The sequence below is a fragment of the Bradyrhizobium sp. WBAH42 genome (assembly GCF_024585265.1).
GTDB lineage: Bacteria > Pseudomonadota > Alphaproteobacteria > Rhizobiales > Xanthobacteraceae > Bradyrhizobium.
Genome location: NZ_CP036533.1, coordinates 2,765,458 through 2,996,143, shown reverse-complemented (window position 1 = coordinate 2,996,143; position 230,686 = coordinate 2,765,458). Strand labels below are relative to the sequence as shown.

Annotated in this window: 201 protein-coding genes and 2 pseudogenes (2 of these 203 running past the window's edge); 85 read left to right on the top strand and 118 right to left on the bottom strand. The window is 63.8% G+C overall.

The window, feature by feature from the left end:
* On the bottom strand, nt 1-260 hold the 5' portion of the coding sequence (locus tag DCG74_RS13950; RefSeq protein WP_172786778.1) for a hypothetical protein. Its footprint begins 55 nt before the window's first position; only the first 260 of its 315 coding nucleotides appear in the window; it begins with the start codon at nt 258-260; the stop codon falls past the left edge of the window.
* 126 nt (nt 261-386) lie between these two features.
* Here DCG74_RS13950 and DCG74_RS13945 point away from each other — a divergent pair, with 126 nt between their 5' ends.
* Both DCG74_RS13945 and DCG74_RS13940 read left to right on the top strand, forming a co-directional pair.
* Nucleotides 387-707, top strand: a complete 321-nt coding sequence (locus tag DCG74_RS13945; RefSeq protein ID WP_172786779.1) for a hypothetical protein — start codon at nt 387-389, stop codon at nt 705-707.
* Nucleotides 708-918: 211 nt separating this feature from the next.
* Nucleotides 919-1,200 (top strand): hypothetical protein, encoded by a 282-nt coding sequence (locus tag DCG74_RS13940; RefSeq protein ID WP_172786780.1) that lies wholly within the window; start codon nt 919-921, stop codon nt 1,198-1,200.
* A 78-nt stretch (nt 1,201-1,278) separates the two neighbouring features.
* On the opposite strand, the gene DCG74_RS13935 is transcribed toward DCG74_RS13940, so the two are convergent.
* Both DCG74_RS13935 and ettA read right to left on the bottom strand, forming a co-directional pair.
* Nucleotides 1,279-2,505 (bottom strand): lytic murein transglycosylase, encoded by a 1,227-nt coding sequence (locus tag DCG74_RS13935; protein ID WP_172786781.1) that lies wholly within the window; start codon nt 2,503-2,505, stop codon nt 1,279-1,281.
* 7 nt (nt 2,506-2,512) lie between these two features.
* A complete protein-coding gene (ettA, locus tag DCG74_RS13930; RefSeq protein WP_172786782.1) occupies nt 2,513-4,162 on the bottom strand; it encodes an energy-dependent translational throttle protein EttA in 1,650 nt (549 codons plus the stop codon).
* Between the two features lie 235 nt (nt 4,163-4,397).
* Between ettA and DCG74_RS13925 the strand changes: the two genes are divergently transcribed.
* Together DCG74_RS13925 and DCG74_RS13920 are read left to right on the top strand one after the other, a co-directional pair.
* Nucleotides 4,398-4,613 carry a hypothetical protein gene (locus tag DCG74_RS13925; RefSeq protein ID WP_172786783.1) on the top strand — a complete coding sequence of 72 codons (216 nt, stop codon included), beginning with the start codon at nt 4,398-4,400 and terminating at the stop codon, nt 4,611-4,613.
* A 130-nt stretch (nt 4,614-4,743) separates the two neighbouring features.
* A complete protein-coding gene (locus DCG74_RS13920) occupies nt 4,744-5,706 on the top strand; it encodes a D-2-hydroxyacid dehydrogenase family protein (RefSeq protein ID WP_172786784.1) in 963 nt (320 codons plus the stop codon).
* A 54-nt stretch (nt 5,707-5,760) separates the two neighbouring features.
* On the opposite strand, the gene DCG74_RS13915 is transcribed toward DCG74_RS13920, so the two are convergent.
* Nucleotides 5,761-6,957: a L,D-transpeptidase gene (locus DCG74_RS13915; RefSeq protein ID WP_172786785.1), complete on the bottom strand. Its 1,197-nt coding sequence runs from the start codon at nt 6,955-6,957 to the stop codon at nt 5,761-5,763.
* Between the two features lie 367 nt (nt 6,958-7,324).
* On the opposite strand from DCG74_RS13915, the gene DCG74_RS13910 reads away from it, so the two are divergent.
* On the top strand, nt 7,325-8,077 hold the full coding sequence (locus DCG74_RS13910) for a hypothetical protein (protein WP_172786786.1): 753 nt from the start codon (nt 7,325-7,327) through the stop codon (nt 8,075-8,077).
* Nucleotides 8,078-8,095: 18 nt separating this feature from the next.
* Here the strand turns inward: DCG74_RS13910 and sseA are convergent, their stop codons facing one another.
* The 3 genes from sseA to DCG74_RS13895 all read right to left on the bottom strand — a co-directional run bounded on the left by sseA (nt 8,096) and on the right by DCG74_RS13895 (nt 10,783).
* Nucleotides 8,096-8,950 carry a 3-mercaptopyruvate sulfurtransferase gene (gene sseA, locus DCG74_RS13905; RefSeq protein WP_172786787.1) on the bottom strand — a complete coding sequence of 285 codons (855 nt, stop codon included), beginning with the start codon at nt 8,948-8,950 and terminating at the stop codon, nt 8,096-8,098.
* A 117-nt stretch (nt 8,951-9,067) separates the two neighbouring features.
* A complete protein-coding gene (locus tag DCG74_RS13900) occupies nt 9,068-9,481 on the bottom strand; it encodes a rhodanese-like domain-containing protein (protein WP_018641027.1) in 414 nt (137 codons plus the stop codon).
* Between the two features lie 126 nt (nt 9,482-9,607).
* Nucleotides 9,608-10,783, bottom strand: a complete 1,176-nt coding sequence (locus DCG74_RS13895; RefSeq protein WP_172786985.1) for a VWA domain-containing protein — start codon at nt 10,781-10,783, stop codon at nt 9,608-9,610.
* Between the two features lie 288 nt (nt 10,784-11,071).
* Between DCG74_RS13895 and DCG74_RS13890 the strand changes: the two genes are divergently transcribed.
* The 6 genes from DCG74_RS13890 (at nt 11,072) to DCG74_RS13865 (ending at nt 17,068) form a co-directional block, all read left to right on the top strand.
* Nucleotides 11,072-11,317, top strand: coding sequence for a GlsB/YeaQ/YmgE family stress response membrane protein (locus DCG74_RS13890; protein ID WP_172786788.1), 246 nt, complete (start codon nt 11,072-11,074; stop codon nt 11,315-11,317).
* 105 nt (nt 11,318-11,422) lie between these two features.
* Nucleotides 11,423-12,265 (top strand): MoxR family ATPase, encoded by an 843-nt coding sequence (locus tag DCG74_RS13885; protein ID WP_172786789.1) that lies wholly within the window; start codon nt 11,423-11,425, stop codon nt 12,263-12,265.
* A gap of 854 nt (nt 12,266-13,119) precedes the next feature.
* Complete coding sequence (locus DCG74_RS13880; protein WP_172786790.1) at nt 13,120-14,532, top strand: site-specific integrase; 1,413 nt, start codon at nt 13,120-13,122, stop codon at nt 14,530-14,532.
* A 250-nt stretch (nt 14,533-14,782) separates the two neighbouring features.
* Nucleotides 14,783-15,292, top strand: a complete 510-nt coding sequence (locus DCG74_RS13875) for a hypothetical protein (protein ID WP_172786791.1) — start codon at nt 14,783-14,785, stop codon at nt 15,290-15,292.
* A complete protein-coding gene (locus tag DCG74_RS13870) occupies nt 15,289-16,278 on the top strand; it encodes a hypothetical protein (protein ID WP_172786792.1) in 990 nt (329 codons plus the stop codon). Before DCG74_RS13875 ends, DCG74_RS13870 begins: the two co-directional genes overlap by 4 nt.
* A gap of 64 nt (nt 16,279-16,342) precedes the next feature.
* Nucleotides 16,343-17,068 carry a hypothetical protein gene (locus DCG74_RS13865; protein WP_172786793.1) on the top strand — a complete coding sequence of 242 codons (726 nt, stop codon included), beginning with the start codon at nt 16,343-16,345 and terminating at the stop codon, nt 17,066-17,068.
* 52 nt (nt 17,069-17,120) lie between these two features.
* Here DCG74_RS13865 and DCG74_RS39000 read toward each other — a convergent pair whose 3' ends face one another.
* Complete coding sequence (locus DCG74_RS39000) at nt 17,121-17,342, bottom strand: helix-turn-helix transcriptional regulator (protein WP_172786794.1); 222 nt, start codon at nt 17,340-17,342, stop codon at nt 17,121-17,123.
* Between the two features lie 729 nt (nt 17,343-18,071).
* Here DCG74_RS39000 and DCG74_RS13860 point away from each other — a divergent pair.
* On the top strand, nt 18,072-18,620 hold the full coding sequence (locus DCG74_RS13860; RefSeq protein ID WP_246708887.1) for a hypothetical protein: 549 nt from the start codon (nt 18,072-18,074) through the stop codon (nt 18,618-18,620).
* Nucleotides 18,621-18,973: 353 nt separating this feature from the next.
* Here DCG74_RS13860 and DCG74_RS13855 read toward each other — a convergent pair whose 3' ends face one another.
* The 4 genes from DCG74_RS13855 to DCG74_RS13840 all read right to left on the bottom strand — a co-directional run bounded on the left by DCG74_RS13855 (nt 18,974) and on the right by DCG74_RS13840 (nt 21,066).
* Nucleotides 18,974-19,342, bottom strand: coding sequence for a hypothetical protein (locus DCG74_RS13855; protein WP_172786758.1), 369 nt, complete (start codon nt 19,340-19,342; stop codon nt 18,974-18,976).
* Nucleotides 19,343-19,457: 115 nt separating this feature from the next.
* Entirely contained in the window at nt 19,458-19,700 is a 243-nt protein-coding gene (locus DCG74_RS13850; protein WP_172786795.1) for a hypothetical protein, read from the bottom strand.
* Nucleotides 19,701-20,229: 529 nt separating this feature from the next.
* Complete coding sequence (locus DCG74_RS13845) at nt 20,230-20,529, bottom strand: hypothetical protein (protein WP_373569520.1); 300 nt, start codon at nt 20,527-20,529, stop codon at nt 20,230-20,232.
* 81 nt (nt 20,530-20,610) lie between these two features.
* On the bottom strand, nt 20,611-21,066 hold the full coding sequence (locus tag DCG74_RS13840; protein WP_172786797.1) for an Hsp20 family protein: 456 nt from the start codon (nt 21,064-21,066) through the stop codon (nt 20,611-20,613).
* A gap of 269 nt (nt 21,067-21,335) precedes the next feature.
* On the opposite strand from DCG74_RS13840, the gene DCG74_RS13835 reads away from it, so the two are divergent.
* The 4 genes from DCG74_RS13835 to DCG74_RS13820 all read left to right on the top strand — a co-directional run bounded on the left by DCG74_RS13835 (nt 21,336) and on the right by DCG74_RS13820 (nt 25,189).
* A complete protein-coding gene (locus DCG74_RS13835; protein ID WP_172786987.1) occupies nt 21,336-21,740 on the top strand; it encodes a hypothetical protein in 405 nt (134 codons plus the stop codon).
* A 19-nt stretch (nt 21,741-21,759) separates the two neighbouring features.
* Complete coding sequence (locus DCG74_RS13830) at nt 21,760-22,209, top strand: hypothetical protein (RefSeq protein WP_172786798.1); 450 nt, start codon at nt 21,760-21,762, stop codon at nt 22,207-22,209.
* A 2-nt stretch (nt 22,210-22,211) separates the two neighbouring features.
* Nucleotides 22,212-22,958, top strand: coding sequence for an SOS response-associated peptidase (locus DCG74_RS13825; RefSeq protein ID WP_172786799.1), 747 nt, complete (start codon nt 22,212-22,214; stop codon nt 22,956-22,958).
* A gap of 74 nt (nt 22,959-23,032) precedes the next feature.
* The gene (locus DCG74_RS13820) at nt 23,033-25,189 is read left to right on the top strand and encodes an exonuclease domain-containing protein (protein WP_172786800.1); all 2,157 of its coding nucleotides are present in this window, start codon (nt 23,033-23,035) and stop codon (nt 25,187-25,189) included.
* A 195-nt stretch (nt 25,190-25,384) separates the two neighbouring features.
* On the opposite strand, the gene ligD (DCG74_RS13815) is transcribed toward DCG74_RS13820, so the two are convergent.
* On the bottom strand, nt 25,385-26,311 hold the full coding sequence (ligD, locus tag DCG74_RS13815) for a non-homologous end-joining DNA ligase (RefSeq protein ID WP_172786801.1): 927 nt from the start codon (nt 26,309-26,311) through the stop codon (nt 25,385-25,387).
* A 414-nt stretch (nt 26,312-26,725) separates the two neighbouring features.
* Between ligD (DCG74_RS13815) and DCG74_RS13810 the strand changes: the two genes are divergently transcribed.
* Complete coding sequence (locus DCG74_RS13810) at nt 26,726-26,983, top strand: hypothetical protein (RefSeq protein ID WP_172786802.1); 258 nt, start codon at nt 26,726-26,728, stop codon at nt 26,981-26,983.
* Nucleotides 26,984-27,498: 515 nt separating this feature from the next.
* On the opposite strand, the gene DCG74_RS13805 is transcribed toward DCG74_RS13810, so the two are convergent.
* Entirely contained in the window at nt 27,499-29,049 is a 1,551-nt protein-coding gene (locus tag DCG74_RS13805; RefSeq protein WP_172786803.1) for a winged helix-turn-helix domain-containing tetratricopeptide repeat protein, read from the bottom strand.
* Between the two features lie 144 nt (nt 29,050-29,193).
* On the opposite strand from DCG74_RS13805, the gene DCG74_RS38995 reads away from it, so the two are divergent.
* Together DCG74_RS38995 and DCG74_RS13800 are read left to right on the top strand one after the other, a co-directional pair.
* Entirely contained in the window at nt 29,194-29,433 is a 240-nt protein-coding gene (locus DCG74_RS38995; protein WP_172786804.1) for a DUF1127 domain-containing protein, read from the top strand.
* A 790-nt stretch (nt 29,434-30,223) separates the two neighbouring features.
* On the top strand, nt 30,224-31,063 hold the full coding sequence (locus tag DCG74_RS13800; RefSeq protein WP_172786805.1) for a Crp/Fnr family transcriptional regulator: 840 nt from the start codon (nt 30,224-30,226) through the stop codon (nt 31,061-31,063).
* 248 nt (nt 31,064-31,311) lie between these two features.
* Here the strand turns inward: DCG74_RS13800 and DCG74_RS13795 are convergent, their stop codons facing one another.
* The 6 genes and pseudogenes from DCG74_RS13795 to DCG74_RS13770 all read right to left on the bottom strand — a co-directional run bounded on the left by DCG74_RS13795 (nt 31,312) and on the right by DCG74_RS13770 (nt 42,062).
* Nucleotides 31,312-32,643, bottom strand: a complete 1,332-nt coding sequence (locus DCG74_RS13795) for an esterase family protein (protein WP_172786806.1) — start codon at nt 32,641-32,643, stop codon at nt 31,312-31,314.
* 452 nt (nt 32,644-33,095) lie between these two features.
* Nucleotides 33,096-33,479: a response regulator gene (locus tag DCG74_RS13790; protein ID WP_172786807.1), complete on the bottom strand. Its 384-nt coding sequence runs from the start codon at nt 33,477-33,479 to the stop codon at nt 33,096-33,098.
* A gap of 11 nt (nt 33,480-33,490) precedes the next feature.
* The gene (locus tag DCG74_RS13785) at nt 33,491-34,765 is read right to left on the bottom strand and encodes a sensor histidine kinase (RefSeq protein WP_373569528.1); all 1,275 of its coding nucleotides are present in this window, start codon (nt 34,763-34,765) and stop codon (nt 33,491-33,493) included.
* Nucleotides 34,760-38,512: pseudogene (locus tag DCG74_RS13780) on the bottom strand (GAF domain-containing protein); the annotation flags it as partial. The gene DCG74_RS13785 and the pseudogene DCG74_RS13780, both read right to left, overlap by 6 nt.
* 109 nt (nt 38,513-38,621) lie before the next feature.
* On the bottom strand, nt 38,622-40,193 hold the full coding sequence (locus DCG74_RS13775; RefSeq protein WP_172786809.1) for a winged helix-turn-helix domain-containing protein: 1,572 nt from the start codon (nt 40,191-40,193) through the stop codon (nt 38,622-38,624).
* A gap of 72 nt (nt 40,194-40,265) precedes the next feature.
* Nucleotides 40,266-42,062: an NAD(P)/FAD-dependent oxidoreductase gene (locus DCG74_RS13770; protein ID WP_172786810.1), complete on the bottom strand. Its 1,797-nt coding sequence runs from the start codon at nt 42,060-42,062 to the stop codon at nt 40,266-40,268.
* A 397-nt stretch (nt 42,063-42,459) separates the two neighbouring features.
* On the opposite strand from DCG74_RS13770, the gene DCG74_RS13765 reads away from it, so the two are divergent.
* Together DCG74_RS13765 and DCG74_RS13760 are read left to right on the top strand one after the other, a co-directional pair.
* On the top strand, nt 42,460-42,687 hold the full coding sequence (locus DCG74_RS13765; protein WP_172786811.1) for a hypothetical protein: 228 nt from the start codon (nt 42,460-42,462) through the stop codon (nt 42,685-42,687).
* A gap of 268 nt (nt 42,688-42,955) precedes the next feature.
* A complete protein-coding gene (locus DCG74_RS13760; RefSeq protein WP_172786812.1) occupies nt 42,956-43,423 on the top strand; it encodes a hypothetical protein in 468 nt (155 codons plus the stop codon).
* A gap of 148 nt (nt 43,424-43,571) precedes the next feature.
* Here DCG74_RS13760 and DCG74_RS13755 read toward each other — a convergent pair whose 3' ends face one another.
* Nucleotides 43,572-45,389, bottom strand: a complete 1,818-nt coding sequence (locus tag DCG74_RS13755; RefSeq protein WP_210268358.1) for a sensor histidine kinase — start codon at nt 45,387-45,389, stop codon at nt 43,572-43,574.
* Between the two features lie 421 nt (nt 45,390-45,810).
* Nucleotides 45,811-46,335, bottom strand: coding sequence for a hypothetical protein (locus tag DCG74_RS13750; protein ID WP_172786814.1), 525 nt, complete (start codon nt 46,333-46,335; stop codon nt 45,811-45,813).
* A gap of 330 nt (nt 46,336-46,665) precedes the next feature.
* Between DCG74_RS13750 and DCG74_RS13745 the strand changes: the two genes are divergently transcribed.
* Nucleotides 46,666-47,322 carry a recombinase family protein gene (locus tag DCG74_RS13745; RefSeq protein WP_172786815.1) on the top strand — a complete coding sequence of 219 codons (657 nt, stop codon included), beginning with the start codon at nt 46,666-46,668 and terminating at the stop codon, nt 47,320-47,322.
* Between the two features lie 378 nt (nt 47,323-47,700).
* Here the strand turns inward: DCG74_RS13745 and DCG74_RS13740 are convergent, their stop codons facing one another.
* The 7 genes from DCG74_RS13740 to DCG74_RS13710 form a co-directional block, all read right to left on the bottom strand.
* Nucleotides 47,701-48,105 (bottom strand): hypothetical protein, encoded by a 405-nt coding sequence (locus DCG74_RS13740; RefSeq protein ID WP_172786816.1) that lies wholly within the window; start codon nt 48,103-48,105, stop codon nt 47,701-47,703.
* Between the two features lie 414 nt (nt 48,106-48,519).
* Nucleotides 48,520-48,948 carry a hypothetical protein gene (locus DCG74_RS13735; RefSeq protein WP_172786817.1) on the bottom strand — a complete coding sequence of 143 codons (429 nt, stop codon included), beginning with the start codon at nt 48,946-48,948 and terminating at the stop codon, nt 48,520-48,522.
* The gene (locus DCG74_RS13730; protein ID WP_172786818.1) at nt 48,945-50,450 is read right to left on the bottom strand and encodes a DEAD/DEAH box helicase family protein; all 1,506 of its coding nucleotides are present in this window, start codon (nt 50,448-50,450) and stop codon (nt 48,945-48,947) included. Before DCG74_RS13730 ends, DCG74_RS13735 begins: the two co-directional genes overlap by 4 nt.
* A complete protein-coding gene (locus DCG74_RS13725) occupies nt 50,447-51,289 on the bottom strand; it encodes a bifunctional DNA primase/polymerase (RefSeq protein ID WP_172786819.1) in 843 nt (280 codons plus the stop codon). Before DCG74_RS13725 ends, DCG74_RS13730 begins: the two co-directional genes overlap by 4 nt.
* A complete protein-coding gene (locus tag DCG74_RS13720; protein ID WP_257187584.1) occupies nt 51,286-52,182 on the bottom strand; it encodes a hypothetical protein in 897 nt (298 codons plus the stop codon). The genes DCG74_RS13725 and DCG74_RS13720 overlap by 4 nt, the downstream gene beginning before the upstream one ends.
* Nucleotides 52,183-52,637: 455 nt before the next feature.
* Nucleotides 52,638-52,901, bottom strand: coding sequence for a hypothetical protein (locus tag DCG74_RS13715; protein WP_172786821.1), 264 nt, complete (start codon nt 52,899-52,901; stop codon nt 52,638-52,640).
* A 150-nt stretch (nt 52,902-53,051) separates the two neighbouring features.
* Complete coding sequence (locus DCG74_RS13710; protein ID WP_246708885.1) at nt 53,052-53,297, bottom strand: hypothetical protein; 246 nt, start codon at nt 53,295-53,297, stop codon at nt 53,052-53,054.
* A 411-nt stretch (nt 53,298-53,708) separates the two neighbouring features.
* On the opposite strand from DCG74_RS13710, the gene DCG74_RS13705 reads away from it, so the two are divergent.
* Nucleotides 53,709-53,957: an AlpA family transcriptional regulator gene (locus DCG74_RS13705; RefSeq protein WP_172786822.1), complete on the top strand. Its 249-nt coding sequence runs from the start codon at nt 53,709-53,711 to the stop codon at nt 53,955-53,957.
* 552 nt (nt 53,958-54,509) lie between these two features.
* On the opposite strand, the gene DCG74_RS13700 is transcribed toward DCG74_RS13705, so the two are convergent.
* The 6 genes from DCG74_RS13700 to DCG74_RS13675 form a co-directional block, all read right to left on the bottom strand.
* Nucleotides 54,510-55,058 (bottom strand): DUF4760 domain-containing protein, encoded by a 549-nt coding sequence (locus DCG74_RS13700; RefSeq protein ID WP_172786823.1) that lies wholly within the window; start codon nt 55,056-55,058, stop codon nt 54,510-54,512.
* 120 nt (nt 55,059-55,178) lie between these two features.
* Complete coding sequence (locus DCG74_RS13695; RefSeq protein ID WP_172786824.1) at nt 55,179-56,414, bottom strand: HNH endonuclease; 1,236 nt, start codon at nt 56,412-56,414, stop codon at nt 55,179-55,181.
* Between the two features lie 670 nt (nt 56,415-57,084).
* Nucleotides 57,085-58,731 carry a GMC family oxidoreductase gene (locus DCG74_RS13690; RefSeq protein ID WP_172786825.1) on the bottom strand — a complete coding sequence of 549 codons (1,647 nt, stop codon included), beginning with the start codon at nt 58,729-58,731 and terminating at the stop codon, nt 57,085-57,087.
* Between the two features lie 16 nt (nt 58,732-58,747).
* Nucleotides 58,748-59,341, bottom strand: coding sequence for a GNAT family N-acetyltransferase (locus DCG74_RS13685; protein ID WP_172786826.1), 594 nt, complete (start codon nt 59,339-59,341; stop codon nt 58,748-58,750).
* Between the two features lie 138 nt (nt 59,342-59,479).
* The gene (locus DCG74_RS13680) at nt 59,480-60,406 is read right to left on the bottom strand and encodes an SMP-30/gluconolactonase/LRE family protein (protein WP_172786827.1); all 927 of its coding nucleotides are present in this window, start codon (nt 60,404-60,406) and stop codon (nt 59,480-59,482) included.
* 136 nt (nt 60,407-60,542) lie between these two features.
* The gene (locus DCG74_RS13675; RefSeq protein WP_172786828.1) at nt 60,543-61,376 is read right to left on the bottom strand and encodes an AraC family transcriptional regulator; all 834 of its coding nucleotides are present in this window, start codon (nt 61,374-61,376) and stop codon (nt 60,543-60,545) included.
* Between the two features lie 172 nt (nt 61,377-61,548).
* Here DCG74_RS13675 and DCG74_RS13670 point away from each other — a divergent pair, with 172 nt between their 5' ends.
* Nucleotides 61,549-62,652 carry a mandelate racemase/muconate lactonizing enzyme family protein gene (locus DCG74_RS13670; protein ID WP_172786829.1) on the top strand — a complete coding sequence of 368 codons (1,104 nt, stop codon included), beginning with the start codon at nt 61,549-61,551 and terminating at the stop codon, nt 62,650-62,652.
* Nucleotides 62,653-62,659: 7 nt separating this feature from the next.
* Here DCG74_RS13670 and DCG74_RS13665 read toward each other — a convergent pair whose 3' ends face one another.
* A complete protein-coding gene (locus DCG74_RS13665) occupies nt 62,660-63,016 on the bottom strand; it encodes a hypothetical protein (protein ID WP_172786830.1) in 357 nt (118 codons plus the stop codon).
* Nucleotides 63,017-63,199: 183 nt separating this feature from the next.
* Between DCG74_RS13665 and DCG74_RS13660 the strand changes: the two genes are divergently transcribed.
* Nucleotides 63,200-63,424 carry a hypothetical protein gene (locus tag DCG74_RS13660; RefSeq protein WP_172786831.1) on the top strand — a complete coding sequence of 75 codons (225 nt, stop codon included), beginning with the start codon at nt 63,200-63,202 and terminating at the stop codon, nt 63,422-63,424.
* Nucleotides 63,425-63,705: 281 nt separating this feature from the next.
* Here DCG74_RS13660 and DCG74_RS13655 read toward each other — a convergent pair whose 3' ends face one another.
* Nucleotides 63,706-64,362: a glutathione S-transferase family protein gene (locus tag DCG74_RS13655; protein ID WP_172786832.1), complete on the bottom strand. Its 657-nt coding sequence runs from the start codon at nt 64,360-64,362 to the stop codon at nt 63,706-63,708.
* A 155-nt stretch (nt 64,363-64,517) separates the two neighbouring features.
* On the opposite strand from DCG74_RS13655, the gene DCG74_RS13650 reads away from it, so the two are divergent.
* Nucleotides 64,518-65,741: a polyhydroxyalkanoate depolymerase gene (locus tag DCG74_RS13650; RefSeq protein WP_172786833.1), complete on the top strand. Its 1,224-nt coding sequence runs from the start codon at nt 64,518-64,520 to the stop codon at nt 65,739-65,741.
* A 31-nt stretch (nt 65,742-65,772) separates the two neighbouring features.
* Here the strand turns inward: DCG74_RS13650 and DCG74_RS13645 are convergent, their stop codons facing one another.
* The 11 genes from DCG74_RS13645 to DCG74_RS13595 form a co-directional block, all read right to left on the bottom strand.
* Nucleotides 65,773-67,677 (bottom strand): diguanylate cyclase domain-containing protein, encoded by a 1,905-nt coding sequence (locus tag DCG74_RS13645; protein WP_172786834.1) that lies wholly within the window; start codon nt 67,675-67,677, stop codon nt 65,773-65,775.
* Nucleotides 67,678-67,848: 171 nt separating this feature from the next.
* On the bottom strand, nt 67,849-70,041 hold the full coding sequence (locus DCG74_RS13640) for a glycosyltransferase (protein WP_172786835.1): 2,193 nt from the start codon (nt 70,039-70,041) through the stop codon (nt 67,849-67,851).
* A gap of 12 nt (nt 70,042-70,053) precedes the next feature.
* Complete coding sequence (locus DCG74_RS13635; RefSeq protein WP_257187566.1) at nt 70,054-71,334, bottom strand: HlyD family efflux transporter periplasmic adaptor subunit; 1,281 nt, start codon at nt 71,332-71,334, stop codon at nt 70,054-70,056.
* Between the two features lie 241 nt (nt 71,335-71,575).
* The gene (locus DCG74_RS13630; RefSeq protein WP_172786836.1) at nt 71,576-74,905 is read right to left on the bottom strand and encodes an adenylate/guanylate cyclase domain-containing protein; all 3,330 of its coding nucleotides are present in this window, start codon (nt 74,903-74,905) and stop codon (nt 71,576-71,578) included.
* Between the two features lie 302 nt (nt 74,906-75,207).
* Nucleotides 75,208-75,723, bottom strand: coding sequence for a hypothetical protein (locus tag DCG74_RS13625; protein ID WP_172786837.1), 516 nt, complete (start codon nt 75,721-75,723; stop codon nt 75,208-75,210).
* Between the two features lie 444 nt (nt 75,724-76,167).
* Nucleotides 76,168-78,024, bottom strand: a complete 1,857-nt coding sequence (locus tag DCG74_RS13620; protein ID WP_172786838.1) for an ABC transporter ATP-binding protein — start codon at nt 78,022-78,024, stop codon at nt 76,168-76,170.
* A 195-nt stretch (nt 78,025-78,219) separates the two neighbouring features.
* Nucleotides 78,220-79,146, bottom strand: a complete 927-nt coding sequence (locus DCG74_RS13615; RefSeq protein WP_172786839.1) for a glyoxylate/hydroxypyruvate reductase A — start codon at nt 79,144-79,146, stop codon at nt 78,220-78,222.
* Between the two features lie 7 nt (nt 79,147-79,153).
* Nucleotides 79,154-80,482 carry an FAD-binding oxidoreductase gene (locus tag DCG74_RS13610; protein WP_172786840.1) on the bottom strand — a complete coding sequence of 443 codons (1,329 nt, stop codon included), beginning with the start codon at nt 80,480-80,482 and terminating at the stop codon, nt 79,154-79,156.
* A 53-nt stretch (nt 80,483-80,535) separates the two neighbouring features.
* Complete coding sequence (locus tag DCG74_RS13605) at nt 80,536-81,411, bottom strand: ABC transporter permease (RefSeq protein ID WP_172786841.1); 876 nt, start codon at nt 81,409-81,411, stop codon at nt 80,536-80,538.
* Between the two features lie 4 nt (nt 81,412-81,415).
* Nucleotides 81,416-82,366: an ABC transporter permease gene (locus tag DCG74_RS13600; RefSeq protein WP_172786842.1), complete on the bottom strand. Its 951-nt coding sequence runs from the start codon at nt 82,364-82,366 to the stop codon at nt 81,416-81,418.
* A 27-nt stretch (nt 82,367-82,393) separates the two neighbouring features.
* Entirely contained in the window at nt 82,394-84,085 is a 1,692-nt protein-coding gene (locus DCG74_RS13595) for a peptide ABC transporter substrate-binding protein (RefSeq protein WP_172786843.1), read from the bottom strand.
* Between the two features lie 219 nt (nt 84,086-84,304).
* Here DCG74_RS13595 and DCG74_RS13590 point away from each other — a divergent pair, with 219 nt between their 5' ends.
* Nucleotides 84,305-84,937 carry a cupin domain-containing protein gene (locus DCG74_RS13590; protein WP_172786844.1) on the top strand — a complete coding sequence of 211 codons (633 nt, stop codon included), beginning with the start codon at nt 84,305-84,307 and terminating at the stop codon, nt 84,935-84,937.
* A 121-nt stretch (nt 84,938-85,058) separates the two neighbouring features.
* A complete protein-coding gene (locus DCG74_RS13585; RefSeq protein WP_172786845.1) occupies nt 85,059-86,918 on the top strand; it encodes an ATP-binding protein in 1,860 nt (619 codons plus the stop codon).
* A gap of 8 nt (nt 86,919-86,926) precedes the next feature.
* Here DCG74_RS13585 and DCG74_RS13580 read toward each other — a convergent pair whose 3' ends face one another.
* A complete protein-coding gene (locus DCG74_RS13580) occupies nt 86,927-87,952 on the bottom strand; it encodes an AraC family transcriptional regulator (RefSeq protein ID WP_172786846.1) in 1,026 nt (341 codons plus the stop codon).
* Between the two features lie 187 nt (nt 87,953-88,139).
* Here DCG74_RS13580 and DCG74_RS13575 point away from each other — a divergent pair, with 187 nt between their 5' ends.
* The 6 genes from DCG74_RS13575 (at nt 88,140) to DCG74_RS13550 (ending at nt 96,912) form a co-directional block, all read left to right on the top strand.
* Nucleotides 88,140-88,589 (top strand): cupin domain-containing protein, encoded by a 450-nt coding sequence (locus DCG74_RS13575; RefSeq protein WP_024339447.1) that lies wholly within the window; start codon nt 88,140-88,142, stop codon nt 88,587-88,589.
* A 51-nt stretch (nt 88,590-88,640) separates the two neighbouring features.
* Entirely contained in the window at nt 88,641-90,179 is a 1,539-nt protein-coding gene (locus tag DCG74_RS13570) for an NAD(P)/FAD-dependent oxidoreductase (protein WP_337993348.1), read from the top strand.
* Nucleotides 90,180-90,261: 82 nt separating this feature from the next.
* Nucleotides 90,262-91,335, top strand: a complete 1,074-nt coding sequence (locus DCG74_RS13565; protein WP_172786848.1) for a hypothetical protein — start codon at nt 90,262-90,264, stop codon at nt 91,333-91,335.
* Between the two features lie 67 nt (nt 91,336-91,402).
* The gene (locus DCG74_RS13560) at nt 91,403-92,383 is read left to right on the top strand and encodes an NAD-dependent epimerase/dehydratase family protein (protein WP_172786849.1); all 981 of its coding nucleotides are present in this window, start codon (nt 91,403-91,405) and stop codon (nt 92,381-92,383) included.
* Nucleotides 92,384-92,556: 173 nt separating this feature from the next.
* Entirely contained in the window at nt 92,557-93,750 is a 1,194-nt protein-coding gene (locus tag DCG74_RS13555) for an efflux RND transporter periplasmic adaptor subunit (protein WP_172786850.1), read from the top strand.
* Between the two features lie 12 nt (nt 93,751-93,762).
* On the top strand, nt 93,763-96,912 hold the full coding sequence (locus DCG74_RS13550; protein ID WP_172786851.1) for an efflux RND transporter permease subunit: 3,150 nt from the start codon (nt 93,763-93,765) through the stop codon (nt 96,910-96,912).
* Nucleotides 96,913-97,216: 304 nt separating this feature from the next.
* Here DCG74_RS13550 and DCG74_RS13545 read toward each other — a convergent pair whose 3' ends face one another.
* Nucleotides 97,217-98,389 (bottom strand): MFS transporter, encoded by a 1,173-nt coding sequence (locus tag DCG74_RS13545; RefSeq protein WP_172786852.1) that lies wholly within the window; start codon nt 98,387-98,389, stop codon nt 97,217-97,219.
* Nucleotides 98,390-98,450: 61 nt separating this feature from the next.
* On the opposite strand from DCG74_RS13545, the gene DCG74_RS13540 reads away from it, so the two are divergent.
* Together DCG74_RS13540 and DCG74_RS13535 are read left to right on the top strand one after the other, a co-directional pair.
* Nucleotides 98,451-99,251: a helix-turn-helix transcriptional regulator gene (locus DCG74_RS13540; protein ID WP_172786853.1), complete on the top strand. Its 801-nt coding sequence runs from the start codon at nt 98,451-98,453 to the stop codon at nt 99,249-99,251.
* A gap of 282 nt (nt 99,252-99,533) precedes the next feature.
* Nucleotides 99,534-100,886, top strand: a complete 1,353-nt coding sequence (locus DCG74_RS13535; RefSeq protein WP_172786854.1) for a malonyl-CoA decarboxylase — start codon at nt 99,534-99,536, stop codon at nt 100,884-100,886.
* 175 nt (nt 100,887-101,061) lie between these two features.
* Here DCG74_RS13535 and DCG74_RS13530 read toward each other — a convergent pair whose 3' ends face one another.
* From DCG74_RS13530 to DCG74_RS13505, 6 genes are all read right to left on the bottom strand, one after another.
* Nucleotides 101,062-101,349: a GIY-YIG nuclease family protein gene (locus DCG74_RS13530; RefSeq protein WP_172786855.1), complete on the bottom strand. Its 288-nt coding sequence runs from the start codon at nt 101,347-101,349 to the stop codon at nt 101,062-101,064.
* Nucleotides 101,350-101,725: 376 nt separating this feature from the next.
* Complete coding sequence (tarD, locus tag DCG74_RS13525) at nt 101,726-102,895, bottom strand: D(-)-tartrate dehydratase (RefSeq protein ID WP_172786856.1); 1,170 nt, start codon at nt 102,893-102,895, stop codon at nt 101,726-101,728.
* A gap of 136 nt (nt 102,896-103,031) precedes the next feature.
* Nucleotides 103,032-103,274, bottom strand: a complete 243-nt coding sequence (locus tag DCG74_RS13520) for a DUF3297 family protein (protein ID WP_172786857.1) — start codon at nt 103,272-103,274, stop codon at nt 103,032-103,034.
* 11 nt (nt 103,275-103,285) lie between these two features.
* Nucleotides 103,286-103,762 carry a glutathione peroxidase gene (locus DCG74_RS13515; RefSeq protein ID WP_172786858.1) on the bottom strand — a complete coding sequence of 159 codons (477 nt, stop codon included), beginning with the start codon at nt 103,760-103,762 and terminating at the stop codon, nt 103,286-103,288.
* Between the two features lie 2 nt (nt 103,763-103,764).
* On the bottom strand, nt 103,765-105,165 hold the full coding sequence (locus DCG74_RS13510) for an amidase family protein (RefSeq protein ID WP_172786859.1): 1,401 nt from the start codon (nt 105,163-105,165) through the stop codon (nt 103,765-103,767).
* Nucleotides 105,166-105,366: 201 nt separating this feature from the next.
* The gene (locus DCG74_RS13505) at nt 105,367-105,624 is read right to left on the bottom strand and encodes a hypothetical protein (protein ID WP_036007354.1); all 258 of its coding nucleotides are present in this window, start codon (nt 105,622-105,624) and stop codon (nt 105,367-105,369) included.
* A 260-nt stretch (nt 105,625-105,884) separates the two neighbouring features.
* On the opposite strand from DCG74_RS13505, the gene pqqA reads away from it, so the two are divergent.
* From pqqA to DCG74_RS13455, 10 genes are all read left to right on the top strand, one after another.
* Nucleotides 105,885-105,965, top strand: coding sequence for a pyrroloquinoline quinone precursor peptide PqqA (gene pqqA / locus DCG74_RS13500; RefSeq protein ID WP_172786990.1), 81 nt, complete (start codon nt 105,885-105,887; stop codon nt 105,963-105,965).
* A gap of 128 nt (nt 105,966-106,093) precedes the next feature.
* Entirely contained in the window at nt 106,094-107,023 is a 930-nt protein-coding gene (pqqB, locus tag DCG74_RS13495; protein WP_172786860.1) for a pyrroloquinoline quinone biosynthesis protein PqqB, read from the top strand.
* A 20-nt stretch (nt 107,024-107,043) separates the two neighbouring features.
* Nucleotides 107,044-107,799, top strand: a complete 756-nt coding sequence (gene pqqC, locus DCG74_RS13490) for a pyrroloquinoline-quinone synthase PqqC (RefSeq protein ID WP_210268362.1) — start codon at nt 107,044-107,046, stop codon at nt 107,797-107,799.
* A 12-nt stretch (nt 107,800-107,811) separates the two neighbouring features.
* On the top strand, nt 107,812-108,123 hold the full coding sequence (pqqD, locus tag DCG74_RS13485) for a pyrroloquinoline quinone biosynthesis peptide chaperone PqqD (protein WP_172786862.1): 312 nt from the start codon (nt 107,812-107,814) through the stop codon (nt 108,121-108,123).
* The gene (pqqE, locus tag DCG74_RS13480) at nt 108,120-109,301 is read left to right on the top strand and encodes a pyrroloquinoline quinone biosynthesis protein PqqE (RefSeq protein ID WP_172786863.1); all 1,182 of its coding nucleotides are present in this window, start codon (nt 108,120-108,122) and stop codon (nt 109,299-109,301) included. The genes pqqD and pqqE overlap by 4 nt, the downstream gene beginning before the upstream one ends.
* The gene (gene pip, locus DCG74_RS13475) at nt 109,291-110,277 is read left to right on the top strand and encodes a prolyl aminopeptidase (RefSeq protein ID WP_172786864.1); all 987 of its coding nucleotides are present in this window, start codon (nt 109,291-109,293) and stop codon (nt 110,275-110,277) included. The genes pqqE and pip overlap by 11 nt, the downstream gene beginning before the upstream one ends.
* A gap of 13 nt (nt 110,278-110,290) precedes the next feature.
* Complete coding sequence (locus DCG74_RS13470) at nt 110,291-110,968, top strand: DUF4286 family protein (RefSeq protein ID WP_172786865.1); 678 nt, start codon at nt 110,291-110,293, stop codon at nt 110,966-110,968.
* Between the two features lie 356 nt (nt 110,969-111,324).
* The gene (locus DCG74_RS13465) at nt 111,325-113,124 is read left to right on the top strand and encodes an FAD-dependent oxidoreductase (protein WP_172786866.1); all 1,800 of its coding nucleotides are present in this window, start codon (nt 111,325-111,327) and stop codon (nt 113,122-113,124) included.
* Nucleotides 113,094-114,941: a 2-oxoacid:acceptor oxidoreductase subunit alpha gene (locus DCG74_RS13460; protein ID WP_172786867.1), complete on the top strand. Its 1,848-nt coding sequence runs from the start codon at nt 113,094-113,096 to the stop codon at nt 114,939-114,941. Before DCG74_RS13465 ends, DCG74_RS13460 begins: the two co-directional genes overlap by 31 nt.
* A 186-nt stretch (nt 114,942-115,127) precedes the next feature.
* Entirely contained in the window at nt 115,128-116,183 is a 1,056-nt protein-coding gene (locus DCG74_RS13455) for a 2-oxoacid:ferredoxin oxidoreductase subunit beta (protein WP_025034408.1), read from the top strand.
* Here the strand turns inward: DCG74_RS13455 and DCG74_RS13450 are convergent, their stop codons facing one another.
* Both DCG74_RS13450 and DCG74_RS13445 read right to left on the bottom strand, forming a co-directional pair.
* A complete protein-coding gene (locus DCG74_RS13450) occupies nt 116,184-116,678 on the bottom strand; it encodes a DUF4399 domain-containing protein (protein ID WP_172786868.1) in 495 nt (164 codons plus the stop codon).
* Between the two features lie 16 nt (nt 116,679-116,694).
* Nucleotides 116,695-118,260 carry an SUMF1/EgtB/PvdO family nonheme iron enzyme gene (locus tag DCG74_RS13445; protein ID WP_172786869.1) on the bottom strand — a complete coding sequence of 522 codons (1,566 nt, stop codon included), beginning with the start codon at nt 118,258-118,260 and terminating at the stop codon, nt 116,695-116,697.
* A gap of 302 nt (nt 118,261-118,562) precedes the next feature.
* On the opposite strand from DCG74_RS13445, the gene DCG74_RS13440 reads away from it, so the two are divergent.
* From DCG74_RS13440 to DCG74_RS13415, 6 genes are all read left to right on the top strand, one after another.
* Nucleotides 118,563-119,183 carry a hypothetical protein gene (locus tag DCG74_RS13440; protein ID WP_172786870.1) on the top strand — a complete coding sequence of 207 codons (621 nt, stop codon included), beginning with the start codon at nt 118,563-118,565 and terminating at the stop codon, nt 119,181-119,183.
* A 40-nt stretch (nt 119,184-119,223) separates the two neighbouring features.
* Nucleotides 119,224-119,673 (top strand): DsrE family protein, encoded by a 450-nt coding sequence (locus DCG74_RS13435; RefSeq protein ID WP_172786871.1) that lies wholly within the window; start codon nt 119,224-119,226, stop codon nt 119,671-119,673.
* 247 nt (nt 119,674-119,920) lie between these two features.
* A complete protein-coding gene (locus DCG74_RS13430; protein WP_172786872.1) occupies nt 119,921-120,244 on the top strand; it encodes a helix-turn-helix transcriptional regulator in 324 nt (107 codons plus the stop codon).
* On the top strand, nt 120,241-120,669 hold the full coding sequence (locus DCG74_RS13425; RefSeq protein WP_172786873.1) for an SRPBCC domain-containing protein: 429 nt from the start codon (nt 120,241-120,243) through the stop codon (nt 120,667-120,669). The genes DCG74_RS13430 and DCG74_RS13425 overlap by 4 nt, the downstream gene beginning before the upstream one ends.
* 43 nt (nt 120,670-120,712) lie before the next feature.
* Nucleotides 120,713-120,916: a hypothetical protein gene (locus tag DCG74_RS13420; RefSeq protein WP_025034403.1), complete on the top strand. Its 204-nt coding sequence runs from the start codon at nt 120,713-120,715 to the stop codon at nt 120,914-120,916.
* Nucleotides 120,917-120,927: 11 nt separating this feature from the next.
* Nucleotides 120,928-121,365, top strand: a complete 438-nt coding sequence (locus DCG74_RS13415; RefSeq protein WP_172786991.1) for a DUF1801 domain-containing protein — start codon at nt 120,928-120,930, stop codon at nt 121,363-121,365.
* Nucleotides 121,366-121,567: 202 nt separating this feature from the next.
* Here DCG74_RS13415 and DCG74_RS13410 read toward each other — a convergent pair whose 3' ends face one another.
* The 4 genes from DCG74_RS13410 to DCG74_RS13395 form a co-directional block, all read right to left on the bottom strand.
* Nucleotides 121,568-123,106: a SpoVR family protein gene (locus DCG74_RS13410; protein ID WP_172786874.1), complete on the bottom strand. Its 1,539-nt coding sequence runs from the start codon at nt 123,104-123,106 to the stop codon at nt 121,568-121,570.
* Entirely contained in the window at nt 123,103-124,380 is a 1,278-nt protein-coding gene (locus DCG74_RS13405) for a YeaH/YhbH family protein (protein ID WP_172786992.1), read from the bottom strand. The genes DCG74_RS13410 and DCG74_RS13405 overlap by 4 nt, the downstream gene beginning before the upstream one ends.
* Nucleotides 124,381-124,410: 30 nt before the next feature.
* Nucleotides 124,411-126,354 carry a PrkA family serine protein kinase gene (locus DCG74_RS13400; protein WP_172786875.1) on the bottom strand — a complete coding sequence of 648 codons (1,944 nt, stop codon included), beginning with the start codon at nt 126,352-126,354 and terminating at the stop codon, nt 124,411-124,413.
* A 297-nt stretch (nt 126,355-126,651) separates the two neighbouring features.
* A complete protein-coding gene (locus DCG74_RS13395) occupies nt 126,652-127,275 on the bottom strand; it encodes an STM3941 family protein (protein WP_172786876.1) in 624 nt (207 codons plus the stop codon).
* Between the two features lie 327 nt (nt 127,276-127,602).
* On the opposite strand from DCG74_RS13395, the gene DCG74_RS13390 reads away from it, so the two are divergent.
* From DCG74_RS13390 to DCG74_RS13365, 6 genes are read left to right on the top strand one after another with little or no spacing between them, the layout of a single operon-like run.
* The gene (locus DCG74_RS13390; RefSeq protein ID WP_172786877.1) at nt 127,603-130,452 is read left to right on the top strand and encodes a bifunctional transaldolase/phosoglucose isomerase; all 2,850 of its coding nucleotides are present in this window, start codon (nt 127,603-127,605) and stop codon (nt 130,450-130,452) included.
* Between the two features lie 13 nt (nt 130,453-130,465).
* Entirely contained in the window at nt 130,466-131,455 is a 990-nt protein-coding gene (gnd, locus tag DCG74_RS13385) for a phosphogluconate dehydrogenase (NAD(+)-dependent, decarboxylating) (RefSeq protein WP_172786993.1), read from the top strand.
* Nucleotides 131,456-131,484: 29 nt separating this feature from the next.
* Nucleotides 131,485-132,996 carry a glucose-6-phosphate dehydrogenase gene (gene zwf / locus DCG74_RS13380; RefSeq protein WP_172786878.1) on the top strand — a complete coding sequence of 504 codons (1,512 nt, stop codon included), beginning with the start codon at nt 131,485-131,487 and terminating at the stop codon, nt 132,994-132,996.
* Nucleotides 132,996-133,745, top strand: coding sequence for a 6-phosphogluconolactonase (gene pgl / locus DCG74_RS13375; RefSeq protein WP_172786994.1), 750 nt, complete (start codon nt 132,996-132,998; stop codon nt 133,743-133,745). Before zwf ends, pgl begins: the two co-directional genes overlap by 1 nt.
* Entirely contained in the window at nt 133,732-134,274 is a 543-nt protein-coding gene (locus DCG74_RS13370) for a gluconokinase (protein ID WP_172786879.1), read from the top strand. The genes pgl and DCG74_RS13370 overlap by 14 nt, the downstream gene beginning before the upstream one ends.
* Nucleotides 134,271-135,083 carry an HAD family hydrolase gene (locus tag DCG74_RS13365; RefSeq protein ID WP_172786880.1) on the top strand — a complete coding sequence of 271 codons (813 nt, stop codon included), beginning with the start codon at nt 134,271-134,273 and terminating at the stop codon, nt 135,081-135,083. Before DCG74_RS13370 ends, DCG74_RS13365 begins: the two co-directional genes overlap by 4 nt.
* A 211-nt stretch (nt 135,084-135,294) precedes the next feature.
* Here the strand turns inward: DCG74_RS13365 and DCG74_RS13360 are convergent, their stop codons facing one another.
* Nucleotides 135,295-137,094, bottom strand: a complete 1,800-nt coding sequence (locus DCG74_RS13360; protein ID WP_172786881.1) for a glycoside hydrolase family 15 protein — start codon at nt 137,092-137,094, stop codon at nt 135,295-135,297.
* A gap of 30 nt (nt 137,095-137,124) precedes the next feature.
* Nucleotides 137,125-139,086 carry a 4-alpha-glucanotransferase gene (gene malQ, locus DCG74_RS13355; RefSeq protein WP_172786882.1) on the bottom strand — a complete coding sequence of 654 codons (1,962 nt, stop codon included), beginning with the start codon at nt 139,084-139,086 and terminating at the stop codon, nt 137,125-137,127.
* A gap of 204 nt (nt 139,087-139,290) precedes the next feature.
* On the opposite strand from malQ, the gene DCG74_RS13350 reads away from it, so the two are divergent.
* Genes DCG74_RS13350 through treY form a run of 6 tightly spaced genes read left to right on the top strand, consistent with a single transcriptional unit; the run spans nt 139,291 to nt 153,306 of the window.
* A complete protein-coding gene (locus tag DCG74_RS13350; RefSeq protein WP_172786883.1) occupies nt 139,291-141,237 on the top strand; it encodes a maltotransferase domain-containing protein in 1,947 nt (648 codons plus the stop codon).
* 11 nt (nt 141,238-141,248) lie between these two features.
* Nucleotides 141,249-144,542 (top strand): maltose alpha-D-glucosyltransferase, encoded by a 3,294-nt coding sequence (gene treS / locus DCG74_RS13345; RefSeq protein ID WP_172786884.1) that lies wholly within the window; start codon nt 141,249-141,251, stop codon nt 144,540-144,542.
* Entirely contained in the window at nt 144,535-146,673 is a 2,139-nt protein-coding gene (gene glgB, locus DCG74_RS13340; protein ID WP_172786885.1) for a 1,4-alpha-glucan branching protein GlgB, read from the top strand. The genes treS and glgB overlap by 8 nt, the downstream gene beginning before the upstream one ends.
* 3 nt (nt 146,674-146,676) lie before the next feature.
* Nucleotides 146,677-148,755 (top strand): glycogen debranching protein GlgX, encoded by a 2,079-nt coding sequence (gene glgX, locus DCG74_RS13335; protein ID WP_172786886.1) that lies wholly within the window; start codon nt 146,677-146,679, stop codon nt 148,753-148,755.
* Nucleotides 148,752-150,503 carry a malto-oligosyltrehalose trehalohydrolase gene (gene treZ, locus DCG74_RS13330; protein WP_172786887.1) on the top strand — a complete coding sequence of 584 codons (1,752 nt, stop codon included), beginning with the start codon at nt 148,752-148,754 and terminating at the stop codon, nt 150,501-150,503. The genes glgX and treZ overlap by 4 nt, the downstream gene beginning before the upstream one ends.
* 1 nt (nt 150,504) lies before the next feature.
* A complete protein-coding gene (gene treY / locus DCG74_RS13325; RefSeq protein ID WP_172786888.1) occupies nt 150,505-153,306 on the top strand; it encodes a malto-oligosyltrehalose synthase in 2,802 nt (933 codons plus the stop codon).
* 2 nt (nt 153,307-153,308) lie between these two features.
* On the opposite strand, the gene DCG74_RS13320 is transcribed toward treY, so the two are convergent.
* A complete protein-coding gene (locus tag DCG74_RS13320; protein ID WP_172786889.1) occupies nt 153,309-153,626 on the bottom strand; it encodes a polyhydroxyalkanoic acid system family protein in 318 nt (105 codons plus the stop codon).
* A 179-nt stretch (nt 153,627-153,805) separates the two neighbouring features.
* On the opposite strand from DCG74_RS13320, the gene DCG74_RS13315 reads away from it, so the two are divergent.
* Nucleotides 153,806-153,970 carry a DUF3309 family protein gene (locus DCG74_RS13315; protein ID WP_008560028.1) on the top strand — a complete coding sequence of 55 codons (165 nt, stop codon included), beginning with the start codon at nt 153,806-153,808 and terminating at the stop codon, nt 153,968-153,970.
* 130 nt (nt 153,971-154,100) lie between these two features.
* On the opposite strand, the gene ligD (DCG74_RS13310) is transcribed toward DCG74_RS13315, so the two are convergent.
* Nucleotides 154,101-156,776: a DNA ligase D gene (ligD, locus tag DCG74_RS13310; RefSeq protein ID WP_172786890.1), complete on the bottom strand. Its 2,676-nt coding sequence runs from the start codon at nt 156,774-156,776 to the stop codon at nt 154,101-154,103.
* Between the two features lie 118 nt (nt 156,777-156,894).
* On the opposite strand from ligD (DCG74_RS13310), the gene DCG74_RS13305 reads away from it, so the two are divergent.
* Complete coding sequence (locus tag DCG74_RS13305; protein WP_172786891.1) at nt 156,895-157,773, top strand: Ku protein; 879 nt, start codon at nt 156,895-156,897, stop codon at nt 157,771-157,773.
* 218 nt (nt 157,774-157,991) lie between these two features.
* Here the strand turns inward: DCG74_RS13305 and DCG74_RS13300 are convergent, their stop codons facing one another.
* From DCG74_RS13300 to DCG74_RS13275, 6 genes are all read right to left on the bottom strand, one after another.
* The gene (locus tag DCG74_RS13300) at nt 157,992-158,681 is read right to left on the bottom strand and encodes a response regulator transcription factor (RefSeq protein WP_172786892.1); all 690 of its coding nucleotides are present in this window, start codon (nt 158,679-158,681) and stop codon (nt 157,992-157,994) included.
* Nucleotides 158,678-161,401, bottom strand: a complete 2,724-nt coding sequence (locus DCG74_RS13295) for a sensor histidine kinase KdpD (RefSeq protein WP_172786893.1) — start codon at nt 161,399-161,401, stop codon at nt 158,678-158,680. The genes DCG74_RS13300 and DCG74_RS13295 overlap by 4 nt, the downstream gene beginning before the upstream one ends.
* Nucleotides 161,402-161,441: 40 nt before the next feature.
* A complete protein-coding gene (locus DCG74_RS13290) occupies nt 161,442-162,047 on the bottom strand; it encodes a K(+)-transporting ATPase subunit C (RefSeq protein ID WP_172786894.1) in 606 nt (201 codons plus the stop codon).
* A 111-nt stretch (nt 162,048-162,158) separates the two neighbouring features.
* A complete protein-coding gene (gene kdpB, locus DCG74_RS13285; RefSeq protein ID WP_172786895.1) occupies nt 162,159-164,273 on the bottom strand; it encodes a potassium-transporting ATPase subunit KdpB in 2,115 nt (704 codons plus the stop codon).
* 26 nt (nt 164,274-164,299) lie between these two features.
* On the bottom strand, nt 164,300-166,003 hold the full coding sequence (gene kdpA / locus DCG74_RS13280) for a potassium-transporting ATPase subunit KdpA (protein WP_172786896.1): 1,704 nt from the start codon (nt 166,001-166,003) through the stop codon (nt 164,300-164,302).
* 113 nt (nt 166,004-166,116) lie between these two features.
* On the bottom strand, nt 166,117-166,206 hold the full coding sequence (locus DCG74_RS13275) for a K(+)-transporting ATPase subunit F (protein WP_035698142.1): 90 nt from the start codon (nt 166,204-166,206) through the stop codon (nt 166,117-166,119).
* 454 nt (nt 166,207-166,660) lie between these two features.
* Here DCG74_RS13275 and DCG74_RS13270 point away from each other — a divergent pair, with 454 nt between their 5' ends.
* The 3 genes from DCG74_RS13270 (at nt 166,661) to DCG74_RS13260 (ending at nt 169,640) form a co-directional block, all read left to right on the top strand.
* Nucleotides 166,661-167,128: a hypothetical protein gene (locus DCG74_RS13270; protein WP_172786897.1), complete on the top strand. Its 468-nt coding sequence runs from the start codon at nt 166,661-166,663 to the stop codon at nt 167,126-167,128.
* Nucleotides 167,129-167,396: 268 nt separating this feature from the next.
* Nucleotides 167,397-168,032, top strand: a complete 636-nt coding sequence (upp, locus tag DCG74_RS13265; protein ID WP_172786898.1) for a uracil phosphoribosyltransferase — start codon at nt 167,397-167,399, stop codon at nt 168,030-168,032.
* 33 nt (nt 168,033-168,065) lie between these two features.
* Nucleotides 168,066-169,640 (top strand): AMP-binding protein, encoded by a 1,575-nt coding sequence (locus tag DCG74_RS13260; protein ID WP_172786995.1) that lies wholly within the window; start codon nt 168,066-168,068, stop codon nt 169,638-169,640.
* 6 nt (nt 169,641-169,646) lie between these two features.
* Here DCG74_RS13260 and DCG74_RS13255 read toward each other — a convergent pair whose 3' ends face one another.
* Entirely contained in the window at nt 169,647-170,813 is a 1,167-nt protein-coding gene (locus tag DCG74_RS13255; RefSeq protein ID WP_060735112.1) for an acyl-CoA dehydrogenase family protein, read from the bottom strand.
* Nucleotides 170,814-170,909: 96 nt separating this feature from the next.
* On the opposite strand from DCG74_RS13255, the gene DCG74_RS13250 reads away from it, so the two are divergent.
* Both DCG74_RS13250 and DCG74_RS13245 read left to right on the top strand, forming a co-directional pair.
* Nucleotides 170,910-171,413, top strand: coding sequence for a MaoC family dehydratase (locus DCG74_RS13250; protein WP_337993349.1), 504 nt, complete (start codon nt 170,910-170,912; stop codon nt 171,411-171,413).
* Nucleotides 171,413-172,264 (top strand): CoA ester lyase, encoded by an 852-nt coding sequence (locus tag DCG74_RS13245; RefSeq protein WP_172786900.1) that lies wholly within the window; start codon nt 171,413-171,415, stop codon nt 172,262-172,264. Before DCG74_RS13250 ends, DCG74_RS13245 begins: the two co-directional genes overlap by 1 nt.
* A 34-nt stretch (nt 172,265-172,298) precedes the next feature.
* On the opposite strand, the gene DCG74_RS13240 is transcribed toward DCG74_RS13245, so the two are convergent.
* Nucleotides 172,299-172,700 carry a hypothetical protein gene (locus DCG74_RS13240; RefSeq protein WP_172786901.1) on the bottom strand — a complete coding sequence of 134 codons (402 nt, stop codon included), beginning with the start codon at nt 172,698-172,700 and terminating at the stop codon, nt 172,299-172,301.
* A 264-nt stretch (nt 172,701-172,964) separates the two neighbouring features.
* Here DCG74_RS13240 and DCG74_RS13235 point away from each other — a divergent pair, with 264 nt between their 5' ends.
* Nucleotides 172,965-173,183, top strand: a complete 219-nt coding sequence (locus tag DCG74_RS13235) for a hypothetical protein (protein WP_172786902.1) — start codon at nt 172,965-172,967, stop codon at nt 173,181-173,183.
* Nucleotides 173,180-173,356 carry a hypothetical protein gene (locus tag DCG74_RS13230; RefSeq protein ID WP_172786903.1) on the top strand — a complete coding sequence of 59 codons (177 nt, stop codon included), beginning with the start codon at nt 173,180-173,182 and terminating at the stop codon, nt 173,354-173,356. Before DCG74_RS13235 ends, DCG74_RS13230 begins: the two co-directional genes overlap by 4 nt.
* Before the next feature lie 284 nt (nt 173,357-173,640).
* On the opposite strand, the gene DCG74_RS13225 is transcribed toward DCG74_RS13230, so the two are convergent.
* The 4 genes from DCG74_RS13225 to DCG74_RS13210 all read right to left on the bottom strand — a co-directional run bounded on the left by DCG74_RS13225 (nt 173,641) and on the right by DCG74_RS13210 (nt 176,365).
* A complete protein-coding gene (locus DCG74_RS13225; RefSeq protein ID WP_373569519.1) occupies nt 173,641-174,750 on the bottom strand; it encodes a trypsin-like peptidase domain-containing protein in 1,110 nt (369 codons plus the stop codon).
* A 158-nt stretch (nt 174,751-174,908) separates the two neighbouring features.
* Nucleotides 174,909-175,247, bottom strand: a complete 339-nt coding sequence (locus DCG74_RS13220) for a hypothetical protein (RefSeq protein ID WP_172786904.1) — start codon at nt 175,245-175,247, stop codon at nt 174,909-174,911.
* Nucleotides 175,248-175,335: 88 nt separating this feature from the next.
* Entirely contained in the window at nt 175,336-175,827 is a 492-nt protein-coding gene (locus tag DCG74_RS13215; protein ID WP_172786905.1) for an Hsp20/alpha crystallin family protein, read from the bottom strand.
* A gap of 76 nt (nt 175,828-175,903) precedes the next feature.
* The gene (locus DCG74_RS13210) at nt 175,904-176,365 is read right to left on the bottom strand and encodes an Hsp20 family protein (protein WP_172786906.1); all 462 of its coding nucleotides are present in this window, start codon (nt 176,363-176,365) and stop codon (nt 175,904-175,906) included.
* A 310-nt stretch (nt 176,366-176,675) separates the two neighbouring features.
* Between DCG74_RS13210 and DCG74_RS13205 the strand changes: the two genes are divergently transcribed.
* The gene (locus DCG74_RS13205) at nt 176,676-178,238 is read left to right on the top strand and encodes a hypothetical protein (protein WP_172786907.1); all 1,563 of its coding nucleotides are present in this window, start codon (nt 176,676-176,678) and stop codon (nt 178,236-178,238) included.
* On the opposite strand, the gene DCG74_RS13200 is transcribed toward DCG74_RS13205, so the two are convergent.
* A complete protein-coding gene (locus DCG74_RS13200; protein WP_172786908.1) occupies nt 178,227-179,528 on the bottom strand; it encodes an MFS transporter in 1,302 nt (433 codons plus the stop codon). The genes DCG74_RS13205 and DCG74_RS13200 overlap by 12 nt on opposite strands.
* A 351-nt stretch (nt 179,529-179,879) precedes the next feature.
* Between DCG74_RS13200 and DCG74_RS13195 the strand changes: the two genes are divergently transcribed.
* Genes DCG74_RS13195 through DCG74_RS13185 form a run of 3 tightly spaced genes read left to right on the top strand, consistent with a single transcriptional unit; the run spans nt 179,880 to nt 183,650 of the window.
* Entirely contained in the window at nt 179,880-181,094 is a 1,215-nt protein-coding gene (locus tag DCG74_RS13195) for an ABC transporter substrate-binding protein (RefSeq protein ID WP_172786909.1), read from the top strand.
* Nucleotides 181,095-181,102: 8 nt separating this feature from the next.
* On the top strand, nt 181,103-182,836 hold the full coding sequence (locus DCG74_RS13190) for an FAD-dependent oxidoreductase (protein ID WP_172786910.1): 1,734 nt from the start codon (nt 181,103-181,105) through the stop codon (nt 182,834-182,836).
* A gap of 19 nt (nt 182,837-182,855) precedes the next feature.
* The gene (locus DCG74_RS13185; protein ID WP_172786911.1) at nt 182,856-183,650 is read left to right on the top strand and encodes an IclR family transcriptional regulator; all 795 of its coding nucleotides are present in this window, start codon (nt 182,856-182,858) and stop codon (nt 183,648-183,650) included.
* A gap of 154 nt (nt 183,651-183,804) precedes the next feature.
* Here the strand turns inward: DCG74_RS13185 and DCG74_RS13180 are convergent, their stop codons facing one another.
* From DCG74_RS13180 to DCG74_RS13170, 3 genes are read right to left on the bottom strand one after another with little or no spacing between them, the layout of a single operon-like run.
* Nucleotides 183,805-184,584: an SDR family NAD(P)-dependent oxidoreductase gene (locus DCG74_RS13180; protein ID WP_172786912.1), complete on the bottom strand. Its 780-nt coding sequence runs from the start codon at nt 184,582-184,584 to the stop codon at nt 183,805-183,807.
* 38 nt (nt 184,585-184,622) lie between these two features.
* Entirely contained in the window at nt 184,623-185,888 is a 1,266-nt protein-coding gene (locus DCG74_RS13175; RefSeq protein WP_172786913.1) for an FAD-binding oxidoreductase, read from the bottom strand.
* A 4-nt stretch (nt 185,889-185,892) separates the two neighbouring features.
* Entirely contained in the window at nt 185,893-187,554 is a 1,662-nt protein-coding gene (locus tag DCG74_RS13170; protein ID WP_172786914.1) for a thiamine pyrophosphate-binding protein, read from the bottom strand.
* 214 nt (nt 187,555-187,768) lie between these two features.
* On the opposite strand from DCG74_RS13170, the gene DCG74_RS13165 reads away from it, so the two are divergent.
* Nucleotides 187,769-188,458 carry an aspartate/glutamate racemase family protein gene (locus DCG74_RS13165; protein ID WP_172786915.1) on the top strand — a complete coding sequence of 230 codons (690 nt, stop codon included), beginning with the start codon at nt 187,769-187,771 and terminating at the stop codon, nt 188,456-188,458.
* Nucleotides 188,459-188,518: 60 nt separating this feature from the next.
* Here the strand turns inward: DCG74_RS13165 and DCG74_RS13160 are convergent, their stop codons facing one another.
* From DCG74_RS13160 to DCG74_RS13135, 6 genes are all read right to left on the bottom strand, one after another.
* Nucleotides 188,519-189,304 (bottom strand): ABC transporter permease, encoded by a 786-nt coding sequence (locus tag DCG74_RS13160; RefSeq protein WP_172786916.1) that lies wholly within the window; start codon nt 189,302-189,304, stop codon nt 188,519-188,521.
* Complete coding sequence (locus tag DCG74_RS13155; protein WP_172786997.1) at nt 189,301-190,113, bottom strand: ABC transporter permease; 813 nt, start codon at nt 190,111-190,113, stop codon at nt 189,301-189,303. The genes DCG74_RS13160 and DCG74_RS13155 overlap by 4 nt, the downstream gene beginning before the upstream one ends.
* Before the next feature lie 69 nt (nt 190,114-190,182).
* Nucleotides 190,183-191,229 (bottom strand): ABC transporter substrate-binding protein, encoded by a 1,047-nt coding sequence (locus DCG74_RS13150; protein WP_172786917.1) that lies wholly within the window; start codon nt 191,227-191,229, stop codon nt 190,183-190,185.
* Between the two features lie 22 nt (nt 191,230-191,251).
* A complete protein-coding gene (locus DCG74_RS13145) occupies nt 191,252-192,559 on the bottom strand; it encodes an FAD-binding oxidoreductase (RefSeq protein WP_172786918.1) in 1,308 nt (435 codons plus the stop codon).
* A 14-nt stretch (nt 192,560-192,573) separates the two neighbouring features.
* Complete coding sequence (locus tag DCG74_RS13140) at nt 192,574-193,290, bottom strand: HAD family hydrolase (RefSeq protein ID WP_172786919.1); 717 nt, start codon at nt 193,288-193,290, stop codon at nt 192,574-192,576.
* Between the two features lie 12 nt (nt 193,291-193,302).
* A complete protein-coding gene (locus DCG74_RS13135) occupies nt 193,303-194,382 on the bottom strand; it encodes an ABC transporter ATP-binding protein (protein ID WP_172786920.1) in 1,080 nt (359 codons plus the stop codon).
* A 211-nt stretch (nt 194,383-194,593) separates the two neighbouring features.
* Here DCG74_RS13135 and DCG74_RS13130 point away from each other — a divergent pair, with 211 nt between their 5' ends.
* Nucleotides 194,594-195,532: a LysR family transcriptional regulator gene (locus DCG74_RS13130; protein WP_172786921.1), complete on the top strand. Its 939-nt coding sequence runs from the start codon at nt 194,594-194,596 to the stop codon at nt 195,530-195,532.
* Between the two features lie 147 nt (nt 195,533-195,679).
* Here the strand turns inward: DCG74_RS13130 and uxuA are convergent, their stop codons facing one another.
* From uxuA to DCG74_RS13100, 6 genes are all read right to left on the bottom strand, one after another.
* Nucleotides 195,680-196,870 carry a mannonate dehydratase gene (gene uxuA, locus DCG74_RS13125; RefSeq protein ID WP_172786922.1) on the bottom strand — a complete coding sequence of 397 codons (1,191 nt, stop codon included), beginning with the start codon at nt 196,868-196,870 and terminating at the stop codon, nt 195,680-195,682.
* 13 nt (nt 196,871-196,883) lie between these two features.
* Nucleotides 196,884-197,933 (bottom strand): L-idonate 5-dehydrogenase, encoded by a 1,050-nt coding sequence (locus DCG74_RS13120; RefSeq protein WP_172786923.1) that lies wholly within the window; start codon nt 197,931-197,933, stop codon nt 196,884-196,886.
* On the bottom strand, nt 197,930-199,336 hold the full coding sequence (locus DCG74_RS13115) for a TRAP transporter large permease (protein WP_172786924.1): 1,407 nt from the start codon (nt 199,334-199,336) through the stop codon (nt 197,930-197,932). The genes DCG74_RS13120 and DCG74_RS13115 overlap by 4 nt, the downstream gene beginning before the upstream one ends.
* A 4-nt stretch (nt 199,337-199,340) precedes the next feature.
* Nucleotides 199,341-199,919 (bottom strand): TRAP transporter small permease, encoded by a 579-nt coding sequence (locus DCG74_RS13110; protein WP_172786925.1) that lies wholly within the window; start codon nt 199,917-199,919, stop codon nt 199,341-199,343.
* A 242-nt stretch (nt 199,920-200,161) separates the two neighbouring features.
* Nucleotides 200,162-201,127, bottom strand: a complete 966-nt coding sequence (locus tag DCG74_RS13105) for a sialic acid TRAP transporter substrate-binding protein SiaP (RefSeq protein ID WP_373569527.1) — start codon at nt 201,125-201,127, stop codon at nt 200,162-200,164.
* An 82-nt stretch (nt 201,128-201,209) separates the two neighbouring features.
* Entirely contained in the window at nt 201,210-202,019 is an 810-nt protein-coding gene (locus tag DCG74_RS13100) for a FadR/GntR family transcriptional regulator (RefSeq protein WP_172786927.1), read from the bottom strand.
* 141 nt (nt 202,020-202,160) lie between these two features.
* Here DCG74_RS13100 and DCG74_RS13095 point away from each other — a divergent pair, with 141 nt between their 5' ends.
* Both DCG74_RS13095 and DCG74_RS13090 read left to right on the top strand, forming a co-directional pair.
* Nucleotides 202,161-203,645, top strand: coding sequence for a mannitol dehydrogenase family protein (locus DCG74_RS13095; RefSeq protein WP_172786928.1), 1,485 nt, complete (start codon nt 202,161-202,163; stop codon nt 203,643-203,645).
* A gap of 94 nt (nt 203,646-203,739) precedes the next feature.
* Nucleotides 203,740-204,147 carry a nuclear transport factor 2 family protein gene (locus tag DCG74_RS13090; protein WP_172786929.1) on the top strand — a complete coding sequence of 136 codons (408 nt, stop codon included), beginning with the start codon at nt 203,740-203,742 and terminating at the stop codon, nt 204,145-204,147.
* 24 nt (nt 204,148-204,171) lie between these two features.
* On the opposite strand, the gene DCG74_RS13085 is transcribed toward DCG74_RS13090, so the two are convergent.
* Nucleotides 204,172-204,927, bottom strand: a complete 756-nt coding sequence (locus DCG74_RS13085) for an HAD family hydrolase (protein ID WP_172786930.1) — start codon at nt 204,925-204,927, stop codon at nt 204,172-204,174.
* Nucleotides 204,928-205,082: 155 nt separating this feature from the next.
* Between DCG74_RS13085 and DCG74_RS13080 the strand changes: the two genes are divergently transcribed.
* Together DCG74_RS13080 and DCG74_RS13075 are read left to right on the top strand one after the other, a co-directional pair.
* A complete protein-coding gene (locus DCG74_RS13080) occupies nt 205,083-205,931 on the top strand; it encodes an SDR family oxidoreductase (RefSeq protein WP_172786931.1) in 849 nt (282 codons plus the stop codon).
* 119 nt (nt 205,932-206,050) lie between these two features.
* Nucleotides 206,051-207,318: pseudogene (locus DCG74_RS13075) on the top strand (serine hydrolase domain-containing protein).
* A 58-nt stretch (nt 207,319-207,376) separates the two neighbouring features.
* Here DCG74_RS13075 and DCG74_RS13070 read toward each other — a convergent pair.
* Complete coding sequence (locus DCG74_RS13070; RefSeq protein WP_172786932.1) at nt 207,377-208,264, bottom strand: dienelactone hydrolase family protein; 888 nt, start codon at nt 208,262-208,264, stop codon at nt 207,377-207,379.
* A 612-nt stretch (nt 208,265-208,876) separates the two neighbouring features.
* On the opposite strand from DCG74_RS13070, the gene DCG74_RS13065 reads away from it, so the two are divergent.
* A complete protein-coding gene (locus tag DCG74_RS13065; protein ID WP_172786933.1) occupies nt 208,877-209,455 on the top strand; it encodes a MarR family winged helix-turn-helix transcriptional regulator in 579 nt (192 codons plus the stop codon).
* Nucleotides 209,456-209,467: 12 nt separating this feature from the next.
* Here the strand turns inward: DCG74_RS13065 and DCG74_RS13060 are convergent, their stop codons facing one another.
* Entirely contained in the window at nt 209,468-210,418 is a 951-nt protein-coding gene (locus tag DCG74_RS13060; protein ID WP_172786934.1) for a hypothetical protein, read from the bottom strand.
* 820 nt (nt 210,419-211,238) lie between these two features.
* On the opposite strand from DCG74_RS13060, the gene DCG74_RS13055 reads away from it, so the two are divergent.
* On the top strand, nt 211,239-212,009 hold the full coding sequence (locus DCG74_RS13055; protein WP_172786935.1) for a response regulator transcription factor: 771 nt from the start codon (nt 211,239-211,241) through the stop codon (nt 212,007-212,009).
* Nucleotides 212,010-212,144: 135 nt separating this feature from the next.
* Here the strand turns inward: DCG74_RS13055 and DCG74_RS13050 are convergent, their stop codons facing one another.
* From DCG74_RS13050 to DCG74_RS12950, 21 genes are all read right to left on the bottom strand, one after another.
* A complete protein-coding gene (locus DCG74_RS13050) occupies nt 212,145-212,603 on the bottom strand; it encodes a hypothetical protein (RefSeq protein WP_172786936.1) in 459 nt (152 codons plus the stop codon).
* Entirely contained in the window at nt 212,600-213,100 is a 501-nt protein-coding gene (locus DCG74_RS13045; RefSeq protein WP_172786937.1) for a flagellar biosynthesis protein FlgN, read from the bottom strand. The genes DCG74_RS13050 and DCG74_RS13045 overlap by 4 nt, the downstream gene beginning before the upstream one ends.
* 39 nt (nt 213,101-213,139) lie before the next feature.
* Nucleotides 213,140-213,622 carry a rod-binding protein gene (locus tag DCG74_RS13040; protein ID WP_172786938.1) on the bottom strand — a complete coding sequence of 161 codons (483 nt, stop codon included), beginning with the start codon at nt 213,620-213,622 and terminating at the stop codon, nt 213,140-213,142.
* The gene (locus DCG74_RS13035) at nt 213,619-214,038 is read right to left on the bottom strand and encodes a hypothetical protein (protein WP_172786939.1); all 420 of its coding nucleotides are present in this window, start codon (nt 214,036-214,038) and stop codon (nt 213,619-213,621) included. Before DCG74_RS13035 ends, DCG74_RS13040 begins: the two co-directional genes overlap by 4 nt.
* 4 nt (nt 214,039-214,042) lie before the next feature.
* Nucleotides 214,043-214,795 (bottom strand): flagellar biosynthesis protein FliR, encoded by a 753-nt coding sequence (fliR, locus tag DCG74_RS13030; protein ID WP_172786940.1) that lies wholly within the window; start codon nt 214,793-214,795, stop codon nt 214,043-214,045.
* Nucleotides 214,792-216,873, bottom strand: a complete 2,082-nt coding sequence (gene flhA / locus DCG74_RS13025) for a flagellar biosynthesis protein FlhA (RefSeq protein ID WP_172786941.1) — start codon at nt 216,871-216,873, stop codon at nt 214,792-214,794. Before flhA ends, fliR begins: the two co-directional genes overlap by 4 nt.
* A 76-nt stretch (nt 216,874-216,949) precedes the next feature.
* A complete protein-coding gene (gene fliQ, locus DCG74_RS13020) occupies nt 216,950-217,216 on the bottom strand; it encodes a flagellar biosynthesis protein FliQ (RefSeq protein WP_025034323.1) in 267 nt (88 codons plus the stop codon).
* Nucleotides 217,213-217,635, bottom strand: a complete 423-nt coding sequence (gene flgD / locus DCG74_RS13015; protein WP_172786942.1) for a flagellar hook assembly protein FlgD — start codon at nt 217,633-217,635, stop codon at nt 217,213-217,215. The genes fliQ and flgD overlap by 4 nt, the downstream gene beginning before the upstream one ends.
* Nucleotides 217,636-217,650: 15 nt before the next feature.
* Nucleotides 217,651-218,061 carry a flagellar biosynthesis repressor FlbT gene (gene flbT / locus DCG74_RS13010; protein WP_172786943.1) on the bottom strand — a complete coding sequence of 137 codons (411 nt, stop codon included), beginning with the start codon at nt 218,059-218,061 and terminating at the stop codon, nt 217,651-217,653.
* A complete protein-coding gene (gene flaF, locus DCG74_RS13005; RefSeq protein ID WP_172786944.1) occupies nt 218,061-218,405 on the bottom strand; it encodes a flagellar biosynthesis regulator FlaF in 345 nt (114 codons plus the stop codon). The genes flbT and flaF overlap by 1 nt, the downstream gene beginning before the upstream one ends.
* Nucleotides 218,406-218,460: 55 nt before the next feature.
* Entirely contained in the window at nt 218,461-219,507 is a 1,047-nt protein-coding gene (locus DCG74_RS13000; RefSeq protein ID WP_172786945.1) for a flagellar hook-associated family protein, read from the bottom strand.
* Nucleotides 219,508-219,510: 3 nt separating this feature from the next.
* Complete coding sequence (gene flgK, locus DCG74_RS12995) at nt 219,511-220,986, bottom strand: flagellar hook-associated protein FlgK (RefSeq protein WP_172786946.1); 1,476 nt, start codon at nt 220,984-220,986, stop codon at nt 219,511-219,513.
* A gap of 34 nt (nt 220,987-221,020) precedes the next feature.
* Nucleotides 221,021-222,250, bottom strand: a complete 1,230-nt coding sequence (locus DCG74_RS12990) for a flagellar hook protein FlgE (RefSeq protein WP_172786947.1) — start codon at nt 222,248-222,250, stop codon at nt 221,021-221,023.
* Nucleotides 222,251-222,340: 90 nt separating this feature from the next.
* Complete coding sequence (locus DCG74_RS12985) at nt 222,341-222,922, bottom strand: transglycosylase SLT domain-containing protein (protein ID WP_172786948.1); 582 nt, start codon at nt 222,920-222,922, stop codon at nt 222,341-222,343.
* The gene (locus DCG74_RS12980) at nt 222,873-224,210 is read right to left on the bottom strand and encodes a flagellar hook-length control protein FliK (protein WP_172786949.1); all 1,338 of its coding nucleotides are present in this window, start codon (nt 224,208-224,210) and stop codon (nt 222,873-222,875) included. The genes DCG74_RS12985 and DCG74_RS12980 overlap by 50 nt, the downstream gene beginning before the upstream one ends.
* On the bottom strand, nt 224,207-225,385 hold the full coding sequence (locus DCG74_RS12975) for a chemotaxis protein (RefSeq protein ID WP_172786950.1): 1,179 nt from the start codon (nt 225,383-225,385) through the stop codon (nt 224,207-224,209). The genes DCG74_RS12980 and DCG74_RS12975 overlap by 4 nt, the downstream gene beginning before the upstream one ends.
* A complete protein-coding gene (locus tag DCG74_RS12970; protein ID WP_172786951.1) occupies nt 225,382-226,695 on the bottom strand; it encodes a MotB family protein in 1,314 nt (437 codons plus the stop codon). Before DCG74_RS12970 ends, DCG74_RS12975 begins: the two co-directional genes overlap by 4 nt.
* 6 nt (nt 226,696-226,701) lie before the next feature.
* A complete protein-coding gene (locus DCG74_RS12965; RefSeq protein ID WP_172786952.1) occupies nt 226,702-227,394 on the bottom strand; it encodes a hypothetical protein in 693 nt (230 codons plus the stop codon).
* Nucleotides 227,391-229,016: a flagellar basal-body MS-ring/collar protein FliF gene (gene fliF / locus DCG74_RS12960; RefSeq protein ID WP_172786953.1), complete on the bottom strand. Its 1,626-nt coding sequence runs from the start codon at nt 229,014-229,016 to the stop codon at nt 227,391-227,393. The genes DCG74_RS12965 and fliF overlap by 4 nt, the downstream gene beginning before the upstream one ends.
* A 301-nt stretch (nt 229,017-229,317) precedes the next feature.
* Nucleotides 229,318-230,232, bottom strand: a complete 915-nt coding sequence (locus tag DCG74_RS12955; protein WP_172786954.1) for a flagellin — start codon at nt 230,230-230,232, stop codon at nt 229,318-229,320.
* A gap of 274 nt (nt 230,233-230,506) precedes the next feature.
* Nucleotides 230,507-230,686, bottom strand: partial view of a flagellin gene (locus DCG74_RS12950; protein ID WP_172786955.1) — the 3' portion only. Its footprint extends 729 nt past the window's final position; only the last 180 of its 909 coding nucleotides appear in the window; its start codon lies off the right edge, out of view — the gene reads right to left on this strand; the stop codon is at nt 230,507-230,509.

Here is a 230,686-nt window from a genome sequence, read left to right as displayed (position 1 = left end):
GTGCTGCTGCCGCTATCGCTGCTCGAACAGCTGCCGCCGTCGCTCGAGCTCCCCGAACTGCCGCCGGAGAACCAGCTTCCCAGCGAGAAGCCGTCACTCGTCCCGGAATAGTTGCTGTCCCCGCCGCCACTCCCGCGGTCGCTGCCTGCGGTGGCGCGGGAGCGCCGTGCGCGGTTCTGGAGATGTGCGATCCAGCCGTAGCCGATCGCGAAAACGATCCCGGCCGCAATCAAGGCATTGACCATCGCGTTGCCCATCATCGTCTCCCAGTGGGGTCCATATTAGTTGGTCGCCTCCGGCAAAGGTGCCGTTCATTGATCATTTCAGCGAAATATGGAACCTTGCGATCCAAAGGGTTCCCGTGTGTTGGTCTGAAAGGTCAAGCAATGAAGAAGTCGCTCATGGCGGTCGCTGCCGTCGCCACCCTGGCCCTGACGGCCGGATCGCCGGCCCATGCTCAGCGCGGCGTCGCCGCAGGCGTGGCAGCCGGGATCATCGGCGGCGCCATTGTCGGCGGTGCATTGGCTTCTCCGTATTATTACGGACCCGGCTATGGCTACTATCAGCCGGGCTACTACCCGCCGCGCTACTACGCCCCTGGTCCAGGCTATGTGGCCGACGACTATTACGGCGGCTGCGTCTGGCAGAAGCAGCGCTTCTGGGATGGCTATGCCTGGCGCGTCCGTCGCGTCCGAGTCTGCGGCTGAGGCACGCCAAGCCGGTTGACTACGGAGTTGCCGTTCATCTCGGGGCCTGAAAAAGACCGCTTTTTCTCGTCACAGGTCCGTGTGCGTTTACCGTGGATTGACCATTTGCGCGCTTCCTAGCTGCAAGGCCAATTCCATCAGAGTGTGCGTGAACCTTTGAAACCCGGGCGCCTCTAACAGGAGGAACCCATCTCCCAGGAGAGCCAAGAGCATGAACAAGACTTTAGTTGCCGCCCTCACGGTCGCGACGGTCGCCGGTTCGCTGGTGACCGCCGCTCCGTCCGCCAAAGCCGGTGACAACGTCGGCGCCGGGATCGCGGCCGGCCTGATCGGCGGCGCCATTGTCGGCGGCGCGATCGCGTCGAGCCGTCCCGCCTATGGCGGCCCCGTTTACATCGCCGAGCCCCCGCCGCCCGCGCCCTGCTACTGGCGCCGCGAGCGCTATTGGGACGGCTACGGCTGGGTCAGCCGTCCGATTCGCGTCTGCTACTGATCTGATCGCCTGGCGCATGCGCGCCGCGATCAAGAGCCCGGCCGAGAGCATCGGCCGGGCTTTTTCTTTGCTCAAACGTTATCGCGCCGCCTGGATCGAACGCAGCACCTCTTCACTCGGCCAGCAATCGACCTTGAGTCCCGCCGATTTCTGATAGGCGCCGAGCGCGGCGCGCGTCTGCATGCCGGCCTTGCCGTCGATCTTGTCCTTGTAGAGTCCGATGCGCGTCAGCCCGCGCTGCATGGTCTCGACGTCCTTGGTGCGCAACTGCTTCGAAGCCGACCAGGGCGTTGCGAAGGGCAGCGGGCTCATCATGCGGTCGCTGAGATGGCCGACGAACAGCACGTAGAGATCGGAGAAATTGTATTCCTTGATGACGAAGTAGTTCTTCGTGGTCAGGAACGACGGCCCGTAGATGCCCTCGGGCTGGAGCAGCGAGGCCGGCTGCGCCTGCTCGGCCGCGCTGAGCTTTTGGCCGCGCACCGGGACAAAACCCTCGCGCAGCCATTGGCCGATCGGCTTGGTCACCTCCGGCACGCCCGTCGAGCAATCGACCTTGGCCGGGGCCTGCACCTCGTAGGCCCAACGCAGGCCGCTCTGCCAGCCCTTGTTGACGAGCTGCTGCGCGGCCGAGGCCAGCGCATCCGGCACGGAGTGCCAGATGTCGATGCGGCCATCGCCGTCGAAATCGACGCCATGCTTGTAATATTCGGACGGCAGGAATTGCGTGAGCCCGGTGGCACCCGCCCAGGACGAGCGCATGTCCTTGCGCGTCACCACGCCTTCGCCGAGGATCTTCAACGCGAGGATGAACTCGTTGCGATACTGATCCTTGCGCCGGCCGACATAGGCCTGCGTCGCCAGCACGCGAACCAGATCATAGGGCAGCGTGTAGCGGCCGTAATCGGTCTCGCGGCCCCAGATCGCAAGCATCATTGTTGCCGGCACGCCGGAGCTCTTCTCGATCTCGGTCAGCGCCGCGCGATATTTCTGCAGCAGCCGTTGGCCCTCGCCGGCCAGCCGCGCAATCGAAGCTTCCTTGACGTAGTCCGCCGGCACCTGCACGAACTCGGCCTGCGACGGCGCGCCGGTCGCCGGCCGTCCCGGCAAGAGCAGATCGGGCAGCTTGTAATCGGGCTCCAGCCCGCGCGTCTGCGCGTCGAACGTTGCGCGCGAGACGCCGGCCTGTTGGGCTTCCGGCCACAGCGAGGCGATGAACTGCGTGAAGGCGGCGTCAGCGGCGCGGGCGGGCGACCAAGCGCAGGTGATGACGATCACCGCAGCGATGAGCGCCCGCCGCATCATGCCGCCATCACCGCGTCAGCTTCTTGTACTTCACGCGGTGCGGGATGATGCTGTCCTGGCCGAGCCGGCGCATCTTGTCCTTCTCGTAATCCTGGAAATTACCTTCGAACCATTCGACATGGCTCTCGCCCTCGAAGGCGAGGATGTGCGTCGCGATGCGGTCGAGGAACCAGCGATCGTGGCTGATGATGACGGCGCAACCGGCAAAGTCCTCCAGCGCCTCTTCGAGCGCGCGTAGCGTGTCGACGTCGAGGTCGTTGGTCGGCTCGTCGAGCAGCAGGACGTTGGCGCCGGACTTCAGCATTTTTGCCAGATGCACGCGGTTGCGTTCACCGCCCGAGAGCGCGCCGACCTTCTTCTGCTGGTCCGCGCCCTTGAAGTTGAACGACGAGCAATAGCCGCGCGAATTGACTTCCTTTTTGCCGAGCAGGATCAATTCGTTGCCGCCGGAGATCTCCTCCCACACGGTCTTCTTGCCGTCGAGCGCGTCGCGCGACTGGTCGACGTAACCGAGATGCACGGTCTCGCCGACCGTGATCGAGCCCTTGTCCGGCTGTTCCTGCTTGGTGATCATCTTGAACAGCGTGGTCTTGCCGGCGCCGTTGGCACCGATCACGCCGACGATGCCGCCGGGCGGCAGCTTGAAGGTGAGATCGTCGATCAACAGGCGATCGCCATAGCCTTTGCTGAGACCTTCGAAGTCGACCACGTTGGCGCCGAGCCGCTCAGCGACAGGGATGATGATCTGCGCGGTCTGAGTCTGTTTCTCGCTGGCCTGCTTGAGCAGTTCCTCATAACGCTGGTAGCGCGCCTTGGATTTGGCCTGGCGTGCCTTGGGCGAAGATGCCACCCATTCCTGCTCGCGCGCGAGCGTCTTCTGGTGCGCGGCGTCCTCGCGTCCCTCCTGCTCCAGACGCTTCTGCTTCTGCACCAGCCAGGACGAGTAATTGCCTTCGTACGGGATGCCGCGGCCGCGATCGAGCTCGAGGATCCAGCCGGTGACGTTGTCGAGGAAGTAGCGGTCGTGGGTGACGATCAGGATCGCGCCGGGATAGTTGCGCAGGTGCCCTTCCAGCCACGACACGGATTCCGCGTCGAGATGGTTGGTCGGCTCGTCCAGCAGCAAGAGCTCGGGCTGGTCGAGCAGCAGGCGGCACAGCGCGACGCGGCGACGCTCACCGCCTGAGAGCTTGGTCACGTCGGCGTCGTCGGGCGGACAGCGCAGCGCGTCCATGGCCTGGTCGACCTTGCTGTCGAGATCCCACAGGCCCTGAGCCTCGATCTCGTCCTGCAGCTTGGTCATCTCATCGGCGGTCTCGTCCGAATAGTTGACCGCGAGCTCGTTGTAGCGGTCGAGGATCGCCTTCTGCTTGGCGACGCCTTGCATCACGTTCTCGCGCACGGTCAGCTTGGGATCGAGCTGCGGCTCCTGCTCCAGATAGCCGACGCGGGCACCCTCGGCGACCCAGGCCTCGCCGGTGTATTCCTTGTCGAGACCGGCCATGATCTTGAGCAGCGTCGACTTACCCGAGCCGTTGACGCCGAGCACGCCGATCTTGGCATCCGGGTAGAAGCTCAGATGGATGTTATCGAGCACCTTCCGGGTCGGGTAGCTCTTGGTCAGGCCCTGCATGAAATAGATGAACTGGCGCGCCATCGGTCCCGTGAAACCTTCGATTTGAGGAAATTTGCTTCGCCAGCGATGTAACGATCCCGCCCTCAAAGGGCAACGTTTTCCCTCCGTTCACCACGGATGAATACGGGACGGACACCATCCGGCCACCGATCCGGACAATTGAAACCATTTTTTAATAAAGCAGGCCAAAGCTCGGTTTCGCGCGGAAACAGCGCCACCCGCTCAGAACGAACGGGGAGCACAGCGAGGCCGCATCATGGCTCTGATCGAGACCAATTCTCTTCCCGTTCCGGCAGGAGCCGGGCGCACTTTCGGGTTCGCCTCGGAGATCAAGGCCTTCTGGAAGCGCTTCTTCGCCACCGCCTTCAATCCCTACCGGCCCGAACTGCATTACATGCGCGGCCCCGGCCCCGCCTGGCGCGCCAAGCACGGCATGGATGCGCCGTTCCGCTTGAAGCCCCGCGACGTCTGAGAGACGACCTCCTATCGGACTTTTGAAGCCGCTGGCTGCTTGCGCGCTGGCGCGATTGCGCGCAACCATGGCCAGGTTCCGACGACGGCGCCCGCCCGGCGCCATCACCTCTCGCCATGGATGATCGCTGATGAGCCGGCTGCGCTGCGCAATCCTCGACGACTATTTCAACCTTTCCCTCGACGTCGCCGACTGGCAGAAATTGTCGGACCGCCTCGACCTCACCGTGTTCAGCCATCCCTTCGCCTCCGAGCAGGCCGCGGCCAGCGCGCTCGCCGACTTCGAGATCATCTGCGCGATGCGCGAGCGCACGGCGTTTCCCAAGAGCTTGTTCGATCGCTTGCCGAAGCTGAAGCTGCTGCTGACGTCGGGCATGCGCAACGCCGCCATCGACATCGAGGCCGCGAAAGCGCGCGGCATCGCCATCGGGGGCACGCAATATTCCCGTGATCCGACCGCGCCGCTCGCCATGGGCCTGATCCTGGAATTGACCCGCGGCATCGGCCGTGAGAACGCGCGGATGCATGCGGGCGAATCCTGGCAGAGCTTTGCCGGCGTCGAGATCGAGGGCCTGACGCTCGGCATCGTCGGGCTCGGCAAGCTCGGCAGCAAGATGGCAGGCATTGCGAAAGCGTTCGGCATGAACGTGATCGCCTGGAGCCCGAACCTCACGCCGGAGAAGTGCGCGGCTGTTGGTGTCGGCTACGCCACCAAGGAGGAGCTGTTCGCCAAGGCCGACATCGTCACCATCCACGTGGTGCTGAGCGAGCGCTCGCGCGGGCTTGTGAGCCGCGCGGATCTTGCGCGGATGAAGCCGACGGCCTTCCTGGTCAACACCGCGCGCGGGCCGATCGTGGATGAGCAGGCGCTGCTGGAAGCCTTGCAGGAGCGCAAGATCGCGGGTGCAGGCCTGGACGTGTTCTCGGTCGAGCCGCTGCCGGTCGACCATCCCTTCCGCAAGCTCGACAATGTCGTGCTGACGCCGCATCTGGGCTACGCCACCACGGATGGTCTGCGCATTCATTATGGCCAGATGGTCGAGGCGATCGACGCCTTCACCAAGGGCGGCGAGCTGCCGCGCAGGCTGGCCTGAAATCAAAAGGGCGTGCCGACGGCACGCCCTTCGCAAACATTGATGTTGAGGCGCTCAGCGCACGGTGACCGGCGCGGGCAGCGGCGGCACGACGGTGGGCTGCGTCCCCGGGACCGGGCCCGCCTGGGCGGACATCGGAGCCGGCCCGGCCGCGCTCGGCGTCGGCGCGGCGGAGGCCGTCGCCGTTCCCGGCGGCGGGCCGCCCGGCATCACGACAACGCGGGTGCCGACCTTGACGCGATCGAACAGGTCGGAGACGTCCTCGTTCAACATGCCGATGCAGCCCGACGAGACGAACTTGCCGATGGTCGAGGGCTGGTTGGTGCCGTGGATGCGGTACACGGTCGAGCCGAGATACATCGCGCGGGCGCCGAGCGGATTGCCCGGGCCGCCGGCCATGAAGCGCGGCAGATAGGGCTGACGCTCGATCATCTCGGTCGGCGGATGCCAATCCGGCCACTCGGCCTTGCGGGTGATCTTCTGCACGCCGGTCCAGGTGAAGCCGTCGCGGCCGACACGGACGCCGTAGCGGATCGCGCGGCCGCCTCCGAGCACGTAATAGAGGTAGGTGTTGGGCGTATCGACCACGAGCGTGCCGGCCGGCTCCTTGGTCTGGAACGCGACCTCCTGACGGCGCAGGTTCGGCGGCAGCTGCACCGGCGCGGCATCGGGCTGCTCCTCGGGCGGCAGCGCGGCCAAGGTCACCGGGCGGCCATCCGTGCCCACGGGCGGCTGCCCGGCCTGGACCGTGCCGGTCGCGGCGGGACCGCCGACAGCCTCGGGCGGACGCAGACCATCATTGGCGGGCGCCTGCTGAGGCGGACGGTCGGCGTAGATCACCGCCGGCGGACCGGCGGGCCGGCCGTAGCGGGGATCGTCGGGCGACATCACGGGGCCCTGCGGCGCTGCCGAATAGACCGGCGGGGCGCCAGCCGGGCGACCGTAACGCGGATCATCAGGCGACATCACCGGGCCTTGCGGCGGGGCGGCCGAATAGACCGGAGGCGCGCCCATCGGACGGCCGTAGCGCGGATCGTCGGCCGGACCGGGCGGCGGCAGCGAGGCATGCGGCATCGCGTCGTCGTCTTCATCGAGCGCGTCGAAATTCGGTACGCGGTCACCGGGCCGATATTCGGCCGGGGCGCCATAGCTCGGGACCTGCTGGACCGGATAGCTCTGAGCCTGAGCGAGCGAGGTTCCCGCCGCAGCGACTGTTGCGGCAGCGCATATCGTCAGAAAATGTTTGATCATCATCGCTCTTGTATAGTCCCCAAGCCCGATCGGACCGTTAACGGCCAGATGACGGAAGATAGCGGCACATTCAAGACATATCAGGCTTATTTGCGCCGGACTTGCCGTTTTGTGATCCGCAAGACTACCGTTGCCCCGTTGCATCACGGGGCTGAAATCGTATCGCGCCATCATTTGCCGCGATGTTGGGCCGCGATTTTAACGGAACGATCCGGAAGCGTTGCGATATGGTCGAATCAGCCTGATTCGCCACTTTTTTGAGCTTCGATCCCGCGTGGCGAACGCGGCAAGCAGTACCGTCACCGCGTTCAGATGGCTCTTGGGCCCCGGCCACTCCGCCGCCGGGGCGGAAATTCGCAACCGCTCGATGCTTCCCGGCTTTCGCTTCCTGTTTGCCGCGATCCTGCTGTCAACCTCCATCCTGGTGTTCGGCCTAGGGGCCGCCGCGCTTCTGCGGGCGACCCATCAGCAATATGCCAGCAACCCCGGGTGGCGGAACGGCCCGCAGGAGCAGGTGTTTGCGCAAGCGCCCGAGCCGGCCCAGCCGGTGCTCGCGGTGCTGCGGGCCGAGCCGGAGTTACCCGCCGAGACCACGCCATCGCTCCGCGACCAGGTGCCGACCATCGCTCTGCCCCTGAGCGAGCCCGACCAGGTTGCGGTACTCACGACCGAGACCGACGTTCAGCCTGAGGGCGCCACGCCCCAGGCCGAAGCGCCGGCCATCGAGCCAGCCAGGCCCGAGCCGACCGTGGCGGCCGCGCCGGCTTCCACGGATACGCTGACCCCCGCCGACACCACGGCCGCGATCCCCGAGGCCCAGCCTGCCGCAACCGCCAGCGAGCCGGCGCCGGCTGACCCTGCCCTCGCAGCCGCGGCGATCGATGTCGCCTCGGCAAGGCTCGCTGCGCTGAACGCTGCCCCGGCCGCCAGCGATGCGCCGACGAAGGCCAAGGCCGAGAGCAGCAAGCCGGACAGCAAGGCCACAAAGCGCAAGGCCAAGGTCAAGAAGCGCCAACGCGTGGTGCGGCGCCCGCCACCTCAGCAGCTGCAGCAGCAGCTCGATCCGTTCGGTCAGCAGCAGCCGGCTTTCGCGACAACAACGACCGCACGTACGCGCTGACTCGTCACTCCGACAACCTCACGCCGGACCGGTCGCGATAGCCGGGCCGCCGGCCTGGCCCCATTCCGACCACGAGCCGTCATAGAGCGCGGTGTCGGTGATGCCGAGGCGGTAGAGCGCGAGGGTCAGCACGCCGGCGGAGACGCCGGAGCCGCAGCTCGTCACGATCGGCGCATCCAGCTTGACGCCGGCATTGGTGAAGGCGGCGCGCAGATCCTCGAGCGGCTTCATCTCGCCGGTCGCGGCATCGAATAACAGGTTGTAGGGCACGTTGCGGGCGCCGGGGATGTGGCCGGAGCGGATGCCCGGCCGCGGCTCGGGCGCGCGGCCTTCGAACCGATCGGCAGCGCGCGCGTCGATCACCTGCTCCTTGCGGCTTTCGACGTTGGCGATCAGCTGCTGCATGCTGCGCACGCGGTTTGCATCATAGCGCGCCTTGAAGGTCGCCGGCTTCGGCTCGACCTCGCCGCTCTCGGTCGCGCGTCCCTCGGTGCGCCACTTCTTCAAACCGCCATTGAGGATGCGCACGTTGCCGTGGCCGTAGGACAGGAACATCCACCAGGCACGCGGCGCTGCGACCCAGCCGCCGGCATCGTAGAGCACGACGGTGTCGCTGTTTCCGATGCCGAGATTGCCGACGTCGCGGCCGAACTGCTCGGCGCTCGGAAACATGTGCGGCAACGGGTTGGAATGATCCGACACGGCATCGACATCGAAGAACACGGCGCCCGGCAGATGCGCGGCGAGATAATCGTCCTTCGGCAGCGGCAGCACGCCCGGCAGCTTGAAGCTGGCGTCGAGGATCTTGACGTTGGCATCGCCGATATGGGTGGCGAGCCATTCGGTGGAGACGAGGGGGTCGGTGGCGGTCATTGGCTTTTCCTTGCTGTCATTCCGGGGCACGCGTAGCGCGAGCCCGGAATCCATCGCGCGGCAGAGTCGGTGGATGAATGGATTCCGGGCTCGCGCTTCGCGCGCCCCGGAATGACGTCACCCCTTCTTCTTCGGCTCCCACTGCTCCGTCGGCCCGCCGGCATCGCGCCAGGCGGCGTAGCCGCCGGCGATGTGGGCGACGGGCTTCAAGCCCATGTCCTGCGCGGTCTTGGCCGCGAGCGCGGAGCGCAGGCCCCCGGCGCAGTGGAAGACGAACTTCTTGTCCTCCTGGAAGATCGGCTTGGCGTAAGGGCTCTGCGGGTCGATCCAGAATTCCAGCATGCCGCGGGTGCAGGCGAACGCGCCCGGGATGCGGCCGTCGCGCTCGATCTCGCGGGGATCGCGGATGTCGACGATGACGACGTCGCCGTTCTTGGAGATCTCGATCGCGTCCTTGGCGGTGAGCGTCTCGATCTCGGCATTGGCCTCGTCGATCAGCGCCTTGATGCCGCGGGTGATGGTCTGGGGCATATGGTTCTCCCTCTTGTTGTCATTCCGGGGCGCGCGTAGCGCGAGCCCGGAATCCATTGATCTACGCGTGCTGCGGCCCGATGGATTCCGGGCTCGCGACTTCGTCGCGCCCCGGAATGACAACAGCTAGTGCGTCAATTCCTTCATCGCACTCTCCAGCCCCTCGATCGTGATCGGATACATCCGATTGGCGAAGATGCGTTTGATGATGGTGGTGGATTCCGAATAGTCCCAGTGCTTCTGCTGCACCGGGTTCAGCCACACCGTGTGCGGATAGGTGCGGATGATGCGGTCGAGCCAGACTGAGCCGGGCTCCTCGTTGACGTGCTCGACCGAGCCGCCGGGCACCATGATCTCGTAAGGCGACATCGAGGCGTCGCCGACGAACACGACCTTGTAGTCGTGCGGGTATTTGTGCAGCACGTCCCAGGTCGGCGTGCGATCGGTGAAGCGGCGCTTGTTCTGCTTCCACACGCCCTCATAGAGGCAGTTGTGGAAGTAGAAATACTCCATGTGCTTGAACTCGCTCTTCGCCGCCGAGAACAGCTCCTCGACCTGCTCGATATGCGCGTCCATGGAGCCGCCGATGTCGAAGAACACCAGCAGCTTCACCGCGTTGCGCCGCTCGGGCCGCATGTGCACGTCGAGATAGCCGTGATTGGCGGTCTCGCGGATGGTGGTGTCGAGATCGAGCTCGTCGGGCGCGCCGGTGCGGGCGAACTTGCGCAGGCGGCGTAGCGCCACCTTGATGTTGCGGATGCCAAGCTCGACGTTGCCATCGAGATCCTTGAACTCGCGCTTGTCCCACACCTTCACGGCGCGGTTGTTGCGGTTCTTCTCCTGGCCGATACGCACGCCTTCGGGATTGTAGCCGTGGGCGCCGAACGGCGAGGTACCGGCGGTGCCGATCCACTTCGAGCCGCCCTGGTGGCGGCCCTTCTGCTCCTCGAGGCGCTTCTTCAGGGTCTCCATGAGCTTGTCCCAGCCCATGGCCTCGATCTGCTTCTTCTCTTCCTCTGTGAGGTATTTCTCGGCGAGCTTCTTCAGCCACTCCTCGGGAATCTCCGCCTTGTCCATGGCCTCGAGCAGGCTTTCCAGCCCCTTGAACACAGTGCCGAAGACGCGGTCGAACTTGTCGAGGTTGCGCTCGTCCTTCACCAGCGAGGCGCGCGACAGGTAATAGAAGTTCTCGACCGTGTAGTCGGCAAGGTCGGCGTCGAGCGCCTCCATCAGCGTGAGGTATTCGCGCAGCGTCACGGGGACCTGCGCATCGCGCAGAGAGGTGAAGAATTGCAGGAACATGGGTGACAGATTGCCCGTCGGGTGGCTGACGTCAAGGGGCGGCACTTCACCTCTCCCATCGGGAGAGGTCGGCACGCAGTGCCGGGTGAGGGGTTTCGCTTCCTCGTGGGACCGGCGCCCCCTCACCCGATTTGCACCGGACGATGCTCCGCATCGCCGGGAGCAAATCGACCTCTCCCCGCTGGGGAGAGGTGAAGCAAGATCACGACCGCGGTGATTCAACGTGGACCGGCAGGCTTTTTGCTCTAGAATTGCCGGCCTCAAGGGGTTGTTTGGGGGACGTTTGCAATGGGAATTGTCGCGGCGCTCATCATCGGCGCCATCGCCGGCTGGCTGGCCGGCAAGATTGTCCACGGGGCGGGATTTGGGCTGGTCGGCAACATCGTCGTCGGCATCATCGGCGCGCTGGTGGCGAGCTGGGTGCTGCCACAGCTGCACATCCAGCTGGCAACGGGCACGATCGGCGCCATCGTCGACGCCACGATCGGCGCAGTGATTGTGCTCGTCATCCTTTCGCTGATAAGACGGGTCTGAAAGCCTGACCGAACCAGGAACGGCCGCCCTGCGCGGCCGTTCCCATGTCGCGACCGGGGCGATGCAATTGGCAATTCCCGGGACGACGACCAACAAGGACGCGCGATGAAATTTACCGGCACCAAGGACTATGTTGCGACCGATGACCTCAAGGTCGCCGTCAACGCTTCGATCGTGCTGGAGCGCCCGCTCCTGGTGAAGGGCGAGCCCGGCACCGGCAAGACCGTGCTGGCGGAGGAAGTGGCGAAGGCGCTGAACGCGCCGCTTCTCACCTGGCACATCAAGTCCACCACCAAGGCGCAGCAGGGACTCTACGAATACGACGCGGTGTCGCGCCTGCGCGACAGCCAGCTCGGCGATGAGCGCGTGTCCGACATCCGCAACTACATCAAGCGCGGCAAGCTGTGGGACGCCTTCACCAGCGAGCAGCGCCCGGTGCTCCTGATCGACGAGATCGACAAGGCCGACATCGAATTTCCCAACGATCTGCTGCTCGAGCTCGACCGCATGGAATTCCATGTCTACGAGACCGGCGAGACGATCAAGGCCAAGCAGCGCCCGATCATGATGATCACGTCCAACAACGAGAAGGAGCTGCCGGATGCGTTCCTGCGCCGCTGCTTCTTCCACTACATCAAGTTCCCCGACGCCGACACGATGGGCCGCATCGTCGACGTCCACTTCCCCGGCATCAAGAAGCGCCTGGTCGAGGAAGCGTTGCGCATCTTCTTCGAGGTACGCGAGGTGCCTGGCCTGAAGAAGAAGCCGTCGACCTCGGAGCTGCTCGACTGGCTCAAGCTGCTGCTCAACGAGGACATGAGCGCCGAGCAACTGCGCGAGCGCGACCCGCGCAAACTGATCCCGCCGCTGCACGGCGCGCTGCTGAAGAACGAGCAGGACGTGCATCTGTTTGAGCGGCTGGCGTTCTTGAGCCGACGGGAAGTGTAGGCCTCGTGTCCCCGACGCGCTGCAGCGCGTCGCACGATGCCGTAGGGTGGGCAAAGGCGCAAAGCGCCGTGCCCACCAGTCCTCCGCGATGGACGAAGATCGTGGGCACGCTTCGCTTTGCCCACCCTACGATATCTGCGCTGCGTCCGGGGCACGAGTGCGGGCAAGGGGCAACGGCGTCATTCTCCAAATGCCACTGTCATTCCCCGCGAAGGCGGGGAATCCAGTACGCCGCGGCTTCTCGGTTCTAGCGCACCTTCTCGGAGTACTGGATCGCCCGCCTTCGCGGGCGATGACAGCGCGTGCGTAGCTGCAGACACACCTTCGCAGCCTCGCGGCTCATCTCGCCCGAGCTTTGCTTCATTCCATCGCCCCGAAAGAAAGAGGGCGCAGGGAAGACCGGGTGCCGACGGGCACCCGCGGTCCGCTGCGCGAAAGGCACACGCAGAGAAACCGCACAGCAGCATACAGGTGTCGCCGATCACTCGGCCTTCCCTGCGCGATGGTCGGACGGCTTATGCCGCGCTCTCCCGGGAGCCGAATTCCTTCTGGCCTCCCTCGCCCCGCGAATTGACGATGCCGTCTGCCCGGTTGGGCTCGCGCACATCTCCGCGACAGGCTTGACCGTAGCAACGACGGCCAGGACCACACGTCTATATTTTGGCACTTGGTGAAACACGCCGAAACTAAGAAAACCCTTTAAAACAAGCGGCTTTTGATTAGCCTGATGCGGGCTGTTTCAGCGGGCTTCACCAAAATAAGGGCCCGGCCCTAAGCCTTTCAGCGTCCGCACGACAAACTGAAAGCCTTAAGAGCCGAGCCCTTTGGTCCCAAGCCTTAGGAGCCGAAACCACATGGATACTACCATTGTCCCCTCCCCCGCCGGCAAGCGGGGCCGCAACAGCAGCGTCATTCTGACCGACCGGCTGTGTGAGAAGCGGGTCGCCAAGCGGACCAAATTCTATGACCGCAAATGCCCTGGCCTCTACGTCAGCATCACCACGGCCGGCGTCGCGACCTTCTCCTTCAAGTTCACCGACCGGCGGACCGGCAAGCAGCGCACCGGCTGGCTCGGCGTCTACAATCCCGAGAGCTTCACGGTCGAGGACGCCCGCAGCAAGGTCTACGGCCTGAAGGCCATGGGGGGCGACGCCCTCGCCGAGACCTTCCGCGACCAGAAAGCCGCGAAGGCCAAGCGCGGCAAGACCGTCGCCGAGATCATCGACGAGCGCATCGCGTGGATGAAGACGCCCGTCAAAAAGCCGGATGGCGAGATGCGGCCCCGGCTGGAAAGCTGGGAGAACACGGCCAGCCACCTCAACCGCTTTATTCGTCCCCGCCTCGGCAAGAAGCTGGCCATGGAGGTCACCAAGCACGACATCGCGACGCTCTCGAACGATATCGTCGCGGGCAAGTTCGGCAAGCCCTCGGTCAGCAACGCGCGCCATATGCGCAAGGCGGGCTCCGGCCTGTTCAACTGGGCATCGGAGGCCGGCCGCGACTATGTGACGGCCAGCCCCTGCGTCAACCTACCGAAACTCGACCCTGAGCATCCCCGCACCCGCGTCCTCTCCGAGGACGAGATCCGAATCTTCTGGCATGGGCTGGACCGTGATGACCTCCCTTATGACCGCCGAACCCGGCTCGCGCTCAAATTCGAGCTGGTCACCATGCTGCGGTCTCGTGAACTGCTCGGCGCGCATCGGGATGAGCTGTTCGACCTCGACGGCGAGCATCCGCGCTTCGACGTGCCCCTCAAGCGGGTCAAGAAGAGGCGGGTGATCCAGCAGCCGCTATCTGATCTGGCCGTTGAGATCATCAAGGAGGCGCTCACCTCGGATGATCAGCAGTTCGTGTTCGAGAGCCCGATGTACAAGGACCAGCCGATCCACCGCAAGGCGATGGCGGACGCGCTGCGCGGCACCCTAAACGAAAAGAACAAAGACAAGACCAAAACCGCCGGGCTGTGCGAGCTGCTCGGCCTCAAGCCGTTCACGCCCCACGACCTGCGCCGGACGGCAGCGACGCTGGCCGGTGACCTCGGGTTCGATGACGCGTGGATCGCGAAGTGCCTCGACCACGCCGCAGGTAAGAAGTCCGAGCAGATTGTGCCGACGGTCACGGGCAGGGTCTACAATCACTCCAAGCGGATGAAGGAAAAGCGCGCGGTGCTGAATGGCTTGGCAGCCGAGTTGCGACGCATCGTCGCCGCGCCTGCACCTGCCGGCATAGATCCAGAAAAGCACCAGCCGAGGCTGGCGGCCTGAGGCGTCGTCTTTTGGGATCTCAATCAGATCCCTTCCGGTCTTTGCTTGCATTCTCTGCGCGGGAGAGTAGCTGAAAAGAAGTCTTAATAATTTCAATGTATTAGGTGACTTGTGTACCTATTTGCGTCGCGATTCGCGGTCGAAAAAGAAGCCCACAGGCTTGATCGTACAGGAGGGATAGGTAGCCAGCTTCCTTACAGCCAATGGTTGCGCTACAAGCAATTATTTGAAGCGCATTGGGGGGAATCGTTTGAGCGCAAAGTTCAATTCCAACGGTTATCTCGACGCCGGAATTCATACTCTCGCTAACGACGAACTGGAGGGGCATTTCGTAGCCAGCTTCCCTCATTCGACGACCCGAAAGCCGATCTTCGCGGGATACAATCAACATGCGCAGGAGATCACTGACCTGGTCGGCGGATGCGAGCAGCTGCTGGATGGCAGCTTTGTCACCAGCAAAAACGATCCGGGTGACGTAGATTTGGTGATGCTTATCGACGCCACGATAATTGACGCCTTGCCCGACGCGAAGAAGGCAGCATTGAAGGCGCTGGTCTCTGGTCCGACGACTAAAGCCAAGTATCTATGCGATGCTTACTTTTGCCCGGTGTACCCACCGGGACATCCCATGAGCGATGCCGCACGGGCCCAACGCAAGTACTGGATCGGCGAATTCGGGTATGACAGGAATGATATTCCGAAAGGCATCGTTCACGTAAAGCTCACGCGTCCCAGTCCTCCATCGAATGCCGCGCCATGATCCTCTGGGAGGGCATCGACCCCCGTGAAGCCGAGTCACGCATGCGTGGCTTGTTGAGGCGTCTGTCTGAACTCGACGAAGCCTTGAAAGCTGCGCAGCACATTCGCGCGTTCGATCCCGATAGTTTCTCGGCAGAACTAAGCCTTGCGAGCTTGTCGCATCTCCAAGAGCGCTTAGAACAGGAGCGGCTGGAGTTGGTGAAATACCGCACCCGCGAGGCGTTGACAGTCTCCCTGTCCGGTCACTCGTATGCGGATCATACCGCCGGCGTCGGAGAACTCGGCGTTTTTCTGATCCGGTTGCAAAAGCTCTATTCGAGCATCGCCCAAGCAATAACCACCGGACCGCGACGTCGAGGTCCTCTGTCAAACGAAATCGTGAACGCAACGGCGATGCGGTTTGCGGACGTCTTCCCATCGTCTTTTGGGATGGAAATCTTTATCCGGCCGCGCTTCGATGTGTTCGGCGAAAGCACTGCCGTATCGACACTGGAGACGCTTTTTGCGCTACTGAATGCCACGAAGCAGGAAAAAGAAATATCCCGCTTATCCGGTGAACTAGGTCAGCGAGCTGTCGCGCACTTGCGCCACGTGCTCGATGACCTCTCCCGGTCGCACGCTGGCTTTTCTTTGCAATGGGTTGATATGACGGGGACCAAATTCACGTGGGCCGCTGACACAGACCAGATACCAGCACTGCAAAGCAATGTCTCGAAATACCGGACGAAACGTAGCGTCGAAATTTCTTTACGAGCGGTCTTGTTAGGAGCGAGTTTGTTACGCGACCGCTTTGAACTGATTGACGAACGGCGCGAGATTATCGAGGGCAAGCTTGCCCGAGAGGTGAAAGCGAGACTTCGGGACTATTTCGGACGTCAATGCGTTGCTACGCTGGAGAAGGTCGAGATCGACGAAGCTGTCACTGGCGAGGTGCGCACGTTTTATACACTCGTAGGAATAGACCCCCTTCCGAGCAAACCCGAATAGCCGTCCGTCTTAACCTACCTTGGAAACGGCGAAACAATCGTAGCTTCACAAGTACGGAGGGAGGATGCTCCTCACATTAAAGGCCTCATCCGTCTCGATGCATTCTTACGCTGATCTTCCCGACGAAAAAGGCATCGGGCGCGGCAGGCAAGTCGTCTCCTTTCAAGTCCAACTCGACGGTCACGATCACGTCAATCTCGAAACGGGCGAGGTTTTTCAAAAACCAAGTCGCTGGAATAAGGAGAAGCTAATTTCAGCAGTGCTCACGGTGGAGATTGCGAAGACCGACGAATATTACGCATACAACAGGATGAGCTACTCCGAGGAACTCGTTTCAGATGACCCCATCGCGTGTCATCCTTCGGAGATCTACATCAGTGTGTTCGTACCGTCGGCTGACCTGCAAGAACTCGTGGCGAACATCCGAAGCGGCTTTTTACCCTCCACTATCACGGTGGAATTGCCTTTTGACCTAAGCAAGTCATCGCCGATCCAGTACGGCTGGGAGCCGGATGGAAGTGGAAAGAAGTGGCTCAACCGCGATGAAAATAATAGACATGTCAAGATTCAAGGCGTTTCATTTCACTATGATCTTCTCCAACCGGTGGAGGATTCCTCCGCGGACGATCTCCCGGCGGAGCCGAAGGGATCATTCGATGTAGAGCGCGCCAACGCTGCGGCGATGCACCAGATGGGCGCAGCAATCACCTCGTTGCGCACGGAAATCAAAACAATGGGTTGGGCCGCGCTGATCTTCGCGTTCGCCATTGCCTACTATATCAAACACTAGCGCCTCGCCGCAGAGCTGACGACCGCTGGGGTGCCTCATCCCCGCCATCACGTCACGCCACGATAGGTGCCCCAGCTCGCCAGCCGCTCGGCCGCTTCAGCGGCTCCCTTGCGCCGAGCTTGTTGAGCAGCCGGGCTCGCTGTTCGGCGACGCGCTTAACGCCACCGCCAAACCGCTCAGCGATTTGAGCGTCTGTCTTTCCGGCGGCTATTCGGCGGAGTAATTGCTTCTCGCGTGGACTTAGCGGGGCGCCTTGCAGATGACAGTCATACACCCATCCTGTCTATAACGATGAGGGCCAGCGCTTGTGTATATTTTTGGACAGAGTGCGCTCGCGAAAGCACGGCAAAGGCTCGCGAGCTATTGATTTAAATCAAACGCCGACTGGAAGGGAAGCAAAGGCTCGTGCCGGGTATCGACTATTTTGAGCGGGCACCACGTCGCTCCTGCACGGCACCCTACCTTGGAGGACAGCCATGCTTCGATGCCTTCTTGCTGCTTTGGCGGCTCTTGTCCTAATCACTGTCAGTCTCATTCCTGATGATGCATTTGCCCGCCGAGGTGGAGGTGGTGGGTTCCGCGGCGGCGGTGGGTTTCATGGAGGTGGCATGCGCGCTGGAGGATTTCACGGCGGCGGCGCACGCGTCGCTCATGTTCGAGGCGGCCGATATGGCGTCGCTGGTCGCGGCTATGGCTCCCCATACCCGGCCGCCCCGTTGCGCGCACGGCAGTTCGCCGCGGAGTCTACCGCAATGCAGCTTATCGCGGCGCTTACAGGGGTGCGGCGTACGGGCTAGGTGCAGCAGCAGTGGGAGCAGCTGCGGCCGGCGCCTATGGCTATTACGGCAATTACAATAATTGCTTCTATGACACCTACGGGAACTGGGTCTGCCCGGGTCAATACCCCTACGGTTACCGTTACTGATCCGTAAGCCGCGCTTTGAGGCAGAGCATGTGCGCGCTGCCGCAACGCTCATTCACTGCAATCACAGGACAGATCTCGATGAACCATCGGGCTGGGTTACTTGCGGTTTTGCTGCTGTTCACGTGCGCGAGAAGCAGTGAGGCTTCTGTTCGCATTACGCATGATCAAGGCGGCTCAATTGGCTATTACATTGACCGATACGAAAAGTTGCGGGCCTCGGATCAGTCGGTGATGATCGACGGCCTTTGCGCCTCAGCCTGCACGATAGTGCTCGCAACAATTGCGCCGGGAAAAATCTGCGTTACTCCGAGAGCAAAACTCGGCTTCCATGCGGCGTGGGATTTCGACCGAACAGGGCGTACATTCACTCACCGAAGTGCGACCCGCATGCTGTATTCAATGTATCCTTCTACGATTCAGCGCTGGCTCGATAAGCAAGGCGGTTTAAGGCCTCGTGCGGTTTTCCTCGAAGGTAGACCGCTTATGGACATGTACCAGGCGTGCGAGCGATCTGCATCGAGTCCCGCTCCAAACCAGATGCCTAAGAGCTGTCGGCGCAGTGCCGCTAAAGCCCGCCGTCAATCAGCGGGGCGGCCCGCGTTTAGCCGCCGCATCAGGGACGGCTAAAACGAAAAGATGGCCATCGCTGCGAGCGCCGCATTTAAGATCGCGAGCGCGATGTAGGCAGCGGTGAAAATATGCTGATGGTCAGCCATCATACTCTCCCCCACAAAGATCCGCGGTATCTAAGCACAGCTACCTAAGCGGGAAAAGTCGGGAAGACTGACGTTTCAAAGCCCTCTGACGCGAGTTCATCCGAGGAGCGCGATCTTGGCCTCAACCTACCGCGATCGACAGTGCGGAAAATTGACGTCCGTTGTGTGTTCAGCAGCGGACACAACAGCGAGAATCGCCGAATGGCCATTTGAGCCAATTTACGACCTGACGAACCGAAGGGTCGGCCGGCCCAAATTTGGACTTCAATGCAGCTTGCGGCGCAGTTGCTTGGCGCTCTCCCGCAGGCTTTCGGCATACTCCTCAATAACGCGGCGCGTTTCCTCCTCCAGCGGAGAGAGCTGGGGCTTCTTCACCTCGCTCTGTTTCTCGGGCTCGGCCGTGATGGCCGCGTCGCCGGGGAAGCAGGCACGCCGTTGAGCCAGATTCCTCGATGGGAATGCGGCCCGACTCACTTCCGTCGGGAAGGACTCTTGCGTCTTGCGGCCTAGGAAGGTGTCCGGCATCGGGCACTCCAGCAGCTTGAGCGAGCGGTCGACCAGCTGGCGCGTCCTCAGGATGATCTCTGCGTCCGAAGTCGATATGAGACGAAAAACGGCGCGCTTGTCGGCCATGGCCGCGCTCCCCTAGCTATGCAGGCGGGAGCGCTATCGGTCTCTCAGTCACCGACGCCTACGGGCAGAGCCTGGCCGATGATGGTTAGACGATACATCCGTAAACGAGTGAATGCTAGGGAGTTCGGGCTAGTATCTTCTGCTCAATGACCGCGGAATGTTCCAAGATAGCGCCGTGCTCGTCGCGCACCACGACCGCCAGCCTCCCGCTTTTGCCTCGGCTCAAAAACGTCCGTGCCTCTTCGCCAAGTGAAAGGCGCGCTTCCATGCTCGCTTCGGCAATGCCGGGAAATTCAGAGCCATCTTGGTCGGTGAGTACGTTGCCGTTCTCGATGTGATCGAAATAGAACTTCTGCATTGGGCGGCAACAGTATCTGCTGATTGGCGTTCCAATTTGCTCTAATCGACAGCGCCGTTCCTTAACATAGGTTGCCGATATTCGCTCCCTTTGGGGGCATGCACCGACAGCAACGAATGTCTGCAACGGGTCTTGGCTGTGTGAAAACACCAGGACGCTACGCGGCGATAGAACAAGTTATTCGCTCACGACGGTCTTCGCGGTCAAACGCCACAAGACCGCGTCTCGCTTCTTCCAGTCAGGCCTTGCCAAAGCGCTGCGCGGCTGCATCGACCTCTAGATTGTGGGCTGGCTACGGCCAGAAACGCCTATAGTCCGAGAGAATACGGCGGTCGAACCGACCGATGCCTCGCGCGATGCGCTTGCGCTCAGCAGCAGAAACAGCGCGCGCTCCGCCTTGTACCTTGCGGCCGTACGACTGCACTCCGAGCCGGACATCACGGCTTGACCAGCAGCGTTGCTGACTGCCCACTTCCAACGGCCGCGTCCTCGCGGCTTCAGCAAGATGTCGTACTCGGCGTAGCAATCCTTATCGGTCTCGAAGCTCATGCTGCGATCCCCCCTGGCCGAAAGGTAAGGTGAGAGCAATCGGAAAGGTCTCGGATGTCAACGCTTCTAAAGCTGATCGCTCCTCCGATATGCGCCGCTCGATGAATTGCCGCTCCAGTTCTGACAGATGGGTCTCCAGCAGACTGCGGTAACGGCGTATATTGTTACGATGTACACGGATGCGGGCGAGGTTCTCATCGAGCATCTTCGTTACCGTACCGCGATGCATGAGGGCGTTTAGGTCGACAGCATTGTCGTGAAGAGCGGTCGTCAGCCGCATGGCTTCCTCCGTTTCCAAGACGAGTTGAGGGAATAGCCGCGCGGGAGGACCCGCGCGGTTCAACCATTCTGCGGGATGGCCTTAAGCGGCTCTAGATTCGATCTGCGTCACGTTGTTCGGCCCGGAGCCGTTGATTGCAATCTGACGCGGCTTCATCGCTTCAGGGATCTCACGCTGTAGGCTGATGACAAGCATGCCGTTCTCGAAGTTGGCGCCTTTGACCTCGACGTGGTCGGCAAGCGTGAACTGGCGCTTGAAATTGCGGGTCGAGATGCCGCGATGCAAGAAAGTCTTCCCCTCTTTCTCGCTCTTGTGCCCTTCCAGCGTCAGTACGTTTTGCTCGACCGTCAGAGCGAGCTCCTGGGGGCTAAAACCGGCGAGAGCGACCGAGATTTGGAAGCGGTGTTCGTCGAGGCGCTCGATGTTGTAGGGGGGATAGGTCTCCTCGCCGGCACGCTGGGCTGCTTCGGCGAGATCGAAGACACGGTCAAAGCCGATGGCCGACCGGAAGAGGGGCGAAAAATCAACAGTGCGCATAGCCAGATCCTCCTGGGAGCAAAATGGTTACGAGCGGCACCGGACACGACCGGTGCCCGTCTCAGTCGCGGGACCCAAACGGCATCCCGATCGTCTTGCGACGACGCCGGAAAAAATTGGAAGCTAGGGAGCAGTTTCAAGACGTGTGGACAGAATTTTTTTCGCGAGAAGCGCAACGGTTAATCGGCTCCTCCAGCCTGCCGGGAAATTTTCAACGGACTCCTTTGGTCCGACTCGACATTTGTTCTCTTTATGTTCTAATTACCGCCATGACCGATCGACCTGCGAGTTGGCGCATGCCCACCCCGAAACAGATGGAAAAGTTAGCAGCATCAATGGGTAGAGCGCCCGCGAGGGAGCGTCCGCTTGGGCCCGGCGATGACATCCCGGAAGAATATTGGCGCGCCCTCCTCGACGATGCCCATGTCCACACTACTGATGCCGGACGTTCAAGCCCGAGCCTCCGCCTCAGCGAGATCCCGCAGCACGTTCTGCGAGTTTCTTGCCGCAGGTGCGAGCGCATTGTTGAAATCCAGAAGGTCGACGCGATCCGCCTGTACGGCCAGCAGGCCGGATGGAAGGAGGTTGCGAAGCGATTGCTGGACAACACCTGTCAGAACCGAACTGGCCGACACGAGGAGGACGGCTGCTGGCCGGCCTTCGAGCCTGTCTGATTGATGGCTTGCGCCCCGGATGGCTCCGAAGCATCACCCGACACCGCTCTCCGGTGGCGACCGAAAGGCGTTGGGCAAGGAGCTCGGAAAAGCACGCGCGATGACCACCATACTAGCAGCGCAGTCCGCAGCGGCTCGCGCCGAAGGCGAGGCGCTAATCAAGCAGGCCGATCGTCTCCTGTGCGAGAGCTGGAACGAACGCATGTGGGCGAACGGTGAGCCCATTGATCCCTCCCCTGCGGTCGATCAGGCAATCAACGGCGGCTACCCATGGCTCGAGATCCAGTGCTCCCGCTGCAAGACCAAACGTGATGTTGATCTGGCGGCATTGCCGCACGTCGCGACAACGTTTGTGCACGATCTGGCCGGCAGGCTTCGCTGTAACAAATGTGCTAAGGCGGGTCGTCGACCTTCTGCAACGCTGCTGCAGCTCTCGCACCACCCCCGGACCTCTCCCTCAGAGACCTGACGATGTGCAATCTCTACTCGATCACCACGAACCAGGCCGCCATTAGCGCACTGTTCCGCGTGGTCAACCAATACGTCGGCAACCTCGCGCCGATGCCGGGCGTGTTTCCAGACTACAAGGCGCCGATCATCCGCACCGGTGCCAGCGGACGCGAACTCGCGATCGCCCGCTGGGGCATGCCGTCGTCTTCCAGAGCACTCATGGACGCGACCAAGAAGCGAGCCGAGAAGCTACAGGCGAAGGGCAAGAGCGTCGATTTCAAGGAGTTGCTCCGAATGGAGCCCGACAGCGGCACGACGAACATCCGCAACGTGAAGAGCAAGCACTGGACGCGCTGGCTGGGCGTGGAGAACCGCTGCGTCGTGCCATTCAACTCATTCAGCGAGTTCAACAAGGCCGAGGGCGGCGACATCTGGTTTGCGCTTGACGAGAGCCGTCCCCTCGCCTGCTTCGCGGGCATCTGGGCCAACTGGACCTCGGTCAGGAAGGTCAAGGAAGGCGAGACCACCAACGATCTCTATGCGTTCCTGACGACGGAGGCGAATGCCGAAGTCTTCGCCATCCATCCGAAGGCCATGCCAGCGATCCTGACCACGCCCGAAGAGGTCGAGATTTGGATGACGGCTCCGGCGGATGAAGCCTTGAAACTGCAGCGGCCACTTCCTGACGGCACACTGCAGATCGTCGCGCGCGGCGTGAAAGAAGACGCTGTGCCAGCGACAGCAGATCTCGCCGGCTCTGGTCAGTAGCCAGTCGAGGCACTTGACTCCGAGGACGACGTTAGAACAGAAATAGAACAAACGATTCTGCCGCGAAGGTCCGCTTGGCCAAACTGCCCCAACTGCCCGTCTATTATTATCTCGACCACTTCGCCGAAATGCTGGGGTTCGTGCAGCGGACGTACGCGCCCGTGCTTGGTCCGGAGCATCACGCCTTCATCGCGCGGTTCGAGGGCCTTTCGAGAGATGCACGATGCCTGCTGGTCCGCATGATCAACAGGCGTGGTGCCATATTCAACAGATCCCTGTTCAACTACCCCGAGATCGGTGACGTCGAGCGGGCGGCATCCGACCTGACTGCGGCCGGCCACGCACGCGAGCTCGGCGAGGCCGACTATACAGCCTTTGTCTCATGCCTGCCAAAGGACATCCTTGTGACTGGCGCGCAGGCGGCCGGGCGAGGAGATGTCCGCAAATCATGGTCGAAGCCGAAGTTCATCGATTACTATCTACAGAGCATCCGTTTCTCGGTCGCCGCGCAGCACTGCGGCGCCCGCAACTTCATCGCGCTCGACGGGACGCGGCCGATCGAGTTCTTGCTCTACCTTTATTTCGGCAAGACCGAGGTGGATCTGAAGAATTTCGCGCTGCGCGATTTAGGAATCCTTCGTACCAACCGCGAAACCTCGTTCAGCGCGCGCTTCACCGATGCCGAGGAGGCGCTGGCCTCGTTCCATTACAGCCAGGTGCTGGCCAGCCTGGAGGATGGATCGGAGGTTGCCCACAGACGGGCCGCCATCGACGTGCTCGGCGGTCCTGCTTGCACGACAGAGTTCGCGGCCGATCTCCGCAGCCGAGCTGCGCATCAGACCGGGCTTTTCTTCGAGAAGGCGGGCGAGAACGATCTCGCCCGGCAGCTCTACCGTGCCGGGCCTTCTCCCGACTGCAGCGAGCGCTTGGTTCGCCTGCTCTACAACACCGGCGACAAGGCCGAGGCCGAAGCGCTGTTGCAGCGGATGATCGATGATCCTGCCAGCGATGGCGAACATCTCTTCGCCACCGACTTCTACGCCCGTAAGTTCGGCGGCAGGCGTACAGGACTCTACACCGAACTTTTGCGGTCTGGCCGCACGATCACCGTCGACGATACCCATCGCGGCAATCCCGAAGCGGGCGTCGCCGGCGTGCTGCGGCGCGAGGGCACGAAGGTTTTCTTCGCCGAGAATGTGTTGTGGCACACCCTGTTCGGCCTGCTCTTCTGGGACGAGTTGTTCGAGAGTACCCGCATGCCCAGCGGGTTTGATTGGCTACCGCACTGCCTGAAGGACCGCAGCTTCAGTCGGCTTTTCGGCGCGACAATCGACGAGAAATTAGCAGCCATAGCCTCCGGATCAGCCCTCCCGTTGATCCTCCGCACCGTCGCAGCGAGATGGGGCCGCCCGAACGGGATCTTCAACTGGGATCACGTGCAAGTGGAGGCGCTGCGCGCGCTGCTCGAAGGGTCCGATCCTACCGGCATCGCCAGCATCGTCCGTAGCATGTGCGACGATTTCCGTGGCATGCGCGACGGCTTTCCCGACCTGATGTTGGTCCAGGACGGCAAGGCCTCCTTTATGGAGGTCAAGGCGGAAGGGGATGTGATCCGCCGCAACCAACTGACCCGCCTTGGTCAACTCGGCGCCGCCGGCATCATGGCTGAGATCGGCCGGGTCGATTATCGTTTTGACCCCGAGCAGGATTACGTGGTGGTCGACATCGAGACTACCGGCTCATGGTCGAACGGCGACCGCATCACCGAGATCGGCGCTGTGAAGATCCGCAACCACCGTGTCGTGGACGAGTGGCACTCACTCCTAAACCCGCAACGTTCCATCCCGGCAAAGATCGTTCAACTGACCGGCATCACGAACGAAATGGTTCGGGACGCACCTCTGTTCGCCGAGGTCGCGGACCGCTTCATGGAGTTCATGGGGGACGGCATCTTCGTCGCCCACAACGTCAGCTTCGATTACGGTTTCATCTCCTACGAATTCGAGCGGATCGGGCAACGCTTTCGGTTTCCGAAGCTCTGCACGTGCGCCGGAATGAGGCGCCGCTATCCGGGGCATAAATCTTACGGGCTGGGCAAGCTCTGCGAAATCTACGGAATCGAGCTCGAGAATCATCATCGAGCCCTCTGCGACGCGCGAGCCTCGGCGCATCTGTTGAATCTGATCAATCAAAAGCGTAGCCAAGAGAGGCTTGAGGCTGAAGCGGCTTAGTTGCGCTCTGGTCGGAGGGTTCACTCCTCTCCGGGTGCCTTCTCGGCTCGTTCACGCACATCCTCCGCAATCTGTGCCAGTCTGCTTTCCAAGGAATCCGTCCGCTTAAATTGCCTGTGCTTTAATCCCATCGGGCCTTCCTTCTGCTGTGTGAACGATTGTACGTCCGGAACCGGAAGGGCTCAGGAACATAAGTTATTTTCGAGACAATCCCTTGAAGGAACTCGCGCGTAGCAATCCCTCCGACGTGATGTCTCTGTATTCGATGTCCGCGTAGAACTTCGGCTCGACCCAGGTGGCTTTCGGCTTCTTGATGGGCTTGGTGAGCTTCTGCCTCGGGCTCACCACAGTATTGAGGACATCTCTGATCTTGCGCGATGTCGTCCGGCTCCAGCCCGTGCCGACCTTGCCCATATAGACAAGCTCTTTGCCTTCCTTCTTACCGAGATAGAGAGCGGCGACGCCGGTTGGATCCTTGATGAACCCGACGACAGGGAATTTTCCCTTCTGAACGACTTTGACCTTCTGCCAAGCTTCCACACGCTCCGACCGATATGGGGCGTCAACTCGCTTGGAGACGATACCTTCGTAATTAAGTTTCCTTGCGGCTTCGAACAGTGCCTGCCCGTCACCCCCATGGTGCTCGCTGTAGAGGATGGGCTCCTCGAGCTGATTGCATTCAATCAGATCCTTCAGCAGCTCCTTGCGGGCAAGCTGCGAAAGCTTCCGCAAGTCCTGTCCGTCGAGCCACAGAAGGTCGAACGCGAAGAACAGCAAGCGGTCCTGTTCGCCTCTGGCGAGGTCTGCCTGTAGCTCGGAGAAGTTGGTGCGGTCCTCGTGGATGACGACCACCTCACCGTCAACGATGGCCTGCCCTTCGATCTCGAAGGCACCGGCAATGACGGAGAACTTATGTGTCCAGTCGAGACCGTTGCGGGTGAAGACCTTCCGGTTATCTCCGTCGATGTGGAGCTGGATACGGTAACCGTCGTATTTGACTTCGTGAATCCATTGAGCCCCCGAAGGCGCTTTCATCTTCAGGGTCGCAAGCTGGGGGCTAATAAAGCCCGGAATAGCGGCACGCGGCCTTTTTGCCGGTGCGGTCCTGGTACGCTTCGCCACTTACGCAACTCACAAAAACCCCGCCGTTAAGTTGGGGCCCACGGCGGGCAGTTTACCTACCTTACTCACGACTTTCCAACCGCGGGGCTGAAGCGGCGTTCCGAGCATGTTCTCACATACAACCGAGATCTCGATTCCCGGTTGTATTTTCAACGTCAACGAGAACGGCCGCTGAACGGCCCGAGAACACCAGGCTAGGAGCGTTCCGCATGGCGAACACCCCCTCTGCCACACGGGAGGTCTCGTTAGGCAGAATGGCGAGCACTGACATCCCTTCCTCCAACGAGGGCACTGAGTGAGTGAGCGAAGGATCAAGGCCTGACAAATACTTTTTGGACCTACGCAAAGGGCTGCTCACGCCTACCAGATTGCGCTTAGCCTTGTTTCCGAGCGCATCGTATCTATCTGGCGTCCATGAACTTAACTGACATTCAAGACTTCGCCATTCAGGCCCGCGTAGCTGCGATCCTTGGAGCAGACGAGTTTGACCGCGTTTTTACCGGTGTTCGTTTTGCGGAAGTGGAAGGCCCTCTTCTGTACGTCTACGCCAATGACGAAGCTACAGCCGCTACGATTGAGGATGACTTCTCTCTGCTCATAGCAGACATAGCCGGCCGCATCCTCAAGCAGGAAATCGAGATCGTGCTCGTGTTGCCGAAGGTCTTGCAGTAGCTCAATTCGTTTCCAAGGATTTCGGCTGCGAGTTCAGCGACCGCCCGCCTGCCCGCCTCGGTCAAACCGCCGAGCGTCTGCGTGTGCTTGTTGGCGCACTCCACGATTTTTTCCGCGACGAACTTCCGCGCTGGATGACCTTCGAATGCCAGCGGCATCGGTCCAATGCGACATCCATGTTGGAAATGGTTCGCTCACTGAATTTTTCTGAGAGCAACATGACTGAATCCACGAACAAGACTGTTCGCGGAGGCGACCACTTTCCCGCCATAGAGGGTCAGCAGCACTCCCGAACCAATTCAAATACCCCCGCCATTCCAAAAATATAGTCGTCACTGAGCGGCTTGGGATTTACAAGAGTTAATGACCCAGCGGCAAAGTCACAATGTCGGATTGTACCTCATAACCGGACATGCGCGTCCCTTCGGAAGGTGACCGGCAAGGGCCAACAGCAGACTCATGCGCCGCGGCAAATCGCGCCTATAGATCGACCCGCTGATGCGGGCGAGCACGGTCTATTCGGGCAACCCCGCTTTCCGAAGGCCCTCAACCAGCAGCTTCGCGTTTGAGTACCCGCCTCGGGCGATCAACGCAGATATTGTAAATGTGGGATCGGTCTCAAGCAGACGCGCCGCCGCCTCACGCGCCTCAGCGTCGCGTCCGAGATGGGCGAAAGCCGACGCGAGACAGCGGTAAGTTCCCACATAGGAGGGGCTTTGACGTTGAGCTTTCTTCCCTGCGGCGATGGCCTCGTCAAAGCGACGAAGCTCAATAAAGGCTAGCCCCATTCCTGCAAACAACCGTTGTAGTCGCGGGTCTACCGGGCTGATGCGAATGGCAGGTTCAAAGCTCCGGATCGCTTCCTCCGGCAGCCCCGCAACTCTATAGACCGTGCCTCTGTAGTGCCATGCGTTAAATGAATTTGAGTTGAGCGCGACCGCGCGGTCAGCCAGTTCGATCGCACTTTCACAATCGCCGACCATGTACGCCGAGATGAGGGACGCACGTGCTAACGTGTCTGGATCATTATCGTCGAAGCTCAGGGCCATGCGGGCAAACCGAATTGCTTCCTTGCGCTCGAATTGCGGATCGACAGCATAGCCCAAAACGACGTTTTGCAGATGACAGAGACCTCCCAGGGCCGCGACAAGGCCGAACCGAGGTTCCAGCTCCAAGGCTCGATGAGCCAGCGTGATCGCCTCGGCCAGCCCTTCGCGGGTAAACGAATAGTACTGTTGCATGGCTCGGAGATGAAAATCATACGCCGTGAGGTTCTCCGCTCGCCGCCGCGTCGCCATTGCAATTTCTGTTTGCAACAATTTTGGCTCAATGGCCGAGACAACAGCGACCGTCACTTCGTCCTGGAGAGTGAAAACGTCTGTCAGAGCACGCTCGAACCTGTCCGCCCAGATGTGCACCCCCGTAGTCGCATCAATCAATTGCCCGGTGATGCGGACTTTACCCGCCGCCTTGCGCACAGACCCCTCAAGGATATAGCGCACGCCAAGCCTGCGGCCGACTTCCTTGATATCGACGGCTCGGCCTTTGAAGGTGAAGCTCGAATTGTGCGCGATCACGAAGAGCCATTTGAACCGCGACAGCGCCGTCGTGATTTCCTCGACCATCCCATCGGCAAAATACCCCTGCTCGGGGTCGCCGCTCATGTTCTCAAACGGCAGCACGACGATGGACGGCTTGTCGGGAAGCGCAGGAGCACTCTCGGGCGCATCGCCGGGATTTAGGCCCGCAACGTCTTGCGCCTCCCGCACCTGTCCGACGAAACGGAATCCCTTGCGTGGCAACGTCTTGATCAGGCGCTGCTCCTCCCCGGAGTCGCCGATAGCGCTTCGGGCGACATTCAGCCGGGTCGTCAGTGCTGCATCCGAAACGCTGCGCCCATCCCAAACGGCGTTGATGAGGTCGTCTTTGCTGACGACCCGCTCCCGGTTGCGGATCAGGTAATCAAGCAGATCGAACACCTGCGGTGCGACGGAAACGACGTGTGCCCCGCGATGCAACTCGCGCCGGTCGGTGTCGAATGCGTATTCCTCGAAAAGATAGCGCAAGCTGCCATTCCTTCTCGGGGCCACTTCTGTATGAGCCCATGAAGAATAAGCCGCCGGTAAGAGAAATGTAAGCCGCCAGTTAAGCGCGCCGGCACCTCTTGCGGCAACTTCCGCCTAGTGAACAGTCCAGGCAGGACACCCTCAATGAGCACGATCCACGGGACCGCCGAGCTGGGACCGGCAGCGGAAAGGCGGCAGGTCTACAGTCCTCTCGAAGCATACTGGAATGCATTTCAGGAGTGGCACAAGCGCCGGAGATTACTGGCCAACTTGTGCGACTTAAGTGACAGGGAGCTTATGGATATCGGTATTTCGCGAGGCGAAATCGACTACGTCGCCTCGCACCGGGGTAGCGATCCGCGAGGCATCCTATCGGGTGAATGAACGCCGATATCTGATAGCGATGGAAGGTCGAATGATTAGTCACAACCAGAAGGCGCAACCGCAGATGCTGACTTCGGGTCGATCGGCTATGTCCGTGGTCGTGTCCGGTGTACCACAGAGAGCTCAGGTCAACGCGAATATGGACGTTCGGCGCTAAGGGCCACTTGCGGCCGTGGCAGACGCGACCGCTGAGGCTTAGCACAAAGACGAAAACAAAATGGTGGGATGTGAACCAATTCACATCTGACGAGGGCGAAGTATGAAGTGGTAACTTACTAGAACCAAGGCTCGGGGAATGATTGCCAACCCTCCTGCTACGGAGTGCTCCATGAGCGGCGAACGGTGGCCTTACCTTGCCGGCGTTGCATCAATCATCTTAGCGATCTCCTTTGCGTACTTACTTGAACGGAAGTGCCAAAGAGACCTTGCAGTTCAACGCTCCTTGCCACCCGCTCTGTCCGAGCTCATTGTAGGAGACGAGCCGATTAGGTGTTGGTTTTGATAATTGATCTATGTGGAGGCCGGCGACTGCTCTGGGTCACAAGCGGCGCCCCCTCGGCGAAGGAACCCGTCTACGGGCAGAAACGGCTTTGTGCATCGCAGGACGAAGCCCCCCGGAGCCCTGCCCGGCCTGAGCGTTGACACGATACCGGCCACACGCTCGTGATCGCTAAAAACAACCGCGCCGGGTAATACTGAACGTGGATCGATACCGCTCGTGCTGTCCGACTTCGACTGTCACGTGTCCGCGAGCTCCTGCAAAACCGAATGTTTGCATAGGGGTGATCTGATGAATTCCAATGCAGATTTTTCGAGAATTCTAGACCGCATCCTTGATACAGCGGCCGACAATTTCAGGATCGCAAAGATCCTCATTCAAATGGGACTTGATCCCGACAACATCACCTACGACGCACTGTTCAATCGGCTGTTTGAGATTGTGTTGGTGAACATCACGCTCGCCAACATGTTCGCCTTAGTTGGCGCCATATTCTTTGTCGCTACCTTGCTGATGCAGAGAATGGTGCCGCTGCGGGTCGCGAATATGGTCGGCTGTACATTCTTCGCAATTTCTTGCGCGCTTTCTGGAAGCGTCGCCACCTTTCTGCTTTATCTGCTGCTGTTGCCAGTCAATGCCGTTCGCCTCCGCCAACTGCTCAAGCTCGTTAAGAAAGCACGTAACGCGACGCGGGGTGACAGGTCGATGGAATGGCTCAAACCATTCATGACCGAACGTAGATATCGCCGAGGCGACATACTCTTCAGGAAGGGTGATGCCGCTTCGGAGATGTTCCTCATCGTCACCGGGACGTTTCTCGTCAAAGAAATCGGCGTCGAGCTTCCGCCAGGGCGCTTCATGGGAGAGCTTGGCTTTCTCACACCCGATAACCGGCGAACCGCGACTGTCGAGTGCATAGAAGAGGGCCAAGTCCTGACCATAACTTATGAAAGGCTACTTGAAATCTATTTTCAGAGTGATCAGCAATTCGGCTACCATATCCTCCTTCTGACCAGCCAGCGTCTTTTGGAAAACAACCAACGACTCCAGGAAAGCATCTCGCGGCTGGAAGCAGCTCTCGCACAAGAGAAGGCCGCGCGACAGATGGCAGCTGCGCGGGGCGCGGCTTGAAGGGCATCAATTACCGTTGAGGGCTTACTGTCGCCGCGCAGTGCGGCTCTCGCGACGCAACGATGTCCGCTTGGGGGTCAAACTCGGACATCAACGCGCTATTCGGTCACTCCGTCAGCGAGAGCCAACATGGTCGGAGGCACGGCGATGCCAAGCGTCTTTGCGGTTCTGATTGATCACCAGAGTGAATTTGCTTGCCTGATCGGTTGGAAGATTGCCGGGCTTCTCGCCGTTACGTGGCTAATACCTCACGGAATCTGATAGCCCTTCCACAGCCATTCCAGCGCCGAAGGCAGCGTCTGCGCCACTGTCGGGCGGTCGACATGCTTGGCGTTGCGCGCAAACAGGTACTGATAGTGATAGCCTTTCTCCGCCAGCACTTTTGCCATCAGCGCGGCGGACAGCGTCCAGTCGTGCATGCCGTCAGGGATTGTCGGATTGGGATAGAACAGGTCCTGATCCCCCATCTCGAACCAGTAGCGGATCGGTTTTGTCGGGGAACCCGGGATGAGCGGCGCGCCTGCCGGCTGATCCGACGGCGTCAGCTGGCCTGCCTTCACGATCAGGTTGGGACCAGCCGGCCCCGCCCACGCGCTGTGATATTCCCAGGCACCGCCGCGCAATGCCGGATTCCACGGCCATTGCTGGTTCACCATGGTGGGCGAATAGGCCAGCACCCGGCGATACAGCTCGGGACTAAACCACGCCATGGTGAAAGCCGCAGTGCCGCTCGAGCTCAACCCCATTGTGGCGCGCCCATCGGGATTTTTCGTCAGCTTCACGCCGGCCTTCTCTTCGACCAGCGGCAATACCTCACGCTCGATAAATTGCGCGTAGGTGCCCGACACAGTGTCGTATTCGCGCCCACGCTGCGCGCCTTGTGCGTCCTGTCCACCATTGCCGACCTGGATCGACACCATCGGCGGCACGCGACGCTGCGCGATCAGATTATCCAGCGTCGTGTTCATGTCCCTCCAGGCGGTGGAGCCGCCGTCGCCGAGCACGATGAACGGGATTTCTGTGCCCCGGACATAATTCGCCGGCACATAGACCTCGATATTGCGGGTCCATGTGCCGGGATGGCTGGTGGTAACGATCATGTTGGATTTGTCGCCCGACACCGTCGTCGTGCTCATGATCGAAGAGTTGCCGCAGCCGGGTATGTCGTCACGGATTAGGCCGGGGTTGTAGATCACGCTGTCCTTGGACGACAGCGTGAACGTCGTGATGGTGCCTTTCGGCACACCCTCCTTTGCGATCGTCTCGGGCGCCGGATTGTGTGTCGGGCCTATGATGAAATTTCCCTCCGCGCCGGCCGGCGGCAGCGTGCCGTCCGCAAGCTCGGTCGCGGGCGGATAGTTCGCGCTCTTGGGATCGCGGGTCGGCGGCTTGGTCTGGAAGTCGAGGCCGGTCGTGTCGATGAAGAACGGCGCCCCTTTGTCCGACGTGTTGGCGTTGGGCGGCACACCCATGTTCTGGGTGACACAGTTGGACGGAGGCGGAGTTTGGGCCCAGGTGGCGGTCGAGAACGTTGCAGCTGAGATCATCGTCCCCGCAAGGACGGCCCATGTGTTGTTCATGTCTTCCTCCGAAGCCGACGAGTCTTATGGCTCGTCTTTCGCGGAAAAATATGACGAAGGGCCCTTGACCGGTCAAGTGACGGGCACCTCGTGGCAGTGCTTGCTCGCTGAAATTGTGTCGATAATATCGCTGATCACGATCATGAACTGTTGCGTGCACGACCACATCAAAGAAGGATCGACGACAAATCTTCATTGACTGGCTGGCTTCGTAAGAGGGGCAAGGAGCCATCGCCGACTACAACGTCAACGGCTAGCAACTATTCTTCCCTAACACCGAAGATCCGAACGTAGATGTTCGCTTCGGTCAAAACGCGAAGAACTCAGGTCGAGTAAATCTGGTCCGCTCTGGCCCAACGAGCGGACTTCCGGCCCTCAAGACACAACTTCGCAAGTGGGGCCGTTGGCAGACATGGCGCCGGTGGATTGGGCATGGTATAGGTCAAACCAGACTACCGCTCCAGACGCTCGTCGATTTTTCCGCGTAAGAGGCTGAAGTCGATTGGTTTGGGAAGTAATCCCGCGGCCCCAAGCTCGGTCGCTTTTCTTCTTGTTGCTTCGTCCCCATAGGCGGTAATCATGATAACGGGAACGTTCGGACGTTCCGCCTTCACCTTGGGCAGCATTTCAAGACCGGTCATCCCTGGCATGTTGATGTCTGAAAGTATCAAGATCAGCGACGGATCAGGAATAGTTTTCACCTTCTCCAGCGCGGCTGGCGCAGAGAGCGCAAATTCCATCACAAAGCGTCCGGATCGCAGATCTCGCCGGAAGTGCTGCTTGAACATTTCTTCCACATCGGGTTCGTCATCGACGACAACAATATAGGTGCTCAATTTGGGCTCCGTTAGCGGCTTTTGACGGACATGGCACGCGGCAGCGTGACGATGAATTCTGTAAATAAGCCGGGCTCAGTGTTAACCCGGATCGTGCCGCCATGTTGTTTCACGATGATGTCGTGAGTCATAGACAAGCCGAGTCCCGTTCCTTCACCGGCGGGCTTTGTAGTGAAAAAGGGGTTGAATATCTTCTCCTTCACGTCAGCCGGTATGCCGGTGCCGTTGTCCCGAATGCGTATCTCAACTGAAGCGCCCAGATTTTTGGTGCTAACCAACAATGTCGGCTCAGTTGCCTCTGGGCCATTCTCGGCCGTTCGTTTGGTCGCCGCATAGAAACCATTCGAGATGAGGTTCAACAACGCGCGGGTGATCTCCTGCGGGAATAGCTCAGCCTCACCGGCCGCAGCGTCAAATTGACGCTGCAGCGTAATGTTGAAGCCGGGCTTTTCGGCACGCGCGCCGTGGTACGCAAGGTTCAGGCTTTCATCCACCAGCCCATTGATATCGACCGCTCGCAACTCGCTTGACCCTTCGCGCGAGTGCAGCAGCATGTTCTTGACGATCGAATCCGCGCGCTTGCCGTGCTGAACGACTTTTGCGAGGTTTGACTTCAGCGTCCCGGTTAGCTCTTCAACATCGCCACGAACCCTCTCGTCGAACGGAACGGGACGCAATGTATCGCTGAGTTCATCAGTCAACTCTGCCGAGAGAGCCGCGAAGTTGTTGATAAAGTTGAGCGGATTTTTTATTTCGTGCGCGATGCCGGCGGTGAGCTGGCCAAGCGAAGCGAGCTTCTCAGTCTGAACCAGGCGGTCTTGTGCCGTTTGCAAGTCCCGCAACGCGTTTTGGGCGGCGTCGCGCGCGAGGCGGATTGCCTCTTCGGCTCGCTTGCGCTCCGTGATATCCGCGTAAATCAGTACAAAGCCCCCCTCAGGCACTGGATTTCGCCGTACCTCGATGATGCGGCCATCGGGCCGTATGCGCTCGTAGCGCATCTCCCGGCTCGCATCGTCGACGCTGCGACCCAGTTCCGCCTCAAGATCAGCGGAACCAAACTCGCCTCGTGCAGCGAGGTAACGGAAGAGTTCGGCAAACCTCGGGCGGCTGACGAGCACTGCGTCAGGCAAATCGAGCATCTCCTGAAAATTACGATTCCAGGCTACCAGCCGCCTGTCCGGACCAAACATCGCAACGCCATCGCCCATATTATCGAAGGTTACGCGTAGCTCTGCCTGCCGCTCGCGCAACTCATCGAATAGGCGAGCATTCTCGATTGCGATCACCGCCTGGTCGGCGAAGCTGGTGGCGAGTTCGATCTCCTTGCTCGCGAAGGGGTCAACGCGCGTACGTACAATGCTGAAAACGCCTATGAGGGTATTCTCCCGAAGCAACGGAACGCCAAGCGTCGACCGATAACCCGCGATGGCTTGCCCTTCGCTGAGAGCGTATTCCGGATCTTGCAAGACGTCAGTGATGGAAACAGCACGAAGCTCCATTGCTGCTCGACCAGACGTCGAGCCCCGGCCAGGCGTGAATGGGTTCGTCTTGAAGAATTCTCTTGCCTCAGTCGATAAGCCGTAATCGGCGATCAAGTGCCAAAGATCATGGCGAAGATGAAACATGTACACCTGGTCAGCCCGGCAGAGGCGAGCCACCGTCTCAACAAGCGTTTCGAGTACCTTCTCTAGGTCGACGGATGACCGGCTTATGATCTTGAGCACGTCTCCGGTTGCGGTCTGCCGCTCCAGCGCCTCCCTCGTGTCGTCGAAGAGCCGGGTGTTCTCGATCGCAATGGCGGCTTGGTCAGCGAACGTCTCGACAAGAGCTATTTGCTTCTCGGTAAACGGCTTTACCTCCAAGCGGAAGATCATAATGACGCCGAGTAAATTTCTCCCCTTGATAATGGGCACCCCCAGAATTGTCCGAATCGCCTCGACGTTCTTCGCTCCGTAAACGTATTCAGAATCGTTCTGCACGTCTGGAATGTGGACGGTCCTTCGTTCCAGTGCGGCACGTGCTGCCCCGCTATGTCGGCCTGGGGGAATCGGATTTTGCGCTATCCACTCAATGAAACCGGGGGCAGTATTGAAGGCGGTCGCGATGTGCAGCAACTTACCATCATAGCGGAAGATGATCGCTCTATCCGCATCGCATAGTTTGACCGAGTGCTCCGCCACCGTATCAAACACCGCCTTCAGGTCAAACGCGGAACGACTGATAACTTCTAGGACTTCGGCGGTGGCGGTCTGCTGCTGCAGCGATTCTTCGAGATCGCGAGTCTTCGCCCGCACTTCCTCGAACAGCTCAACGTTCTTGATCGCGATAACAGCCTGGTCAGCGAAGGTCGTGACGAGTTCAATCTGCTTCTGGGTGAAAGGTCTAACCTCGGAACGCGTAAGGAAAAATACTCCTAGGATCTCGCCATCTCTTGACAAGGGAACGCCGAGGCAGCTTCGCCAGTTGCCGCGCGATTGATAGTCATGCGAAGTGTACTCGGGATCGGTAAGCACATCCGGTACGTGAATAGTCTTACCTTCGAGGACGGCGCGGCCAACGATCGTTCCTCTTCCGGAGGTCAGCGGATATTGTTTGAGGTATTCCTCCAGCTCCCTGGAAAACCCATAATTGACCAATAGTCTGTATAGCTCGCCGTCGCGTTGGAAGATGTTTGCCCTCTCCGCGTCGCACAGCCTTGCTGCCGACTCCACAAGAGTTTCCAGCACCTTCTGCAAATTGAAAGTCGAACGGCTGATCACCTTGAGCACGTCGGCAGTGGCCGTCTGCTGCTGCAGTGACTCGGAAAGGTCGCGCGTGCGCGCCTGCAACTCGTTGAACAGCCGCGCGTTCTGAATGGCGATCACCGCCTGATCAGCGAAAGTGCGCAGCAGCGCCAATTCCTTTTCGCTGAAGACCGCGTTCGGCGCCCGGGAGAGGTTGATCACACCGATGCCCCGGCCCTCCCAAAGCATCGGGGTTAACACAACCGAAAAATCTCCCGCCGTCTCAGCGACCCGGCGCATGACCGGCGATGCCAGCGGGCTCAGCGCACTGGGAACGTAGGTCTGTTGCTTCCTCTCAAGAACGTTGCCAGCCATCGTCTGCGCAAGCGGTAACGGGTAGAAGCGGTCCATGGCGTCAGCGCCGATGCCGCGGCGCGCGGCCAGGTGCATCATACCGTCTGCGGCGCCGAGCATGACCGCGCACTGCCTGCTTTCAAAAAGCCGCTCGACGCTGTCGAGAATCTTCTCGAATACCGGCTGCGTGTCGGCCATCGAGCTGCCGATCGCCTGTAGAACGTCCGACGTGGCGGTCTGATGCGCCAGCGACTCCTTCGTCTCGTTGAGCAGCCGCACGTTTTCAATCGCGATCACCGCCTGATCGGCAAAGGTCCGCATTAGGTCGACGTGACGATCGGCGAAAGAGCCGACCTGCGTGCGCGACACCACCACCAAGCCGATCGTCGTTCGGTTGTGTACAAGTGGCGTCAGGAGGACACTGCGAAAACCGCGCAGGCGGGCGATCCTAGTCTGGATTTCGGGCGCGTCTTTCTCGGTGTCAGCAAACTGGAACGACTCACCCTTCTCGACCAATGCAAGCTGAGGGTATTCCGAGGCTGGTACGGGAAACGAGCGCTTCAGTGCTTCGTCGGACTCGGGATCCAGGGATGTAAAAGCCTCGAGCTGAAGCATGCCGTTGACGATGCGGTACAGTGCGCTTGCACGGCCGCCAAGCAACCGTTTCGCACTGCTAACGATTGCCTCAAACACGGGCTGGACATCGTCCGGCGAGCTGGCGATCACCTTAAGGATTTCCGCAGTCGCGGTTTGCCGCTCCAGTGCTGCCTGCGTATCGTTGAACAGGCGCGTATTCTCGATCGCGATCACGGCCTGGTCGGCGAACGTCTGCAGCAGCGCGATCTGCTTGTCGCTGAACGGACGCATCTCGGTGCGGCGCAGCAGAATGACCCCGACAGGTTCGCTTTCGCGTAACATGGGCACCGATAGCACACTGCGAACACGGGAGTTGGTGTATGGGAATGCCGACAGCGCCGCGCTGTCCGGGAACTCCTTGCCTTCGTCCGACAGCGTATCGCGTAAATGCACCGGCTTACCGTCGACAAAGGCGCGACCCGCGGTCCAGCCGCGAGTTATCGGCCATTTCTCGAGATTTATATCGATTGGGCCATGATGCGCTCGAAAGCGTAGGTCATTACCGTCCTTCAGAAGCACGGCGGCATCGTTGGCCTCACAAACCTCGCACGCGCTCTCGACGATGGCATTCAGCACCGGCTGCACGTCGGTCGGCGAGGACGCGATGACATTGAGGATGTTGGCTCCCCCGGACTGGTATCGAAGCGCTTCCTCCAGGTCGCGCGTCTTGACCTGGACCTCCTGGAACATGCGGACATTCTCGATAGCGATCACCGCCTGATCGGCGAATGTTTGCAAAAGCTGAACTTGCCGATCCGAAAATGGCTTTGGTTCGACCTTGCCGACTGACACGACACCGACGGATTTTCCCTCGTGAAGCAGGGGAACTGCAAGCACGGCGCGCCATCCGCCGGCCAACGCGAACTCTCGCGAATAGTCCGGATCCTCCAACACGTCATGGACGTGCACGATCGTGCGGTCGAGCACGGCTCGTCCGCCGGCGTAGGAACGATTGAGCTGCCTGAGCTCGGGGCGTTCCTTGATTTGATTTGTGGCGAGTGGCGAGAAGTTCTTCGTGGCGGCGACGTGAAGACGATCACTCTCCCTCAGATAAACAATACTGAAGAGCGCGCCACAAAGACGTGCGGCGCTCTGAACGATCGCCTCGAAGACAGGTTGCGCGTCCGCAGGCGATTTACGAATGATGCTCAGCACTTCGCTGGTCGCGGTCTGCTGCTGAAGCGCCTCTTCGAGCTCTCTGGTCAGTTCGCCAAGTCGACGGTCCCGCGCATCCAGAGACTTCTGCCGAGCCTTCGCAGGTCTGCTCGTTCGCGTTCTGCGAGCCTGAGCTGGGCGATTCTCTTCATCAGGTCGGTCCATAGTCGCCCCCGATACCTCGCGAATACCCGATATTAGGAAAAAACAAGCTCTCGCGCCATGGGCAGGATGGCCGCATCGGTCTCGGATGAAGTTACTCAGATGACCAGCTTTATTCGGGCAAGCCCGCAATTCGGAATGCTTGCGATAATCGTTGAATATCTTGCACCCTTCGCAGCGGGACTATTTCCTTGATTCGGGACACACGCAGAGAGGGATCAAATTGTAGGGCGAGCATGCAGGACTGCTGCGCTTCCTCGGTGCGCCCGGACATCGCATGGCATGCCATCATGATGCGATGTCCTGCGAGAAAATTAGGTTGTCGCCGGATGGTAGCCGCCGCCCAAGCTGTGGCTTCCTCATACCGGCCAGCCAAGAAATGAGCCCAAGCCAAACCGGAATGCGCGGTGAATATCGATGGGTCCAGCGGGCTCAAACGGAGCGCGAATTGGAATTGCTCGATACCTGCGTCAATTTCCCCAAGCCAAAGGTGGATCCATCCCATCCAATATCGTGCAGTAACTTGATTGGGATCCAGGCTTATAGCCCGCGATACCAGGTCTGCGCCCTCCTCGACCTCGCCAACCACGAAGGCAAGAGCGTGGCCGGCCCGAGCAAGTACTGACGGATCGTCTGGATCGAGCTCGATCGCCCGGCTTGCGAGACGCTGGGCTTCAGCAATCTCGTCCGCAGTACCAGCCAACCAACCGAACGACTTCCTCTGAATATAGCAGCGGGCGCCGAGTGCGTAAGCTGACGCGAACTCCGGATCGAGACGAGTTGCAATCTCAGTTAGATTGAGCGCCTCGGTCGTCTGTTCACGGGTGCGTTGATAGAAAGCTGCCAACGCCCGAAGGTAATAGTCATAAGCTTGAAGGCTTTCCGTCGGCTTGCGTCTTGCACGCTCAATCTCGGCGCGCTGCAACAGTGGAGTTATTGCGCCTATTACCTTGCTGGTCACCCGATCCTGAAGCTCAAAGATATTTTCGAGAGGACTATCGAACTTATCCGCCCATAGATTTAACCCTGTCGTGGCATCAATGAGTTGACCAGCAATGCGAATGCGGCTTCCGCTCTTTCGGACGCTGCCTTCGAGCACGTAGCGGACTCCGAGTTCACGTCCGACTTGCTTGATATCGACGACCTTGCCTTTGTATGTGCCTGTAGATTGGCGGGCGATCACGAACACGGATTTTGAGCGCGACAGCCCGATGATGATTTCCTCTACCATGCCGTCAGCAAAATATTCCTGCTCGAGATCGCCGCTCATGTTTTCGAATGGAAGCACCGCGATCGAGGGTTTATCCGGGAGCGGGAATTGGAGATTATCTGGCTCGACAGGGTCGATGGACGTTGTCGTATTTTTGCTGACGTCTTCCCGTACTGCTCCAACAAAGCGGAAGCCCTTGCGCGGAAAAGTCTTGATGAGGCGATGCTGCTCTTCGCCGGTATCGCCGATGGCCGCGCGGACAGCATTCAGACGCGTCGTAAGCGCAGCATCGGACACAATGCGACCTTTCCAAACGGCGTTGATAAGGTCGTCCTTGCTGACGACGCGCTCCCTGTTTCGGATCAGGTAGAGGAGAAGATCGAAAACTTGTGGCGTGGCGGAGACGTGGTCCACCCCGCGATTGAGTTCGCGCCGCTCAACGTCGAGTGCATAGTCCTCAAAGAGATAACGCAAGCTGCGACTCCTTCAGACGGCCTCCTGTCATCTAGGTACTGACCCGACTTCGGCTCCTTACTTGTACTCTCGTCAGTGCAATTTAAGCCCCGACATCTCGCCAGACTCGCGCCACGTCTTGATAAGAGCGAAGAAGGCGTCCGATCCCGGTCCGTAAAGACCATCAAATAGGCCTTGGCCTTGCCCGGCACGTCCTTCGCCATTGTAATATCCGGGGGTGCAATCCTGCCGAAACGCCAAATTATCGATCGCCGTATCACGAATGGTTTGCAACCAGCCCGACTCGGCCTCCGCCGTGGGCTCCACCATGTTGGCCTGCCTCTCAGAAGCAGTTTTTACGACATGGGCAACGTGACAAGCCTGTTCGTCCAACATGTGGGGAAAGTTCGGCGTAAGCGTATTTTGGGTAACGCCTAAATAGAAGCAGTTCGGGAAGCCGTGACTGTAAAAACCGTGCAGCGTACGCAGCCCTGAGGACCAGTGCTCGCTGAGTCTGCGCCCGTCCCGTCCGTAGATGTCGAAGCCGGATCGCCGCGTATAGGATGTGCCGACTTCGAAGCCCGTAGCGAAGATGATGCAATCAACTTCGTACTCGACGCCGTCAAACACTAGGCCCTTATCTGTCACCCGTTCGACGCCGCGACCCAGGGTATCGACCAAGGTCACGTTCGTTCGATTGAAGGTCGGTAGGTAGTCATCATTGAAGGTCGGCCGCTTGCAGAACTGGCGGTACCAGGGCTTCAAAGCCTCCGCGGTTTTAGGATTCTTCACTGTGGCATCGACACGGGCACGGATCCGGTTCATCTTCTTGAAATCCGCGATTTCTATCATCCGCGCTAGTTCCTTCAGTGCGACGCCGCCCCGGACAGCGTGGGCTGCCGCGCCGGGCCCGAGATTGCGAAAGATTTCGGTCCAGCCATCGCTGACGAGGTCCTCGTCTTGTGAGAGGCCTGTGAACATGCTGTTGAAGTTTTCCATGCGGCGCCGTTGCCAGCCAGGCTTCAGGGTCTTCACCCAGTTGGGATCGGTAGGCTTGTTGCCACGTTCATCAACAGACGACGGCGTTCGCTGAAAAACATAAAGGTGCTTGGCGTCGCGGCCGAGGTGCGGGACGCACTGGATCGCAGTAGCTCCAGTGCCAATGATTGCCACCCGTTTGTCGGCAAGCTTTGTCAGGCCGCCTTCGCCCGAACCGCCCGTGTAATCGTAGTCCCAGCGACTCGTGTGAAAGCTGTGGCCTCTAAAATTTCCGATGCCGGGGATGCCGGGTAACTTCGGTCGGTTCAATGGACCGCTCGAGATGACGACGAAGCGCGCATGCATGGCGTCGCCGCGGTTGGTGCTGATCAGCCAACGGTTCTCATCAGCCAGCCATCGCATCTCCCTGATCTCGGTCTGGAAGCATGCAAGCCGATAAAGGTCGAAGTGCTCGCCAATGCGGCGTGCATGCGCACGGATCTCATCGCCGAAACTGTATTTCTCCTTCGGCATGTAGCCGGTTTCTTCCAACAGCGGCAGATAAATGTAGCTCTCAATGTCGCACTGGGCGCCCGGATATCGATTCCAGTACCAAGTGCCGCCCAAATCGCCGCCCTTCTCTATAATTCGAACGTCCCTCACACCGGCCTCGCGCAAGCGCGCTGCACTCAAGAGGCCTCCGAAGCCGCCGCCCACGACAAGCACGTCGACCGCGTCGGTCAGCGGCTCGCGGGTGAAGCCAGGTTCAACATGCGGATCATCGACGTAGTGACGAAAATCAGCCGTGACCTCGACGTATTGGTCGTTGGCATCGGGGCGCAGTCGGCGGTCGCGCTCCTGGCGGTACTTTTCCCGCAGAGCATTGGGATCGAAGTCAAGGGCCTCGCTCATGGTCGCTCCCCCCAATCCTTGGCACGCGCAAGCCCGTGCAGAATTTCACGAACGTACCGCAGTTTGAGCAAGATTGGCAGATGCCGGGCAATACATGCCCCCGGACGTCAGGCGGTGACAAGCAATGCCGGTAACCTGTACCAACACCCTGACTGCTTTCCATCCTGACTTACCAGGGCTCGTTACGGCTCTACTCCTCGCGGGGAGTACGCGGCTGACAAAGGCAGTAAAGAGATACCGCTACTGCCAGGCTTACCGGCGCAGGGCTCCCCCGCCTCAGTTGGTGGCGCCAGACGCGCAGTGTTTGAACATTGTCGCCGCCGAATTCTGCTCGCGCAGTGGTCCGTTGCAGTCGCCTCCGTTGAACAGGTAAACTCAGATCAATTAGGAGCGATCGATGCCCTCTCAGGTGTTTTCGCCCGACATCCCCAAGACCGCCGAAGAGATCGAGCTGGAAGACGTCATCCGGCGGCTCGTCTATCGGCTGGACGAGGTCCGCGAGGACAGCGCCGAGGCTCGGATGATCCTGCGTCAGCTAGAGGGCATCCGGCGTGGCAGCGAACTCTTCGGCCTGCTTATGCAAGAGTACGACATGGGCGGGATGTCCGCTGTCAATCACTGGTAGTCGTCCTGCCCTCGGGCAGAAGTCGATTGCGCGCTTCTTGCAATCCCGACGTCGGATGGGATCGCCAAGAAGCCATTCGCTGTGTCCTGAACCAGGCCCCGACTGCGCGCAGGAACCAGCGTCGACGAGCGGCCTCAACATTTGCTGAAGCATGACCGGCGTTAACCCTGTCGGCAATTGATCCGCGCGCGGCACGTCCGCTGCCGGCAGATTGCCTCATTGAAGCGGAGACTTTTTCAACAGCACTAACCTTGGTTAGAGGCGCATCATGCTGAGACCGAGCTTCTTGGGTCTCCTCATCGTCTTGGGTGTAGGAGTCCTGTCAGTCATGGAGCTGCGAACTCCCCCGCGCGGCACGGTCGCGATCGTCCAGTCGCCTGCCGCACCAGACGCTGGCTCGTCTGCCGCGCCCGACACACTGGCGAAAGGCGATCGCCTTGATGTCGCCGCGGTGAGCAGCGTGACACCGACCGAGGTCGCTTTGGCCGAAGCGCCTGTTGCTCCCCCAAACGATGCCCGTATCACTTCGCCCGAGCCTTCAAGGCCGATCGCCCGCCAACGTCACAATCCGAAGACAGCCGCGGGCGCCGCACGTCCCAAACCAAAGAAGGTCGCCGTTATCAAGCAAGCTGCCATTGCCGAGCGTTCAAAGCTCGCCAGCGAGACCGTGTCCTGCAGGCTCGCGGCGTTTGGCGGCTTGCGCAAGGCGCTGAATTTATCCGGCTGCGAAATCTGAGAGCGGGGTTACGCTTTGCGGTGCCCGACGGCTTTAGTAAAAAGACACACAGGACTGAGCTTCAGAACCCAACGTGTACAGCCATCCGTACTACGTTCATGGCTGACAATCCAGAGCGCGGCTGCGTTGACGAAGTGAGCCGACCAGATCAGTCGCGCAGCCGTGCCCGGCTTAGTTGCAGACGGACTTGTGCGCCAGAAGGCTTCCAAACGATATCGACCTTTCCGCCGAGTTGCCCTTCGACTGCAGACTTAATGAGCCTGCTGCCGAAGCCGCTCGAGGTCGGCTTGGCAATGGCAGCAGACAAATTGTGCTCGCTCCAAGTCAGAACCAGAACGTCTCCAGCAAATTCCCAGCCGATCATCACCTTCCCGTCTGCATGACCTAGTGCGCCATACTTGATAGCGTTCGTGGCAAGCTCATGCAGGATGAGTGCCATTGCGGTGGCTGATTTCTCCCCGAGCACAATTTCCGGTCCGGTCAAGCTCACTTTGCCATGCTGCGAGGCACTCAAATGCGGTGCCAGTATCTGTTCAACAAGATGGATGAGCAACACCGAATGCGCTGGCATCGAATCCGCTCCGCCGATTCGGACGAGGTCATGTGCCCGAGATAGTGCTTGCAAACGCTGGTTAAGAGCGGCGCTCATTTCAGCCGTCGTATTGGTCGATCGGCCCGTCATGGACACCATGGCGCTGAAGAGCGAGAAGAGGTTCTTCACCCGATGATTCAGCTCTTGCATCAGCAGTTGGCGAGCCTCCTCGGCCATTTTCAAATCATGCAGGTCGGTGCACGTGCCGTACCAGCGGATGATCTCGCCCGCCTCGTTGCGGATGCATTGTGCACGTCCGATCACCCAGCGGTATTCGCCCGAGCGGTGCCGCAGCCGATACTCGATGTGATAAGGGACACCCGTAGCCAAACTGTGGCGCCATACTTTCCAGGCCCGCTCCTGGTCGTCGGGGTGAAACATTCCATTCCAGGCCTCACCGTCGGTCGAACCTTTGGGCACGCCTGTGTATTCGTACCAACGGTCGTTGTAATAATCGTGATAACCGTCGGGCAGCGTCGACCAGATCATCTGGTCGATGGAGTTCACGATGGCCTGGTAACGTTCCTCGCTCTCGCGAAGGCCAGCCACCGCCCGGATCGTCTCCGTCACGTCGGTCGCCTGCACGAAGATGCCGTACCGATCGCCCGCGCCGTCGCTGATCGGCTGAAAGACGAAGTCGAGATGCCGTTGCTCGGAAATCCCGTTTCGATCCAGGACGACCGGAATGGCGCGCCCGGCGTAAGGCTCTCCGCTCTGGTAGACGGTGTCGAGTAGCTCGATGAAACCTTGCGGCGCCACCTCGGGCAGGGCCTGGTCAACCGACTTGCCGAGGATGTCGTTACGGCCCACCAACTGCAGGTAAGCGGGGTTGGCGATTTCAAAGATATGGTGGGGCCCGCGCAAAATGGCCGTGGCGCCTGGCGCCTGTTCGAACATCAGGGACAAACGCGCAATCTCCTGCTGGGCGTTGCGCCGGGCCAGGACGATCTGGGTCGTTTCGTTCCCTTGATTGAAGATGCCGGCAACCTTGCCATCTTCGCCCCGGATCGGGCTGATGCTGTAGTTCCCGTAGGTCTCCTGCTGGCCGCCGCCACGCACCATTGGCAGCATTTCGTCGTAGGTGGAAAAGCCTTCACCCGTGGCCACCACGTTCTCGAACTGCGGGCCGACGACGTGCCAGATGTCGGACCAGACTTCCTTGGCGGGGCGGCCAAGAGCCCAGGGATGGCGCTCGCCCGGGATGACAGACCACGCGTCATTATAAAGGAGCCTGAAGTCCGGCCCCCAGTAGATCGCCGTTGGAAAGCTGGAATACAGGCAAATGGACAGTGCCGAACGAAGCGATTGCGGCCACGACTCCGGAGGCCCGAGTGGATTTGTCGTCCAGTCAAACAGGCGGATGCGCTCGCCCATCCGTCCTCCGCCGCTTAGGAATCTTGTCGTCTCATCACGCATCGACTGCGCCCTCAGCCATCCGACGAAAGCTTATCCAGCATTTCACCGGACGGATAGCTGACGCGTCGGTTGAGAAGATGGGCGTGCAGTCGCGCCAACGCTCCGGCTTGCCGCTCTAGCTAGGCTGAAGCTGGAGTTTGGCTAAACACAACCGTAGACGATTTTTCTCCGCCGCCACAAATTGTTCGTGGTCCACCCCGCAAAATCCAGCGTCGGTCGGGAGAAGGATTTTCTAAAGGCGAACGAGGCAAGAACCCGCAAAACTACGTAAGGTCTATAGGTTGCCTGCGGCTTAGGAAGTCTGAGAGCGGAAAATATTGTTCGCGGGCTTGCCGAAGTTGCACTGAGCAGGACTGTACGACGCATTTAGAGGCTGTGATCAGACGTTGATTACCGTGAGCCTTCGCATCGCACGCCGTCTAGACTGCCACGCTTCTGCGTCAGACTTGTGGTGCATGTGAAGTTGGCGCTCGGGCGTAAGCACGAAGACATCGTCGCCACAATCTTCACCGACCGCACAAAGACCGATAGCGGCCTGACGCACAAGTTGCGGCGTCAGCAATCGGGGCAAGGCTATCCGATAGCAAGCACCATCGTGAATAAAGAAGCCGAGCCGAACCATAAGCCCGAACTCCCGGCTGAACATGCCATAGCCATCTGCGTAGAGCTCAAACGCGGCGGCGCAATCTTGTCCCTTCAACTCATCGAGGGTTTCACGAGCGAAGGCCTCCAGATCAGGAATGCCGTCTGCATCGAGCAGATCCACGCGATCACGGAACTCCCGGTCTTCCTGCGCCGCCGACCATAAGGCTTCGGCCTCACTCGCCCTAGCGAGCCAAGCCGCCTCGAACTCGGGTCTTCCCCTCGGCATCTCTAAGAGAACGTGCGTGGCTGAAAGCGACATTTTCGGCTCTCCTATCGGATCCCGTCGCGGGTAGGAAAACTGTGATTTTGCGCACCACACGTTGGCACAGTATCAGCAGCACGATGCTGAGTGAAATGCCTCACCAAGTTCGAGGCGGAAAAATTTTGGCGCGCGGTGTTGCGAACGTTTGAGATGCGACTGTTGGGGGACGCCAGGGGGGGCGGTCGCCAGAGTACCAGCCGCTGCCCACACCGTCACGGCTTCGGGCGTTGAGCTCTATTCAAATGCTTCCGTCCTCTTCCACGCGCGGCTCTTGCGCAGATTCGCGTCTTGTAACATACTGACGTTCGTCGATGTGTTACGAGATGAATGATGTCGCAGCCTGTTGTTGCCTACTATCGTGTCTCTCGAGAGAAGCAGGGCCGCTCTGGACTTGGTCTTGACGGGCAACGGCGGCTTGTCGCCACCTTCGCCGCCAATGAAGCGATGGAGATCGCCGGTGAGTTTACTGAGGTGGAGACCGGCAAGGGAGCGGACGCATTAGAGCGGCGTCCCGAGCTTGCTGCCGCCCTGCGGAAAGCGAAGAAGCTTAAATGCCCGGTCGTCGTGGCCAAATTGGACCGCCTGTCTCGCGACGTGGCTTTCATTGCGGGCCTCATGGCGAAGCGGGTGCCATTCATCGTCACCGAGCTGGGCAGGGATGTCGATCCCTTCATGCTGCACATCTATGCTGCCGTGGCGCAAAAGGAACGCAGCGTCATTGCTGAACGGACCCGCCTCGCCCTTGCGGAGGCCAAGCATCGCGGCAAGCGGCTCGGCAACCAAAGACAGGCCGAAATCAACAAAGCTGCTGCGGCGGCTCGGGACGCCCGCCTGGAGCCCCTCCTGAAGGAGTTGTGGGAACTTCCTTACCGCGAGATTGCTCAGGAGTTGACGGACCGAGGCATACCCGCGCCGCGCGGCGGCGGATGGAATCCGATGACAGTAATGAGGGCAATGAGGCGCTTAGGCATTCCTGGCGAATGACAGCCACGAGACTTTCAGTCCACGATGCCAGCCGCGATAAGCCGCCGATAAAGCTCATTGTAGGCCTCGCCTCGTTCTCGCTGCGGCGCCTCTCGGTCTGCCAGTACCTGCAAGACGCTCTTCACGAACCTTCGCGCAGGGCCGGCCTCCTGTGGGTCTAGGGCGTCAAGCCACGCTTCAATCGCGAACCATTCAAGGCCGCAAGTCTCCAGCTCATAAATTCCTCGGCGATCGAGCTCAGTGATCCACTGGGTTGTTGCGAGCTTTGCTTTAAGCTGCTTCCGGGCGCGGCCAATCCGATCCGTCCGGTCTCGGCTCCGCCTCACCGTGGACGCCTGCCAGAGCTTTGGCCGCACGACCGGCACGAAACGCCCACGCTCATCCCTGGTAATCGGCGGCACGGGTTGCCTCCATGATGCGATTACGCAATCGAGTGAGTTTCGCGGCAAAGTCCTCCTCGCTGACAAGACCGCGCGACCTGCGAGCCCATAACCATCGGAGGCCGTCGGACAATGCCGGGAATTCCTGATCCAGGAGAGCGAGCTGCAGATCGTGCTGCGATGCCCATGCTCGACAGACCTCCTCATCCTCGGGCGTCAAAATGATCGTCCTCCCCGGCGCGCGCGGGTTACGGCGCCAGAGCAGCGCTAACCGATTGCGCTCTGAGCGCATCTCGGCGCGTTGGATGCGGTCTGCATCGCCGGACAGGTAGGCAGCCGCCAGCCGCTTCTGTTTAGCTTTCGGACTTCCGCCGTGACGGAAGCATGTTGACCGGCCGCGCATCCTTGCAGCCTTGCAAGGTTCACCAGCTCGAGTGATGGCCGTGCACCTAGGCATCAGGCGATTTGGGCCATCGCAGTACCGCGAACGACCAGTCATGAAGTTCTGGCGCTGCGCTTCGGATTGAAATCCGAAGACGCGTCCCGTCCTTGGATCTCGCCGGCCTCGAAGTGAATTCATGTTCAACTTCCACCGTGGCACGCGGGCCAATTGTAGCATGAAGTAGTGAAACTTCCTTCGCAATCTTCCGGCCCGACAGCTTCAATTTGGTCCGCTGTCGAAGTCGACGTGATAGTCCCTGTGGCAAGACAAATAGACCCTATAGTGAGACTATCTGGTCCCTGTGGTGAGACTGTAAATCTCCTACAGTCCCTGTGATGAGACAGGCGACGGTCCTTCTGGTGAGACAGTCTATAGCTATCCATCTTTACTACTCTTCCGTACTCTCTCTGCCAGGTCTGACTGGGAATGGATCGCAGCCGTCCAGTGCTCAAAGGCTCGGCTTTCCGGCTGACCGCTGACGTCGCACCTGAACTCTGTGAGCCGCCACCGTGTGGCCTGACGTTTCTGGGCAAACTGACCTTTGCTGGTCGCAACGATGAAGCCGCGGTCCTGCAGCTGACGCATTGCCTTTGCCGCAGTGTCCTTCGACACATGGATGGCTTCTGCTGCCTGCCGCACCGAAAAGCCGATCCGGCCGTTGTTGGTCCCAGGACCATGGTAGAGCCTGGCGAGCTCGATGTAGATTGCGCGCGCGTTGGCATCCAGGCTACCCCAAGCCTCCGTCAGCATCATGCGTTCCGTGAGCCGCACAAACCGCTCAGACGAGGCGCGCCCGTTTTTCACGCGGACTTCCTCCTCCGCGCATAGGCGATTAACCGCGACTTGACCCAGCGCCTCACCTCCACCGAGGGCTCGCGCGGCCTTGGCTGCTCTCCATATGGCGGCCACTCACCAAAGCGCGTATGGTACAGGTGAGCTACCCACCCCGGCTTGGCGCCGCGCTCGGCGGCGATGGTTGCGAACATGCCGTGCCATTCAGCACGGATGCGTGGATCATCGAGACTGGGCCGCGCCTTACGGCCGGCATCGACGAGACCGAGATTTCCGTCGGCCACCGCAACCTCGCGCGGCAACCTTGCCGGCAAGTAGCCGCAGCTGAGACAGGCCATCCCGCCGACCCGAGCGGCACCGCATTGTGGACACTCCGCGATCTTAGGTCCGCCCGGATAGTCTCCACCCCGAGCGGCATGGGTCGGGTTTTCTGCATGGAGATCAGGATCAAGCGTCCACTCGATAAAATCTTCGGCCAACCCGAGCTGGTAGGTAAGTCCAGCGTGATCGAGAACGATGCAATTGGCTTTGTCCGGCGCTGGCCGCAGTCCCCGCCCTATCATCTGCCGATAGAGACCCAACTGCTTCGTTGGGCGCGCCAGGATCAGACAGCCGAGCGCCGGCATATCCCACCCCTCGGTCAACACCATGCAGTTTGTAACGAGGTCGATTTCACCAGAGGCGAGCCGAGCCAATGTTGCATCGCGCTCAGCCATCGGTGTTTCGCCATCAATGTGTTCGGCGCGGACCCCAGCAGCGCCGAATTCATCGCGAATATGGATCGAATGGCGGACGTCGGTAGCGAAGCAGACCGTTCTGCGTCGTTCTCCGAATTTGAACCAGTGGGTGACGATGTCGCCAACGAGCTGCGGCTGATCCATGCGGCGGGCGAGCTCGCTTTCGACATAGTCTCCGTGGCGGACGTGAACACCGCGGAGGTCAGGGTCGACGGGTGCATAGACGCGGGTCGGAACCAGAAAGCCCAAGCCGACCAGCTCGCCGACCTGGGGGCACTGGATCATCTTCTGGAAGACGGCGCCGAGGCCACGGCCGTCGCCGCGGCAAGGAGTGGCCGTGAGGCCGAGCAGAATGGCTTGCGGATAGCGGTCGAGGATTGATTGGTAGCTCTCCGCGACGACATGGTGGCATTCATCCACGATGACCAGGCCGGCTTCGGGCAGCTCCATCACGCCAGCTTTGATGGCGCGACGATGCAAGGTCTGAACGCTCGCCACCTGCACCATCTCAAGCGGGCGTGGGTGGATGCCGGGCCGGATAACACCGTGAGGGATCCCGTGTAGCTTGTTGCTGGTCTGCGCCAGGATTTCACGACGGTGGGCGAGAAAGAGAGAGCCTAGATCTTTCCGCTGTGCTTGCGCGATGATCGCCCGCGCGATCACGGTCTTGCCCGAAGCTGTCGGCGCCACGAGAATGATCCTGTGCTGCCCCGCGTCGATAGCGCGCCAGAACTCGGCGATTACCTCAACCTGGTACGGGCGCAGGACCTCGGTCATGGTGCCCTCCGCGATTTCGGATAGCGCAATCCGGCGGAACGGGCGCTTCGGATGGTGGCCTTTACGCTTTGCCACCCGTCATCGGCGACGAGGCCATTCGTAACGCACGCGTGGTGCAGCTCGGCGACCACCTCGTCCTCTGCGAGCTCGCCGCCCGCGACCAAGCGGAACAGATTGAATGTCGCTCGGTTGAGAGCATCGTTGCGCCGCCCCGGCGCAGTGGCAGCCAGCGCGGCGGTTTCGGTCCTCAATGCGGCGTGACCGTAGGCGCCAGGCGCCTGGTTCGGGCCCGCTGCTGTGACGGGCTCCAAGGGCGGGGCGAGCCGCACAGACGGCTTCCTGCGGGCCGCATGGATCAACCACGCTGGTGCGCTTGCGACCGGCCCCCAGGGGTCACCGAGGAAGGCATACCGGTGGCCCGTTTGGTGGACTGAGGGAGGCACGACCACGTATCCGCCGTCGCCTCGGGTATCGACGCCTGGACCGATCCTGCCCGCCGTGGTTGGCAACGAGCCCGGATATGCAAACCAAGCATGTCGCCCCCTGGCCGTCAGTGCGGTGCGCGTTTTCGGAATGGCTCCGTGTCTCTCTTCCAGCGCGCACAATGTGGCCTCGCCCTCGTCGCCATCAACGTCGAGCACCCAAATCCCGGAAGGCGGTCCAGTCGGAATTCCGATGTTGCGTTCGGGATCGGTCCAATAGCGACGGATTGTTGCAGGGTTGGTGGTGGCTGCATGGAAACCGCGCGCTACTGCGGGCGTCTTGCCGTATGGCAGGCACGGGAACACCGGCAGCCCGCGGGCCGCAAAGTCCAGCGCCGCGGCGAGCAGATCACTCATGGCGACCTCGGCCGGATCGGCATCAGTCCTGCAAGGAAGCTCTCATCCTCAGGATCTGTGATGAGGACCATGCGACCGGGCTCACTCGCATGGATCCTGATGCGGTCGCCTCGCAGGGCGTTGACCGTTTCAGCAAGAAGTTGGATCTGCACCGCCGTCTCTGCTTGGCCCTCGGAATCCGCCGAGAGGCGATCCTCACTCCCCTCGGACAACAGGTACAAACCAGGTCCGTCCCAGCGCAGACTGAGGATGTGCGGGCGGTCCTGAGGATCGGCCACGGCAGCGAAACGTGCGAGCGCATCGCGCATTTCAGCACGGCTCGTAGTGACTACGTTTGTGCCCGCCGACGGGATCGACTTCTCGTAAGCCGGATAGGTCGCATCAATCCTTCGACTGACGACAATAAATCCCGCCCCCTCGATCGCGAGCAGCCGTTCAGATCGGCGCAGCGTCACCTTCCCGGACACGGCCCCGAGCAGGCAGGCGATGACCTTTGCCATCGCGTTCGGGATGATAAGCGACCGATCCGTCGAGAGCGTCCCTGCCGCGGGCGCGGTGACCCGGCAGATGCGGACGCCATCAGCGGCGACCGCAGAAAGGCTCAGACCCGCACTGTGCAAGAGAATGCCGCTGAGATATGCGCGAGACACATCGCCGGCAGCCGCGAAAGCCGGCCTGGCAAAAAGGTCCCGAGCGATCTTCGCATCGAGCTCGACGCGACCTGTTTCGGCACCCAGGATCGCTGGCTCCCGAAGATCGGGCATCGGAACGGCAGGAAGCCTGAATTTCGCGCTGCCCACAGCGATCACCGCAGCGCCGTCATCGCCGGCAATGGCCACCTCCGCGTCGGGAGGAAGGTGCCGCATCAAAGCCACGAGCGCCCCCGATGGCACCGCCAACTCGCCCTCCGCCTCCGCATCAATCCGAATTGTGAGCTCACCTTCAGGATTGGTGAGATGATGAAGAGACCGTCAGCACCGGCAACGAGACGGACAACTTCAAGCGCCGGGATACGCTGGTTCTGCCGCTTGCCGACCCGGAGGGTAGCGAGCCCGAGCGCCTTGCTCATCGTGGCGCTATGGACCTTGATGCGGCACGCCATTAACAGTTCTCAATCTCGAACAAGATGAAATGGCAGCGAACACAAACGCCACGAGCATCTCCGTGCTCGAGCGTCTCAATGTCCTCCGCCCGCACCTCGTTGCCACAACGCGGGCAGTGCACCCCAGCGGCGAGGCGCACGGTTGCATTACGAAAGAAAGCGGTCCGAACACGAGGGTTGGTGGCCATAGTGATGTCCTCCTTGAGGAAGAGGGCGCCACCTCTCGATGCCGCCCGGGCCGATCTTCTACGAGGTGAACTTGTTGACGAGACGGACAACCCCATCGAGATCATGCGCAGCGATCTCAAATTCGAGAGCCACGTCCGAGAAGTAATCGACCTGGTCGGACGCATCACCGACACCGCGACCGAGCCGCTCGAGCGCGAGCTCCATGCCAGTACAGAGGAAGCCAAGACGCTCATTGATGTTTCCGATGCGCTGGAGGATGTCCTTCACGCGCTCAGCCGTGACACGAGCGCGCGGCGTGACCACAAGATTGACGTTGCTCATTTTCCTCGCTTCCTTTCACTGTGCTGGGCGCATATGAGGCCTTCATGCGCCCATCGTGGTCTCCGCTCATTTCACGCAACAAGTCGCCGCGCCTGAGCGGCTTATGCCGCAGCGACATTTCGATCGAATTTTCAGTTGTCGCGGCGCCGATTACTCGGCGGCAGCCGTCCCGGTCTCACGCTCGCGCCGCCACGCGGCGGCGGCCTCGACGCTGATCAGGGTCCGACCGCCCACCTTCATCGTCACCGGTCCCGACGCCGCGCGCTGCATGCGAAAGTACGTGTCGACGCTGATGTTATGTGCTTCGCAGAACTGCTTGATCGAGTACGCCATCGGCTCGATCGGCGGCGATTTGGTCACTCGAATGTTGCGGCCGGCCTTCCCAAACATGGCCATCGCTCTGCTCCGTAATGCTTGGAATAGCTGGAGCATGCGCGCGGTTGTCGCTCTATGCAAAGCGAGTGAACATTCACCTTAAGTTCGCAAATCAAGGGGATGGAGGCAAAAACGCGAGTATGTTCTGTGCTGCCCCCTGTGAACTAAAACTTAGCTCAAACGGACACTGCAACAAAACTTGATTGGCGACATTCAACGCACTACCCACACGCACACTGTACACCGCGGATGGCCCCTCACTTTCCACCAACTCGGATGCACGATTTTGCGCTCATCGTGTTGTACAGCCGCGCTGCCTTGAAGCTTTGCTTCAATCTGGCAGCCGCCACCGGACGTCTGCTACAACACAAGAGCTATCGCGACATCGAGCGCGATCGTGTTGTTTCATGAGGAAGGACGAAAGGCGCCACAATGTCCGAGAACACAGCGCAGCGCCGTGGACGCATCATCAACGAGAAGGAGGTTTTGGAGATCATCCGCCTCAGCCGCACTACCCTGTACCGGCTCGTCAAGGCAGGAAAGTTTCCGCAACCTACTTACGTCAGTGAGAACCGGAAGACCTGGCGGGATGACGAAGTCTATTCGTGGTACGAAACGGTCGACGCGCGCAATCCGAATCGTCGACGCGGCAAGGGACGCCGTCCGCGCGGCACCATGTAATGCAGTACTGTCGGCCTTCGCTCCATAATCAAGCCGCCCTCCTCGACGATCCCGCATTACTTCCAGCACATCAGGGCTGCATCTCTCCGTGTCGGTGTTGCGGATCACAGCGTCGGACTCTTGGAGCAGCTTGGATCAGCATGAGGTGCCGCCATAGTGGTTGAGACGCGGAACAATGCGGCGATCAGGGCTTGGTTCGCCACGATGCTGTGCAAGTTACTGTGGACTGCTCACTATCATTTTTCGTTTGGATAGCAGCTCCACACCGTATGTACCCTGTTCTCCTGGCTGGTGAAACGACGCTCCTTGTCTCAGCGCGCCGATCAGACCGAGGTGGGAGCGGTTGGGTGCGGCTTCCAGCGGAATAAGTTTTTTGGCCGTTCCTCGTGGCCGCGTTGCGGCTCAACAAGCTCGAAGTGCGAGCGTGCCTCGGCGACAATCCACAGCCCGACGCTCCCGGTGAGATTGATCCTTGCCTGCTTGATCGGTGGTCTCGACATTGCCCTCGTCTGCAGGGGATGACGAGCCTGAAAAGACAGATTGGAATGGACCTTATCGCGTGGCTTTCTTTGTCTGTTTGGCCTGCCATTTTACCAGCCGTTTCTTCCACTTGCTGCTTAGGCTGCGCAGCTCCCAATATGCGGCGGCGCCCCCTTCAGTAGATACCTCATGCTCGATAATTGCTTTTGTTCGCTCCGTATGTCTTACTAAAGCGTCAGACCAGAAGTTGTAGCAGACGGCGTGGTCGAACACTCTGTTCCTGATACCAACCGCCACCAGCTCATGAATGTTGAGATAGGTGTTTATGTTTCTGTAGTCATCACTCAGCTTCCCATCCGGGCCCTTTATGAAATCCTCGATGGGTTTGTTGGCGGCAGCATGATCTTCCCACAGGGCCAAAGAATCCCGGAAGGCCTTATAGATATCGGCCATGCCCTTATCCATGTCGGTCTTGAGAAAGAAATCTATCGCGGCGCGCCGACGAGCCGTTACTCGCGCGACATGTATCGAATAGAGAGCAATAGCGCCCGCCAACATCGCCACTAACGGCGTGATAAGGGGCGCGAACGGAATGACATGAATTTTCAGCCACTGGGACACAATGTGAATCCACCCGCACACGGGTCCCCAACAGGTCTCAGGCATCCCCCACCTCCAGCTTTGCAATCCCAAGCTGTATTAGATGGAGGCGGATGATTCGAGCAATTATCAATTGCAGCTTCAGCTTCGCCCCAATGGTAAAGTGCCTTCCGCGTCTCGCAATTCGCTTGCCCTCAACTCCAAAAGCTTGATTTCGAGAACGCGACGCTGGCTACCATGGTGAACCTCTCGATGATGAGAAGGACACAGGCACGCAACATTCTCGATGCGATCTTCCCCGCCTTCGGCAAGCGGAATCACATGATGAACCTCGCAGTAAGGCAGTCCATCAACCGCTGTAAATTGCGGGTGCTTGCAGTCCGGCACCTCGCACCGATGCGCGGCTCGTTTGCGGGCAATAGCGATGACCATAGGGTCACGCTCGTACACTCGCGTGGTCGATGATAAGGCGCGCGGTCGCGCTGGCCGAACGCCAAGGGCCGCATGATACCTCGCGAGAAGGTGTTCCAATCCCTGCTCCTCAAGTCTGTCGGCTGCGCCCTCCGCACGCTCCTGCGCCGCTTCTGCGTCGAGCGCGGGCTCAGAAATCCCAGCGGTGGACATCCAGAGACGGTTGAACTCTTGCTCAAGGTCAGCCTCGCGAAGCTGGCTCGCGTGGGGATCAAAGAATTCATTCCACACCCGCTCGTCGGTTGCCCCAGATGCCGAGAGACCCGCCCTGTCATCTCTCGGATCGATAGACCGAAAGTTCATGACTTTGTTGTAGACACCCGTAACGGGCCTCCCGATCAGCTGGGAGACCACTGCTACAGGCGAGCCAGGCAAGCGAGATACCGCCGTGCCGAACGTCTTGGCATACGCCCAGAGCCCTGCAACGCTCTCGTCTCGTGACCAGTTTTGTCCAGTGCGGCTCCAGAGGGCATAGAGGCGAGCAGCCTGTTGCCGCGTCACAGGATAATTCGTTGCCGCTGCCATCTTTAGGTTTGGCAGGTCGGCTAGAACGGGGTCTTGGGTGAGCCAGTCACGTTGAAGGACTTCTTTCGCTGCGGCGACTCTATTCAGACCAAGCAGAACGCGGGGAAGCACCTGTGCCGCTTGCTCGATGTTGGCAAGCCAGAACGGGATGGCATCAGCACTCTCTGGTCGTGGCATAGTCGGAGCCACAACGGTGGCTTCCGCGATAACGCCCGCGTCCTTCCTTGCACTCCCCTGCGTTCTCCAGATGAAAACCCGATCTCCCACCGCTATCTGCTCTGAGTAGCGCGTCACCAGCCAAGGCAGTTGAATTGGAAAGGTGCCAAGATACGCAGAGAGGTCGAACTGATCGGGATTACCCTGAAAAATCCAGGTCTGCATAACGGCCCCTCTGGTTGCTACGGAATGCTACCCAGCGCGACGGCCGGGCATCAGGCGGCCCACCCAGGCCGCAGGAAGGCCTTTCGGCGCACCGCCACCGGTAGGGCTATCGGACGCGGACGGCCCGCGCCACGGCCTTCGTTGTGAAACTAGGGCCTATTAGGGCCCAGCCGTTTCGGCCAGGGCTTTGAGCGCCTCAGCGAAGGGCTGAATAATGAAGTTTTTTCAGCAATTTAATCTGTTTTCAACAGCCCACAAAAAGCGCTGGCAGAAAAGACCACACGGTTTTGCCGTACGCAGCTCATCCAGCGTCGCCAAGAGGCTTCGCCGGACTTCGGCGCCGTTCGTCTGCACGTGGCCGCGGACTCACAGGGACTACCCGCCCTGCCCGCACCTTCGTGTCGACGCTGCCGCGTCCATCGCAACCCGGCCCGCGTTTCGAACGACTCGCGAACCGCCCCTCTTCGTCGGGCCGGGCTGTTTCGATCTATGCCGCAATTCCGAATTTCGGTAAAGTGGAATATTTTTGCGTGCAGGGGTTGACGCGGCAGCGACACAGCAAGCTTGTAGGGTGGGCAAAGGCGCACTTGCGCCGTGCCCACCACCTCTACAATATTGCAGCAGAAGCGTGGGCACGCTTCGCTTTGCCCACCCTACCCAATTGCGCTGCTCACGCCACCGCCGTCTCCGGAATCCTTGCCGCTTCCATCGGCTGCTTGCCGCGGATCAGGTCCGAGGCACGATCCGCGATCATCATCGTGGAGGCGTTGAGGTTGGCCGAGATCATGCGGGGCATGACGGAGGCGTCGATGACGCGGAGGCCTTCGAGGCCGTGGACGCGGAGGTGGTCGTCGACCACGGCCCAGGTGGAATCCGCCGGACCCATGCGGCAGGTGCAGCCGGGGTGGAAGGTGGTGGTGCCGCGCTCGGTGGCGGCGTGCAAAAACTCGTCGTCGGTGTTGACGTTGGGGCCGGGGAAATCCTCGTAGGCGTAATAAGGCGACAGCGGCGCACTCTTCAGCAGGCGGCGCGCCAGCTTCATGCCGCCGACGATGACGCGGCGGTCGAGCTCGGCGTCGAGATAATTGGTCTGGATGATTGGCGGCGCGAACGGATCGCTGGAGCGGATGCGGACATAGCCGCGGCTCTCGGGCCGCTGCTGCCAGGACGCCACGGTCATGCCGGGCTCGTCCTCGAGCTGGCCCTGCACGCCTTCCTTGTAGCTTGCCGGCGTGAAGGTGAGCTGCAGGTCGGAGCTCTCGGCGCTCTCGCCGGAATGCCAGAAGCAATAGACCATGGTCGGCGACAGCGACAGCAGGCCGCGGCGCGCGGTGGCCCATTTCATCGCCTCGACCCAGAGCCGCCAGCCGCGGCGAAGCTCGTTGATGGTCTTGATGTCTTTTACGCGCGCTACCGTCCGTGGCGCGTAATGGTCCTGCAGGCCTTCGCCCACCGGCAGCGCGTGCCGCACGGCAATACCGTGGTGCTGCAACAGATCCGGCGAGCCGATGCCGGAAAGCTGAAGCAGCTGCGGCGAATTATAAGTGCCGCCGGAAAGGATGACTTCCTTGTTGGCGCGCACTTCGACAGGCTGGCCGCCGCGGCCGCCCTTGCTATAGCGCACGCCGACGGCGCGCTTACCTTCAAAAATGATCTCGGTCGCGTGCGCATGGGTGTGCACATGCACGTTGGGCCGCTTCATCGCCGGCCTGAGGAACGCGGTGGCGCCGGAGACGCGCAGGCCGTTGTTGATGGTGCGCTGGCAGTAGGAGACGCCTTCCTGGGTCTTGCCGTTGTAATCGGGGTTGCGGGGAATGCCGAGCGAGACCGCGCCTTCCATGAAGGCCTCGCAGAGCGGATCGCGCCAGTTCATGGTGGTGACGATGAGGTTGCCGTCGCGGCCGCGATAGGTGTCCTCGCCCTCGCCGACCCGCTTCTCCAAGCGCCGGAAGTAGGGCAGCACGTCGGCATAGCCCCAGCCGCGATTGCCCATCTGCGCCCAGGTGTCGAAATCCATGCGCTGGCCGCGATTGTAGATGTGGCCGTTGATCGAGGACGAACCGCCGAGCGTCTTGCCGCGCGGTGCGTAGATGCTGCGCCCGCCGGTCCACGGACCGGGCTCCTGCTGGTAGGCCCAGTTGATGCTCTTCATGTGGAAGGTCTTGATGAAGCCCGCCGGCAGATGGATGTAGGGATGCCAGTCGGAAGGGCCCGCCTCGAGCACGCAGACGCTGACGTCAGGATCTTCGCTGAGCCGGCTGGTGAGCACGCAACCGGCGGAGCCCGCGCCGACGATCACATAATCAAATCTATCCATGGTCCCTCGGCCGCCCCTAGCGCGGCTTGTCGTTGAGTTGGAATTCCAGGTGCGCCTGCACCGTCGGCCATTCGGCGGCGGTAATGCTGTAGACGACCGTATCGCGCAACGTGCCGTTCGGCGCGATCTGGTGGCTGCGCAGGATACCGTCCTGCTTGGCGCCCAGGCGCTCGATGGCGCGGCGGCTCTGGTGGTTGAAGAAGTGCGTGCGGAACTCGACCGCGATGCAGTTCAGCGTCTCGAAGGCGTGGCGCAGCAGCAGCAGCTTGCACTGCGTGTTGAGCGGGCCGCGCTGCGCGCTCTTGCCATACCAGGTCGAGCCGATCTCGACGCGGCGGTTCGTGGCATCGATGTTCATGTAGGTGGTCATGCCGACGATGGTGCCTCCGGCGTCGAACACGGTGAAGGGCAGCATCGAGCCGGCAGCCTGCAGGCCGAGGCGACGGTCGATCTCCTTGCCCATGTTCTCCGGCAGCGGGATCGCGGTGTACCACAGCTTCGACAGCTCGCCGTCCTTGACGGCCTCGACCAGCCCCTCGCGATGATCATGCGACAGCGGCTCGAGACGGGCGTGCTGTCCGCGCAGGGTGATGGGGTCGGGCCAGGGCATTTAAGTCTCTCTCCGTTGTCATTGCGATCGAAGCGAAGCAATCCAGAGTCTTAGCGCGGAGGCAGTCTGGATTGCTTCGTCGCCAGCGCAAAATGGCTTCGCAATTTTGTCGCGGGCTCCTCGCAATGACGGCTTGGCTCACTTATTCAAAAAATTCAACGGCAATCCGCCGCGCGGCCAGTCCATCGCGATCAGCTCGCCCCTGCCCGACAGCGTGATGTAGGCGGTTTTGAGCTCGGGGCCGCCGAAGGCGATGTTGGTGGTGACGCGGTCGCCGGTCGGGACCTGTTCCACCAGGGTGCCGTCGGGCGCGACCACCGAGATGCAGCCGGAGACGAGCGTGGCGACGCAGACATTACCGTTCGCTTCCACCGCGACCGAGTCGAACATCTGGTAGCCGCCGAGGCCGCAGATCGGCTGGCCGCGCTCGCCGCGATAGATCGGATCGCGCGGCTTGAGCGTGCCCGGCGCCGAGAGCTCATAGGCCCAGAGCCGCCCGGTCGGCGTCTCCGCGATGTAGACCGTGCTCTCGTCCGGCGACAGGCCGATGCCGTTGGCCGGCAATATGCCGTGCACGATTTCGACGATCTCGCTCATGCCGGGCTTGAGGTAATACATGCCGCCGACGTCCATGTCGCGCGCGCGGCGCTTGCCGAGATCGGAGAACCAGAGGCCGCCGTGCTTGTCGAAGACGAGGTCGTTCGGCCCGCGCAGATCGTGCGCGCCGCATTTGCTCACGACGGTCTCGACCTTGCCGGACTGCAGGTCGACGCGCTGGATCGCGCCGCCGAGATAATCGTCCGGCTGCGGGCCCGGCATGATCATCTTGCCGGCCGGAATCCAGGAGAAGCCGCCATTGTTGCAGATGTAGATCTTGCCGTCGGGCCCGAGCGCGGCGCCATTCGGACCGCCGGGAATTTTCGCCACGATGTCCTTGCGACCGTCGGGATAAATGCGCGTCAGGCGCTGGCCGCGGATCTCCACAAGCACCACCGAACCGTCCGGCATCACGACCGGCCCTTCGGGAAATTCGAGGTCGGTGGCGAGAACGCGGACGTTGGACATTGGAGACCCTCCCGGCTGCTTGTTATGGCTTGCACGGGATGTCCGGCACGGGCCCCCGCAGGCAAGATTTGCCTGCGGTTATGGCAAAGTCACTGGGGCTTGCCAAGCAAGCGGGACGGTATGCCAGCGTTGCGTGTTATTCTTTGACCGGTATCCAGATTTCGAAGCCGCCGTTGCCGGTGGCGGGATCGAATTTCTCGTCATAGCGCTCGAAGTTCGGCGCGTCCGCGGCTGTCAGGCCAGACGTTGGCAGCCATTGATTCCAGATCGTGTTGACGGTGCGCCGGATCGAGGCGACGTGGTCTTTGTGCGTGAACACCGCATAGCGCTGCTCCGGAATGCGGATGCGACCGAAGCGGCGCGGCAGGTCGGAGAAATCGGCGACCTCGACGCCGGCGATGTAATCGAAATTGCCGGCATCATCGCCGTTGCAGCAGACGCCATAGGCGACTTGACCGATGGGCGCGGGAATGTCGCCGACCTCCCGATTGAAGCGCTGCCATAAACCGGGGATCATGGCGCCGTTGTCGCAGGAGATGCGCTCGGCGGGACCGGCGACGAGGAAGGCCTTTGCGATCTCGAAACGCGGCGGGGAAAGATGGTCGAGCATGGTGGAGTCCATGAGAATCGGCTCCTGTAGCCTGAGCTGGTTGACGCACGCTGCCGCCCTCACCGCTTCGGGCGTGGTGCCGAACTGGTCGCGGAACGCGCGGGTGAAAGCTTCGTGCGAGCCGTAATCCGCCTCCAGCGCCAGTGACAGGATGTCGGGTGCGCCCTTTGCCAGGCAGCGCGCCGCCTCCGTCAGCCGCCGCGCGCGCACGTAGCGCATCACCGGCAGACCGACGGCTGCGGCAAACGCACGCACGATGTGGAACCGCGACACGCCCGAGATCGCAGCGATCTCGTCGAGCGTCAGCGGCTCGGCCAGATGGCTCTCGATATACCAGAGCGCGCGCTGGGCTGGATTCATGGCGGTTCAGGCCCTCGTTCGAAGCGCGGCGATGATGCGCCTGTCACCATCGCCCTGCTTGATCGGCATTGCTGTCCTTCGCATCAGGATAGCCGGCCAATGGAAGCTGGCAACGCCCCGGTGTTCGTGGCTACACTCGTCGAAACCGCTCACAAGAAAGGGGAACCGCGTCATGGAAATTACCGATGTGCGGGCGCACCATATCCGCATCCCCTATGATTCCGGGGTCGCGAGCTTCCGCCAGGGCGCTTCCGCCATCACAGCCCTCGACATGGTCCTCGTCGAGGTCACGACCGATGCCGGGCTGACCGGCTGGGGCGATGCCTTCGCCTATGTCTGTCCCCGCACCACGCGGAGCGCGGTCGAGGAGATGATCGCGCCGCAGGCCCGCGGGCTGAAGGTGCCCGATGCGGCCGGCATTGCCGCAGTGATGGAACAGATCCAGCGCAACCTGCATCTGTTCGGCCGCTACGGCATCACCATGTTCGCGATCTCCGGCCTCGATATCGCGCTGTGGGACCTGGCCGCGAAGGTCGCCGGCGTGCCGCTGCATCGCCTGCTGGGCGAGATCAGGCGCACGGCGATTCCGGCTTACGCGAGCCTGCTGCGGATCGGCTCGCCGGACAACATCGCCGCCGAATGCAGAAAGGCGCTCGCGCTCGGCTATGGCGCGATCAAGCTGCACGAGACCACGACGCCTGCGGTGCTCGCTGCGCGCGCGGCGATCGGCCCCAACATTCCGCTGATGGTCGACATGAACTGCCCGCTGACCGGCGAGCAGGCGATCGCCTTCGCGACGACATGCCGCGACGCACAGCCGATGTTTCTGGAAGAGCCGGTCTGGCCGCCGGAAGACTTTGCCACGCTAACCGAGGTGCGCAGCAAGAGCGGGCTCGGAATTGCCGCCGGCGAGAATGCCTGCACCGAATATCAATTCCGCCAGATGATGGAGGCAGGCGCGGTCAGCCACGCCCAGCCCTCGGTGACCAAGGTCGGCGGCATCACGGAATTCCTGAAGGTCGCGGCGCTGGCCGATCGGTCCGGCATCAAGATCGTGCCGCACTCGCCTTACTTCGGCCCGGGCCTGCTGGCGACGCTGCATCTGCTCGCGACGCGCGACGACGGGCTGGTCGAGATGTTCTATCTGAAACGCGAAGCCTGCCTCTGGGGCGGCCGCGCCGATGTCGATGCGACCGGCCATGTCGCGGTGCCGGCGGGACCCGGGCTCGGCTATGAGCCGGATCGCGGCGTGATCGAGCGCTATCGCGTGCTGTGAACCGCGCTTATTTCGCGGCGTCCTTGGCCGGCGGCGCGTCCGGCTTCTTCTTCAGATCCTCGGCGGTCTTTGCCTGCGCGGCCTGGAGATCGAGAAGCGTCTTCTGCAGGCCGGCGACGGCTGTCTTCAACGCATCGATCTGACGACCCGCGGCATCCAGCTTCTGCTGATGGTCGAGGGTGAGCTTGGTGATCGTCTTCTGCAGGAAGTCGACATTGCTCTGCAGGCAGCTGGTGCGGCGCTCCATGGTCTTCTCGACCGTGCAGATCTCGATGCCGGGCACGTCCTGCGCGAGCACCGGCAGAGGCGCCAGCGCTGCGAGCAGCAATATCGCGAAACAAATGCCGGCGTTTCGAAGCAGCATGAAAGTTCCTCGGTCAGTCGATCACATCAATGTGCGCTGTTTGTGCGCAGCCGCGTGAGGCTACCACACTGGCACCGCATTCTCGCGTTGAGCTTGTGTCCGTTCCCTGGGACGGGAACGATGATCCGCGCGCGGAAGAAGTGGGCGTTCTGTCCGCGGCTTTGTTTAGGGGAGAATATTAGAATGGCAACGCGCGATAGACGTTTGGCGGAATTCGACGGCGCCGGAGAACCACCGCCGGGCCTGCCACTCGAAGTGCTGTGCGAGGATCACAGCGGGACGTATCAACTGCCGTTCGCCTGCCGCTATGTCGAGGGACGCTGGCAAAACCAGGAGGCCGGGATTGCGGTGGAAGCAACCGTGATCGGCTGGCGCCTGCCGCGCGTGAAGCAGCGCGGGGCCGCCTGAAGGCGTTCTCTGTTTCAAAATGCGACGGAGCCGCGCTCCGCTTTAACCTTCGGAACGCGGCCCGAACGAATCACGTCCGAATCAGCCGAAGCGCCCTGTACGCATCTGTTCACGGCTAGATCTCGCGGCGGGTCCGACAGGCGCGCACAATATCTGCGCAGCCGGCAGGATCGCAGACGCCTCTCACCGGCACCAAAGGTTAATTGTTGCAAAGACATAGCGCGGCCGTCGCAGCGGACGGAGCCTCGCCGCCGAAACAGGCAGGGCCGTGCGACACCTGCCTAATATTCGACCTCGAGCTCCTCGATCTCGGCCGGCTCCTCCTTGGCCGCCGCGATCCATTCCTGCATCTCGGGCATTGCCATGATGGTGTCGGCATAGGCCTTCAGCGGCGGCGCGAGCTTGACGTCATAGGTCACGAAGCGCGTCACGACAGGGGCGTACATCGCGTCCGCCATGGTGCGCTTGTCGCCGAACAGGAAGGGGCCGCCCGATTTCTCCAGGCAGTCGCGCCAGATGAACCAGACCCGGTCGATGTCGGCCTGCGCCCGCGACCAGATCTTGAAGCCGGGAAAGTGTCCCTTCAGGTTAACCGGCAGCGAGGCGCGCAGCGTGGTGAAACCGGAATGGATTTCGCCTGAGATCGAGCGGCAATGGGCGCGCTGGATGCGGTCGGCCGGCAACAGGCCGGCGTCCGGCATCACCTCGTTGAGATATTCGGCAATGGCCAGCGTGTCCCAGACCACGGCGCCCTCGTGCCGCAGGCACGGCACCAGGATCGAGGACGACAGCAGCAGGATCTCGGCACGCGCCGACGGATCGTCCGGTGCGGTGACGATCTCCTCGAACTCGAGCCCGGAGAATTTCGTCAGCAGCCAGCCACGCAGCGACCAGGACGAGTAATTCTTGCTGCTGATGGTCAGTGTCGCCTTCGCCATATGACCCTTTCCCTGGTCCCGACATCGGCCCGGCCTGCCCGTGGCCTCTGCTTCCACGGCATGAACAGCAAGCGACGTGCCAGTTTTACGCGAGGCCCGATCGCCGTCTGGCGTCCTTATTGCATAGCAGCACGGGACGGGGTGGGCGATTCAGTATGATGTCGATGTACTATCAGGCTTTTCAGAACCACATGGACCTGACCGCGCCTTGGCGCGCGGGGGCTTCGTCCGCGCTCAAATTCCTCCATCTGGTGCCTCAGGGCCTATCGGACCAGGTGGTCGGCCGGGTGTCGGCCGCGCTGGAGCTGATCTCGCGCTCCACCCTCACCTATGACCGTCCCGCCTACGGCATCGACAGCGTCATGGTGGGCAACCGCGAGGTCGCGGTCAGAGAGGAGATCGCCTACGCGACCCCGTTCGGCTCGCTGCTGCATTTCAGGAAAGAAGGCGTCGGCGAGCAGCCGCGCATGCTGCTGGTGGCGCCGATGTCCGGACACTTCGCGACGCTGCTGCGCGGCACGGTGAAGACGCTGCTGCAGGACCACGACGTCTACATCACCGACTGGCACAATCCGCGCGACATCCCGCGCAGCGAGGGCCGCTTCGGGCTCGACGACTATACCGAGCACCTGATCGACTTCCTCGGACAGCTCGGGCCGCGCCCGCACATGGTGGCGATCTGCCAGCCGTCCGTCTCCGCGCTCGCGGCCGCCGCGATCATGTGCGAGGACAACCATCCCTCGCGCCCGGCGACGCTGACGCTGATGGCCGGCCCGATCGACACAAGGATCCAGCCGACCAGGGTCAACGAATTCGCCAAGAGCAAGCCGATCGAATGGTTCGAGCGCAATCTGATCAACTACGTGCCGGTGCAATGCCGCGGCGCCTTGCGCAAGGTCTATCCCGGCTTCGTGCAGCTCACCGCCTTCGTCTCGATGAATCTCGAGCGCCATATCAAGCAGCACATGGATCTCGCCAACCACATCGCCAAGGGCGAGAAGGAGAAGGCCGCGACGATCAAGACGTTCTACGACGAATATTTCGCCGTGATGGACCTGCCGGCCGAGTTCTACATCGAGACCGTGCGCGACGTGTTCCAGGAGCATCTCCTGCCACAAGGCAAGCTGATGCATCGCGGCCGTCCCGTGAACACCAAAGCCGTCAGCCGCATGGGCCTGATGACGGTCGAAGGCGAGAAGGACGACATCTGCTCGATCGGGCAGACGCTGGCCGCCCAGGACCTCTGCACCGGCGTGCGCGCCTATCGCCGCGTCCACCACATGCAGGCCGGCGTCGGCCATTACGGCGTGTTCTCCGGCAAGCGCTGGAACAACGAGATCTATCCGTTGCTGCGCGATTTCGTGCACGTCAATTCGTGAGGGTCACGCCGCCGCGCACTAGAGCTGCTCTTCAAGCTCGTATCGCGCCGGGCCACGCGATGACTTGCCCTGACATCACAAGGCGGTTGCGCCCGCTCTCCTTGGCGGCGTAGAGCGCCTTATCCGCAGCCGCTATCAACGACGTGCAATCAGCCTTATCGCCGAACGACATATGTGTGGCGCCACCAATACTGAGGGTGACCTGCTTGGATGGCGGGTTGAGCGCGTGCAGGATGCCGAGGTCCTGAATCGCTTGCCGGATTCGCTCGCCGACCTGCTCGCACCCTCCCGTGTCGGTATTTGGTAGCAGCAAGGCGAATTCCTCACCACCATACCGAGCGGCCAAGTCTGCCGGCCGCCTGGCCTGCTCCGCCAGGACCCCGGCGACCGAGCGGAGACATGCATCGCCCGCCTGATGCCCGTACTGATCATTGAAACTCTTGAAATGATCGACGTCCATCAGCAAAAGTGACAGAGGCCTTCCTTCGCGCCTGGCCCGGTCCCATTCCGCCTCTAGCCGCTCGTCGAAGTGTCTGCGGTTTGCCAAGGCCGTCAGGCCATCCGAACTGGCGAGAGCCGCCAGCTTATCTTCCAGGTCCTTACGTTCGGTCATGTCGCGCGAGATCGCCACCACGCCGTTGATGTCTCCACTCTGCGCACTCCTGGCGACGCGCAGCGCGGTTTCGATCCAGACCTCGCCTTTCTCGCGATGCCGAGTGCGATAAGTGATTCTTGCCTCCTCGGCTTCACCGTTCATCAACGCGGAGATCGTCTCCTCAACCCGCGCCAGATCCGCCGGATTTATGCCGGCGAGGGCCGACGTATCCACCAATTCGTTCGGAGCCCAGCCGAGAACTCGCGCGCTGGACGGCGACGTATAGAGAATCCGTCCATCGACCGCTATGCGCATGACCATGTCTCCCGACTGCTCCGCGAGGAGACGAAAATCCGCCTCCTTGGCGATCAGAGCAGCGGCCATCTTCTGCCGCATGTGCAACTGGCGCACCAGCAAAACCCCCGCAACAGCGAGCCCTCCTATCAGTCCCAGCACCGCAGCCACGCGCGTCAGCGCCGCTCTGTGCCAGGGGGCCAAGACGTCGTCTTCCGATTCCGTCGCAACCACGACAACGGGGTAGCGATTGCTTAGTTGATAAAAGCTCAGACGCCGAACGCCGTCGAGAGGCGACGTGAAGTAGTAGACGTCCGCAGTTGGCCGCTCGCGGAAATTCCTAAAAAGCGGTGCATTCGACAGATCGCGGCCCGTATATCCGTTGTCCGGGCTACGCGCGAGGACAACGCCTTTCGCCGTCGCCAGTGCAATTGAGCCGTTCTGGCCGACGTCGAATCCGCGATAGAACTGTAAAAAATAGTCGACATCGATCGTGGTAAGAGCCACTCCGGCAAAACTGCCGTCAGGATGATCGAAGCGCCTTGACGCTGTGATGATCCATTGCCCCCCCGACCTGCTCCTCACTGGACCCCCAATGAAGGTTCCTCGCTCAGCCACGGCGCGATGATGCTGGAAATACTCGCGGTCGCTGTTGTTGAGGCCGGCGAAATCCACGGGCTCGCTGGTTGCGAGCCAGCGGCCGGTCTCGTCATAGACGAACACAGCGCGAATCCGGTTCGCGGCTTTGCGCCGGGAAAGAAAGGTCTGAATCTTGGCGATCGCCGCCGGGCTGGTTCCCTCGAGTTTGAGTTGGCCGACCAACACATTGAGAACGGTGTCCGCGAGCTCGAACGTATCGTCCGCGTGTTGCGTCACCGACCGGGCCAGATTGGCCATGTCTGTTTCGGAGCCCTTCAGCAGCGTCTGTCGCGAGGACCACTCCCGCCAGCCGCTGAGCGCGACAATCGCCAAGCAAGCGACCGCCACGAATGCGGAGGCCCAGAGCGTCAGACGCCCTTTCCGAGGATCGCTGCGGTGATCGATCAAGAGATGCTCCCTGCACCCTCAACCCCGTAAACGCCTTGGGCTGAAGGATGGTTGCTCGTTCCGATTGTGATTTTTGGCGGAGCACCGGAAGGAGACTGACGGCATCGATGAGCGGCTTGACCGTCGATCGATAGCCCATGGACTGGTCCGACGAGAAGGACAACACAGCAATCAACTCGGCGCGACGGCCTCGAGCACTGTGCCGGCCACCCGGCCAAAGCCAGGTTCAGTGAAACTCGTCGGATGCAGGCTTCGAGCTCCGGCAAGATGTGCAAAATCGTCTGTCCGGGGTTGAGGCCGAATGACCATGCTCTCTGCCGGCAGACGCTCAGTCGGCGAGACCGACGCGGGCTTCGCGCCGCCTGCAACAATGTGGGGCAACGGCGCGGCCATCGACCAGATGTTCTTAAGCATCGCCCTATTCACCGAGCACGCGATGACACCGTTCCGCTTCAGACGGGCGACGGTAAAGAGCTTGCGGATCAGCAGGTCTCGTTCCAGCGACTGCGGCAATTTGAACTGCACCCCGATGAGCCGGCCCCTTTGTTGCGCAATCACCGCATCGACCCATCCCACCTGCATGATGTGCACGCGCAGCGGTTCTCCGGCGCGAGGACAGTCAATGCCGGAGCCAAGCAGAACGCCGGCGCCAGAGAGGGAGATGTTGCTCACGCGTCCAGAAAGCTGCTCGGCGGTCCCGGTCTGGATCAAGATAGTTTCGTCGATGTCGAAACGCTCCTCGGTACGCCCCATCCGCGCCTGCAGCGAGGTCATGCAGACGAAGAAAAGCACGACGATGTTCACGACCGACCAGAAGGCGACCATCGGTAGAGCCGCCGGATGATCGATGATGCGCCATTCCGGAATCGTGTTCAGAACCACACCGACAACCGTCAACGCCATCAGGACCGCCGACGGCCAGAATATCTCCGCAGCGTAAGTTGCGCGCCGCGCGGCAGCGCCCTTCGGCGTCACCTTGAACGCATGTCCCGCCGGCTTGACGAGAGTCCCCAGCACCGTGGGCAGTATCTTGAAGCTCTGGATCGTCGCCGACACCTGAGCGGCGAGCGGAAAATGCACGTGCGGCGCGAACCAGGAGATGCCGCCGTTGAGCGCCAGGATCGCGGGGAACAAGTAGTAGAACACCGATTCGGGGGTGACATCGACGACAGGCGCCAAGCCGGTCCACATGAACACGATCGGAACCACCACGACCATGAGCGCCCGCAAGCCCAATGAGAGCCAATGCGTCGGAAAGAAGAGGAGCCGATGCATCAAGCCCAGTCCGGGGCCGAGCGGGCCGGCGGCGAGGTACAGCGTCTGGATCGCGCCCCGCGCCCAGCGTTGCCGCTGCACGAAAAAGGCATCAAGGCTTTCCGGCGCCAGCCCAATCGCCAGCGGTTCGCAGAGATAGCGGGTGACGTATCCCTTGCGCAGCAGGACGAGCGTCAGCAGGATGTCTTCCGTAATGGACTGGGTCGGCAAGGCATCGCCTACCGCGCGGAGTGCTGCGCGACGCGTGACGGAGTTGGAACCGCAACAAAAGGCACCATCCCAGCCGTCGCGCGCGGGCATGATGGAATCGAAGAAGAACCGTTGTTCATCCGGCAGTCCCCTGTGCAGGCCGAGATTCGCCTGCATCGGGTCCTCATTGTAGAAGGCGTGCGGGATCTGAACGATTCCGACCTTTGGATCAGCGAAGAAGCCCATCGTGCGCATCAGGAAATTGCGCTGCGGCACGAAGTCCGCATCAAAGATCGCGAAGAACTCGCCACTCGTCTTGGTCAGGGCATGATTGATATTGCCGGCCTTGGCATTCAAATTGTCGGCGCGCGTGAGATAGCCGGCGCCCTTTTGCGTGCAGAGCGCCCTGAGCCAAGGCCTGCGACCATCATCCAAGACCCAGACCTGGAGGTTCGGATAGTCCAGGCACAGCGCGCCGGTGATCGTCTTTTCCAGCACCTCGAATGGCTCGTCATAGGTCGGAATAAAGACGTCGACCGAGGGCAGCTCATCATCCGGCAGGCTGCGAAGCCGACGCTCGTGCTGATCTGCTTCGCTTCGGCGATCGGTCCTGCGAAGGAACGTCAGATAAAGAATGAACTGATCTGTGAAAGTCAGAAGCTCGACGAACAGACAGAACCAGATCCAGCCGACCTGATACCAGGTCCCGCTTGCCGGCAGCACGGTGGTGAAAATACGCCATTCGAGATAGCGGGCCACCACAAGCCAAACCACGACAAAGACCGCAAGACGCGCCCAAGAGCGCGCGACTGGGAAGGTCGGCGCCAACAGATACATCGCAGCAAAGATGCCCAGCATCGGCGCGAACAGCTGAGAGAGAGGCAGAGTCATGGCTTGCATGGAACATCTCGCTCACAGGGGCGATTGGTCGAGCTCCAGGCGAGCGGTCAGCCATTTCAACTTCGAGCCGACCAATCGTAGCAGGCCGTCGGTTCTGCGCTCGAAGCGCACCTCAGCCAACCGTCCGATATCGCAGGAGCCGTTGCGGTCGGCCGACGTCTCATTGGGCGGAAGCGATATCTCAATGGTAATGTTGCCCGGATCAGGCCGCGGCACCCGAGCCGCAAGCAGCCGATCATCGCCGTACGCGGCCGATCCGCGGACCTGCCGGATCTGGCCGCTCTTCCATTCGCGACTCCCAATCAGGCGGACGGTAGCCGCATCTCCGGCCTTGATCTTCTCGAAATCGCGCTCGGGTAGTTCAACGACGATAAACCGGCGTTTGCAATCTGCGAAATCGAACACCGACTGCCCTTCCGTGACCATCGAGCCCGGGCTGGCCGCGACCGACCAGACCACATGGGCTGCGGGCAAGGACAGATCGTAGTGATCGAGACGATCAAGTCGAGTGCGTTCCTCTGCAATTTCCGCGGCCAACTGCGCGGCACGTGAGCTGTTTTGCAACAGGTCGGTCTCGAGCTCCTGGCGGCGGAGGACAAGCCGCTCGCGCTGCTGCTGAGAATAGGGCACGTCGTTGGCATCGCCACGAAGATAAATGCCCTTCTCGGCCGCCCCCAATTCCGTCTTGAGGCGCTGCAGGCGTTCACCGGCCATCTGGCACCGCGTTGCGGTTGCCTCCTGCGAGGCCTGGGCCTCACCGGAGCGGATCTGCGAACTGATGCCGAGCTTCACGAGCCTCTCCATCCGGCCCGCGACATCGTTGCGCTGCCGCGCCTCAGCGAGACAGCCGCCTTTTTCAACTTCCGTTTCACTTATCTCGTGGCTCAGGCGCGCTAACATCCCCGAACGATAGTCCTCGCTTCGCTCGCGGAGCTTGCGATCGAGCTCGGCGATCTCCTCGAGTTGCCGGCGTGCGAGCTCGGCGCGTTTGGTGGACATGGCCAGCTGCTGATCAAGGTCCATGAGGTGGCGGCGATCCGGCGAACGCGCCTCGACCAGCGGCACCATCCGGTTGTGCTCGAAATATTCACCCTTGCGTGGAAGATCTGACGAGAGCTGACCCGCCATCGGCGCAGTCACCCGCATGAGCTCGGCATTGACATAGGCGGAGGGGGCGATTCGGTAAGTCACATACGGCAGCAGGGCCCATCCGCTGAGAGCGATGATCCCGAGTGCCAGGGACCGCCGAGCGATCCGGCTGCGAATGAAACGTTCGACATGCAAGCGAACCACGACTGGATCTCCAAATGGGCTTTGGTCGCTCCGCCTGCCCCTGCGAAGGCAAGCCAATCGCCGCGTGGCCGCCGCAGCAGCAGACTCCTCCTCGCAACCAAGAGAAGCATATCTAGCTTTCACCACAACAGGTTAAGACGTGTCAAAACCGGAGAACTACGGCTCGGGATCGATAACAAGAAGCCGACCTATTCTGGCTTCAAGTCGGCGCGGCGCTTGTACCGATCGAATGGCGGCGCGGCTAACGCCCATTCCCAAGCAGCGCTTTTGCTTCCGCGAATTCGGGAAGACCATGCTCCGCCTCGAATTCAGCGAGCACGGGCGCGAGCACTTCGGATAGCGCACCCGCTCGGCCATTTGTCTTGTACAGGCGTGCAAGTTCAAGGGCGCTACGCAGCTCGAAAGTCCTGGTCTGCTGATGTCGTGCGATCTCCAGCGCTCGCCTGAGAGCGTCTTCGGCACTGGATTCGTCCGAAGGGTTTTCGCGTGACAAGAGTTTACCGCGGACACGGTGCAGTTCGGCATCAAGCCAATGCTGGCCGGATTGTCCCGTCCCGGCGATCAATTCGTCCAGGATTTCCAGCCCGGTCTCGACTTCGCCGACATCTGCAATCGCCAGGGCGACATGCATCCCCCAGAACGGTTCGCAGAGGTAGCAATCGTTCTCGTGCAGGAAGGTCCAGCCGTGACGCATGTCCGCCAGTCCGGCCATTCGGTCGCCGGCACGCCACTTGGCAAGGCCATTCAGGTAGGTGCCGGCGGCCACGTACAGCGGCATCGTGTGGTCGCGCGCGAGACCGAGCGCCAGGATCGTCTCTGTCTGCTGCAACATGCCCCCGCATACTCCGTCGAACACGGCGCGATGAACCAGCGCATTGGCCTGGGACAGCGCCCGTTTTTCTCCCGGAGTACCCACCGCTTCCGCGGCGAGCCTGCGCGCACGAGCGATGTCGCCGAGCGGCCAGAGCACCAGGGCGAGAAATCGCATGATGACGAACGGAAGATCCAGCGCCGAAGCTCTGAACGTCGCCGGATCCGGTTCGGCCCGATAGATCGCCAGCGCCCGCTCAAGATGCGTACGCGCATTCGAATACCCGCCGGCGAACCAGCACGTCACGCCGCCGGTCCAATGGGCCACGACGGCGGCCACCGGCGAGTCCGGCCGTCGCTCAGCGGCGCTCCTGATGGCATCCGCCAGCTCCCGCATCGGAGCAAGTTCGCCATGCGTCAGGCAGGCATTGAAGAGGCCGGAATGGACCGGCGCAAGTTCAACGGGATCATCGATACCAGCCGCGAATTGTCGCGCGCGCGTCCATGCCGCGACCGTTTCCGGAGCGCTGTGGCCGAGGCTGCCCCGCAAGGCACGGCCATATGCGATTTGAAGATGCAGCCTGCTCATCATCCGGCGGGGTTCGTCAGGCAATTGATCGGCGATCGCGATGGCCTTGCCGAGATGCGCGATCGCCTCGGAATAGGCCGAGCGTTTCAACGCCTGCTGACCCGCCTTGCGCCACCACTCGAGTGCGATCTCGCTCAGCCCCGCCTCGGTGAAGTGGTGCGCCAGGACTTCCGGCTCGGTCTCGGCGACGACTGGAAACTTCTCGCGCAGGACATCGCCAATCCGTGTGTGAAGCACCTGCCGTTTGCTCCTAAGCAGACTCTCGTAGGCCGCTTCCTGAACAAGAGCGTGCTTGAAACTGTAATTTGCTTCGGGCGGCGTCCCACGACGCAGCAGCAGTTCGGCCTCTTCGAGTTGTCCCAGCGCCGCGCCCAGCGTCAGATCGTCGCGTCCCGCCACGGTTTTCAACAGCGCGTACGAGAAGTCGCGGCCAATGGCGGCGCCTATCTGGGCCACCTCCTTGACCGGAGCGAGCCGGTCGAGCCGCGCCATCAGCGAATCCTGCAGCGTCGCAGGGATAGCAAGCGGCGGCAGCGGACAGTTCAGGCGGTAGCGCCCGGCATCCTCGACGAGCAGCCCGGACTCCAGCACCATCTTGGTCAATTCCTCGACGAATAACGGAATGCCATCGGTCTTGTCGATGATCTGCTCCATCATCTCGCGTGGCAGCTGGCGACCGACGACAATCTGCTCGACGAGCGCGCGCGTGTCCTGCCGATCGAGCCGGTCGAGCCGCAACAGACTGACGTTGGCAAGGCCCGACCAGGAGGGCTCGAACTCCGGCCGGGACGTCAGGAGCACGAGGATCGGCAGTCCTCTGATCCGATCGACCGCGAGATCGAACAGCTCAAGTGTCGTCGCATCGGCCCAATGCATATCCTCGCAGATGATCAGCAGCGGCTGGTCTCGCGCCAGTCCCTCAAGCTGATCCAGAAGGGCGGCAAATGTCTGGCGCCGCTGCTGCGCCGGGCTCAAGCCGAGGGGCGGGCAATGGTCGCCGGTCGGAATCGAAAGCAGCGCCGCAATCAGCGGTGTTGCCCGGGCGACCTGCTGGGTTCCTATCGCCAGCATTGCCTCGAGCTTGTCGAGCTTTTGATCCGGCGTGTCGTGCGAGCGAATTCCGGCGGCGCGCTCGAGCTGCGCAACAAAGGGATGAAGCGCACTGTTGGTGTGGTAAGGCGAACACTGATATCGCACGCGACGGTGCGTCCCCAACGAGGGGCTTTCCGACAGCGTTGCCACAATGCGCGACTTGCCAATGCCCGCTTCGCCGGAAATCAACACGATCTGGCCCCGGCCCTGCCATGCCTCCCGCTGGCGCGAGAGGATGAACTCGATCTCGCTCTTGCGACCGACAAAGCCGATCGAGCGCGCGGCACGGACTGCCTCGAAGCGACTCTCGGATGCGGTTGCTCCTTCCACCGCCCAGACTGCGATGGGGTCTGCCATTCCCTTGACCTCCCGACGGCCGAGATTGCGCAAGGAGAAGAGATCGCCAAGCAGCCGGCGCGTCGATGAAGCAACGACGACGACCCCCGGCTCCGCCAGGCTCTGGAGCCGGGCGGCGAGGTTTGGCGTGTCGCCGATGGTTGCGTGCTCCTCCGACGCATCTCCGCTGATGAGGTCGCCGACCACCACAAGTCCGGTCGCAATTGCGATCCGCAGTTCGGCTCGTTCGTCAGTCCCCGTCTTGAGCTGGCGTATCGCGGCGATCATGTCGAGGCCGGCGCGCACCGCGCGCTCGGCATCGTCTTCGTGGGCGCGCGGATAGCCGAAATAGACGAGTATTCCGTCACCGACGAATCTGGCGATCCTGCCATCATAGGCACCAACCACGCTCGCGCAGGCAGCGCGATAGGCGCGGATCACCTCCCACATGTCCTCGGGATCGAGACGCGCCGAGAGCGCAGTCGAGCCGACCAGATCGCAGAACATGACGGTGAGGTGACGCCGCTCGGCGTCCTGGGGAGGAGCGGGAGAAGCGATCAACGCGGCCGGATCGAGGTCAGCGATAGCACGGAGCATTTTGCGGCGATGGCCGAGCAGGACTCCGAGCTTCTCGAAGTCCTCGTCCATCAGTTCGGGAAGGACGCCTATGTCGATCCCATTCTGGGCAAAGCGCTGCGCGTATTGCGCAAGCCCCAGCTTATCGAGCCACTCCGCAATCTGCATTGGCTCCACCGATCGTGTGGTTGGCGGTTAGCAGAATTTTGGACCACGGCGCGCGGGGACAATATACCAACACCACCATGATGGCACGTTTTGTTTGTTGCGCGATAACCTAGGTTTCTCAATACCGATATTGCGTTCAAGCGGTGACGCTGCTCGATGCCAACAGGCTTGCTACCAAACATCGTCGGCACGCAGCATTGGACGGCAGAGGTTGCGAAGAATCGTCGCGGTCGTTTCGAACCAGAGCCGAACCAGCACTGCGGCTTGTGCCAAGCGGATGTTCTCCGCGACCGCAGCTTCCTTCACTGCTCGCTGATAGGCGCTTCATAACTGCGAGCCATCGTGCCCGCCGCAACCTGAAGCGAAGAACCAACCACCCAGCAGCCGGCAACAAAGCCGATAAGGCCGTTAGGCAGATTTTGATCAAGGACAAGGATGCTGACGGAGAGAGTTGCAGCGATTGCCGCGCCAAACGTTCCCGCCGCACTCATGATCTCGACCGGCTCGGAACCGTTCCATTCTTCCGAGATACTCGATGTCGGCTTCTGTGCACCATTGCCGGACAAATCAATCCCCACGTAATAGCCAAGCGCTCCGTAGAGCATCGTTATCAGGACGATCCAGCCGCTTTCAAACAGTCCGGCTTTCTGACGTAACAGGGTCGCTCCAACATAGAGGCCACCAGAGGCCCCAACGGCGGCCAGCCCGATTCTTTCAAGAAGATGGGCCGATTTAATCAGACTGGAACGGGCGATCCGAAGATTGCCGACGCGCCTTGTTGCAGAGAAGGCGCTGGAAATTGCGCTGCTTATCTTCATAGGAGCTCCTCTGAGTAAGTAGCAGCCTACCGGCCGACCCCGAACAGAAGCTGCATGAGTTGCGCGATGCCCTTTCATTCCAACTTACTGAAGGATCTTTGCTGAGTGATGGGACCGGCTTTGCTCGTGAACGAGACGGAGCCAATCCAAAGCTGCGAGCATGTGGCTGCGCAGGCATTGCGTCTCACCCGTGTTTGAAATGATCCGGGTGCGGCAATTTCGTTGGATGAGTGGTAATTCCGAAAAAGAGCGATCGCGTATGAAGCGGTTCACACACGGCTCCTCCCTGTCGCTCTATTCGGTCACAATTTCCGGAGGACGCGTCTGCATTGTCGCGATAACGGAAGGCGAACACGCTGGATCTGCAACGCGCGGTTGGTCAGCAGGCTGATCACGTCTGGCCGAAATCAAAGATCCGCGCTTGGTTTCGTGAAGCTCGCAGCCTCAGGCCGACCATTCCTCGCCCCACACCTGCACCACGTGGCCGGGCGTCACTTCGCGATATTGCCGAACCGGCGGCTGATAATCCGGCGCGCGGACTGGGCTTCTGATCTCGTCGTTGGAGGCCTGGCGTCGCGTGCCGCGGCGTGACGGGTCGGGCACCGGCACGGCGGCCATCAGCTTCCTGGTGTAGGGATGCTGGGGGTTGCCGAACACCGATGCACGCGGGCCGATCTCGACGATCTCGCCGAGATACATCACGGCGACGCGGTGGCTCATGCGCTCGACCACGGCGATGTCGTGGGAAATGAAGAGATAGGCGAGGCCCATGCTGGCCTGCAGGTCGAGCATCAGGTTGACGACCTGCGCCTTCACCGAGACATCGAGCGCCGAGACCGCTTCGTCGGCGACGATCAGCTTCGGCCCGAGCGCGAGCGCGCGCGCGATGCAGATGCGCTGGCGTTGGCCGCCGGAGAATTCGTGCGGGAAGCGCGCGGCCATGTCGGCTGAGAGGCCGACGCGGACGAGCAGGTCGGCAACCTTGTCGCGCGCCTGCGACGCCGTCGCGAGTCCGTTGGCAAGCAAGGGCGCAGCGATCGCCGTTCCCACCGACATGCGCGGATTGAGGCTCGCGAACGGATCCTGAAACACGATCTGCATGTGCTTGCGCACATCGCGCAAGGCTCGGCCGTTCATGGCCAGCACATCCTGGCCGTCGATCAGGACCGTCCCGCTGTCCGGCTCCGTCAGCTTCAGGATGGAGCGGCCGGTGGTCGACTTGCCGCAGCCGGATTCACCGACCAGGGCCAATGTCTCGCCGGCACGCAAGGTGAAGGAGACGTTCTCGACCGCATGGACGCGGCCCGAGACCTTGCCGAACAGGCCCGAGCGGATCGGAAAGCGCGTGGTGAGATTTGAGACCTCGAGCAAAGGCCGCGCGGCGGGTGAGACAGTGTCAGGCGTCTCGGACGGCTCGTCCGATGTGCCCGTCACCTTGTCGACGATCGGAAAACGCATCGGCCGCGGCCGCCCATCCATCGAGCCGAGACGCGGCACGGCCGCGAGCAGCGCGCGCGTGTAGGGATGCGCAGGCGCGGCGAAAATGCGCGCGGTGGCATCCGTCTCCACCGCCTGCCCGCCATACATCACCACGGTGCGGTCCGCGATCTCGGCGACCACCCCCATGTCGTGGGTGATGAAGAGGATCGACATCCCCTCCTCCTGTTGTAGCTCCTTGAGCAACTCCAGGATCTGCGCCTGAATGGTGACGTCGAGCGCGGTGGTCGGCTCGTCCGCGATCAGGAGCTTCGGCTTGCAGGCCAGCGCCATCGCGATCATCACGCGCTGGCGCATGCCGCCGGAGAAGCGATGCGGATGCTCGTGGAAGCGCGATGCCGCCGCCGGGATGCGGACGCGATCGAGCAGGCGGATGGTCTCCGCCTCCGCCGCCGCGCGCGACAGGCCGCGATGCTGGATCAGCGCTTCGGCGATCTGGAAGCCGATGGTGAGCACGGGATTGAGGCTCGTCATCGGCTCCTGGAAGATCATGGCGACGTCATTGCCGCGGATGTCCTTCATGCCCGCCTCGGGCAGCGCGAGCAGATCGCGCCCCGACAGCATGACCCGCCCCTCGACGCGGCCGATCTCCTTCGGAATGAGCCGCATGATCGACAGCGCGGTCACGCTCTTGCCCGAACCAGACTCGCCGACGATCGCCACGGTTTCCCGGGGCGCGATATCGAACGACACATTGCGGACGACGGGAAGCCATTGCCGCTCGAGCATGAAGGAGGTGGTGAGGCCGGCGACCGACAGCACGGGGGCTTGGGCAACGATGGGTTTGGTCGCGGCGCTGGTCATGTGTAGACCTCAAGGCCTGCCGCGAAGAAGGTGCGCTCCCTCCCCCGCTTGCGGGGGAGGGTTGGGGAGAGGGTGTCTCCGCAGGCGAGAATCCCTAAGAGGAGAGAGCCCTCTCCCGGCGCTGCGCGCCGACCTCTCCCGCAAGCGGGAGAGGTGAACTTCGCTCGTGGCTGCACCGGTGTTCCCATCATGACCTCAGTACCCCCGCTTCCGATCGACCAGCCCCGGCAAGGCCTCGCCGCGGCGGTGTCGCGCGATGGTATCAAGCACATAGCCGACCGCCGTTTCCGGCTTTGTCGTGCTGGCGATGTGCGGCGTCAGGAGAATGCGCGGATGGCTCCAGAACGGATGGCCCGCAGGCAGCGGCTCGGGCTCGGCGACGTCGAGCACGGCAGCCGACAGCGCACCGCTGTCCAGCGCAGCGATGAGGTCGACCTCGACCAGATGCCCGCCCCGCCCGACATTGAGCAGCCGGGCACCGCGCGGCAGGCGCACGAACAGCTCTGCGTTGAGGATGCCGCGCGTCTCCGAGGTCAACGGCAGCAGGCAGACCAGAATGTCGCTCTGCCCCAGGAAATCCGGTAACGAGTCGGCGCCCGCATAACAGGTGACGCCTTCGATCTCGCGCGGCGAACGATTCCACCCCGAGAGCGGAAAGCCGAACGTCTTGAGCCGTTCCAGCACCGCCTGGCCGAGTTGGCCGAGCCCCATCACGCCGACACGCCGCTCGCTCGTGTACGTCGCCGGAAGCTCGCGCCAGACTTGATCGCGCTGCTGGGCGATGAACTGCACGAGATCGCGATGCAGCGCCAGCACCGACATGCAGGCATATTCGACCATGCGATCGGTGATGCCAGGCTCCATCATGCGGACCAGCGGAACATGCGGCGGCAACCTGGTGATGTCGAACTGATCGACGCCGGCACCGACCGAGAAGACCAGCTCCAGATTCGGGAACGTCGTCGCGATGTCGTCCGGCGGCACCCAGGCCACGAGATAGCGCACGTTGGCGGGATCGCCGATGTCGGGCCAGAGCCGGAACGGGATGTCGGGCGCGCGTTCCGCGAAGAAGCGCGCCCACTCGGCGCCGCGCACCATGTTGGCCTTGTAGAGAACCGTCATGCCCGCCTCAGAACGGGCTGACCGGCGCGAGCCGACGGCCGTCGATCATGCGCTTGTGGCTGTAAGCGGCGGGATCGACCAGCGGCGTCGAGCCGGTCACGATGTCGGCGGCGAGCTTGCCGGCCGCGGGACCGATGCCGAAGCCATGGCCCGAGAAGCCGGTGGCGAGGAAGAAGCCCGGCAGCGCGTCGACCGGCGAGATCACCGGAATCGTGTCGGGCGTGCAGTCGATCGTGCCGCCCCAGGCTTCTGCGATCTCGATGTCCTTGAGCCCGGGGTTCGACTTGATCAGCGCCGCCAGCGCCGCATTGACCAGCGACATGTCGGGCGCGGGATCGCGCACGCGCTCGGCCTCGAACGGCGACGGCTTGTCGAAGCTCCAGCTGGTGCCGCGCATGAGCTGATCGAAGAACGACTTGCCGAACGAGAGCTTCAATCCGTTCTTGCGGTGCTGATAGGTCGGCCAGAACGTGCGCGCGTAACGGAACAGGTCCGGCGACAGCTCGACCGTGCCGCGGTTGCGCAGCGCCAGCGTGAAGCCGCCGTCGAGGCGGCGGCGGATGCAGTAGAAATCGGTGCCGAGCGCGCCGGAGGTGATCTCCGGACCCGGCGTGGTCCGGCACGCGGTGGCGTTGACGAGGCCGATCGGCAGCTCGATGCCGTGGCGGCGGCAGAACAGCGACGACCACGCGCCGCCCGCCAGCAGCACCGACTGCGTGCGGATGGTACCCTTCTCGGTGACGACGGCGCTGACACGCCCGCCTGTCGTCTCCAGCCCGCGCGCGGCGCAGCCCTGATGGATGGTGACGCCGTGCTTGCGCGCGGCTGTGGCGAGCGCAGGGACGGCCATCGACGGCTCGGCGCGGCCATCGCTCGGCGTGTGCAGGCCGCCGACCCATGTGTCGGCACTGCCAGGCATGCGCTCGGCGACCTCGGCCGGCGTCAAGACGGTGGAGTGGACCTGCTGCTCGCGCGCGACCGCGGCCCAGCGCTCCCAGCCGGCGAGCTCGTCCTTGCTCTTGGTGAGGAACAAGACGCCGGTGCGGCGGAAGCCGGCATCGACGCCGGCGTCGTTCTGCATGTCCTCCCACAGCCGCAGCGCCTCGCGCGCGAGCGGGATCTCCTCGCGGGCGCGGCCCTGCTGGCGGCACCAGCCCCAATTGCGGCTCGACTGCTCGCCGCCGACATGGCCCTTCTCGACCAGCGCGACGGAGTGGCCTTTCTTCGCCAGATGATAGGCCGCGGACACGCCGATCACGCCGCCGCCGATGACGACGACATCCACCTGCGCCGGCAGGCGTTCGTCGCTGTTGATGCGGTTGAGCGGCGGGGACATGGGGCACTCCTGGAGTTCAGTTCGAGGTCTTGCGCGTCAGACAGTCTTGCGCGTCAGGGGATGTTCATTCGTGGATCGAGCGCGTCGCGCAGGCCGTCACCGAGAAAGTTGAAGCTGGTCACCGCGAGCGTGATGGCGACGCCAGGCGCGATCGCGAGCCAGGGCGCGCTGGTCAGATAGATCTGCGCATTGTTGAGCATGTTGCCCCAGCTCGCCGCCGGCGGCTGGATGCCGTAGCCGAGATAGCTGACATAGGATTCGAGCAGGATCGCCTTGGCGACGTTGAGCGTCGCGGCAACAACGATCGGCGCGATCGCGTTCGGCACGAGCTCGCGGAACATGATGCGCAGGTTCGAGGAGCCGAAGGCGAGCGCGGCCACCGCGAATTCCCGCTCGCGCAAAGAGCGCACCTGGGCCTCGACGACGCGCGCGACCGCCATCCAGGCCGTCGCCGCGATCAGCACGGTGGTGGTGACGAGGCCGGGCTCGGTGAGCGCTGCGAGCGCCAGCAGCAGGAAGATGGTCGGAAAGCACAGCACGGCGTCGACGAGCCGCATCAGCACCGCGCCGACGGCGCCGCCATAGAAGCCGGCAAAGGCGCCGACGACGATGCCGACCGCCATCGCGATCACCATCGCGACGATGCCGATCGACAGCGAGACCCTCCCGCCCATCAACAGCCGCGCCAGCACGTCGCGGCCGAGCTCGTCGGTGCCGAGGATATGCGCGCCGGAGAGCGGCGGCGCGAACCGCTTCATGATGTCGATATAGGTGTCGTCGAACGGCAGCAGATAGGGACCGACGGTCGAGCCGAGCACGAGCACCAGAATGATCAATGCGCCCGCGAGCGCCAGCCGATGCCGGCGGAAGCGCCGCCACGCGGCCTGGCCGGGCGCGAGCTGAACGGTGGAGAGGGTTGCGGTCGCCATCGCTTCAGCCCACCCGGATGCGCGGATCGACGACCGCATAGAGGATGTCGGCGAGCAGCGAGCCGATCAGCACCATCGTCGCCGAGAACATCAGGATACCCATGACCACGGGATAATCGCGGTAGCCGATGGAATCGAGGAACAGCCGGCCCATGCCCGGCCAGGTGAACACGGTCTCCGCCACCAGCGCGCCGCCGAGCAGGGTCGGAAACTGCAGGCCGGCGACCGTGATCATCGGCAACAGCGCATTGCGCAGCGCGTGCACCGTGAGGATGCGCCATTCCGGCATGCCCTTGGCGCGCGCGGTGCGGATGTAGTCCTGGTTGATCACCTCGAGCATCGAGGAGCGCATGAAGCGGCCCCACATCGCGGTCTCGACCAGCGCCAGCACCACGGCCGGCGCGATCAGATGATGCAGCAGGTCGAGGAAGGAGCCGTCGCCAATGGTGTGCCGATTGCCCGCCGGCAGCCAGCCGAGCTTGACCGAGAAGACGTAGATGGTGACGAGACCGAACCAGAACGTCGGGATCGACAGCGCGATCATGGCGCCGACGGTGGCGAGCGTATCGAACAACGAGTAGCGGCGCAGCGCGCCAAGGATGCCGATCCAGCAGCCGAGCAGCACCGCGATGATGGTCGCCGTCGCCATCAGCTCCAGCGTGGCGCCGAGGTGGGAGGAGATCACCGACAGCACCGGCTCGCCGTCGCGATAGGATTTGCCCCAATCGCCCCCTACCATGCGACCGAACCAGTCGAGATATTGGATCGGCAGCGGCCGATCGAGGCCGAGTTGCCTGGTGACGCGGTCGAGATCCTCCTGCGTCATCTGTCCGGAGACGGCAAACTGCGACAGCGGGCCGCCCGGCGCCAGATGCAGGATGGCAAAGCCGATTCCCGAGACGATCACGAGCAGCATGATCGCCTGGGCCAGGCGGTTGACGACGTAACGGGCCATCTCAGGCGATCCAGCGCATTGGACGCATCACGCCCAATACCATTCGCGCATGTTCCAGCTGTTGATCGACATGTTGATGTTGGGACGGAAGCCTTGCAGCCCCTCCTTGATGCCCTCGGCGATGAAGCCCTGGAACAGCGGCAGGATGGCGAGGTCGTTGCGGATCAGCTTTTGCAGCTCGCCATAGGTCGCCTTGCGCTGCGCAAGGTCGAATTGCTGGGCGCCTTGAGACAGCAGTCGGTCGGCCTCCGCGCTCTGATATTGATACGTGTTGTAGCCGCGGCCGCCCTTGGCGGGAATGGCGCCGGAGCCGAAGCGCGGCGTCACGTCGGGGTCGCTGCCCAGCATGAAGTTCACGCCGACGATCACCGAATTGAACTTCGATTGCTGCCAGAAGTCGCCCCAGATCACGGCCGCCGGCATGTTGTTGACGCGCATCGCCGCGCCAATGGCCCGCCAGTCCTGGATCAGGAGCTGCTGGCACTGTTCGCGCACGGCACTGCCCGCCGTCGTCGAGTTGGCGAACTCGAGCTTGACGCCGCCCTTCTCGCGAATGCCGCTGGAGCCGCGAACCCAGCCCGCGGCGTCGAGCAGCGCGTTGGCCTTGGCAGGATCGTATTTGTGCTGCGGCAGCCCCTGCTGGAACGACCAGGCCTGCTGCGGCACGAAGCTCTCGGTCTGCGTCGGCAGGCCGTAATAGAGCGCGTCGATGATCGCCTGCTTGTTGATGCCGAGATAGAGCGCCTCGCGCACGGCACGATCGGTGAAAGGGCCAAAATCCAGGTTCGGCGCGATATGCTCTACCGAGGACGTCGACGAAACGAAGATCTTGCGGCCCTTCAGCGTCTTTGCCTCCTGCACGAAGTTCGGCAAGATGCCTTGCAGGCCCGTATAGTCGACCTGACCGGTGCGGAACTGGGTGTAGAGCACGGTGAGATCAGGGATGTATTTGAAGACCACGCGTTCGAGGTACGGCCCCTTGCCATGATAACCGGTGTGGGCGTTCAACTGGATATGGTCGCCGGGCACGCGCTCGCCCCAGCGAAACGGGCCGGTCCCGACAGGCGCATTGTGGAACGGTGAGGCGTTCGGATCGGATACCTTCTCCAGGATGTGCTTGGGCACGATGAAGGTGAACGACGCCAGGATCGACATATAGGGCGAATAGGGCGCTTCCATCCGCCAATGGATCTCGTCGGGCGCCACGACGGTGATGTCCTTGACGAGGCTATGGCCGACCCGGCTGCGCGCGCGGAAGCCGGGATTGTTGATCAGCTCGATGGAGAATTTGACATCCTCCGCCGTGAACGGCGTGCCGTCGTGCCACTTCACGTCGCTGCGGAGCTTGATCTTCCAGGTCAACCCATCGGCCGACAGGCCGCCATTCTCGAGGGTCGGGACTTCGCGGGCGAGGTCGGGGACGAACTTGCCGTCGGGATCGATGTACCAGAGCGGCGAGAACACCTGCCACCAGATGCCCAGATCGACCTCGATGCCCGGCATCAAGGGATGAAAGACGGTCGGCTCCTGCGACAGCGCCGCGATCACCTGCCCGCGCGGCTTGTCCGGCGGAGCGGTCGGGCGTTCAGTCTGGGCCAACGCACTGCTCGAAAGCGTCCATCCCGCCGCCGCGCCTGCGCCGAGCTGGAAGAATTGACGGCGATTCGGAATGCCGAGATGCCCTGCCCCAACGCCGAACTTGCCGGTGTCGTCTGCCATGACCCACTCTCCGTTTCCGCACGCGGCACCGTCTCCCGCGCCCCCGAGACCCCGGCAAAGGGACAGGAGTGGGCTTTAGTGCTTCTAAATTTTTCTTTCAAAAGTTCATCACGACTAAATACAGCTGTCAATCGCATTGCTAGAATGCGTTCGCTTTTCAATCCGACTGAAGCCACGAGGCGCGATGCCCGAGGCTGAGATGATGCATGGGAGAGCGACATGGATGGTCGCGGCGATACCAACGGCACCAAGGACGCTTCCACGATCGAAGCTGACGATGCGGTCGACCAGCGCCTGGGTGAAACCGTGCGGCTGCTGCGGCAGCGCGCCGGCCTTTCGATCCAGGACGTCGCCAACAAGACCGGCCTGTCCACCGGCATGATCAGCCAGCTCGAACGCGCACGCGCGATGCCCTCGATCCGCACCCTGCGCCTGCTCGGCATCGCGCTCGATGTCCCCATCTCCTATTTCTTCGAGAGCAGCGATCCCGCCGACGGGCAGCGCTACATCGTGCGCAAGAGCAACCGGAGGCTGCTGCGGCTCACCGCCAGCGGCGTCGTCAAGGAAGCGCTGACCCCGGAAGGCAAAGGCCAGCTCGAGCTCTACGAGCTCACGCTCAACCCCGGCGCCTCCTCCGGCACCGACTTCCTGCAGCACACCGGCGAGAAGGCGGGCTACATCCTCTCGGGCAGCCTGCGGCTGTGGCTCGACAGTCAGGCCCATGTGCTGGAAGCCGGCGACAGCTTTCGTTTTCCGAGCATCGTGCCGCACATGTTCGACAACCCGACCCAGCAGGTGGCGCGCGTGATCTGGGTGACGACGCTGCGGCAGACCGATTCGCCGGCGGGTTGAAGCGGCCCCGTCCCGCACCACCGGAAATTGCCCCTCGACGCCGCCACGCCTAGTCTGTAGCTCACATGATGCCCGCAGCTCGCGAAGCGGCGGGGGCGGCCGGCGTCTTTGGTGTGAGACCATGAAACTCAGGAGGCTTCTGACCCTCGCGTTGGCCGCACAGGCCATCGTGACTGCTGCAGCCTTCCTCGCCTCCTCTCTGGCGACCGGCAGTGCCGAATTCGGCACGGCCCAGCTCCTCGCGCTCTTGGTCAGCGCCGCCGTGGCGGTGCTGCTCGTCCTTCTCTGCGCGCGTGCGATCGAGACGTCGCGGGAAATACGCACCGCTGAGCTGCTGGCCGGGCAGGCGCAGACCAACACGCACATGATGCAAGCCGTCATCAAGACCGCGCTCGATGCCTACATTCAGATCGACGAGAGCGGCACCGTGCTGGAGTGGAGCTTTCAGGCGGAGGCGCTGACCGGATGGACGCGGCAGGAGGCGCGGGGCGCCGACGTCGTCGATCTTCTCGTCGCCGAGCCGCTGCGCGCCGGCTTCAGGCAACGCATGGCGCGCCTCGTTCCGGAATTGTCCGCCGCGCCGGCCGGCATGCGCTTCGAAGTCACCCTGGTGCACAGGAACGGCGAGAATATCCTGGTCGAGGCGTCCAGCACGGTGTTGCGGATCGAAGAGCGCTCCATCATCAACACCTTCGTCAGGGACATCACCCAGACGCGCGCTGCCGAGGAGCAGCTGATCCAATCCCAGAAGATGGACGCGGTCGGGCAGCTCACCGGCGGCATCGCGCATGAATTCAACAACATGCTCACGGTGATAACAGGCACGATCGAGATCCTCGCCGACGCCGTCAAGGACAACCCGCCGCTCGCGACCATCACCAAGCTGATCAGCGAGGCCGCCGATCGCGGCGCCGCGCTGACGTCGAGCTTGCTCTCCTTTGCCCGCAAGCAGGCGCTGCAGCCGGCCGAGATCGACGTCAACGAGCTCATCGAGGAGCTCGCCAAGCTGCTGCTCGCAACCTTCGACAAGAAGATCGAGATCGTGACGAAGCTGGGCGGCAACGTCTGGCTGGCCTACGCCGACCGCGGGCAATTGAGCTCGGCGCTGCTCAACCTCGCCATCAATGCCCGCGATGCCATGCTGGACGGCGGCAGGCTGACGCTGACGACGCGCAACGTCGTGTTCGGCGTGCGCGAGGCCCTGGCGGTCGGTGCCGGCTATGCCGGCGACTATGTCGAGATCGAGATTACCGACACCGGCACCGGCATTCCGCAGGCCATTCTCGAACGCATCTTCGATCCGTTCTTCTCGACCAAGGAGGTCGGCAAAGGCACGGGGCTCGGGCTCAGCATGGTGTTCGGCTTCGTCAAGCAGTCCGGCGGCGGCATCAAGGTCGCCTCGGAAGAAGGACGCGGCACCATCTTCACGATCTACCTGCCGAAGGCGGAGGCGAGCACGCTGCGCCCGACCGGCTACGACGATCGCAAGATCGTCGGCGGGACCGAAACCATCCTCTGTGCCGAGGACGACCGCGAGGTCCGACACTACGTCACGGTCCAGCTCGAAGGGCTCGGCTACAAGGTCATCCCCGCCGCCGATGCGACCGAGGCCCTCGCCATCGCGGCCGAAGGCACCCCGTTCGACCTGCTCTTCACCGACATCGTGATGGCCGGCAGCATGAACGGACGCGAGCTCGCCGAGCAGATGGTGGCCGCACGACCGTCCTTAAGGGTCCTCTTCACCTCCGGCTACGCCTACGATTCCCTGCATGCACAGGGACGCGCCACGATGGGCGCGCCGCTGCTGCGGAAGCCCTACCGCAAGGCCGAGCTGGCACGCCTGCTGCGGCGCAGCCTCGACACCGCAGTCGATTCCGCCGGCGACGCGATCCCGACGCCCTACTCGGTGCAGGCCGACGTCGAGGCGTTTCTGCGCAGGCAGGCCGCGGAAGGTAGTGGCACGACGCGGTCGCGGAAGTAGCGTCCGCGCTAGCTCATCCTTCGGCGCAGCGTCGCCGATGGCGTCTCGCCGAACTTTTCGCGGTAGGCGCCGGCCATGCGGCCGAGATGGGTGAAGCCGAGATCGAACGCGATCTCGGTGATGGAGGCATCGGGGGCGGCCTGCGCGAGGCGCGCGTTAAGGCCGGCGAGGCGCATGTCGAGCAACATCTGCGAGATCGACAGGCCGAAGTGACGGCGGAAGCCGAGCTGCAGCGCGCGGATGCCGATGCCGGAGGCGCAGGCGAGCTGCGCGAGATCGAGTGGCTCGCCGGCATTGTCGGCCAGATGGTCGCGTGCGGCGCGGAGCGCGCGCGGCAGGCGCTCGGCCTGGCCCGAGAAGGTTTCAATCGCATCCGAGTGGCTATGCCGCTGCCCGTTGAGGAGATGATCGAGCACCGCTTCGCGCCGATCGGCCATTGCGACCGGCGACAGCCGGCCCGATGGACCGAGACGCTCGGCGAGCGTCATCAGTTCGGCGAGCCGGGCCTGCAGGGCCCGCCCCGACGGCGCATCGAGCTCGATCACCGGATCGAACTCGACCACCCCAGTCGCCCTGCCCGACAAGGCCGCGGCGCGCTGCTCGACCATGCGGCGGTCGAGCAGCAGAATCGCCTGTGCGCAATCGCTCCACATCATCCGGGTCGGAATGGTCGGCGACAGCAGCGATGCCGTCCGGCCCGGCGCCGCATCGAGCTCGCGATGACCGGCACGAATGCGGGCGCCGCCCGCGAGCGGGACCTGCACCAGGAAGAAGCGCTCGAGGCAGCCGGGATCGATGCTGACCGATCCGCCATAGGCGACGTAGTTGATGGAAAAGCCGTCGAAGGCCGCGCAATTGTGTCGGGCCGAGAAGCCGGCCGCCCGCGCCTGCGTCGGCTTGAGATCATGCGGGCAGAAGATGCGCCCGATCTGCTCGGCCGCCTCGTCGACGTCGTCGGTGGTGACGCGGGCGAAGGCCGCAAGCCGTTCGGCTGCAGAGGCTGTTGCGCTCATTTCCAGCTCGGCTGCGGACATCGTCGACCATGCTTCGCGCCCGGAATTACTTTAAGCCTATAATAGTTCCGCGGGCGCGAAAAGGGGCGCAACTCGCAAAATCATCGTGCTGCACGGCAATAGGCGCTCCGGATTCGTTTAGCGGATAGACAGGCGGCACGTCCCCGGCCGATGCTCGGTCCCCGCCGGAATCCATGAGGAGCAAGCCATGACTGCACTCGAAAAAGGCATTACCGCCAACGGCACGGGCTATGGCGGCAAGAGCTGGAACATCCTCGGCCAGGTCTATTTCCCCAAGGCCGTGACCGATTCCACCTTCGCATTCGAAACCAACAGCGATCCCGGCCAGTTCGTGCCGGTGCACATCCACCCGACCCAGGACGAGTTCATCCTGGTGCAGGAAGGCACGCTCGATCTCAAGCTCGACGGTCAATGGGTCAAGGCCCATGCCGGCGACCTCGTGCGAATGCCCCGCGGCATTCCGCACGGCTATTTCAACAAGTCCGACAAGCCGTGCCGGGCGCTGTTCTGGGTCTCGCCGATGCAGAAGCTGGAGGCGCTGTTCAACCAGCTGCACAATCTGACCGACCCCGCGGAAGTCGTGCGCATCTCGGCGCTGCATGAGGTCGACTTCCTGCCGCCCGAGGCCAACGACTAGCCGTCGCCGCTTCCTCCGCTTCCATCTGCTCGCAGCCCGGCCGGCCGCGCCTTGCGGCCGAACGCGGTCGCTTGCGCGCCAAACACATCGAGCAATCCCATGGTCAGCCCAAAACATGTCTGCGTGATCGGCGCCGGTGTCTCCGGCCTTGCCGCCGCGAAAGCATTCTCCACCCGTGGCCACCGCGTCACCATCGTCGAGCGCAGCTCGGATCTCGGCGGCGTCTGGGAGCCGGCGCGCTCCTACCCAGAGGTGCAGACCCAGAGCCCGAAGGAGCTCTACCGCTACACCGACCGCGCCATGCCGGACGCCTATCCGGAATGGCCGACCGGGCCGCAGGTGCACGCTTATCTCGCCAATTATGCCAAAAGCTTCGGCCTCGACCACATGCTGCGGCTCAACACCGAGGTCGCCGGCATGGCGCGCCGTGCCGACGGCAGACCGGGATGGACACTGGTCTTGAAGGACAAGAGCGGCACGGGCACGAACGAGGATTTCGATTTCGTCGCGGTCTGCACCGGGCAATTCAACGAGCCGCGCGAGCTGCATTGCCCCGGCGAGGGCGGCTTTCTGGCGCAGGGCGGCCAGATCCTGCATTCGTCGAAATACGGCGATCCGACGCTGGCAAAGGGACGCCGCGTCGTCGTGCTCGGCGGCTCGAAGTCCGCAACCGACATCGCCGTGAACGCGGTGAAGTCAGGCGCGCGCGAGGTCACGATCGTGATGCGCGAGCCGGTCTGGCGCATTCCCTATTTCATCGGCGGTCTCGTGAACTTCAAGCGCATCCTCTACATCCGCGCGCAGGAGGAGATGTTTCCGGGCTGGGGCATCGGCGCGATGGGGCGGCTCGCGCATCGCATCGCCGCGCCGCTGGTCTGGGCCAACTGGCGCGGGCTGGAAAGCCTGCTGAAGGCGCAGCTCAAGCTCGGCCGCTGCAACATGGTGCCGAAGGAGCGTATCGAGGACGGCGTCAACTGCTCGGTTCCGATCGCAACGCCGGGCTTCTATCCGATGGTCGCCGACGGCCGCATCAAGGCCGTGTTCGGCACGTTCGACCGTTACGAGGGCGACAGCATCGTGATGAGCGGCGGCGAACGCGTGGGCGCCGACGTCGCGGTGCTCGCGATTGGCTACAAGCTCGGCGTGCCGTTCCTGCCCGAGGCCTATCAAGCGAAGCTGGTCGATGCCGACGGGCAGTACCGGCTCTATCGCCTGATCGCCAATCCTGATCTGCCCGAGCTCGGCTTCGTCGGCTTCAACTCCTCGTTCTGCACCGTGCTGTGCGCCGACCTCGCGGCCAACTGGCTGGTGCGTTATGCCGACGGCCAGCTCGCCAACCAGCCGACCGCGCAGGCGATGCGCGACAACATCGAGATGATGCTGCACTTCAAGCGTGTCGAGCGCCCGGCCGCGGGCGTCTATGGCGGCCTCTGCGTTGCGCCCTATCACTACCGCCATTTCGACGAGTTGATGGCTGACATCGGCACGAAGCAGCAGAAGCGCGGCGGGCTCGCGGGGCGCTTCCAGCCGCCGGATGCGGATGCTTACGCCAAGTTCCTGGCGACGGCGCCGGATTACCGGGCGGCGTGAGAGGAGAATTGCGGCAGCTCGCGTCCGCCGTTTACGATCTCGCTGGTTATCGAATCGACGGGAACCAGCCATAGGATCGGCCATGGGATCGAGACGACTTGCCGCCGCGGCCCTTGCGGCTGTTGCCTTCTGCGTCGCGGCGCCCACCGTTGCGCAGAAGGCGGCGCCGACGCCACAGCAATCGGAGGCGCTCGCGGCTTATGAGCGCGCGCTCGGCGACTTCAAATCCATCCTCGCCGAGCGGCGGCGCCAGATCGAGGCGAAGGAGCCGCTGCCGAACCTGCCGGGACAGGCGCTCTATCTCGCGCGCGTCGCTGTGATCAGTGCTTACAAGGACCTCACCGACGTCATGCCGTCGCGGATCGGCCGGCCGAACAAGTTCGAGATTCCTCCGGCCTACTTCGATGCCGAGATCGAGCCGCTGGTCGACGAATACGGCAGGCTGTTCGACCTCATGGAGGCGCCGCCTGCGAGCGCGCAGAGCTCGCCGACACCATTCAGGGACGTCGTCGATCTTGCCGTTGCGATTGCGCGCGCCAAGGGCCTCGCCCCCGAACATGCCGAAGCTGCCGGGCGGATCAGCCTCGGGCTGTTCTTTGCGGAGACCAACGGCAAGCAGAATGTCCGCAATGCGCGCTCGAACACCTATATGGGCAGCTTCCAGACCGGCCCCTCCGAAGACCGCAACGGCAGGCGGAAATGGGAGGCCATCAAGGGCGACATCGCCGCGATCGATCCGCACCTGAGCGCACGCGACGACAAGGAGGAGGCGCGCGCCCGCGGCACAGATCACCGCTTCAACCACTGGACCAATGTGCGCGACGGCCTGATGAACGCGCACGCCGATCTGTTTCGTGAGATCCCGAAAATCGTGAAGACGCTGCCCGACCCGATCGACCAGATGAAGCTGTTCGAGCTGATCCAGATCGTTCCCACCCCGACGCGGTCGGCACTCAAATCGGGCGATCTCCTGAACTATGGGGTCTCCAGCCCCACGATCATGAAGCACCTGCGCAACAACAGCATCTTTGCCTTCGGACGGGCCGACCGGGCGAAAACCTCGGCAAGCTACCGCGAGATCCTCGCTGCGATGTGGCTGTTCAACCGCAAGTTCGAGAAGGCGATGGCGAAATACGCGGAGATCAGGGGCCGCTGAGGAGGCGGGTTGCAACTGCCAGCGCAGGTTGTAGTCTCGCGATCGCATCGGCAACACGGACCGTTCCATGCGCATTCTCGTTCTCGGCGGCAGCCAGTTTCTCGGCCGGGCGGTCGCAAGCCATGCTTGCGCTGGCGGTCATGACGTGACCTGCGCCGTCCGCGGCCTTGCGGGGCCGATTGCCGCCGGCGCCCGCTTCGTGCGGATCGACCGCGACGTAATCGACGGACTTGCGCCGCTCGCCGGTGAGACATTCGACGCCGTGGTCGACGTCGCGCGTCATCCCGGCCAGGTCCGCCGTGCGGTCGCCGCGATGAAGCGGCCGGGCGTGCATTGGACCTTCGTCTCGACGATCAGCGTGTATGCGGACAACCGCATCCCCGGGCAACGCGCCGACACCGCACCGCTGCGCGAGCCTGTTGCGGCGGAGATCGAGCACAGCACCGAGGCGATCTACGGCGCCGCCAAGGTCGCCTGCGAACAGGCGGTCGGCGATGGTGCCTTCATCTGCCGTGCCGGACTGATCGCAGGGCCCGAGGACCCGACCGGACGGTTCGCCTACTGGCCGGCGCGGCTTGCGCGCGGCGGCGAGGTGCTGGCGCCGGGATCGCCGGAGGATGCGGTGCAGTTCATCGACGTGCGCGATCTCGCGCAGTGGATCGTGCATGCGGCAGAGACCGGTCTCACCGGCATCTATGACGGGATCGGGCCGATCCGCACGCGCGGCGAATTCCTGAGCGAATGCGCATCTGCGCTGAACGCGTCCTGCACCTTCACCTGGGTCGATCGCGCCTTTCTGGAAGCGCATGACGTCAGGCGTTGGGCCGGCCCGCGGTCGCTGCCGATGTGGCTGCCCCTGCCCGACTTCGCCGGCTTCATGACGCGCGACACCTCGCCGGCGCGCGAGGCCGGCTTGACCTCGCGACCGGCGGGAGACACCGCGCGCGATACGCTTGATTGGCTCAACGCCAGCAACGGGCCGGTCGTCGGTCTCACCGCCGAAGACGAGAAGGATGTGCTCGCGGCGTGGCATGCGCACCAGCCCTAGTGCGGACGGGCGATCGTGCGCCCCGTGAAAAAGCGCCTTGTCACGACAAATCTGCCAAAGGGCACGCCGCCGTTTGCAGTGCAAGACCTGTGACCGCCATGGCTATGGTGTTTCACGGCCGCGCATTTGTTGGTAGCCTGCCGCACCGACAGACAGCAATCGGGGACCACCGAATGACGCGCGCGAATCCCACCTCTCCCGCACGACGCAAAGAAGCGTGGACGCGTATCGGGCAGGTCCTTTCCGCCGCGACCACCGTGATCATGCTCGCCGGCTGCGAGGACAAGAACACGTTCGTGGCGCCGCCGCCGCCCAAGGTGGACGTCGCGACGCCGGTGCAGCGCCCGGTGACGCGCTACGTCGAGGCCACCGGCAACACGGCGCCGATCAAGAGCGTCGATCTCGTCGCGCGCGTGCAGGGCTTTCTGCAAACGATCGACTATCAGGACGGCACGTTCGTCAAGCAGGGCACCCAGCTGTTCACGATCGAGCCTGAGACCTACAAGCTCAAGGTCGAGCAGGCGAAGGCCGCGGAGGTCGGCGCGCAAGCCACGGTCAAGCAGACCGAAGCCGATTACAAGCGGCAGGTCGAGCTCGTGCAGCGCCAGGCGGTCTCGCAGTCCACCCTCGACACCTCGACATCGACCCGTGACAACGCTCAGGCCAACCTCCAGCAGGCCCAGGTCAATACGAGGCTGGCGGAGGTCAATTACGGCTACACCAGGGTGACCGCGCCGTTCGACGGCGTCGTCAGCGCGCACATGGTCTCGGTCGGCGAACTGGTCGGCGTCTCCTCGCCGACCCAGCTCGCCACCATCGTCGCGATGGACCCGATCTATGTGAACTTCACCGTCAACGAGCAGGACGTGCTGCGCATCCGCGCCGAGGCGGCCCGCCGCGGACTGACGCCCACGGATATGAAGCAATTCCCGATTCAAGTGGGGCTGCAGACCGAGACCGGCTATCCGCATGAGGGCAAGCTCGACTACGTCTCGCCGACCCTCAATCAATCGACCGGCACGCTGGCGGTGCGCGGCCTCGTCCCCAACGACAAGCGGGTGCTGCTGCCCGGCTATTTCGTCCGCGTCCGCGTGCCCTTCGACCAGGAGAAGAGCGCGCTCCTCGTTCCCGACACCGCGCTCGGGAGCGACCAGGGCGGCCGTTATCTGCTGGTGGTCAACAGCGACAACGTCGTCGAGCAGCGCAAGGTGCAGATCGGCCCGGTCGACAACGGGCTGCGCGTGATCGAAAGCGGCCTGAAGCCGGAGGACCGCGTCGTGACCGCGGGGCTGTTGCGCGTCATCCCGGGCCAGAAGATCGATCCGCAGATGACGAAGATCGAGCAGTCGCAGGCCTCGAGCAAGTAGGGGCGGCCAGCCATGATCTCAAAGTTCTTCATCGAGCGGCCGGTCCTCTCCAACGTCATCGCGCTCCTGATGATCCTGATCGGCGGCGTCGCGCTGTTCAACCTCGCCATCGCGCAATATCCCGATGTGGTGCCGCCGACCGTGCAGGTCACCACGCGCTATCCCGGCGCCAGCGCCAAGACGGTGATCGACACCGTGGCGCTGCCGATCGAGCAGCAGGTCAACGGCGTCGAGGACATGCTGTACATGCAGTCCTACAGCGGCTCCGACGGCACCTACACGCTGACGGTGACCTTCAAGATCGGCACCGACCTCAACTTCGCGCAGGTGCTGGTGCAGAACCGCGTCTCCAGCGCATTGTCGCAATTGCCGCAAGCCGTGCAGAACCAGGGCGTCACCGTGCAGAAGCGGTCGACCTCGATCCTGTTGTTCGTGACGCTGACCTCGCCGGAGGCGAAATACGACAGCCTTTACCTGAGCAACTACGCCACCATCAACATCCGCGACGAGCTCTCGCGCCTGCCCGGCGTCGGCAACGTCACCGTGTTCGGCGCCGGCCAATATTCGATGCGGATCTGGCTCGATCCCAACAAGCTGCAGGTGCGGGGCCTGGTGCCGCAGGACGTCATCAACGCAATCCAGCAGCAGAGCCAGCAGGTCTCCGCCGGCCAGGTCGGCGCACCGCCGACGCCGCCGGGACAGGCGTTCCAGTACACGCTCAACGTCAACGGACGGCTCGACGACGCCGGCCAGTTCGAGAACATCATCGTCAAGACAGGCTCGAGCGGCGACGTCACGCGGGTGCGCGACGTCGGCTGGGTCGAGCTCGGCGCGCAGACCTACAGCCAGATCTTCTCGCTCAACAAGCAGCCGGCCACCGGCATCGGCGTGTTCCAGTCGCCCGGCGCCAACGCGCTCCAGGTCGAGCAGGCGGTCGAGAAGAAGATGGCCGAGCTCGCCAAGCGCTTCCCCGAAGGCATCAAGTACGACACGCCGTTCGACACCACCAAGTTCGTCGAAGCCTCGGTGCACGAGGTCTACATGACCTTGATCGAGGCCGGCTTGCTGGTGCTGGTCGTGATCCTCGTCTTCCTGCAGGACTGGCGCGCGATGCTGGTGCCGGCGACGACCGTGCCCGTCACCATCATCGGCGCGTTCGCCGCGATGGCGGCGCTCGGCTTCACCATCAACATGTCGACGCTGTTTGCGATCGTGCTCGCGATCGGCATCGTCGTCGACGACGCCATCGTCGTGGTCGAAGGCGCCGCCCACAATATCGAGCAGGGCATGAACGGCCACGACGCCGCGATCCGCGCGATGGACCAGCTGTTCGCGCCGATCGTCGGCATCACGCTGGTGCTGATCTCGGTGTTTTTGCCGGCCTCGTTCCTCGCAGGACTGACGGGACGCATCTACTCGCAATTCGCGCTGGTGATCGCGGCCACCGCGCTGCTCTCCGCCATCAACGCGGCCACCTTGAAGCCGACGCAATGTGCGCTGTGGCTGCGGCCGGCGGTGCCGCCGGAGCAACGCAATTTCTTCTATCGGGGTTTCAATGCGGTCTATAACCGCGTCGAGCGCGGCTACACCAGGCTGATCACGTTTCTCGTGAAGCACGCCACCATCTCGGTCGCGTTCGCGCTGCTGGTCATCGCGGCCAGCGGCTACGGCCTGTCGCGCGTGCCGACCGGCTTCCTGCCGATCGAGGACCAGGGCTATCTGATCGCTGCCGTGCAGCTGCCCGACGGTGCCGCGCTGGAGCGGACGCAGGCCGTGCTCGACAAAGCGAGCGGGCTGATCAAGGACACGCCCGGCGTGGCGCAGGTCATCACCATCGCCGGCATCTCCGCGCTCGACAACAGCGCCAGCCTCGCCAATGCCGGCGTCGCCTACATCATCCTGAAGGACTGGGACGCGCGCAAAGGGCCAGGCGAGGATCTGCGCTCGCTGGTCTTTGGCCTCAACGACAAGCTCGCGGCCATCATGGAGGCCCGCACCATCGTGCTGCCGCCGCCGCCGATCCAGGGCATCGGCAACGCCGCCGGCTTCTCGATGCAGGTCGAGCTGCGCGACGGCAACAGCGATTTCGCCAAGCTGCAGGCCATCACCGGCGCGATAGTCAGCAATGGCCAGAGCCAGAGCGCGCTGCAGCGCGTGCAGTCCTCCTTCCGCTCGTCGGTGCCGCAATTCAATGTCGAGATCGACCGCGTCAAGACCCAGACGCTGCACGTGACGACAGATCAGGTGTTTTCGGCGCTGTCGACCTATCTCGGCTCGTCCTATGTCAACCAGTTCAACAAGTTCGGCCGCGTGTTCCAGGTCTACACCCAGGCCGATCCGGCGTTCCGCGTCACCGAGCGCGACATCGCCAACATGCAGGTGCGCAACTCGAACGGCGACATGATCCCGATCGGCACCGTCGCCAAGATCACGCCGGCCACGGGTCCGTCGCTGATCAGCCTCTACAACCTCTATCCGTCCTCGACCGTGATCGGCCTGCCGGCGCAGGGCTACTCCTCCGGCCAGTCGCTGAAGCTGATGGAGGAGATCGCGGACAAGACGCTGCCGCCCGGCACCGGCTATGAATGGACCGCGATGTCCTATCAGGAGAAGGCGGTCAGCAACCAGATCTACTGGGTGTTCGGGCTCGCCATGCTGCTGGTCTATCTCGTGCTCGCCGGCCAGTACGAGAGCTGGTATGCGCCGATCTCGGTGATCCTCGCCGTGCCGCTGTCGCTGCTCGGGCCGATGCTGATCCTCTCCGCCCTCAAGATCGACAACAACCTCTATTGCCAGATCGGCTTGATCCTGCTCATCGCGCTGTCGGCGAAGAACGCGATCCTGATCGTCGAGGTCGGCCTCGAGCTGCACGGCCGCGACGGCAAGCCGATCCTGGAGTCCGCGATCGAGGCGGCGCGTGCCCGCTTCCGGCCGATCCTGATGACCTCGTTCGCCTTCATCCTCGGCGTCGTGCCGCTGGTGCTCGCCACCGGCGCCGGCGCCAGCGCGCGCAAGTCGATCGGCATCACCGTGTTCTCGGGGATGCTGGCCTCGACCTGCCTCGCGGTGCTGTTCGTGCCGGCGTTCTTCGTGGTGGTGCAGCGCTTCGAGAACTGGCGGGCGAGCAAGAAGGCGGTGAAGGTGGCGGAGGTGAAGCCTTAGCTGCTTTTCGTCCGCTCAAAACAAAAGTGCGAAAACAACCCCATGCACAGTAGGGATGGGGTTGAAAAGGCTTGAGAAAATTTCGGTCTTGCCGAAGCGACTTGCCCCGTCGGGCAAAACAGGGGCAGAATGGCATCATGGGCGGAATGAGCGATCGTCCGCGCGCCCCTCGTCATTGCGAGCGCAGCGACTTGTCCGCCGAAGCCTTGGCGAAGGCGGAAGCAATCCAGACTGGCTCCGCGGAGGGACTCTGGATTGCTTCGTCGCAAGGGCTCCTCGCAATGACGAGTGGAGCGAGTTCGGCTCACGCCGCCTGCGGCGTGCGGATCTCGCGCGGCAGGATCAGCGCGGCGGCGATGGCGAGCAGGCAGAGGGCGGCGAAGGCGTGCAGCATGGTGACGAAGCCGCCCTGTTCGTAGAGCCAGGCGACCAGACCGACGGAGGCGCCGGCCGCGGTGAAGCCGACGAAATAGCGCACGGCATAGGCGCGCGAGCGCCACTCTTCCGTGGTGTATTTGCCGACCATGGCATCGTTCACCGTGACCTGACCGAACGCGCCCATGACGATGCCAATCGAGACGACGATCAACGGCAGGTTGGACAGGCTCGCCGCCAGATACAGGAACGGCGCCAGCATGAAGGAGAGCGGCAGCGCCACCGTCTTCAGCGAATAGCGGTCGAGCAGCCGGCCGATCGTGTACTGCGTCATCGCGCCGAACACGTAGACGCCGGCGGCGATGACCCCGAGCAGCGCCGGGCTCTTGGTCAGGTCGGCAAGGCGCTCGGCGAACAGTTTTGGCAGCGCGACGGTCACGGCGTTGAAGGTCGTGGAGATCGCGATCACCACGATCAACAGCGCCAGGATCACGCGCCACATGTCCCGTTTGGCCACCCGCGCCTGCGCTGCGGCCTGCTTCGAGCCCTTGCGGTCCTCGTGCACGACGCCCAGCGCGAAGGCGATTCCGATCAGGACCGTGACCACGCCGGGAACGATGAAGGCGAAGCGCCAGCCGAGATATTGGCCGATCACGCCGGTGACCAGGGCCGACGAGGCCACGCCGAGATTGCCCCAGACGCCGTTGACGCCCATTTCGCGGCCGAGCCGGTCGGCATAGGACACGATCATGGCGGTGCCGACGGGGTGATAGATCGAGGCAAAGATGCCGATCGCGAGCAGCGCCGCGCCGAGCTGGACCTGCGTTTGCACGAAGCCGACCGCGATCATGGAGAGGCCGATGCCGACGAAGAAGATCAGCATCATGTGGCGGCGGCTCCAGCGATCGCCGAGCCAGCCGGTGAGCAGCGAGCCGGCGCCGAAGGCGACGAAGCCCGGGGTCGCGTAAGGCAACAGTTCCGAATAGGCCATGCCGAGCGCCGGGCCCATGATGATGACAGCGGCGGCGAAGATCAGCATCGAATAATGGTCGATGAAATGGCCGGCATTGACGAAACCGATGACCCGGCTGGGGCTGTTCATTCCCGAATCCTCTCCTGCTCCGAAATGAGTTATATGTCCTCGCCATGACGGGATGCTGCCAATGACTGTCTTGGAAACGCCAATCCTGCGGGAGGTCCGGAGCAACCACCGCTCGCCCGCGGGCGTGCATCTGGTCGCTCGCGATTATCCCAAGGGGATGCGGATCGATCTGCACATGCACCGCGAGGCGCAGCTGATCTATGCAGCGAAGGGCACGATGCAGGTGACGACGCCGGGGGGACGCTGGCTGGTGCCGCCGGACCGCGCGGTCTGGGTGCCGGCCGGGCTCCAGCATGCCATCGACCTGCTCGCCGACATCGAAATGCGCACGCTCTATTTCGACCTGCCCTGGCTGGAACGCGGGCAGCGCTATGACGGCCTGTCCCGGGAATTCGTCGTGCGGGTGTCGCCGCTGCTCAATCAGGCGATCCTCGCCCTGTTCGACGGGCGCAGCACCGAGCAGCGCACCGAGCTGCTGGTGCGCCTGGTGATGCTGGAACTGCAGCAGGCCGAGGATTCCGCGACCTTCGTGCCGCTGCCCCGAGAGCCACGCTGCCGCCGCGCCGCGATGATCGTGCTCGACGATCCCACCGGCCTGCACGACATCGACACGCTGGCGCGCGAGGTCGGAACCTCCGGGCGTACGCTGTCGCGGCTGTTTTCGAGCGAGACGCAGCTGAGCTTCAAGAGCTGGTGCCAGCGCGCGAGGATTGCAGCGGCGATCGAGCGGATATCGACGGATGCGAGCGTGTCGGTGAAGCAGCTCGCGACCCAGCTCGGCTATGCCAGCGTGCCGGCGTTCTCGGCCGCGTTCCGCCAGGTGACGGGGCGGACGCCGACGGAGTTTGCGGGGAAGGGGTAGCCCCGATCTCGTCATTGCGAGGAGCCCTTGCGACGAAGCAATCCAGACTCTCTCGGCGGAGGGATTCTGGATTGCTTCGCTGCGCTCGCAATGACGGAGAATGTGGCTGCCGCCTCGTTCCCAAATGCCACCGCATGCTCCGTCCCCTCCGTCCGACATGCCGCCATTCTCCAAACGCACGGCCCAACTAAAGATGCCGCATTCGCCTGCTTGATTGTGATCGGCTTGCACCCAAATCCCGTGTAAGCTCCCGCATCACACCGACCCGATACGAAAGCCCAGATGGCCAACGCCTTCTTCTCCGACCTGCTTGCCACCATCTCCGAGCGCGGCCGCACGTTGCTTCGCCGGGGGGACGCCTCGAATACCAAACGGGATGCCGATGGACTGCTCGAGCTTTGTGGCGCGCTGCTGTCCGGCCGCGGCGAAGCATCCGGCACAGCCATGGCGCGCGAGGTGCTCGATCTCTATCAGGAGCTGGATGCGGAGGGACGCCGCAACTTCTTCGAAGGACTGGTACGTTTTTTCGGACCCGACCGGGAACGATTGTCCAAGGCCATCGAGCAATGGCGCGCCAAGCCGAGCGACGAGGATGCCAGCGCCCTGCACTTCGCCTCCGAGCCGCGGCGGCAGGAGCTGATCCGCCGCCTGAACCGTGCGCCCGGCGGTACCGGCGATCTCGTCAACATGCGCGCCGATCTGCTCGGCATGATGAACGGGCACACCGATCTCGCCGCGCTCGACCGCGACGTCTCGCATCTTCTCTCTTCGTGGTTCAACAGGGGGTTTCTCGTGCTGCGCAGGATCGACTGGTCGACCCCGGCCAACATCCTCGAAAAGATCATCCGCTATGAAGCCGTGCACGAGATCTCGGACTGGGACGATTTGCGCCGCCGCATCGATCCGGTCGACCGGCGCTGCTACGCCTTCTTCCATCCCGCGATGGTGGACGAGCCCTTGATCTTCGTCGAGGTGGCGCTGACCGAGACGATCCCCGGCGCGATCCAGCCCCTGCTCGCGGTCGACCGCCAGCATCTGCCGATCGAGCGCGCGCGCACCGCCGTGTTCTATTCGATCTCCAACACCCAGCGCGGCCTGGGCGGCATCTCCTTCGGCAGCTTCCTGATCAAGCAGGTGGTGGAAGAGCTGCGCCGCGAGCTGCCGAAGCTCGACACCTTCGTGACGCTGTCGCCGGTGCCGGGCTTCATGGCCTGGGTGAAGCAGGACAGGGATCTGCCGCTGTCGGACGAGGACCGCGAGGTGCTCAAGCGCCTCGACGATCCCAGATGGTTCGAAAGCCCGGAGACGGCGGCGCTGCTCCGCGCCGTGCTGGAGCCGCTCGCGGCGCACTATTTCCTCAAGGCGCGCACGCCGAAGGGCAAGCTGATCGATTCCGTCGCCCGCTTCCATCTCGGCAACGGCGCGCGGCTGGAGCGCATCAACTGGCTGGGCGACCTCTCGCCCAAGGGCCTGCGCGAGTCCGCCGGCGTCATGGTCAACTACCTCTACCGCCTCGACGACATCGAGAAGAACCACGAGGCCTATGCGAACGACGGCGAGGTCGTGGCGTCCAGCGCGGTGAAGAAGCTGCTGAAGGGTGAAGGGCGAAGGCTGCTGGACATGCGGCTGTCGTAAGGGGCGGACGCTTACCACATCGTCATTGCGAGGAGCCCTTGCGACGAAGCAATCCAGACTGTCTCCGCGGAAAGACTCTGGATTGCTTCCGCCTTCGCCAAGGCTTCGGCGGACAAGTCGCTGCGCTCGCAATGACGGAGTGTGTGGCAGCCAACTGCCAGCACATCCTCTAGAGTCAGATCAGCGTCCCGTACAAATCGTCCCAATTCGGATTGAGGCTCTCGATTAGGGCAAGCTTATTGGCCCGACTGCCGCCCTTGATCTGCTTCTCGCGCACAATCGCGTCGGTCATGGTGGCGTGCAGCTCGTACCAGACGAGAAGCTTGCAACCGTACTTTGAGGAGAAACCCTTTACCAGTCCTTCGCGATGCTCGAACGCGCGACGCGGCGGATTGGAGGTGACACCCGTGTAGATCGTTCCGTTGCGACGATTGGCGAACATGTACACGCAGGGTTGCTTCATGATCGTACTCGGCTGAGGACAGCTTTGACGAAAGCACAACCAAGAGATGATTACGAGACTTTCGCCACAGCGTCATTGCGAGGAGCTCTTGCGACGAAGCAATCCAGAATCCTTCCGCGGCGGGACTCTGGATTGCTTCCGCCTTCGCCAAGGCTTCGGCGGACAAGTCGCTGCGCTCGCAATGACGGAGTGTGTGGCAGCTCCTTGCGCAACTCTCTCCACCGTCATTGCGAGGAGCTCTTGCGACGAAGCAATCCAGAATCCCTCCGCGGAGAGACTCTGGATTGCTTCCGCCTTCGCCAAGGCTTCGGCGGACAAGTCGCTGCGCTCGCAATGACGGAGTGTGTGGCGCGGACGTCGCGCTCCAACGACACCCCTACTCCGCCAGCGCCTTCATCTCCTTGTAGAGATCCGACTTGCCTTCGAAGCCGATGCCGGCAAGCTCGGGCATGGTGATGTGGCCGTTCTCCACGCGGACGCCGTCGGGGAAGCCGCCATAGGGCTGGAACAGGTCGGGGTAGCTTTCGTTGCCGCCCAAGCCGAGGCCGGCGGCGATGTTGAGCGACATCTGGTGGCCGCCATGCGGGATGCAGCGGCTGGGGGACCAGCCATGGGTCTTCAGCACCTCCAGCGTGCGCTGGTATTCGCACAGGCCGTAGGACAGCGCGCAATCGAATTGCAGCCAGTCGCGGTCGGGGCGCATGCCGCCGTAGCGGATCAGGTTGCGGGCGTCCTGGTGGCTGAACAGGTTCTCGCCGGTCGCCATCGGGCCTGGATAGAACTCGGCGAGCGCGGCCTGCAGCGCGTAGTCGAGGGGATCGCCGGCCTCCTCGTACCAGAACAAGGGATAGTCGCGGAGCATCTTGGCGTAGGCGATGGCGGTTTCCAGGTTGAAGCGGCCGTTGGCGTCGACGGCGAGCTGCGCGTCCTTGCCGATCTCCTTCAGCACCGCCTCGATGCGGGTGCGGTCTTCGTCGATATCAGCGCCGCCGATCTTCATCTTCACGACGTTGTAGCCGCGGTCGAGATAGCCGCGCATCTCAGCCCGGAGCATCGAGAGATCCTTGCCGGGATAATAATAGCCGCCGGCCGCGTAGACGAAGACGCGCGGATTGGCTTCGACGCCGTGGCGTTCGGCGAGCAGACGGAACAGCGGCTTGCCCGCGATCTTCGCCACCGCATCCCACACCGCCATGTCGATGGTGCCGACCGCGACCGAGCGCTCGCCGTGACCGCCCGGCTTCTCGTTGGTCATCATCGCGGCCCAGACCTTGTCGGGATCGAGATTGTCGCCGGCGGCGTTGAGCAGCGATTTCGGATCGGCCTCCGTGATGCGCGCGGCAAAGCGCTCGCGGATCAGGCCGCCCTGCCCGTAGCGGCCGTTGGAGTTGAAGCCATAGCCGACGACGCGCTTGCCGTCGCGGACGACGTCAGTGACGACGGCAACGAGGCTGGTCGTCATCTTGGTGAAGTCGATATAGGCGTTGCGGATCGGCGATGAGATCGGCTTGGTGATCTCGCGGATGTCGACGATGCGGACGGACATGGGGTTGGGCCTTTCACTTTCGTCATTGCGAGCGCAGCGAAGCAATCCAGTCCGTCACCGCGGAAATAGTCTGGATTGCTTCGTCGCAAGGGCTCCTCGCAATGACGAGGAGAGAGCGGCGCGCGCTCAGTTCAAACTATTTCTTATTCCGGAAATACGGCTCCACCGGACCGTGCACCTTGATGGTCAGCGGGTTGCCGTAGCGGTCCTTGGCGTTGCCGGCAGCGACGCGGACCCAGCCTTCGCTGATGCAGTACTCCTCGACATTGGTCTTCTCGATGCCCTTGAAGCGGATGCCGACATCGCGCGCCAGGATGTCCGCGTTGTAATAGGGGCTGTTCGGATCGACCGACAGGCGGTCCGGAAATTCGTCGCTCATGATTGTCTCGCTTACAACAGTGTTTCGATTTGATTGCGCAGCCCTTCGGGCCGTGCGGTCGGCGCGTAGCGCGCGATCACCTTGCCGGCACGGTCCACCAGGAATTTGGTGAAATTCCATTTGATGGCGGCGCCGAGAAGCCCGGATTGCTGACGTTTCAGGTACTCGTACAAGGGATGCGCCTTCGGCCCGTTGACGTCGATCTTCTCGAACAGGGGAAAGGTGACGTCGTAATGGGTCGAACAGAATTCCTGGATCTCGCTCGCCTGCCCCGGCTCCTGCGCGCCGAATTGGTTGCAGGGAAAGCCGAGCACCGAGAAGCCGCGCGGCGAGAGATCGCGATGCAGCTCCTCCAGGCCGCGATATTGCGGCGTGAAGCCGCATTTGCTCGCAGTGTTGACGATCAAGAGCACCTGCCCCTCGAAACGTCGCATCGGGACCTCCTCGCCGGCGAGCGAGTTGGCCTTGAAGTCGTAGATGGCCGTCATCGCTAGCCCACGGGATCGATCGGCGACGGCGGCACGCCGCCGGCCTCGATCGCTTCGCCCGCGAGCAGGCACAAATCCTCGCGATAACGCCCCGACACGATGTGCACGCCGACCGGCGCCTTGCCGACGAGACCTGTGGAGACCACGAGGCCCGGCAGGCCCATGAAGGGGATCGCGATCTGCGGCAGCTGCGCTTCCCAGACGCGCTTGAAGGAGTCCTCGTCCTTGCGGTCGAGATGATCCGGGAACGGCAATTCGCCGGAGACCGGCGTCAGCAGCACGGCGTATTTTTCGAAGAACAGCATCCACTCGCGGGTCAGCGTGGCGCGCCGGGTCAGCGCCTTGGCGTAATTGGCCTGGTCCATCGGCGTGACCCTGGCGCGGTTGCCGCGCAGACAGGCCAGCGCGCCGGGATCGCCCTCGCGCTCGGCCATCTCCAGCTGCGCCTCATAGCCGTCGCCGAGCCAGAGCTTGATCTGCCACTCGACCGCCTCGCGCATCGGAGGGGTGTCCTCGATCACATCGACGGTCCAGCCGGCGCGCTCCAGCCGCTTGCCGGCATCGCTCACCGCCGCCTTTACCTCCGGCGCGGTGGCAAGACCGCCCGGATTGAGGCAGAGCGCGGCGCGCTTGTCCCGTGCGGGCCCTTGCAGCGGCACCGGCGCGAACCAGGGATCGCGGATGTCGCGGGCCGCCATGGCTTCGAGCGAGAGCTTGAGATCATTGACCGTACGCGCCAGCGGGCCCGACACCGCCATGATCTGCGGCCCGATCGGTCGCTCCGGCAGCGCCGGGTTGAAGGCGGGAATGCGGCCGAGCGTCGGGCGCAATCCGTGCACGCCGCAGGCATAGGCGGGATAGCGGATCGAGCCGGCGATGTCGGTGCCGTGGGCGATGTGGCCGATACCGGCAGCGACCGCCGAGCCGGCGCCGCCGGAGGAGCCGCCCGGCGTTAGCGAAGCGTCACGGGGGTTCTTGGTGTCGCCATGGACCAGATTGGTGGTGAACCAGCGGTAGGAGAAGGCCGGGCAATTGGTGCGGCCGAGCAGGATGGCGCCCGATTTCCGGAAATTCGCGACGACCGGATTGTCCTCGCGCGCGATCAGGTCGCGCTGCAGCTTGAGGCCATTGGTGGTGGCAAAGCCTTCCTGGTCGACATTGGCCTTGATGGTGACCGGCACGCCGGCGAGAACGCCGGGGTCCTCACCCCTGGCAATCGCGGCATCGACGGCATCGGCCTGCTTGAGCACGTCCTCCGGTCGGTGGTCGATCACCGCGTTGAGCTGGGGATTGACGGCATCGAGCCGCGCGAGACCGGCCTTGGCGGCCTCCCTGGCGGAGACTTTCCGGGATTTGACGAGGGTGGCGAGGTCGGCGGCCGACAGGCGCCAGAGATCTTGCATGGCTTGCTCCGTATGACCGGCGTCTTTTAGCGCCGGGAACGAGGCAAAGCCATGCGGATTTCGCGGGGGTACCTCAGTCATTGCGAGCGCAGCGAAGCAATCCAGACTGCCGCCGCGGAGGCAGTCTGGATTGCTTCGTCGCAAGGGCTCCTCGCAATGACGTTGAGGGGGCGCGGGCTTCTCTCGCCGCGTCGCGTCCGGCTAATGCCGTGTCGCGGACTGGTCCGGCATGTCGAGCAGCGCCTCGGTGAAGGGAAACTCCAGCACGATCTCGCCGTCGGCGTCGGTGACCTCGATGACCGCCTCCAGCAGCGCCGGCTGGGTTCCTTCCGACTTCACGACCTCGAGGATCATCTGGCGCGCGACCTCCCAGGCGCGGTCGGGGTTGCGCAGGTCCTCGCCGTCAGGATCCACGATCAGTTCGTCGCCGATGCGGGTGTTGAAGAAATATCTGGGCATGCCTGATCCAATGGGGTCGTCTGTCGCCGATGAGAAGCCGGTCCATACTCACAACTGGTTTATCCCGACAGGGATCACGACCTATCGGCAATTTTGCGTATCTGATCCGCTCATCTTTGCGGCCGCAATACGCCATCTTTGCAGTGCAACATTCCTCAGCCTACTACCTAGGTCGGGAAAATTTCACTGGCGAAGTTTTCCGCCCGCACTAATTTATCTGCGGGCGGATGCGTCCGAATTTGCGAAAAATGGAGAGCCAAATGGCCTGGAAAGCCCCGAAGATCGTCGAAGTGCCCTGCGGCATGGAAATCAACATGTATGTGAGCGCCATCCGCAAGTAAGCGGCTGGCGAGATCGCGTTCTGCGCAGGTGGTTCTTGGTCACGATACGTTTCCGGCAGACAGAAACCTTGTCCGAAACGGTCTCGGCCTGAGATCCACCTCGCGAATTCGCCTCCAGGAGACGGATCATGCTTCGCGTCGTCGTCCTGGGCGCCGGGGCCGGCGGCGGAGTTCCGCAGTGGAATTGCGGTTGCGAAGGCTGCCGCGCGGCTCGTGCGAATGGACATGAGCTCTTTCGAACCCAGGCCTCGGTCGCCTTCAGCGGCGACGGCGAGCACTGGTTCCTGATCAACGCCTCGCCCGATCTTCGCCAGCAATTGATTGCCACGCCGCAGCTGCATCCCAAGGCGGGCGCGCTGCGCCACACGCCGGTTGCGGGCGTGATTTTGACCAACAGCGAAGTCGATGCCGTGGCAGGCCTGCTGTCGATGCGCGAGGGCTCGCCGTTTACGGTGTACGCGCACGAGAAGGTGCTGGCGATCCTTGCCAGCAACAGCATCTTCAACGTGCTGAACGAGAAGAACGTGCGGCGCCAGCCGATCGCGATCCGCGAGCCGTTCGAGCCGCGGCTGCCGGACGGCACGCGCTCAGGGCTCGAGGTGCTGCCCTTTGCCGTGCCGGGCAAGTCGGCCTGGTATCTCGAAGGCAAGGTGCATCCGGGCGGGGTGAGCGGCGACGGCGACACGCTGGGCCTGAAGGTCACCGACAAGGCCACCGGCAAGTTCTTCTACTTCATCGCCGCCTGCGCCGAGGTGACCGACGCGCTCAAGGCCGAGATCGACGGCGCCGCGCTGGTGTTCTTCGACGGCACGGTCTGGCAGGACGACGAAATGATCAAAGCCGGGCTCGGCCACAAGACCGGCAAGAGCATGGGCCATGTCGCGATGTCCGGCGAGGACGGCGCCATTGCGCGGCTGGCCGACCTCAATATCGACAGGAAGCTGTTTCTGCATATCAACAACTCGAATCCGGCGCTGCTGCCCGGCTCCCCGGAGCGGAAAATGGTAGAACAGGCGGGCTGGCAGATACCCGCGGACGGAACGGAGATCGTGCTGTGAACGCCGCATCACTGACTGGAATGACCGCGCTCTCGATCGGCAAGGATCTGAGGCTCAACTCGGGCGAGGAGCTGGAGGCGACGCTGCGCCACATCGGCGCCACGCGCTATCACAGCCTGCATCCGTTCCATAAGCTGCTGCATGGCGGCAAGCTGAACAAGGGCCAGGTGCAGGCCTGGGCGCTCAACCGCTACTATTACCAGAGCACGATCCCGATCAAGGACGCGGTGGTGATCTCGCGCTTCCGCGACCGCGCCACGCGCCTGGAATGGCGCCATCGCATCGAGGACCATGACGGCGATGTCGGCAGCGAGGGCGGCATCGAGCGCTGGATCAAGCTGACCGAAGGGCTCGGACTCGACACCGCATACGTCGAATCCACCGAAGGCATCTTGCCGGCGACGCGCTTTGCGGTGGAGGCCTATGTCCACTTCTGCCGCGAAAAAAGCCCGCTGGAGGCGATCGCCTCCTCGCTGACCGAGCTGTTCGCGCCGAACCTGCATGAAGAGCGCATCGCCGGCATGCTGGAGCACTATGATTTCGTCAACCCCGACATCATGAGCTACTTCAAGCGCCGCCTGACCCAGGCGCCGCGCGATGCCAATTTCGCGCTCGATTATGTGAAGAAGCACGCCACGACGCCGGAGCAGCGCGCGCAAGTCTGCAATGCGCTGATCTTCAAGACCAACGTGCTATGGGTGCAGCTGGATGCGCTCCAGCATGCCTATGTCGAGGGCCACATTCCGCCGGGCGCGTTCGTGCCCAAAGCGAGCTGAGGGATTAGACTTATGGCCGGGCCGCGGAACATCAGCGTCAGCGAGGCAAGCCGCCCCGTGCTGCCGCGGCATGCCAAGCTCAGATATGACGAGACGCGGAAGGTCTGGGTGATCCTGGCGCCGGAGCGGGTGCTGGCGCCAGACGAGATCGCGGTCGAGGTCTTGCAGCTCTGCAACGGCGAGCGCAATGTCGGCGACGTCGCCGATCAGCTCGCCGCAAAATACGCCGCGCCACGCGAGGCGATCCTGGCCGACGTCATCGTCATGTTGCAGGATCTCGCCGACAAGGGCTTTCTCACCGAGATCAGGGAGAAGACGTCATGAGCGACGTGACCATCCCGCCCAGCGACAGCCTCGCGGTGCTGGAAAAGCAGCGCTCGACGGCGGAGACGTTCGGCATCCCGCTCGCCGTGCTGCTCGAGATCACCCATCGCTGCCCGCTGCAATGCCCCTATTGCTCCAATCCGGTCGAGCTCGACCGCTCGGGCAAGGAGCTGACCACCGACGAGTGGAAGAAGGTGCTGAGCGAGCTCGCCGAGATCGGCGTGCTCCAGGTGCATTTCTCCGGCGGCGAGCCGACGGCGCGGAAAGACCTGGTCGAGCTGGTCAAGCATGCCAGCGACGCCGGGCTCTATACCAACCTGATCACATCGGCCGTGCTGCTGACGCGCGAGAAGCTCAGCGATCTCGCAGCTGCCGGGCTCTGCCATGTGCAGATCTCTTTCCAGGGCATCGAGGACGGCCTCGCCGATCGCGTCGCCGGCTACAAGAACGCTCACCGCAAGAAGCTCGAGGTCGCGAAATGGACGCGCGAGCTCGATTTGCCGCTCACCGTGAACGCGGTGATGCACCGGCAGAACCTGCACCAGCTGCCGGACATCATCCAGATGGCGCTCGATCTCGATGCCGACCGGCTCGAGGTCGCCAATGTCCAGTATTACGGCTGGGCGCTGAAGAACCGCGCCGCCTTGATGCCGACGGTCGCGCAGTTGGAGGAATGCACCCGCCTCGTCGAGGAGGCGCGCGAGCGGCTGAAGGGCCGGCTGACCATCGACTATGTCGTGCCGGACTATTACGCGCTGCGGCCGAAGAAATGCATGGGCGGCTGGGGCCGGCAGTTCTTCAACATCTCCCCCGCCGGCAAGGTGCTGCCCTGCCACGCCGCCGAGAGCATCACCGGGCTCGATTTCGAATCGGTGCGCTCCAACCATTCGATCGCCTGGATCTGGCAGAACTCGGACGCCTTCAACCGCTATCGCGGCACCGGCTGGATGAAGGAGCCGTGCAAGTCTTGCGAATTCCGCGAGATCGATTTCGGCGGCTGTCGCTGCCAGGCCTTTGCGCTGACCGGCGACGCCGCCAACACCGACCCGGCCTGCGCGCTGTCGCCGCTGCACGAGACCATCTTCAAGCAGGCGGAAGCCGAGGCCGAGGGCGAAACCAACCGCTTCCTCTACCGCAACTTCGCCGGCGGCACCCTGGAATCCGAGAATGACGCCTGACGCGGACGCAGGCACAGCGGCCAAACGCACCGATCCCTTTGCGCCCTTGACCTGCGACATGCTCGACGTCGGCGACGGCCATGAGCTCTATGTCGAAAGTGTCGGCCGCGCGGACGGGATCCCTGCGGTCTACCTGCATGGCGGGCCCGGCAGCGGGTGTCAGCCGGACCATCGCCGCCTGTTCGATCCCGACCGTTTCTGCGCCGTGCTGTTCGACCAGCGCGGCTGCGGCCGCAGCCGTCCCAAGGGATCGCGCGAGCACAACACGATTGCGCATCTGATCGCGGACATGGAGACAATTCGCGAGAAGTTCGGCTTCGAGCGGTGGATATTGGTCGGCGGCTCCTGGGGCGCGACGCTGGCGCTGGCTTATGCAGAGGCGCATCCCGAGCGCGTCTCGGGCATCGCGCTGCGCGCGACGTTTCTCGGCACGCGGGCCGAGGTCGCGACCGCCTTCACTTCGCGCCTGTCGCAATTCCATCCGGCGCTGTACGAGGATTTCCTCAGCGTGCTGCCGCCCGAGGAGCGCGACCGGCCGGTGGATGCCTATTGGCGCCGCATCCTCGATGCCGACCCCGCCGTGCATGGCGCGGCGGCGAAAGCCTGGCACGACACCGAGCGCACCTTGTCCGAGCACAAGCCCGCAAGGACGCGGCTCGACCTCGCCGCGCTCAACGTCTGGCGCACATTGCCGGCGACGCCGTTCATGGAAGCGCATTATTTCGTCAACGACAGCTTCATGACCGCTGACCAGCTGCTGCAGAATGCGGGGAGACTCGACGGCATTCCCGGCATCATCGTGCAGGGTCGCTATGACCTGCTGTGTCCTCCCGCGACCTCCCAGGCCCTTGCGAAAGTCTGGCCCGGTTCCGAGCTTCGCATCGTGGAAGAAGCCGGCCATTCGCTCTATGATGGCGGCGTGAGGGACGTGGTCATGAAGTCGATCGCGGACCTTGCGTCGAAGATCGGGCGATGAGAGGACAAGAAGAATGCCGCTCGCCGGAAAGGGCATGCTGCTGACGTCGATGAACATCGACGCTTCGGATGAAGCCGATTTCAACCGCTGGTACGATCGCGAGCATCTGGAAGAGCGCGTCGCGATCGACGGATTCCTCGAAGCGCGGCGCTATGTCGCGCACGCCGCCAATCCCAAATATTTGTGCCTGTATTCGACCGAGGCTCTCGACGTGCTCGACGGCCCCGCTTACAAGGCGCGCCTCGCGAGCCCGACCGACTGGTCGCGGCAGACCATGGCGCGCTTTCAGGACATGCTGCGCGTGGTCGCGCGCATCACCATCAGCGAGGGCACCGGGCGCGGCACTGCGCTCGGCGTGGTGCGGCTGCGGCCGACGCCTGATAATGCCGCGCCCTGGCGTGATGCACTGCAAGAAAAGCTCGTGCCGAACAAATGCGACGGCATCATCTCGATGCATCTGCTCGAAACCGAGCCGGAATTGTCGGGCGCAACGGCGGGAATTCCGGCGGTGCGCAACGAGGGCGCGCGCGACTGGTTCGTCCTGATCGACGGCACACATGTCAATGCGGTCTCCGCCGTCATCGCTGAGCGCTTCACCGGCCCGGCTGCGGCGCCCTTCCCGCTCCCCATCTCCGTCGGCACCTACTGCCTGATGTGGGACCTCGCGAAGAGCGACATCGCACAGAGCTGACGTAGGAAATTGCTGCGCTGCCGCCAACGCCGTCATTGCGAGCGCAGCGGAGCAATCCAGAATCTTCCCGCAGAGGCAGTCTGGATTGCTTCGTCGCAAGTGCTCCTCGCAATGACGGGGATGGAGCAGAGTGCGATGCTGCACCGCACGCACATCCGCGCGCGGTCATTAATGCCGTGCACGCGCAGCTCCCATGAAAGCGGGGAAGCGGGCAAATTTGCCGTTGTACTTCGGAACGGTTCTAATAAGCTAACCCAATGACGTCATTCAGAAACCAGATCGAAGCGCGTTAAGCGCTCGCCAAAGCTCAACAAAAAAGGCCGCGGGGTCTTTGAGCCTGCGCGGACAGGGTAGGAATGAAACCGACCGATATCGCGGCCCCCGACTACTTTCACAAAGTGGTCGATTGCCAATGGGCCTGTCCTGCGCACACCCCGGTTCCCGAATACATCCGACTGATCGCCCAAGGCCGCTACAGCGACGCCTATATGATCAATTGGAAGTCGAACGTGTTTCCCGGAATCCTGGGACGCACCTGCGACCGTCCATGCGAGCCGGCCTGCCGGCGCGGACGCGTCGAGGAAACCCCCGTCGCGATCTGCCGCCTCAAGCGCGTTGCCGCGGATTTCAAGGACGACATCAAGCAGCGACTGCCGAAGCCCGGTCCGAAGAACGGCAAGCGCATTGCGCTGGTCGGCGGCGGTCCCGCTTCGCTGACGGTGGCGCGCGATCTCGCCCCGCTCGGCTATCACTGCACCGTGTTCGATGCCGACCCGGAAGCCGGCGGCATGATGCGCACGCAGATCCCGAAATTCCGCCTGCCCAATTCGGTGATCGACGAGGAGACCGGCTACATCCTGAACCTCGGCGTCGAGTTCAGGGGCGGTCACCGCATCGACAGCATGAAGGCGCTGATCGCGGAGAAATACGACGCGATCTTCGTCGGCTCCGGCGCGCCGCGCGGCCGCGAGCTCGACATTCCCGGCCGGAAAGAGGCAGCTAGCAACATCCATATCGGCATCGAATGGCTGGCCAACGTGTCGTTCGGCCATGTCGACAAGATCGGCAAGCGCGTGATCGTGCTCGGCGGCGGTAACACCGCGATGGACTGCTGCCGCACCGCACGCCGGCTCGGCGGCGAGAAGGTCACGGTGGTCGTGCGTTCCGGCTTCGAGGAGATGAAGGCCTCGCCCTGGGAGAAGGAGGACGCGATCCACGAGGATATCCCGATCCTCAACTACATGGTCCCGGTGGCATTCAAGCATGTCGCCGGCAAGCTGATCGGCGTCACCTTCCAGCACGTCAAAGCCGAATACGACGCCAAGGGCCGCCGCAATCTGGTGCCGTCGGGCGATCCCGATCAGACCATTCCCTGCGACGACGTGCTGGTCGCGGTGGGTCAGGAGAATGCATTCCCCTGGATCGAGCAGGATTGCGGCATCGAGTTCGACAAATGGCACATGCCGAAGGTCGATCCGAAGACCTTCGCCTCGACCAATCCGAAAGTATTCTTCGGCGGCGATGCCGCGTTCGGCCCGAAGAACATCATCTGGGCGGTCGCGCACGGCCATGACGCCGCGCTGTCGATCCACAAGATGCTGTCGGGCGAGGACATCACCGAGCGCCCGCTGCCGGAGGTGCAAATCTCCTCGCAGAAGATGGGCATCCACGAATGGAGCTATGACAACGACATCTCCAACGACAAGCGCTTCAAGGTGCCGCATCGCGACAAGGTCGTTGCGCTGAAGGACATCCGCGCCGAGGTCGAGCTCGGCTATGACGTCAAGCTGGCGCTGGGCGAGGCGCATCGCTGCCTGAACTGCGACGTGCAGACCGTGTTCTCGACCTCGCTCTGCATCGAGTGCGACGCCTGTGCCGACATCTGCCCGATGGACTGCATCACCTTCACTGACAATGGCGAAGAGAGCGACCTGCGCCAGCGCCTGAAGGCGCCCTCGCCGCGCCCGGACCAGGACCTCTACGTGTCCAGCGATCTCAAGACCGGGCGCGTAATGGTGAAGGACGAGGATGTCTGCCTGCATTGCGGGCTGTGCGCCGAGCGTTGTCCCACCGGAGCCTGGGACATGCAGAAATATTTCATCGATATGACCCACGCAGGTTCGACATGTCCGACAAAAAGCCGCTCAGCAGCGTAAACGACTTCGTCGTCCGCTTCGCCAACGTCAACGGCTCGGGCTCGGCCAGCGCCAACGAGATGTTCGCGCGTGCGATCCTGCGCCATGGCGTGCCGGTGTCCCCGCGCAACATCTTCCCCTCCAACATCCAGGGCCTGCCGACCTGGTACGAGGTGCGCGTGACGGAAGAAGGCCATCTCGGCGCCCGCGGCGGCGTCGACCTGATGGTGGCGATGAACCCGCAGACCTGGGACAAGGACGTCGCCGGCATCGAGCCCGGCGGCTATTTGTTCTACGATTCCACCAAGCCGATGCCGTCGACCAAATTCCGCGACGACATCACCGTGATCGGCGTGCCGCTGACCGCCATCACCAACTCGACCTATACCGATCCGCGCCAGCGCCAGCTGTTCAAGAACATCATCTATTTGGGCGCGCTCAGTGCACTGCTCGACATGGACCCCAAGCTGATCGAGCAGCTGATCGGCGAGCAGTACAAGGGCAAGGAGAAGCTCTTGTCCTCCAACGTCCACGCGCTGCATCTCGGCCGCGACTGGGCGCTGCAGAATCTGAAATGCCCGATCGGGCTCAGGGTAAAGAAATCAGACAAGGTCGGCGACCGCATCTTCATCGAGGGCAACAGCGCCGCCGCGCTCGGCGCGGTCTATGGCGGCGCCACCGTCTGCGCCTGGTATCCGATCACGCCGTCATCCTCGGTGGCGGAGGCCTTCACCGCCCATTGCAAGAAGTACCGGCACGATCCTGAAACCGGCAAGGCGAAATACGCGATCGTGCAGGGCGAGGACGAGCTGGCCTCGATCGGCATCGTCATCGGCGCCTCCTGGAACGGCGCCCGCGCCTTCACCGCGACATCAGGCCCCGGCATCTCGCTGATGACGGAGTTCATCGGCCTCTCCTATTTCGCCGAGATCCCCGCCGTGATCATGAACATCCAGCGCGCCGGCCCCTCCACGGGCATGCCGACCCGCACCCAGCAATGCGACATCATCGCCTGCGCCTATGCCTCGCATGGCGACACCAAGCATGTGCTGCTGTTCCCGGAGGACCCGGCCGAGGCCTTCGAGTTCGCGGCTGCCGCCTTCGATCTCGCCGAGCGTCTGCAGACCACGATCTTCCTGATGCTCGACCTCGACATCGGCATGAACCACCGGCTCTGCCGTCCGCTGAAGTGGGACGATGCGCGGCAATACGACCGCGGCAAGGTGATGACGGCGGAGATGCTGGAGGAAGGCCGCGACTTCGGTCGCTATCTCGACGTCGACGGCGACGGCATTCCCTACCGTACCTATCCCGGCACGCATCCGACCAAGGGCTCCTACTTCACCCGCGGCACATCGCGCGACCGCTATGCGCGCTATTCCGAGGAAGGCACGGTCTACGCCGACAACATGCAGCGCCTGGTGCGCAAGTTCGAAACCGCGCAGGACCTCGTCCCGCGGCCGCTGCAGGCCAATGCGGAACGGCCGACCAAGTATGGCGTGATCTATTTCGGCTCGACCTCGCCGGCGATGGACGAGGCAATAGGGCTTCTGGAGGCGCGCGGACATCAGCTCGACCGGATGCGCATCCGCGCCTTCCCATTCCATTCGAGTGTGGCAAGCTTCCTCGCCGAGCACGATTTCGTCTATGTCGTCGAGCAGAACCGCGACAGCCAGCTGCGCCAGCTCATCGTCAACGAGAACGGCATCGATCCCGTCCGTCTGGTGCCGATCGTGCATTATGACGGCACGCCGATCACCGCCCGCTTCATCGCCAAAGCCATTGGCGACCACCAGGACCACCTCAAGGTGACCCCGCTCCGCAAGGCCGTGTCATGATGGTAAATCGCATCCACATCGTCATTGCGAGCGCAGCGAAGCAATCCAGACTGCCTCCGTGGAAAGACTCTGGATTGCTTCGTCGCAAGGGCTCCTCGCAATGACGATGTGGATACAGCGGGGGACTATTCGATCGTTCTCTTCGCGAGAAGATACCGCGAGGAGAGGGAGCAGAGAGAAACGTTCATGACCTACATCGCAAAACCGAAATTCCATCATCCGGGCCTGAAGAAGAACGCGCTCGGCTACACGCATCGCGATTACGAGGGCAAGATCTCGACGCTGTGCGCCGGCTGCGGTCACGATTCGATCACGGCTTCGATCATCGAAGCGTGCTACGAGCTGTCGATCGAGCCGCATCGGGTGGCAAAGATCTCCGGCATCGGCTGCTCGTCGAAGACGCCGGACTATTTCCTCGGCAATTCGCACGGCTTCAACTCCGTGCACGGCCGCATGCCATCCGTGCTCACCGGCGCCAACCTCGCCAACCGCGATCTGATCTATCTCGGCGTCTCCGGCGACGGCGATTCCGCCTCGATCGGCTTCGGCCAGTTCGCGCATTCGATCCGGCGCGGCGTCAACATGACCTACATCGTCGAGAACAACGGCGTTTACGGCCTGACCAAGGGCCAGTTCTCGGCGACCGCCGACCGCGGCTCGAAGAGCAAGAAGGGCGTCACCAACACCGACAACGCCATCGACCTCGTCGCGATCGCGCTGCAGTTAGGCGCCACCTTCGTGGCGCGCTCGTTCTCGGGCGACAAGAGCCAGCTGGTGCCGCTGATCGCCGCCGCGATCGGCCACAAGGGCGCATCCTTCATCGACGTCATCAGCCCCTGCATCGCCTTCAACAACCATGCCGGCTCGACCAAGAGCTTCGATTATGTCCGCGAGCACAACGACGCCGTGAACCGGCTCGACGTGCTGGTCGGCCGCGACCCGATCGCGGTGGACTACGCGCCTGGCACGGTGCAGGTGGTCGAGCAGCACGACGGCAGCAAGATCGCGCTGCGCAAGATCGACGCCGACTACGATCCGCATGACCGTCTCGGCGCCCAGACCTTCCTCGCGCGGCACGCCGCCAAGGGCCAGATCGTCACCGGTCTTCTGTACGTCGATCCCGATGCCGACGACCTGCACGAGCATCTCAATACGGTCGAGACCCCGCTCAACGCGCTGGAGGCGGACACGCTCTGCCCGGGTTCGGCGGTGCTGGACAAGATCAACGCCAGCCTGCGGTGATCAACGGCGCCGGACTGAAACGGGCTGCCTGACTCGTATGGTGATCTTGTCAGACACGACGGGCGGATCGAAGGGGTAGTGCTTCGCATCGCCCAGCACCAGTTGCAGCGTGTGCGTGCCGGGCGGAAGCTCGAGAAACGTTTCGGTTTGCCCTGCCCCGAAATGCAGATGGGACTTGTCCTGCGGGATCGGTTCCTTGGTGTCGATGGGCTCGTTGACGTCGACCAGCAGATGATGATGACCGGCGTTCTGGTAGTCATCGCCGGCATGCGTCACGCCCATGTTGCGCAGACCGAACCGGACCCAGAACCCACCTCGGATCTTCTGCCCGTCCTGCGGGGTGATGAAATAGAGCTTTGCGTCTTTGGGAGCGGTTTTGCCCTGAGAGTAAGCAGGGCTTGGCAGCAAAACACCTGACAGCAAAACACTTGCCACCAAAACACCTGGCGGCAATGCGAGCGCCGCCGCCAGCGCGGCGCAGCGAATGATTTTCATCAAACCTCCTCCAGCCTCAAGGAGTGAGCGCGACACGGAATCCATGCGTGGGGTAACGGACGTTGGTATCATAGCCATCGCGGTTGGATGGCCGCACGTATCTCGAATCGTTCTTCCAGGAGCCCGAGCGCAGGACGTGCGATGAGCAGTCGCCGCCGGTCCATGCCGAACCGTCGACCGGTGCACCCTGATAATTCTTGTGCCAGCAATCCTCGACCCACTGGTCGACGCCGCCGCCCATGTCGTGGAGCCCGAAGGGATTGGGCTTGAAGCTGCCAACCTTCGCCGGCTGCTCGGCTGCGAGGTCGCCGCAATCCTTGCATCCGGCCATGCCAGGCTGGAGCTTGTCGCCCCACCAATACTTTGTCTGCGTACCGCCGCGCGCCGCGTATTCCCATTCGGCCTCGCTCGGAAGTCGGTACGGCTTCTTCGTCGCCTTGGAGAGATACGCCACATATTGCTGCGCGTCAGTCCAGCTCACATTGCTGACCGGCGCGTCGTCCTTGCCGGTCGCGGTGAAAGCACAAGCCTTCGCGGCCGCGCATTCGTTCCACTCCCGCACCGTGACCGGATATTTTCCGATCGAGAACGGTTTGATCGTGACCTGGTGGACGGGACGCTCGGTCGGATCGTCGTTGCTTCCCATGGCGAAGCTGCCGCCGCGAATGGCGATCATCTCGGGTTCCCGGACCGGCGTCACCGATGGACTGGATGCCGGAGACGGTGAAGGCGATGCTGCGGGCGATGGCACCGTTGTGGGCACCGGAGAAGCCGCGGGTGCGGCTTGTGGCGCCGGTGCTGCCGGACTCGGTAACGACGGAACGGATTGCGGCGTCGGCGAAGCCAACGGCGCCGCGATCGGGGGAGCGGCAGCCTGTTGCCCCACCTGGCTGCGGTGCTGCACCAGCACGTACCAAAGCACGTAGCCGGCAATCACCAGCAATGCCGTGATCAGAAGAATGAGCAGGACGTTCTCGCGCCGGCTTCGTGTCTTGCCGACGGCATCTGCATCCGGCAGCACGCGATAGACGCGCACGGGATCGGTGATGTTCTTGACCTTGCGGTCGCCGAGCGACTCATAACCGCACACGATCTTGTGCTTGATCTGCTCGTAGATCGCCCCGGATATGTAGACCTGCCCCGGCTCTGCGATGCCCTCGATACGCGTGGCGATGTTGACGCCGTCACCATAGATGTCGTCCGGCTCCACAATGACGTCACCGAGATTGACGCCAATCCGATATTCGAGCCGGGAATGCTTGGGAATCGAGGCGTTGCGACCGACGAGATTCTGCTGGATGACGATGCTGCATCGAACGGCCTCGACGGGACTGTCGAAAATGGCGATGAAGCCGTCGCCGGTCGTCTTCACCAGACTCCCATGGTGCTCGACAATGCTGGGTTGGATGATGTCGCGCTCGATCCGCTTGACGCGGGCATGCGTGCCTTCCTCGTCGGCCTGCATCAACCGGCTGTAGGAGGCGATGTCACCGACGATGATCGCGGCGAGACGACGAGGCAGTCCGCTGTGCGGCGGCGGCTCATCGGGATTTCCGGGTCTGAAGTTGCGAATTTCACCCATGCGGGGACTCCACAAACTTACAAGGCAGCCCCAGCCTACGACTGCCAAAGGCGGTCGTCTGTGAAGGCTACCACATTGACGAAACGAGACAATGTCGCAGCAAGCACCGGCGTCGGGTTCCGAGGAATCAAGTCGTCGCACCCGTTGAACCTTCTCGATTGGAGTGGTGACTAAGGCCCGCCGTGGCCGCTGCCCGACATCGAGCGACGTGCGGCGGTTGAACGCGCTCCACTGCGCCTGCGACCAATGACAGACCGGCCCGCGGATGGCGGGCCAATGCCCATCAGGCGTTCGGTGCGATCATGAAGCTTGCCCTTGTCCTTCCGCTCGCCCTGGCTGCATTCATCGGCACTGCCCGGGCCGAGGACGGCGACGATATTCGCGAGGCCAGCAAGGCCGAGGCAGAGACGTTCAATACGCGCATGTATGCGGGCGCCCCCGGCAACAAGGCCTATGCCTGCTTCGTCCGCCGCTACGATGCCGACCATCTGGCGCGGCACCCGAAGCAGAAGGTCGCTTCGATGAAGCTGCTGGTCTCGGCGGAAGTCGACAAGGAGGACAAGGAGCTCCACAACTCCTTCCGCCTCGGCTTCAGGTACCGTCATCGCAGCGGCGATTTCGATTCCAGCGGCTCGTGCAACCACGCCGTGTTCACCAAGAGCGGCAACGAGGTGCGGCTCGGCTGCGGCGTCGATTGCGAGGGCGGCGGCATCGGCGTTGCGCTCTCCAAGGACGACAAGTCGGCGATCGTCCGGCTCGAACGGGTGCGCGTCTGGCAGAACAACAAGCCGGACGACGATGCCGAGCATTCGCTGACCGCCGGCGCCGACGACAAGATCTTCCGCCTCGACCGCACCGATAACAGCGAATGCGCTTCGCTGGTGACCGATCGCAAGGAACTCGCGGCGCTACGCCACAAGTGATATGCCTTCGGCAAATTTGGCCTCGTCGAAGGAAATCGCCATGAACCGCCGGAACATCTTGTGGAGCGCCATCTCGGCACTGGGTGCAGCGCTCGGCGCCTCCAGCGCGAAAGCCGCAACGGAGGCGGGCACCGGCGCCAAGCTGAAGGTGGTCTATCACCTCAGCGATGCCGAGAAGGTCAATTTCGTGCTCGGCAACATCCAGAACCACATCGACGGCGTCGGCGGCCCCGAGCATGTGACGATCGCGCTGGTGATCCACGGCCCGGCGCTGAAGGCGTTTCACTCGGCGCAGGCCAATCCCGATGTCAGCAAGCGCGTCGGCGATTTCTCCAAGGACGGCGTCGAGCTCGCCGCCTGCGGCAACACGATGAAAGCGCAGAACGTCACGCTCAACGAGCTGCTGCCGGGTTTCGTCAACGCCGAGAAGGGCGGCGTGGTCCGGTTGGCCGAGCTGCAATCGCAGGGGTATCTGTATCTCCGGCCGTAGGGGCAGCGCAGTCGCGCCGCATTCCTCGGTCGTTGCGAGCGCAGCGACTTGTCCGCCGAAGCCTTAGCGAAGGCGGAAGCAATCCAGAATCCTTCCGCGGAGGCAGACTGGATTGCTTCATCGCAAGCGCTCCTCGCAATGACGTGGAGAGGGCTGCGCCAGCCATCGCCATATCTCCCGTCCTACTTGACTAACCTATAACTCTACGGTTATGCATAAACCATAACTTCCTAGTTATGGATCCCGCATGCCCTCCACCCCCGACCTCCTGTTCAGGACGCTCGCCGACCCGACCCGGCGGGCGATCTTCGAACGGCTGTGCCGGGAGGGGGAGCAGACGGTCGGGGCGCTGACGGCGCGATCCGGCGTGTCGCAGCCGGCGGTGTCGAAACATCTCGGCGCGTTGAAGCAGGCGGGCTTGGTGCGCGACCGCCATGAAGGACGGCAGACCCATTACAGCGCGCAGCCCGGTGCGCTCAATCCGCTGATCGACTGGACCGGCCAGATGGCCGGGTTCTGGCAGAAAAGGCTCGACGCTCTCGACGATCTCCTGAAGAGGATGGACCAATGAACGAACCCGCCGAGACGCGCTCCGTCGTTATCGAGCGCGAATTTGCTTATCCGGCCGAGCGGCTCTGGCGCGCGCTGACGCAGCCGCATCTGATCGAGGAATGGCTGATGAAGAACGATTTCAAGCCGGTCGTCGGCCATCGCTTCAACCTGCGCGGCGAGTGGGGCGGCGTGCTGGATTGCGAGGTGCTCACCATCGAGCCGCAGAAGACGCTGGCCTACACCTGGAATTTCTCGCATGAGGACGCCGCCTTCGATCTGAAAAGCATCGTCACCTTCACGCTGACGCCGACCAGCGCGGGTACGCATCTGCGCGTCGAGCAGGCGGGCTTCCGCCCGACGCAGAAGCAGGCGTTCGGTGGCGCGCATGCCGGCTGGAAGCAGTTCCTGGCCAAGCTGGACGATTTGCTGGCGCGGGCGAGCTAGCTCCGCCGGCGTCCATTTCGATCAATCCAACAGGAGGTCCCCAATGAGCACGCAGATGTGGATTCGGCAAATTCACCGCTGGCTGTCGATGGCATTCACGCTCGCCGTCATCGCCAACATCGTGGCGATGACGATGCAGGTCCAGGCCGTGTGGATCGGCTTCCTGGCGCTGGTGCCGCTGATTCCGCTGCTCGCGACCGGGCTGTATCTGTTCGCGCTGCCTTATCGCGGCCGCAGCAACGCGTGAACGAGGCCATGATGAAGAAGCCCGTGGCGGCGAAGACGAGCAGCGCGAAGGAAGCAGGCAACGCTTCGCCATCAAAACTGATCGACGGCCGGATCAAGGAGCTCGGCGACTGGCGCGGCGCGATGCTCGCGCGCGTCCGCGGCCTGATCAGGGAAGCCGATCCTGACGTCGTGGAGGCGTGGAAATGGCGCGGCGTTCCCGTGTGGGAGCACGACGGCATCATCTGCACCGGCGAGACCTACAAGGAGGTGGTGAAGCTGACCTTCGCCAAGGGCGCGGCGCTGGCCGATCCCGCAGGTCTCTTCAATTCCAGCCTCGACGGCAATGTGCGCCGCGCGATCGACATCCGCGAGGGCGACAAGGTCAACGAGAAGGCGTTGAAGGCGCTGATCCGCGCGGCGGTGGAGCTGAATGCGTCGAAGAAGAAGCCGGGGAAGCGATTAGCCTAGGCGCGATGCCCATCTTCTCTTGAGCCGCCGCGGGCTCCACCTCTCCCGCTTGCGGGAGAGGTCGGCGCGTAGCGCCGGGAGAGGGCTCTCTCCTCTGGGGAGCCCCACTGCGGAGATACCCTCTCCCAGCCCTCTCCCGCAAGCGGGGGAGGGAGCGCACCGTCTTCGGCGCGCGAGCTTCACTTCAAAAGAGGAGACAGCCTCACGCCACTGCGGCGGGGATCGGGCGCGGGCTGACGACGTATTCGCGCAAGACCTTGTCGTTGGCGTCGACCTCGATCAGCGCGACGTCGTAGGTCCAGAGGTCGGCCAGGTGCTGCAGCACGCGCTTGGCGTCGGTCTCGTTGAGCTGCGAGCCCTTGATGACGTGGTGATGCAGGATCAGGCGGCGGTCGCCGGAGAGATCGACGTCGACCACCTCGATATTGGCGTCGATGAAGCCGACATCGTGCTGCCGTGCCAGCTCGCGGCGGACGCGGCGGAAGCCGCGCTCGTCGTGGATGGCATCGACGCGGATACCGGCACGCTCCTCGGGATCATCGTGCAGGTGGAACATGCGGAAGTGCCGCATCAATTTGGGGCTCAGGAACTGGCCGATGAAGCTTTCGTCGCGGTAATTGGCCCAGACGTCGCGCAACACGCCCATGACGTCGTTCTTGCCGGCGATGTCGGGGAACCACTCGCGGTCCTCGTCTTCCGGATTGGTGACGATGCGCTCGATGTCCTGCATCACCGCAAAGCCGAGCGCGTAAGGGTTGAAGCCGGAGAAGCGCGGGTCGTCGAACTCGGGCTGGAACACCACGTTGGTGTGCGACCCCAGGAATTCCAGGAAGTTGCCGTCGCTGATCCGACCCTGCTCGTGCAGCTTGGTCATGATGCGATAGTGGACGTAGGTCGCCGTCCCCTCGTTCATGACCTTGGTCTGGCTCTGCGGATAGAAATATTGCGCGATGTGGCGGACGATGCGGAGCAGCTCGCGCTGCCAGGGCGCCAGCCGCGGCGCGCTCTTCTCCAGGAAATAGAGCAAATTCTCCTGCGGCAAGCCGAGCAGCTTGCGGCGGCGCTCGATGCTGAGCGTGGACCGGCTCTTGGCGGCGCCCTTCGGCACCGTGCGCCAGAGATCGTTGAAGACCTCCTCCTCGTGCTGGCGGCGGCGCCCTGCCCGCTTCTCCTCGGCGCGCAGGTCGAGCTTCTTCTTGCCGGGATAACGGTCGATGCCGTGCGACATCAGCGCGTGCGCGGCATCGAGCGTGCGCTCGACCTCGATGCGGCCGTAGCGATCCTCGCACTGCATGACGTAGTTCTTGGCGAAGTCGAGATAGTCCAGGATGCCGTCGGCATCGGTCCACTGCTTGAACAGATAATTGTTCTTGAAGAAATGGTTGTGGCCGAAGGCGGCGTGCGCGATCACCAGTGTCTGCATCGTCGCCGTGTTCTCCTCCATCAGATAGGAGATGCAGGGCGAGGAGTTGATGACGATCTCATAGGCGAGCCCCATCAGGCCCTTGCGGTAGGACGCCTCATGGAACGCAAAGTGCTTGCCGAACGACCAGTGCTTGTAGAACAAGGGCATGCCGACCGACGAATAGGCGTCCAGCATCTGCTCGGCGGTGATCACCTCGATCTGGTTCGGATAGACGTCGAGGCCGAGATCCTTCAACGCCACCTCCTCGCAGGCATCGGTGATGCGCTGCAAGGTGTGGAAATCCCAATCGGCGCCTTCGAACAAACGTTCCGTCATGGAGCGGCCTTCTCCTGGGCAGTGTCGCGGCGCTGGAATAGATCGTGGAATACCGGAAAGATCTCGCTGCGCTCCGAGACCTTGCGCATCGAGAGCGGCGCGCCGCTGTTGCGCAGGCGTTCGTAGAGGCTCCAGAGCGAGGAGTCGGAGAGATCGAAGGCGCTGCCGCCGGCCTCGCCGACCTCGAGATAGGCGAAGAACTGGCAGACCGGCAGGATCTTCTCGGTCAGCAGGAGGCCCGTGAGTTCGCCGTCGGAATAGGAATTGTCGCCGTCGGAAGCCTGCGCGGCGTAGATGTTCCAGTCCGATGGATTGAAGCGCTCGCGCACGATCTCGTGCATCGCCTGCAGCGCGCTGGAGACCAGCGTGCCGCCCGAGGCCGGACCGTAGAAGAAGGTCTGCTCGTCGACCTCCTCGGCACGGTCGGTGTGGCGGATGAAGACGATCTCGACGTGCTTGTAGCGCCGCTTCAGGAACACGTAGAGCAGCATATAGAAGCGTTTCGCCAGATCCTTCATGTGCTCGGACATCGAGCCGGAGACGTCCATCAGGCAGAACATCACCGCCTGCGCGACGGGCTTGGGCACCGTCTCGAAGCGCCGGTAGCGGATGTCGAGCGGATCGATGAAGGGGATGCGCTTCGACTTTGCTTTCAGCGCATCGAGCTGGGCCACGAGAGCCGCACGCTCGTCCTCGTCCGTGCAGGCCGCGATTGCGGCTTCCAGCTCTTCGATCTCGTCCTTGCGCGGACGCTTCAGCGCGATGCGGCGGGCGAGCGCGAGCTTCACCGTCCGGCTCACCGAGATGTTGGCGGGCGAGCCGGTCATGGTGTAGCCGGCGCGCTGGATGCCTTCGCTCTCGGTCTGCGCGATCTTGCGCTTGGCGAGATCCGGCAGCTCGAGGTCGTCGAGGAACAGATCGACGAACTCGTCGCGGCTCAGCACGAAGCGGAAGGCGTCCTCGCTGTCGCCTTCGCCGGGGCCGGAATCCTTGGCGCTGCCCTGGCCGGAGCGCTGCAGATAGTCGCCTTCGATGAACTTCTTGTTGCCGGGCAGGACCATGTCGCGCGTCCCGCCTTCACGGCGGAAACGCGGCTCGTGCATGCCGTCGAGCGGGATCGTGACCTCACCACCCTCCAGGACGTCCTTGATGTCGCGTTCCTGCGAGGTCTTCTTGACGGCGCCCTGCACCAGGGACTTGGCCCGACGCAAGAACCGCTGGCGGTTCTCAAGACTCTTGCCGCCTGGATTCAGGCGCCTGTCAATAATGTGAATGGGCACTTTACCATTCGCCTCCCATCCGCCTCAACCGGCCTGCTTCACGCGCATGTACCATTCGACGAGCCGGCGAACCTGACGTTCGGTATAGCCGCGCTCCACCATGCGTGCGACGAACTCGCCGTGCTTCTTCTCCGTCTCGCCGTCCTTCTTCGACCCGAAGGAGATGACCGGAAGCAGGTCCTCGACCTGGGAGAATATCCGCTTTTCGATCACATCGCGAATCTTCTCGTAGGAGGTCCAGGTCGGATTCTTGCCGCCGTTCTGAGCCCGCGACCGTAACGAGAATTTGACGACCTCGTTGCGGAAGTCCTTGGGGTTGGCGATGCCCGCCGGCTTCTCGATCTTCGTCAGCTCCTGGTTCAAAAGCTCGCGATCGAGCAGCTGGCCGGTGTCGGGATCCTTGAAGTCCTGGTCCTCGATCCAGGCGTCGGCATAGTCGACGTAGCGATCGAACAGGTTCTGCCCGTAATCCGAGTAGGATTCGAGATAGGCCTTCTGGATCTCGTTGCCGATGAACTCGGCATAACGCGGCGCCAGATCCGCCTTGATGAATTCGAGATAACGCTTCTCGGTCTCCTCAGGCAGCTGCTCGCGGCGGATCGCCTGCTCCAGCGCGTACATCAGATGCACGGCGTCGGCGGCCACCTCCTGCGGATCGTGGTTGAAGGTGGCGGCCAGGATCTTGAAGGCGAAACGGGTCGAGACGCCGTCCATGCCCTCGTCGACGCCGGCGGCGTCGCGATATTCCTGGACGCTGCGCGCCTTCGGATCGGATTCCTTCAGGCTCTCGCCGTCGTAGACCCGCATCTTGCCGAACAGGGTGGAGTTCTCATGCTTGCGCAGGCGCGACATCACCGAGAACCGCGCCAGCGTCTCCAGCGTCGACGGCGCGCAAGGAGCCGCGGCGAGCTCGGAGCCCTGGATCAGCTTCTCGTAGATCTTCTGCTCCTCGGTGACCCTGAGGCAGTAGGGCACCTTGATGACGCAGATGCGGTCGATGAAGGCTTCGTTGTTCTTGTTGGCCTTGAAGCTCGCCCACTCGGCTTCGTTCGAGTGCGCCAGGATGATGCCGGTGAACGGGATCGCGCCGATGTTCTCAGTGCCAATATAATTGCCTTCCTGGGTTGCGGTCAGCAACGGGTGCAGCATCTTGATCGGCGCCTTGAACATCTCGACGAACTCGAGCACGCCCTGGTTGGCGCGGTTGAGGCCGCCGGAATAGCTGTAGGCGTCGGGATCGTTCTGGGCGTAGGTCTCGAGCTTGCGGATGTCGACCTTGCCGACCAGCGAAGAGATGTCCTGGTTGTTCTCGTCACCGGGCTCGGTCTTGGCGATCGCGATCTGGCGCAGCCGCGAGGGCTGGATCTTGGCGACCCGGAACTGCGAAATGTCGCCGCCGAACGCTTCGAGCCGCTTGTAGCACCACGGGCTCATCAGGCCGGTGAGGCGACGGCGCGGAATGCCGTACTTCTCCTCCAGCATCGGACCGAGCTGATCGGGATCGAACAGGCTGAGCGGGCTCTCGAACACCGGCGAGAGCTCGTCGCCGGCCTTGAGCACGTAGATCGGCTGCACTTCCATCAGCGACTTGAGCCGCTCGGCGAGCGAGGACTTGCCGCCGCCGACCGGGCCGAGCAGGTAGAGGATCTGCTTGCGCTCTTCGAGACCTTGCGCCGCGTGGCGGAAGAAACCGACGATGCGCTCGATGGTTTCTTCCATGCCGTAGAAGCCGGCGAAGGCCGGATAGGTGCGGATGGTGCGGTTCAAAAAAATACGGCCAAGGCGTGGGTCCTTGGCCGTGTCAATCGTCTGGGGCTCACCGATCGCCGCTAGGAGTCGTTCGGCCGCGTTCGCGTATTTCATGGGATCGCTTCGACACGATTCCAGATATTCCGCCATCGACATGTCGTGCTGGCTTCTCGCCTCGAACGACCGAGCGAAAGCGTTGAATAGAGAATCGTTGTACATGATCCCTCTCCGCGTGAGTTCCGCTACAAGCTGAAACGAAAGCAGTTACCGGAGCGTTCCTCAGGCCGTTTCGAATCAGCGTGAGCACATGACGATCATTGGACACCCGGGTGCCAACTCGACGCAACGCACAACGTAGGCACTCCATGAGTTACGAACAGGCACATGCCTGTAATTTGTGCGAATCTCTGTCTATTCTGGCTCATTTCCAGAAAATGTCACTCGGTCGCCACATCCGGGCGTTCCCGGATATGACCCCATCCGGCGATGCAGCATAGCGGTCCGGGAGCGGCGATCTTATGACGCTTGTACGGCGAAGCCTTGCGGCCGCCGTTCATCTTCCTGCTGCAATGCGGTGCGCGCGCTGATGCCAGCGTGGAAGTCGCGACAAGCGCGCAGCAATGTATCAAAATCGGTCGCTAGGCCCTCCGAGCGGATGACGATGCGGCCATCCTGCGCGCGACGGGCCAGGGTCGGGATGGCGGACAGTTGGCGCTGCAGCGCCGGCGAGGGCGTGAGCACGATCGCCTTGTGGCCGCGGCTTTCTTCAGCCGAAATCTCCGCGATCGATTCCCAGAGGAGAAATTCATTGCCGATACGGAGATCGCGGATGCCGTAGGGGGTGACGACCACCACCGCTCCTCGTTCGGCGGGAAGCATCCAGATCAGCCAGGAGGTGACCAGGCCAAACACGACGACGCCGGCATAACCGACCATCGTATCGTAGCCGCCGGGCCCGTCCCACCAGTCGAAGGCAAGGCTCGCACTGAGCAGGGTCATGGCAAAGCCCGCCGCGACCAGCAGCCGCAGCTGCGTCACGCAGCGGTTGATTTCGAGATCGCGCGATGCGTCGATGCTGACCGACGCAACCGCTGGCTGGCTGTCGGCGACGGCCAGACCTTTCTTCTTATTGGCGTACATGCTCTTCCCCCAGCATGGCCATTCGCGGCCGAGCCACGATGCGACGGCGGATCGAAATCCGCCGGTGGCACTCTACGCAACCACTGGCCGACGCGGCGCGACGGCTGACATTACGCAAGGAGACCTCGGCCCTGTCCTCTGGCCAACGACTTTTACGCAACATAGCCCTGCCCGCCTGGATCGCCATGATCGCGACGGAGTTACACTGGAGGGTATGACTCCCATACCCTTGATTGGTTCCCTCCCGGGTGCATGTAAGCTAGAGGATAGCGCGTCAGGACCGGCGCGAAAACCCCTCGCCCGCAGGCTTGGAGATAAATAAGCATCATGAATCCCGTCAAAGAACTGGAAAAGCACGGACAAGCGGTCTGGCTCGACTTCCTGGCCCGCGGCTTCATCGCCAAGGGCGACCTGAAGCGGCTGATCGACACCGACGGCGTCAAAGGCGTCACCTCCAATCCATCGATCTTCGAGAAGGCGATCGGCAGCTCGGACGAATACGACGCCCCGATCGGCAAGGCGCTGAAGCGCGGCGACCGCAATGTGGCCGATTTGTTCGAGGCCGTCGCGGTCGAGGACATCCAGAACGCCGCCGACGTGCTGCGCCCGGTCTATGACCGCCTCAAGGGTGGCGACGGTTATGTCAGCCTGGAGGTGTCGCCCTATCTCGCCATGGACACATCAGGCACGATCGCGGAGGCGCGGCGGCTCTGGAAGGACGTTAGTCGCAAGAACCTGATGGTGAAGGTGCCGGCGACACCGGAGGGTCTGCCGGCGATCGAGCAGCTGATCAGCGAGGGCATCAGCATCAACATCACGCTGCTGTTCTCCAAGGCCGTCTATCTCGAGGTGGCGGAGGCCTACATCGCCGGTCTCGAGACCTACGTCGCCGGCGGCGGCGATCCCTCGCACGTGGCCAGCGTCGCCAGCTTCTTCGTCAGCCGGATCGATTCGGTGGTCGACAAGCAGCTGGACGAGAAGATCGCCCGCGCCAACGATCCGTCCGAGAAGGAGCGACTCGCCGCGCTCAAGGGCAAGGTCGCGATCGCCAACGCCAAGCTCGCCTACCAGGACTACAAGCGCCTGTTCTCAGGCCCCCGCTGGGAGAAGCTTGCCGCCAAGGGCGCCAAGCCGCAGCGCATGCTGTGGGCCTCGACCGGCACCAAGAACAAGGACTACAGCGACGTCCTCTACGTCGAGGAGCTGATCGGTCCCGACACCATCAACACCGTGCCGCCGGCAACGCTGGATGCGTTCCGCGACCACGGCAAGCCGCGCGACAGTCTGGAGGAGAATGTCGAGGACGCGAAGCGCGTGCTGGAGGAGCTGGAGCGCTCCGGCATCTCGCTCGATGCGATCACCGAGGAGCTGGTCAAGGACGGCGTCAAGCTGTTTGCGGATGCCGCCGACAAGCTCTACGGCGCCGTCGCCCGCAAGCGCGCGGTCGTGCTCGGGCCCGCACTCGACCGCCAGCAGCTTTCGCTGGGCGACGGGCTCGGCAAGGCGCTGGCCAAGACCACCGAGGAGTGGCGGGCGTCGGCCAGGATCCGCAGGCTGTGGCAGCGCGACAAATCGGTCTGGACCGGTGCGGACGAGGACAAATGGCTGGGCTGGCTCGACAGCCCGCACCAGGCCGACATTGCCGATTACGAGGACTATGCCGGCCGCGTGAAGGGGCAGCAATTCTCCGACGCCGTCGTGCTCGGCATGGGCGGATCCAGCCTCGGCCCCGAGGTGCTGGCCGAGACCTTCGGCAAGAAGCCCGGCTTCCCCAAGCTGCACGTGCTCGATTCCACCGACCCGGCGCAGGTCCGGGCGATGGAGGCGAAGATCGACATCACCAACACCGTCTTCATCGTCTCCAGCAAGTCCGGCGGCACCACCGAGCCGAACGCGATGAAGGACTATTTCCATGAGCAGGTCGCCAAGGCGGTGGGGGCAAAGGTGAAGACCGGCCATCGCTTCATCGCGGTGACCGATCCCGGCTCGTCGCTGGAGAAGGCGGCGAAGCAGCTGAACTATGCCCGCGTCTTCCATGGCGAGCCCTCGATCGGCGGGCGCTATTCGGTGCTCTCACCGTTCGGGCTGGTGCCGGCGGCGACCGCGGGCATCGACGTCAAGACCTTCGTCAAGCATGCGCTGGCGATGGCCCGCTCCTGTGGCCCGGACGTGCCGCCGTCCGAAAATCCGGGCGTGCAGCTCGGCCTTGCCATGGGTCTCGCGGGACTCGAAGGCCGCGACAAGGTGACGATCCTTGCGTCGAGGAAGATCGCCGATTTCGGCGCCTGGGCCGAGCAGCTGATCGCGGAATCGACCGGCAAGGAGGGCAAGGGCCTGATCCCGATCGAGGGCGAGCCGCTGGGCGATCCCTCCGTTTACGGCAATGACCGCTTCTTCATCGACATCCGTGTCGAAGGCGAAGCGGACGCCGCACACGATTCCCAGCTTGCCGCGATCGAGGCGGCGGGTCATCCCGTGGTGCGCATCGTCATGAAGTCGATCGAGCATCTCGGCCAGGAATTCTTCCGCTTCGAGATGGCAACCGCCGTGGCCGGCAGCATTCTCGGCATCAACCCGTTCGACCAGCCCGACGTGGAAGCGGCCAAGATCAAGACCCGCGAGCTCACGGCCGCGTTCGAGAAGACCGGCAAGCTGCCGGCCGAAGAGCCGGTGGTCAGCACCAAGGACGCCGATCTCTACACCGACGAGGCCAATGCCACGGCGCTGCGCGCCGCCGGCGCCAATGGCGATCTCAGCTCCTGGCTGAAGGCGCATCTGTCGCGATCCAGCGATGGAGACTACGTCGCCCTGCTCGGCTACATCGCGCGCGACAAAGCCACGATCGACGCGCTCCAGGCGATGCGGCTCGAGGTGCGCGAGAAGCGGCACGTCGCGACCTGCGCCGAGTTCGGCCCGCGCTTCCTGCACTCGACGGGACAGGCTTACAAGGGCGGGCCCGACAGCGGCGTGTTCCTCCAGATCACCGCGGACGATGCCAAGGACCTGCCTGTGCCGGGCCAGAAGGCGAGCTTCGGCGTGATCAAGGCGGCGCAGGCGCGCGGCGATTTCGACGTGCTGACGGAGCGCGGCCGGCGCGCGTTGCGCGTGCACCTGAAGGGCGGGCTCAAGAAAGGCCTCGCCGCGCTCAATGCGGCGCTCAACGACGCGCTGAACTAAAGGAATGATGCAGATGCAACTCGGCATGATCGGCCTCGGCCGAATGGGCGGCAACATCGTTCGCCGCCTGATGCGCCACGGGCATTCGACGGTGGTCTACGACAAGGATGCGAAGGCCGTCGCCGGCCTTGCCGCAGACGGCGCGGTCGGCTCGGCGACGCTGGAAGAGTTCGTCGCCAAGCTGGAGCGGCCGCGCACGGCCTGGGTGATGCTGCCGGCTGGACGCATCACCGAGACCACGATCGAGACGATCGCCGGCGTGATGCAGGAAGGCGACGTCATCATCGACGGCGGCAACACCTTTTGGCAGGACGACGTCCGCCGCGGCAAGGCGCTGAAGGCGCGCGGCATCCATTATGTCGATGTCGGCACCTCGGGCGGCGTCTGGGGGCTCGACCGCGGTTACTGCATGATGATCGGCGGCGAGAAGCAGGTGGTCGACCGGCTCGATCCGATCTTCGCGGCGCTCGCGCCGGGCGCCGGCGACATTCCGCGCACGCCGGGGCGCGACGGCCGCGATCCCCGCATCGAGCAGGGCTACATTCACGCCGGCCCCGTCGGCGCCGGGCACTTCGTCAAGATGATCCACAACGGCATCGAATACGGCCTGATGCAGGCCTATGCCGAAGGTTTCGACATCCTCAAGAACGCCAATATCGAGGCCCTGCCGGCAGATCACCGCTACGATTTCGATCTCGCCGACATCGCCGAAGTCTGGCGGCGCGGCAGCGTGATTCCATCCTGGCTGCTCGACCTCACCTCGACTGCGCTCGCCGACAGTCCGCAACTTGCCGAATATTCCGGCTTCGTGGAGGATTCCGGCGAAGGACGCTGGACCGTGAATGCCGCGATCGACGAGGCCGTGCCGGCCGAGGTCCTGACCGCGGCGCTCTACACACGTTTCCGGTCCCGCAAGGAACACACCTTCGCCGAAAAAATTCTCTCCGCGATGCGTGCAGGGTTCGGCGGGCACAAGGAGCCGGGCGCGGCGAAGCCAAAGTAACGAGTGAACCAAGCGAAGGCCGACTATTCGTGACAAAAGACCCGCAGCCAAAGCGCAAGCCGGAAAATTGCGCCTTCGTCATCTTTGGCGTCACCGGCGATCTCACCCATCGTCTGGTGATGCCGTCGCTCTACAATCTGGCCGCCGAGCATCTGTTGCCGGAAAAATTCTGCGTCGTCGGCGTCGCCCGCAGGGGCCAGTCCGATGAGGAGCTGCGCGACAGCCTGCTGAAGGGCTTGCGGCAATTTGCGACGCGCCCCGTCGACGACGACATCGCGACGAGGCTGCTGGAATGCGTGACCTTCGTCGAGGCCGATCCGAAGGATCCGCCCTCCTTCGATCGCCTGCACCAGCATCTGGATTCGCTGGAATGCGCGCAGGACACCGGCGGCAACCGGCTGTTCTATCTGGCGACGCCGCCCGCCGCGTTCGCGCCGACCGCGCGGGAGCTCGGCCGCACCGGCATGATGAAGGAGAACGGCGCCTGGCGGCGGCTCGTGATCGAGAAGCCGTTCGGCACCGACCTTGCCTCGGCCCGCGCGCTGAATGCCGAGCTGCTGAAGATCATGGACGAGCACCAGATTTACCGGATCGACCATTATCTCGGCAAGGAAACGGTGCAGAACATCCTGGTGCTGCGGTTTGCCAACGGCATGTTCGAGCCGATCTGGAATCGCAACCACATCGACCACATCCAGATCACCGTGGAGGAGAAGCTCGGCGTCGGCCACCGCGGCGGCTTCTACGATGCCACCGGCGCGCTGCGCGACATGGTGCCGAACCACCTGTTCCAGCTGATGTCGCTGGTCGCGATGGAGCCGCCCGCCCGCTTCGACGCACATTCCGTGCGCTCCGAGAAGGCGGACGTGCTCACCGCGATCCAGCAGCCCAGCCGGGAAGAGGCGCTGAAGAATTCGGTGCGCGCGCAATATCTCGCCGGCCGCATCGGCGACGACGAGATCACGGACTATCGCAAGACCGCGGACGTCAAGCCTGGCAGCACCACCGAGACCTATGTCGCGCTGAAGCTGATGATCGACAATTGGCGCTGGGCCGGCGTGCCGTTCTATTTGCGCACCGGCAAGGCGCTCAAGCACAAGCGCACCGAGGTCGCGATCAAGTTCAAGCAGGCGCCGCTGTCGATGTTTTCAGGCACGGACGTCGACCGGCTGTCGCAGAACTTCCTCACCATCGGCATCGCCCCGACCGAGACGATCGAGCTCCAGTTCAACGCCAAGGTCCCGGGGCCGAGCGTCACCATCGATGGTGTCGAGATGAAGTTCCGCTACGGCGACTATTTCCGCGCCGATCCCTCGACCGGCTACGAGACGCTGATCTACGACTGCATGATCGGCGACAACATCCTGTTCCAGCGCGCGGACGGTGTCGAGGCCGGATGGCAGGCCGTGCAGCCGTTCCTGGACGCCTGGAAGAGCGCGGGCACCAACGGCATCGAAACCTATGAAGCCGGCAGCGACGGCCCTGCCTGCGCCGACGAGCTGCTCCGGCGCGACGGGCGCAGCTGGCGGAAGTACTCGTGATGGCTCTGGCCGAGCAGCCGAAGCTGATCGTCGAGGCCGATGCCGAAGCTCTCGCCCGCGCCGCGGCCGAACGGGTGATGGCGCGGATTGCGGCCAATCCCGGCCGCATCGCGGTCTGCCTCACCGGCGGCTCCAGCCCGAAGAAGCTGTATCAGTTGCTCGGCAGCGAGGCCTGGCGCAGCAGGATTCCGTGGGACCGCGTGCACTGGTTCATCGGCGACGAGCGCTTCGTGCCTGAAAGCGATCCCCTCAACAACATGGCGGTCGCGCGCGCGACCTTTCTCGACCGCGATGCGCCCGCCGGCCATATCCACCCGATCCCGACCACGGCTGACAATCCCGATGCCGCCGCGGCAGCCTATGCGCGCGAGCTGCAGGCCTTCTATGGCGCAGACCAGCTCGATCCGGCCCGCCCGCTGTTCGATCTCGTCCTGATGGGCGCGGGGCCGGACGGCCACACCGCCTCGCTGTTTCCCGGTTACCCCGAGATCGAGGAGACCCGACGCTGGGTCGTCGGCGTGCCCAAGGCGAACGTCGCGCCGTTCGTGCCGCGGGTCTCGCTCACCCTGCCCGCTTTGGCCTCCTGCCGCGAGATGCTGTTCGAGATTGCCGGGCACGACAAGCAGCCGATCTTGACGCGCCTCGTCAATGGCGAGAATCTGCCGGCCTTACGCGCGCGCTCGAACGGCGAGACCGTCTGGCTGGTCGACAAGGCCGCGCTTCCGGAGGAAATTCGTGGGCCGCGCTGAAGCACCTTGTGCATTGATCGTGATGGGCGTGTCGGGTTCGGGCAAGAGCACGGTTGCGAAGGCGCTCGGCGAGCGCCTGGGCTGGCGTTTCGAGGACGGCGACAGCTTCCATCCCGCCAGCAATGTCGAGAAGATGCGGGCCGGACATCCCCTCACCGACGAAGACCGCTGGCCCTGGCTGAATGCCATCGCCGACGAGATCGCGCTGGTGTGCGGACGCGGCGGGCACGTCATCATCGCCTGCTCGGCGCTGAAGCACGCCTATCGCGACGTGCTGCTGCGCGGCCGCGACGACGTCCGCTTCGTGTTCCTGAAGGGCACCAAGGAGGTGATCGCCGAGCGGCTCGCACAGCGCAAGGGACATTTCATGCCGCCCGGACTGTTGACCAGCCAGTTCGAGACGCTGGAGCCGCCGGAGGCGGGCGAGCACGTCATCACCGTCTCGATCGACGAGACCGTCGAGGCGATCGTGGACGGCATCGTGCGGCAATTGAAGCTGGGCGGCGCAATACCCAAGGTCTTGCCATGACGCAAATCTCACTCGTGGTCTCCGACGTCGACGGCACGCTGCTGACCAAGGACAAGACGCTGACCGAGCGCGCAAGACGCGCGGTGCAGCGGCTGCACCAGGCCGGCATCGGCTTCACCATCACCTCCAGCCGGCCGGCGATCGGCATGCGCTTTTTGATCGAGCCGCTGGCGCTGTGGCTGCCGGTCGGCCCGTTCAACGGCTCCTCGATCGTCGATCCCGAGATGCGGCCGGTCGAGCAGCACCTGATTCCGGCGCGCGCGGCCGAGCGCGCCTTGCAGATCCTGCGCGACTACGGCGCCGACATCTGGCTGTTCACCACCGACAAATGGCTGATCGACAATCCCAGCGGCAGCTACGTCGCGCACGAGCAGCACACGATCCGCGCCGATCCGACCATCGTGACCGACTTTTCGCCCTATCTTGCGAGCGCCTGCAAGATCGTCGGCGCCAGCGCCGATGCGGCCGGGCTCGCCGCTTGCGAGAAGGCGATGCAGGAAGCGCTCGGCAGTGAGGCCACCGCGGTGCGCTCGCAGACCTATTATCTCGACGTTACCCCGCCCGGCTTCAACAAGGGCACGTTCGTGCAGGCCATGGCCCAGCGCTTGGGCATCTCGACCGACGCGGTTGCCACCATCGGCGACATGCAGAACGATCTCGCGATGTTCCGCGTCAGCGGCACCTCGATCGCGATGGGCAACGCCGCCGACAATGTCAAGGACGAGGCCACGCATGTCACTGCGAGCAACGAGCAGGACGGCTTTGCCGAGGCGATGGAGATGATCTTGACGCGGAATGGGGTTGGCTAGACGGGCTGCCAGTCGGGTCACCTCTCCCGCTTGCGGGAGAGGTCGCCGCGTCCCGGACGATGCGAAGCATCGTCCCGCGCGGCGGGTGAGGGTTCTCTCCTCTTGGGGGTTCTCGCCCAGCGGAGAAGAGCCCTCTCCCCAACCCTCTCCCGCAAGCGGGAGAGGGGAGCACCGTCCTTGTGGAGGCAAAAGAGCCTGACGGCTCTTGCTACTACTTCGACCGCTGCATCGCCGGCTTCTCGCTCTTCTGCCGTGCTGCCGACAGATTGTGCGCCGTGTTGACCAGCGCGATGTGGGTCAGCGCCTGCGGGAAATTGCCGGTTTGGCGGCGGGCGACGGAATCGTATTCCTCGGCGAGCAGCCCGACGTCATTGGCGACGCCGACCACGCGATCGAACAATTCCTGCGCCTTGTCGAGATCACCCGACAGCACATAGGCATCGGCGAGCCAGAGGCTGCAGGCCAGGAACGCGCCTTCGAGCGGCGGCTGTCCCGGAGGCAGCTCGCGCGGATCGTGCCGCAGCACGAAACCGTCGCGCATCAGGCATCTCTCGACGGCGGCGATGGTGCCGCAGATGCGCGGGTCCGACGCCGGCAGGAAGCCGACGGCCGGCAGCAGCAGCACGCTGGCATCGAGCAGCTTCGTGCCGTAGGATTCGACGAAGGCGCCCACCTCCGCGTCAAAGCCCCTGGTGCAGACGTCGCGGTGGATCGCATCGCGCAAGGTGCGCCAGTGCAGGAGCGGCGCCTTGAAGCCGAAGGTCTCGGCGCTCTTGATGCCGCGGTCGAAGGCGACCCAGGTCATCACCTTGGAGAACACGTAGTGCCTGGGCTGGCCGCGCCGCTCCCAGATGCCGTGATCGGGTTGGTCCCAGACCTCGGCGAGATGATTGAGCACGGCGCATTCCAGCGCCCAACTCTCGTCGTCGAGCTTGAGTTTGGCCATGCGCGATTGATGGAAGGCGTCGATCAGTTCGCCGTAGACGTCGAGCTGGAGCTGGGCGTGGGCGGCATTGCCGACCCGCACTGGCAGCGCGCCCTCGTAGCCGGCGAGCCAGGCCGCCTCCCATTCCAGGAGCCGCCGCTGGCCCCAGATGCCGTACATGATCTGCATGTTCGAAGGCGAGCCGGCCGCCGCGCGCAGCAGCCAATTGTGCCAGGCCGAGGCTTCTTCGGTGTAGCCCGAGTTCATCAGCGCCAGCAGCGTGAAGGTGGCATCGCGCAGCCAGCAGAAGCGGTAGTCCCAGTTCCTGCTGCCACCGAGCTTTTCCGGCAAGGACGTGGTGGGTGCCGCGACGATGCCGCCGGTCGGAGCGAAGGTCAGCGCCTTCAGCGTGATCAGCGAGCGCAGGATGAGGTCTTGGTAGTCGCCGTCGCGGGTGCAGTGGCCGCACCAATCGCGCCAGAACGTTTCGGTCTCCTGGAGCGCGACCTCGGGATCGATCGGCGCGGGCGGCTCGATATGCGAGGGGCCGTAGGTCAGCACGAAGGGCACGGTCTGGTCCGCGCCGACCTCGAATTCGGCAATCGTCGTCAGATCCTCGCCGCGGGTGTCGACGGGTGTTCGCAGCACCGTCATGTCCTGGCCGCAGATTGCCAGCAGCGAATGATCCATCCGCCGCACCCAGGGAATGTCGGCGCCGAAGCCAAAGCGGATCACGAGCTCCATCCGCATCTTCACGGTGCCCCCGAGGCCGCGCACCAGCCGCACGATGTCGGACGCCTTGCCGCGCGGCGGCATGAAGTCGATCAGCGCAACCGTGCCGCTGTTCGTCTCGAATCGCGTTTCGAGGATGAGGGTATTATCGTGATAGCGCCGCGAGATGCCGGTCGCGTCCTCGCATGGCGCGATCAGCCAGCGCCCGTTCTTGTGGGTGCCGAGAATGGCGGCGAAGCAGGCGTCGGAATCGAAGGCGGGCCAGCACAGCCAGTCGATCGAGCCGTTGCGCCCGACCAGCGCCGCGGTCTCGCAATCGCCGATCAGCGCATAGTCTTCGATCCTCTGAGACAATGTCGTGCGAGCCTAGCAATGCCCGGCCGTTCAACTCCCGCCGGGCAATGAACGTTCCCGTGTCGCGGCCTTCAAGGCTGCGAGATCGATCTTGGACGCGATCTCGTCGAGCGCGACCGGAAGGCGCTGCCGCCAGTTCGGATGCTCGTCGATCGTGCCGGGGATGTTGGGCTGGTCGATCACGCCCAGCAGATCCTCCAGCGACACCGCAAGCAGCCGCGAGGGCGTGCGCGAGAGGAACGCGAGCACGGAGTACACATCGTTGGCGTTGATGCCGTTCTGGCCCAGAATCTCGTCGAGCCTGCCGAGCGCATCCCAGCGCGCCTGGTCGTTCTCGCCGGGATCGAGCCCGAGCGAGCGCTTCATCCTGAGATCGCTGAAGGAGCGCCAGCCGGCATAGGTCGACAGGTCATGCGTGTTCAGCGTCACCAGCGCATTGGGCCGGTAATGGTCGACATTGCGGAAATGTCCGGCATCGTCGCGCTCGAACATCATGACGAGATAGGACCAGATGCCGAAATCCTGCATCATCTCGCGGAAACCTTCCGGCACGGTGCCGAGGTCCTCGCCGATCACGATGCATTTATGGGCCGCGCTCTCGCGCGCCACGGCAGCCAATAGCGCCTCGAACGGCATCTGCACATAGGCGCCGTTGTCGGGCTTGAAGCCGCGCGGCACGAGATAAAGCCGTTTCAGGCCGAGCACGTGATCGAGCCTGATGGCGCCGGCATGACGCATCGAGGCCGCGAGCATGTCGGCGAAGGGAACGAAGGACTGCGCTTCCAGCCCACCGGCGTTGAAGCCGGCAAGGCCCCAATCCTGGCCGATGGTATTGAGCACGTCGGGCGGCGCGCCGACCGCGAGATGACGCGAGATCGCCGTCTGCTCGTTCCAGGCATCGAAGCCGTTGGACTGCACGCCGACGGCAACGTCGAGATAGAGCCCGACGCGCATGCCGAGCTGGCTGGCGAGCTCCTTGGCCGCATGCAGCTGGCTGTCGGCCGTCCATTGCACGAATTCGACGAACTCGACCTCGCGCCTGTCGGGACCGTTGCGCAGCTCGGCGAATTTCGCCTCATCCGGCTGCTGCCACTCTTGCGGCCATTCCCACCAGGGCGTGGTGAAGCGATGTCGCAGCACCTCGAAACAGGCAAAGCGGGACAACAGCGGCGCGCGCTCTGCACGGAAGGCATCGAACTGATTGCGACGGACGCCGCTCGCGCTCTTCGTAAAGCTGTCGAAGGCCGCGCGCAGGCCCAGCCATTTCAGCGCCGCCATGTCGGTATAAGGGACGCGATCGCCCTCGCGCAGACGGGCGGCCGTCGCGGCCGCGTCGGGCACGAGGTCGGCCGAGAATTCAGGTATCGCCTCGACGTCGATATAGAGCGGGTTGAGGAACAGCCGACTGTTCGGCGAATAGGGGCTGCAATCGGCCGGATGGTCGTCGAACAGGACATGCAGCGGATTGAGCCCGACGCCGTCGGCCCCGAGCTGCTTGGCGAGCCGGACCAGGCCGGCGAGATCGGTGAAATCGCCGATGCCCCAATTGCGGCCGGAGCGGACGCTGTAGAGCTGCACGGCGAGCAGCCAGCCGCGATCGAAATCGCCGCCGAAGCAGCGTTCGGGCGCCACGATCATCGGCACGTCTTCGCTGGCACCTTCGGCATCGGTCAGCGTCAGGCGGTGATAGCCGAGCGCCAGGCCGGCGGGCCAGGCGATCACGGGCTCGCGCGTCTCGCCTGCCGCGATCACATTGCCGTTGCCGGAAATTTTCCATTGCAGCGGCGGGGCGCCGATCGAGGCTAATTCCGTGCGCGGATGTCCGAGGGCACGCACCACGACCGGCCCGCTGACGAAGCGATAGACCCGCTTCTCCGGCAGGGCGTCGAGGATGGATTTGAGGGCCTCGGGCGCGGTGACCCGCAGCTTGCCGAGGGCATCGATGAATTCGGATTGAACGCCCTTGATCCGGGCTTGAGCTAAAAGATCCATTCGGCACGCAGCTTGCAGGCCATGGTTTGGCCGGGGGCATCGATTTTAACGAGATCACGGAAGAGGTTAGTCAGGGGTAACTCGCAAACTGCGCTTGCCGTTCCCGAGGGAACCAATGACACACAAGCGGCTTTCTATAATGGTACCAAGCGTGGGTTCCCGCCAAGGGAAACGGGCTCCTGCTTTCTTGTCAATGGCATCACCGTGAACAAGACAATTCAAACTGTCGAAAGTGCCGCGGCCGGCAGCGCTTTCCTGATCGAGGACGTTTATCCCGCGATCGACGGCGGCCGTTTCGCCGTGAAGCGGATCGCGGGAGAACGGATCGAGGTCTGGGCCGACATCTACCGCGATGGCGAGGCCGTGATATCAGCCGCGCTGATCTGGCGAGGAGAGCAGGAGCGCGAATGGCGGAGCGAGCCGATGACCCATCACGGCAATGACCGCTGGTCCGGCGCGTTCACGCCCCCCGAGCCCGGCCAATATGTCTACGCGATCGAAGCCTGGACCGACGAGTTCGCCACCTGGTCGCACGCCGTCACGCGAAAACGGCGCACCGGGGCCGATGTCAGCCTCGATGCGATCGAGGGCGCCGGCCTTTTGACCAAGGCGCATGGCGCGCAGCAGGACGCCGCAGCGATCATCATCAGGCAGTGCGAGGACTATTTGAGGAACGGCGACATCACCTCGCTGCTCGCGACCGAGCTCGGCGAAGCCATGGCCGAGAGCCAGTCGCGGCCGGACCTGACGCGCTCGCCATTCTTTCCGCTGACCGCGGACCGCGACAAGGCGCGCTTCAGCGCCTGGTATCAGATGATGCCGCGCAGCCAGGGCGCATGGCCGGGCCGGCATGGCACGCTGCGCGACTGCATCGCGCGCGTTCCCGACATCGCCGCGATGGGCTTTGACGTGCTCTACTTCACGCCGATCCACCCCATCGGCAAGACCAGCCGCAAGGGTCGCAACAACGCGCCGGTGGCCGGTGAAGGCGATCCCGGCTCGCCCTATGCGATCGGCTCGGCCGAGGGCGGCCACGACGCGCTGCATCCGGAGCTCGGCACGATCGAGGACTTCCGCGCGCTGGTCGCCACCTGTCTCGAGTATGGGATCGAGCTTGCGCTGGACTTCGCGGTGCAGTGCTCGCCGGATCATCCCTGGCTGTCGCAGCATCCGGAATGGTTCAAATGGCGGCCCGACCGCTCGGTGAAGGCGGCGGACGGCCCCTATTCCGACATCGTCATCCCCGATTTCAATTCGGTGGATCGCGTCGGGCTTTGGAACGCGTTTCGCGATGCCATGCTGTTCTGGATCGACAAGGGCGTGACCATCTTCGCCATCGACAATCACGACACCGCGCCGCTTGCGTTCTGGGAGTGGCTGATCCGCGACATAAGCCGCCGTCATCCCGCCGTGATCCTGTTCTCCAAGACCTATGCACGGCCAAAGCTGATGAAGGGTCTCGCCAAGCTCGGCTTCGCGCAGTCCTTCACGTACTTTCCCTGGCGCACAGAGAGGTGGGAGCTGCAGCAATATCTCGGCGAGCTGACGCGCTATCCCGAGCGCGATTTCTATCGTCCGCACATGTTCGTCAACACGCCTGACCTGTTGCCCTTTCACCTCCAGAGCGGAGAGGCCTGGGCCTTCAAGTCGCGCGTCGCGCTGGCGGCGACGCTGTCAGGCAATTACGGCATCTACAGCGGATTCGAGCTGCTGGAGCATGACGCCATTCCCGGCCGCGAAGAATATCTGGATTCCGAGAAGTACCAGATCAGGCAGCGCGACTGGGACAGACCCGGCAACATCAAGCCCTACATCGCGGCGCTCAACCGCATCCGCAACGACAACGCGGCGCTTCAGCAGACCGCGAATTTGCGCTTTATCGCCATCGAGGACGGCGAGACCATCGCCTTCGTCAAGGAGGCAGCCGATCCGGCCAACATTGTCGTCGTCGTGATCGCGCTGGCGCGCCATGTCCGTGAATGCTGGCTGCCGCTCGGTGATCTCACCGTTGACGTCGGCGGACGGCGTCACCATGTGACGACACTCGAAAACCTGCTCACCGGCGAACAATCCCGCATCGAATGGGGCGGCATCAAGTTGCGTATCGATCCCGACCGCGATCCGGCACTTCTGTTCCGCTGCCTGGCGTAAGGGGTCACGCCATGAATGTTCTGTCTTCCGTCGATACCAAGAAGGTTGAGGCTGCCGAGGTCGTGGATGAGCTCTGGTACAAGGACGCGATCATCTACCAGCTCCACGTCAAGGCCTTCGCCGACAGCAACAATGACGGCATCGGCGACTTCGCCGGGCTGACCGAGAGGCTGCCCTATCTGCAGGAGCTCGGCGTCACGGCGCTGTGGCTGCTGCCGTTCTATCCCTCGCCCGGCCGCGACGACGGCTATGACATCGGCGATTACGGCGCGGTCAATCCCGATTTCGGGACGATGAAGGACTTCAAGCGCTTCATCCAGGAGGCACAGAAGCGCGGCCTGCGCGTCATCACCGAGCTCGTCGTCAACCACACCTCGGACCAGCACAAATGGTTCAAGCGCGCGCGGCGCAGCCATCCGGGCTCCAGCGCCCGCAACTGGTATGTCTGGAGCGACACCGACCAGAAGTACCAGGGCACGCGCATCATCTTCACCGACACCGAGAAGTCGAACTGGACCTGGGATCCCGAGGCCGGCGCGTTCTATTGGCACCGCTTCTTCTCGCACCAGCCAGACCTCAATTTCGACAATCCGCGCGTGGTCAGCGCCATCATCCAGGTGATGAAGCGCTGGCTCGATGCCGGTGTCGACGGTTTCCGGCTCGATGCGATTCCGTATCTGTGCGAGCGCGAGGGCACCTCGAACGAGAACCTGCCCGAGACCCATGCGATCATCAAGCGGCTGCGCCAGGAGCTGGACGCATATTCCAAGGGCAAGCTGCTGCTGGCCGAGGCCAATCAATGGCCGGAGGACGTGCAGGAATATTTCGGCCGTGGCGACGAATGCCACATGGCCTATCACTTCCCGCTGATGCCGCGCATCTACATGGCGATCGCGCAGGAGGACCGCTTCCCGATCACCGACATCCTGCGCCAGACGCCTGATATCCCGGCGAGCTGCCAATGGGCGCTGTTCCTGCGCAATCACGACGAGCTCACGCTGGAGATGGTTACCGACGTCGAGCGCGACTATCTCTGGACCACCTACGCCAACGATCCCCGCGCGCGCATAAATGTCGGCATCCGCCGCCGCCTTGCGCCGCTGATGGACAACGACCGGCGCAAGATCGAGCTGATGAACTCGCTGCTGCTGTCGTTCCCGGGCACGCCGATCATCTATTACGGCGACGAGATCGGAATGGGCGACAACATCTATCTCGGCGATCGCAACGGCGTGCGCACGCCGATGCAATGGAGCCCGGACCGCAACGGCGGCTTCTCGCGCTGCGACCCAGCCCGGCTCTACGCGCCCCTGATCATGGACCCGGTCTACGGCTATGAATCCGTGAACGTCGAGGCGCAGTCGCGCAGCCTGTCCTCGCTGCTCAGCGCCACCAAGCGGCTGATCTCGGTGCGCAAGTCGACGCTCGCCTTCGGACGCGGCACCATGACCTTCATCCGCCCGGCCAATCGCGCCGTGCTGGCCTATGTCCGGCAATACCGCGACGAGGTGATCCTCTGCGTCGCCAATCTGTCGCGCGCCGCGCAGGCCACCGAGCTCGACCTGTCGCCGTGGAAGGATCGCATTCCGCAGGAAATGCTCGGCCGCACGCGCTTTCCCGCGATCGGCGAATTGCCCTACATGATCACGCTGGGGCCCTACGGCTTCTACTGGTTCCAGCTTCAGGAGCGCGACAAGTCGGAGCCGGTGATTCCGCGCGCAGTGCCGGAATTCGAGACGCTGGTGGTGCCGGTGAATTCGAACTGGGTCTCGCTCGCCCGCGAGCGCGGGGTGTTCGAGCGCGACGTGCTGCCGGGCTTCCTGTCGCGGACGCGCTGGTATCCGGAGCACAATCCCAAGCAGATCAAGGCCACGCTCACCTCAGCGGTACCGTTCAGCGACATCGGCGACAACAGACCCTGGATCGCGTTCTTCGAGACGACGCGGAACGACGTCACCACGCGCTACGTGATGCCGATGCAGATCGAGTGGGTGCGCTTCGACCGCGAACGCTTCAACCCGAAGGCGCTCGCCGCCGTGCGCCAGGGTGCGCGAGAGGGCACGCTGCTCGACGTCGCGACCGAGCAGATCTTCATCGGCCTGTTCCTGCGGGGCCTGTCGCAAAACCTGGTGGTGGAGGAGAACAATCTGCGGCTGGAGTTCAAGGCGACCAGCCGGTTCGCCGACTACACCATCAAGGAGCCCGAACGCATCCGCGCCATCGAGCAATCGAACAGCACCGCGCTGGTCGACAACAAGTACGTCGCCAAGATCTATCGCCGGCTCGAAAGCGGCGTCAGCCCCGAGATCGAGATCGGCCGCTATCTCACCGAGGTCGCTCGCTTCGCCAACACGCCGGCGCTGCTCGGCAGCGTCGAGCTTGTCGACAATAACCAGCGCAGCGCGCTCGGCGTGCTCCATGCCTATGTCGAAAACCAGGGCGACGGCTGGACCGTGACGACTGGGTATCTCGATCGCTATGTCGACGAGCAGCGCCTGGCACCGGCCGATGAGATGCCGCGCGAAACCCAGGAGCAGGCGCCGTATCTGCATTTCATCGCGCAGATCGGCCGGCGGCTCGCCGAGCTGCACGTCGCGCTCGCCGCGGCAAAGCCCGACGATCTCGCGCCCGTGCCGATCGAGCCGGCCCAGATCAGGACCTGGCTCTCCGACCTCAAGGCGCGTGCCGAGCGGGTTCTCGAGCGGCTGGCCGACAGCCGCGACGGGCTGCGGGAGGCGGACCGGCCCCTGATCGACCGGCTCGTCGCCGCACGCCGTAGCCTGTTCGACGGCCTGAATGCGCTCTTGCCATCCGACATCGGCGGGTTGAACATCCGTCATCATGGCGACTTCCGGCTCGGGCAAACTCTGATCGTGAAGGACGATATCTTCATCATCGACTTCGACGGCGATCCGCGTGTGCCGCTGGCCAACAAGCGCCGCAAGGCGCCGGCCGCCCGCGACGTCGCCGGCCTGATCCATTCCATCAACCTTTCCGTGAACGCGGCGCTAGGCCGCGCGCTCACGGGCGCCTCCGACGAGCAGGACCGGCTCGCGGCCGCGCTCGACGAATGGCGCGAGCGCGCCACCGCGACCTTCCTGTCCGCCTACCGCGAAGCCATGACCGACCGGAGGCTGTGGCCGGAGGATCGGTCCTGCGCGGAAGGCCTGTTGAAATTTTTCCTGCTAGATCGAGCGTTCCACGACGTAGAGTACGAGCTGTCCCACCGGCCTGAGGGGCTCCATGCGCCGCTGACCGGACTGCTTCGCATTCTGTCCAGTGCCGAGAGCGAAGCCCATGCCTAAACTGCCTGCCGAAGCCTACGCGATCATCGAGGGCCGCCACTCCGACCCCTTCCACTATCTCGGGCTGCATCCCGAGGGTGGCAAAAGCGTGGTCCGCGCATTCCTGCCCGAGGCCACCAATGTCGAGGCGGTCGGCGACCATGGCGAGGTCGCGCCGCTCGACCGCGTCCACGATTCCGGCCTGTTCATCGGCGCCCTGCCCAACGGCTCGAAGCACTACCAGCTGCGCGCCAAGTTCGGCAGCAACGTCGTCGAGTTCGAGGATGCCTACCGCTTTCCACCGATCCTGACCGATTTCGACCTCTACCTGCTCGGCGAAGGCACCCATCAGCGCCTCTACGACAAGCTCGGCGCGCACCCCTTGCGGCTCGAGGGCGTCGACGGCATCGGCTTCGTCGTGCTGGCGCCGAATGCGCGGCGCGTCTCCGTGGTCGGCGACTTCAACTTCTGGGACGGTCGGCGCCATCCGATGCGGGTGCGCGGCAACGGCTATTGGGAATTGTTCATCCCGCATGCGAAGGCAGGCGATCACTACAAGTTCGAGATCGTCGGACCGCATGGTCATCTGCTGCCGCTGAAATCCGATCCGATGGCATTCGCCAGCGAGTTGCGGCCGAAGACGGCGTCGATCGTGTTCGACGAGGCGCATCTGCCGCGGCCGCGCCCGGCGCCCGAAGGCATCAATGCAATGTCGGCACCGATGTCGATCTACGAGGTTCATCTCGGCTCGTGGCGGCGCAAAGGCAACAATGAATGGCTGACCTATCGCGAGCTTGCCGAGCAGCTGCCGGCCTATGCGCGCGACATGGGCTTCACCCATCTCGAATTCCTGCCCGTGAGCGAGCACCCGTTCGACGGCTCATGGGGCTATCAGCCGACCGGCCTCTATGCGCCGACCAGCCGCTTCGGCAGCCCCGAGGATTTTGCGGCACTGATCGATGCCTGCCACCGCGAAGGCATCGGCGTGCTGCTCGACTGGGTGCCGGGTCACTTCCCGGACGACCCGCACGGGCTCGGCCATTTCGACGGCACCGCGCTCTACGAGCACGCCAACCCGCTGCAGGGCCGCCACCTCGACTGGGGCACGCTGATCTACAACTACGGCCGCACCGAAGTGACGAACTTCCTGGTGTCGAACGCGCTGTTCTGGATGGAGCGTTATGCCATCGACGGCCTGCGCGTCGATGCGGTCGCGTCCATGCTCTATCTCGACTACAGCCGGCCGCCCGGCGCGTGGATCCCGAACCAATATGGCGGCCGCGAGAACATCGAGGCGATCAACTTCCTGCGCCGCTTCAACACGGAGATGTTCGCCCGCTTCCCGCAGGCGACCACGGCCGCGGAGGAATCCACCGCCTGGCCCCAGGTCTCGCGCCCTGTCGAGTTCGGCGGGCTCGGCTTCGGCTACAAATGGAACATGGGCTGGATGCACGACACGCTGAACTACATCAGCAAGGATCCGATTCACCGCAAGCATCATCACGGCGAGATCCTGTTCGGCCTGCACTATGCGTTTTCGGAGAACTTCATCCTGCCGCTGTCGCATGACGAGGTCGTGCACGGCAAGCGCTCCATCCTCGGCCGCATGCCCGGCGACGAGTGGCAGCGCTTTGCCAATTTGCGCGCCTATTACAGCTTCATGTTCGGCCATCCCGGCAAGAAGCTCTTGTTCATGGGCGCGGAGATCGCACAGAGCCGCGAATGGAATCACGACCAGTCGCTCGACTGGCACCTGCTCGAGTACAAGGTCCATTCCGGCGTCCAGGCCCTGATCCGCGACCTTAACCGGCTCTACCGCGCGGTGCCGGCGCTGCACCAGATGGATTGCGAGCAGGCCGGCTTCGAATGGCTGATCACGGACGATGCCAATCGCAACGTATTCGCCTGGCTACGCAAGGGGTTCGACGAGAACGCGCGGTGTATCGTCATCGTCAACTTCTCGCCCAACGTCTACCAGAACTATCGCGTTCGCGTGCCCTTCGGCGGCAAGTGGAAGGAAGTGCTCAACTCCGATTCCGCCCATTATGGCGGCAGCAATGTCGGCAATATCGGCGAAGTCCAGGCCGAGGGCGGCGAGCTCCGCCTCACCATTCCGCCGCTCGCTGCGATCTTCCTCGTTCCGGAAAGCTGATCGATGCGCCTGACCGCTGGATCGCCCGCACGGCTCGGCGCAAGCTGGGACGGACGCGGCACCAATTTCGCGCTGTTCTCCGCCAACGCGCAGAAGGTCGAGCTCTGCCTGTTCGACACCCAAGGCCGCCGCGAGCTCGAGCGCATCGAGCTGCCCGAGAAGACCGAGGACGTCTGGCACGGCTATCTCAACGACGTCTCGCCGGGCCAGCTCTACGGCTATCGCGTGCACGGCCCCTATGAGCCCGAGCACGGCCATCGCTTCAATGCCAACAAGCTGCTGCTCGACCCCTACGCCAAGCGTCTCGCCGGGCGTCTGGTCTGGAGCGATGCGCATTTTGCCTATCGCACCGGAAGCCCGCGCGAGGATCTGTCGTTCGACCGGCGCGACAACGCGCGCGGCATGCCCAAGGCCGTCGTGGTCGACGAGACCTTCAACTGGGGCCGCCGCGAGATCCGGCCGAACATTCCCTGGGAAGACACCATCATCTACGAGGCCCACGTCAAGGGCCTGACCCAGAAGCGCGACGACGTGCCGCCGAACCTGCGCGGCACCTATGGCGGACTGTCCTCGCCCGCGATGATCGAGCACCTTAGGAAGCTCGGCGTCACCACGGTCGAGCTGCTGCCGGTGCACAGCTTCGTCGACGACCGCATCCTCGTGGAAAAGAAGCTCGCCAATTACTGGGGCTACAACACGCTGTCCTTCTTCGCGCCGGAGCCTCGCTACGCCCAGGACAATGCGCTCGATTCCTTCCGCACCACGGTGGCGCGGCTGCACGATGCCGGCATCGAGGTCATGCTCGACGTGGTCTACAACCACACCGCCGAGGGAAATCATCTCGGTCCGACGCTGTGCTATCGCGGCATCGACAACGCCTCCTATTATTGGCTGAACCGCGAGAACCCGCGCTATTACGACGACTTCACCGGCTGCGGCTCCTCGGTGAACCTCACCCATCCGCGCGTGCTGCAGATGGTGATGGATTCCATGCGCTACTGGGTCGAGGTCTGCCACGTCGACGGCTTCCGCTTCGACCTCGCCACCACGCTGGCACGCGGGCCGAACGGTTTTGATCGCGGCAGCTCGTTCTTGACCGCAGTGCGACAGGATCCGGTGCTGGCGACCGTCAAGCTCGTCGCCGAGCCATGGGACCTCGGCCTCGGCGGCTACCAGGTCGGCGCCTTCCCCTCGCAATGGTCGGAATGGAACGATCGCTATCGCAGCGCCATGCGCCGCTACTGGAGCGGCGAAGGCAGCCTGATCGGCGACATCTCCAGCCGCATGACCGCGTCGTCCGACCTGTTCAATCACGACGGGCGGCGGCCGCGCGCCAGCATCAACCACATCACCGTCCACGACGGCTTCACGCTCGCCGATCTCTTCAGCTACAACGAGAAGCACAACGAGGCCAACGGCGAGGACAATCGCGACGGCTCCAACGACAATCACAGCAACAATTGCGGCGTCGAGGGGCCGACCGACGATCCTGATATCATCAGCCTGCGCCGTCAGCTGCGCAAGAACGTGCTGGCCTGCCTGATGCTGGCCCAGGGCGTTCCGCTGATCCTCGCCGGCGACGAGGTCGGCAACTCGCAATCCGGCAACAACAACGCCTATTGCCAGGACAACGAGGTCGGCTGGGTCGGCTGGGACAATCTCGGCAAGGACGGCGACGACATGATCGACTTCGTCGCCCAGCTCGCCGACATCCGTCGCCGTTTCTCGCAGCTGCGCAGCCATCGCTGGCTCGACGGCCGGCCCAAGGACGGCGTCTCCTACGGCGCGTTGTGGCTGACGCCGGCCGGCGACGAGATGACGGAGAGCGACTGGACATTCCCGGATGGGCGGTTTCTCTCCTATGTGATGGGCCCGATGGAACCGGGTGGGGCCGCGATCTTTATCGTACTGAACGCCGCTCCCGAAGAGATCGCATTCAAATTGCCCAAAATGACCGAATACAAGAGCTGGCAGCAGCTCCTGAACACGACCGATGCCAAGCTGAATACGATCGACTTCCTGCCCGGGAGCGACAGCAAGGCGCCGCCGCGATCCGTGCTCGCCTTCGCAGGCGCGCTATGAGGCCATCCTTCGGGGCGAGGCCGACCAAGGACGGCGTGTCGTTCCGGCTGTGGGCACCGGCCGCGCGCCGCGTCGATCTCCTGCTCGACCGCAGGCACGCGATGCAGCGCCGGCAGGACGGCTGGTACGTCGCCGAGATCGCCGGCCTCGCCGCCGGCAGCAAATACAAGTTCAGGATCGACGACGACATCGACGTGCCGGATCCCGCTTCGGCCTTCCAGCCCGAGGACGTGTTCGGCCCGAGCGAGGTGATCGATCACGATAACTTCGCCTGGCGCGCGCGCGATTGGCGCGGCCGTCCCTGGGAAGAGACGGTGCTGGTCGAGACCCATGTCGGCACCTTCACGCCGGAAGGCACCTATCGCGCCATGATCGACAAGCTCGATCATCTCGCCGCGACCGGCATCACGGCGCTGGAATTGATGCCGCTCGCCGATTTCGCGGGACGCCGCGGCTGGGGCTATGACGGCGTGCTGTGGTACGCGCCGGACAGTGCCTATGGCCGGCCCGAAGACCTGAAGACGCTGATCGACGAGGCGCATCTGCGCGGGCTGATGGTGTTCCTCGACGTCGTCTACAATCATTTCGGACCGGAAGGAAATTACCTCGGCCGCTACGCACCGACCTTCTTCACCGATGCGCACACGCCGTGGGGCAGTGCGATCGATTATCGCGTGCCGCAAGTGCGCGCCTTCGCCGTCGAGAACGCGTTGTCCTGGCTCGCCGACTACCGCTTCGACGGCCTCAGGCTCGACGCCGCCAATCACATCATGGCTATCCCGGGCGAGCAGTCCATGCTGCAGGACCTCAGCGTTGCCGCCGGCGAGCTCGCCAAGGCTACGGGACGCCACATCCATCTCGTGCTGGAGAACGGCGACAATCGCGCCAGCCTGCTCGACGCTGCGCAGGAGCCGCCGAACGGCAAATATCGCGGGCAGTGGAACGACGACTATCATCACGTCTGGCACGTGATGCTGACCAGCGAGCATGCCGGTTACTATGGCGACTACCAAACGCCGCGCATGGACCTGGCGCGCGCGCTCGCCTCCGGCTTCGTCTATCAGGGCGAGATCTCGGAGTTCTGGGGCAAGAAGCCGCGCGGCGAGCCGAGCGGCCAGCTGCCGCCGGCCACCTTCGTCAATTTCCTGCAGAACCACGACCAGATCGGCAATCGTCCACTCGGCGAGCGGCTGGAAAGTCTGGCATCGCCAAAGCAGATCGAGGCCGCGCTCGCGGTCACCCTGCTCGCGCCTATGGTGCCGATGCTGTTTCAGGGCGAGGAATGGGGCTCGACGGTCCCCTTCCCGTTCTTCTGCGATTTCCAGGGCGGACTCGCCGATGCCGTGCGCACGGGGCGCAAGCGGGAATATGCCTGGGCGTACGAGAAATACGGCGACGAGGTGCCCGACCCGCTCGATCCGGCAACGCTGCAATCGGCCGTGCTCGACTGGACCGGCCGCACGCCGCAACACGATGCGCGGCTTGGGCTGGTGCGAGAGCTGCTCGGCGTCCGTCGCAAGCAGGTCATGCCGCGGCTGAAAGGCACAAGCTTCGGTGATGCCCAGGCGGCCGACAACGGCCTCCTCACCGCGCATTGGCGCATGGGCGACGGCTCGACATTGCGCCTTGTCGCCAATCTGTCCGATCACGAGATCACCTCCAGCGTCAGCGCGGGCACGCCGATCTGGGGCGGCGGATCCGGCGAGCGGCTCCCGCCCTGGTCGGTGATCTGGCGCCTCGGAGGTTAGGATGCCTCCCGCCATTCCGCTCGCGACCTACCGGCTCCAGCTCACCGCAGATTTCGACTTCGACAAGGCTGCCGCCGTCGTTCCTTACCTCAAGGCGCTTGGCATCACGCATCTCTACGCCTCACCGGTGATGAAGGCCCGCAAGGGCTCGACCCATGGCTACGACACCGTCGACCACGGCCAGTTCAATCCCGAGCTCGGCGGCGAAGCCGGCTTTGCGCGGCTGAGCGAAGCGCTCCAGCAGCACGATCTCGGGCTCATCATCGATTTCGTCCCCAACCATGTCGGCGTGCATTTTGCCGACAATCCGTGGTGGCTCGACGTGCTGGAATGGGGCCAGGCCTCTCCGCACGCCGCCTCCTTCGACATCGACTGGGACCAGCTGGCCTACCGCGCCCGCGGCGGCGTGCTGCTGCCGATCCTCGGCTCGTCCTACGGCGAGGCGCTGGAGCGCGGCGACATCGAGCTGCGCTACGACCCGGACGAAGGAAGCTTCGCGGCGTGGTATTTCGAGCACCGCTTGCCCATCGCGCCGGAGCGCTATGGCGAGATGCTGCGGATGGTCGTCAAGGAGGCGGACGCGGCGGAAACGGAGCCCGGCAAGCGCCTGCTGTCGCTCGCGACCCGTTACACGGGGCTGCGGCGTCCCAATCGCAAGGAAGCTCCCGGCTTCAAGGCCGAGCTCAAGGAGATCGCAGGCGCCGCCGACATCATCAAGCGCGGCCTTGCCGCCTATCGCGCCGGCAAGGACCGCCCGGCACAGACGCTGACGCTGCATCATCTCCTGGAGCGCCAGCACTACAAGCTCGGGCACTGGCGGCTTGCCTCCAGCGACATCAATTATCGCCGCTTCTTCGACGTCAATGGCCTCGCCGGCCTGCGCGTCGAGGACGCGAGCACATTTGCCGCCACGCACCGGCTGGTGAAGCAGCTCATTGCCGACGGCAAATTGCAGGGAATCCGGCTCGATCACATCGATGGCCTGCGCGACCCCGCCCAATATTGCCAGCGATTGCGCCGGCTGGTGCGCGACGCCCAAAGCAACACCGCCCAAGGCAACACAAAGCCGTTCTATACGGTGATCGAAAAAATCCTGTGTGAGCACGAGCGCCTGCCGCATTTCGCCGGTGTCCAGGGCACCACCGGCTACGAGTGGATGAATGTCATCACCCACGTGCTGATCGATCCTAGGGGGCTGGAGGCGCTGGACGAGACCTGGCGGCAGATCAGCAACCGGCCGCCGCGGCTTGTGCCTTACGTCAAGGACGCCAAGCGGCGCGTGCTCGAGACGTTGCTGACCAGCGAATTCACCGTGCTGACCCGCCTGCTCGCGCGCATCGCCAACGGCCATTATTCGACGCGGGACTTCTCGGCCGACAGCCTGCGGCAGGCGCTCGAGCTCTATGTGCTGCATTTCCCGGTCTATCGCACCTATCTGACGCACAGCGGCCCGACGGCAGCGGACCGCAAGCTGATCGACGACACCATCGCGCGCGCCCGCCGGGACTGGTTCGCCGCCGACGACGGCATCTTTGACTTCCTGCGCGATGCCCTGACCATGGACCTGCTCAAGCCCGGCCGTCCGCCGCACAGCGCCCCGCGCGTGCGCCGCTTCGCGCTGAAGGTGCAGCAATTCACGGGGCCGATGATGGCGAAGTCGCTGGAGGACACCGCGTTCTATCAGTTCCACCGCTTGCTGGCGCTGAACGAGGTCGGCGGCGATCCCTCAAGCACCGGCCTCAGCATTCCCGCCTTCCACCAGGCCATGCAGGTCCGCGGCAGGGAATGGCCGCAAGGCATGACGGCAACCGCCACCCACGACACCAAGCGCGGCGAGGATGCGCGCACGCGCATCGCGGCGCTCAGCGAGATCCCCGGTGAATGGACCAGCGCGGTGGCGCGCTGGAAGGTGCTGAACGCACCGCATCTCACGCTCCACGGCAATTTCCGCGCGCCGTCGGCAACGTTCGAATACATGCTCTACCAGACCCTGCTCGGCGTCTGGCCGATTGAGGCGCCGGCCGATGCCGCCTTTGTCGAGCGCATCCAGGCCTATGCCCTCAAGGCTGCGCGCGAGGGCAAGGAGGAGACGAGCTGGCTCAACCCGCATGAAGCCTATGAGGACGGCATCCGCGACTTCATCGCCAAGATCCTCGACGCCGACCGGTCCGCGGAATTCCTTCAGGCGTTGCAGACGCTGGCTCGCCGCATCGCGCTGCTCGGCACGTTGAACTCGCTGAGCCAGCTCACGCTCAAGGCGACGCTGCCGGGCGTGCCGGACTTCTATCAAGGCACCGAATTCTGGGACCTGTCGCTGGTCGATCCCGACAACCGCCGTCCGGTCGATTTCGCCGCGCGCCATGCGGCGCTGACATCATTGGAAGCGCCGGATTGGAGCGGCCTCATCGAGAACTGGCCGGACGGCAAGCTCAAGCTGGCCTGGACGCGGCATCTGCTCAAGCTGCGCAACGAGCTGGGCGACGTCTTCGCGCAGGGCGACTACCAGCCGCTGGAGGTACGAGGCGCCCATGCCGACCATGTCGTCGCCTTCGCGCGCCGTCATGGCCGCGCCGCCGCGATCGTCGTGGCTGGGCGTCATTTCGCCCCCTTCACCCAAGCGGGCCGGGAATGGCCCGCACCGGAAGGTATCGACGCCACCATCGACATCACGGGCTATACCGTGCCGGGCCTTGCGGGCAACGACTTGCCGCTCGCGCAGGCCTTTCGCGACTATCCTGCCTCGGTCATCGCGGCCCGAACCGCGAATGCCGTCGGAGCGCCGCGACAACGCGTGCGCGCCTGAGGTCACTTCCCCCCATCTTTGGTCAGCAGCAATTGGCCGCGCTTCCTGATCGTCGCCTGCGCCATCTCGGCAAAGCGCTGCAACAGCCAGGGCAGCACCACCTCGACCCGGACCTGATCGTCGGCGACATCGACCTGCCCGGTCGCGACCTGGCCGAGCGCGCGGATGCGGAAATTCATGGTGTCGCCGCTCCAGCGTTCCTCCTCGACCTGCATCACGGGAATGCTTGCTGCGGCGCGGCCAAGCCCAGTCTTCAGCCGGCGCACCGCCTCCTCACGGCCGAGACGATGCGGAATTGAGACGACGAGCGGTGCTGACATGGTCCTGCCTCTTCTGACTAACTCCACATAATCATGTCAGGTCGACCAACAAAGGTTCCATGCAAGTTGATCCCCCGTCCGTGTTTCAAAGCCGGAACTTTACAACCTGCGGCAAGTTGCCCCCGCACAACGGGACAGGTTGCAACGACCCTTTGAACAAAGGGCTGGAGGAGATTCGCATGTCAATCGGCACGATCATTCTGATCATTTTGATCATCGCCCTGCTCGGCGGCTTCAGCGGCATCGGCGGCGGGCCGTTCTACGGCACCGGCTATTACGGCGGCGGCGGCCTCGGGCTTGTCATCGTCATTCTGCTGATCCTTCTGCTGATGGGTAGGATCTAGATGCAGACTTGGTAGGGTGGGCAAAGGCGCGGCGCGCCGTGCCCACCTCATCGCTCGAACGAAAGCAGGTGGTGGGCACGCTTCGCTTTGCCCACCCTACGGCACCCGCCTTCGTCGCAACAGCGACGACCTACTTCACCTTCCCTGCCAGCTTCTTCATCGCCGCCTTGATCGATGCGGCGGCATCGTCATAACCCTCCCACGCCTTCGATCGCGCCAGCAGGGCCGGCACGGTGCGTAGCGTGTATCGCTTGGGATCGAGATCGCTCTTCACCTGCGCCCAGGTCAGCGGCATCGAGACCGTGGCCCCGGCGCGGGCTCGCGGCGACAACGGGGCCACCGCCGTCGACATGCGGTCGTTGCGCAGATAATCCAGGAAGATCTTTCCCTTGCGCAGCTTCTTCGACATGTTGAGCAGATAGCGTTCGGGATCATCGTCCGCCATCCACTGGCAGACGCCTTGCGCAAAGGCCTTGGCCTCCTTCCAGCTCACCTTGTCGCGCGCGCCATGAAGCAGTGGCACCACGACGTGCAGGCCCTTGCCGCCCGTGGTCTTGCAGAAGCTGTCCATGCCGATGTCGGCGAGCCGCTGCCGCATCTCCTTGGCCGCCTCGACGACGTCGGCGAAGTCGACGTCGGGCGCGGGATCGAGGTCGAACACCAGCCGGCCCGGGGTGTCATAGGCATAGGGCGCGCAGTTCCACGGATGCAGCTCGACGCCGCCGATCTGCGCCACCGCGGCGAGCCCTTCGATCCGGTCGATCTGAAGATAGGGCTTGCGGTCGCCGGAGACCCGCGCGAGCTCCAGAAGGTTCGACGTCCCCTGCATCGCATGGCGCTGGAAGAAGCACTCGCCCTTGATGCCGTCGGGCGCACGGATCAGCGAGCATGGCCGGCCCTTGAGATGCGCGATCATCCATTCGCCGACGGCTTCGAGATAGCGGGCAAGGTCCAGCTTGGTGACGGCGCCACCATCGCCGTCGTCCGGCCAGAGCTCCTTGTCCGGCTTGGAGATGACGACGCCCATGACCTCGGCATTTTGAGCGGTCTGCTTCGCTCGTCCGCCCGCCTTCGTGCGCGCCGCCTTCCTGGCCCGGGGCTCGGCGAGCTCGGTATCGACGGGCGTCTCGGCCTGGACTTCCTCGGCCGGCTTGTCCTGCCGCAAGCCCTTGAACGCCGCCTGACGAATATTGCCGTCGGCGGTGAAGCCCGCGAACTCGATCTCGGCGACGAGCTCCGGCTTCAGCCAGTGCACGTCCCGCGTCTTCTTCGGCGCGTTCTTGCCGCCGAATGGGCTCTCCTTGACCTCCATGGCCTTGAGAGACGGCATGAGGCGCTTGACCTTGTCCGCGCCAAAGCCGGTGCCGACCATGCCGACGAAGGCGAGATGATCGCCGCGCTGCACGCCTGCCATCAGCGAGCGGAATTTGCCGTTGGTGGTCTTGTAGCCGCCGATCACCACCTCATGGCCGGCGCGGCATTTCGACTTGACCCAGCTCTCGGTGCGCCCCGAGCGATAGGGCGCGTTCAGCTTCTTCGACACCACGCCTTCGAGCTCGAGCTTGCAGGCCGATTGCAGCACGGCATCGCCGCCGCTCTCGAAATGCTCGACATAGCGGAGCTGGCTCGATTTCCGCTTGCGCTGGCCGAGCAGCTGCTTCAGCCGGGCCTTGCGTTCGCTGAGCGGCAGGCGGCGGCAATCCTCGTTCTCCGCGAACAGCAGATCGAAGGCAAAGAAAATCAGGTCGTCGGTCTTGCCGTCGGACAGGGCCGCTTGCAGCGAGGAGAAGTTCGGCGCACCGTTATGGTCGAGCGCGACGATCTCGCCGTCGATCATCACGTCCGGCAGCGCGGCCGCCTCCTCGGCGATGGAGGCGAACTTGCTCGTCCAGTCGAGACCCTTGCGGGTCTTCAGCGTCGCCTCGCCGTCCTCGACCCGGAGCTGAACGCGATAGCCGTCGAACTTGATCTCGTGGCACCAGCCCTCGTCTCCGGGCGGCCGCTCGACCAGCGTGCAGAGCTGCGGCGCAACGAAATCCGGCATCTCCGACACCTTCTTGGCGCTCGTCGCGGTCGTGGCACTTGTCTTCGCCGCTTTGCCGGCCTTCAACGCGGTGCGCGGCGCCGGCTTCACCGTGCGTCCTTTCGTCTCCTCGGCACGATTGGACTGCCAGACTGCGTCGGCCTTGCCCTTGGTGGCCTTGGCCAGCATGAACGGCTTCGGCGCGCGGCCCTTGCCCGCGGCGATCTGCTCCATGGTGCGGCCGGAGGCGACAGACTTGTCCTGCTCGAGAATGTCGTTGTCCGCACCTTCGCGAGCATCTTCGTCACGATGCTTGATCAGGAGCCAGTTGGTCCGCTTCTCGCCGCCGCGGTTGCGCATCCGCACCAGGACCCAGCTACCCTGCAGCTTGTCGCCGTGGAGCGTGAACTTCAGATCGCCCTTCTTGAAGCCGGCTTCCGGATCGTCCGAGTCCCAGGTGCCGCGGTCCCACAGCATCACGGTGCCGCCGCCGTATTGGCCTTCCGGAATCGTGCCTTCGAAATCGCCATAATCGAGCGGATGGTCCTCGACCTCGACCGCGAGCCGCTTGTCATGGGGATCGAGCGAGGGCCCCTTCGTCACCGCCCAGGACTTGAACACGCCGTCGAATTCGAGCCTGAGATCGTAATGCAGCCGGCTCGCATCATGCTTCTGGATCACGAAGCGCCGCTGTTTCGATGGCGCCACGGCGGACTTGCCCGATGGCTCCGGCGTTTTCTCGAAGTCTCGCTTCTGTCGGTAAGTGGAAAGTTTTTGCAGCACGACCGGTCCCGCTTCTCGTTCGGCACTCAAAGCCTATCACGGCGAAAGTCCCGCCCGGAACCAAAACCCGATGGGACGGTTGGGGTTCCAAAACGCCTTGAAAACGCTGGAGAATGGAATGGCCCCGCGCGCCTATTGGAAGGGAACGTTGAAGCTGTCGTTGGTCAGTTGCCCGGTCGTGCTTTATCCGGCAACCACCGCGGCCGAGAAGACGCGGTTTCACCTGATCAACCGCGAGACCGGGAACCGGCTCAAGCAGCAGATGATCGATTCCGAGACCGGTGACGTCGTCGAGAGCGACCAGAAGGGCCGCGGCTACGAGCTGCGCAAGGGCAAGTACGTCGAGATCGAGCCGGAGGAGCTCGAGGCGGTCCAGATCGAGAGCAACCATACCATCGACATCGAGAGCTTCGTGCCGCGCGAGGAGATCGATCAGCGCTTTCTCAACCATCCCTATTTCATCGCGCCCGACGGCAAGGCGGCGGCCGATGCGTTCGCGGTGATCCGCGACGCGATGAAGGACCAGGAACGCGTCGCGCTCGCCAAGATCGTTCTGACCAACCGCGAGCACGTCATGGCGATCGAGCCGCTCGGCAAGGGCCTGCTCGGCACCACGCTGCGCTTCCCTTACGAGCTGCGCGAGGAGGACCAGTTCTTCGACGACATCAAGAGCCCGAAGATCACCAAGGACATGGTCGAGCTCGCCGGCCACATCCTGCAGACCAAGGCGGCGCATTTCGACCCCAGCAAGTTCAAGGACGAATACGAGGACGCGCTGAAGGCCTTGGTGAAGCGCAAGGCCAGCGGCAAGAAGATCGAGCTGCCCGAGCCCGAGGAGCGGCCGAGCAACGTCGTCAGCCTGATGGACGCACTGAAGCAGAGCCTGAAGGGCGGCAAGAAGACGGCGGCGAAGTCGCATGCGCGCCGCGCGACGGGGCGGCGGCACGCTCCGAAGAAGGCGCACCGGTCGACGGCGCGGCACAGGAAGGCGGGCTAGTTTACACCGGCGTCATTGCGAGGAGCCCTTGCGACGAAGCAATCCAGACCGCCTCCGCGGCGGGACTCTGGATTGCTTCGCTGCGCTCGCAATGACGATGTGGAGAGAGATATCGTAGGGTGGGCAAAGCGAAGCGTGCCCACCACCTTTATCGAAATCGAGAGAATGGTGGGCACGGCGCGTTGCGCCTTTGCCCACCCTACGGGGTCTGTGGAACGCTAATCCCCCGCCTTCAGCCGATACCCGATCCCGGTTTCCGTCAGCACGTATTGCGGCCGCTCCGGATCGGCTTCGATCTTCTGGCGGAGCTGGCGGACATAGACGCGCAGATATTGCGCGTCGGTCAGTTCGTCCCAGAGCTCTTTCAGCAGGAAGCGGTGGGTGAGCACCTTGCCGGCGTGCTGCACCAGCACGCGCAGGAGATCATATTCCTTCGGCGAGAGTTTCACCTCGCGCTCGCCGACCTTGACGATGCGGCGGACGAGATCGACCGAGAGATCGCCGGTGCGGAAAACCGGACGCTCGCCCTTGACCTGAAGCTGGTGGCGCAACGCGGCGCGCAGGCGCGCCAGGAGCTCCTCCATCCCGAACGGCTTGGTCAGATAATCGTCGGCGCCGAGATCGAGCGCCTGGACCTTGCCGGCTTCGTCGCCGCGGCTCGACAGCACCACGATCGGCACCCCTTCGTTGCGGGCGCGGATGGTGCGGAGCAGCTCATGGCCCTGAACGTCGGGCAGTCCGAGATCGAGGATGATCAGCGCCGGCTCCTCGTCGAGCTTCTCCAGCGCCGTCTTGCCGTTCGGCGCTTCCAGGATGTCATAGCCCTGCGTTGTCAGCCCCATCCGCAGCAATTTGCGGATCGGCGGCTCGTCGTCGATGACCAGGACCTTGATCGGAGCGGCGCTCATGCGGCGGTATCCAATGCGTGGTTCTCTGCCGGAACCGGCAGGCGAACGGTGAGCACCGCGCCGCTTCGCTCGCTGCGATTGGCAGCGGAGATCGTGCCGCGCATCGCTTCAACGAAGCCGCGGGAGATGGCAAGCCCGAGCCCGGTGCCGGGACGGACGTGATCGCCCTTCTGCACGCGATAGAACTTGTCGAACACGCTCTCGAGCTCGTCCGCCGGAATGCCAGCACCCTCGTCGGCGATCTCGAGCACGACATGAGCACCGTCGCGCCGGCCGTGGATCGAGATCGTGGTGTCGGGTGGCGCGTACTTGGCGGCGTTGTCGAGCAGATTGAACAGCACCTGCTCGAACAGCACGGCATCGAGCTGGAGCATCGGCAGATCGGCGGCCAGCGCCAGCTCGACCTTGTGGGCGGTCAGGATCTTGCTCGCGCGCCGTAGCGCGCTGCCCACGATTTCGCCGAGATCGTGCAGCGCCGTGTTGGGCACGATGGCGCCGGATTCGAGCTTGGTCATGTCGAGCAGATTGGCGATGAAGCGGTTGAGCCGCTCGGATTCGTCGATCACGGTGGCGAGCAGGTCACGCTTCTCGGTGTCGGAGAGCGCACCGGCGAGATCGCGCATGGTCGAGGCTGCGCCCAACACCGAGGCCAGCGGCGTCTTCAGATCGTGCGAGATCGAGGTCAACAGTGCCGAGCGCAGCCGCTCGGATTCGACGGTGCGCTTGACGCGGTCCATGTCCTCGACCAGCAGCACGCGCTCGATCGCGAGCGCGCCCTGGTCGACCAGCGCATCGAGCAGCCGGCGCTGGTCCGGCGTCAGCAGCGGGCCGGTGCGGTCGTTGTCGATGCCGATCACGCCGATCGGGCCGCGCCCGGTGCGCATCGGCAGGAACAGCCGTTTTGCGCCGGGCAAGGTGTCCGAGCCGCGGCCGGCGGGGCGATCGTTGCTCCAGGCCCAATTGGCGGCAGCGAGATCGGCTTGGTCGAGCTCGTCCTCGGGCGGATAGCCTGATTTCACCGTGAGCAGGCCTTCATCCGGCAACAACAGCACCACGCGGACCTTGAGCATCAATGCGGTCTGGTAGGCGCTCGCCCACAAGACGTCGTCGAGCGTGGCGGTGCCGGCGAGCTTGCGGCTGAAGGCATAGAGCTGCTCGGTCATCCTGATCCGGCCGATCGCGGTGTCGGCCTGGATGCGCACGCGCGCCGCCACATTGGAGACGATCATCGCCACCACCAGGAACAGCACGAAGGCGGCGACATTGGTCGGGTCGGTGATCGTGAAAGTGTAGATCGGCGGCAGGAAGAAGAAATTGTAGGACAGCGAGGCCGCTACGGTCGCCAGCAGCGACGGCCACAGGCCATAGCGCACGGCCACCGCGACCACCGCGGTCAGCAGCACCAGGTCGACGTTCTCGATGCCGAAATAAGGTTGGATCAACTTGGCCGCGCCGAGACCCACGAGCACGATCCCAAGCGCCTTGAGATAAGGCAAGGGATCGAACGGCTCGGATCGTGCGGCGGTCTGCACCGCCATCTTGGGCGCGGCCTCGCCGGGCAGCTCGTCACCGGCGATGACATGAACGGTGATGTTGCCGGCACGGCGCACCAAATCGTGCACGACGGAGCCGCGCGTCATCTCGAACCAGCGCGAGCGCGTCGACTTGCCGATCACGATCTGGGTGACGTTGTTGCCTTGCGCGAAATTGACGACGTCGTCGGCGATGCGGCGGCCGACGGCGGGAATGGTCAGCGCCTCGCCGCCGAGCGATTCCGCGAGCCGCAGCGTATCGGCCAGGCGATCCCGCTCCTCGTCGGACAATTGCAGCGATCGCCGCGTCTCGATCGAGATCGCGGTGAACGGCGCATGGAGCCGGTCGGCCAGCCGCTTGGTGTAGCGCACGAGGCCGGCCGCGCGCGGATCCTCGCTGACGCAGACCAGGATGCGTTCGCCCGCGGCCCAGGGCCCGGGAATCGCATTCGCCTGCATGTGGTTGAGCAGCTGCTCGTCGACCCGCTCGGCGGTGCGCCGCAGTGCGAGCTCACGCAGCGCCGTGAGGTTGCCCGGCGAGAAATAATGCTCCAGCGCCCGCTCGGCCTGCTTGGGCACATAGACCTTGCCCTCCTTCAGCCGCTGGATCAGGTCGTCTGGCGTGAGGTCGATCAGCTCGATCGCATCGGCACGGTCGAACACCGAATCCGGCACGGTTTCGCGCACCCTGACATGGGTGATCTGGGCAACGACGTCGTTCAGGCTCTCGATGTGCTGGATGTTGACGGCGGTGTAGACGTCGATGCCGTGCGAGAGCAGCTCCTCGACGTCGAGATAGCGCTTGGGGTGGCGGCAAAGAGGCGCATTGGTGTGGGCGAGCTCGTCGACCAGCGCAATCTGCGGCCGCCGCGCGATCACCGCGTCGAGGTCCATCTCCTCGACGATCTGGCCGCGGTAGTCCAGCCGTTTGCGCGGCACCACTTCGAGGCCGCGCACCAGCGCCTCGGTCTCGGCGCGGCCATGGGTCTCGACGAAGCCGACCACGACATCGATGCCGGCCTTGCGCTTGGCATGGGCGCTTTGCAGCATCTCGTAGGTCTTGCCGACGCCGGGAGCGGCGCCGACGAAGATCTTCAGCCTGCCGCTCGCGCTCTCCTCCCGGCGCGCCGCTTCCAGCAGGGCCTCCGGGGACGGACGTTGTTCGGGATCGCGGCGCTCTCGGACCATCTTGCCAGTATAATCACCCCCACACTGCGAGCCTAGACGGCTACTTCGCGGCCATGCGATCGAGCGCGAGATTCAGCGCCAGAACGTTAACCCTGGGCTCGCCGAGCAGGCCGAGCAGGCGGCCTTCGGTGCTGGCGGTCACAAGCTGCTTGACCTGATCCTCAGGCAGACTCCGCGCCTTCGCCACGCGCGGCACCTGGAATTGCGCCGCTTCCGGCGAGATGTCCGGGTCGAGGCCGCTGGCCGAGGTCGTCACCAGATCGACCGGCACCGAGGCGTTCGGATTCTCGCTCCTGAGCTTGTCCACATCTTCCTTCAACCGGTCGGCCAGCGCCTTGCTGGTCGGGCCGAGATTGGAGCCGCCCGAATTGGCGGCATTGTAGGGCGCGGACACCGTCTTGGCCGAGTCGTTCGGGTCCGGCGCCAGCGTCGCCGAGGGGCGGCCGTGGAAATATTTGTCGTCTTTGAACTCCTGCCCGATCAGGGCGGAGCCGATCACCTTGCCGTCTTTCTCGATCAGGCTGCCTTGCGCCTGCACGGGAAACAGCGCGCCGGCCATGCCGGTCATGGCGAGCGGATAGGCAAGCCCGGTGATGGCGGTGAGCGCCAGCAGCAGGACGATGGCGGGGCGGATTTCTCTGAGCATGTCTTTCTCCAAATTTCTCCCGTCATTGCGAGGAGCGAAGCGACGAAGCAATCCAGGCTATCAACCGCGGAGATATTTCTGGATTGCTTCGCTTCGCTCGCAATGACGAATTCAAGCCAAGCGCAACGCGGTCACCGCGAGGTCGATCGCCTTGATGCCGATGAAGGGAATGACGATGCCGCCGAGCCCGTAGATCAAGAGGTTACGCCGGAGCAGCGCGCCGGCCCCGACGGCGCGGTAGGCGACGCCCTTCAGCGCGAGCGGGATCAGCGCGATGATGACGAGCGCGTTGAAGATGATCGCCGACAGGATGGCGCTCTGCGGGCTCGACAGGTTCATGACGTTGAGCACGCTGAGTTGCGGGTAGAACGCCAGGAACATCGCCGGGATGATCGCAAAGTATTTGGCGACGTCGTTGGCGATCGAGAACGTGGTCAGCGCACCGCGCGTCATCAAGAGCTGCTTGCCGATCTCGACCACCTCGATCAGCTTGGTCGGGTTGGAATCGAGGTCGACCATGTTGCCGGCCTCGCGGGCGGCCTGGGTGCCGGTGTTCATGGCGACGCCGACATCGGCCTGGGCGAGCGCCGGCGCGTCGTTGGTGCCGTCGCCGCACATCGCCACCAGCTTGCCCTTGGCCTGCTCGTCGCGGATCAGCTTGAGCTTGTCCTCCGGCGTAGCCTGCGCCAGGAAATCGTCGACGCCGGCTTCCGCCGCGATGGCGGCGGCCGTCATCGGATTGTCGCCGGTGATCATGATGGTGCGGATGCCCATGCGGCGCAGTTCGGCGAAGCGCTCGCGGATGCCGCCCTTGACGATGTCCTTGAGCTGGATGACACCGAGCAACTTGCCGTCTTTCGCAACCGCAAGCGGCGTGCCGCCGGCCTTCGAGATTTCGTCGGCGATGGTCTGGATCTCACGGCCGATCTCCGAGAGCGCCGCGGGCTGGATCGCACGGGCCGTGTTGCCGGAGGCGACCGCCAGCGGCGCGCCGCCGCCGACATAGTTGAGGATGGCATCGACCGCGCCCTTGCGCACCGACGCGCCGCCGGCGTCGACGCCGCTCATGCGGGTCTGCGCCGTGAACGGAACGAAGGTCGCGCCCAGCTCGGCCATGTCGCGGCCGCGGATGCCGTACTTCTCCTTGGCCAGCACGACGATGGAGCGGCCTTCCGGCGTCTCGTCCGCGAGCGAGGCGAGTTGGGCGGCATCCGCCAGCTCCTGCTCGGTCACGCCGCGAACGGGACGGAAGGCGGTCGCCTGCCGGTTGCCGAGCGTGATGGTGCCGGTCTTGTCGAGCAGCAGCGTGTCTACGTCGCCGGCGGCCTCGACCGCGCGGCCCGACATCGCCAGCACGTTGAAGCGCACCAGGCGGTCCATGCCGGCGATGCCGATGGCGGACAGCAGCGCGCCGATCGTGGTCGGGATCAGCGTCACGAACAGCGCCACCAGCACGACCACCGAGATCGAGCCGCCGGCATAGGCGGCGTAGCTCGGGATCGTCACCGTGGCGAACACGAAGATGATGGTGAGGCCGGCGAGCAGGATGTTGAGCGCGATCTCGTTCGGCGTCTTCTGCCGCTCGGCGCCCTCGACCAGCTTGATCATGCGATCGATGAAGGTCGAGCCTTGCGCCGCGGTGATGCGGACGCGGATCCAGTCGGACAGCACCTGCGTGCCGCCTGTCACCGCCGAGCGGTCGCCGCCCGATTCACGGATCACCGGCGCGGACTCGCCGGTGATGGCGGCCTCGTTGACCGAAGCAACGCCCTCGATCACCTCGCCGTCGGAGGGAATGGTGTCCCCGGCCTCGACCAGCACGATGTCGCCGACCGTCAGGCTGGTGCCCGGAACCAGCTTGAAGGCCTGGCCGACCCCGGTCAGGAGCTTGGCCTGGCTCTCGGTGCGCGTCTTGCGCAGCGATTCGGCCTGCGCCTTGCCGCGGCCTTCGGCCACCGCTTCAGCGAAATTGGCGAACAGCACCGTGAACCAGAGCCAGAGGATGATCTGGAAGGTGAAGCCCAGGCCGGCACCACCCGTGACAACATCGCGCAGGAAGATCACGGTGGTGAGCGCGGCCACGATCTCGACCACGAACATCACGGGATTCTTCACCATCAGCCGCGGATCGAGCTTGGTGAAGGAGCCCCGGATCGCCGGCATCACGATCTTCGGATCGAGCATTGCCGACATCGGCGCGCGCTTTTGCAGTTTCATCGTTTCCATGGAGGTCACTCCAAACCAATCAGAAGTCAGAACACTTGGCCGGCGTTCATCGCGAGGTGCTCGACGATGGGCCCGAGCGCGAGCGCCGGGAAGAAGGTCAGGCCGCCGATGATCAGGATCACGCCGACGACGAGGCCGACGAACAGCCCGCCGGTGGTCGGGAACGTACCTGCCGACGGCGGAATCGACTTCTTGGCCGCGAGCGCGCCCGCAATCGCCATCGCCGGGACGATCATGAAGAAGCGGCCGACGAACATCGCCGATGCGAGCGTGAGATTGTAGAAGAAGGTGTTGCCGGTGAGCCCTGCGAAGGCCGAGCCGTTGTTGCCGGTCGCCGAGGTGAAGGCGTAGAGCACCTCGGTGAAGCCGTGCGGGCCGGCATTCGCCATCGAGGCGACAGCAGCCGGATAGACCACGCCGACCGCGGTCCAGCCGAGATACATCAGCGGCAGCACAAGGATCGCGAGCATCGCCATCTTGACCTCGCGCGCCTCGATCTTCTTGCCGACATATTCCGGCGTGCGGCCCACCATCAAGCCTGCGACGAAGATCGAGAGGACGATGAACAGCAGCATGCCGTACAGACCGGCGCCGACGCCGCCGATGATGATCTCACCGAGCTGCATGTTGATCAGCGGGATCATGCCGCCGAGCGCGGTGAAGCTGTCATGCATGGCGTTGACCGCGCCGCAGGAGGCGGCCGTCGTGATCACGGCGAACAGCGAGGAGGCGACGATGCCGAAGCGAACCTCCTTGCCTTCCATGTTGCCGCCGGTCAGGCCGAGCGCATGCAGGGTCGAGGTGCCGCTGGCTTCAGCCCAATAGCAAACGGCGACGCCGGCGACGAACAGCACGCCCATCACGGCGAGGATCGCCCAGCCCTGGCGCTGGTTGCCGACCATGCGGCCGAACACGTTGGTGAGCCCCGCGCCGAGCGCGAAGATGGACAGCATCTGCACGAAGTTCGACAGCGCGGTCGGGTTCTCGAACGGGTGCGCAGCGTTGGCGTTGAAGAACCCGCCGCCATTCGTGCCCAGCATCTTGATCGCGACCTGCGAAGCGACCGGGCCGACTGCGATTGTCTGCTTGGCGCCCTCGAGCGTGGTCGCTTCGACGTAATCTCCAAGCGTTTGCGGGATGCCCTGCCAGACCAGGAACAGTGTGAACACGACGCAGATCGGCAGCAGGATGTAGAGCGTGCAGCGGGTCACATCGACCCAGAAGTTGCCGACTTTACGCATGGAAGCGCGGGCAAAGCCGCGGATCAGGGCAACGGCAAGCACGATTCCGGTCGCCGCCGAGAGGAAATTCTGGTGCGTCAGGCCGACCATCTGGATCAAATAGGACAGCGTGCTCTCGCCGCCGTAGTTCTGCCAGTTGGTGTTGGTGATGAAGGAGATCGCGGTGTTGAAGGACAGATCCTCGGCGACCGCCGATTGCCCGGCCGGATTGAACGGCAGCACGGCCTGGAGCCGCAACAGGCCGTAGATGATGAGGAAGCCGCCGACATGGAACAGCAGCATCGCGACCGTGTAGGTGAGCCAGTGCTGCTCGCGTTTCTCGTCGACGCCGGAGATCCAATAGATGCCGGCTTCGATCGGGCGCAGGACGGGCGACAGGAAGGTGCGCTCGCCGTTGAATACGCGCGTCATGTACCAGCCGAGCGGCTTGGTCAGTGCGACCACGATCGTGCAATAAAGAATGATCTGGAACCAACCGATCACAGTCATGGCATTAACCCTTCAGGCTTTTGGTCCGGCGCAAGAGCGGCAGGAGCAGCGCGAGCAGGCCCGTGACGAGCGCAGCGCCGGCCAGCAGCAATTCGACGAGCAGCAGCACGGCGTCAGAACCGCTCGGGCCGCAGCAGTGCATAGGTGAGATAGATCAGGAGGCCGAACGAAACGGCGCCGGCGAGCGCATAATCGAAGATCATGGTCCGCTCCCTCACAGCCGTTCGCAGGCATAGGTGTAGCCGATCGCGAGGGCAAAGAAGACGAAGCCCAGCGCCAGCATCAAAAGGTCCATCATGGCGATACTCCTCAAGCGAGACGATGTCCGGCATAGCCGTCTCTGGATTCCGGCTGGCCGCTTGCTGCGATCGATCGCGGCGCGGCCGGAAACTTCACCGCGCTGAGGTGCCACCGCGCCCATAGGTTTTCGAGATGAGGCCTATGACAACGTTATAGGAATCTCATAAAGGCCGGCCCGTCTCGGCGGGCGGCCCTGGCAAGAACGAAAGTCGAGGGACGATCGCGCTGCCCGGAAGGCCCCGTCCACTTATGGAATCCCTATATCTCTCGCCCGAACCCCATCTCGTTTTCAAATCCCCTCCAGGCCATTTTGGCGAGGCCGGCCGACTGACCGACGCCACTTCCAGGAGGCCTGACATGACCGCCGCTCTCCACCCGCTCGATTTCCCCTCGCTCGCCGAGCGGCTGCGCAAGGCACATGCGACGACGCGGCCGCTGATGCTCGACATCATCGGACACGCCTGCCGGCGCATCCCTTCGCTCGGAGACAGCGAGCGCACCGCACGCCTCACGCGCCTGATCGATGTCGGGGCATGGGCCGATGCCGCACTGGTTGTGATGGAGCTGGAGCTGCCGATGTGGCAGGTCCGCCGCATCGCCTACGATGACGGCGAGTGGCATTGCGCGCTGTCGCGCGAGCGCGAGCTGCCGGATTGGCTGGATGCCGCAGTCGAGGCACGCCATGCCGACCTCGCGCTCGCCCTGTTGTCGGCATTCGTCGAGGTGCGGGCGCTGACCGCCGACGCATCGCGACCGAGCGTTCCTTCGGTCCGTCCGATGCTGGACCCACTTTATGAGCCGGTCGCCTGCGATCATTTCGGCTAGGCCCGTCCGCCAATCAGCCTCGGCGCCGTCGATCGATTCTTCGTGGAAATCACAGGCTACTTCAGGTCTGACAGAGGGCGGCGCGAGGCACGGGGTCTAGCTCGTCCGATCTCGCACGCGATCGACCGCGAGCTGACCATGGCTGCCTGTGAAGTGAGCAACCGCGGTCGCGATGCCCGGTTGAGGCCGCCTATCCCGCGGAAAAGGCTTTGCCTAAAAGTACCTGGCCGATCTGGCGCAGTTTCGCGGAACCGTGTAGAGCGGTTTCATGAGCACCAGCAACGTCAATGTCGTCGCCCACCCCCTGGTCCAGCACAAGCTCTCCCTGATGCGGGAGAAGGACCGCTCGACCAAGAGCTTCCGCGAGATCCTGAACGAGATCGGAATGCTGCTCGGCTACGAGGTGACGCGCGACCTGCCGCTGGAGCTGGTCGAGATCGAGACGCCGATTGCGGCGATGCAGGCGCCCAAGATCGCCGGCAAGAAGCTCACGCTGGCGCCGATCCTGCGCGCCGGCGTCGGCTTTCTCGACGGCATGCTGGCGCTGATGCCCTCGGCGCGCATCGCCCATATCGGGCTCTACCGCGACCCCGAGACGTTGCAGGCCGTGGAATATTACTTCAAGGCGCCGCAGGACCTGTCCGACCGCACCGTGATCCTGATGGATCCGATGCTGGCGACCGGCAACTCGGCCTGCGCCGGCGCCTCCCTGCTCAAGGCCCGCGGCGCCCGCGACATCCGCTTTGTCTGCCTCCTGGCCGCGCCCGAGGGCATCGCCAAGTTCCAGAGCGAGCATCCCGACGTGCCGATCTGGACCGCCGCGATCGACGAGCGGCTCAACGACCACGGTTACATCGTGCCGGGCCTGGGCGATGCCGGCGACCGGATGTTCGGCACCAAGTAGACAGGTTTTCGCGATCGGGTTAGTCCGATGGCCATGAGCGCCAACGACGTTTCGCTGCAATCGCTGCTCCGGATCGAGGCCGCCGCCGATCCTGCCCTGGTTTTCGACGGCAAGCCCGTCTCGCGCGCAGAGTTCTCGGTAAAGGTCGAGCAGACCGCCGCCTGGCTTGCGGCGCAAGGCATCGGCAAGGGCGACGTCGTCGCGGTCTGGCTGGTCAACCGGGTCGAATGGCTCGCACTGTTGTTCGCCGCCGCACGGCTCGGCGCGATCGTCGCCGCCGTCAATACGCGCTATCGCAGCGCGGAAGTCGCGCACCTGCTCAAACTATCAGGCGCGAAGCTGATGGTGGTCGAGGCTGCCTTCCGCGCGATCGACTTCGCCGCAATCCTCGCCGATGTCGCCAAGGCCGAAGTGCCCGCGCTGCAACGGCTCGCGGTGGTCGGCGCGGATGCGACGCCCGGGCACTGGCCCTGCGTGCGGTTCGATGCGTTCGAGAACCCCTACCCGCCGGCTCCACCGCCCCAGGACGATGTCGACTTGCCCGTGCTGCTCTACACCACGTCGGGCACCACCAAGGGGCCGAAGCTGGTCGCGCATTCGCAGCGAACGCTGGCGACGCACGCTGTCTCCATCGCCCACGCGCTCCAGCTCGATCCGCGGCGTCATTCGCTGCTCGCCATGCTGCCGTTCTGCGGCACCTTCGGCATGACGAGCCTGCTCGGCTTCATTGCCGCCGGTGCGACCATTCATGTGCTCGATGCCTTCGAGGCTGCGCCAGCCCTGAAGATCCTCGGCACGCAACCGATCACGCATTGCTTCGGCTCGGACGAGATGTTCCGGCGCATCCTCGCCCTCACCGATGCGCCACGCCCGTTTCCGCATCTCGAAGTCTGCGGCTTCGCCGCGTTCCAGCCCGGCTGGCGCGAATTGGCCGTGGAGGCCGAGGCGCGCGGCCTGAAGCTGTTCGGCCTCTACGGGTCGAGCGAGGTGCAGGCGCTGTTCTCGATCGGCCGCCCCAGCGATGCCTTCGCCGATCGGATCGAGGGCGGCGGCTGGCCGATGTCGCCCGACGCGAAAGTCCGCGTGCGCGATGTCGAGACCGGCGAGCTCGCCGGAAGCCTCGTCTCCGGCGAGATCGAGATCAGCGCGCCCTCGCGCTTTCTCGGCTACTTCAACAATCCTGCGGCGACGCGCGAGGCGATCACCGCCGACGGCTTCTTCCGTACCGGCGACATCGGCCGGCTGCGCGGCGACGGCTCGTTCGTCTACGAGACCCGCGCCGGCGATGCGATGCGGCTTGGCGGCTTCCTGGTCGCACCGGGCGAGATCGAGGACGAGCTCAAATCCTGCGCCGGCGTCGCCGACGCCCAGGTCGTCGCAGTCGATCTCAAGGGGCAGGCGCGCTGCGTCGCCTTCGTGATCCCGACGACGGAGCCACCAATGCAGGAGACGCTGATCGCGCGTCTGCGCGAGCGGCTCGCCGGCTACAAGGTGCCGGCGCGGATCTATGTCGTGGACGCCTTCCCCGTCACCGACAGCGCCAACGGCGTGAAGATCCAGCGCGCCAGGCTTCGCGCTATGGCGATGGAGCGGATCGCCGCCGAATAGACCTGGTCAGTACGACTTTGCGAGCCCCAACACCTTTTCCGCGATGAAGCTGAGCGCAAGCTGCGGGCTGACCGGCGCGATGCGCGGGATCAGCACCTCGCGCAGATAGCGCTCGACGTGGAATTCCTTGGCGTAGCCGAAGCCGCCATGGGTCATCACCGCCTGCTCGCAGGCCGAGAAACCCGCTTCGCCCGCCAGATATTTTGCGGCATTGGCAGCGGCGCCGCAGGGCATGCCCTTGTCGTATTGCCAGGCCGCCGACATCACCATCAGCCAGGCCGCTTCCAATTCGACCCAGTTCACCGCGAGCGGATGCTGGATGCCCTGGTTCTTGCCGATCGGGCGGTTGAACACGACGCGCGTCTTGGCGTATTCGGTCGCGCGCGACAGCGCGAGCTTGCCGAGACCGACGGCCTCGGCCGCGATGAGAATGCGCTCCGGATTCATGCCTTCGAGGATGTACTCGAAGCCTTTGCCTTCCTCGCCGATCCGATCCTCCATCGGGATTTCGAAGTCCTCGAAGAACAACTCGTTGGAATCGACGATCTTGCGGCCCATCTTCTCGATCTCGTGGACCTTGATCCTGTTGCGATCGAAATCGGTGTAGAACAGGCTGAGGCCGTGGGTGGGCGAGCGCACCTCCTCCAGCGGCGTGGTGCGCGCCAGCAGCAGGATTTTGTGTGCGACCTGGGCGGTCGAGATCCACACCTTCTGACCGTTGACGATGTAGCGATCGTTCTTGGCGACCGCGCGGGTCTTCAGCTGCGTGGTGTTGAGGCCGGTGTTCGGCTCGGTGACGGCGAAGCACGCCTTCTCGCGGCCCTCGACCATCGGCGGCAGCATGCGCCTGCGCTGCTCCTCGGTCCCGAACACGACGACGGGATTGAGTCCGAACACGTTGATGTGCACCGCCGAGGCACCGGACATGCCGGCGCCCGACTCGGCGATGGTGCGCATCATGATCGCAGCTTCCGTGATGCCGAGCCCGGAGCCGCCATATTCCTCCGGCACGCAGATGCCGAGCCAGCCGGCATCCGCCAGCGCCTTGTGGAAGTCGTGCGGGAAGCCGCCGTCGTGGTCCTTCTTCAGCCAATAAGCGTCGGGAAAGCCTTCGCAGATCTTGGCGATGGCGTCGCGAATGGCTTCCTGCTGATCGGTGAGCGCGAAATCCATGGCCTTGATCTCCCTTCGCCTTGCGTTCTTTAGCTCGAAAAACCGCATGCAGATACGTGAATTTGCCCGCGAAGTGTGTCTACCATGCATGGGGTCATGCGGCGCGACGGTAAGAGCGCGCCGTTATTTCGCAGGGAGGAAACCGCGATGGCCGGACTTTATTTCGAGGACTTCTCCGTGGGCCAGGAGTTCAGGCATCCGCTGACCCGGACCGTCACGGAGATGGACAACACCCTATTCAGCCTGCTGACGCTCAACCCGCAGCCGCTGCACATCGACGCGCATTTTGCCGAGAAGACCGAGTTCGGCCAGCGCATTTTCAACAGCCTTTACACGCTCGGCATCATGATCGGCATGACGGTCTATGATACGACCTTGGGCACCACCGTCGCCAATCTCGGCATGACCGACGTCACCTTTCCAAAGCCGGTCTTCCATGGCGACACGTTGCGGGCCACGACAAAGGTGCTCTCATTGCGGGAATCCAGATCGCGGCCCAAGGCCGGCATCGTCGAGTTCGAGCACCACGCTCTCAACCAGAACGACGAGATCGTCGGTAAATGCCGCCGCATGGCGATGATGCACAAGAGGCCGGTCTGATGCGTTCGATGCTGTTCGTGCCGGGCGATTCCCCGCGCAAATTCGAGAAGGCGAGCGAAGGCAAGGCCGACGCGCTGATCATCGATCTCGAGGATTCCGTCGTCGCGGAGAAGAAGGCGGAAGCGCGTGAGCTCACGCTTTCGATGCTGAAGAGCCGCCCCGGCCCGCATCAGCTCTATGTCCGCGTCAACGCGCTCGACACCGGCCTGACGCTGGCGGATCTCGCCGCGGTGATGCCGGGCAGGCCTGACGGCATCGTGCTGCCGAAATCGCAAGGCGGCGACGACGTGCGGCAGGTCGCGACCTGGCTCGAGGCTTTGGAAGCCGCTGCCGGCATCGCGATCGGTTCGACCCGCATCGTCTGCGTCGCGACGGAGACCGCCGGCTCGATCTTCGGGCTCGGCAGCTACAAGGGCTGCTCCCCTCGCCTCGCCGGCCTGATGTGGGGCGCGGAAGATCTCTCCGCCTCGCTCGGCGCCACCGAGAAGGCGAGCGGCGGCGTGTTCCACAGCCCCTATCGCCTGGCGCGCGATCTCTGCCTGATGGCGGCGGCCGCGGCCGAGGTCGCGCCGATCGACACGGTTTACACCGACATTGACAATCTCGCCGGCCTCGAGCAGGAGACGCGCGCCGCGCGGCGCGACGGCTTTTCGGCCAAGGCCCTGATCCACCCCAAGCATGTCGACATCGTCAACGCGGCCTTCGCGCCGACGGAGGCCGAGCGCGCCTGGGCGGAGAAGGTGATCGCGGCCTTCGCGAGCAATCCCAATTCGGGCACGCTGCGGCTCGACGACCAGATGATCGACAAGCCGCACCTTCTCGCGGCGAAGAAAATTCTCGGCGAGGCCTAGAGCGGGCGTAGGCTGCGGCCTGAAGTTGGCGGCCTTAATCGAATGCCTGAACCGGCGGCGCCGAGGATTGCGCCGGCGCGGCAGGCGCGGCTTGAACCGGCGGAGCCTGGACCGGCGGGGCCGAATTGCCGGCGGCTCTCATCTGGCCGTTGGCGGCCATCGCCTCGCGCGTGCGCGACGGGCTGCCGGTCGCGGCGGCACGACGCGGCGGCGGCTGCCGGTGCCTTGCCGACTGTGAGCCTCTCAGGCCCCAGGAACGGGCGATCGACGGTCCGGCCGTGTAGCCGATCAAGGCTCCGGCGACCGCACCGACGGGGCCCAGCACGACCGCACCCGAGACCGCGCCCAGCGCCGCATCGCCCGCGCGCTCCTGTGCGAGCGCACTCGCGGGTACGCAAGCCAGCATTGCGACAGCAGTGATCAGTGCCTTGGTCATCGGAGCGCCTCCTCGCGAAAGATCACTCCTGCTCAAATATGGCCACACGAGGTTCGCTTGCCGGCCAACAAAAGGCAATCGCGCCCGGAACCCGGCCGTCCGGACAGGTCGATTGGCCGATCGTCGATCTCCAGGAGCCAGCAACAAGGACAGGCGCGCCAAGATCTTGACAGCGCTCGCGCGCTGAATATTTTTTCGCCGAGAAGAGACCTTCTCATCCTCGCACAACCAAAGGATCCAACGCGACCGTCTGGAGAGACGACGATGCTCGATGAGAATCTGGCCCGCATTCGTGCGCACCGCAACAACATCCACCGCTACCGGCGCCTGCTGAAGACCAGGTTGTCGCAGCTGGAGCGCCAGTTCATCGAGAGGCGCCTCGCCGAAGAGCAATCGGCGCTCGATGGCCTGACCGCAGCGACCTTTCCCGTCGGCCTCCGCGCCTCTGAGGCGCCGTCTGGCGCAATGGAGATGGCGCAATGAACAGCCAACGCGACCTGCTCATCCGCGGCAGCGAGAAGGTCATCGGCCACTACGAGCTGCTTCTTGCCAGCGCCAAGAGCGAGCATGAGCGCGAGCTCTATCGCCAGCGCATCGAACGCGAGCGGCGGCTGATCCGGGACCTGCAAGGCGAATGGGATCACCGCGCGGCCTGAGATGGGAGATCACACGGCATGACACCCCAAGGCTATCGCATTTGAGAGCCCTTCCCCGCGGCCATCCTTCGAGACGCCCGCTTGAGGCGGGCTCCTCAGGATGAGGACGGCGTGCGTGGCTACAGTTCAAGAGGCACTGTCGCTGATGAGCCTCATCCTGAGGAGGCGCGTCAGCGCCGTCTCGAAGGACGAGGCGTGCGCACCGGCCGCCGCTAGAAGTCATATGCGATAGCCCTGCCATCACAGGGGGCGAACCGCTTCCGAGGTTCGTCGGCGCATTCGTTTCAGCGGACGAGACGATTGGGGCCTGCGAGCGCGCGGCTCGGCTCGGCTGCCGGCGCCACTCTGACGGTGGCGGTGAACGGCGCACCGTTGCGCAGCAGCGTGAGCTTCACGTCCTCGCCGACGCGCGCAAGGCCGATCGTGTTGCGGAGCTGGGCGGCGGTGCGGATCGGGCGGTCGTCGGCGCCGGTCACGATGTCACCCTTGCGCAAGCCTGCCTTCTCCGCGGGCGAATCCGCCGCGATCTCGGCGATGACGGCGCCCTGATTCAATCCCTTGTTGACCGACGGATGCAGGTCCTTCAGCGAAACGCCGATGCGGCCGCGCTCGACGCGGCCGCTCACGATGATCTGCTCCATCACCTTGCGCGCCATGTTGACCGGAATGGCAAAGCCGATGCCGACATTGCCGCCCGCGGGCGAGATGATCGCCGAGTTGATGCCGACGAGCTCGCCGCGCAGGCTGACCAGCGCGCCACCGGAATTGCCGGGATTGATCGCCGCGTCGGTCTGGATGAAATCCTCATAGCCCTGCTTGCCGAGGCCGGTGCGGCCCAGCGCGCTGACGAGCCCCGAGGTCACGGTCTGGCCGAGGCCGAAGGGATTGCCGATCGCAAGGACGAAATCGCCGACATCGAGCCCGTCGCTGTCGCCGAAGGCAAGCGCCTTGAGCCCGACCGGGTTCTGGACCTGGAGCACAGCGACATCCGTCGGCGGATCACGGCCGATGACCTTGGCGGAGAACTGCCGGCCGTCCTTGGTCGTGATCTGAACGGCGGAGGTGCCTTCGACCACGTGATTGTTGGTCAGCACATAGCCACGCTGGGCGTCGACGATCACCCCGGAGCCGGTCGCATTGACCTCCTTCTCGATCTGCCGGGGAACGTCGAAGAACTCGCGAAAGAGCGGATCGCGATAGAGCGGGTTGTCCTCACGCACGCGGCCGTGCACGGAGATGTTGACCACCGCCGGCGTCACCTGGCGCACCAGCGGCGCCAGGGTCGGCACCGGGCCACCGGGCTTCAGATCCGGAATCTGGCCGGCGGCAGGCTGCGATGCCGTCAGCGTCAGCATCAGCAAGGCCAGGACCAGCAGACGCACAGCATTCATCATCGTCACCCTGCCGCTTGTGTTGTGGGGATCGTCGAAACCGTGGCTTCAGCCTTCGTCGCCTGACGCGACGATCATGCCCTGCAGGACCAGAAACGGGACGGTCCAGGCTGCCGCGGCTTGGCCGAGCAGCACGAGGGCGAGGACGGTGGGCGTGACCATCATGCCGCCCGCCCTTCGGCGGCGGCCCATGGCCGCCGCAGCCGCATCGGCACGCCGCCGCCGCCGCGCGGCGGGTCGTCATTGTCGTTGTCGCCGTCGAGCTTGCGCAAGGCGGCCAGAATGTCGGCGAGCCGGACCGTGTGGCTCATGCCGGGAATCTCGCGCAAGGCGGGACAGGATTCGACCGCGTACATGTCCGATGCCCAGGACGACAGGATGACGCGCTTCTCGGGCGAAGCGAGCTCTTCGGCATTCAGGACGTCGGCGGGCGAATCGTAGTGGGCGGCAGGATGAAACAGCGGATTGAGAGTGCCGGAACTGGTATTCACGTTGGTCATCGGTGGGTCTCCCACATGCTCCTTTCCAGGGGGACGGCTTGTTGACGGTGAGACGGCGGCGCCACATCGCCGCCGTTCTCGCTTGACGTTAATGCGTATTGATCGCGATGCGCTTGACGCCTTCGCGGGCCTTCTCCGATTTCGGCAGCGACACGGTCAGGACGCCGTTCCTGAACGACGCCTCGGCCTTGTCCTCCTCGACACCCTCCAGCGGAATCTGCCGCTCGAAGGCGCCGTAATAGCGCTCGGTGAAGAACCTGCCTTCGCCATTGCGCTCCGCCTTCTTCTCGCCGCGGACGGTGAGGACGCCATTGGCGATCTCGACCTGGACGTCGTTCTCGGTCAGGCCGGGAAGCTCGGCCGAGACGGTCAGCGTCTTGTCGGTCTCGCTGAGCTCGACCTTCGGCCAGCCGAAACGGCCTTCCATCAGCGGCGACAGGCCGGTCCCGCCAAAGCCGCGGAAGACGTCGTCGAACAGACGGTTCATCTCGCGGTGAAGCGTCAGGAACGGATCGAAATTGTCGCGCGCCGGCGCAAGCTCCTGGTTTTTCGACCAGGGAATGAGATCACGAAAAGCCATGGGAATCTCCTTCATGCATCGGGAGCGCGGCCCGCGCATGCGCGCGCCGCGTTCCGCTATCCTTTCGATCGAGCGCTCAGGCTGCCTTCTTCTGCTCGATCTGCGATGCCACGGGAGCGCCGCCCGCGATCGGAATGCGGCGCGGCTTCATGGCTTCCGGAACCTCACGGACGAGGTCGATGATCAGGAGCCCGTCCTGGAACGAGGCCTGCTTCACCTGGACATAGTCGGCAAGGTTGAACACGCGCCGGAACGGACGCGCTGCAATGCCCTGGTACAGATATTCGCGCGCGGCGGTCTCGGGCTTCTTGCCCTCGATCGTGAGCGCGTTCTGTTCGGCCGTCACGGTGATGTCGTTGGCGCCGAACCCCGCTACCGCAAGGCTGATCCGGTAGTGGTCTTCGCCGGAGCGCTCGATGTTGTAGGGGGGATAATTGTCCTCGGTCGCCTGGCGTAGCGTGCTGTCGACGAGGTCGGCCAGGTGGTCGAAGCCGATGGTGGATCGCCACAGGGGCGCGAAGTCAAAACTGGTCCTCATAACCAAGTCCTCCAAAGAGCAAGATGGATACGAAGGAGCGCAAGGCGGGGATTCAGACGGGTCCGAAAAGACCTGCCCGGCGCCCGTGCCGGACCCGGTTTGGCATCCGGCACACCGCTCTCGCGGCGAAAAACGACTTAGAAAACCGGAAAACGGTTTCAAGAGGGGGCAACGAATTTTTTTTTGCTCCCACCGATGGTCCGCCGGGCCCGGACGCTCTCGGCGGCAACGGCAAGGTAAAATAGGGATAAAATAGGCGGGTCGAGGGAAGGCCAGATTGCCTCCGGGCGTCCGGCCGCGGGCAACGCGCATGACGAAGCAGGCGGCAGCACACCGCAGACCAGGGTCCCGACCGCGTCCAGCCGGTTGCGCGGCCGGCGCGATTGCCCTGCTCGCCGCCGCCACGGCCTGTGCGGCGCAGGCCGACGGCATCGCCATCTCGCCCGCCGGACTGAAGCCGATCGGAACGGTCGATGCGCGCTTTCAGTCCTACAACATCGAAATGGTGGAGGTGACCGGCGGGCGGTTCTGGAAACCTTATCCGCGACCGGCACGCGCCTTCGACCAGCGGGATCGCTACAGCGCGCGGCCGCCGATCGATCTTGCCAATGCGCGACTGCGCCGGCTCGCAGCAGCGCTGTCGCCGGCCTATCTGCGCGTGAGCGGCACCTGGGCCAATGCGACGTTCTTTGCCGAGACGCCGGGACAGCCGCCGCCGGGATTCGACTCGGTGCTCAGCCGGGCGCAATGGCGCGGCGTGGTGGAGTTCGCGCGTGCGGTCGATGCGGAGATCGTCACCTCCTTTGCGATCAGTCCCGGCAGCCGCGATGCCCACGGCACCTGGACGCCGGACCAGGCGCAGCAGCTGATCGAGGCGACGCGCGCGCTCGGTGGCCGCATCGCCGCCGCCGAATTCATGAACGAGCCGACGCTCGCGGCGACGAACGGCGCACCGGCGGGCTATGACGCGGCCGCCTATGGCCGCGACTTCAAGGTCTTCCGCGAGTGGATGCGGCGCGCCGCACCGGAGACGCTGATCCTCGGCCCGGGCTCAGCCGGCGATGCACCATCGCCATCCGCCGAGGGGCTCACGACGCGAGACCTGCTTGCCGCATCCGGCCCCGGCGTCGATCGATTCTCCTATCACCATTACAACACCATCTCGCCGCGCTGCGGCGGGCACGACGATCCGGCGCAAGCCCTCTCGGAGTCATGGCTGGCCCGCACGGATACGACATTCGGGACCTATCAGGCGCTGCGCGACGCATTCGAGCCGGGCAGGCCGATCTGGCTGACCGAGACGGCTGATGCCGCCTGCGGCGGCGGCTTGTGGGACCGGACTTTTCTGGACACGTTCCGCTATCTCGACCAGCTCGGACGCCTGGCGAAGGCCGGCGTCCAGGTGGTGATGCACAACACGCTGGCGGCCAGCGATTACGGCCTGCTCGAGGAAACAACGTTCAGGCCGCGGCCGAGCTACTGGGCCGCGCTGCTCTGGCGCCGGCTGATGGGAGCGATCGTGCTCGACGCAGGCAACGCTGCTCCGCCCGATCTCCACCTTTATGCGCATTGCCATCCCGCCAGGGTAGGTGCGGTGTCGCTGCTCGCAATCAACACGTCCGGCAGCACATCGCGCACGCTATCGCTGCCGGATCCGGCCGAGCGGTACACCCTGCATGCGGCGCGGCTGCAGGACACGATGGTGCAGTTGAACGGCAAAACGCTCGCGCTGACCAACGATGACCGGCTGCCGCCGCTCCAGGCACGCGCAGCAGCAGCGGGCGCGATTCGGCTCGCGCCGACGACGATCACCTTCCTGGTGCTTCCCAACGCTGCAAATCCGGCTTGCCTGTCCCGACGCTCAGGATCTTAGCGAGTCCCGCGCCGTCTCCGGCGCCATCAGCGTTGCGAGGATCGTGATGACCGACAGCGCAACGATGTAGACCGAGACCGCCCAGTACGATCCGGCCCATGCCAGCAGCGCAGCCGCGATCAGCGGCGAGAAGCCGCCGCTCAAGGCCGCCGCGACGTTGGCGCCGAGCGAGGCGCCGCTGTAGCGCACCTGGGTGCGGAACAGCTCCGGCATGAACGCGGCCTTCGGCCCGAACAGCAACGCATGGGTGAGCGTCATCGTGACGACGAGTGCAAACGTGATCAGCGCCGGCTCCCTGGTGTCGAGGAACCAGAACAGCGGAAACGCCAACGCCACCGAGAAAACGCCGCCGGCCAGATACAGCGCCTTGCGTCCGAAGATGTCGGACAGCCAGCCGGCCAGCGGCAAGGTCGCGAACTCGACGATCGCGGCATAGACCACCGCATCCAGGATCACCTGCCGGGGCAGGCCGAGCTTGGTCGTCGCGTAGACCACCGTGAACACGGTGAGGAGATAGGCGAGCCCGACTTCCGACACCGTGATGCCGATCGCGAGCAGAAAGCTGCGCCAGTCGCGGCGCAGCACTTCGAGGGCCGGTTGCGCCAGCACCTCCTTGCGTTCGACGATCTCCTTGAAGTGAGGCGTCTCTGCGAGCCTGAGTCGCACGATGAAGCCGACGCCGACGAGCAGAATGCTGATCAGGAACGGCACGCGCCAGCCCCAGCTGAGGAAATCCGCCTCGGGCAGCTTCGTCATCAGGCCGAAGATGCCGGTGGAGGCGGCGACGCCGACGGGAAAGCCGACCTGCACGAGGCTGCCGTAGAAGCCGCGGCGGTTTCCGGCATGCTCGATCACCATCACGACCGCGCCGCTCCACTCGCCCCCGAGCCCGATGCCCTGGACGAAGCGCAAGGCGATCAGCAGGATCGGGGCCCAGACGCCGATCTGGCTGTAGGTCGGCAGGCAGCCGATCAGGAAGGTGCCGAGCCCCATCGCGATCATGGTTGCAACCAGCATGGTCTTGCGGCCGAGCCGGTCGCCATAGTGCCCGATGATCGCGCCGCCGATCGGCCGCGCGACGAAGCCGACCGCATAGGTCGAGAACGCCGCGAGCGTGCCGACGAAGGGATCGAAGCTCGGGAAGAACAGCTTGTTGAAGACCAGGGCCGCCGCCGTGCCGTAGATCAGGAAATCGTACCACTCGATGGCGGTGCCGAGCGCACTCGCCCACACCACATGCGCCGTCGTCGATCTCTCCGCGGACGCGGAGACCCCCATTGCTGTCGTCATGCCCTGCCCCAACGATTCCAGTGGGCATCATGGCCAAACGGCGTGGTGGTTGCAATCTGTGGAGGTGTTGTCTCTCACAGGATTACGGCGCGGGATTTTTGCGCAGGTGTCGCAACACCCGTCATTGCGAGGAGCCCTTGCGACGAAGCAATCCAGACTGCCTCTGCGGAAAGATTCTGGATTGCTTCGCTTCGCTCGCAATGACGGGTGTTGAGGCATTAGCGCTCCCTACGCGACGTCATCGTGGAACCCGCGCCCCTCATTCGCCATTGACAAACTCATTCATCATTATCTAATTTACCTCCACAACAACCCTGCCGCGCCAAGCGGCCAATAAGAGAGGAAACGACAATGAGAGGGCTCCTGGCCTGCACCATGCTCGCGGCCATGACTTCGGCAGCCATGACATCGGCGGCGACCGCGCAAGTCTCCGACGACGTGGTGCGGATCGGCGTGCTGACGGATCTGTCGAGCTGGGGCCGCGACAATTCCGGGCCGGGCTCGGTCGAGGCCGCCAAGATGGCCGTGGAGGAATTCGGGCCGACCGTGCTCGGCAAGCCGATCGAGATCATCGCCGCCGACCACCAGATGAAGACCGACGTCGGCGTGCAGATCGTCCGCGGCTGGTTCGACAACGGCAAGGTCGATGCCGTCGTCGACATCCCCAATTCCGGCATTGCGATCGCCGTCCACAACATGGTGCGCGAGCGCGGCAAGATCGCGCTGCTCTCCGGCCCCGGCGCGAGCTCGCTGACCGACGAGCTGTGCAGCCCGAACACCGTGCACTTCACCTACGACACCTATGCGCTGTCGAAGGTGACGGCCTCAGCCGTGATCAAGGAGGGCGGCAAGTCCTGGTACTTCATCACGGCCGACTATGCCTTCGGCCAGCAGCTCGAGAAGGACGCAACCCGCTTCATCAACGAGATGGGCGGCAAGGTGCTCGGCGGCGTCAAGCATCCGACCAACACCGCGGACTTCTCCTCCTTCGCGCTGCAGGCGCAGAGCTCGAAGTCCGACGTGGTCGCCTTCGCCAATGCCGGCCAGGACACCGACAACGCCATCAAGCAGTCCGGCGAGTTCGGCCTGGTCCAGGGCGGCCAGAAGCTGGTCGGCCTCTTGATGTTCGACACCGACGTGCACGCCATCGGCCTGAAGGCCGCGCAGGGCACTTACATGACCACTGCATCCTACTGGGCCATGGACGAGGCCACCCGCGCCTGGTCCAAGAAGTTCTACGAGCGCACCAAGGTGATGCCGACGATGATCCAGACCGGCGTCTACGGCTCGGTGCTGCATTATCTCAAGGCGATCAAGGCGGCCGGCACCGACGATTCCGCCAAGGTGATGGCGAAGATGCGCGAGCTGCCGATCGAGGATATCTTCGTCCACGGCGGCAAGTTGCGCGAGGACGGCCGTGTCATCCGCGACATGTATCTCGCCAAGGTGAAGTCGCCCGAGCAGTCCAAGGAGCCGTGGGATTATCTGGACATCGTCAAGACCGTGAAGGGCGAGGACGCCTTCCGCCCGATCTCCGAATCCAAGTGTCCGCTCCTGAAAAAGTGAGGCCCGATATGGCTGGCAACGAGCATGGCGCCATGGAGACTTACGAGTGCGACGTGCTCGTGGCCGGATCGGGTTGCTCCGGCATGTCGGCCGCGATCACCGCGCGTTATCGCGGCCTCGACGTGCTGATCGTGGAAAAGGAACCGCGCTTCGGCGGCACCACAGCCCGCTCCGGCGGCTGGCTCTGGATCCCCGGCACCTCGCTGGCGAAGGCATACGGCATCGAGGAGTCGCCGGAGCAGGCCCGCACCTACTTGCGGCACGAGGCCGGCAACAATTACGACGCGGCACGCGTCGATGCCTTCCTGAGCGCCGGTCCTGAAGCCGTCGATTTCTTCACCACCAAGACGGCACTGCGCTTCGACATGCCGCTGGTGTTTCCCGATTACCATGCGGAAGCGCCCGGCGGCGCCCAGGGCGGCCGCTCCATGGTGACGCGCCCGTTCGACGGCCGCGAGCTCGGCGATCTCATCAAATCACTCGGCATGCCGCTGCCCGAGCTCACCGTGTTCGGCATGATGCTCGGAAGCGGCAAGGAGATCATCCACTTCATGCGGGTGACGAAGTCGCTGACCTCGGCGGTCTATGTCGCCAAGCGCCTGTCGCGGCATTTCATGGATGTGCTGCGCCATGGCCGAGGGATGACGCTCACCAACGGCAATGCGCTCGCCGGACGCCTCGCAAAGTCCGCGCTCGACCTGAAGATTCCGATGTGGCTGTCCTCGCCGGTGCGCGAGCTGACGGTCGAAAACGGCGCTGTGACCGGTGCCATCGTGTCGCGCGAGGGACGCGAGGTGCGTGTCCGCGCGCGCCAGGGCGTCGTGCTCGCCTGCGGCGGATTTCCGCATGACATCGCGCGGCGCAGGAAGATGTTCCCGCATGCGCCGACCGGCAACGAGCATTATTCGCCCGGGCCTACGGGCAACACCGGCGACGGCCTGCGCCTTGCGGAAGGCGCCGGCGGCCGCATCGAGGACCGCCTGCCGAACGCGGCGGCCTGGGTGCCGGTGTCGCTGACCACGCGCAAGGACGGATCGAAGGGCGTGATGCCGCATTTCATCGACCGCGCCAAACCCGGCGTGATCGCGGTGATGCGCGACGGCAGGCGTTTTGCCAATGAAGGCAATTCCTATCACGACTTCGTCCAGGCCATGATCAAGGCGGCCAAGCCCGGCGAGGAGATCGCCGCCTATCTCGTCTGCGATCACAAGACGTTGCGGAAATACGGCCTCGGATGCGTGCCGCCCTTCCCGATGCCGCTGGGTCACCATTTGAGGACCGGCTATCTCATGCGCGGCGGCACGCTGGAAGCGTTGGCCGCCAAGGCCGGCATCGATGCGAAGGCGTTCACCGAGACGGTCAAGCAATTCAATGCGACGGCGTCGCAAGGTCACGACGCCGCCTTCGGCAAAGGTTCAAAAGCCTATAACCGCTACCAGGGCGATGCACTGCACGGCCCCAACCCCTGCGTGGCGCCGATCGAGAACGGGCCGTTCTACGCCATCAAGATGGTGATCGGCGATCTCGGCACCTATGCCGGCATCGTCACCGACGAGAACGCGCGGGCGCTCGACGCCGAGGGACGGGTGATTCCCGGCCTCTATGCCGCCGGCAACGACATGGCGAGCATCATGGGCGGCAATTATCCCGGGGCAGGCATCACGCTTGGGCCGGCGCTGACCTTCGGCTACATTGCCGGCAGACATCTTGCTGACAGCGCCGCCAAGCGTGACGCGGCGTAAGCCAGGCTATTGGAGGCGCATGAAGAGAGAGAGCCGCGGCATCCAGTCGATCGAGGTCGGCGGCGAATTGCTTCGCGCGCTCGCCCGCAGCGGCGAGCCGATGATGCTGCGCGATCTCGCCCGCGAAGCCGGCATGACGCCGGCCAAGGCGCATCCCTATCTCGCCAGCTTCTCGCGCATCGGCCTGATCGAGCAGGACGAGACCACCGGCCGCTACGAGATCGGCGCACTTGCGCTGGAGCTCGGCCTGATCAGCCTGCGCCGCCTCTCAGGCGTGCGCATCGCGCGTCCCAGGATCGCGGGCCTCGCGAGCCAGATCGGCCACGCCGTCTCGCTCGCGGTCTGGGGCACGCACGGCCCGACCGTGGTGCAGCTCGAAGAGCCCGCCCAGCCGGTGCACATCGTGATGCGCGTCGGCTCGGTGATGGCACTGCTGGAGACCGCGACCGGCCGCGCGTTCGCGGCCTTCCTGCCGGAGAAGACGATCAGCGCCGCGCTCGACAGCGGCCTCGACCGCCATGGCGTCGGCTACAACCCGAAGCGCGCCGTGAAGGGTACCAAAGTGGCCGAGATGCTCGCTGAGGTGCGCAAGCACGGCCTCGCCCGTGCGCTCGGCGATCCCCTGCCCGGCGTCAACGCGTTCTCCGCGCCGGTGTTCGACCATTCCGGCCACGTCGCGCTGGTCATCACCGCGATGGGCCCGGAAGGCACGTTTGATGCCCGCTGGGACAGCCCGATCGCGCATGCGCTGCGCGACTGTGCCGGCAGCATTTCGAAGCGGCTCGGCTACGGGATGACGGTTGCGGCGGAGTGATGGGCAAACTGCCCGCCTCACGACGACCGTCATTCCCCGCGAAGGCGGGGAATCCAGTACGCCGCGGCCCATCGATTCAATCACGACCGCCTCGGAGTACTGGATCGCCCGGTCAAGCCGGGCGATGACACCGAGAGTGGGGCGACAAACGCGCCTACTTCTCCTTCACCGGCACCGTGTAGTTCAGGACCAGCCGGCCGCCATCCGGATAGATCGTCTGCCCGGTGATGTACGACGCATCGTCGCTGGCGAGGAACGCCACGACGGAGGCCACCTCGCTCGGCTCGCCGCCGCGGCCGGCCGGCGTGCGTGACATCACGGTCTTGCGGGCGTCCTCCGAGGTGTAGATGGACGACGCCACCATGTCGGTCAGGATCGTGCCCGGCCCGACCGCGACGACGCGGATGTTGTGCGGAGCGAGCGCGACGGCCGCGACGGAGGTCAGCTGCTTCATGCCGCCCTTCGACATCGCGTAGGTCGCCAGCGCCGGGATCGCCAGCAGCGCATTCACCGAGGACATGTTGATGATGACCCCGCCGCCGCCTTGCGCGATCATCTGCCTCGCCGCCGCCTGCACGCCGAAGAACGCGCCCTTCAAATTGATGCCGATGATCTCGTCGAATTCCTCTTCGGTAATGTCGAGGATGTCGCGGTTGCGGGCGACGCCGGCATTGTTGACCATGATGTCGAGCCGGCCGAACTCCTTCACCGCGGTCGCGACCAGCTGATCGACGTCCGCGCGCTTGGCGACGTTGCCGACGATCGTGCGCAACGCATCCGGCCGGCCAAGCTCGGCGGCCGTGGCGGCGAGGCCTTCGGCATCGACGTCGGAAATGACGACCTTGACGCCGTCGTCCAAAAACCTCTTCGCGCAGGCCTTGCCGATGCCGCGCGCCGCGCCGGTGATGGCCGCGACCTTGCCGGATAGTCTCATGGTCTCACTCCAGGACTTGGGACGATTTCACCTTGCTCTCAGAGGAAACGATCGGGCGCGAACGGCGCGAGCGGAATTTCCGGCGCCTTGCCGCTCACGAGCTGGGCGACGAGACGACCGGTGCGGGCCGAGCCGACCAGGCCGACATGGCCATGGCCGAACGCATAGACGATGTCGCGCGAGGCGCGCGCGTAGCCGATGCAGGGACGTCCGTCCGGCATGCTCGGGCGATGGCCGAACCACGTCTTGACGCGCGAGGCCGGAATGTCCTTCGGCAGTTTCGGGAACATGCTGACGAGGTGGTTGCGCAGGATCTCGGCGCGCTTCCAGTTCGGCGCGGCTTCCAAGCCGGCGATCTCGACCGTGCCGGCGGCGCGCAGGCCCTTATTGGTCCAGTTCACCACAAGCTTGGCGTCGGAGGCCATCATCGAGCTGCGCGGACCTACTTCCGGCTTCTCGATCACGACATGATAGCCGCGCTCGGTTTCGAGCGGGAGGGGATCGCCGACCGACGCGGTGAGCTGCTTCGAGCGCGCACCGGCCGCGACCACCGCGGCATCGCAAGCGATCTCGCCGGTCTCGGTGAGAACGGCCACGAGCTTGCCGCCGTTGAGCTTCAGCCCGGTCGCCCTGGCGCGCACGTGCTTGGCGCCGCTGGCGATCGCGTGATTGGCGAGCGCGGCAACGTAAGCGCCGGGATCGCGGCAGCGGCCGGCCTCCTCCACCACCACGCCAAAGGTGTAGCGCGGATGCAGATCCGGCTCACGCTGGCGCATCTCGTCGGCATTGAGCTCCAGCCATTCGACGCCGACCTTCTTGCGCAGGCGCCAGCCGAGATCGTTGTCGAAATTGCCGCGCGATGTGAACACGTGCATCACGCCGTTGCGCTCGATCAGCTCGGGGACACCGGCTTCTTCCGCGAGCTTCTTGTGCAGCAGCGGCGCGTCTTTCAGGAGGTCGCGCAGCGCGAACGCCGTGGTCTCGACCCGCGCCGCGGTCCAGCCCGAGAGCAGGTACTTGATCAGCCAGGGCAGCGCCTTCGGCAAGTAGGACCAGCGGATCGCGAGCGGACCGAGCGGGTCCATCAGATAGCCCGGCACCTTCTTCCACACGCCCGGCTCCGCCGGCGGGATCACCGAATGCGACGACAGCCAGCCGGCATTGCCGTAGCTCGCCGCCTGTTCGCCGCCCGGGTCGCCGGGATCGATCAGCGTGACGCGGCGCCCCTCGCGCAGCGCCTCGATCGCGCTGATCACGCCGACCGCGCCGGCTCCGATGATGGCGACGTGGCGGCCGGCCGGCATCGCTTTAAGCCTTCACTGCGGGCGTAAAATCCTTGCCGACCGAGATCGCCCGGGGATCGATGATGCAGTGGAGGATCGACGGCTTGCCCGAGGCCAGCGCGCGCTCGAACGCCGGCGCGAATTCTTCGGTACGCTCGACACGCTCGCCATGGCCGCCGAACGCCTTCGCATACATCGCAAAGTCCGGGTTCTTGAGCTGGGTGCCGACGACGCGGCCGGGATAGTCGCGCTCCTGGTGCATGCGGATGGTGCCGTATTGCGAATTGTCGATGATGATGACGACGAGCGGCGCGTCGTATTGCACGGCGGTGGCGAATTCCTGGCCGTTCATCAGGAAGCAGCCGTCGCCCGCAAACGCGACGACGACCCGATCCGGGTATTGCCGCTTGGCCAGCACGCCCGCCGGCACGCCATAACCCATCGAGCCCGAGGTCGGCGCGAGCTGGGCGGCAAAGCTGTGGAAGCGGTGATGGCGATGGATCCAGCCGGCGTAGTTGCCGGCGCCGTTGCAGACGATCGCATCCTTCGGCAGGCGGTCGCGCAGCCAGGTCATCACCTCGCCGTACTGGAACCTGCCCGGCAGCTCGCGCGCCTTCCCGGTCCAGGCGAGATAATCGGCATGCGCCTTGGCGGCCTCGCCCTTCCACGCCACCGCGCCGGAAGGCTTCAGCGTCTCGACGGCAGCGGCGAAGGCGGCCGGCGTCGCCTGGATCGCCAGCGCCGGCTGATAGATGCGGCCGAGCTCTTCGGAGCCCGGATGCACATGGATCAGCTTCTGCTTCGGATTGGGAATGTCGAGCAGCGTATAGGACGAGGACGGCATCTCCGACATGCGGCCGCCGACCAGCAGGAGAACGTCGGCATTGTCGATGCGCGCCTTCAGGCCCGGGCTCGGCCCGATGCCGAGGTCGCCGGCATAGTGCGAATGGTCGGCATCGATCAGCGAAGCCCGGCGGAACGAGGTCGCGACCGGCAGGTCGAACCGCTCGGCGAAGCGCGCGATGCTCTTGGTCGCCTCCTCGGTCCAGCGCGAGCCGCCGAGAATGACGAGCGGCGCCTTGGCGCCGGCCAGCATGGCGCCGAGCTTCTCGATATCGGCAGGCGCCGGCCAGCTCACCGCCGGCTCGATGCGCATGGCATCGGCAACGGCCGCGGTCTCGGTCAGCATGTTCTCCGGCAGCGCGATCACGACGGGACCGGGGCGGCCCTGCATGGCGACGCGGAAGGCGCGCGCCACCAGCTCCGGAATGCGGTCGGGACGATCGATCTCGACCGCCCATTTCGCCATCGAGCCGAACACCGCCTTGTAGTCGAGCTCCTGGAACGCCTCGCGCTCGCGCATGCCGGTGTCGACCTGGCCGACGAACAGGATCATCGGCGTCGAATCCTGCATCGCGATGTGGACGCCGTGGCTGGCATTGGTGGCACCGGGGCCGCGGGTGACGAAGCAGATTCCGGGCCGGCCCGTGAGCTTGCCATAGGCCTCCGCCATCATCGCCGCACCGCCTTCGGCGCGGCAGATCACGACGTCGATCGGGCTGTCATGCAGCGCATCGAGGGCCGCCAGATAGCTCTCGCCCGGCACGCAGGTGACGCGCTCGACGCCCTGGGCGACGAGCTGATCGATCAGGATCTGGCCCCCGGTGCGGGTGTTGCGAATGGTCATGTCGGCTCCCTCAAGACTTCGGCGATGCGCACTTATGCGGGAACTGGCCTAGGACAGGCCGAGAGCGTGCGCAAGGTCGAAAGGCTTCTCGCAGCCTGCGCAGGCGTCATGCCCGTCCCTGCCGTTTGCACTACAGTCCCTGCCGCGGCCACGATGGCGAGCTTCGAGATCTTCGTCTACGATCCGGCCGAACCAAATCGTTGGGAGCATCGGAATGCAAACCATCGGCCTGATCGGAGGCATGAGCTGGGAGAGCACCGCACTTTACTACAAGCTCATCAACGAGCGGGTCCGCGACCGCATCGGCAAGCTGCATTCGGCCCCGCTCTTGATGTATTCCTATGATTTCGAGGAGATCAAGCAGATGCAGTATGCCGGCCGCTGGCAGGAGGTGGCGACGAGCCTCGCTGAGGTCGCCCGGCTGCTCGAAAGTGCCGGCGCGCGGGCGATCGTGTTGTGCACGAACACGATGCACAAACTGGCGCCCGAGATCATATCCAGCGTGAGCGTTCCGTTCATCCACATCGGCGATGCGACGGCGGAGCGGATCCGGGCCAAGGGATATCGGCGGGTCGGGTTGCTCGGCACCAAGTTCACGATGGAGGAAGATTTCTACATCGATCGATTGCGCGCGCATGATCTCGACGTCATGGTCCCTCCCGCGGACGAGCGCGCGGAGGTGAACCGCATCATCTATGACGAGCTGTGCCTCGGGAACGTCGCCGCGCCCTCGCGCCGCCGCTACCAGGAGGTGATGGCGGCCCTCGTCGCCGGCGGAGCCGAGTGCATCATTCTCGGCTGCACCGAGATCACCATGCTGGTCGGCCCGGACGACACGTCTGTCGAGACGTTCGACACCACGGCCATTCACGCGGAAACGGCCGCCGATTTCGCGATCGGGTGAATTTGATCCCTCAGCTTCAGCCCCGTTCCGGGATCGAGGTCCCTGGAAGGTGGGCTATCCTCACCCGCTCCGCTTCTGCCGCGCGCTCGCCAGCAGCACCAGCATGAATGAGGCCGCCGTCATCAAGGTCGAGATCGCGGCGATGGTCGGATCGATCTCGTCGCGCAGCGCGGTGAACATGCGCTTGGTCAGCGGCTGATACTGGCCGCCGGAGATGAACAGCGCGACGATGGTCTCGTCCATCGCCGAGATGAAGGCGAAGATTCCGCCGGCGACTACGCTGGACTTGATCTGCGGCAGCGTCACCGCGAAGAAGCTGCGCAGGCGGTTCATGCCGAGGCTGCGCGCCACCATTTCCTGCGCGGGATCGAAGCTCTGCAGACCCGCGAGCACCGAGATGACGACATAGGGCAGGCCCAACATCACGTTGGCCAGCACGAGGCCGGGCATGGTCGCGACCAGGCCGACCTTGGCATAGACGAAGAAGATGCCGACCGCGGTGATGATGATCGGAACCACGAGCGGCAGCAGCAGCGCCATGTGGATGAGACGCATGATCCGCAGCTTCGACTGGCTGATGGCATAGGCGGCGGCCACCCCGAACGGGGTCGCGATCACGACGGTAAGGAGCGCAACCGTCAGCGTCACCCGCGTCGCTTGCATCCAGGCGGGATTTGAGAAATATTGCTGGTACCAGCGCAGCGAGAAGGATGGCGGCGGGAAGGTCAGGAAGCGCGCGCTGGAGAACGAGATCGGCGCGATGATCAGAACGGGAAGGATCAGATAGACCAGCACCAGCAAACTGATCACATACAGGACGATCCGTGCGGGCGAGGCGCGCATCATTTCTGTCCCAACACGCGGTCGAGCGAGACGAAGCGGCTTACAATGAAGAAGATCGCGACCACACTGATTAGCAGCACGACGGCGACCGCGCTGGCCGCGCCGAATTGGTTGTAGAGCTCGACATTGCGGCTCACCAGCATCGACACCATCACGGTGCGGCCGCCGCCGAGCAGTTCCGGCGTGATGTAGAAGCCGAGGCAGAGCACGAACACCATGGTGCAGCCGGCAAGCACACCCGGCAGCGACAGCGGCAGGAACACGCGCATGAAGGTGAGCGAGGGGCTCGCGCCCAGGCTGGCGCCGGCCTGCATCAAATCGTTCGGAATCTTCTGCATGGTGGCATAGAGCGGCAGCACCATGAACGGCAGCAGGATGTGCACGGTCGCGACCACCGTGCCGAACGTGTTGTGGACCAGCGCGAGCGGCTCGGAGATCACATCGAGATAGCGCAGGAACTGGTTGATCACGCCGCTGCGCTGGAGCAGCGCCAGCCAGGCATAGGCGCGCACCAGCACGCTGGTCCAGAACGGCAGCACGACCAGCGACAGGATGAGGATGCTCCACCCTTTCGGCACCGAATTGGCGAGGTAGGCCACGGGATAGCCCAGCAGCAGCGCGATTGCCGTGACCGCGAGGCTGATCTCGAACGTCAGTGCAAAGCTGCGCCAGTAGACATCTTCGGTGAAGACGCGGCGATAGTTCTCCAGCGTGAAGCCGTCATGATAGATCGACTGCCAGGCGAGCCAACCGACTGGCAGCACGATCAGGGCAAGGATCACCAGCAGCGCCGGCGACACCAATGCCAGCATCAGGCCGTGCTCGCGGCGCTGATGCTTTTGGGAGGGATCTGGCACGGATGTCGTCAACGCTGGCCTCGCCTACTTTTGCATGAAGGACGCCCAGCGCTTCTCGGCGGCCTCTCCGGCGGACGAGGACCACCAGGCGTAGGACATCAGCGCCTGCTTGGCCGCATTCGCCGGCTCGCTCGGCAATTGCGCAGCGCGCTCCGCCTTGATCACGCCCGTCTCGAACGCCTTGGGATTGCCCGGGCCATAATCGATGTGCAGCGGCAGATTGGCCTGGTGCACGGGATCGACCGCCGCGTTGAGGAACTTCACCGCGGTTTCCAGATTCGGCGCGCCCTTGAGGATGCAGAGCGAGGTGCTCTGCAAAATGCCCTGATTGTAGGTGAAGGTGACCTTCGCGCCCTCCTTGGCCACCGCGCTGACGCGACCGTTCCAGGCCATCTCCATGTCGACCTCGCCGTCATTGAGCAACTGCGCCGACTGCGCGCCCGAGGTCCACCACACCGTGATGTGCGGCTTGATCTCTTCCAGCTTCTTGAAGGCGCGGTCGACATCGAGCGGGTAGAGCTTGTCGGGCGCGACGCCATCGGCCATCAGCGCCGCCTCGAGCGTCGCGAACGGGTGGTTGCGCAGCGCGCGGCGGCCGGGGAATTTCTTGACGTCCCAGAAATCGGCCCAGCTGTTCGGCGCGTCCTTCGGGAAGGCCTTCTGGCTGTAGGCCAGCACGCTGGAATAGAACTCGTAGGACACCGAATAGGGACTGCGATAGGCCTCCGGCATCGCCGCGCCGTTTGGAATCTTCGAAAAGTCGAGCTTCTCGATCAGCCCCTGCTCGCCGCCGCGCAGGCAGTTGCCGGTCGGGGTGTCGACGACGTCCCAGATCGGCTTGCCGCTGCCGACTTGCGTCTTGATCGCGGGCCAGGCGTCGGGAATGGAGTCCTGGTTGATGGTGATGCCGAGCTTCTTGGCGGAGGGATCGAGGATCGCCACCGTCTGTGCCTGCTGATAGGCGCCGCCTTGCGAGACGAAGGTGATCTGCTCGGCGGCATCAGCCGCACTGGTCAACCCGATTGCGCCCAGCAGCGCGCAGCCCAATCCGAATTTCTGCTTCATCGTCATCCTCACCTCCTCCAAATAGAGCTCACTGACCGATCGCGTCGAGAAACTGGTACCAGCCGGCGACCATGCGCACGGCGGGCTCGCGCAGCGGATAGAACGGGATCGCCTTCATGCGCCTGATGTCGAGCAGACCGACGTCGGGCGTCTCGCCGCGCACGAAGGCGGCGAGATAGCGGCCCATCAGGCTCGACATCGCAACGCCGGCGCCGTTGTAACCCACCGCGAACAGCGTGCGATCGTCGAGCCGACCGATATGCGGCACCGAGTCCAGCGTCATCGCGACCAGCCCCGACCATTTGTATGCGAGCGGGACATCGGCGAGATCGGGGAAGATGCCGACCATCGCCTTGCGCAAGGCGTCGAACGCGGCTTGCGAATCCTGTTTACCAAAGGCGCCGCGGCCGCCGAAGATCACGCGGTTGTCGACCATGCGGAACCAGCGCATCATGCGCTTGGTCTCGGTGTAGGTGCGCCCGGTCGGCATCAATTTTCCCGCGAGATTGCCGGGGAGCCGCTCGGTTGCGACTATGGCGCTGCGGAAGGGAATCAGCGTGCGCTGCAGATGCGCGGTGGCACTGGTCAGGTCCGAATAGCTGTTGGTGGCAATGATCGCCTGCTTGGCGCGCACCGCGCCTTGCGGGGTCTCGGCGACGATGCCGTCGCCTTCCCGCCGAAGCGTTGTGACCGGCGATCCCTGGAAGATTGCAACGCCGCGGCGCGCCACGCCGTCGGCAAGGCCGCGCAGATAGTTCAGCGGATGGATGCCGCCCGAACCGGGATTGAGCACGCCGCCGACGAAGATGTCGGAGCCGGTTTCCTCGCGCACGCCGTTCTTGTCGAGGATGCGGACCTCGGCGGAGCCCATCTCGCGCGTCATCCAGTTGGCCTCGTCGATGGCGGCCTTCAGCGTCGTCTCATTGTGCGCAGCCTTGACCTGGCCGGTGCGCACAAGGTTCGCGCTGGTGATGCTGAATTCGGAGACGAGCTCCTCGACCATGTCGGTCGATTCATGCGCGATCTCGTACATGCGCCGCGCCATGGCGCGGCCATGCACGGCATCGATCTCGCGGAACGAGAGGCGGAATTTTGCCGTGATCACGCCGCCATTGCGCCCGCTCGCGCCCCAGCCGGGACGGTTGGCCTCGAGCACAACGGGGCTGAGCCCGCTCTTGGCAATGTGGTGCGCGGCGGAGAGGCCGGTATAGCCGGCGCCGATGATCACCACATCGGCTTGGCTCTCGCCCGACAGCACGGGATAATCGCGCGCCGGATCCGCCGTGGCTTCCCACAGCGAATTGACCGATGGCAGCGCGCGCCAGTCCCGTGTCATGCCACAGCTCTCCGTTACGCCGCCGTGCCGATCGCGGCGTCGGCGAGCGCCTTCAGCGTCGGGAAATGGAAGTCCGGCTTGGTCAGCGTCTCCACCGCCGGCGTGCCTCCAAAGCCGGCGATGCCCTGGCGGCGCTCGATCCAGCACACTTTGTAGCCGAGCTTCCGCGCGATCCCGATGTCGTGATACTGGCTCTGCGCGACATGCAGGATATCGGACTGCTTGTAGCCGAACGCCGATTGGCGGCCCTTGTTGTAGGCGAAGAATTCCGGATTGGGCTTGGCAACACCGGTGTCGTCGGCACAGACCGTGTCATCGAAGGGATTTCCGAGCGCATGCGCGTAGCACGACAGCGCGACGCGGTCGGCATTGGTCATCGCGACCAGGCGGAACTTCGTGCGCAGCCGCTTGAGCGCTTCCACCGAATCCGGGAACGGCCCCCAGCGCAGCACCGAAAGCTGGAACACGTCGCAGGATGCGTCGTCAGAGGGCAAACCTAGCTCGGTGGCAAGATGGCGATAGACGTGGAACATCACTTCGCTGGAGCGCTCGTAGTGCTTGTCGCGGCCCCGCTTGTAGGGCTCGAAAATCTGCTCGTCGCTGAGCTCGGCTGCCTTCCTGCCTCCGATCTTGCGCACGGCTTCGAGCACGCCGGTTTCGAAATCAATCAAGGTGCCGACGACATCGAAGGTGAGAACCTTGAAATTGCTGAACGCGGCTTGGGTCGACATGGTCTTGTTCTCTCAGGTTGCCCGGGGCACGACGATCGTGTCCTCGGGGTGGAGCGTGACGGTGAGATTGCCGCCGAGGGGCGGAATGCGGTGATAGGCCTGGTGATAGCTCGGCTGGCGCAGGCTGAGCGCGATGCCGTCGGCGAGCGCGAGGAAAATGCGCAAGCTCTCGCCCTGATAGACGATGTCGGTGACCGTTCCGGTCAGCCGGTTGCAGGCCTCATCCTGCGCGCCGTCGTCGATCAGCAGCTTCTCGCTGTGCACGGCCAGCATCAGGGCATCGCCATCGGGAATGGCGCGCGCGCTGCGCAGCAGGGCATTGCCGAGTGCGACGCTGCAAGCATCGACGCGGCGAACCGGCAGCATCGTGGCTTCGCCGATAAAGCTGGCGACGAAGGAATCGGCGGGATGATCGTGCAGCCGCGCCGGCGCATCGATCTGAACCAACCGGCCGTCCTTCATGACAGCGACGCGGTCGCTCATGGTCAGCGCCTCGCGCTGGTCATGGGTGACGTAGATGATGGTCGCCTGGATGCGCTTGTGCAACGCGCGCAGCTCGATCTGCATGGATTCGCGCAGCTGCTTGTCGAGCGCCGAGAGCGGCTCATCCATCAGGATCAGGCGCGGCTCGAAGATCATGGCGCGTGCGAGGGCCACGCGCTGACGCTGACCGCCGGAGAGCTGCGCGATCCCGCGCTCTTCATAGCCGGCAAGGCCGACCATGCTGAGCGCTGCGCGCACCTTGTCCGGCCAGACGGATTTCGGCAGGCGTCGCGCGCGCAAGGGAAAGGCGACGTTCTCGCCGACGCTCATATGCGGAAACAGCGCATAGTTCTGGAACACCACGCCGATGTCGCGCTTGTGCGGCGGCATATAGGTGACGTCACGGCCCCCGAACAGAATCGTGCCTGAGGTCGGCAGGATGAAGCCGCCCAAAATGCCGAGCAGCGTGGTCTTGCCGGAGCCGGAGGGGCCGAGCAGCGAGACGAATTCACCGGCGCTGACATTGAGCGAAACGTCGTCGAGGGCGCGAACAGCGCCATAGGCCTTGCTGGCGGACCTGATCTCGACGCTTTCCGCTCGCTTGTCCAATGATCGACCTCGCGATGTCCCTGCGCTGGCGTGCCTCACTGCGCGCCATAAGGCTGCTTTATAGACAGGGCTTTGGAGCACTCACGGTCTAAGCGTGCGCTGCACCAAACCTTCTCCCGAAGCCCCTGTGTTTAGGCTGTCATGCTCATGACACCAGACTTGCCAAAACTCGGCAATTGCCAAATTCTCACCGCGCTCATAACATGACGTTATGCCAGAGCTCCGCCGCATGCTGCCGTCCAGTAACGCCCTGTTCGTGTTCGACGCGGCGGCGCGCAATGGCAGCTTCACGGCGGCGGCGGCCGAATTGAACGTGACGCAGCCGGCGGTGAGCCGGATGCTCGGCCAGTTCGAGGAGCATCTCGGCGTCCGCCTGTTCGATCGCAAGGCGGGCCGCGCGGTGCTCACCGAGGAAGGCGAGCTGCTCTATCGCCGCGTGCTCGAAGGCTTTCGCAGCATCGAGAGCGGGCTCGTCGAGATCGAGCGGCGCCGCAAGGGCACCGAGACGGTGACGCTGTCGGTCTCCTCCGCCTTCACCACGCATTGGCTGATGCCGCGCATCGACAAGCTGCAGAAGCAGTTTCCGCAAGTGGATCTGCGCTTCCAGCTGATCTCCGGCGCGCTGCGCGGGCCGGTGGAGAATGTCGATCTCGGCATGCGCTTCCGTGACCGCGACGAGCCGTCATCCGGCGGCACGCTGGTGATGAAGGAAGTGATGCTGCCGATGTGCAGCCCCGGCTATCTCGGCGAGACTGATCCCGCCGAGGGCAACACCATCATCCGCCTCGCCGAGACGCCGGGCGACTGGGCCGCGGATTACGCATCGCTCCTCACCGGACGACGCGGCGCGGCCAAGGCGTTGAGCTTCACCGACTATGCAGTCGTGGTGCAGGCCGCGCTGCTCGGCCAGGGCATCGCGCTCGGCTGGCTGACGGTCGCCTCGCACTGGCTGCTCACCGGCGCGCTGGTGCCGGCCTCCGACACGCTGACCACCACGCGCCGCATCTGCGAATTCCTGCCGCCGCGCAACCGGATCATGCGTCCCATCGCCGCCGAGATCCGCGACTGGATCATCGCGCAGATGAAAAGCGAGATCGCCGCGATCGACCGGCTCTATCCGAAGCTCGGCGCCATGGCGGCGTGTTACTGAGCAGGTGGCGTCGCGGTGAAGCCCCGCTCTCTCCGACGTCATTGCGAGCGCAGCGAAGCAATCCAGAGTCTTTCCGCGGAGGGATTCTGGATTGCTTCGCTGCGCTCGCAATGACGATGTGGATAGAGCTGCGCTCGAATTCCGCCCCTACCGATGCTCGATCGCCCTGATCGCACCACGTAGCTCGGCGAGGCCGCGCAGGCGGCCGATGGCGGTGTAGCCGGGGTTGGTGCGCTTGGTGTCGGCGAGATCGTCGAGCATGCGGTGGCCGTGGTCGGGCCGGAACACGATTCTCTTGTCCGGTGCGCGCCGTGCGTTCTCCTTCAACAGCGCCTTGAGCACCGCGATCATGTCGACGTCACCGTCGAGATGGTCGGACTCGTAGAACGACAACCCGTCGGCCTCGCGCTTGGTCGCGCGCAGATGGGCGAAGGCAATGCGCGGGCCGAAGCGCTCGGCCATTTCTGGCAAATTGTTCTCCGCGCGCACGCCGAGCGAGCCGGTGCAGAAACAGATGCCGTTCGCCTTGGACGGCACGGCGTCGAACAGCGCCTGATAGTCGTCGGCGCTGGAAGCAATGCGCGGCAGGCCGAACAGCGGTCGCGGCGGATCGTCCGGGTGCAGCGTCAGCGACACGCCGAGCTGCTCGGCCACCGGCGTCACGCGCGCGAGGAATTCCGCAAGGTGCTGCCGCAGGATCTCAGGCGTGATGTCGCGGTACGTTTCCAGCCGATCGCGGAATTGCGGGATGGTCATCGGCTCGGTGGTCGAGCCCGGCAGCGCGCTGGCGATGACCATGACGAGATAGTCGATATCCGCCTGGCTCATCTGCTCGAACAGTTTCTTCGCGCGCGCCTGTTGTTCCGGCGAATATTCCTGTACGGCGGCCGGGCGCTTCAGGATGTGCAGCTCGAACGCGGCAAAGCGGTCCTGGTCGAAGCGCATGGCACGGGCGCCGTTCGGCAGCTCCCATTCCAGATCGGTGCGGCACCAGTCCACCACGGGCATGAAATTGTAGCAGATGATCTTGATGCCGCTGGCCGCCACCGCCTCCAGGCTCGCGATCCAGGCCTCGATCGACTTCGTCGCTTTTCCGCCAAGGCGCTTGACGTCGTCGGGGATCGGAATCGATTCCACCACCGACCAAGTCAATTGAGAACGGCCGGGCTGGCCGTTCTCAATGAAGTTCTTGCGCTCCTCGACCGCCTTGCGCGTCCAGGCCTCCCCGATCGGCACCTGATGCAGCGCCGAGACGATATCGCTCGCGCCGGCCTGCCTGACGTCGTCGAGCGAGACCGGATCATCGGGCCCGTACCAGCGCCATCCCTCCAGCATCATAGGCTGCCTCCCATCAGTTCGCGGTCAGCACGACCTTGACGCTCTGCGAGCGGTCGAGCGCCAGCCGCAGCGCATCGGGCGCGGTCGAGAGCGGCCGCTCGGCGGTGACCAGCGACAGCACATCGACGCTGCCGTTGCCGATCAGTTCCACCGCATTCATGAACTCGAAGCCGAAGCGGAACGAGCCGCGCAGGTCGATCTCCTTGGCCATCACGGCATTCGACGGTGTCGGGATCTGGCCTCCCGGCAGATTGCCGATCTGCACCACGACGCCGCCGCGCCTGACGATCTGAATCGCGCTGGCAAGGCCCGCAGCCGTGCCCGAGACCTCGAAGGCGACGTCGTAAGGACGCGCGGCAGCCTGTGCCTTCAGGCCCTCTTCACCGCCCGACACGTTCTCGACATGCGAGGCGCCGAGCTTGGTCGCAAAGGCCAGCGGCGCCGGCGCGATGTCGGCGACCGTGATGTCAGCCATGCCGGCGCGGTGCGCGGCGAGCATGGTCAAAAGCCCGATCGGGCCGGCACCGAAGATGATGCCGCGCTTGCCATCGATCTTGCCGGCGCGCGCGACCGCGTGCAGGCAGACCGCGAGCGGCTCGGCCAGCGCCGCGGCCTGGTAGGACACGTGATCGGGAATCTTCACGCACTGCGCGGGGATCGCGTCGAAGTAATTGGCGAAGCCGCCCTGCATGTGCGGCGTCTTTGAGGCCGAGCCCATGAAATAGATGTTCTCGCACAGGTTCGACCGGCCCTCACGGCAGGCGACGCAATGGCCGCACCAGCGTGACGGATTGACGGCAACGCGGTCGCCGACCTTCAGATTGGCGGCGGTACCGGAGATCTCCACGACCTCGCCCGAGATCTCATGTCCCAGCACCAGCGGCGACTTCACCACGAAGTCGCCGGTGCGGGCATGGCGGAAATAGTGCATGTCCGAGCCGCAGATGCCGCCGGCACCGAAGCGGATGCGCACCATGCCCTGGCTAAGCTTGTCGAGCGGATGCTCGATCATGCGCAGGTCTTCGGGGCCGAACAGGGTCGCGGCGAGAGCGGTCGAGGTCATTTGGAAAGTCCCATGTATTTAGGCAGCCAGAGGGTCAGGTCGGGAATATAGGTGATCGCGATCAGCGCGAGCAGCAGCGGCACCAGCCAGGGCAGGATCGCCACCGTCGTGCGCTCGACCGAGAGCTTTGCGACGCGGGCGAGCACGAACAGCACCATGCCGAGCGGCGGATGCAACAGACCGATCATCAGGTTCAGCGTCATGATCAGGCCGAAATGGATCGGGTCGATGCCGAGCTTGAGCACGATCGGCAGCAGGATCGGCACCAGGATGGTGATCGCCGCCGTGGTGTCGATGAAGCAGCCGACGAACAGGATCAGCACATTGGCGAGCGCCAGGAACACCCATTTGTTGTGGGTGATGCTGAGCATCCAGTCCGAGAGCATCTGCGCCGCCTGCGACACCGTCAGCAGCCAGGCGAAGATCGAGGCCGCGGTGACGATGAACAGCACCGAAGCCGTGGTCTCGATGGTGTCGAAGGTCGCCTTCGCCACCGTCTTCAGGGTCATGGTGCGATAGCGGATGAGGCCGAGGAACAGCGACCAGATCACGGCCGCGACCGCGGCTTCCGTCGGCGTGAACCAGCCGAGCGTCATGCCGCCGATCAGGATCACGGGCGCCATCAGCGCCATCACCGCGGAGAAGTCGAAATACCAGTCGATCAGGAGCAGCGTGCCGAGGCCGATGACGACCGCCATGTTCACCGACATGCCGGCAACGACCATCAGCCAGATTGCGAGCGGGAAAGCGAGTACGATGGCGATCTCGAGGCCGGCCGAACCGAGCTGCGGCCAGGAGAACGGCGTATCACTGCCCCATTTGTTCTTGTGCGCGAAATAGGTGACGGTCGCCATCATCAGCAGCGTCATGACGATGCCGGGGATGACGCCGCCGAGGAACAGCGCGCCGATCGAGACGTTCGCCATCATGCCGTAGATCACGAAGGGCAGCGAGGGCGGAATGATCGGCCCGAGCGTCGCCGAGGCCGCGGTGACGCCGACCGAGAACTCGGTGGAGTAGCCGTGGTCCTTCATCGCCTTGATCTCGATGGTGCCGAGGCCGGCGGCGTCCGCGATCGCGGTGCCGGACATGCCGGAGAAGATCACCGAGCCGATGATGTTGACGTGGCCGAGGCCGCCGCGCATCCACCCGACCAGCGCGACGGCGAATTTGTAGATGCGCCCGGTCACGCCCGCGATGTTCATGAGATTGCCGGCCAGGATGAAGAACGGCACGGCGAGCAAAGGAAAACTCTCCACGCCGGCGATCATGCGCTGCGCCAGCGTGACGTCGGGCGTCACGCCACTGACCAGGATGTAGAGCAGCGACGACGCGGCCATGGCGATCGCCACGGGAACGCCGAGCAGCATCAGAAGGAGAAAGCCTCCGAGCAACAGCAGCATGGTCTTATCCTTCCGATCCGTCGTAGGCACCGGGACGTTCGAGGACCGAGTAGCCCTGCCGCCAGTTCTGGAGTGCCACCTGCGCGGAGCGTGCGAACATCAGCACGAAGCCGAGCAGCACGGCGTAATAGACGTAGTCCTTGGGAAGATTGATCGTGGTCATCTGCTCGTCGCCGATGATCTTGATGTAGACCCAGACCAGCTTGATGGCGTAGCCGAAGAAGGCGATCCGGATCAGGTCGATCGCCGTCGACAGCACGCGCCCTACGGCATGCGGCAGGTAGCGATAGACGAGGTCGACCTGGATGTGCCGCGACAGCCGCACGCACATCGACGAGCCGATGAAGACCACGCCGATCAGGCAATAGGTCGCGATCTCCTCGGTCCAGGCATAGCTGTCGTTGAGGACGTAGCGGGTGAAGAATTGCAGGAAGACGGCAAGCGCCATCACCCAGAAGATCGCCAGCGCCACCCAGTCCTCGAACGCGTAGACGCCGAGATCGACCTTCGGCGTCGCCTCCTCCTCGAAGGTATGGGCGATCTCGTCCGCGGTGATCTGCCGGTGGATTTCGGCGGTGGACATGGGTACCTCTCAAACCTCTCTCACGTCGTTCCGGGGCGACGCGTCAGCGTCGAACCCGGAACCTCGAACGAGTTCTGCTGCGTAACCTCGCTCCCCTCCTCATCCTGAGGAGCTTGCGAAGCAAGCGTCTCGAAGGATGGCCCCAGACGACACTTAGGTGGCACCGGGGCCTTCATGGTTCGCCCGGCGATGCGAAGCATCGTCCGGAGCGCGCTTCGCGCTCCTCACCATGAGGGTCTGGCTTATTTCACCGCCTGGATCTTCTCCCAATCCGCCTTGCGGTAGCCGAACGTCTCGAACGCGACGTTCTTCAGCACGGTGTCGCGGAACTCGTTTTTGTCGACTTCGGTCACGGTCAGGCCCTTGTCCTTGAAGAAGGCGACCAGCTTGGTTTCGTTTTGCTTGATCTCACCCGTGGCCTTGGCTGCCGCCTCCTGCGCCACGTCGGTCAAGATCTTCTTGTCCTCGTCGGAGAGCTTCTTCCACAGCGCGCCGGCGATCACGGTATTGAGGTGGTCGACGATGTGGCCGGTCAGCACGATGTGCTTCTGCACCTCGTAGAACTTCTTGGCCTCGATGGTGGTCAGCGGATTCTCCTGCGCCTCGACGGTGCCGTTCTGGAGCGCGAGATAGACTTCGGCGAACGCGATCGGCGCGGTGTTGGCGCCGCAGGCGCGCGGCATGGCGAGATAGGCGGGCACATCGGGCACGCGCATCTTCAGACCCTTCATGTCGGCGCAGGTCTTGATCGGCTTGTTCGACGACGTCTGGCGCACGCCGTAATAGGTCACCGCGACGATGTGGTGGCCGCTCTTGTCCTCATAGCCCTTGGCGAGCTCCTTGAAGATGTCGCTCTTGGTGTAGGCGAGCAGATGATCGGCATCGCGGAAGGTGTAGGGATAATAGGTCACGCCGATCGGCGCAAAGCTCTTGGCCGCGAAGCTCGAGCCGGAGATGATGATGTCGACCGAGCCGAGCGACAGGCCCTGGTTGATGTCGGCCTCCTTGCCAAGCTGCGAGGCGGGATAGACCTCGATCTGGTAGCGCCCGTTGGTGCGCTTGGCGATCTCCTGCGCGGCCCAGACCGACGCCGTGTGGAACGGCTCCGAGGTCTCGTAGACGTGGGCCCATTTGAGCTTGGTCTGCGCGATGCTCGCGCTGGTCGCCGCCAACAGCGTGGCGGCGGAAATCACTGCTGTAATCGTCATCTTCTTCAACATCGACTTTTCCTCCATCGTTCAAGTCTGCTTCTTGTTGGCTCGCCCCGGCATGGATGCGAGCCGCCCAATCTCACCGCCGCCGCGAGCTGCCGCTCTTGGCCTGTTTCTTCGACGGTCGTTTTGATTTCGCCGGCTGAACCGCGGACGGCGCCGCCTGCTTCCGTGCAGCCGCTGCTTCTGCTGATGTCTCGGCACCAAAATTCTGTGCAAAGCGCTCCTGCGAATGCGCGAGGTGATCGCGCATGGCGTCATAGGCCGTCTGCGGCCGGCGCGCAGCGATCGCGTCGCGCACGGCCCGGTGCTCGTCGAGCGCGGTTCGCCACGTGGTGGGGTTCTCGAAATAATGCGCCAGCTGCGCGAAATAGGGATTGAGGCGCTGGTCGAACAACTCGCCGACGACCCGCACCAGCACGGCGTTGCCGAGACATCCTGCGATGGCGATGTGGAAGGCGCGGTCATGCACCATCGAGGCTTCGCCGGGATGGTCGACATTCTCCATCGCGACGAGCGCGGCGTCGATGCGGTCGATGTCGTCTTTGGTCGCCACGCGCGCGGCTTGCTCTGCGATGGCGCTTTCGAGGAATTCGCGGGCACGCAGCAACTCGAACGGGCCTTCGATGATCGCTGATGGCGCGGGCACGGCGTCGGCGGGCTCGGTCACATAGATGCCGGAACCGACGCGGATGCGCAGCCGGCCCTCGACCTCGAGCGCAATCAAGGCTTCGCGCACCGTCGGCCTCGACACTTTGAGCTGCTCGGCGAGCTCGCGCTCGGTCGGCAAGCGGCTGCCGACCGCGTACTCGCCGCTGTCGATCAGGCTTCGCAATTGATCGGCGACCTGGCGATAGAGCCGTCTCGCCTCCACAGCTTCCAGCGGCACGCTGGTCCTCCCGAAAGGTCTCGCGAGGTCGTTTGGACCCCCGGCCTGCCAATTTTGGAAAATTGGTCTTACCAATTGACCAGAGCATTGACCTGATAGGGGCGCCGTGTCAAGCAGCGGCAAAGCAAAGGGGAGACGTCCATGCGCCAGAGCTCGATGCGCCTTGGTCGCGCCAATCTCGACCGGTTGGCACCTGCCATCCGCCGTCCGGCCTATGACCGATCGCGCCTCACGCCTGGCATCGTGCATCTCGGCCTGGGGGCATTTCATCGCGCGCACCAAGCGGTTGTCATCGACGATTGCCTTGCTGCAGGAGCGACGTCCTGGGGCATCGTCGGCGCCAGCCTGCGCAGCCCGGATACGCGCGACGCCCTCGCCCCGCAGGACCACCTCTACACAGTCGCCGTGCGTGCCGCCGAAGGTACCGAGCACCGGGTCATCGGCGCACTGCTCGACAGTGTCGTCGCGCGCGAGAAGCCGGCAGCCCTGGTCGAACGGATGACCGATCCTTCCACCCGCATCGTTTCGCTCACCGTCACCGAGAAGGGCTATTGCCACACGCCGCAGACCGGCGATCTCGATGAGCGGCATCCCGACATCGCGCATGATCTGAACAATTTCGACGCGCCGCGCTCGACGCCGGGCTTCATCGTCGCCGCGCTGGCACGGCGGCGGGCGCAGGGTCTTTCGCCCTTCACCGTGCTGTGCTGCGACAACCTCGCCGCCAACGGCCACACCGTGCAGCGGATCGTGACGCAATTTGCCGCGCTGCGCTCGAAAGATCTCGGCAAGTGGATCGCCGATACGGTCGCTTTCCCCTCGACCATGGTCGACCGCATCGTGCCGGAGACGACGGATGCCGATCGCGATGCGATCGCATCCGCGCTAGGCATGCGCGACGCCTGGCCTGTCATGACCGAGCCGTTCACGCAATGGGTGGTCGAGGACCGCTTCACCGCGGGCCGGCCAGACCTTGCCGCGGCGGGGGTCGAGCTCGTCGGCGACGTCAAGCCGTTCGAACTGATGAAGCTGCGGCTGCTCAACGCCAGCCATTCCGCGCTCGCCTATCTCGGCTATCTCTCCGGCTACGAGACCATCGCCGACACCATGCAGGATCCTCACTTCGCACGCCTCGCCGCACGAGTGATGGAAGAGGCTGCGGTGACGCTGACGATGCCCGTGGGCACCGATCTTGGCGCCTATCGCGCCTCGCTGCTCATGCGCTTCGCCAATCCGGCGCTGCATCACCGCACCTGGCAGATTGCCATGGATGGCTCGCAAAAGCTGCCGCAGCGGTTGCTCGGCGCGATGCAGGATCGCCTTGCCAGGGGCCTGCCGATCGCAACGCATGCGCTCGCGGTCGCCGGCTGGATGCGCTATGTCAGCGGCGTCGATGAGCAGGGCCGCGCCATCGACGTGCGCGATCCGCTCGCCGGGGAGTTCGCCGCGCTGGCGCGCGAGGCGGGGCCCGTTGCCGAGCGCCTCGCCCCCGCACTGCTGGGGGTGGCGAAGGTGTTCGGGCCGCTCGGCGCCGAGCCTCGCCTGCGCGAGGCCGTCACCGTGGCGCTCGGCCGCCTCTATGCCGACGGCGCACGGCGGGCCGTGGCAACGCACGTTTCGGCGTGACCACGACGCGAGCAGCGTCTTGAATGCTGCACTGCGGCCAAAATCGACGGAAGTCGCGCTTGATTTTTGCCCGTCGTTGCCCCACCCGAGAGCGATGGGAAACGACACCAAGGTCATCGCCGCCAACGCGGCCTTCTACGCCGCTTTTTCAACGGGCGACTTCGCCGGCATGGAACGGATGTGGGCGGACGACGACGGCATCTCCTGCATCCATCCCGGCTGGCCGGCGATCATCGGACGCGCCACCGTGATCGGAAGCTGGCGCGACATCCTGCAGAACCCGGAGCGGCCGCAGATCGTCTGCGCCGAGCCGCAGGCGATCGTCGACGGCGACAGCGCCCGCGTGCTTTGCATCGAGATCGTCGACGGCACTGCGCTGGCCGCCGCCAACCATTTTCGCCGCGTTGGCAACGACTGGCGCCTGGTGCACCATCAGTCCAGTCCGATCGCGCAGATTGTCGAGCAGGCTGAGGACGATAGGGCCAGTCACCGCGTCCACTGAGCACGGCGATCACGCGAGCGTGATCTACTGTGCATGGGGTTGTTTTTCAGTTTTTGTTTGGCGGTCCGAAAGTTCCGACAGATCGTCCAGCACGGCCCGCGCCGCGGTGAAGTCATCGTCCCCGAAGAACATGCTGCGGGTGATCAGAACCGGAATGCCCGCGCGGGAGGCTGCGACCAGACCATTGGCGGAATCCTCGATTGCAACGCAATCGGACGCCTCGAGGTTCAGCCGCGCCAGGATCTCGAGATAGACGTCCGGCGCCGGCTTCTTGTGCCTGACGTCATCGCCGGCGACGATCGCGTTGAAATCCGCAGCCCAGCGTTTGCCCAGCGCCCGCGACAGCAGCGCATCGATATTGCCGTGCCAGGTGGTGGTCGCGATCGCAAGAAGCTGGCCGCGCGCCTTCGCGGTCGTGAGCAAATCCGTCACGCCCGGCCGCAAGGGGCAGCGGCCGGTCTCGACCAGCTCGGCATAATGCGCGGTCTTGATGCAGTGGAGCTCTGCGATGTCCATGTCCGACAAGGGCGGAGCGGTTTCTAAGCTTGTGTGGTAGGCACGCATGCGTTCCTTGCCGCCCGTCACCCGCAGCAGGTCCTTGTAGACGGCGCGGTCCCATTGCCAGTCGAGACCGCGGCGGGCGAAGGCAAGGTTGAAGGCCTGCCGATGCAGCTCCTCGGTTTCGGCCAGGGTGCCGTCAACGTCGAAGATCAGCGCGGCCGCGCGGCGGATCAATTCGGCGGCGCCTGCTGGCGACTGAACCAACGCTTCGGCCTGCATGATCGATCCCTCCCTTCCGATGCTGCGAGAAGCGAGCATCGACCGAGCCTGTGGGGGAGACAAATCGCAATATCTTTTGCCGGACCCAAAAATCTCTTATGAGCGAACTGCGCATGACGGCGCGAACGGGAACTTTCGACCTGCACAGGAGGCGCATGCGGCTCTTCATTCTCGGCCTCGGCTACAGTGCCCGGCACTTCGTCCGCAAGCACGGCGACAGCTTCTCGCATGTCGCCGGCACCGTGCGCGATCCCGCGCAGCGGAACGATCTCGCCGGCATCGAGGTGCATCCGTTTTCCGGTAGCGATCCGTCGCCCGAGACGGTTGAACGGGTTCGCCATGCCGACGTCCTCCTGGTGTCGATCCCGCCCGGCAGCACCGGCGATCCCGCGATCGCGGCGTTCGGCGGCGTGCTCAAGGGAAACCGCTGCAAGGTCGTCTATCTCTCGACCATCGGCGTGTATGGCGATCACGCGGGCAGCTGGGTCGACGAGAGCACGCCGCCGCAGGCCGTCCTCGACCGCACACGGATGCGGATCGCGGCAGAGCAGGCCTGGACGGATGCGACGGGCGGCGATGCGGCGATCCTGCGGCTTGCCGGCATCTACGGTCCCGGCCGCAACGCGCTGGCGACGCTGCGCGCGGGAACGGCGAGGCGCATCATCAAGCCGGGACAGGTCTTCAACCGCATCCACGTCGACGACATCGCGAGCACGATCATGGCCGCCATCCACCACGTGCGCGGCGGCACCTGGAACATCTGCGACGACGAGCCCGCGCCGCCGCAGGACGTGATCGCCTATGCCGCACAACTGATCGGCGTGGCGCCGCCGCCGGAAGAAGCGTTCGCCACCGCCGAGATGTCGGCGATGGCCCGCAGCTTCTATGCCAGCAGCGCGCGGGTCTCCAATGCGAAATTGAAGCGCGAGCTCGGCGTCACGCTTGTCCATCCCACCTATCGGCACGGCCTCGACGCTCTCTGGCGCGCGGGCGAAGGACCATAGGGTTCCTGCGCTCCGATGCCTGCCAGACATGCCTTGCCCGCGCTTGACTTCGTGCCTGCGGTCATGATCTAGGCGTCGAGCGAGCCACCACACAACGAGCTCGCCCCTTGGGAGGATGCATGAACAAGACGATCGCCATGATCGCGGCGACGATTGCCGTCGTCACGCTCAGCGCCGCGCGCGCCGCGCCGCTGCCCGAAGCCAATCCCGACGATGTCGGATTTTCGAAACAGGGCCTTGCACGCCTCGATGATTTCTTCGCGCGCGAGATCGCGGCCAAGCGCGTGCCCGGCGCAGTGGTCGCCATCGCCCGTGACGGCAAGCTCGTCCATTACAAGGCCTATGGCCAGCTCGACCCGGCCAGGGGCACGCCGATGCCGATCGATGCGATCTTCGCGCTGGCGTCGATGACCAAGCCGATGGCAGCGGTCGCCGGCCTGACGCTGATGGAGCAGGGACGGCTGCCGCTCCAGGCCAAGCTGTCCGATTACTACCCGGGCTTCGCCGACATGAAGGTCGGCGTTCCCCAGGCCGACGGTTCGCTCAAGCTCGAGCCGCAGGCCTCGCCGATCTTCATCCACGATCTCTACCGGCATACGTCGGGGTTGATGTATGGCGGCCGTCCGGACTCGTCGAGCCCGGTGGCGCGGCAATATCCCGATGGCACAGCGCCGGCGATCGAAGGCGACACCCAGGCCTTCATCGATCGCCTCACCAAGCTGCCGCTGGCGCATCAGCCCTCGACCGAGTTCGAATACGGCTTTTCGATCGACGTGCTCGGCGCCGTCGTCGAGAAGGTCAGCGAGCAGAAGCTCAGCGACTATCTCGCCGCCAATGTCTGGCAGCCGCTCGGCATGAAGGACGCGACCTTCCATCCGACCGACGCGCAGCGCCCGCGCCTCGCCCGCCCCTTCGCGAACGATCCGCTGACGGGCAAGCCGCAGGCCATCAAGCTCCTGGACACCCCGACCAAGTTCGACTGCGGCGGCGCCTGCTCGTTCGCGACGGTCGGCGACTACATCCGCTTCGGACAGATGCTGCTCAACGGCGGCGAGCTCGACGGTCAGCGCATCCTCGGTCCGAAGACGGTCCGTCACATGACGACGAACCATCTCGGCCCCGAGATCAAGAACAACGTCGCCAATGTCGAGCCGCATCGCGGTGGCTTCGGCTTCGGCCTTTCGGTCGCGGTCCGGACGGCCGAAGGATTATCGTCGGTCCCCGGCAATCCCGGCGAGTTCACCTGGAACGGAGCTTACGGGACGCAGTTCTTCTGCGATCCCAAGGAACGTCTCGTCGTCGTGGTGGGGACGGCGGCGCCGGGTGAGCTCAGGAATATTATCGCGAGCAGGTCCAGGACATCGTCTACGGCGCGATGACGAAGTGAGATCGTCACGCCCTGAAAGAGAAAGGGCGGCCGCTCTGGCCGCCCTCTTGATTGAGCGTCAGCTCAACACGCCGTATTTCTTGAACCAGGCCTCTGCCTGCTTCCAGGCATCTTCGGCGGCGTCCTTGCGGTAGCTGCCGCGATAGTCGGCATGGAAGCCGTGCGGCGCTTCGGGGTAGATCTTGAAGTCGGCCGGCTTTTTGCTCTGCTCGAGCGCTGCCTTCATCTGCTCGACCTGGGCGACGGGAATGCCGGTATCGGCGCCGCCATAGAGGCCGAGCACCGGCGCCTTCATCTCGGGCGCGAGCTGCAGCGGGCTCCTCGGCCACAACGGGTTGGCGGGATCGACCAGGGTCCCATAGAAGGCAACGCCCGCCTTGAGCGCACCGCTGTGGGCGGCATATTCCCAGACCGTGCGGCCGCCCCGGCAGAAGCCGATGGTGCCGAGCCGCGTTGCGTCGCCGCCTTGCGATCCTGCCCAGGCGACCACAGCATCCAGATCCGACAACAACTCCGCGTCCGGCTTCGCATTCACCACCGGCAGCAGCTCCTTGACGTCCGCGACCTTGGTCAGGTCGACGCCCTTGCGGAAATAATAGTCGGGCGCGACCGCGAATGCGCCGAGCTTGGCGAGACGCCGCGTCACGTCCCTGATGTATTCGTGCAGGCCGAAGATCTCCATCGCCACGATGATCACCGGCGCCTTGGTATTGCCGGCCGGGCGGGCGAAATAGGCGGGCATTTCCTCGGAGCCGACCTTGATCTTGGCATCACCGGCCTGGAGGCCGCTGGTATCCGTCGTGACGATATCGGCCCGGACCGGACCGGCCGCGAGCGTGTAGCCCGCGGCGACGGCTGCGGTGGCGCTCATGAATCCGCGGCGCGAGAGCGGGGCGACTTTCGTCAGTCCAATGACGTCGGATGTGATGGTGTTTTCAAAGCTCATCGATCTTCCCATTCCTGATTCCCATGCTGATGCCCCTCGGGCGCCGCATTCGCCAATAATTGCGGGACAAAGGCAACTCACCAGCCTGCGAGGACACGGCTCACCGCCTCACCCCTTCGTTGGCGAGCACCGGTGTCCGCCGTCCGCCGGAGCCCGATCGTGTGCCGGACTTAACCGTCTAGCTGCACTGCATCGCAACATCCATTAACCGAAAGAAGCGGTTCTTTCCCTGGCGCCAGGCCTGCCGTCGCTGCAGAGAATGCTCCTATTCGCGCACCCGACAGGCTCTGCCGCAACAAATTGCAATCCCGGTGACGATGGTGACACATCATGTTGTTCGTGCACCGTGCGTCATCACCAATTCACGTGCAAACCGACGTCATTTGATTGAAATTTTCGGAGGATCTGGGCCGCGCGATTTACCCGGTCTTTCTTTGTGACACCCTAGTTCCACGGCCGGAAGTTCCATCTTCGGAAACGCAGAGGCTTCTTCCCGCGACGCGCGACGCTCGCCGGCAACGGACGACGAAGCGCAAGCGGGTTCATTCCCGTCCGCCCCGATTGCGCTAATCAAGGCTCAATTGAATAAAGTTTATCCGACCTGGAACTGAAATGAATTTGGCGCGCGAATCGATAGAACTGTTGGAGCAGGCCGCACGCATCCTGTGGTTCGAAGGCACCAAGCATGGTTTGCGCGACCGCGAATGGATGGCGCTGCGCTTCCTCTCCCGCGCCAACCGGTTTTCCCGAACCCCCTCGGCGCTGGCGAGCTACGTCGGCACCACGCGCGGCACCGCCTCGTTCATCATCGGCGAGCTCGAGCGGCTCGGCTATCTCGAGCGGAAGCGCTCGGCCACCGACAAGCGGTCGGTGACGTTGAGCGTGACCCAGCAGGGCAAGAAGTTTCTGGTGCGCGACCCCGTCAACGTCCTCGTCGAAGCGATTGCCGTTCTCGGTGACGAGGTCAAGATCCGCTTCCGCGACACGTTCCGGCACGTGCTTGACCACTCCGATGCCGCCGAGCAACGGCACCACACCGACGTCTGCAAGCGGTGCATCTTCCTGCGGGAGGATCGCGCCGGTACCGACAGCAAGACGGCGGCCGAGTTCAGCTGCCGCCTGTTTCGCGCGCCGATTGCCGAGGCGGAGGTCGATCTGCTGTGCACCAGCTTCGAGCATCACCGCCAATAGTAGGCCGCTCGATCAGGGCGTTGCCTTGCGCGACGAATAGATGACGCCGCCGCTGGCTTCCACCACCAGGCGCCCGTTCTCGTTCCTGATCTCTTCGATGCGGCCAAGACCGGGCACCTGCTGTCCCAGCACGGCTTCGATGACGCCGTTCGGGCCTTGCAGGATCGCGATCCCCTCATAGGCCTGACGGACCGACCAGCCCTTGATTGCCTTGCGCGGCGCCGACGCCCGCTCGGGTGCAGGCACCGATCCCGTGAATTCGGGCGCGGCGACTGCGGCCATCATCGGCCCTTGCGGCGACACCGGCTGCGTTTGCACCGTCGCCGGCGCAGGAGCCTGGGCCTGCACCTGAGCGAGCTTGTCGAGCTTTGCCGTCGAGGACGAGCTCACCCGCTCGATCCGGTCCAGATTCTCCGCAAACCTGCCGAAGCGATCGTTCGTGACCTTGCTGGATTGATCGACCGCGGTGCGCAAGCCGTCGAGATTTTCAGACACGCCCGACACCTGCTTGCGCAGCTGCGCGACGGTCTCGCGCAGATTCCTGATCTCCGCATTGGCCGCAACGTTGTTCGGCGCCGGCTGGGTGGTGAGATAGGCGATCACGCCGGTGCAGGCGCAGACCACCAACATGGCAGCGACCGCCAGCGTTGCGAGCGGCACGACCCATGTCGGACGAGGCGGCGGCGGCTTCGCCACGATCACGGCCGGCTTGATCGCGACCGGCGCAGGTTTCGGGATTGCCATCTTGTCGAGCCGTGCCTTGGCACGAATGCGCTTCAAGCCCTCGAGTGCCTCCTTTGCGAGAGCTTCGTCGCTCGCCGCGGCCGATACACGCTTTGCGCTCGCGGCAGGCTTGGGCGTTCGCGCCGCGTTGTCCATTGTATCGCTCGCCTCCGGCGCCGGCTTCGCCGCCGCGAAAACATCCGCGGTCGCGTTGGGACGAGCTTGTCCATCGGACAACATATGCAAATGCTCCGTTCGGTTCGGTCTGTCGAGCGGTGACGCTATTTGCCGAAGCTTGCCTGAAACGTGCGTGTCGAAAGCTTTTCATCACGCGCGATGAGGCGTCGCATGAGTCGATCGCGTCATACACGTGGCGAGAGTGCGACTCGAAAGACACACACTCGCCAAGATTTCACCAAGCTGGAGTCGCGGCGCAGACGTGAGTCGAATTGTCGCACGCGGTAAAGCGGGTTCCAGTGTCAATCCGGGGTTGAAAACCCCACAATTTGCATGACCCGGAGCACCACCCAAAACGGCTGTAATTGTACGGGGATGCGGAACCATACAACCACGACGGTGCAAAACTAGTTTAGGATTCAAATCAACTGATACGATTGGATATATCAAGAAACAACCCGAGACGAATCAACAGTATCAAGCACACGTAGCAATCGCTTTCTTACGCACGCTTGATCGGGAATCGGCAATTGTTACGGTCCTACTCAAGTGATTCTCGCCAGTTGGCGAGGAGATCGACACAGTTCAGCAGTGTTCGGACGCGATGAGCAACTTGGCGCAACTGTTCTAGGTCGTTTCTCAATCTGCTCCGCGAGGTGATCCGTAAGACGCCCGCCGAGCCTCACGCAGTAAGCGTTTCAGTAACGAGTTGAAGTAACAGGCCCGCGAGACGCAGGCACTGAACGCGTAGGGCTGCCCGCGAATATCGAAACCATAACAACGGTTCGCGGGATGGAATGTCGTCAAACAGCATCGTTGCCGAGCCGGGGCATCACAACAACCCAACCGGCCGCAACAAGTGCGAAACAGGGGCGAAAGACTGATGTATATTATCGTTGATGATCGCGAGAGCGTCGCGAACAGCTACGTCGGAGGGCTCGTTCGCGAAGGCGTATCGTCGATCGGCTTCTCCTCCGGAGAATTCTGGGACTGGTTGCAATCTGCGAGCGAATCCGATCTGGCGGCGGTGGACGCCTTTCTCCTCGGGGATTGCGATGCCCGCGGAAGCCTGCCGCGGGCGATGCGCAAGCGCTCATCGGCTCCCATCATCGCCATGAGCGGCCAGAAGATGCTCAAGAACACGCTGGAGCTGTTCGAATCGGGCGTGGACGACGTCGTGCACGTGCCTATACACCTGCGCGAGATCCTCGCCCGAACGGCCGCGATCGCGCGCCGCCGGGTGGGCGAGCTGCCGAGACCCTGCGAGAGCAGGATCCAGGTCTTCTTCAACGGCCGTGACCCCGAAATCGCGGGCCACGCCCTCACCCTGCCCCGCCGCGAACTGCGCATTCTCGAATATATGGTGGCCAACCACGGCAAGTGGATCACCAAGACGCAGATCTTCAACGCGGTCTACGGCATCTTCGAGTCCACCTTCGACGAGAGCGTGATCGAGAGCCACGTCAGCAAGCTGCGCAAGAAGCTCCGCGACCGCCTCGGCTTCGACGCGATCGTGGCCCGGCGTTACGTCGGATACCGCCTCAACATCCCGGCGGGCGAAACCCTCGACGAGCCGGTGCAGGAGCTCGACGACGTCGGCATCCTCCTGAACCGGGCGCAGGCCGCCCCGGCCGCATACCCGGCCAGCAACTGACGCGGCAGGACATCGCCACCAAACCGGTAACGGCCTCTGCGAGCAGCAGAGGCCGTTGCGCTTTCAGCGGCAGAGACGGCAGCACGCGGGCTTGCCGTGGCGGCGCAAGCGCCGCGCTATTCCGAACAGCATGCCCTACGGCTTCTGCTGGAATTCTTCCTTGGAGACGTAGTTGAAGTCCTCGACCAGGACGTCCTGGACGATATCACCCTGCATCCGTTCGTTGACGCGTTGCTTGATGGCCGTGGTCAGGATGGCGAGGTCGTAGCGGGCGAGCTTCCTGAAGTCGAGACGATCGTCGGCGTAGATCCTGCGGAAGGCCTCGTCGACGACGAATGGCTCCGGTGGAACGTTCAGCTGGTGCATGGTCCGCCCCTCCATGGTGTAGACGAAGCGCGCGACGATGTAGCCCTGCACATTGCCGTTCTCGACCATCGGCACGCTCAGCGCCCGCGTCTTGTGATATTGCAGCCCTTCGAGATATTCGTCCTTCGCCGGCAGCAGGCTGCCCTTCTCCTTCCAATAGGCGACGGCATAGCTCGTGCCCGCCGTGAGGATGCATACCCAGAGCCCGGCCAGCACCAGTCTGATCATTTTCCGTCCTGCGCTGTGCGACCGGTATAGGTGCCGTCCGACTCGGCGTCCTTGACCGCCTTGACGATGATGCTCGCGACCTCGCGGACCGCGTCGTAGTGCATTTCCAGAATGGAACGATTCCGTTCGAGCTTCTCCCGCAGCCGCTGAATCTCCTCGGTGATCTCGACCTGGCCGCCGAGGTGCATCCGCGCCCGCATCAGGCGGACGAACTCGAGCATGCTCCGGCTCTTCCGCGCGCTGAAGTCGTCGAAATCGATCTTCTGGCCCGTCGCGAGTGCGGTCGTCTCCTCCTCGACGATACTCGCGAGCCGGCGTATTGCAGCCAGCAGGCCACGCATTTCGTCCGATCTCACCGCATCCGCGGCGTCGACCATCGCCTCGCCACCCCCGATCGGCAGCAGCACGGGCAGCAGCGCGGCTTCCGTCGTCATCATCTCGGTGTCCGCGACCGCCTGGTCCATCGCCACGGCTACCGCGCCTTCATGTGCCTGCATTGGAAATTCACCTCTCAACTTCTGTCACCCGTTCGCCGATCACGATCCGGCCTTCCCCGCAGCGTCCGGTCCGGCCGGGTGTGCGGCGGCGAGCTGCCGGGCGATGCCGACGCCCTTGCCCTTTGCCAGCTGATTGCCGAGCTGCTCTGCAAGCATCGACTTCCAGACGCCGCCAGCCGTGCCCTTGCCGAAGACCTCCTCCGAGTCCTTCGGCAACATCGTCTCGACGAAGGTCTGGAGGATGAAGGCTTCGAACTTCCGGTAGACCTCGCCGGATGCCGGCGCCTTGATCACCTGCACCGGTGCACCGTTCACTGCCCCCGACTGTGCTTCGGCGACTCTCGCCGCGACTTGGTCGGCAGACGCCGCTTTGGCCTTGCCGACTTCCGCCTCCATCGTGGCGGCGAAATCGGCGTCCGATGATTTCAGCGCATCGAGCTTCGCGGTCGCGGCGCGCTGCGTCACGGGGTCGGCGGCTTCGAGGACGTCGAGGACGAGGTCGGGCGTCGCTGTCACGATCATGTCTTGTTCCGGTTGGCTGGCAGTGGCGTCCACGCGCGCACGGTAAGGCTCGTTCCCGTCATGTCCTCGAGCGAGCGCTTCTCGGCATCGCGGAGCTTGTCGGCGAGCGCGGCCTTGGCGACCTCCTCGAGCTGTTTCACGCGGCGGGTCTCGCGGCGAACCTGGTCGAGCTGCTGCGCGGCCTGCGCCTGCACCGCGCGGGCGCCGACGCTCGTCCTGTTGAGCCGCCGGGCGATCGATTCGTTCGACGATCCCGCCGGCGGCTTTCCATCGTTCAAGGCTCCGACCAACCATTCCTGCTCTTCTTGCAGCATGCGCTCATGCTGCCGCAATTGTGCGAGCTGCCATTCGGAGAGCCGGAGCTGAAGCTTCACCAGCGAGACCATCCGGCCGAGCTTGTCCGCGCGCGACGTCATGACGTCACTCCGCCAGCCACGACGACACGCCCAGCATGAACTGCGTCAGCAGCTCGTCGCTGGTGAGGTAGAGCAGCAGGAAGCCGCCGAACAGCACGAAGGGCACCGAGATGAAATAGACCGGAATGGCCGGCGTCAGCTTGTTGATCAGGCCGACCGCCAGGTTGACGATGACCGAATAGACGATGAAGGGGCTCGAGATCCGCAGCGTCAGCACGAACGCTTCCGAAAGGCGGCCGACGAGCAGGTCGAGCGCCACGCCGCCGCCCAGCCTGTTGCCGGGCTTCCAGACGTCGTAGGAGTTCATCAGCCCCCGCAGCACCTGCCAGTGCTGGTCGGTCATGAAGAACAAAGTGGTGACGGCCGCCATGATCAGCGGCACCAGGGCCGGTGCCGGATCGGTGTCGGCGACCGGCGTGCCCGGGATGTTGCTCAGGCCGATCGCGCCCGCCATCATGGTCGCCATGGTCTGGAGGGCGAGGAAGAACACGCGTCCGCCGAGCCCGATGACGCTGCCGACCACGAGCTCGGAGCAGATCAGGAGCGCCAGCGTCAGCGGCGCCGCGTTGTCCGTGAGCGGCTTCAGGACGGCGATCAGGATCGGCGTCAGCGCAAACGTCGTGACCAGGGCGACGAACAGGCGCACCTGGGGCGGCACGTTGACGCTGGAATAGCCGGGCACCAGCATCAGGCAGGCACCGATGCGGCAGAACACGATGAACGTCACCAGCACGCTGTCGGCGAGCCCGGAGATCACGATATGGCTCCAAGCGCCCTGATCTCGGCGCTGCGCGCGACTTCGACATGCGACAGGATCGGCAATGTCGGGAACACACGCTCCAGGATCATCCGGACATAGGGCCGCGCTTCCGGCGTCACGGCCAGCACCACGCTGGTGCCGCTCTCGGTGAATTTCCGGATCGCGGTGCTGGCTTCGGTCGCGAACTGTTCGATCAGGCGCGGGTCGGCGTCGAACTCGACGACGTCACCCTTGGCATCGCGCTTCAGGCTCTGGTGGAAGGCGAGGTCCCAGCGGTTGCCGAGACGGACCACGTTGAGCACGCCATTGTCGGAGAGATCGCCGCAGATCTGCTGGGCGAGCCGCGTCCGCACGTGCTCTGCGACCTGCTCGGAGCGCCGCACATGCGGCGCGATCTCGGCGATCGCCTCGAGGATCAGGTGGAGGTTTCGGATCGACACGCGCTCGGCCAGCAGGATCTTCAGGATCGCCAGCAGGCCCGAATAGGAGATCTGCGACGGGCACAGATCCTCGACCAGGCGCTTGTATTCGGGATCGAGCCGGTCGAGCAGGGCACGCATGTCCTTGTAGGACAGGAGCTGGGCGAGGTTCGCCCTGATCACTTCGCTCAAATGCGTGAGCAGCACCGACAGATTGTCGACCGGCTTGCAGCCCTGCCGCTTGACTTCGTCGGTGAAGGCTTCCGTCACCCACAGCGCCTTCATGCCGAACGCAGGCTCGATCACCTCGTCGCCTGGCACGTCGGGCTTGCCGTCCTTGTCGACCAGTACCAGCACCTCGCCGAGCCTGAGCTCGCCATGGGCAACGCGCGTGTCGTGAATGCGGATCTGATAGCTCTTGGGATCGATCGACAGATTGTCGGTCAGCTTGATCTCGGGAATGACGAAGCCGTACTGCTTGGCGAATTTCTTGCGGATCTTGGCCACGCGGTGGGCAAGCTCGTTGCGCGAGCCCAACAGATGGACCGAAAGGTGGCCGCCGAGCGCCAGCTCGATCTCGGCGGTCTTGAGCTGCTCCTTGACGGATTCCTTGGCCTCGGCCTGGGCGCGCTCGTCGGCCTTGGAGGCCGCCTCCTTGCGCTCCCGCGCGGCTTGGCGCTTCGGCAGCGAGTAGCCGACGAAGGCCATGACGCCCCCGAGCAGCACGAACGGCGCCATCGGCAGCCCCGGCATCAGAGCGAGCACGAACATCATCAGCGCGGCCGCCGACACCGCGCGCGGATAGCCGCCGAGCTGCCGCAGCACCGCCTGCTCCGCCGAGCCCCTGGTACCGCCCTTGGAGACCAGGAGGCCCGCCGACAGCGAGACGATCAGCGCCGGCATCTGCGACACCAGACCGTCGCCGACGGAAAGCTTGGTGTAGACGTCGGCGGCGCGGGACAGAGTCAATCCGTGATGAGTGACGCCGATGACGATGCCGCCGAAGATGTTGATCGCGGTAATGATGAGGGCGGCAATGGCGTCGCCGCGGACGAATTTCGAGGCGCCGTCCATGGCGCCGAAGAACGCGCTCTCCTCTTCGAGCTCGCGGCGCCGGCGCTGGGCCTCCTTGTCGTCGATCAGGCCGGCGGACAGGTCCGCGTCGATCGCCATCTGCTTGCCGGGAATGGCGTCCAAGGTGAAGCGGGCGCCGACCTCGGCGATACGCGTCGCGCCCTTGGTGATCACGACGAAATTCACCGTCACCAGGATCGCGAAGATGATGAGGCCGATGACGAAGTCGCCGCCCATGACGAACTTCGAGAAGCCGGCAACGACATGGCCTGCCGCCTGTTCGCCCTCCCCACCCCGCGACAGGATCAGGCGCGTCGTCGCGATGTTCAGCGCCAGGCGCAGGATCGTCGCGATCAGCAGCACGGTCGGGAAGGCCGAGAAGTCGAGCGGCCGCTGAATCCACAGCGCGACCATCAGGATCAGCGCCGACAGCGCGATCGAGAACGCGAGGCCGAGGTCGATCAGGATCGGAGGAATCGGCAGGAACAGGATCGTGAGCATGGTCACGATGCCGCCGGCGAAGAAGGCATCCGTTCCGAGGCGGCGCGGATTGGGCAGGCTAGCAGCTAACGTATCGGCCATGGGTCACCGGCAGAGGGGTCCGGTTCGCAATCTGCCGCGCAAAGCTTACGCGGGGATGGTGCCGGGGCCGTCCGGATCAGAAGCCGCGTTCGATCCGCGAATAGACCATCTCGGTGAAGGTCGACAGATGCGCGCCGATGAAGGAGCCGGAGACGGCTACGACCAGGAGAATGACGATGATCTTCGGAACGAAGGTCAGCGTCACCTCCTGGATCTGGGTCAGCGCCTGGATCAGCGCGATGACGGTGCCGACCAGCATGGCTGCACCGACTGCCGGCCCGGAGGCGACGATGATGGTCCAGATCGCCGCCTGGACGATATCGAGGGCGTCCCGCTCGTTCATGATTGGCTGATCGTGAGCCCCGGTCCGACCGCGACCTTCGTGCCGTCCTGAAGGGTCGCGATGGAGCCGTCGCTGTTGATGGAGACCGAGACGACCTTGCCGCTGAAGGTGGCGCCGGTCGAGTCGGTGAAGCTGACCGTCTTCCCGATCAACCCGTTGGCCTGCGACAAGGACTGCGAGGACAGCAGCGCGTCGAGCTTCGAATTCGTCTGCATCGCCTGCTCGACGGTCGAGAGCTGGGCGAACTGGCTCATATATTGCGAGGTATCCATTGGATTGGTCGGATCCTGATTCTTCATCTCGGCAATGAGGAGCTGGAGAAAAGTGTTGTAGTCCACGCTGTTGCTCGACGTCGGCGAGTTGGTCGCGTTCGAGCTGGACGACTTGCCGGTCGTGTCGGTCGCGCTGTTAACGTTCATCTTGTCTCTCCGCTGTCAGGCAGCTTCGACCGGGGAAACATTGGCGGCGCCCGCCAGGATGGCCTGCTCCACCGGAAACAGCGCCCGAATCCGCTTGAGCGCCTCGAAATAGCGGGTCGCCCCGACCAGCTCGTGGATCGCGCCGAGCCCGTCGAGCATCTCGCGGCTCTCGCAAACGGCACACAGGGCCGCGTAATGCTGCGCGTAGAGCGCGGCGGCGTCGCGGACGTCGGTCGGGTTCATCAGCATGAGCTGGACGATGAAATAGAGCTGTCGCAGCGCCGTGGTGGCGTCTGACGCCTGCATGACCTGCCCTTCGAGCAGGAACATCACGTCGTTGACGAGCTCGACGGAGACCTTGCGGTCGACGCGGAGCACCGCGCCGTTGATGTAGATCCGTTCGCCCGCGCGCAAGGAGATCTTCATTAAAGCGCGTCTCGGATCAGGCGGTTGATTTCGATGAGCTGTACCACGTCGCTCGACCGCTGCTCGCGGAGGCGGTCGGCTTCCTTGACCACCCACAGCCCGATCGAGATGATGTCGGCGCGCAGCTTGTCCGGCAGCCCGTTCTCGGGGTGTGCGAGATCCTCAATGAAGATCGTCCACAGCCGCCGCACATAGAGCAGGCTCTCGACCTGGTCCTCGAGGCTGAAACGCCCCTTCTGGATCCGCTCGAGCCGGTCGATGCCGAGGCTGAGCGCCTGCCGCTCGCGGCTGCGCGCCTCATAGCCACTTTCGTCGACGACCGCTTCATAGGCTTCAAACGTCATCAGGACCACTCTTCGCAGGAGACCGAACAACTGGACAAAGGTTACGAGCCCCTATTCAGAGATAATTGATGAGGCTGATCTTCTGGAGCTGCGAAGTGAGCGCCAGCGCCGTCTGGATCTGTGTCTGCAGCGTGTTGACCCGGACCGAGGCTTCGGTCGGGTCGACCTTCTCCATGCCGACGATCTGATTGTTCAGGATGTCCTGCTGCGTCTTGAGCTTGGTGGTTGCTGTGGTGATCCGCTGCTGGACCGTGCCGACGCTGCCGCCGAGCGCAGCGAGGTCGTTGATGGCGTTGCCGACGAGCCCGATGGCCTTGTCCACCACGACCTGGAACGTCTCCTGGCTCAGCTTCACGTTCCCGAGGTCGGCCATCATGGTGTAGGCCTCGGCGAGCTTGCGGAAGCCGGTCTGGTTGGCGCTCACGGACGTATCGGCGATCTCGGTGGTGGAGATCCGGCTTTGCATGGTCTGGTCGGTCGCCGACGACCAGTTGGTGTTCCAGGCCGGGCTGGCAAACTCGGCATCGAAGGTGGTGTCGAGGAAGGTCTGCATCTGGGCCGGCGTGATGGTGGCGACGCTGGCTGAGGATTGCGAGAAGCCGAAGGCCGCGAGAAAATCCGCATCGACCTGGTTCTTGCTGGCCGAGCCCGCGACGTAAGGCGTGATCGGCGCGTTCTGCGTGTTGATGCCCGAGAACAGATAGGAGCCGTTATAGGAGACGTTTAGCGCCCCGATCAGATCCTGGAGATTGGAGGATGCAGGCGGCAGGATGACCCGCCCGCCGCCGTCGGTGCTGCGGGCCGCGATCAGGTCCTTGAGGAAATCCGTCGCGGTCTTGCTGAGCTGGGTGATCCGGTTCTGCGTCACGTCCAGGCGCCCCGAGACGAGCCCGTTGGTGTCGACGAGCTGATCGGCGAAGCTGAAGTCCGCCCGCAGCGTGAGGTCGCTTCCCGTCGTTGCACCGAGCTCGAGGCCGATATCGGCGAAGCGGCCGGTGGTCGCCTCGGTCGAGGCCTTGCTCAGCGCCGCCTGGTTGTTCGTGATCGAATACCTCAACGAGGAGGACAACATCAGGGTGGAAATGTAGTTCGCGCTCATCATGACTTAGTTCCCTACGGCAGCGAGCAGGCTCTGCAGCATTTCATCGACGGTCGAGATGATCTTCGACGAGGCCGAATAGGTGCGCTCGACCTGGAGCATCAAGGCCATCTCGTCGTCCATGTTGACGCCGTTGACGTTGGACAACGCCGTGATGCTGCGGTTGAGCAGCGTGCTCTGGTACTCGGAGTTGTCGTTGGCGGCCTTGCGCTGGTTTTCGATCCAGCTTGCCGAGGACGATGCGAAGTCGATCAGGCTGCCGCTCGGCTTGCCTTGCGTCGTTGCATCGAACGGCTGCGAGGCATCCATGCCGCCGATGAGCTGCTGCAGCCGGGTCGAATAGCCGCCGTTGCCGGCGGTGTTGGATTGATAGGCGGGGTTGCCGCTGATCGCACCGTCGCGCAGCAGATTCGGGTTGCCGCCCAGGGCCGGATCGACCGATGCGGCGACCGAGATCGTGCCGGCGAGGCCCACCGAGACGGTTGCGCTCGCCGGCATCGCCGGCGCGCCCGGATAGGTGAAGAGACCGGGAACGTCGGGCAGTGCCGCGGCGGTCTGATCGCTTTCCCTGAACGTATTGATCAGGCCGCGCGCGATTTCGTCGAGCTGGCTCTGATAGGTGACGGTGTCCTGGTCGCGCAGCTGAGCCAGCCCTGCGAGCTTGCCCGACTTCAGCGGCATCACCGAATTGGCCCCGGTCACGGGTACGCCGTCGATGTAGACGGCATTGCCCGTGGTGCCGGCGGTGTAGGCGGTCGTCGGCGCAAAGCTCACCGACCGCGCCGTCTTGTCGAACAGCACGACGCCGCTGTCGGCGTAGAGCGCCGCGTCGCCGTTGGGGCGGATCGACATGGTGACGCCGACCTCCTGCGACAGCTGCGAGACGATGCTGTCGCGCTGGTCGAGGTAGTCGGTGATGTCGTCGCCGGAGATCGTGCCCTTCACGATCGCCGTGTTCACGGTCTCGAACTGCGAGAGCAGCTGGTTGATGTTCTGAACCGACGTCTTCATGTCGGCATCGGCGCTCTCGCGGACCGACTGCACGGTCCGGGTCGCCTGGTTGAGCGCGGTCGCCATGTCCTTGGCGGACGCGACGGCCGCCTGTGCCAGCGTGGTGTTGTCCGGGGCGTTGGCATATTTCTGCAATGCCTGCTTCAGCGCATTGAGCTGCGCCGTCGGCGACTGGTCGAGCTCGGGATCGTCCACCGTCGCGGTGGCGATCTTCTGCAGGCCGTCATAGATCGCGGTTTGCTTGGCCGACGACGAGGTCGCGATCAGGACGTTGTTGTAGAGGCCCGAGCTGGCGGCGCGCTGGATCGCCGCGACATAGACGCCGGTGCCGGGCAGATTGTCCAGCACGGTGAGCTTGCGCGAATAGCCGGTGGCGCTGGCACCGGCGATGTTGCGCGAGATGACCGACGACTGGATGCTCGACGCCATGAGCGAGGAGCGAGCCGAGTTGAGAGCGGCGGTAAGCGACATGGCGTGCTCTTGCCCGAAACGAGCGCCGAAGAATTCAGCGCTTCAGGTTGACGACGACGTCCAGCAGATCCGCGCCGGTCTGGAACGATTTCGAGTTCGCCGTGAAGCCGCGCTGGGCTTCGATCATCGAGGTCAGTTCGTCCGCGAGATCGACGTTGGAATCTTCCAGCGCGCCGGATTTGACGGTGCCGAGACCGCCCTGGCCGGCGAGGCCAACCTGCACGTTTCCGGACTCCAGGTTCGGCGAATAGACGTTGCCGACTTCGGGCGTCAGATGGTCCGGGCTCGGCACCGTGGCGAGCGCGATCTGGAAGCTCGGTAGCGTGGTGCCGTTCTTGAGGACGGCGGTGACGATGCCCTTGTCGTCGATGTTCACCTTCTCCACGGCGGACGGAGCATTGCCGTCGACCGTCGCCTTGAAATCGAAGGCGGCAGCGACCTGGGTCATGGCCGACATATCGATATTGAAGGCGGCGGAACCGCCCGGGATCGCGACCGAGAGCGCCGTCGGGCTCGCAGCGGCCAATTTGCCCTTGCCGGTCGCGGTGACGTCGAAGGTGAACGTGGTTGCGGGGCCCGGCGTCGTCAACGCAGTGGCGCCGTTGTAGACCTGGATATCCCAGGTATTGGCGCCCGTCTTGGCAGCGTAGACGTCGAGCGTCACGGCATTGCCGATATTATCGTAGGTCACCATCGACGTCTTCGACGTGTAGTTGGCGGGCCCTGCCGGCGCTGCGATCGCGGTTGCGCTCGGATCGAAATTGGCGGCCACGGTCGCCTTGGTCGATGGCGCGGCCTGCAGCGCCATCTGATTGACGTTGATGACCTGAAGGCCGCCGAAACCGTTGGCGGCGACGTTGGGCACGGCACCGTTCGCGATGTTGTAGCCCATCAGCTGGAAGCCGGCTGTGTTGACGAGGTTGCCGGTTTCGTCGGGCACGAACGCGCCCGCACGGGTGAGGAAGTTATTTCCGTTCGCGTCCTGCACGACGAAGAATCCGTTGCCCTGGACCGCAAGATCCGTCGTCGATGTCGTGAAGTGATAGTTGCCGGCGTCGGAGATGGCATAACGGACGGTGGTTTCGACCGCGCCGGAATCGTAATTGCCGGAGCCGCTCTTCAGGATCAGCGAGGAGAACTCCGTCGAAGCCCGCTTGTAGCCCGTCGTGTTGACGTTGGCGATGTTGTCCGAGACCGTCGACAGCTTGTTGGACTGCGCGTTCATCCCGGAAACGCCGGTGCGCATAACACCATACAGGCTCATGAATTGGACTCCTTGGTCAGGTTGCAGCTACAATGCGGGGTCTTGCTTGCGCGGGGCTGATGATTGGGCGCGATGCACAACTTCATGTTGTCAGGTCGTTTTCGGCTGACAGAAGGAGCGAGCCTTGTCGGTCCACGCGCCGAAGCCGCTCGAGACGAGGTGCGCGACGATGTGACAGACGTAGCGCTTCTGCGCCGGCTGATTGTTGGGACCTGCGTTGTAGCGGGCAAGGGCCATGGTCCAGCTGCCTTCGCGCTGCTTCAACTCCTTGAGGAAGCGCGCGGCGTATTGGACGTTCCTGGCGGGATCGAACATCGCCCGCACCGAAACGAACTTGTCGCCGTGGTAATAATGGTTGATCTGCATGCATCCGAGGTCGATCAATTTGATCCCCTTGCTGCGCATGGTCTCGAAATTCGCGATTGCACCATCCATGTCCTTGGCGAACACGGTCTGGCCGTCGGCACCGAGAGCATAGGGATGGAGCGCGCCGCGCCGTCCGGTCTCGGTGAGCCCGACCGCATAGAGAATGCCGAGCGGAATCCCGTGCTGCTGCGCCGCGCGCGCCATCTCGCGCTCGCAGGGGCGCGCAGTTTCGGCGGCCGCCTGGGCCGCGCTCGCACTAGAGATAAACAGGGCCGCGACGATGATGCGCCGCCACATCCTGATCATGACGCGTCTCCTGGCTGAACGGGCGCTCCTGGCGGGCCTGCTTTGCGCCGCCGTCGGACTGCCCCGACGACGTGCCGGCACCGCCGAACGCGCCTTGCGACTGCGGCGAGGATTGTTGCTGACCCGAGAGCTGCGGCTGCGACTGGCCGGAGCCGCTCTGAAATCCATCCAGCGGGCCGTGCTGGACCGGCGCGACTTCGGCGACGTAGCCCGCCGACTGCATGAGGTCGCGGATCTGGTCGCGCTGCCGGTCGAGCATCTGGCTGGTGTCCTTGCGCTCGGCCGCGAGCTGGACGGACACTTCGGTGCCGACGAGGCGTAAGCGCACCGTGACGTTGCCGAGCGCGGGCGGTTCGAGATTGACAGTCAGGATCCTGAGCGGCTGATCCGGTGCGTTGGTCTGGGCGAGATCGGGCGCCGCGGACGCCGCCGCTGCCGACGGTTCCTTCAGCTCGGCGACGACTGCGTTGGCGACCTGCTGCGGAGCGTTGAAGTGCGCCGGTGGCAGATGGGTTTCCTGCTGGACCACGGTGACCTTGGTCGTCTCGGGCAGCGCGGCGCGCACTGAGGCCTTGGCAGCGCGCTCGACATCGGCCGTAACCGCCTCGAAGCCAGGTGATGCCGGCATTGCGCTCGAAGCCTCCGCACCTTGCGTCGGTGCCGGCTGCGGCGTGGCCATCGCCTGCGGCGCCGCGGCCTGCGAGCGTGCGCCGGCTTGGGCAGCACCGGATGGAACGGTATCGGCGGTCGCCACCTTCACGGTGCTTGGCGCCTCGTGCTTCGCCGAGGGGGGCCGCTCGTCGCGCGCGGGCGCGCCCTTGTCTGCGGACGGCAATTGCATCTGCGGCTTCGTGGCAGGCGCGGTAGCGATCTCCTGGCCGACCATGACAGCGATGCCGGATTGGTCCTGGCGATCCGTCCCGGCGACATCGTCGACCGGACGTGGTTTCTCCGTCGACTTGTCGGACTTGTTGTCGGAGGCCTCGTCCATGGACTTTGGATGTGCAGTTGTCGCCACACGTTCGCGCGGCGTCGCCTCCTTCGGCTTCTCCTGCTCGGTCGGGTGGATCAGGCGCGTGCGCAACGTTCCGGTCTTCGCGGCCGTCTCGCTGCCATCTTCGCTCAGTGCCTGCTTGGCGAGGTTCGAGACCGTGTGGAGCAGATCGTTGAACGACGAATTCGCCTGCGGTTTGGTTCCGGCGCCCTTTGCCGAGCGCGATCCGCGCACGTTGAGACTCTCGGCGAGACCGGAGAAGAGCTGTCCGGAGGTTCCATTGAGCTTGGTCATGGACGGCGGTCCTTGGTCAGGAGTTCGAGTTCGCCGAGCTGCTTCTGTGCGCGTGCGAGCGTCGCGGTCGATGACGCCAGATCGAGCCGCGCCGGCGTTGCCGGAGGCTTGTCCGCTGCTGCGGCGGATCCGCCCGCGAACGGCTTGCGGACGTCGAGCGCGAGCTGCACGGCGGCATTGAGAAGGGGGACGTCGCGCTCGGGCAGCTTCGACCGGTCGAGCGCCTTCAGTTCGGCGAGACCGCCGTCATATTCGTCGGTGAGCACCCGCGAGGCGCCGCGGAAGAAATGGGCGCGCTCGCGTTCCGCTGATGCGTCCGCGCTAAGCGTCAATGCCCGCTCGCCCGCAAGTCGGGTCATGGCCAGCCGTCCGCGCACCATCGCGGTGCGCGCGATCACGAGATAGAGCTTGAGGCGGCTGGCGCGATCGATCTGCTCCAGCAGGGCGGAGATCCGCGCAAAGCGGCGATCGTCGAGTGCCAGGCTCGACTGCGTCAGCCCCGCGGAGAAGCGCTGCCAGAAATCGCCGGCATAGATCGAATTGCGGTAATGGCGGATATAGGCCAGCGTCAGGAACTCGAACTTCTCGAAATCCTCCGCCTGCCCCACCAGCAGGATCTCGCGCCGCAGCGCCGCCTCCTCGACCAGCGTGCCCGGCAACAGCAGGCGCGCATCGTCCAGACGCTCGATCGCGAGCGACGCCTCGGCGCGCGCGAACAGCGCGCCCTGAACCAGCGCGACCTGTCCGCCCAGTCCTGAGGGAATGGTCCGCGGCTTGATCTCCTTGAGCAGCTCCCGCGCTTCCTCCTGACGACCCTCGACATAGGCGAGCGCACCATTGAACAGCCGCTCGTCGACGTTCATCTTGTCCCGCGGGAGCTTGCGGACGATTTGCGGCGCACCGCCGCTGAGCAGGTAGATGACGACCGCCTGGCCGTTCTGCGGATTGCTCCACACGGCGGGATCGGCCGCGAGAAACTTCTCCCCGATCTGCCGGATCAGCGCGATATGACTGCCATGTGCAGCAGTGTCGCCGTTGGCGATGCCGTCCTGCACCGCTTGCAGCGCGCGGACGAGCTCATAGGGTTCGCCGCCCTGGGGCGCAGGCTGGGCAAGCGCATTTGCCGCCATGAAGGGCAGCAGCAGCCAAGCGGCGCGGCGTAGCAGCCTGATCAAGGGCGCTTCTCCCGGATCAGGATCTCGATCCGGCGGTTCTGGGCGGCCGCCGGGTCGTTCGGAAGCTTCGGCCGCCGATCGGCGTAACCTTCGATATGCTCGATCCGCCGCACATCGACGCCGGAGCGAACCAGCATGTAGTAGGCCATCTGCGCACGCGCGGTCGACAGTCGCCAATTGTCGTAAGTTTCCGACCGATACGGCCGATTGTCGGTATGGCCGCGGACGATGATCATGCCCTGGCGCTTCATCAGCAGCGGCCCGATCTTGTCGATCGCGCGGATCAGCTCGGGACGCGGCTCCGCCGAGCCGACCGCGAACATTCCGAAGCTCGCATCGTCGGTCAGGCTGATCAGGAGCCCCTCCTCGACTTGACGCACCTCGGCCGCCGGTCCCGCCCCTGCCTTGATGTCCGACAGCGCCTCTGCGATCGCGGACTGAAGCTGCTTGAGGGTCGGCTGCTGCGTTTGCGCCACCTCGCGCGTTTCCGACTCCTTCGCCGTATCGTTAAGACGCGCCTGCGGGGCGGCGTTGGCCTGAACGCCGGCTTGGACGCTGCCCTCGCGTGCCGACTGCGTCGGTGCGGAGCCCGGCGGTAGCAGAGGCGACAGGCTTGCGTACGGGCTCTCCGGGTTCGGAGCCACGCTGCCGCCGGCATCATCCGTCCTGGTCCGGCGCGCCTGCGGCTCGCCCGGATTCGCGCCGGCTGCGCCGTCCCGCGCGGAGGCATTCGGCTTCGGCTCGTTCTCGATGAAGCGATCGGCGTCCTTGGACGCCTGCGGCGCCAGCTTCCAATAGCCGGGATCGAAGGGATCGCGATAGGCATCGCCCCCCTTGAGGCCGTCCTCTTCGGCGGAGGTCAGAGCGCCGGCGCGCCGCTGGCCACTAGACTGGTTCGCGCTATTGGCGATCTCGGCGAGCGTCGCATAGGGATCGCGGAACAGGACCTTCTCCTCGAAGGAGGCCGGCTTCTCGGCGGTCGGAGAGTCACCACGACGTTCTTCGTTCGTGCCAGCCGGCTGGCGCTTGCCGTCCTGACCTTCGAACGAGGTCGGCTCCTTCTTGGAGAGATTCTTCAGGCCCTTCGGCGCGGGGGCATTTTCCGCGAGCTGGATCGGGTTGAAATAACTCGCGACCACCTGCTTCTGGTCCTGGTTGAGCGCGTTGAGCAGCCACATGACCAGGAAGAACGCCATCATCGCGGTCATGAAGTCCGCATAGGCGATCTTCCAGACGCCGCCGTGATGCGCCTCCTCGGCGAAGGCGCTGCGGCGGCGGACGATCACGATCTCATGCTTGACCTCCTCCATGACGGACTACCGGCGCGCTTCCTTGAGGCGTTCGCTCCAGGCCGTGATCTGCGTCTCGATCACGGTCTGGTCGGCCACGACGCGAACCTCGAGCGTCTCGGCGGCCTCGTATGCGATGCCCGTTCGCCTGGATGCCTCGAGCTGCGTCTTCACGAGATCCAGCAGCTCGCTCGGGCCGGTGACCTTGAAGGCCGGCACCGACGAGTTGCCGGTCAGCACCGCGATCTGCTCGACCAGCGATCCGATCGCCTTGTCGCGCACCGCATCGGTGAGGAACGGCAGCAGGATCCGCGCCACCGAGCTTGCGATGTTGGTTTCGATCTCGCGGCACGCCGCCTCGAAGCCGCTGACGATCGCGACCGCCTGCTGGTCGGACCATTTGGCCCGCTCCTCGCCGAGCCGGATCGCACTGCGGACGCGCTCCTCGGCCAGCTTGGCGTCGGCTTCCGCGACGCCCGCGGCATGGCCGCGTCGATAGGCATCGTCCAGCAGATTGACCGGCGGCGCTTCCGTCGCAGGCACCGGAGACGGCGCCTGAAGCTGCGTCTGGGCCTGCGGCTGCGCTTGAGGCTGCGGATCGCGCCTCGCCTCCTTCGGCCTGGTCAGCACGTCCTGGATTTTCGGCGGCGGAGGCGGCGGCGACTTGACCCGGCCATTCGCGTCGAACTGCGTCAGGAGTTTTCCGATTGCCGCGTTCATGCCGCCTCCTCGCGTCGCATCCAGTCTTTAAGGATCGCCGCCGCCTGCATCTGATCGAGCCGGACGATCTGCTCCAGCCGCTTCTGCGGCGTTCGCTGCATCTTGCCTTCGAGGTCTTCGACGAGGTTGAGCTCGGCCTCCTCGCTGTCGGCCAGCGCAAGGGCCGCCGAAGCTTCGAGCTGGGCGGCCTCGGTCGCCTCGACCTGCTCCTGCTCCGCGCGATGGGTCAGAATGCCGTTGACCGCCGGCCGCAGCCCGAACCAGACCAGCATCGAGGCCACGGCCAGGATCGTGATCGCGTTGATGACGCTGCCGAGCTGCTTGTTGATCATCTCGACGAAGCTGATCGGCGGCACCGGCGCCAGCTCGCGCGATCCTTCGATGAAGTCGACGGCCGTCACTTGGATCTGGTCGCCGCGCGCCTTGTCCAATCCGCCCGCCGTCGCCGCGAGCTGGCTGATCTCGGCGAGCTTGCTGTCGATGATGGCCTGGTTGCTCTTGTCGCCGAGATCGGCGACCAGCCGCGCGCGGTTCACCAGCACGGCGATGAACAGCTTCTTGACCGAATAGCCGTCGCTGACCGTCGTCGTGGTCTTGGACGAGACCTCGAAATTGGTAACGTCCTCGCGGCGGGTCTTGTCCTCGCTGGAGTTCTTGCCGCCTCCTGCATTCACCTGCTGGTCGGGGAGGTTCTGCTGCACCGTGGTCGGCGACGAACGGTCGGCGTTCTGCGAGGATTCCTTCTCGCGCACGGCCCGCACCGAGCGCTCGGCGCGGTTCTCGGGATCGTAGACCGTCTCGTTGATCTGCCGCTTGTCGGTGGACAGCTGCGGAGCGACGCTCACCTCGAAATTGTCGAGGCCGAGATACGGCGTCAGCGCCTTGCGGATGTTCTCCTGCACCATGCCGCTGACCGTCTTCTGCAGGCTCGCCATCTTGGTCGGCGCGGCGCTGGCCTCGTCCTCTTCAGCGAGCAGCATCGAGCCGTCGGCGTCGAGCACCGTCACCTTGTCGCGGCTCATGCCGGGAATGGCGGCGGCGACGAGATGCCGGATCGACTGCGCCGTGCGTGCCTCGATCGCGCCGTCGGTGCGCAGCACGACCGAGGCCGAAGGCGGCTGCTGCGTCGCGCGGAACGATCCGCGCACCGGCAGCACGATATGCACGCGCGCCGCCTTCACGCCCTTCATCAGCTGGACGGTGCGGGCGATCTCGCCCTCGAGCGCGCGCAGCTTGGTGACCTCCTGCATGAACGAGGTCAGCCCGAGCGAGCCGATCTTGTCGAACAGCTCGTAACCGGAATTGGCGCTGGTCGGCAGCCCCTTCTCGGCGAGCAGCATCCGCGCCTGCATGGTCTGGCTCGGACGCACCGAGACCGCATCACCGGCGGAATTGACGTCGAAGGTGATGTTCTGCTCGCGCAGCGCCGCGCCGATGCGCGTCACGTCTTCGCGGGTGAGCCCGGTGTAGAGCGTCTCGAACTCGGGGCGGCTGAGATAATAGGCGCCGCCGACGACGGTGACGAGAACCGCAAAGCCGATCAGTCCCAAGGCCATCAGGCGTCGCGGCCCAAGCTCCAGCAGATTGTTGAGCAGTTGCTGTACCTGCGCACGACTGAGCATATGACCTCGTACCAATGCGAATGGTGAGGACACTCAGCTGCCAACCTTGTCTGAAGGTTGCGCGAGGCGCGAATGTGCGGGTTCGCTGGCGCGGCGTTGCAATTTTACAAGGCTGGACGATGCAATCGGTTTGGCAGCCACGAGCGAGCGATCGGGCGCACGGCAGCCCGACCGGCTGCAGCGTGTCGCAAGAAGTCTGGCGTCGGGAGGTCGATTGCCGGCACGTCGCGCGTCGGCGCGCCCACCATCGCGGCGGGGACCGTGCTCCCCGAGGGAGCACGGTCGTTTTCGAGTGCGCCGCTTAGCCGCGGAACAGCGACAGGATGCTCTGGCTGTTCTGGTTGGCGATCGAGAGCGCCTGAACGCCTAGCTGCTGCTGGGTCTGCAGCGCCTGGAGCCGGGTCGATTCCGCGTTCATGTCGGCGTCGACGAGCTGGCCGACACCGCGATCCACGGAGTCCATCAGGGTCTTGACGAATTCCGTGTTGGTCGAGATACGGTTCTTGACCGCACCGAGATCGGCAGCGGCCGAGGCCACCGAGTTGATCGCAGCGGTGACCTTCGAGATGTAGCCATCGAGCGTGGTCTGGTCGGCCGCCGAGTCGGTCAGCGCGGAGATGTTGATCGTGTCGACCGAGGCGCTGGCGGCCACGGTGTCGAGAATGCCGGTCTGCGTGGTGGAGTAGAGCGTGTAGTTGGCGGTCGTGATGGTGATCGAACCGATCGTCGGGGTTCCGCCGACACGCGAGTAGGACGAGACGAGGTTGAAGCTCGTCGGGGTGGTACCCGTCGTGGTGCTCAGCCAGTTGATGCCGTTGAAGGTGGCCGAATTGGCCTTGAGCTTCATGTCCTGCTGGATCTGGGTGATGTCCGCCTGGATCTTGGTGCGGTCGATACCCGCGGTCTTGGCTTCGACCAGCAGCGCCTGCAGCTTGGTCAGGCCGGATTCCTTGTCGCCGATCACCGAGGTCAGAGCGGTGTATTCGGTGTCGACGGTCGCAGCCGACAGACCGAGCGAGTCGGAGACCGCGGACAGTGCGGCGTTGTCGGAGCGCATCGAGGTCGCGATCGACCAGTAGGCGGCGTTGTCCGAAGCAGTGGACACGCGCTGACCGGTGGAGATCCGGTTCTGCGTGGTGGCGAGTTGCGCGCTGACAGACCGCAGGGTCTGGAGCGCGGTCATGGCGGAGGAGTTGGTGAGAAGGCTAGAACCCATTTTGATGTCCCTTTGAAGATTGAAACGAGCTTAGGGGACATACCGGGCTTGCACCGGTACGACAGAGCGGCGTCATGCCTTTGGGCGTGCCGCAAACGCGGGTTCAAGGCCCAATCTGTCGTAGCGGCGAGGTTAACGAGCGAAGCTTGTGCGAGGCTTGTGGCTCTGTGCTCTGCCTGCAACTGGCAGCCGAAATGACGGCGTGCGCAGCGTAACGCCAAACGAAAGGGCCGCGCTTCGCGAGAAGCGCGGCCCTCCCCCGATGATCCAAGCCTTAGCGGAACAGCGACAGGATGCTCTGGCTGCTGTTGTTGGCGATCGAAAGCGCCTGAACGCCGAGCTGCTGCTGAACCTGAAGCGCGGCAAGGCGGGTGGATTCCGCATTCATGTCCGCGTCGACGAGCTGGCCGACACCGCGGTCAACCGAGTCCATCAGCGACTTCACGAACTCCGT

Excerpts from the sequence above, each read along its gene's own strand:
- DCG74_RS13945 (WP_172786779.1), top strand. The coding sequence starts at position 387 with ATGAAGAAGTCGCTCATGGCGGTCGCTGCCGTCGCCACCCTGGCCCTG.
- DCG74_RS13940 (WP_172786780.1), top strand. The coding sequence starts at position 919 with ATGAACAAGACTTTAGTTGCCGCCCTCACGGTCGCGACGGTCGCCGGT.
- DCG74_RS13935 (WP_172786781.1), bottom strand. The coding sequence starts at position 2,505 with ATGATGCGGCGGGCGCTCATCGCTGCGGTGATCGTCATCACCTGCGCT.
- ettA (WP_172786782.1), bottom strand. The coding sequence starts at position 4,162 with ATGGCGCGCCAGTTCATCTATTTCATGCAGGGCCTGACCAAGAGCTAC.
- DCG74_RS13925 (WP_172786783.1), top strand. The coding sequence starts at position 4,398 with ATGGCTCTGATCGAGACCAATTCTCTTCCCGTTCCGGCAGGAGCCGGG.
- DCG74_RS13920 (WP_172786784.1), top strand. The coding sequence starts at position 4,744 with ATGAGCCGGCTGCGCTGCGCAATCCTCGACGACTATTTCAACCTTTCC.
- DCG74_RS13915 (WP_172786785.1), bottom strand. The coding sequence starts at position 6,957 with ATGATCAAACATTTTCTGACGATATGCGCTGCCGCAACAGTCGCTGCG.
- DCG74_RS13910 (WP_172786786.1), top strand. The coding sequence starts at position 7,325 with ATGCTTCCCGGCTTTCGCTTCCTGTTTGCCGCGATCCTGCTGTCAACC.
- sseA (WP_172786787.1), bottom strand. The coding sequence starts at position 8,950 with ATGACCGCCACCGACCCCCTCGTCTCCACCGAATGGCTCGCCACCCAT.
- DCG74_RS13900 (WP_018641027.1), bottom strand. The coding sequence starts at position 9,481 with ATGCCCCAGACCATCACCCGCGGCATCAAGGCGCTGATCGACGAGGCC.
- DCG74_RS13895 (WP_172786985.1), bottom strand. The coding sequence starts at position 10,783 with ATGTTCCTGCAATTCTTCACCTCTCTGCGCGATGCGCAGGTCCCCGTG.
- DCG74_RS13890 (WP_172786788.1), top strand. The coding sequence starts at position 11,072 with ATGGGAATTGTCGCGGCGCTCATCATCGGCGCCATCGCCGGCTGGCTG.
- DCG74_RS13885 (WP_172786789.1), top strand. The coding sequence starts at position 11,423 with ATGAAATTTACCGGCACCAAGGACTATGTTGCGACCGATGACCTCAAG.
- DCG74_RS13880 (WP_172786790.1), top strand. The coding sequence starts at position 13,120 with ATGGATACTACCATTGTCCCCTCCCCCGCCGGCAAGCGGGGCCGCAAC.
- DCG74_RS13870 (WP_172786792.1), top strand. The coding sequence starts at position 15,289 with ATGATCCTCTGGGAGGGCATCGACCCCCGTGAAGCCGAGTCACGCATG.
- DCG74_RS13865 (WP_172786793.1), top strand. The coding sequence starts at position 16,343 with ATGCTCCTCACATTAAAGGCCTCATCCGTCTCGATGCATTCTTACGCT.
- DCG74_RS13860 (WP_246708887.1), top strand. The coding sequence starts at position 18,072 with ATGAACCATCGGGCTGGGTTACTTGCGGTTTTGCTGCTGTTCACGTGC.
- DCG74_RS13855 (WP_172786758.1), bottom strand. The coding sequence starts at position 19,342 with ATGGCCGACAAGCGCGCCGTTTTTCGTCTCATATCGACTTCGGACGCA.
- DCG74_RS13850 (WP_172786795.1), bottom strand. The coding sequence starts at position 19,700 with ATGCAGAAGTTCTATTTCGATCACATCGAGAACGGCAACGTACTCACC.
- DCG74_RS13845 (WP_373569520.1), bottom strand. The coding sequence starts at position 20,529 with ATGCGGCTGACGACCGCTCTTCACGACAATGCTGTCGACCTAAACGCC.
- DCG74_RS13840 (WP_172786797.1), bottom strand. The coding sequence starts at position 21,066 with ATGCGCACTGTTGATTTTTCGCCCCTCTTCCGGTCGGCCATCGGCTTT.
- DCG74_RS13835 (WP_172786987.1), top strand. The coding sequence starts at position 21,336 with ATGACCGATCGACCTGCGAGTTGGCGCATGCCCACCCCGAAACAGATG.
- DCG74_RS13830 (WP_172786798.1), top strand. The coding sequence starts at position 21,760 with ATGGCTCCGAAGCATCACCCGACACCGCTCTCCGGTGGCGACCGAAAG.
- DCG74_RS13825 (WP_172786799.1), top strand. The coding sequence starts at position 22,212 with ATGTGCAATCTCTACTCGATCACCACGAACCAGGCCGCCATTAGCGCA.
- DCG74_RS13810 (WP_172786802.1), top strand. The coding sequence starts at position 26,726 with ATGAACTTAACTGACATTCAAGACTTCGCCATTCAGGCCCGCGTAGCT.
- DCG74_RS38995 (WP_172786804.1), top strand. The coding sequence starts at position 29,194 with ATGAGCACGATCCACGGGACCGCCGAGCTGGGACCGGCAGCGGAAAGG.
- DCG74_RS13800 (WP_172786805.1), top strand. The coding sequence starts at position 30,224 with ATGAATTCCAATGCAGATTTTTCGAGAATTCTAGACCGCATCCTTGAT.
- DCG74_RS13795 (WP_172786806.1), bottom strand. The coding sequence starts at position 32,643 with ATGAACAACACATGGGCCGTCCTTGCGGGGACGATGATCTCAGCTGCA.
- DCG74_RS13770 (WP_172786810.1), bottom strand. The coding sequence starts at position 42,062 with ATGAGCGAGGCCCTTGACTTCGATCCCAATGCTCTGCGGGAAAAGTAC.
- DCG74_RS13765 (WP_172786811.1), top strand. The coding sequence starts at position 42,460 with ATGCCCTCTCAGGTGTTTTCGCCCGACATCCCCAAGACCGCCGAAGAG.
- DCG74_RS13760 (WP_172786812.1), top strand. The coding sequence starts at position 42,956 with ATGCTGAGACCGAGCTTCTTGGGTCTCCTCATCGTCTTGGGTGTAGGA.
- DCG74_RS13755 (WP_210268358.1), bottom strand. The coding sequence starts at position 45,389 with ATGGGCGAGCGCATCCGCCTGTTTGACTGGACGACAAATCCACTCGGG.
- DCG74_RS13750 (WP_172786814.1), bottom strand. The coding sequence starts at position 46,335 with ATGTCGCTTTCAGCCACGCACGTTCTCTTAGAGATGCCGAGGGGAAGA.
- DCG74_RS13745 (WP_172786815.1), top strand. The coding sequence starts at position 46,666 with ATGATGTCGCAGCCTGTTGTTGCCTACTATCGTGTCTCTCGAGAGAAG.
- DCG74_RS13740 (WP_172786816.1), bottom strand. The coding sequence starts at position 48,105 with ATGCGCGGCCGGTCAACATGCTTCCGTCACGGCGGAAGTCCGAAAGCT.
- DCG74_RS13730 (WP_172786818.1), bottom strand. The coding sequence starts at position 50,450 with ATGACCGAGGTCCTGCGCCCGTACCAGGTTGAGGTAATCGCCGAGTTC.
- DCG74_RS13725 (WP_172786819.1), bottom strand. The coding sequence starts at position 51,289 with ATGAGTGATCTGCTCGCCGCGGCGCTGGACTTTGCGGCCCGCGGGCTG.
- DCG74_RS13715 (WP_172786821.1), bottom strand. The coding sequence starts at position 52,901 with ATGAGCAACGTCAATCTTGTGGTCACGCCGCGCGCTCGTGTCACGGCT.
- DCG74_RS13710 (WP_246708885.1), bottom strand. The coding sequence starts at position 53,297 with ATGGCCATGTTTGGGAAGGCCGGCCGCAACATTCGAGTGACCAAATCG.
- DCG74_RS13705 (WP_172786822.1), top strand. The coding sequence starts at position 53,709 with ATGTCCGAGAACACAGCGCAGCGCCGTGGACGCATCATCAACGAGAAG.
- DCG74_RS13695 (WP_172786824.1), bottom strand. The coding sequence starts at position 56,414 with ATGCAGACCTGGATTTTTCAGGGTAATCCCGATCAGTTCGACCTCTCT.
- DCG74_RS13690 (WP_172786825.1), bottom strand. The coding sequence starts at position 58,731 with ATGGATAGATTTGATTATGTGATCGTCGGCGCGGGCTCCGCCGGTTGC.
- DCG74_RS13685 (WP_172786826.1), bottom strand. The coding sequence starts at position 59,341 with ATGCCCTGGCCCGACCCCATCACCCTGCGCGGACAGCACGCCCGTCTC.
- DCG74_RS13680 (WP_172786827.1), bottom strand. The coding sequence starts at position 60,406 with ATGTCCAACGTCCGCGTTCTCGCCACCGACCTCGAATTTCCCGAAGGG.
- DCG74_RS13675 (WP_172786828.1), bottom strand. The coding sequence starts at position 61,376 with ATGAATCCAGCCCAGCGCGCGCTCTGGTATATCGAGAGCCATCTGGCC.
- DCG74_RS13670 (WP_172786829.1), top strand. The coding sequence starts at position 61,549 with ATGGAAATTACCGATGTGCGGGCGCACCATATCCGCATCCCCTATGAT.
- DCG74_RS13665 (WP_172786830.1), bottom strand. The coding sequence starts at position 63,016 with ATGCTGCTTCGAAACGCCGGCATTTGTTTCGCGATATTGCTGCTCGCA.
- DCG74_RS13660 (WP_172786831.1), top strand. The coding sequence starts at position 63,200 with ATGGCAACGCGCGATAGACGTTTGGCGGAATTCGACGGCGCCGGAGAA.
- DCG74_RS13655 (WP_172786832.1), bottom strand. The coding sequence starts at position 64,362 with ATGGCGAAGGCGACACTGACCATCAGCAGCAAGAATTACTCGTCCTGG.
- DCG74_RS13650 (WP_172786833.1), top strand. The coding sequence starts at position 64,518 with ATGATGTCGATGTACTATCAGGCTTTTCAGAACCACATGGACCTGACC.
- DCG74_RS13640 (WP_172786835.1), bottom strand. The coding sequence starts at position 70,041 with ATGCAAGCCATGACTCTGCCTCTCTCTCAGCTGTTCGCGCCGATGCTG.
- DCG74_RS13630 (WP_172786836.1), bottom strand. The coding sequence starts at position 74,905 with ATGCAGATTGCGGAGTGGCTCGATAAGCTGGGGCTTGCGCAATACGCG.
- DCG74_RS13625 (WP_172786837.1), bottom strand. The coding sequence starts at position 75,723 with ATGAAGATAAGCAGCGCAATTTCCAGCGCCTTCTCTGCAACAAGGCGC.
- DCG74_RS13620 (WP_172786838.1), bottom strand. The coding sequence starts at position 78,024 with ATGACCAGCGCCGCGACCAAACCCATCGTTGCCCAAGCCCCCGTGCTG.
- DCG74_RS13615 (WP_172786839.1), bottom strand. The coding sequence starts at position 79,146 with ATGACGGTTCTCTACAAGGCCAACATGGTGCGCGGCGCCGAGTGGGCG.
- DCG74_RS13610 (WP_172786840.1), bottom strand. The coding sequence starts at position 80,482 with ATGTCCCCGCCGCTCAACCGCATCAACAGCGACGAACGCCTGCCGGCG.
- DCG74_RS13605 (WP_172786841.1), bottom strand. The coding sequence starts at position 81,411 with ATGGCGACCGCAACCCTCTCCACCGTTCAGCTCGCGCCCGGCCAGGCC.
- DCG74_RS13600 (WP_172786842.1), bottom strand. The coding sequence starts at position 82,366 with ATGGCCCGTTACGTCGTCAACCGCCTGGCCCAGGCGATCATGCTGCTC.
- DCG74_RS13595 (WP_172786843.1), bottom strand. The coding sequence starts at position 84,085 with ATGGCAGACGACACCGGCAAGTTCGGCGTTGGGGCAGGGCATCTCGGC.
- DCG74_RS13590 (WP_172786844.1), top strand. The coding sequence starts at position 84,305 with ATGGATGGTCGCGGCGATACCAACGGCACCAAGGACGCTTCCACGATC.
- DCG74_RS13585 (WP_172786845.1), top strand. The coding sequence starts at position 85,059 with ATGAAACTCAGGAGGCTTCTGACCCTCGCGTTGGCCGCACAGGCCATC.
- DCG74_RS13580 (WP_172786846.1), bottom strand. The coding sequence starts at position 87,952 with ATGTCCGCAGCCGAGCTGGAAATGAGCGCAACAGCCTCTGCAGCCGAA.
- DCG74_RS13575 (WP_024339447.1), top strand. The coding sequence starts at position 88,140 with ATGACTGCACTCGAAAAAGGCATTACCGCCAACGGCACGGGCTATGGC.
- DCG74_RS13565 (WP_172786848.1), top strand. The coding sequence starts at position 90,262 with ATGGGATCGAGACGACTTGCCGCCGCGGCCCTTGCGGCTGTTGCCTTC.
- DCG74_RS13560 (WP_172786849.1), top strand. The coding sequence starts at position 91,403 with ATGCGCATTCTCGTTCTCGGCGGCAGCCAGTTTCTCGGCCGGGCGGTC.
- DCG74_RS13555 (WP_172786850.1), top strand. The coding sequence starts at position 92,557 with ATGACGCGCGCGAATCCCACCTCTCCCGCACGACGCAAAGAAGCGTGG.
- DCG74_RS13550 (WP_172786851.1), top strand. The coding sequence starts at position 93,763 with ATGATCTCAAAGTTCTTCATCGAGCGGCCGGTCCTCTCCAACGTCATC.
- DCG74_RS13545 (WP_172786852.1), bottom strand. The coding sequence starts at position 98,389 with ATGAACAGCCCCAGCCGGGTCATCGGTTTCGTCAATGCCGGCCATTTC.
- DCG74_RS13540 (WP_172786853.1), top strand. The coding sequence starts at position 98,451 with ATGACTGTCTTGGAAACGCCAATCCTGCGGGAGGTCCGGAGCAACCAC.
- DCG74_RS13535 (WP_172786854.1), top strand. The coding sequence starts at position 99,534 with ATGGCCAACGCCTTCTTCTCCGACCTGCTTGCCACCATCTCCGAGCGC.
- DCG74_RS13530 (WP_172786855.1), bottom strand. The coding sequence starts at position 101,349 with ATGAAGCAACCCTGCGTGTACATGTTCGCCAATCGTCGCAACGGAACG.
- tarD (WP_172786856.1), bottom strand. The coding sequence starts at position 102,895 with ATGTCCGTCCGCATCGTCGACATCCGCGAGATCACCAAGCCGATCTCA.
- DCG74_RS13520 (WP_172786857.1), bottom strand. The coding sequence starts at position 103,274 with ATGAGCGACGAATTTCCGGACCGCCTGTCGGTCGATCCGAACAGCCCC.
- DCG74_RS13515 (WP_172786858.1), bottom strand. The coding sequence starts at position 103,762 with ATGACGGCCATCTACGACTTCAAGGCCAACTCGCTCGCCGGCGAGGAG.
- DCG74_RS13510 (WP_172786859.1), bottom strand. The coding sequence starts at position 105,165 with ATGCAAGATCTCTGGCGCCTGTCGGCCGCCGACCTCGCCACCCTCGTC.
- DCG74_RS13505 (WP_036007354.1), bottom strand. The coding sequence starts at position 105,624 with ATGCCCAGATATTTCTTCAACACCCGCATCGGCGACGAACTGATCGTG.
- pqqA (WP_172786990.1), top strand. The coding sequence starts at position 105,885 with ATGGCCTGGAAAGCCCCGAAGATCGTCGAAGTGCCCTGCGGCATGGAA.
- pqqB (WP_172786860.1), top strand. The coding sequence starts at position 106,094 with ATGCTTCGCGTCGTCGTCCTGGGCGCCGGGGCCGGCGGCGGAGTTCCG.
- pqqC (WP_210268362.1), top strand. The coding sequence starts at position 107,044 with ATGACCGCGCTCTCGATCGGCAAGGATCTGAGGCTCAACTCGGGCGAG.
- pqqD (WP_172786862.1), top strand. The coding sequence starts at position 107,812 with ATGGCCGGGCCGCGGAACATCAGCGTCAGCGAGGCAAGCCGCCCCGTG.
- pqqE (WP_172786863.1), top strand. The coding sequence starts at position 108,120 with ATGAGCGACGTGACCATCCCGCCCAGCGACAGCCTCGCGGTGCTGGAA.
- pip (WP_172786864.1), top strand. The coding sequence starts at position 109,291 with ATGACGCCTGACGCGGACGCAGGCACAGCGGCCAAACGCACCGATCCC.
- DCG74_RS13470 (WP_172786865.1), top strand. The coding sequence starts at position 110,291 with ATGCCGCTCGCCGGAAAGGGCATGCTGCTGACGTCGATGAACATCGAC.
- DCG74_RS13465 (WP_172786866.1), top strand. The coding sequence starts at position 111,325 with ATGAAACCGACCGATATCGCGGCCCCCGACTACTTTCACAAAGTGGTC.
- DCG74_RS13460 (WP_172786867.1), top strand. The coding sequence starts at position 113,094 with ATGTCCGACAAAAAGCCGCTCAGCAGCGTAAACGACTTCGTCGTCCGC.
- DCG74_RS13455 (WP_025034408.1), top strand. The coding sequence starts at position 115,128 with ATGACCTACATCGCAAAACCGAAATTCCATCATCCGGGCCTGAAGAAG.
- DCG74_RS13450 (WP_172786868.1), bottom strand. The coding sequence starts at position 116,678 with ATGAAAATCATTCGCTGCGCCGCGCTGGCGGCGGCGCTCGCATTGCCG.
- DCG74_RS13445 (WP_172786869.1), bottom strand. The coding sequence starts at position 118,260 with ATGGGTGAAATTCGCAACTTCAGACCCGGAAATCCCGATGAGCCGCCG.
- DCG74_RS13440 (WP_172786870.1), top strand. The coding sequence starts at position 118,563 with ATGAAGCTTGCCCTTGTCCTTCCGCTCGCCCTGGCTGCATTCATCGGC.
- DCG74_RS13435 (WP_172786871.1), top strand. The coding sequence starts at position 119,224 with ATGAACCGCCGGAACATCTTGTGGAGCGCCATCTCGGCACTGGGTGCA.
- DCG74_RS13430 (WP_172786872.1), top strand. The coding sequence starts at position 119,921 with ATGCCCTCCACCCCCGACCTCCTGTTCAGGACGCTCGCCGACCCGACC.
- DCG74_RS13425 (WP_172786873.1), top strand. The coding sequence starts at position 120,241 with ATGAACGAACCCGCCGAGACGCGCTCCGTCGTTATCGAGCGCGAATTT.
- DCG74_RS13420 (WP_025034403.1), top strand. The coding sequence starts at position 120,713 with ATGAGCACGCAGATGTGGATTCGGCAAATTCACCGCTGGCTGTCGATG.
- DCG74_RS13415 (WP_172786991.1), top strand. The coding sequence starts at position 120,928 with ATGAAGAAGCCCGTGGCGGCGAAGACGAGCAGCGCGAAGGAAGCAGGC.
- DCG74_RS13410 (WP_172786874.1), bottom strand. The coding sequence starts at position 123,106 with ATGACGGAACGTTTGTTCGAAGGCGCCGATTGGGATTTCCACACCTTG.
- DCG74_RS13400 (WP_172786875.1), bottom strand. The coding sequence starts at position 126,354 with ATGTACAACGATTCTCTATTCAACGCTTTCGCTCGGTCGTTCGAGGCG.
- DCG74_RS13395 (WP_172786876.1), bottom strand. The coding sequence starts at position 127,275 with ATGTACGCCAATAAGAAGAAAGGTCTGGCCGTCGCCGACAGCCAGCCA.
- DCG74_RS13390 (WP_172786877.1), top strand. The coding sequence starts at position 127,603 with ATGAATCCCGTCAAAGAACTGGAAAAGCACGGACAAGCGGTCTGGCTC.
- gnd (WP_172786993.1), top strand. The coding sequence starts at position 130,466 with ATGCAACTCGGCATGATCGGCCTCGGCCGAATGGGCGGCAACATCGTT.
- pgl (WP_172786994.1), top strand. The coding sequence starts at position 132,996 with ATGGCTCTGGCCGAGCAGCCGAAGCTGATCGTCGAGGCCGATGCCGAA.
- DCG74_RS13365 (WP_172786880.1), top strand. The coding sequence starts at position 134,271 with ATGACGCAAATCTCACTCGTGGTCTCCGACGTCGACGGCACGCTGCTG.
- malQ (WP_172786882.1), bottom strand. The coding sequence starts at position 139,086 with ATGGATCTTTTAGCTCAAGCCCGGATCAAGGGCGTTCAATCCGAATTC.
- treS (WP_172786884.1), top strand. The coding sequence starts at position 141,249 with ATGAATGTTCTGTCTTCCGTCGATACCAAGAAGGTTGAGGCTGCCGAG.
- glgB (WP_172786885.1), top strand. The coding sequence starts at position 144,535 with ATGCCTAAACTGCCTGCCGAAGCCTACGCGATCATCGAGGGCCGCCAC.
- glgX (WP_172786886.1), top strand. The coding sequence starts at position 146,677 with ATGCGCCTGACCGCTGGATCGCCCGCACGGCTCGGCGCAAGCTGGGAC.
- treZ (WP_172786887.1), top strand. The coding sequence starts at position 148,752 with ATGAGGCCATCCTTCGGGGCGAGGCCGACCAAGGACGGCGTGTCGTTC.
- treY (WP_172786888.1), top strand. The coding sequence starts at position 150,505 with ATGCCTCCCGCCATTCCGCTCGCGACCTACCGGCTCCAGCTCACCGCA.
- DCG74_RS13320 (WP_172786889.1), bottom strand. The coding sequence starts at position 153,626 with ATGTCAGCACCGCTCGTCGTCTCAATTCCGCATCGTCTCGGCCGTGAG.
- DCG74_RS13315 (WP_008560028.1), top strand. The coding sequence starts at position 153,806 with ATGTCAATCGGCACGATCATTCTGATCATTTTGATCATCGCCCTGCTC.
- DCG74_RS13305 (WP_172786891.1), top strand. The coding sequence starts at position 156,895 with ATGGCCCCGCGCGCCTATTGGAAGGGAACGTTGAAGCTGTCGTTGGTC.
- DCG74_RS13300 (WP_172786892.1), bottom strand. The coding sequence starts at position 158,681 with ATGAGCGCCGCTCCGATCAAGGTCCTGGTCATCGACGACGAGCCGCCG.
- DCG74_RS13295 (WP_172786893.1), bottom strand. The coding sequence starts at position 161,401 with ATGGTCCGAGAGCGCCGCGATCCCGAACAACGTCCGTCCCCGGAGGCC.
- DCG74_RS13290 (WP_172786894.1), bottom strand. The coding sequence starts at position 162,047 with ATGCTCAGAGAAATCCGCCCCGCCATCGTCCTGCTGCTGGCGCTCACC.
- kdpB (WP_172786895.1), bottom strand. The coding sequence starts at position 164,273 with ATGGAAACGATGAAACTGCAAAAGCGCGCGCCGATGTCGGCAATGCTC.
- kdpA (WP_172786896.1), bottom strand. The coding sequence starts at position 166,003 with ATGACTGTGATCGGTTGGTTCCAGATCATTCTTTATTGCACGATCGTG.
- DCG74_RS13275 (WP_035698142.1), bottom strand. The coding sequence starts at position 166,206 with ATGATCTTCGATTATGCGCTCGCCGGCGCCGTTTCGTTCGGCCTCCTG.
- DCG74_RS13270 (WP_172786897.1), top strand. The coding sequence starts at position 166,661 with ATGACCGCCGCTCTCCACCCGCTCGATTTCCCCTCGCTCGCCGAGCGG.
- upp (WP_172786898.1), top strand. The coding sequence starts at position 167,397 with ATGAGCACCAGCAACGTCAATGTCGTCGCCCACCCCCTGGTCCAGCAC.
- DCG74_RS13260 (WP_172786995.1), top strand. The coding sequence starts at position 168,066 with ATGAGCGCCAACGACGTTTCGCTGCAATCGCTGCTCCGGATCGAGGCC.
- DCG74_RS13255 (WP_060735112.1), bottom strand. The coding sequence starts at position 170,813 with ATGGATTTCGCGCTCACCGATCAGCAGGAAGCCATTCGCGACGCCATC.
- DCG74_RS13250 (WP_337993349.1), top strand. The coding sequence starts at position 170,910 with ATGCGGCGCGACGGTAAGAGCGCGCCGTTATTTCGCAGGGAGGAAACC.
- DCG74_RS13245 (WP_172786900.1), top strand. The coding sequence starts at position 171,413 with ATGCGTTCGATGCTGTTCGTGCCGGGCGATTCCCCGCGCAAATTCGAG.
- DCG74_RS13240 (WP_172786901.1), bottom strand. The coding sequence starts at position 172,700 with ATGACCAAGGCACTGATCACTGCTGTCGCAATGCTGGCTTGCGTACCC.
- DCG74_RS13235 (WP_172786902.1), top strand. The coding sequence starts at position 172,965 with ATGCTCGATGAGAATCTGGCCCGCATTCGTGCGCACCGCAACAACATC.
- DCG74_RS13230 (WP_172786903.1), top strand. The coding sequence starts at position 173,180 with ATGAACAGCCAACGCGACCTGCTCATCCGCGGCAGCGAGAAGGTCATC.
- DCG74_RS13225 (WP_373569519.1), bottom strand. The coding sequence starts at position 174,750 with ATGATGAATGCTGTGCGTCTGCTGGTCCTGGCCTTGCTGATGCTGACG.
- DCG74_RS13220 (WP_172786904.1), bottom strand. The coding sequence starts at position 175,247 with ATGACCAACGTGAATACCAGTTCCGGCACTCTCAATCCGCTGTTTCAT.
- DCG74_RS13215 (WP_172786905.1), bottom strand. The coding sequence starts at position 175,827 with ATGGCTTTTCGTGATCTCATTCCCTGGTCGAAAAACCAGGAGCTTGCG.
- DCG74_RS13210 (WP_172786906.1), bottom strand. The coding sequence starts at position 176,365 with ATGAGGACCAGTTTTGACTTCGCGCCCCTGTGGCGATCCACCATCGGC.
- DCG74_RS13205 (WP_172786907.1), top strand. The coding sequence starts at position 176,676 with ATGACGAAGCAGGCGGCAGCACACCGCAGACCAGGGTCCCGACCGCGT.
- DCG74_RS13200 (WP_172786908.1), bottom strand. The coding sequence starts at position 179,528 with ATGACGACAGCAATGGGGGTCTCCGCGTCCGCGGAGAGATCGACGACG.
- DCG74_RS13195 (WP_172786909.1), top strand. The coding sequence starts at position 179,880 with ATGAGAGGGCTCCTGGCCTGCACCATGCTCGCGGCCATGACTTCGGCA.
- DCG74_RS13190 (WP_172786910.1), top strand. The coding sequence starts at position 181,103 with ATGGCTGGCAACGAGCATGGCGCCATGGAGACTTACGAGTGCGACGTG.
- DCG74_RS13185 (WP_172786911.1), top strand. The coding sequence starts at position 182,856 with ATGAAGAGAGAGAGCCGCGGCATCCAGTCGATCGAGGTCGGCGGCGAA.
- DCG74_RS13180 (WP_172786912.1), bottom strand. The coding sequence starts at position 184,584 with ATGAGACTATCCGGCAAGGTCGCGGCCATCACCGGCGCGGCGCGCGGC.
- DCG74_RS13175 (WP_172786913.1), bottom strand. The coding sequence starts at position 185,888 with ATGCCGGCCGGCCGCCACGTCGCCATCATCGGAGCCGGCGCGGTCGGC.
- DCG74_RS13170 (WP_172786914.1), bottom strand. The coding sequence starts at position 187,554 with ATGACCATTCGCAACACCCGCACCGGGGGCCAGATCCTGATCGATCAG.
- DCG74_RS13165 (WP_172786915.1), top strand. The coding sequence starts at position 187,769 with ATGCAAACCATCGGCCTGATCGGAGGCATGAGCTGGGAGAGCACCGCA.
- DCG74_RS13160 (WP_172786916.1), bottom strand. The coding sequence starts at position 189,304 with ATGATGCGCGCCTCGCCCGCACGGATCGTCCTGTATGTGATCAGTTTG.
- DCG74_RS13155 (WP_172786997.1), bottom strand. The coding sequence starts at position 190,113 with ATGCTGGCATTGGTGTCGCCGGCGCTGCTGGTGATCCTTGCCCTGATC.
- DCG74_RS13150 (WP_172786917.1), bottom strand. The coding sequence starts at position 191,229 with ATGACGATGAAGCAGAAATTCGGATTGGGCTGCGCGCTGCTGGGCGCA.
- DCG74_RS13145 (WP_172786918.1), bottom strand. The coding sequence starts at position 192,559 with ATGACACGGGACTGGCGCGCGCTGCCATCGGTCAATTCGCTGTGGGAA.
- DCG74_RS13140 (WP_172786919.1), bottom strand. The coding sequence starts at position 193,290 with ATGTCGACCCAAGCCGCGTTCAGCAATTTCAAGGTTCTCACCTTCGAT.
- DCG74_RS13130 (WP_172786921.1), top strand. The coding sequence starts at position 194,594 with ATGCCAGAGCTCCGCCGCATGCTGCCGTCCAGTAACGCCCTGTTCGTG.
- uxuA (WP_172786922.1), bottom strand. The coding sequence starts at position 196,870 with ATGATGCTGGAGGGATGGCGCTGGTACGGGCCCGATGATCCGGTCTCG.
- DCG74_RS13120 (WP_172786923.1), bottom strand. The coding sequence starts at position 197,933 with ATGACCTCGACCGCTCTCGCCGCGACCCTGTTCGGCCCCGAAGACCTG.
- DCG74_RS13115 (WP_172786924.1), bottom strand. The coding sequence starts at position 199,336 with ATGCTGCTGTTGCTCGGAGGCTTTCTCCTTCTGATGCTGCTCGGCGTT.
- DCG74_RS13110 (WP_172786925.1), bottom strand. The coding sequence starts at position 199,919 with ATGTCCACCGCCGAAATCCACCGGCAGATCACCGCGGACGAGATCGCC.
- DCG74_RS13105 (WP_373569527.1), bottom strand. The coding sequence starts at position 201,127 with ATGACGATTACAGCAGTGATTTCCGCCGCCACGCTGTTGGCGGCGACC.
- DCG74_RS13095 (WP_172786928.1), top strand. The coding sequence starts at position 202,161 with ATGCGCCAGAGCTCGATGCGCCTTGGTCGCGCCAATCTCGACCGGTTG.
- DCG74_RS13090 (WP_172786929.1), top strand. The coding sequence starts at position 203,740 with ATGGGAAACGACACCAAGGTCATCGCCGCCAACGCGGCCTTCTACGCC.
- DCG74_RS13085 (WP_172786930.1), bottom strand. The coding sequence starts at position 204,927 with ATGCAGGCCGAAGCGTTGGTTCAGTCGCCAGCAGGCGCCGCCGAATTG.
- DCG74_RS13080 (WP_172786931.1), top strand. The coding sequence starts at position 205,083 with ATGCGGCTCTTCATTCTCGGCCTCGGCTACAGTGCCCGGCACTTCGTC.
- DCG74_RS13070 (WP_172786932.1), bottom strand. The coding sequence starts at position 208,264 with ATGAGCTTTGAAAACACCATCACATCCGACGTCATTGGACTGACGAAA.
- DCG74_RS13065 (WP_172786933.1), top strand. The coding sequence starts at position 208,877 with ATGAATTTGGCGCGCGAATCGATAGAACTGTTGGAGCAGGCCGCACGC.
- DCG74_RS13060 (WP_172786934.1), bottom strand. The coding sequence starts at position 210,418 with ATGTTGTCCGATGGACAAGCTCGTCCCAACGCGACCGCGGATGTTTTC.
- DCG74_RS13055 (WP_172786935.1), top strand. The coding sequence starts at position 211,239 with ATGTATATTATCGTTGATGATCGCGAGAGCGTCGCGAACAGCTACGTC.
- DCG74_RS13050 (WP_172786936.1), bottom strand. The coding sequence starts at position 212,603 with ATGATCAGACTGGTGCTGGCCGGGCTCTGGGTATGCATCCTCACGGCG.
- DCG74_RS13045 (WP_172786937.1), bottom strand. The coding sequence starts at position 213,100 with ATGCAGGCACATGAAGGCGCGGTAGCCGTGGCGATGGACCAGGCGGTC.
- DCG74_RS13040 (WP_172786938.1), bottom strand. The coding sequence starts at position 213,622 with ATGATCGTGACAGCGACGCCCGACCTCGTCCTCGACGTCCTCGAAGCC.
- DCG74_RS13035 (WP_172786939.1), bottom strand. The coding sequence starts at position 214,038 with ATGACGTCGCGCGCGGACAAGCTCGGCCGGATGGTCTCGCTGGTGAAG.
- flhA (WP_172786941.1), bottom strand. The coding sequence starts at position 216,873 with ATGGCCGATACGTTAGCTGCTAGCCTGCCCAATCCGCGCCGCCTCGGA.
- fliQ (WP_025034323.1), bottom strand. The coding sequence starts at position 217,216 with ATGAACGAGCGGGACGCCCTCGATATCGTCCAGGCGGCGATCTGGACC.
- flgD (WP_172786942.1), bottom strand. The coding sequence starts at position 217,635 with ATGAACGTTAACAGCGCGACCGACACGACCGGCAAGTCGTCCAGCTCG.
- flbT (WP_172786943.1), bottom strand. The coding sequence starts at position 218,061 with ATGAAGATCTCCTTGCGCGCGGGCGAACGGATCTACATCAACGGCGCG.
- flaF (WP_172786944.1), bottom strand. The coding sequence starts at position 218,405 with ATGACGTTTGAAGCCTATGAAGCGGTCGTCGACGAAAGTGGCTATGAG.
- DCG74_RS13000 (WP_172786945.1), bottom strand. The coding sequence starts at position 219,507 with ATGATGAGCGCGAACTACATTTCCACCCTGATGTTGTCCTCCTCGTTG.
- flgK (WP_172786946.1), bottom strand. The coding sequence starts at position 220,986 with ATGTCGCTTACCGCCGCTCTCAACTCGGCTCGCTCCTCGCTCATGGCG.
- DCG74_RS12990 (WP_172786947.1), bottom strand. The coding sequence starts at position 222,250 with ATGAGCCTGTATGGTGTTATGCGCACCGGCGTTTCCGGGATGAACGCG.
- DCG74_RS12985 (WP_172786948.1), bottom strand. The coding sequence starts at position 222,922 with ATGATCAGGATGTGGCGGCGCATCATCGTCGCGGCCCTGTTTATCTCT.
- DCG74_RS12980 (WP_172786949.1), bottom strand. The coding sequence starts at position 224,210 with ATGACCAAGCTCAATGGAACCTCCGGACAGCTCTTCTCCGGTCTCGCC.
- DCG74_RS12970 (WP_172786951.1), bottom strand. The coding sequence starts at position 226,695 with ATGGAGGAGGTCAAGCATGAGATCGTGATCGTCCGCCGCCGCAGCGCC.
- DCG74_RS12965 (WP_172786952.1), bottom strand. The coding sequence starts at position 227,394 with ATGAACGCGGCAATCGGAAAACTCCTGACGCAGTTCGACGCGAATGGC.
- fliF (WP_172786953.1), bottom strand. The coding sequence starts at position 229,016 with ATGCTCAGTCGTGCGCAGGTACAGCAACTGCTCAACAATCTGCTGGAG.
- DCG74_RS12955 (WP_172786954.1), bottom strand. The coding sequence starts at position 230,232 with ATGGGTTCTAGCCTTCTCACCAACTCCTCCGCCATGACCGCGCTCCAG.